198 protein-coding genes, 2 tRNA genes and 4 pseudogenes (1 of these 204 only partly in view) are annotated in these 225,058 nt (G+C 60.5%); 95 read left to right on the top strand and 109 right to left on the bottom strand.

The genetic code is table 11. The annotated features are described in order from the left end of the window. A pseudogene (locus CV013_RS12180) lies at nucleotides 1-881 on the bottom strand (hypothetical protein); the annotation flags it as partial. 33 nt (nucleotides 882-914) lie between these two features. Further along, nucleotides 915-2,132: a hypothetical protein gene (locus CV013_RS12175; protein ID WP_102155924.1), complete on the bottom strand. Its 1,218-nt coding sequence runs from the start codon at nucleotides 2,130-2,132 to the stop codon at nucleotides 915-917. 237 nt (nucleotides 2,133-2,369) lie between these two features. Between CV013_RS12175 and CV013_RS12170 the strand changes: the two genes are divergently transcribed. The 12 genes from CV013_RS12170 (at nucleotide 2,370) to CV013_RS12115 (ending at nucleotide 18,277) form a co-directional block, all read left to right on the top strand. Further along, complete coding sequence (locus CV013_RS12170) at nucleotides 2,370-4,406, top strand: AAA family ATPase (RefSeq protein WP_102155923.1); 2,037 nt, start codon at nucleotides 2,370-2,372, stop codon at nucleotides 4,404-4,406. A 155-nt stretch (nucleotides 4,407-4,561) separates the two neighbouring features. Further along, the gene (locus tag CV013_RS12165; protein ID WP_102155922.1) at nucleotides 4,562-5,086 is read left to right on the top strand and encodes a hypothetical protein; all 525 of its coding nucleotides are present in this window, start codon (nucleotides 4,562-4,564) and stop codon (nucleotides 5,084-5,086) included. A 134-nt stretch (nucleotides 5,087-5,220) separates the two neighbouring features. Then, nucleotides 5,221-6,585 carry a DUF2779 domain-containing protein gene (locus CV013_RS12160; protein WP_232806594.1) on the top strand — a complete coding sequence of 455 codons (1,365 nt, stop codon included), beginning with the start codon at nucleotides 5,221-5,223 and terminating at the stop codon, nucleotides 6,583-6,585. Between the two features lie 94 nt (nucleotides 6,586-6,679). Then, nucleotides 6,680-7,618, top strand: coding sequence for a helix-turn-helix transcriptional regulator (locus tag CV013_RS12155; RefSeq protein ID WP_102155981.1), 939 nt, complete (start codon nucleotides 6,680-6,682; stop codon nucleotides 7,616-7,618). A gap of 9 nt (nucleotides 7,619-7,627) precedes the next feature. Further along, the gene (locus tag CV013_RS12150) at nucleotides 7,628-8,662 is read left to right on the top strand and encodes a PGN_0703 family putative restriction endonuclease (RefSeq protein ID WP_102155920.1); all 1,035 of its coding nucleotides are present in this window, start codon (nucleotides 7,628-7,630) and stop codon (nucleotides 8,660-8,662) included. Between the two features lie 73 nt (nucleotides 8,663-8,735). Then, a complete protein-coding gene (locus CV013_RS12145) occupies nucleotides 8,736-10,673 on the top strand; it encodes a DUF262 domain-containing protein (RefSeq protein ID WP_102155919.1) in 1,938 nt (645 codons plus the stop codon). A 288-nt stretch (nucleotides 10,674-10,961) separates the two neighbouring features. Then, on the top strand, nucleotides 10,962-11,990 hold the full coding sequence (locus CV013_RS12140) for a hypothetical protein (protein ID WP_102155918.1): 1,029 nt from the start codon (nucleotides 10,962-10,964) through the stop codon (nucleotides 11,988-11,990). Nucleotides 11,991-12,464: 474 nt separating this feature from the next. Beyond that, nucleotides 12,465-12,818: a Rid family hydrolase gene (locus tag CV013_RS12135; RefSeq protein ID WP_102155917.1), complete on the top strand. Its 354-nt coding sequence runs from the start codon at nucleotides 12,465-12,467 to the stop codon at nucleotides 12,816-12,818. A 30-nt stretch (nucleotides 12,819-12,848) separates the two neighbouring features. After that, the gene (locus tag CV013_RS12130; RefSeq protein WP_102155916.1) at nucleotides 12,849-13,916 is read left to right on the top strand and encodes a zinc metalloprotease; all 1,068 of its coding nucleotides are present in this window, start codon (nucleotides 12,849-12,851) and stop codon (nucleotides 13,914-13,916) included. Continuing rightward, on the top strand, nucleotides 13,913-15,430 hold the full coding sequence (locus CV013_RS12125) for a flavin monoamine oxidase family protein (protein WP_102155915.1): 1,518 nt from the start codon (nucleotides 13,913-13,915) through the stop codon (nucleotides 15,428-15,430). Before CV013_RS12130 ends, CV013_RS12125 begins: the two co-directional genes overlap by 4 nt. Then, entirely contained in the window at nucleotides 15,430-17,070 is a 1,641-nt protein-coding gene (locus CV013_RS12120; protein WP_102155914.1) for a thiamine pyrophosphate-binding protein, read from the top strand. Before CV013_RS12125 ends, CV013_RS12120 begins: the two co-directional genes overlap by 1 nt. Before the next feature lie 172 nt (nucleotides 17,071-17,242). Next, nucleotides 17,243-18,277 carry a M28 family metallopeptidase gene (locus CV013_RS12115; protein WP_157935772.1) on the top strand — a complete coding sequence of 345 codons (1,035 nt, stop codon included), beginning with the start codon at nucleotides 17,243-17,245 and terminating at the stop codon, nucleotides 18,275-18,277. Nucleotides 18,278-18,807: 530 nt separating this feature from the next. Here the strand turns inward: CV013_RS12115 and CV013_RS12110 are convergent. Next, complete coding sequence (locus tag CV013_RS12110) at nucleotides 18,808-20,001, bottom strand: tyrosine-type recombinase/integrase (protein WP_102155912.1); 1,194 nt, start codon at nucleotides 19,999-20,001, stop codon at nucleotides 18,808-18,810. A gap of 67 nt (nucleotides 20,002-20,068) precedes the next feature. Between CV013_RS12110 and CV013_RS12105 the strand changes: the two genes are divergently transcribed. Then, nucleotides 20,069-20,248 carry a hypothetical protein gene (locus CV013_RS12105; protein ID WP_102155911.1) on the top strand — a complete coding sequence of 60 codons (180 nt, stop codon included), beginning with the start codon at nucleotides 20,069-20,071 and terminating at the stop codon, nucleotides 20,246-20,248. 112 nt (nucleotides 20,249-20,360) lie between these two features. Here the strand turns inward: CV013_RS12105 and CV013_RS12100 are convergent. Together CV013_RS12100 and CV013_RS16095 are read right to left on the bottom strand one after the other, a co-directional pair. After that, nucleotides 20,361-20,537, bottom strand: a pseudogene (locus CV013_RS12100) (IS3 family transposase); the annotation flags it as partial. A 19-nt stretch (nucleotides 20,538-20,556) separates the two neighbouring features. Beyond that, nucleotides 20,557-20,868: pseudogene (locus tag CV013_RS16095) on the bottom strand (IS6 family transposase); the annotation flags it as partial. A 158-nt stretch (nucleotides 20,869-21,026) separates the two neighbouring features. Here CV013_RS16095 and CV013_RS12090 point away from each other — a divergent pair. From CV013_RS12090 to CV013_RS12080, 3 genes are read left to right on the top strand one after another with little or no spacing between them, the layout of a single operon-like run. Further along, entirely contained in the window at nucleotides 21,027-21,989 is a 963-nt protein-coding gene (locus CV013_RS12090; protein WP_102155910.1) for an NADP-dependent oxidoreductase, read from the top strand. Nucleotides 21,990-22,006: 17 nt separating this feature from the next. Further along, nucleotides 22,007-22,477, top strand: a complete 471-nt coding sequence (locus CV013_RS12085; protein WP_198591867.1) for a MauE/DoxX family redox-associated membrane protein — start codon at nucleotides 22,007-22,009, stop codon at nucleotides 22,475-22,477. Nucleotides 22,478-22,482: 5 nt separating this feature from the next. Then, nucleotides 22,483-22,968, top strand: a complete 486-nt coding sequence (locus tag CV013_RS12080) for an RrF2 family transcriptional regulator (protein ID WP_198591866.1) — start codon at nucleotides 22,483-22,485, stop codon at nucleotides 22,966-22,968. A 260-nt stretch (nucleotides 22,969-23,228) separates the two neighbouring features. Here the strand turns inward: CV013_RS12080 and hmpA are convergent, their stop codons facing one another. From hmpA to CV013_RS12060, 4 genes are read right to left on the bottom strand one after another with little or no spacing between them, the layout of a single operon-like run. After that, entirely contained in the window at nucleotides 23,229-24,440 is a 1,212-nt protein-coding gene (gene hmpA / locus CV013_RS12075) for an NO-inducible flavohemoprotein (RefSeq protein ID WP_102155908.1), read from the bottom strand. Between the two features lie 48 nt (nucleotides 24,441-24,488). Beyond that, entirely contained in the window at nucleotides 24,489-24,767 is a 279-nt protein-coding gene (locus CV013_RS12070) for a DUF1971 domain-containing protein (RefSeq protein WP_102155907.1), read from the bottom strand. A 2-nt stretch (nucleotides 24,768-24,769) separates the two neighbouring features. Next, the gene (locus CV013_RS12065) at nucleotides 24,770-25,456 is read right to left on the bottom strand and encodes an alternative oxidase (RefSeq protein ID WP_102155906.1); all 687 of its coding nucleotides are present in this window, start codon (nucleotides 25,454-25,456) and stop codon (nucleotides 24,770-24,772) included. A gap of 16 nt (nucleotides 25,457-25,472) precedes the next feature. Continuing rightward, on the bottom strand, nucleotides 25,473-25,910 hold the full coding sequence (locus tag CV013_RS12060; RefSeq protein WP_102155905.1) for a group III truncated hemoglobin: 438 nt from the start codon (nucleotides 25,908-25,910) through the stop codon (nucleotides 25,473-25,475). 92 nt (nucleotides 25,911-26,002) lie between these two features. On the opposite strand from CV013_RS12060, the gene CV013_RS12055 reads away from it, so the two are divergent. The 3 genes from CV013_RS12055 (at nucleotide 26,003) to CV013_RS12050 (ending at nucleotide 27,993) form a co-directional block, all read left to right on the top strand. After that, entirely contained in the window at nucleotides 26,003-26,434 is a 432-nt protein-coding gene (locus CV013_RS12055) for an RrF2 family transcriptional regulator (RefSeq protein ID WP_102155904.1), read from the top strand. Nucleotides 26,435-26,624: 190 nt separating this feature from the next. Further along, nucleotides 26,625-26,795 (top strand): hypothetical protein, encoded by a 171-nt coding sequence (locus tag CV013_RS15725; RefSeq protein WP_190276473.1) that lies wholly within the window; start codon nucleotides 26,625-26,627, stop codon nucleotides 26,793-26,795. Nucleotides 26,796-26,919: 124 nt separating this feature from the next. Continuing rightward, nucleotides 26,920-27,993 (top strand): calcium:proton antiporter, encoded by a 1,074-nt coding sequence (locus CV013_RS12050; RefSeq protein WP_102155903.1) that lies wholly within the window; start codon nucleotides 26,920-26,922, stop codon nucleotides 27,991-27,993. Nucleotides 27,994-28,021: 28 nt separating this feature from the next. Here the strand turns inward: CV013_RS12050 and CV013_RS12045 are convergent, their stop codons facing one another. The 6 genes from CV013_RS12045 to CV013_RS12020 all read right to left on the bottom strand — a co-directional run bounded on the left by CV013_RS12045 (nucleotide 28,022) and on the right by CV013_RS12020 (nucleotide 34,974). Next, the gene (locus CV013_RS12045) at nucleotides 28,022-29,566 is read right to left on the bottom strand and encodes a hypothetical protein (RefSeq protein WP_123639904.1); all 1,545 of its coding nucleotides are present in this window, start codon (nucleotides 29,564-29,566) and stop codon (nucleotides 28,022-28,024) included. 20 nt (nucleotides 29,567-29,586) lie between these two features. Further along, the gene (locus CV013_RS12040) at nucleotides 29,587-29,964 is read right to left on the bottom strand and encodes a GtrA family protein (protein WP_102155901.1); all 378 of its coding nucleotides are present in this window, start codon (nucleotides 29,962-29,964) and stop codon (nucleotides 29,587-29,589) included. A gap of 87 nt (nucleotides 29,965-30,051) precedes the next feature. Further along, on the bottom strand, nucleotides 30,052-31,083 hold the full coding sequence (locus CV013_RS12035) for a glycosyltransferase family 2 protein (RefSeq protein WP_102155980.1): 1,032 nt from the start codon (nucleotides 31,081-31,083) through the stop codon (nucleotides 30,052-30,054). A 180-nt stretch (nucleotides 31,084-31,263) separates the two neighbouring features. Continuing rightward, nucleotides 31,264-32,298, bottom strand: a complete 1,035-nt coding sequence (gene adhP / locus CV013_RS12030; protein ID WP_102155900.1) for an alcohol dehydrogenase AdhP — start codon at nucleotides 32,296-32,298, stop codon at nucleotides 31,264-31,266. A 66-nt stretch (nucleotides 32,299-32,364) separates the two neighbouring features. After that, a complete protein-coding gene (gene adh / locus CV013_RS12025; protein ID WP_102155899.1) occupies nucleotides 32,365-33,885 on the bottom strand; it encodes an aldehyde dehydrogenase in 1,521 nt (506 codons plus the stop codon). Between the two features lie 135 nt (nucleotides 33,886-34,020). Further along, nucleotides 34,021-34,974: a GAF domain-containing protein gene (locus tag CV013_RS12020; RefSeq protein WP_102155898.1), complete on the bottom strand. Its 954-nt coding sequence runs from the start codon at nucleotides 34,972-34,974 to the stop codon at nucleotides 34,021-34,023. A gap of 299 nt (nucleotides 34,975-35,273) precedes the next feature. Between CV013_RS12020 and CV013_RS12015 the strand changes: the two genes are divergently transcribed. Then, nucleotides 35,274-37,838 carry a sensor domain-containing phosphodiesterase gene (locus CV013_RS12015; RefSeq protein WP_102155897.1) on the top strand — a complete coding sequence of 855 codons (2,565 nt, stop codon included), beginning with the start codon at nucleotides 35,274-35,276 and terminating at the stop codon, nucleotides 37,836-37,838. Nucleotides 37,839-37,899: 61 nt separating this feature from the next. Here the strand turns inward: CV013_RS12015 and CV013_RS12010 are convergent. From CV013_RS12010 to CV013_RS11995, 4 genes are all read right to left on the bottom strand, one after another. Continuing rightward, a tRNA-Lys gene (locus tag CV013_RS12010) sits at nucleotides 37,900-37,975 on the bottom strand. Further along, nucleotides 37,966-38,490 (bottom strand): 2-amino-4-hydroxy-6-hydroxymethyldihydropteridine diphosphokinase, encoded by a 525-nt coding sequence (gene folK, locus CV013_RS12005; protein WP_102155896.1) that lies wholly within the window; start codon nucleotides 38,488-38,490, stop codon nucleotides 37,966-37,968. Before folK ends, CV013_RS12010 begins: the two co-directional genes overlap by 10 nt. A gap of 6 nt (nucleotides 38,491-38,496) precedes the next feature. Then, entirely contained in the window at nucleotides 38,497-39,348 is an 852-nt protein-coding gene (gene aguB, locus CV013_RS12000) for an N-carbamoylputrescine amidase (protein WP_102155895.1), read from the bottom strand. Between the two features lie 41 nt (nucleotides 39,349-39,389). After that, entirely contained in the window at nucleotides 39,390-40,205 is an 816-nt protein-coding gene (locus CV013_RS11995; RefSeq protein ID WP_102155894.1) for a class I SAM-dependent methyltransferase, read from the bottom strand. A 98-nt stretch (nucleotides 40,206-40,303) separates the two neighbouring features. On the opposite strand from CV013_RS11995, the gene msrA reads away from it, so the two are divergent. Further along, nucleotides 40,304-40,843 (top strand): peptide-methionine (S)-S-oxide reductase MsrA, encoded by a 540-nt coding sequence (gene msrA / locus CV013_RS11990; protein WP_102155893.1) that lies wholly within the window; start codon nucleotides 40,304-40,306, stop codon nucleotides 40,841-40,843. 369 nt (nucleotides 40,844-41,212) lie between these two features. Here the strand turns inward: msrA and CV013_RS11985 are convergent, their stop codons facing one another. Then, nucleotides 41,213-42,163, bottom strand: a complete 951-nt coding sequence (locus CV013_RS11985; protein ID WP_223805195.1) for a tyrosine-type recombinase/integrase — start codon at nucleotides 42,161-42,163, stop codon at nucleotides 41,213-41,215. A 500-nt stretch (nucleotides 42,164-42,663) separates the two neighbouring features. Here CV013_RS11985 and CV013_RS11980 point away from each other — a divergent pair, with 500 nt between their 5' ends. From CV013_RS11980 to CV013_RS11930, 11 genes are all read left to right on the top strand, one after another. Beyond that, complete coding sequence (locus CV013_RS11980; RefSeq protein WP_102155892.1) at nucleotides 42,664-43,797, top strand: DUF2827 family protein; 1,134 nt, start codon at nucleotides 42,664-42,666, stop codon at nucleotides 43,795-43,797. A 125-nt stretch (nucleotides 43,798-43,922) separates the two neighbouring features. Continuing rightward, nucleotides 43,923-45,038, top strand: a complete 1,116-nt coding sequence (locus CV013_RS11975; RefSeq protein ID WP_223805196.1) for a DUF2827 domain-containing protein — start codon at nucleotides 43,923-43,925, stop codon at nucleotides 45,036-45,038. Beyond that, a complete protein-coding gene (locus CV013_RS11970; protein WP_102155890.1) occupies nucleotides 45,035-45,604 on the top strand; it encodes a hypothetical protein in 570 nt (189 codons plus the stop codon). Before CV013_RS11975 ends, CV013_RS11970 begins: the two co-directional genes overlap by 4 nt. Beyond that, nucleotides 45,586-46,758, top strand: a complete 1,173-nt coding sequence (locus CV013_RS11965; RefSeq protein ID WP_223805197.1) for a DUF2827 domain-containing protein — start codon at nucleotides 45,586-45,588, stop codon at nucleotides 46,756-46,758. The genes CV013_RS11970 and CV013_RS11965 overlap by 19 nt, the downstream gene beginning before the upstream one ends. A 273-nt stretch (nucleotides 46,759-47,031) precedes the next feature. Beyond that, nucleotides 47,032-48,606 (top strand): glycosyltransferase family 9 protein, encoded by a 1,575-nt coding sequence (locus tag CV013_RS11960; RefSeq protein ID WP_157935771.1) that lies wholly within the window; start codon nucleotides 47,032-47,034, stop codon nucleotides 48,604-48,606. Continuing rightward, nucleotides 48,603-50,168 carry a tetratricopeptide repeat protein gene (locus CV013_RS11955; RefSeq protein WP_190276477.1) on the top strand — a complete coding sequence of 522 codons (1,566 nt, stop codon included), beginning with the start codon at nucleotides 48,603-48,605 and terminating at the stop codon, nucleotides 50,166-50,168. The genes CV013_RS11960 and CV013_RS11955 overlap by 4 nt, the downstream gene beginning before the upstream one ends. A gap of 5 nt (nucleotides 50,169-50,173) precedes the next feature. Beyond that, on the top strand, nucleotides 50,174-51,343 hold the full coding sequence (locus CV013_RS11950; protein WP_102155887.1) for an AGE family epimerase/isomerase: 1,170 nt from the start codon (nucleotides 50,174-50,176) through the stop codon (nucleotides 51,341-51,343). A gap of 224 nt (nucleotides 51,344-51,567) precedes the next feature. Then, nucleotides 51,568-52,089 (top strand): hypothetical protein, encoded by a 522-nt coding sequence (locus CV013_RS11945; protein WP_102155886.1) that lies wholly within the window; start codon nucleotides 51,568-51,570, stop codon nucleotides 52,087-52,089. Continuing rightward, nucleotides 52,086-52,601 carry a hypothetical protein gene (locus CV013_RS11940; protein WP_102155885.1) on the top strand — a complete coding sequence of 172 codons (516 nt, stop codon included), beginning with the start codon at nucleotides 52,086-52,088 and terminating at the stop codon, nucleotides 52,599-52,601. The genes CV013_RS11945 and CV013_RS11940 overlap by 4 nt, the downstream gene beginning before the upstream one ends. Then, a complete protein-coding gene (locus CV013_RS11935; RefSeq protein WP_102155884.1) occupies nucleotides 52,602-53,198 on the top strand; it encodes a helix-turn-helix domain-containing protein in 597 nt (198 codons plus the stop codon). It abuts the gene before it with no gap. A gap of 26 nt (nucleotides 53,199-53,224) precedes the next feature. Further along, complete coding sequence (locus CV013_RS11930) at nucleotides 53,225-54,631, top strand: S41 family peptidase (protein ID WP_157935769.1); 1,407 nt, start codon at nucleotides 53,225-53,227, stop codon at nucleotides 54,629-54,631. Nucleotides 54,632-55,497: 866 nt separating this feature from the next. On the opposite strand, the gene accC is transcribed toward CV013_RS11930, so the two are convergent. The 6 genes from accC to CV013_RS11900 form a co-directional block, all read right to left on the bottom strand. Then, nucleotides 55,498-56,847: an acetyl-CoA carboxylase biotin carboxylase subunit gene (gene accC / locus CV013_RS11925; RefSeq protein WP_102155882.1), complete on the bottom strand. Its 1,350-nt coding sequence runs from the start codon at nucleotides 56,845-56,847 to the stop codon at nucleotides 55,498-55,500. A gap of 14 nt (nucleotides 56,848-56,861) precedes the next feature. Next, the gene (accB, locus tag CV013_RS11920) at nucleotides 56,862-57,350 is read right to left on the bottom strand and encodes an acetyl-CoA carboxylase biotin carboxyl carrier protein (RefSeq protein WP_102155881.1); all 489 of its coding nucleotides are present in this window, start codon (nucleotides 57,348-57,350) and stop codon (nucleotides 56,862-56,864) included. A gap of 79 nt (nucleotides 57,351-57,429) precedes the next feature. After that, nucleotides 57,430-57,864, bottom strand: coding sequence for a type II 3-dehydroquinate dehydratase (aroQ, locus tag CV013_RS11915; RefSeq protein WP_102155977.1), 435 nt, complete (start codon nucleotides 57,862-57,864; stop codon nucleotides 57,430-57,432). A gap of 11 nt (nucleotides 57,865-57,875) precedes the next feature. Then, a complete protein-coding gene (locus tag CV013_RS11910; RefSeq protein ID WP_102155880.1) occupies nucleotides 57,876-58,490 on the bottom strand; it encodes a hypothetical protein in 615 nt (204 codons plus the stop codon). A 12-nt stretch (nucleotides 58,491-58,502) separates the two neighbouring features. Continuing rightward, complete coding sequence (locus CV013_RS11905) at nucleotides 58,503-58,709, bottom strand: hypothetical protein (protein ID WP_102155879.1); 207 nt, start codon at nucleotides 58,707-58,709, stop codon at nucleotides 58,503-58,505. A gap of 44 nt (nucleotides 58,710-58,753) precedes the next feature. After that, a complete protein-coding gene (locus CV013_RS11900; RefSeq protein WP_102155878.1) occupies nucleotides 58,754-59,167 on the bottom strand; it encodes a holin family protein in 414 nt (137 codons plus the stop codon). 140 nt (nucleotides 59,168-59,307) lie between these two features. On the opposite strand from CV013_RS11900, the gene CV013_RS11895 reads away from it, so the two are divergent. The 3 genes from CV013_RS11895 to CV013_RS11885 all read left to right on the top strand — a co-directional run bounded on the left by CV013_RS11895 (nucleotide 59,308) and on the right by CV013_RS11885 (nucleotide 63,782). Further along, nucleotides 59,308-61,107 carry a DUF885 domain-containing protein gene (locus tag CV013_RS11895; RefSeq protein ID WP_102155877.1) on the top strand — a complete coding sequence of 600 codons (1,800 nt, stop codon included), beginning with the start codon at nucleotides 59,308-59,310 and terminating at the stop codon, nucleotides 61,105-61,107. Nucleotides 61,108-61,115: 8 nt separating this feature from the next. Continuing rightward, nucleotides 61,116-62,162 carry a LacI family DNA-binding transcriptional regulator gene (locus tag CV013_RS11890; protein WP_102155876.1) on the top strand — a complete coding sequence of 349 codons (1,047 nt, stop codon included), beginning with the start codon at nucleotides 61,116-61,118 and terminating at the stop codon, nucleotides 62,160-62,162. A gap of 546 nt (nucleotides 62,163-62,708) precedes the next feature. Next, nucleotides 62,709-63,782 (top strand): choice-of-anchor A family protein, encoded by a 1,074-nt coding sequence (locus CV013_RS11885; RefSeq protein WP_321196969.1) that lies wholly within the window; start codon nucleotides 62,709-62,711, stop codon nucleotides 63,780-63,782. A gap of 445 nt (nucleotides 63,783-64,227) precedes the next feature. Here the strand turns inward: CV013_RS11885 and CV013_RS11880 are convergent, their stop codons facing one another. Further along, nucleotides 64,228-65,838 (bottom strand): inorganic phosphate transporter, encoded by a 1,611-nt coding sequence (locus CV013_RS11880; protein ID WP_102155874.1) that lies wholly within the window; start codon nucleotides 65,836-65,838, stop codon nucleotides 64,228-64,230. Nucleotides 65,839-66,069: 231 nt separating this feature from the next. Continuing rightward, entirely contained in the window at nucleotides 66,070-66,765 is a 696-nt protein-coding gene (locus CV013_RS11875; protein WP_102155873.1) for a queuosine precursor transporter, read from the bottom strand. Nucleotides 66,766-66,902: 137 nt separating this feature from the next. On the opposite strand from CV013_RS11875, the gene CV013_RS11870 reads away from it, so the two are divergent. From CV013_RS11870 to ftsH, 7 genes are all read left to right on the top strand, one after another. Beyond that, the gene (locus CV013_RS11870) at nucleotides 66,903-68,216 is read left to right on the top strand and encodes a NupC/NupG family nucleoside CNT transporter (RefSeq protein WP_102155872.1); all 1,314 of its coding nucleotides are present in this window, start codon (nucleotides 66,903-66,905) and stop codon (nucleotides 68,214-68,216) included. 11 nt (nucleotides 68,217-68,227) lie between these two features. Then, nucleotides 68,228-69,157, top strand: coding sequence for an isopenicillin N synthase family dioxygenase (locus tag CV013_RS11865; protein ID WP_102155871.1), 930 nt, complete (start codon nucleotides 68,228-68,230; stop codon nucleotides 69,155-69,157). Nucleotides 69,158-69,516: 359 nt separating this feature from the next. Then, nucleotides 69,517-71,979, top strand: a complete 2,463-nt coding sequence (locus CV013_RS11860; protein ID WP_102155870.1) for a TonB-dependent receptor — start codon at nucleotides 69,517-69,519, stop codon at nucleotides 71,977-71,979. A 133-nt stretch (nucleotides 71,980-72,112) separates the two neighbouring features. Beyond that, nucleotides 72,113-72,832, top strand: coding sequence for a TonB family protein (locus tag CV013_RS11855; RefSeq protein WP_102155869.1), 720 nt, complete (start codon nucleotides 72,113-72,115; stop codon nucleotides 72,830-72,832). Nucleotides 72,833-72,925: 93 nt separating this feature from the next. Continuing rightward, complete coding sequence (locus CV013_RS11850; protein WP_223805198.1) at nucleotides 72,926-73,960, top strand: mannose-1-phosphate guanylyltransferase; 1,035 nt, start codon at nucleotides 72,926-72,928, stop codon at nucleotides 73,958-73,960. Between the two features lie 26 nt (nucleotides 73,961-73,986). Then, a complete protein-coding gene (locus CV013_RS11845; protein ID WP_102155868.1) occupies nucleotides 73,987-74,754 on the top strand; it encodes a class I mannose-6-phosphate isomerase in 768 nt (255 codons plus the stop codon). 170 nt (nucleotides 74,755-74,924) lie between these two features. After that, a complete protein-coding gene (ftsH, locus tag CV013_RS11840; protein ID WP_102155867.1) occupies nucleotides 74,925-76,883 on the top strand; it encodes an ATP-dependent zinc metalloprotease FtsH in 1,959 nt (652 codons plus the stop codon). A gap of 67 nt (nucleotides 76,884-76,950) precedes the next feature. On the opposite strand, the gene CV013_RS11835 is transcribed toward ftsH, so the two are convergent. Together CV013_RS11835 and rpoZ are read right to left on the bottom strand one after the other, a co-directional pair. Then, nucleotides 76,951-77,682 carry a ParA family protein gene (locus CV013_RS11835; protein ID WP_102155866.1) on the bottom strand — a complete coding sequence of 244 codons (732 nt, stop codon included), beginning with the start codon at nucleotides 77,680-77,682 and terminating at the stop codon, nucleotides 76,951-76,953. 198 nt (nucleotides 77,683-77,880) lie between these two features. Next, complete coding sequence (gene rpoZ / locus CV013_RS11830) at nucleotides 77,881-78,225, bottom strand: DNA-directed RNA polymerase subunit omega (RefSeq protein ID WP_102155865.1); 345 nt, start codon at nucleotides 78,223-78,225, stop codon at nucleotides 77,881-77,883. Nucleotides 78,226-78,336: 111 nt separating this feature from the next. On the opposite strand from rpoZ, the gene CV013_RS11825 reads away from it, so the two are divergent. Together CV013_RS11825 and CV013_RS11820 are read left to right on the top strand one after the other, a co-directional pair. After that, a complete protein-coding gene (locus CV013_RS11825; RefSeq protein ID WP_102155864.1) occupies nucleotides 78,337-79,530 on the top strand; it encodes a phospholipase D-like domain-containing protein in 1,194 nt (397 codons plus the stop codon). A 124-nt stretch (nucleotides 79,531-79,654) separates the two neighbouring features. Then, the gene (locus CV013_RS11820) at nucleotides 79,655-80,173 is read left to right on the top strand and encodes a DoxX family protein (protein ID WP_102155863.1); all 519 of its coding nucleotides are present in this window, start codon (nucleotides 79,655-79,657) and stop codon (nucleotides 80,171-80,173) included. A gap of 35 nt (nucleotides 80,174-80,208) precedes the next feature. On the opposite strand, the gene CV013_RS11815 is transcribed toward CV013_RS11820, so the two are convergent. The 5 genes from CV013_RS11815 to CV013_RS11795 form a co-directional block, all read right to left on the bottom strand. Then, nucleotides 80,209-82,338: a TonB-dependent receptor gene (locus tag CV013_RS11815; RefSeq protein WP_232806592.1), complete on the bottom strand. Its 2,130-nt coding sequence runs from the start codon at nucleotides 82,336-82,338 to the stop codon at nucleotides 80,209-80,211. A 152-nt stretch (nucleotides 82,339-82,490) separates the two neighbouring features. Further along, nucleotides 82,491-82,829, bottom strand: coding sequence for a GNAT family N-acetyltransferase (locus CV013_RS11810; RefSeq protein ID WP_102155861.1), 339 nt, complete (start codon nucleotides 82,827-82,829; stop codon nucleotides 82,491-82,493). A gap of 4 nt (nucleotides 82,830-82,833) precedes the next feature. Continuing rightward, a complete protein-coding gene (locus CV013_RS11805; RefSeq protein ID WP_102155860.1) occupies nucleotides 82,834-83,709 on the bottom strand; it encodes a pirin family protein in 876 nt (291 codons plus the stop codon). 143 nt (nucleotides 83,710-83,852) lie between these two features. Beyond that, entirely contained in the window at nucleotides 83,853-84,491 is a 639-nt protein-coding gene (locus CV013_RS11800; RefSeq protein ID WP_102155859.1) for a YceI family protein, read from the bottom strand. A 66-nt stretch (nucleotides 84,492-84,557) separates the two neighbouring features. Beyond that, entirely contained in the window at nucleotides 84,558-85,256 is a 699-nt protein-coding gene (locus CV013_RS11795; protein ID WP_102155858.1) for a pirin family protein, read from the bottom strand. Between the two features lie 103 nt (nucleotides 85,257-85,359). Between CV013_RS11795 and CV013_RS11790 the strand changes: the two genes are divergently transcribed. Next, nucleotides 85,360-86,262, top strand: coding sequence for a LysR family transcriptional regulator (locus tag CV013_RS11790; protein WP_102155857.1), 903 nt, complete (start codon nucleotides 85,360-85,362; stop codon nucleotides 86,260-86,262). Nucleotides 86,263-86,409: 147 nt separating this feature from the next. Here the strand turns inward: CV013_RS11790 and CV013_RS11785 are convergent, their stop codons facing one another. Beyond that, nucleotides 86,410-86,841, bottom strand: a complete 432-nt coding sequence (locus tag CV013_RS11785) for a DUF2147 domain-containing protein (RefSeq protein WP_102155856.1) — start codon at nucleotides 86,839-86,841, stop codon at nucleotides 86,410-86,412. Continuing rightward, nucleotides 86,838-87,698, bottom strand: coding sequence for a metal-dependent hydrolase (locus CV013_RS11780; RefSeq protein ID WP_102155855.1), 861 nt, complete (start codon nucleotides 87,696-87,698; stop codon nucleotides 86,838-86,840). Before CV013_RS11780 ends, CV013_RS11785 begins: the two co-directional genes overlap by 4 nt. 377 nt (nucleotides 87,699-88,075) lie before the next feature. Here CV013_RS11780 and CV013_RS11775 point away from each other — a divergent pair, with 377 nt between their 5' ends. From CV013_RS11775 to CV013_RS11765, 3 genes are all read left to right on the top strand, one after another. After that, nucleotides 88,076-91,081: a TonB-dependent receptor gene (locus CV013_RS11775; protein WP_102155854.1), complete on the top strand. Its 3,006-nt coding sequence runs from the start codon at nucleotides 88,076-88,078 to the stop codon at nucleotides 91,079-91,081. Nucleotides 91,082-91,359: 278 nt separating this feature from the next. Beyond that, the gene (locus CV013_RS11770) at nucleotides 91,360-91,854 is read left to right on the top strand and encodes a hypothetical protein (protein WP_102155853.1); all 495 of its coding nucleotides are present in this window, start codon (nucleotides 91,360-91,362) and stop codon (nucleotides 91,852-91,854) included. Between the two features lie 193 nt (nucleotides 91,855-92,047). Beyond that, complete coding sequence (locus CV013_RS11765) at nucleotides 92,048-94,447, top strand: TonB-dependent receptor (RefSeq protein WP_102155852.1); 2,400 nt, start codon at nucleotides 92,048-92,050, stop codon at nucleotides 94,445-94,447. A 39-nt stretch (nucleotides 94,448-94,486) separates the two neighbouring features. On the opposite strand, the gene CV013_RS11760 is transcribed toward CV013_RS11765, so the two are convergent. From CV013_RS11760 to CV013_RS11735, 6 genes are all read right to left on the bottom strand, one after another. Continuing rightward, entirely contained in the window at nucleotides 94,487-95,185 is a 699-nt protein-coding gene (locus tag CV013_RS11760; protein ID WP_102155851.1) for a TetR/AcrR family transcriptional regulator, read from the bottom strand. A gap of 219 nt (nucleotides 95,186-95,404) precedes the next feature. Then, complete coding sequence (locus CV013_RS11755) at nucleotides 95,405-96,421, bottom strand: FAD:protein FMN transferase (RefSeq protein WP_102155850.1); 1,017 nt, start codon at nucleotides 96,419-96,421, stop codon at nucleotides 95,405-95,407. Beyond that, nucleotides 96,421-97,239: a DUF4198 domain-containing protein gene (locus tag CV013_RS11750; protein WP_102155849.1), complete on the bottom strand. Its 819-nt coding sequence runs from the start codon at nucleotides 97,237-97,239 to the stop codon at nucleotides 96,421-96,423. The genes CV013_RS11755 and CV013_RS11750 overlap by 1 nt, the downstream gene beginning before the upstream one ends. A gap of 38 nt (nucleotides 97,240-97,277) precedes the next feature. Then, the gene (locus tag CV013_RS11745; protein ID WP_102155848.1) at nucleotides 97,278-97,814 is read right to left on the bottom strand and encodes a DUF2271 domain-containing protein; all 537 of its coding nucleotides are present in this window, start codon (nucleotides 97,812-97,814) and stop codon (nucleotides 97,278-97,280) included. A 17-nt stretch (nucleotides 97,815-97,831) separates the two neighbouring features. Further along, nucleotides 97,832-98,512, bottom strand: a complete 681-nt coding sequence (locus CV013_RS11740) for a PepSY-associated TM helix domain-containing protein (RefSeq protein ID WP_102155847.1) — start codon at nucleotides 98,510-98,512, stop codon at nucleotides 97,832-97,834. 135 nt (nucleotides 98,513-98,647) lie between these two features. Next, nucleotides 98,648-101,065, bottom strand: a complete 2,418-nt coding sequence (locus CV013_RS11735) for a TonB-dependent receptor domain-containing protein (protein WP_102155846.1) — start codon at nucleotides 101,063-101,065, stop codon at nucleotides 98,648-98,650. Between the two features lie 179 nt (nucleotides 101,066-101,244). On the opposite strand from CV013_RS11735, the gene CV013_RS11730 reads away from it, so the two are divergent. Together CV013_RS11730 and CV013_RS11725 are read left to right on the top strand one after the other, a co-directional pair. Next, nucleotides 101,245-101,973 (top strand): response regulator, encoded by a 729-nt coding sequence (locus CV013_RS11730; protein ID WP_102155975.1) that lies wholly within the window; start codon nucleotides 101,245-101,247, stop codon nucleotides 101,971-101,973. A 41-nt stretch (nucleotides 101,974-102,014) separates the two neighbouring features. Continuing rightward, entirely contained in the window at nucleotides 102,015-103,382 is a 1,368-nt protein-coding gene (locus CV013_RS11725; RefSeq protein ID WP_198591864.1) for an ATP-binding protein, read from the top strand. A gap of 192 nt (nucleotides 103,383-103,574) precedes the next feature. Here the strand turns inward: CV013_RS11725 and CV013_RS11720 are convergent, their stop codons facing one another. The 3 genes from CV013_RS11720 to CV013_RS11705 form a co-directional block, all read right to left on the bottom strand. After that, entirely contained in the window at nucleotides 103,575-104,897 is a 1,323-nt protein-coding gene (locus CV013_RS11720) for an Hsp70 family protein (protein ID WP_102155841.1), read from the bottom strand. A 684-nt stretch (nucleotides 104,898-105,581) separates the two neighbouring features. Beyond that, nucleotides 105,582-107,621 carry a 3-hydroxyacyl-CoA dehydrogenase NAD-binding domain-containing protein gene (locus CV013_RS11710; RefSeq protein ID WP_102155836.1) on the bottom strand — a complete coding sequence of 680 codons (2,040 nt, stop codon included), beginning with the start codon at nucleotides 107,619-107,621 and terminating at the stop codon, nucleotides 105,582-105,584. 10 nt (nucleotides 107,622-107,631) lie between these two features. Next, nucleotides 107,632-108,867, bottom strand: coding sequence for a serine hydrolase domain-containing protein (locus CV013_RS11705; protein WP_102155834.1), 1,236 nt, complete (start codon nucleotides 108,865-108,867; stop codon nucleotides 107,632-107,634). 198 nt (nucleotides 108,868-109,065) lie between these two features. On the opposite strand from CV013_RS11705, the gene CV013_RS11700 reads away from it, so the two are divergent. Both CV013_RS11700 and CV013_RS11695 read left to right on the top strand, forming a co-directional pair. Next, nucleotides 109,066-110,850 carry a class I adenylate-forming enzyme family protein gene (locus tag CV013_RS11700; RefSeq protein WP_223805202.1) on the top strand — a complete coding sequence of 595 codons (1,785 nt, stop codon included), beginning with the start codon at nucleotides 109,066-109,068 and terminating at the stop codon, nucleotides 110,848-110,850. Between the two features lie 20 nt (nucleotides 110,851-110,870). Beyond that, a complete protein-coding gene (locus tag CV013_RS11695) occupies nucleotides 110,871-112,136 on the top strand; it encodes a TetR/AcrR family transcriptional regulator (protein ID WP_102155832.1) in 1,266 nt (421 codons plus the stop codon). 131 nt (nucleotides 112,137-112,267) lie between these two features. On the opposite strand, the gene CV013_RS11690 is transcribed toward CV013_RS11695, so the two are convergent. From CV013_RS11690 to tsaD, 11 genes are all read right to left on the bottom strand, one after another. Further along, the gene (locus CV013_RS11690; RefSeq protein ID WP_102155830.1) at nucleotides 112,268-113,338 is read right to left on the bottom strand and encodes an acyl-CoA dehydrogenase family protein; all 1,071 of its coding nucleotides are present in this window, start codon (nucleotides 113,336-113,338) and stop codon (nucleotides 112,268-112,270) included. A 16-nt stretch (nucleotides 113,339-113,354) separates the two neighbouring features. Further along, a complete protein-coding gene (locus CV013_RS11685) occupies nucleotides 113,355-114,566 on the bottom strand; it encodes an acyl-CoA dehydrogenase family protein (RefSeq protein ID WP_102155828.1) in 1,212 nt (403 codons plus the stop codon). A gap of 114 nt (nucleotides 114,567-114,680) precedes the next feature. Next, complete coding sequence (locus CV013_RS11680) at nucleotides 114,681-115,688, bottom strand: fumarylacetoacetate hydrolase family protein (RefSeq protein ID WP_102155826.1); 1,008 nt, start codon at nucleotides 115,686-115,688, stop codon at nucleotides 114,681-114,683. 18 nt (nucleotides 115,689-115,706) lie between these two features. After that, nucleotides 115,707-116,345, bottom strand: coding sequence for a maleylacetoacetate isomerase (gene maiA, locus CV013_RS11675; protein ID WP_102155824.1), 639 nt, complete (start codon nucleotides 116,343-116,345; stop codon nucleotides 115,707-115,709). Nucleotides 116,346-116,405: 60 nt separating this feature from the next. Further along, entirely contained in the window at nucleotides 116,406-117,581 is a 1,176-nt protein-coding gene (locus CV013_RS11670; protein WP_102155822.1) for an acyl-CoA dehydrogenase, read from the bottom strand. 285 nt (nucleotides 117,582-117,866) lie between these two features. Beyond that, complete coding sequence (locus CV013_RS11665) at nucleotides 117,867-118,232, bottom strand: response regulator (RefSeq protein WP_102155819.1); 366 nt, start codon at nucleotides 118,230-118,232, stop codon at nucleotides 117,867-117,869. Nucleotides 118,233-118,298: 66 nt separating this feature from the next. Beyond that, the gene (locus tag CV013_RS11660) at nucleotides 118,299-118,934 is read right to left on the bottom strand and encodes a hypothetical protein (protein ID WP_102155817.1); all 636 of its coding nucleotides are present in this window, start codon (nucleotides 118,932-118,934) and stop codon (nucleotides 118,299-118,301) included. Nucleotides 118,935-119,057: 123 nt separating this feature from the next. Beyond that, nucleotides 119,058-119,804 carry an OmpA family protein gene (locus CV013_RS11655; protein WP_223805203.1) on the bottom strand — a complete coding sequence of 249 codons (747 nt, stop codon included), beginning with the start codon at nucleotides 119,802-119,804 and terminating at the stop codon, nucleotides 119,058-119,060. A 61-nt stretch (nucleotides 119,805-119,865) separates the two neighbouring features. Next, nucleotides 119,866-121,356, bottom strand: coding sequence for a lipopolysaccharide biosynthesis protein (locus CV013_RS11650; protein ID WP_102155815.1), 1,491 nt, complete (start codon nucleotides 121,354-121,356; stop codon nucleotides 119,866-119,868). Next, the gene (locus CV013_RS11645) at nucleotides 121,353-122,351 is read right to left on the bottom strand and encodes an NAD(P)H-dependent glycerol-3-phosphate dehydrogenase (RefSeq protein ID WP_102155813.1); all 999 of its coding nucleotides are present in this window, start codon (nucleotides 122,349-122,351) and stop codon (nucleotides 121,353-121,355) included. The genes CV013_RS11650 and CV013_RS11645 overlap by 4 nt, the downstream gene beginning before the upstream one ends. After that, the gene (gene tsaD / locus CV013_RS11640) at nucleotides 122,348-123,382 is read right to left on the bottom strand and encodes a tRNA (adenosine(37)-N6)-threonylcarbamoyltransferase complex transferase subunit TsaD (RefSeq protein ID WP_102155812.1); all 1,035 of its coding nucleotides are present in this window, start codon (nucleotides 123,380-123,382) and stop codon (nucleotides 122,348-122,350) included. Before tsaD ends, CV013_RS11645 begins: the two co-directional genes overlap by 4 nt. Before the next feature lie 55 nt (nucleotides 123,383-123,437). Here tsaD and hemC point away from each other — a divergent pair, with 55 nt between their 5' ends. From hemC to CV013_RS11625, 3 genes are read left to right on the top strand one after another with little or no spacing between them, the layout of a single operon-like run. Beyond that, nucleotides 123,438-124,367, top strand: a complete 930-nt coding sequence (hemC, locus tag CV013_RS11635) for a hydroxymethylbilane synthase (RefSeq protein ID WP_102155811.1) — start codon at nucleotides 123,438-123,440, stop codon at nucleotides 124,365-124,367. Beyond that, nucleotides 124,367-125,044 carry a uroporphyrinogen-III synthase gene (locus CV013_RS11630; protein ID WP_102155810.1) on the top strand — a complete coding sequence of 226 codons (678 nt, stop codon included), beginning with the start codon at nucleotides 124,367-124,369 and terminating at the stop codon, nucleotides 125,042-125,044. The genes hemC and CV013_RS11630 overlap by 1 nt, the downstream gene beginning before the upstream one ends. A gap of 52 nt (nucleotides 125,045-125,096) precedes the next feature. Further along, a complete protein-coding gene (locus CV013_RS11625; RefSeq protein WP_102155972.1) occupies nucleotides 125,097-126,047 on the top strand; it encodes a mitofilin family membrane protein in 951 nt (316 codons plus the stop codon). A 76-nt stretch (nucleotides 126,048-126,123) separates the two neighbouring features. On the opposite strand, the gene CV013_RS11620 is transcribed toward CV013_RS11625, so the two are convergent. Beyond that, complete coding sequence (locus CV013_RS11620; protein WP_102155808.1) at nucleotides 126,124-127,338, bottom strand: FAD-dependent monooxygenase; 1,215 nt, start codon at nucleotides 127,336-127,338, stop codon at nucleotides 126,124-126,126. A gap of 55 nt (nucleotides 127,339-127,393) precedes the next feature. Between CV013_RS11620 and CV013_RS11615 the strand changes: the two genes are divergently transcribed. Then, entirely contained in the window at nucleotides 127,394-129,481 is a 2,088-nt protein-coding gene (locus CV013_RS11615) for a protein-disulfide reductase DsbD family protein (protein WP_223805204.1), read from the top strand. On the opposite strand, the gene CV013_RS11610 is transcribed toward CV013_RS11615, so the two are convergent. From CV013_RS11610 to uvrB, 3 genes are all read right to left on the bottom strand, one after another. Further along, nucleotides 129,396-130,031, bottom strand: a complete 636-nt coding sequence (locus CV013_RS11610; protein ID WP_102155805.1) for a hypothetical protein — start codon at nucleotides 130,029-130,031, stop codon at nucleotides 129,396-129,398. The two genes, CV013_RS11615 and CV013_RS11610, sit on opposite strands and share 86 nt — an antisense overlap. Before the next feature lie 70 nt (nucleotides 130,032-130,101). Next, entirely contained in the window at nucleotides 130,102-131,604 is a 1,503-nt protein-coding gene (locus tag CV013_RS11605) for a S10 family peptidase (protein ID WP_102155803.1), read from the bottom strand. A gap of 161 nt (nucleotides 131,605-131,765) precedes the next feature. Continuing rightward, a complete protein-coding gene (uvrB, locus tag CV013_RS11600; RefSeq protein WP_102155801.1) occupies nucleotides 131,766-133,952 on the bottom strand; it encodes an excinuclease ABC subunit UvrB in 2,187 nt (728 codons plus the stop codon). Between the two features lie 220 nt (nucleotides 133,953-134,172). Here uvrB and CV013_RS11595 point away from each other — a divergent pair, with 220 nt between their 5' ends. The 8 genes from CV013_RS11595 (at nucleotide 134,173) to CV013_RS11560 (ending at nucleotide 141,246) form a co-directional block, all read left to right on the top strand. After that, entirely contained in the window at nucleotides 134,173-134,877 is a 705-nt protein-coding gene (locus tag CV013_RS11595) for a hypothetical protein (protein ID WP_102155799.1), read from the top strand. A gap of 105 nt (nucleotides 134,878-134,982) precedes the next feature. After that, on the top strand, nucleotides 134,983-135,540 hold the full coding sequence (locus CV013_RS11590; RefSeq protein WP_102155795.1) for a DUF3617 domain-containing protein: 558 nt from the start codon (nucleotides 134,983-134,985) through the stop codon (nucleotides 135,538-135,540). A gap of 63 nt (nucleotides 135,541-135,603) precedes the next feature. Beyond that, nucleotides 135,604-136,377: an esterase/lipase family protein gene (locus CV013_RS11585; protein WP_102155793.1), complete on the top strand. Its 774-nt coding sequence runs from the start codon at nucleotides 135,604-135,606 to the stop codon at nucleotides 136,375-136,377. Between the two features lie 78 nt (nucleotides 136,378-136,455). After that, nucleotides 136,456-137,883 carry a circularly permuted type 2 ATP-grasp protein gene (locus CV013_RS11580; protein ID WP_102155792.1) on the top strand — a complete coding sequence of 476 codons (1,428 nt, stop codon included), beginning with the start codon at nucleotides 136,456-136,458 and terminating at the stop codon, nucleotides 137,881-137,883. Nucleotides 137,884-137,900: 17 nt separating this feature from the next. Then, nucleotides 137,901-138,845: an alpha-E domain-containing protein gene (locus CV013_RS11575; protein WP_102155971.1), complete on the top strand. Its 945-nt coding sequence runs from the start codon at nucleotides 137,901-137,903 to the stop codon at nucleotides 138,843-138,845. Between the two features lie 12 nt (nucleotides 138,846-138,857). Next, nucleotides 138,858-139,673: a transglutaminase family protein gene (locus CV013_RS11570; protein ID WP_102155791.1), complete on the top strand. Its 816-nt coding sequence runs from the start codon at nucleotides 138,858-138,860 to the stop codon at nucleotides 139,671-139,673. Between the two features lie 28 nt (nucleotides 139,674-139,701). Continuing rightward, nucleotides 139,702-140,448, top strand: coding sequence for a proteasome-type protease (locus tag CV013_RS11565; protein ID WP_102155788.1), 747 nt, complete (start codon nucleotides 139,702-139,704; stop codon nucleotides 140,446-140,448). 171 nt (nucleotides 140,449-140,619) lie between these two features. Then, on the top strand, nucleotides 140,620-141,246 hold the full coding sequence (locus CV013_RS11560; protein WP_102155786.1) for a response regulator transcription factor: 627 nt from the start codon (nucleotides 140,620-140,622) through the stop codon (nucleotides 141,244-141,246). A 16-nt stretch (nucleotides 141,247-141,262) separates the two neighbouring features. On the opposite strand, the gene CV013_RS11555 is transcribed toward CV013_RS11560, so the two are convergent. The 3 genes from CV013_RS11555 to CV013_RS11545 all read right to left on the bottom strand — a co-directional run bounded on the left by CV013_RS11555 (nucleotide 141,263) and on the right by CV013_RS11545 (nucleotide 144,616). Next, on the bottom strand, nucleotides 141,263-141,931 hold the full coding sequence (locus CV013_RS11555; RefSeq protein WP_102155785.1) for an extensin-like domain-containing protein: 669 nt from the start codon (nucleotides 141,929-141,931) through the stop codon (nucleotides 141,263-141,265). 44 nt (nucleotides 141,932-141,975) lie between these two features. After that, nucleotides 141,976-143,469 (bottom strand): sodium/proline symporter PutP, encoded by a 1,494-nt coding sequence (gene putP, locus CV013_RS11550; RefSeq protein WP_102155783.1) that lies wholly within the window; start codon nucleotides 143,467-143,469, stop codon nucleotides 141,976-141,978. A 61-nt stretch (nucleotides 143,470-143,530) separates the two neighbouring features. Beyond that, nucleotides 143,531-144,616, bottom strand: a complete 1,086-nt coding sequence (locus CV013_RS11545; protein ID WP_102155970.1) for a PLP-dependent cysteine synthase family protein — start codon at nucleotides 144,614-144,616, stop codon at nucleotides 143,531-143,533. 193 nt (nucleotides 144,617-144,809) lie between these two features. Between CV013_RS11545 and CV013_RS11540 the strand changes: the two genes are divergently transcribed. Both CV013_RS11540 and CV013_RS11535 read left to right on the top strand, forming a co-directional pair. Then, on the top strand, nucleotides 144,810-147,587 hold the full coding sequence (locus CV013_RS11540; RefSeq protein WP_102155781.1) for a TonB-dependent receptor: 2,778 nt from the start codon (nucleotides 144,810-144,812) through the stop codon (nucleotides 147,585-147,587). Then, on the top strand, nucleotides 147,587-148,612 hold the full coding sequence (locus tag CV013_RS11535) for a phytase (protein WP_102155779.1): 1,026 nt from the start codon (nucleotides 147,587-147,589) through the stop codon (nucleotides 148,610-148,612). Before CV013_RS11540 ends, CV013_RS11535 begins: the two co-directional genes overlap by 1 nt. A gap of 148 nt (nucleotides 148,613-148,760) precedes the next feature. Here the strand turns inward: CV013_RS11535 and typA are convergent, their stop codons facing one another. Next, nucleotides 148,761-150,575: a translational GTPase TypA gene (gene typA, locus CV013_RS11530; RefSeq protein WP_102155778.1), complete on the bottom strand. Its 1,815-nt coding sequence runs from the start codon at nucleotides 150,573-150,575 to the stop codon at nucleotides 148,761-148,763. A gap of 289 nt (nucleotides 150,576-150,864) precedes the next feature. Here typA and CV013_RS11525 point away from each other — a divergent pair, with 289 nt between their 5' ends. Next, nucleotides 150,865-153,564, top strand: coding sequence for a TonB-dependent receptor (locus CV013_RS11525; RefSeq protein ID WP_102155776.1), 2,700 nt, complete (start codon nucleotides 150,865-150,867; stop codon nucleotides 153,562-153,564). A gap of 527 nt (nucleotides 153,565-154,091) precedes the next feature. Beyond that, nucleotides 154,092-154,937, top strand: coding sequence for a glycerophosphoryl diester phosphodiesterase membrane domain-containing protein (locus CV013_RS11520; RefSeq protein ID WP_157935768.1), 846 nt, complete (start codon nucleotides 154,092-154,094; stop codon nucleotides 154,935-154,937). Here the strand turns inward: CV013_RS11520 and CV013_RS11515 are convergent. Further along, nucleotides 154,934-157,477, bottom strand: coding sequence for an ABC transporter permease (locus CV013_RS11515; RefSeq protein ID WP_102155772.1), 2,544 nt, complete (start codon nucleotides 157,475-157,477; stop codon nucleotides 154,934-154,936). The genes CV013_RS11520 and CV013_RS11515 overlap by 4 nt on opposite strands. After that, the gene (locus tag CV013_RS11510) at nucleotides 157,443-158,135 is read right to left on the bottom strand and encodes an ABC transporter ATP-binding protein (protein ID WP_102155770.1); all 693 of its coding nucleotides are present in this window, start codon (nucleotides 158,133-158,135) and stop codon (nucleotides 157,443-157,445) included. The genes CV013_RS11515 and CV013_RS11510 overlap by 35 nt, the downstream gene beginning before the upstream one ends. A gap of 47 nt (nucleotides 158,136-158,182) precedes the next feature. Between CV013_RS11510 and CV013_RS11505 the strand changes: the two genes are divergently transcribed. The 4 genes from CV013_RS11505 to CV013_RS11490 are packed head-to-tail and all read left to right on the top strand — an operon-like array spanning nucleotide 158,183 to nucleotide 161,660. Further along, nucleotides 158,183-158,893: an arylesterase gene (locus CV013_RS11505; RefSeq protein WP_102155768.1), complete on the top strand. Its 711-nt coding sequence runs from the start codon at nucleotides 158,183-158,185 to the stop codon at nucleotides 158,891-158,893. Between the two features lie 10 nt (nucleotides 158,894-158,903). Further along, nucleotides 158,904-159,506, top strand: coding sequence for a DNA repair protein RecO (recO, locus tag CV013_RS11500; RefSeq protein ID WP_102155766.1), 603 nt, complete (start codon nucleotides 158,904-158,906; stop codon nucleotides 159,504-159,506). Beyond that, on the top strand, nucleotides 159,503-160,561 hold the full coding sequence (gene leuB / locus CV013_RS11495) for a 3-isopropylmalate dehydrogenase (protein ID WP_102155764.1): 1,059 nt from the start codon (nucleotides 159,503-159,505) through the stop codon (nucleotides 160,559-160,561). The genes recO and leuB overlap by 4 nt, the downstream gene beginning before the upstream one ends. 10 nt (nucleotides 160,562-160,571) lie before the next feature. After that, nucleotides 160,572-161,660 carry a glycosyltransferase gene (locus tag CV013_RS11490; RefSeq protein ID WP_102155762.1) on the top strand — a complete coding sequence of 363 codons (1,089 nt, stop codon included), beginning with the start codon at nucleotides 160,572-160,574 and terminating at the stop codon, nucleotides 161,658-161,660. A 16-nt stretch (nucleotides 161,661-161,676) separates the two neighbouring features. Here CV013_RS11490 and CV013_RS11485 read toward each other — a convergent pair whose 3' ends face one another. After that, nucleotides 161,677-162,948: a phospholipid carrier-dependent glycosyltransferase gene (locus tag CV013_RS11485; RefSeq protein ID WP_223805206.1), complete on the bottom strand. Its 1,272-nt coding sequence runs from the start codon at nucleotides 162,946-162,948 to the stop codon at nucleotides 161,677-161,679. A gap of 17 nt (nucleotides 162,949-162,965) precedes the next feature. Between CV013_RS11485 and CV013_RS15575 the strand changes: the two genes are divergently transcribed. The 5 genes from CV013_RS15575 (at nucleotide 162,966) to apaG (ending at nucleotide 167,251) form a co-directional block, all read left to right on the top strand. Beyond that, nucleotides 162,966-163,367 (top strand): hypothetical protein, encoded by a 402-nt coding sequence (locus CV013_RS15575; RefSeq protein ID WP_198591863.1) that lies wholly within the window; start codon nucleotides 162,966-162,968, stop codon nucleotides 163,365-163,367. Nucleotides 163,368-163,539: 172 nt separating this feature from the next. Further along, on the top strand, nucleotides 163,540-163,755 hold the full coding sequence (locus tag CV013_RS11475; RefSeq protein WP_223805207.1) for a hypothetical protein: 216 nt from the start codon (nucleotides 163,540-163,542) through the stop codon (nucleotides 163,753-163,755). Between the two features lie 206 nt (nucleotides 163,756-163,961). Then, the gene (locus CV013_RS11470) at nucleotides 163,962-165,170 is read left to right on the top strand and encodes a trans-sulfuration enzyme family protein (RefSeq protein ID WP_102155755.1); all 1,209 of its coding nucleotides are present in this window, start codon (nucleotides 163,962-163,964) and stop codon (nucleotides 165,168-165,170) included. A gap of 279 nt (nucleotides 165,171-165,449) precedes the next feature. Further along, nucleotides 165,450-166,793 carry a PAS domain S-box protein gene (locus CV013_RS11465; RefSeq protein ID WP_102155753.1) on the top strand — a complete coding sequence of 448 codons (1,344 nt, stop codon included), beginning with the start codon at nucleotides 165,450-165,452 and terminating at the stop codon, nucleotides 166,791-166,793. Nucleotides 166,794-166,852: 59 nt separating this feature from the next. Beyond that, nucleotides 166,853-167,251, top strand: a complete 399-nt coding sequence (gene apaG, locus CV013_RS11460) for a Co2+/Mg2+ efflux protein ApaG (RefSeq protein WP_102155751.1) — start codon at nucleotides 166,853-166,855, stop codon at nucleotides 167,249-167,251. A gap of 235 nt (nucleotides 167,252-167,486) precedes the next feature. Here the strand turns inward: apaG and CV013_RS11455 are convergent, their stop codons facing one another. The 3 genes from CV013_RS11455 to CV013_RS11445 all read right to left on the bottom strand — a co-directional run bounded on the left by CV013_RS11455 (nucleotide 167,487) and on the right by CV013_RS11445 (nucleotide 172,706). Then, nucleotides 167,487-168,821 carry a hypothetical protein gene (locus tag CV013_RS11455; RefSeq protein ID WP_102155749.1) on the bottom strand — a complete coding sequence of 445 codons (1,335 nt, stop codon included), beginning with the start codon at nucleotides 168,819-168,821 and terminating at the stop codon, nucleotides 167,487-167,489. A 211-nt stretch (nucleotides 168,822-169,032) separates the two neighbouring features. Continuing rightward, nucleotides 169,033-170,526: a Ppx/GppA family phosphatase gene (locus CV013_RS11450; RefSeq protein WP_102155747.1), complete on the bottom strand. Its 1,494-nt coding sequence runs from the start codon at nucleotides 170,524-170,526 to the stop codon at nucleotides 169,033-169,035. Then, the gene (locus CV013_RS11445) at nucleotides 170,523-172,706 is read right to left on the bottom strand and encodes an RNA degradosome polyphosphate kinase (protein WP_102155745.1); all 2,184 of its coding nucleotides are present in this window, start codon (nucleotides 172,704-172,706) and stop codon (nucleotides 170,523-170,525) included. Before CV013_RS11445 ends, CV013_RS11450 begins: the two co-directional genes overlap by 4 nt. Before the next feature lie 130 nt (nucleotides 172,707-172,836). Between CV013_RS11445 and CV013_RS11440 the strand changes: the two genes are divergently transcribed. Both CV013_RS11440 and CV013_RS11435 read left to right on the top strand, forming a co-directional pair. Beyond that, nucleotides 172,837-173,625 (top strand): LysR family transcriptional regulator, encoded by a 789-nt coding sequence (locus CV013_RS11440; protein ID WP_102155969.1) that lies wholly within the window; start codon nucleotides 172,837-172,839, stop codon nucleotides 173,623-173,625. A 65-nt stretch (nucleotides 173,626-173,690) separates the two neighbouring features. Continuing rightward, on the top strand, nucleotides 173,691-174,350 hold the full coding sequence (locus CV013_RS11435; RefSeq protein ID WP_102155744.1) for a hypothetical protein: 660 nt from the start codon (nucleotides 173,691-173,693) through the stop codon (nucleotides 174,348-174,350). Nucleotides 174,351-174,389: 39 nt separating this feature from the next. On the opposite strand, the gene CV013_RS11430 is transcribed toward CV013_RS11435, so the two are convergent. The 4 genes from CV013_RS11430 to CV013_RS11415 form a co-directional block, all read right to left on the bottom strand. After that, complete coding sequence (locus CV013_RS11430; RefSeq protein WP_102155742.1) at nucleotides 174,390-177,812, bottom strand: AAA family ATPase; 3,423 nt, start codon at nucleotides 177,810-177,812, stop codon at nucleotides 174,390-174,392. Nucleotides 177,813-177,848: 36 nt separating this feature from the next. Then, a complete protein-coding gene (locus CV013_RS11425; RefSeq protein ID WP_102155740.1) occupies nucleotides 177,849-178,622 on the bottom strand; it encodes a thioredoxin domain-containing protein in 774 nt (257 codons plus the stop codon). Between the two features lie 122 nt (nucleotides 178,623-178,744). After that, complete coding sequence (locus CV013_RS11420; RefSeq protein WP_102155738.1) at nucleotides 178,745-179,473, bottom strand: DsbA family protein; 729 nt, start codon at nucleotides 179,471-179,473, stop codon at nucleotides 178,745-178,747. Continuing rightward, the gene (locus CV013_RS11415) at nucleotides 179,470-180,012 is read right to left on the bottom strand and encodes a DUF721 domain-containing protein (protein WP_102155968.1); all 543 of its coding nucleotides are present in this window, start codon (nucleotides 180,010-180,012) and stop codon (nucleotides 179,470-179,472) included. Before CV013_RS11415 ends, CV013_RS11420 begins: the two co-directional genes overlap by 4 nt. 29 nt (nucleotides 180,013-180,041) lie before the next feature. On the opposite strand from CV013_RS11415, the gene CV013_RS11410 reads away from it, so the two are divergent. After that, the gene (locus CV013_RS11410; RefSeq protein WP_102155736.1) at nucleotides 180,042-181,073 is read left to right on the top strand and encodes an A/G-specific adenine glycosylase; all 1,032 of its coding nucleotides are present in this window, start codon (nucleotides 180,042-180,044) and stop codon (nucleotides 181,071-181,073) included. A gap of 44 nt (nucleotides 181,074-181,117) precedes the next feature. Here the strand turns inward: CV013_RS11410 and CV013_RS11405 are convergent, their stop codons facing one another. Then, on the bottom strand, nucleotides 181,118-181,339 hold the full coding sequence (locus CV013_RS11405) for a hypothetical protein (RefSeq protein WP_102155734.1): 222 nt from the start codon (nucleotides 181,337-181,339) through the stop codon (nucleotides 181,118-181,120). Between the two features lie 108 nt (nucleotides 181,340-181,447). Between CV013_RS11405 and CV013_RS11400 the strand changes: the two genes are divergently transcribed. From CV013_RS11400 to CV013_RS11390, 3 genes are read left to right on the top strand one after another with little or no spacing between them, the layout of a single operon-like run. Continuing rightward, nucleotides 181,448-182,764 carry a serine hydrolase domain-containing protein gene (locus tag CV013_RS11400; protein WP_102155732.1) on the top strand — a complete coding sequence of 439 codons (1,317 nt, stop codon included), beginning with the start codon at nucleotides 181,448-181,450 and terminating at the stop codon, nucleotides 182,762-182,764. Next, nucleotides 182,761-183,636 carry an NAD(+) diphosphatase gene (gene nudC, locus CV013_RS11395; protein ID WP_102155730.1) on the top strand — a complete coding sequence of 292 codons (876 nt, stop codon included), beginning with the start codon at nucleotides 182,761-182,763 and terminating at the stop codon, nucleotides 183,634-183,636. The genes CV013_RS11400 and nudC overlap by 4 nt, the downstream gene beginning before the upstream one ends. Beyond that, complete coding sequence (locus CV013_RS11390) at nucleotides 183,633-184,313, top strand: DsbA family oxidoreductase (RefSeq protein WP_102155728.1); 681 nt, start codon at nucleotides 183,633-183,635, stop codon at nucleotides 184,311-184,313. The genes nudC and CV013_RS11390 overlap by 4 nt, the downstream gene beginning before the upstream one ends. Here CV013_RS11390 and CV013_RS11385 read toward each other — a convergent pair. From CV013_RS11385 to mgtE, 3 genes are all read right to left on the bottom strand, one after another. Further along, entirely contained in the window at nucleotides 184,303-185,076 is a 774-nt protein-coding gene (locus CV013_RS11385) for a sulfite exporter TauE/SafE family protein (RefSeq protein ID WP_102155726.1), read from the bottom strand. The genes CV013_RS11390 and CV013_RS11385 overlap by 11 nt on opposite strands. Nucleotides 185,077-185,295: 219 nt before the next feature. Then, nucleotides 185,296-185,688, bottom strand: coding sequence for a DUF1489 family protein (locus tag CV013_RS11380; RefSeq protein ID WP_102155724.1), 393 nt, complete (start codon nucleotides 185,686-185,688; stop codon nucleotides 185,296-185,298). Nucleotides 185,689-185,726: 38 nt separating this feature from the next. Beyond that, the gene (gene mgtE, locus CV013_RS11375; protein ID WP_102155722.1) at nucleotides 185,727-187,181 is read right to left on the bottom strand and encodes a magnesium transporter; all 1,455 of its coding nucleotides are present in this window, start codon (nucleotides 187,179-187,181) and stop codon (nucleotides 185,727-185,729) included. A 99-nt stretch (nucleotides 187,182-187,280) separates the two neighbouring features. On the opposite strand from mgtE, the gene CV013_RS11370 reads away from it, so the two are divergent. After that, complete coding sequence (locus tag CV013_RS11370; protein WP_102155720.1) at nucleotides 187,281-187,745, top strand: peptidylprolyl isomerase; 465 nt, start codon at nucleotides 187,281-187,283, stop codon at nucleotides 187,743-187,745. 118 nt (nucleotides 187,746-187,863) lie between these two features. Here CV013_RS11370 and CV013_RS11365 read toward each other — a convergent pair whose 3' ends face one another. The 5 genes from CV013_RS11365 to CV013_RS11345 form a co-directional block, all read right to left on the bottom strand. After that, nucleotides 187,864-188,589, bottom strand: coding sequence for an EcsC family protein (locus tag CV013_RS11365; RefSeq protein ID WP_102155719.1), 726 nt, complete (start codon nucleotides 188,587-188,589; stop codon nucleotides 187,864-187,866). 70 nt (nucleotides 188,590-188,659) lie between these two features. Then, entirely contained in the window at nucleotides 188,660-189,541 is an 882-nt protein-coding gene (locus tag CV013_RS11360) for a LysR substrate-binding domain-containing protein (RefSeq protein WP_102155717.1), read from the bottom strand. An 84-nt stretch (nucleotides 189,542-189,625) separates the two neighbouring features. Beyond that, a complete protein-coding gene (locus tag CV013_RS11355; RefSeq protein WP_102155716.1) occupies nucleotides 189,626-190,546 on the bottom strand; it encodes a hemolysin family protein in 921 nt (306 codons plus the stop codon). Nucleotides 190,547-190,566: 20 nt separating this feature from the next. After that, nucleotides 190,567-191,055: an rRNA maturation RNase YbeY gene (gene ybeY, locus CV013_RS11350; protein ID WP_102155715.1), complete on the bottom strand. Its 489-nt coding sequence runs from the start codon at nucleotides 191,053-191,055 to the stop codon at nucleotides 190,567-190,569. Nucleotides 191,056-191,442: 387 nt separating this feature from the next. Then, a tRNA-Gly gene (locus tag CV013_RS11345) sits at nucleotides 191,443-191,517 on the bottom strand. A 209-nt stretch (nucleotides 191,518-191,726) separates the two neighbouring features. Here CV013_RS11345 and CV013_RS11340 point away from each other — a divergent pair. Together CV013_RS11340 and CV013_RS11335 are read left to right on the top strand one after the other, a co-directional pair. Then, nucleotides 191,727-192,650, top strand: coding sequence for a tetratricopeptide repeat protein (locus tag CV013_RS11340; protein ID WP_102155713.1), 924 nt, complete (start codon nucleotides 191,727-191,729; stop codon nucleotides 192,648-192,650). A 2-nt stretch (nucleotides 192,651-192,652) separates the two neighbouring features. Further along, complete coding sequence (locus CV013_RS11335; protein ID WP_102155711.1) at nucleotides 192,653-193,264, top strand: LON peptidase substrate-binding domain-containing protein; 612 nt, start codon at nucleotides 192,653-192,655, stop codon at nucleotides 193,262-193,264. Nucleotides 193,265-193,270: 6 nt separating this feature from the next. Here the strand turns inward: CV013_RS11335 and CV013_RS11330 are convergent, their stop codons facing one another. From CV013_RS11330 to argB, 5 genes are all read right to left on the bottom strand, one after another. Further along, a complete protein-coding gene (locus CV013_RS11330) occupies nucleotides 193,271-193,894 on the bottom strand; it encodes a MarC family protein (protein ID WP_102155709.1) in 624 nt (207 codons plus the stop codon). A 7-nt stretch (nucleotides 193,895-193,901) separates the two neighbouring features. Further along, nucleotides 193,902-194,573 (bottom strand): hypothetical protein, encoded by a 672-nt coding sequence (locus tag CV013_RS11325; RefSeq protein WP_102155707.1) that lies wholly within the window; start codon nucleotides 194,571-194,573, stop codon nucleotides 193,902-193,904. Beyond that, nucleotides 194,573-195,469 (bottom strand): bifunctional methylenetetrahydrofolate dehydrogenase/methenyltetrahydrofolate cyclohydrolase FolD, encoded by an 897-nt coding sequence (gene folD, locus CV013_RS11320; RefSeq protein ID WP_102155705.1) that lies wholly within the window; start codon nucleotides 195,467-195,469, stop codon nucleotides 194,573-194,575. Before folD ends, CV013_RS11325 begins: the two co-directional genes overlap by 1 nt. Before the next feature lie 2 nt (nucleotides 195,470-195,471). Next, nucleotides 195,472-195,753 (bottom strand): YggT family protein, encoded by a 282-nt coding sequence (locus tag CV013_RS11315; RefSeq protein WP_102155704.1) that lies wholly within the window; start codon nucleotides 195,751-195,753, stop codon nucleotides 195,472-195,474. A gap of 77 nt (nucleotides 195,754-195,830) precedes the next feature. After that, a complete protein-coding gene (argB, locus tag CV013_RS11310; protein WP_102155702.1) occupies nucleotides 195,831-196,733 on the bottom strand; it encodes an acetylglutamate kinase in 903 nt (300 codons plus the stop codon). A gap of 498 nt (nucleotides 196,734-197,231) precedes the next feature. On the opposite strand from argB, the gene CV013_RS11300 reads away from it, so the two are divergent. Then, entirely contained in the window at nucleotides 197,232-197,606 is a 375-nt protein-coding gene (locus CV013_RS11300) for a DUF4870 family protein (RefSeq protein WP_102155701.1), read from the top strand. 32 nt (nucleotides 197,607-197,638) lie between these two features. On the opposite strand, the gene CV013_RS11295 is transcribed toward CV013_RS11300, so the two are convergent. The 11 genes from CV013_RS11295 to CV013_RS11245 form a co-directional block, all read right to left on the bottom strand. Beyond that, nucleotides 197,639-197,824 carry a hypothetical protein gene (locus CV013_RS11295; protein WP_102155699.1) on the bottom strand — a complete coding sequence of 62 codons (186 nt, stop codon included), beginning with the start codon at nucleotides 197,822-197,824 and terminating at the stop codon, nucleotides 197,639-197,641. 102 nt (nucleotides 197,825-197,926) lie between these two features. Then, entirely contained in the window at nucleotides 197,927-198,400 is a 474-nt protein-coding gene (locus CV013_RS11290) for a hypothetical protein (protein WP_102155698.1), read from the bottom strand. Between the two features lie 412 nt (nucleotides 198,401-198,812). After that, a complete protein-coding gene (locus tag CV013_RS11285) occupies nucleotides 198,813-199,046 on the bottom strand; it encodes a hypothetical protein (RefSeq protein ID WP_223805208.1) in 234 nt (77 codons plus the stop codon). A 435-nt stretch (nucleotides 199,047-199,481) separates the two neighbouring features. After that, the gene (locus CV013_RS11280) at nucleotides 199,482-200,672 is read right to left on the bottom strand and encodes a DUF3644 domain-containing protein (RefSeq protein WP_223805209.1); all 1,191 of its coding nucleotides are present in this window, start codon (nucleotides 200,670-200,672) and stop codon (nucleotides 199,482-199,484) included. 604 nt (nucleotides 200,673-201,276) lie between these two features. Then, complete coding sequence (locus CV013_RS11275) at nucleotides 201,277-202,353, bottom strand: ribonucleotide-diphosphate reductase subunit beta (RefSeq protein ID WP_102155696.1); 1,077 nt, start codon at nucleotides 202,351-202,353, stop codon at nucleotides 201,277-201,279. A gap of 522 nt (nucleotides 202,354-202,875) precedes the next feature. Then, nucleotides 202,876-203,379, bottom strand: a complete 504-nt coding sequence (locus CV013_RS11265) for a hypothetical protein (RefSeq protein WP_102155693.1) — start codon at nucleotides 203,377-203,379, stop codon at nucleotides 202,876-202,878. A 68-nt stretch (nucleotides 203,380-203,447) separates the two neighbouring features. Next, nucleotides 203,448-204,017: a PepSY domain-containing protein gene (locus CV013_RS11260; protein ID WP_102155691.1), complete on the bottom strand. Its 570-nt coding sequence runs from the start codon at nucleotides 204,015-204,017 to the stop codon at nucleotides 203,448-203,450. A gap of 355 nt (nucleotides 204,018-204,372) precedes the next feature. Further along, nucleotides 204,373-206,415 (bottom strand): ribonucleoside-diphosphate reductase subunit alpha, encoded by a 2,043-nt coding sequence (locus CV013_RS11255; RefSeq protein WP_102155690.1) that lies wholly within the window; start codon nucleotides 206,413-206,415, stop codon nucleotides 204,373-204,375. Nucleotides 206,416-206,681: 266 nt separating this feature from the next. After that, nucleotides 206,682-207,002, bottom strand: coding sequence for a hypothetical protein (locus CV013_RS15570; RefSeq protein ID WP_123639907.1), 321 nt, complete (start codon nucleotides 207,000-207,002; stop codon nucleotides 206,682-206,684). 47 nt (nucleotides 207,003-207,049) lie between these two features. Further along, nucleotides 207,050-207,934, bottom strand: a complete 885-nt coding sequence (locus tag CV013_RS11250) for an alpha/beta fold hydrolase (protein ID WP_102155688.1) — start codon at nucleotides 207,932-207,934, stop codon at nucleotides 207,050-207,052. A 6-nt stretch (nucleotides 207,935-207,940) separates the two neighbouring features. Further along, the gene (locus CV013_RS11245) at nucleotides 207,941-208,639 is read right to left on the bottom strand and encodes a VIT1/CCC1 transporter family protein (RefSeq protein WP_102155686.1); all 699 of its coding nucleotides are present in this window, start codon (nucleotides 208,637-208,639) and stop codon (nucleotides 207,941-207,943) included. Between the two features lie 71 nt (nucleotides 208,640-208,710). On the opposite strand from CV013_RS11245, the gene CV013_RS11240 reads away from it, so the two are divergent. Beyond that, on the top strand, nucleotides 208,711-209,325 hold the full coding sequence (locus CV013_RS11240) for a GNAT family N-acetyltransferase (protein ID WP_102155684.1): 615 nt from the start codon (nucleotides 208,711-208,713) through the stop codon (nucleotides 209,323-209,325). Between the two features lie 401 nt (nucleotides 209,326-209,726). Next, nucleotides 209,727-210,059, top strand: coding sequence for a hypothetical protein (locus tag CV013_RS11235; protein ID WP_232806590.1), 333 nt, complete (start codon nucleotides 209,727-209,729; stop codon nucleotides 210,057-210,059). Nucleotides 210,060-210,086: 27 nt separating this feature from the next. Here CV013_RS11235 and nadB read toward each other — a convergent pair whose 3' ends face one another. Together nadB and CV013_RS11225 are read right to left on the bottom strand one after the other, a co-directional pair. Further along, the gene (nadB, locus tag CV013_RS11230) at nucleotides 210,087-211,673 is read right to left on the bottom strand and encodes an L-aspartate oxidase (protein WP_102155682.1); all 1,587 of its coding nucleotides are present in this window, start codon (nucleotides 211,671-211,673) and stop codon (nucleotides 210,087-210,089) included. 61 nt (nucleotides 211,674-211,734) lie between these two features. Then, on the bottom strand, nucleotides 211,735-212,670 hold the full coding sequence (locus CV013_RS11225; RefSeq protein ID WP_102155680.1) for an ABC transporter ATP-binding protein: 936 nt from the start codon (nucleotides 212,668-212,670) through the stop codon (nucleotides 211,735-211,737). Between the two features lie 98 nt (nucleotides 212,671-212,768). Here CV013_RS11225 and CV013_RS11220 point away from each other — a divergent pair, with 98 nt between their 5' ends. From CV013_RS11220 to CV013_RS11205, 4 genes are all read left to right on the top strand, one after another. Then, a complete protein-coding gene (locus tag CV013_RS11220) occupies nucleotides 212,769-213,029 on the top strand; it encodes a zinc-finger domain-containing protein (protein WP_102155964.1) in 261 nt (86 codons plus the stop codon). 322 nt (nucleotides 213,030-213,351) lie between these two features. After that, on the top strand, nucleotides 213,352-214,776 hold the full coding sequence (tldD, locus tag CV013_RS11215) for a metalloprotease TldD (protein ID WP_102155678.1): 1,425 nt from the start codon (nucleotides 213,352-213,354) through the stop codon (nucleotides 214,774-214,776). Between the two features lie 70 nt (nucleotides 214,777-214,846). After that, nucleotides 214,847-215,242: a hypothetical protein gene (locus CV013_RS11210; RefSeq protein WP_190276480.1), complete on the top strand. Its 396-nt coding sequence runs from the start codon at nucleotides 214,847-214,849 to the stop codon at nucleotides 215,240-215,242. A 7-nt stretch (nucleotides 215,243-215,249) separates the two neighbouring features. Next, a complete protein-coding gene (locus tag CV013_RS11205) occupies nucleotides 215,250-215,798 on the top strand; it encodes a DUF924 family protein (RefSeq protein WP_102155677.1) in 549 nt (182 codons plus the stop codon). 13 nt (nucleotides 215,799-215,811) lie between these two features. Here the strand turns inward: CV013_RS11205 and CV013_RS16055 are convergent, their stop codons facing one another. The 4 genes and pseudogenes from CV013_RS16055 to guaA all read right to left on the bottom strand — a co-directional run bounded on the left by CV013_RS16055 (nucleotide 215,812) and on the right by guaA (nucleotide 218,651). After that, on the bottom strand, nucleotides 215,812-215,943 hold the full coding sequence (locus tag CV013_RS16055; protein ID WP_408057043.1) for a CHRD domain-containing protein: 132 nt from the start codon (nucleotides 215,941-215,943) through the stop codon (nucleotides 215,812-215,814). Between the two features lie 5 nt (nucleotides 215,944-215,948). Further along, nucleotides 215,949-216,167, bottom strand: a pseudogene (locus tag CV013_RS16050) (CHRD domain-containing protein); the annotation flags it as partial. A 202-nt stretch (nucleotides 216,168-216,369) separates the two neighbouring features. Next, nucleotides 216,370-217,080 carry a DUF4336 domain-containing protein gene (locus CV013_RS11195; protein WP_102155672.1) on the bottom strand — a complete coding sequence of 237 codons (711 nt, stop codon included), beginning with the start codon at nucleotides 217,078-217,080 and terminating at the stop codon, nucleotides 216,370-216,372. Then, nucleotides 217,077-218,651, bottom strand: coding sequence for a glutamine-hydrolyzing GMP synthase (guaA, locus tag CV013_RS11190; RefSeq protein ID WP_102155670.1), 1,575 nt, complete (start codon nucleotides 218,649-218,651; stop codon nucleotides 217,077-217,079). Before guaA ends, CV013_RS11195 begins: the two co-directional genes overlap by 4 nt. Before the next feature lie 361 nt (nucleotides 218,652-219,012). Between guaA and CV013_RS11185 the strand changes: the two genes are divergently transcribed. Next, on the top strand, nucleotides 219,013-219,318 hold the full coding sequence (locus CV013_RS11185; protein WP_102155668.1) for a UrcA family protein: 306 nt from the start codon (nucleotides 219,013-219,015) through the stop codon (nucleotides 219,316-219,318). A gap of 545 nt (nucleotides 219,319-219,863) precedes the next feature. On the opposite strand, the gene CV013_RS11180 is transcribed toward CV013_RS11185, so the two are convergent. The 3 genes from CV013_RS11180 to CV013_RS11170 are packed head-to-tail and all read right to left on the bottom strand — an operon-like array spanning nucleotide 219,864 to nucleotide 224,272. Then, a complete protein-coding gene (locus tag CV013_RS11180; protein WP_223805211.1) occupies nucleotides 219,864-221,435 on the bottom strand; it encodes a class I adenylate-forming enzyme family protein in 1,572 nt (523 codons plus the stop codon). Then, entirely contained in the window at nucleotides 221,432-222,856 is a 1,425-nt protein-coding gene (locus tag CV013_RS11175; protein ID WP_102155665.1) for a M20/M25/M40 family metallo-hydrolase, read from the bottom strand. Before CV013_RS11175 ends, CV013_RS11180 begins: the two co-directional genes overlap by 4 nt. Before the next feature lie 30 nt (nucleotides 222,857-222,886). Then, nucleotides 222,887-224,272 (bottom strand): L-serine ammonia-lyase, encoded by a 1,386-nt coding sequence (locus CV013_RS11170; protein ID WP_102155664.1) that lies wholly within the window; start codon nucleotides 224,270-224,272, stop codon nucleotides 222,887-222,889. A gap of 127 nt (nucleotides 224,273-224,399) precedes the next feature. On the opposite strand from CV013_RS11170, the gene gyrB reads away from it, so the two are divergent. Further along, a protein-coding gene (gene gyrB, locus CV013_RS11165; protein WP_102155961.1) for a DNA topoisomerase (ATP-hydrolyzing) subunit B crosses the window boundary here: on the top strand, nucleotides 224,400-225,058 show its 5' portion. It continues 1,882 nt past the right edge of the window; the window shows 659 of its 2,541 coding nt (coding positions 1-659); it begins with the start codon at nucleotides 224,400-224,402; its stop codon lies off the right edge, out of view.

The raw sequence follows: 225,058 nt of genomic DNA, 5'->3' as shown, positions 1-225,058 counted from the left end.
GCCAAATGTTCTGACGACGGACATTGTTCGTACTCCGCGTAGTAACGTCGACGATCCTCGTTCCTGCGATCGACGAAGTTTCCCGACAAACCGCTCAGATGCGAAAGGTCGATCCGACCAGTGGACTTTGCAAACGCGTCCACCACATGCGGCTTAGGTTTGGGCGGTTCCTCGATCGGGTACTTCGCCATGATCTGCCCGACCGTTGGAAGGTTTGGCACGATCCGGTCAGGAATCTCGATCTTTAGCTTCTCTACATCGCCAGCAAACCCAATCAGCGGTTTGGGGCGCGCAGTCTTAAGCTTTTCAAGCTCCTGTTTCGCTTGTCGTAGTTCCCGTGTTTCAGGGTCGGTCTCGTCTGGAAGCCTTAGCTCGTCCGAGAGTGTCAGGATGTTCACGGGACGCGATCTGAGTTTGAGCTTTAGTCCGCCATCGCCTGACGCGATGTATGTCGGAAAATTTGTTTCACCCGCGATCTCCAACGCACTCGCAATATATCGGTCATCATCAACATCTGGGGAAAGGCGATTTGCCGAGAAGTCTAGGGTCGGCTCCTTGTCATGAAATATTAGCGTGCAATTTGATCGGAGCGTGATGGGATCGGCTTTGTCCATCATCTGCACAAAAAACTCTATTCCCTTGCTTGCTCGCTTTTTGATGACAGGCGATGCGCCCGTAGCCTTCTTCCGTTCGAGTTCTGTCATCAAGGCAGGAACGACCACCAAATTACAAGCCGACGATCCGGCGATGGCCGGCCAATCAATTTCGTCAATTCGACGATAGTGAAGGACTATGTTCGCATCGACGATGATGTTGCAGGCTGACATCCCGCCAATATAGGGTCTTGATGTAAATTCGGGAGGCCCTTTGGCTACAGGCACGTGTGCTGATCAGTCCCCAATGAGTGGTCGCGATCACCATCTCGCGGGTTTGAAATCCCGATCATCTTCCACTCCGAACAAATTAAGATCTGAAAAGCGCTGCTCAAGGCCGCTCGGCGTCAGCAGTGCTTGGATTTCACTGATCTGGCCATTCAGCCAATGTCTGAACTCCTGCACACGGCTTTCTTCATTGCCCTCAGGCCCGCAGCAAGCGCGTGCGAGCAACGACTCCAGCCTATCGAGGCGCAGGCAGGCATCCAGGAGTTTAGATAATTCACCGTCCCTGCGCTCTTCGATATACTTGAACCTTGCTTCTTGCTCTTGGCGCTGCCGTTGCTCTTCGCGTCTCCTTGCTTGCGCCTCATCTTCGCGCTTCCGTTCTGCTTTCGCTGCGGCAACGACTGCGATCCCAACCGCAATCTTGTCCACCAGGTCTTCGAGACGTTGGCGCTTACCGTCATTGAACGAGCGACGTGGCGAAGCGTGGCGATAATACCAAACGGGCTCAAACGAGATCGAGAGCCGACCTGTCGTGGTGTAGTCCCAATCAGCAAACGTCGGATGGGGATCGCCAAATTCGTAACGCCAACCGCGCCTTTCGTGGCGCTTTTCCCAGGCGGCCCGCTCGGCCTTCTCACTTCGGGTTAGCTCATGCTTTGCCCGTGTGTAGCCTTCCGAGATTTCGAATTTGACCGTTTGAACCCCGTCTGAAAAGCGACTGGGCTCATCATCGCGTGTGAGCTTGAAGCCCAGTACCTCGGCTGCGGCTTCCAGCTTGGGCAGGAAATCAGCGACGCGGCCAACCGATCGCTTGGCAATGCTGCACGAGATCAGGCCGGCTTCGTGAACACAGATCAGTCCCTGGTCGTTTGCTTTGCCGCGCCGCAAGGCGGCCATCGTGTTTCGAACGATGAGCCCGCCGCGCTTCGGTCGACCGTCAAGCGATTGAGGCGCAGAGCGAAACTTCTTCTCGGCAACCTCAGCCGCTTTCGTTTTCCACTCCGCCGCAGGCGCCGACCGGATGGTGATGGTGTCGGGCCTATCATGTTCAAATTCGGGTAAGGGGATTTGTTTGACGTCTTTGCCCGCTGCCTTCTTCGCCCACCAGCCCAACGGAGGATTGGGGATGTGGTGCTTACGGCAGACTTTGTGGAGCGCGACGTCGGAGACTCCAAGCTCACTGGCAAGGTGGATCATGGGTTTCGACCAGACGAGATCGTAGAACTCGCGGCGTGTGAAGCTTAGGCTCATTTAGGTCCTTCGGGGAGTTCGCTCTTGTTCACTCGTTGGCGCTTGCCAATGTTCTGAGATGCAACGTTTTATCCCGCATTTTCCGATTTTCAGGATTTGCGGGATAAAACCGGCCAGATCGTGTCAAATCTCGATCATGAGTTTCTCGATGTGCCCCCGGCCGCGCAGCAATGGCGCTCAGATAACTAAGCGCGCAACGTGTCCGTTTTTGTCGCATGCAAGTTTTATCGGCTCTTTATGAGGAATCGAAAAGCACTCCGCAGCAAGAACAATTACTCCTACGGACTGCATCAGCCCGCAGCAGCAAGCGATGGCGAAGCGATACGCTTTCGGCTGGCTTGGGCGGATGCGGTTAGCCGCATGTCCCCGCTCATGCTCAGCCGTCACGGCGAGGGCCTCCTTAGTGTTTTCTCGCGCGTGAAAATCGATGATGCCGAACTGCCCGATGTCGATGCAGCAGAGATCAAGCCAGCCGACCGGCCGCAGCTGATCAAAGAGCTTGCCGGCGCATGCCGTAATACTTCGCGACGCCTTCCAAAATCGGAGCTCGACAAGATCGTCGGCTGGCTCGGTGAGCTCTTGGGACTCGACAGTCTCGATCAAGCGATCGTGTCGCTTTTCGCCCGCGTCAACCTGTTCGAGGAATGGCAGGAACTGCTGGATGTGCTGCCGGGGAACCGCGGTTCTCACCTCACACCGGGCGCGATAGCGCCTATCGTGGGTGCTACCGCTAGCGCTGTCGAAAGCCGTCTGATGGTCTCGGCGCCAATTTGTCACGGTGGACTAATCGACCGGGATCCTGACGGCGAATTCTCGGCGGCCAATTACCTGCTTCGCATTGCCCGCTCCGGGGCACGAAGCAAGGCGCAGCTTGTTCGAACCCTGATGCCCCGCTCCTCGCGATCTTCCCTTCGTTGGGAAGATTTCGAGCACCTTGGGTTTCCCCGAGAGATCGCCGAAAAGCTTGTCGCCAGTGGCGAAGGCATCTCAATTCTTCTCTATGGTCCACCCGGCACCGGCAAGTCGGAATTCGCGCGCCTCCTGGCTTCGCGAGTGGGCGCGAAGGCCCTCTTTGCCGGTGAAAGCGATGACAGCGGCCGAGAGCCTCACCGACGAGAGCGTCTTGCTCACCTCATGACGCTGCGGGCACTTACGCGCGGTGACCAGACGCATCTTATCGTCATGGACGAGGCTGACGACGTTCTTCTTCTCGATCCCGAAGAGCGCGGGCATCGTTCCAAGCTGTGGCTCAATAACCTCGTCGAATGCGGCGAACGGCCGACAATCTGGATCATCAACGAACCGCGCCGACTTGAGGAATCGATCGTTCGGCGGATGGATCTCGCTGTTGAATTCCCGAAGCCCACCCGAGCGGTTCGCGAGAAGATAATCCGGCGGCACATTCGCAAAGAGAAGCTCAGGGTTTCTGACGCCACAGTGATGCAGCTTGCGGGTCTGCCGGCGGCACCAGCGATCCTCGCGTCTGCTGTGAGGGGCGCAAAGCGGGCCGCCGGCTCGGATGACGACGTGCTGACAATAGGAAATGAGCTCGTCTCAGCGGTGTCGGGGCGACGACCGCGTCCATTCCGACCCCAGACCGCTTATGATCCCTCCCTTTCGGTTGCCGATTTCGATCTCGCAGAGCTTTGCTCGCGGATGAAACAGGCGCGAGCCTCGGGCTGGAGTATTTTGCTTTCCGGGCCGTCCGGCACGGGAAAAAGCGCCTATGCGCGGCACCTGGCTGAAGCGCTGGGTATCGAGGTTATCGAGAAGCGCGGCTCCGATCTCCTCAGCCCCTTCGTCGGCGGCACCGAGCAACTGATGGCCCAGGCATTTCATGAAGCGGAGCGAGCTGGAGCCTTGCTCTTAATCGATGAGGCCGATGACTTTCTCAGCAACCGTGAAGGCGCCAACAGAAGTTGGGAGCGCAGCATGGTCAACGAGATGCTGCGACAGATGGAAGGCCTACGGCACCCTTTCGTGGCGACGACCAATCATGCGGCGACGCTCGATCCCGCATCGCAGCGGAGGTTTACCATGCGCGTGGCTTTTCAAACGCTCGATGCGCGGCGGACACTTACGCTCTTTGAGCGCTATTTTTCCACTAAGTATCCTGCGAGCCTGGCCCCTCCCGTCGATCAGACTCCGGGCGACTTCGCCGTCGTTGCCGCGCGGGCCGATCTGCTCGGCATCAGCGACCCGAACGTCTTGGCACAGTGGCTGCGTCAAGAGGCGGAAGCGCGTGGCGCGGTGATCCGACCGATCGGCTTCTGATCCTATTTGGTCTCGGACCAATAGGCAGCGACGCCGATCGCTTCCGTCCTAACGGCAATTTTTCAATTGCTTATCGCTGTCAGAGCTTACTATGTCCGTTTTTGTCGGGGGTCGATCTTAGAGGGTGTTTCGAGATCGATAGAGAGGTGGGGTAGATGGAAAGAGCACGAATTCGCTGGATCGAACCGCAACACACGGGCGATGACTTCGATCAGATCAAGTACGCCATGGAAATCGGTGACGATGAAGGTCCGATTATCCTGTTGCCGGTTGGCCAGCATGGCAGGGGTGTGAGCAAGGCCAGCGGCCGCTATCCCGCGCAGCTTTTCGAGAACCCCCTCTGGCTCATTGCTCACCTGGTCGAGCACGCAAGTGATCTCGATCGCGAGTTCTGGATCGGGATTTGCGAGGATCCGCAGCGTAGCACCGACGCCGTTACGTCTGGTCTCTGGTACTTCAAGGAGCTCCTGAACCGCCTCGGCGGAATGAACCGAAGCAGGCGCCTCCCTGCCAGGGGCAGACAGGAAGCGGACAGATTTGCTGCCATGACCTATGGCGCGATCTCAGAGCCGCCCCTGACGGCTATCGACATCGTTATCGAGAACAGCGGTGACGCTTTCGACGATATTGCCAAGGCATTGGGCGACCTGCCGCGCAGCATACTGATCTCTCGCGCTTGATGGCACAGGCCTTGTCCCATCTTCGTCGGCCCGGACTTTCGAAGTCCCGCATAAGCGCTTTCGAGCAATGCCCACGCCGCTTGTGGCAACAGGTCCATGCGCGCGAGCGTTCTGATGTCGACGCGTCAACGCAGATGAGTTTTGCTGCCGGGCATGCTGTGGGTGATTTGGCCTGTTCCCAGATTGCAGATGGCATCATGGTCGAGGCGGAACCCGATCTGCAGGCTGCCTTGACTCGAACAGCCGAACTCGTGGCAATCGCAGATCGACCAATTTTCGAAGCAACCTTCGAGCATGAAGGCGTGCTCGTTAGGGTCGATATTCTCGTCCCGGAGCGCTCCGCCGCCGGGGTTGCCTGGCACATTTATGAAGTGAAGAGTTCGGGCAGTGCCAAGTCGTATCACATCGGCGATCTTGCGACCCAGTACTGGGTGATCGCAAACTGCGGCGTAACCATAGCGAGCGCATCCATTCGCCACATCGATACGAGTTTCGTACTCGCGACGCCGGACGACTATAACGGCATCTTCAGCGATGCCCCGCTAATGGATCAAATCTCCGGGATCGCGGCGACGCGGGACGCCATGATCGAAGATATCCAGGAGATGCTCGCGGGCGAAGAACCTGTCTGCACGACCGGCACGCATTGCAGTTCGCCGTTCGCCTGTGAATTTTCATCGCACTGTTCAAGTCTCGAGCCTGCAGGACCAGAATGGCCCATTGGCGAGCTGCCCAATACCGGAGCGCGCCTTGCCGAGAAATGGTCCGCCGAGAGCGTTTTCGAAATTGCGGATCTCCCCGAAGATGCGGGGCTGAATCCTCTCCACACGAGAATCAAACACGCGGTCCGCACGGGAGAAGTCTATCTCGATTCTGACGGTGTCAGACAGGCCACGGCCGGCTGGGCCTTCCCCCGTATCTGGCTTGACTTTGAGACCATCGGCTTCGCGATCCCGCGTTGGGTCGGAACCAGCCCCTATGGTCAGGTCCCCTTTCAATTCTCTGCGCATGTCGAGCAGGCAGACGGCGAACTGATCCATGTCGAGGCTCTCGACCTCTCGGGGCGGGACCCCCGCGAGCCCATAGCCAGTGCGCTGGCAAAACTTCCTCGCGAAGGGGCCGTTATCGCGTGGAACGCGGGATTTGAGCGGCGCTGCTTGCGCATGCTGGCCGAGGCCGTGCCTTGCCATCGCGAGGCACTCTTCTCGCTCGCAGAGAGGACGGTCGATCTGCTCCCTGTCGCTAAGGCCCATTATTACCACCGTGACCAACGGGGCAGCTTCTCGATCAAGGCGGTACTTCCGACGCTATTGCCTGACCTGGCATATGGCGATCTCGCGATCGCTGACGGTGGGGATGCTCAACTCGCCTATGTCGAGGCGACCGATCCTGGGTGTTCAGGAGAGCGGCGTGCCGAACTGGCGGCAGGCCTGGTCGCCTACTGCGAGCGCGATACCCTCGCCATGGTCGAAATCTATCGCGAGCTCTCGGGGAGGTAGGAGCGTGGCAGAGCACCGAAAGGCACCGCTCGACCGGGTCCTCACTCTCGTGCGGGCGCTTGCAGATAGCGTCGAGGGACTAACATTGGACGAAATGGCGGAAGTCCTTGGGCAGAAGCGCCGTTCTGCCGAGCGGGCCCGCGACACGATCGCGCTCCATTTCGACCTGGACGAGATTGAAGATGGCAGGCGTAAGCGCTTTCTGATCCGAGACTCGCTCCGTCGCCACTACGTCCGCCCGAATGCTGCTGAGCTGGCAGCACTACAGGCAGAAGTGCTGGCCGCATCGAAGGCGAAATCCCCTCGAGCAGAACTGCTCGACGCGTTGCTGGTAAAGCTCCGCGCCAGCTTCGACGGGATGGAAAAGCGTCGCGTCGATCGTGACTTTGCCGAACTCGCCCGATTGCAGAGGACCCTGGTAGGGCCGGGCGCCGTCGCGGCGGTGTCATCCGAAACACTGGCGGCAGCGTCTCAGGCGATCTTTGCCGGTCAGTGCCTGGAGTTCGATTACCGGCGGGAGGGTGAGGATGAGACGGTCTGGCGCAGGGTCATCCCGTACGGCATTTTACACGGCACCGTCAGCTATCTCGTCGCGGCTTTTCCGAAGGGCGGATACGGCCTGGTGACCTATCGACTCGATCGGGTTCAGAACGCTGTGGTTTCGGACATTGCGGGCGCGGCACCGGAAGATTTCGATCTCGATGAATGGCTGGCCGGCAGTTTCGGCATGTTTCGCGAGCAACCGTATCAGGTGCGCCTACGCATCCTGGCAGAGGCCGCGCAGCGGGCACGTGAGTGGCGGTTCCATCCGAAGCAGGAATTGAAGGAGCTACCCGACGGATCCGTGCGGGTAACATTTACCTCGGGCGGTCTGCTCGAACTCGCGAACCATCTCTTTGCCTGGGCCGGGGACCTGGTCATCGAAAGCCCTGACGAGCTGAAGGCTGTGATGGCCGAGCAGCTCGACGCGGCACGAACGGCAATCTCCGGATCGCATCCAGATATGTCCGAAAATGACGTGGCAGGTGGTTAGACTATTCTTATGAACAAAGAAGACATGATTCCCGACAAGCCCTCGGCCCATTTTGCCAAGCAGCAATACCGACAACAGGAGCAGTTTTTTGCAAGCTGCGACGACGCCGTCACTGGTTATCGCGGTCAGGCAGTTCGATTGATGCCTGAAAACTGGGCAGCGAATCTGCACCCGGATTACCGACAACGGATTGTCGATAGCTTCTCCTATTCGGATGAGCATACGCAGTCCATCGGATGGCATACCCACGTCAATCATGGGGCATCATCGCAGGTTTGCTGCGTGAATTTTCTCTTTCCTTTCGTCGACCGTCCCGATGTTCTCGGCCGGTGGATAGATCACGTGCTCGGCATCGATGGCGCCCAGCCCGAAGTCATCGAGCGGCGCAATGGCGAGGATCACTACGTTGCTTTCGAGTGGTTCCCCGAAACCGATTACCTCAACGAGGCCGGGAAGGACGGGAAGCGAAATCGCGGAAGCAATTCGACCTCGGTTGACGCGGCCGTGCGCTATCGCATTGGCGGGGAGCTTCATCTGCTTCTCATCGAGTGGAAATACACCGAGAGTTATCCCTCCAAGCGCGATCCCAGGTCCATGTCGGGAGATGCCACGAGGAAATCGCGATACCACAATATCTGGCAGCGCCCACATGGACCGATCCGGGCCGATGTGGATGTGCGGCTCGAAGATTTCTTCCTCGAGCCATGGTATCAGCTACTTCGTCAACAGATGACGGCCTACCACGCAGAGACCGACCCGCTGAGCGAGTATGACCGGGTCGCCCTGCTGCATATTTCGCCGAAAGAGAATTCGGCGCTGAAGCGCGCAAGAGGCGAGCTTTCGCGGTTTGGGGACGAAGTATTCGAAGCTTTTGGCAGCATGATCGACCCAGCATTCCGTGATCGGTTCATCTCACTAGACACCAGCACGGCATTCGCCTGTCTTGAACGTTGGTCCGACGTAGAGTGGGCGCAGTGGCTCCGAGTTCGGTATCCAATCCTTACATCAGACAGGACAAACCAAATCCCGGTGGAATTAAGATAACGACAAGCTTGCTTAGGTGGCCGTAGAGGCGCCTAAGCGAAGCGAACCCAAGTCGATTTGAAAAGGTATAGCAATGGGTATCCAAGATCTTGGCGCTCGGCTTTTGACAATGCCAGAAATCTTTGCGGATAATATTTTCGTCGTCCCAGATTACCAACGAGGTTACGCTTGGGATGAAAAGCAGGTTCAGGATTTGTTGCAGGATCTGGACCATCTGATCGACGATGGGATATCCCAGAAGCACTACACTGGAACGCTGGTTTTGAGCCATGAAGGCCGACCCGATCGGTTCAACGTGGTAGACGGACAGCAGCGGCTTACGACATTGGTGATATTGGCCAAGGTGCTTTTTGATCACCTTCCAGAAAACGAACGGCCGAGGATAGAACGTTTATATCTCAAAAGGGGAAAGCTTGGTTCCGCTGAGCAAGTCCTTACCCTCAATTCCGATACACGTCGTTTCTTCGAAAATGTCATCCTAGATGATCGGCCGAAGAGCAGCGAACCGAGCCGCCTTGAGTCACATGATAGGCTTGTCGAAGCTCGAAAGGTCATCAGAAAATGGATTCAAAAGCGCCTTAAGAGCGGTACTCAGATTAAAGATGTCATGCGTACCTTAGAGAGCGACATGGGGTTCATTGTTTTTGCGCCCACGGAAGACGCCGAGACGGGCGTCATGTTTGAGGTAATAAACAACCGGGGCAAGGATCTGAGTGAACTTGAGAAGATTAAGAACTATCTCATCTATTGCAGCGTGAAATTGAATGCGGCGAAGCTGCGGGAGAGCATCGATTCAGAATGGTCTGAAATACTGAAATACCTACACACAGCCAAAAAGACAGCAGACTCGGATGAAAACTCTTTTTTGCGCTATTGCATGGCTGTCCATTTTAGCTTGAACAAATCCGATAGTCAGAACGGCTACGTCGAGCTTAAAAAGTTACTGGCTCTGGATCAAGCGATCGCAACCGAAGAATCAAGAGACGTTGCCGTTCAAAAGATCATAAGCTTCGTGACATTTTTGAAAAACGCTTCGCACTGGTACGCCCGATTGTATGGGCAGATGCATGAGGGCTTGAGTGCCGACCTCGTCCAGGTCCTTGATCAAATACGAGGCCAGGATCGGCAGGCTTCGATAATGCCACTTTTCCTCGCCCTAGTGGTGAAAAATCATTCGTTAGGCGAGAGCCTTGTGCGCTTGTTGGGGCTTCTCGAAATCCTGAATTTTAGGGTCTATATCGCTAGAAATATGACCAGCCGAAACGATAGCGGCCAGGCTGAATTGTTTCGGTACGCTTCATCATATTATCACAATCGGCTTCTCGAAAATTTGGACGTATCGGCAGAAATCGGAGGTCTCGATTCAGAGGATAAAGCACTCGAAGTCCAATTACTCGAGTTCATTTTCTGGAATGCCCCTGAGAGCGAATTTATAAGCTCGTTCATGCTTCGCGAAGGCGAAATGGACGACTTCTACCACTGGAATGGTTTGCGGTATTTTTTGATGAACTATGAGCAACATCTGCAGCCGAACAAGACCATTAAGATTGACCGAATTTTGAAAGCTCGGAAGGATGGAAAGTCCAATGACTATCTTTCTGTTGAGCATCTTTGGGCTACTCGAAACCGCGCGGATGAGGGACAGAATATCCGCCCGATCGATCGACATGAGCGCAGGCGCCTAGGAAATTTCGTTTTGTTGGAGCTCAGGCTCAACATCCAAGGCGACTGTGACGATCTCGAAGATAAAAGCCTCCGCTATCTCGAGGGCCTAAACGGAGAGGCTGGGACGGATCTTCAGCATGTGAAAGAAGCCGTGAGCACAGCCAAGAAGTCGATCAAACTTCGCAAGAACAAAAAGCGTCTAAAAAACTATTATCTCGAGCTCTACCGCGAGATCAACGATCGCAATGAAGCTCGCTACATCGATTTTGCCGCTCGGCGCTGGTCATTATCCAATTATGTTGGATTTGATGAAATAAAGGCTGCGTATGAAGAGGGCGAAGATTAAGGTCCAACCGCTTACTATACCGTAGGAGCAGTTAATGCTGCGCCTGATGTTCGGACTTCAATGCTTATCTCTGGCGTACGCGTGACTGTTTTATCGCAATTGCTCAGGCGCTTTCGCTTCGGGGAATTGTCGGGCGCTTGCTCATAGCATTCGCTTAATGAACAATTACGCTCCGAGAATACCGCGCGGAACCAACACGGTCAAATCGAATTTTCGGCGAAATCTGATTGAGCGACGCCGACCCGGCGCTACGATACCTGCCATGACGAAATCGGCAGCGATGCGACGATGATTTCGGACGATCTTTTTCCCGCGCTGGTTGAAGGCGCGCGCGAGGCCGTATGGGATTCGTTCGTTTACGCTCATCGCGTGACCAAGCACCGTGTTCCCGAGGAAGTCGAACATGTCTGGGCGCTGGTCGAGACCGGGACGGTGCGGCTCGCCGCCGAATGGCGGCCCGTCCTTGCCCGGCGTGGCATCTCGCTGCGTGTTACCGGCGTTCTCATACACCAGACGCCGAAAGCGCACTACGATCACCCGAAAGACGGACCGGTGAAGCCCGAACTTGGCGACCTGCTGGTTGTCCATGATCACATCGGCGTTGCTCCCTCACGTCGCGCGCTGCTGCTTCAAGCTAAGCGCATGGTCAACGGCGTCCCGACCAGCGCCCCGGATGTCCATCAGGAATATCTCTATCGCCATTGGCCCGATTTTACGTTGCACGGCCGTGGCGCTGGTCGGCCCGCAGCACCCTATCTGCCAGGCCATCGCACGATCAGCCCCAATTCTGGCGGAAGCGTATACGGCTTGGTCGACGACTACGCCCAGCCGCACGGGCGCTGCGCAATCTGTCATCCCCAGCATCTTTATCTGTTCCCGTGGATGGCTGCTGACCCGGCCGGTCCGGCGCTTGCCGCTGGCGCAGAAGATCTAGGCAGCCTGCTGACCAACATGCTCTATTCGACCGCTTATCCGCGCGGACGCGCGGCTCAGCAGATCACCGGCCACCTCGCGCTCAGCACAGTCGGAGCTCATAACAACCATTTTGACGTGACTGTCGAGGAGCTGTTGCGCCTCGCCGCCGCGCGAACCACGTCTTTCAAACGCTACCCTCATATTGGCGGGACACGCGGACGATCCATCCTTTGCTTTCAGGATAAGCCCAGCGGTGGGCCTCCGCTGCCGGCGACCGGCGAGGCCTTTATTCCGAGCGGCGACGGCGAAGACCGCGAGCGACCACCCGAGACGATCGAGGACGACGATGACGGGGGTATGTCGGTCCTGCTGATCGAAACCGGTAGCGAGAGCCGGGAATAGGATGGAGGAGGGAGAGCAGCGGCGGGGAGTCTGGAGCCCGAACGGGCAGTGACTTTCTTGTCTTTCGAACCTCTCATCAACTTCGAGTCCCAAAAAACCTATCGTGATGTTCGCCTAACCAATTGGCGTGTAATAAAAATTCTGAAGCGCTTGATATCGAGACTCGCATCCCGGCCCGCATTGCCTCCCAATGTACCTTTCTCGAGGTCTGGAACTGGGCCGGTTCCACACTGTCCAATACTAGCAGCCATTTCAATCATAGCGGACGAAAGGGTTCTCTCAAAAGTTTTCTGGAGAAGTCATAACATTCTCCTCATTAATTCTCAAATTTCGACGCCGAAGTTTCATCTGGACTGCATCTCACAATGCAATGAAGAATAAAAACAACGGTCTGGCTTTGGGTGTGTCTTGCCTTTGACTCCCTAGAGACCGATAGTTACGGTCGAACAATGGGCGTTTCAGAGGGAGGCTGACATGATTGGTCGATTACAGCCAGGTTCGCTGTTTAGCGAAGCGACCTTCTTCAACAGCGTTCTTTCAGTTTCCGGCCAAGTCGCCATTGATCATCGCAGTGAGCAGATTGAGCGGCAAACAAAGGAAGTCCTCGAACGCATCGAACGATTGCTTGAGGAAGGCAACTCGGCCCGAGACCTGCTCCTCAGCGCAAGCGTGTTTCTAACATCGCGCGAATTGATTGAAGGGTTCAACACGGTCTGGGCGGAATGGCTGCCGAGTAATGCGGCTCCGGCACGCACGACAATTGTCTGCGAGCTTCTCGCGCCTGATTTTCTTGTCGAGGTATCGGTAGTCGCTGCAATCAGGAGTTAGGCAAACAGGCGCAATACAGGGGGAGATAAGATGGCGACAGAAAGAATGTGCGGAACAATGCCGCTTCATTTCGAAGCGGTCGAGGCGGAAACCGGATACGCTCAGACACGTCGTATGGAGGAAGCTCTTACCGCTTCGCTGAGACGTGCACCGCTTGAGGGAATAGTACGCATCCCGGTCGCGGTGCATGTGGTGGCTGCGCGTGAAGAATTCCAGGTCTCCGATGAGCAAATTAATCGCCAGATCGAGGTTCTGAACCAAGATTTTCGTGCGTTAAATCAAGATCGCTCGCAGATCCCGCAAGCTTTCGCTCACTTGGCGGAAGATGCTCAAATCGAGTTCGCCCTGGCCACACGCGATCCTGCGGGCCGGCCTACCGACGGCATTATCCGCAAGCAGACCACGATCGAACGCTTCCCAGCTCATTTCAATCCAAATGAGAGCCTTACGTTACAGATCGCTCGCGAATTGATGCTGGCCGGCACAGGGTCGGTGGCTTGGCCGACCGAGAGCTATCTCAACATCTGGGTATGCAATATGAGCCGTAACCCGCTCGGATTTGCTGCTTTCCCCGGCTCGGCCCCTTGGCGCGACGGCGTGGTCATTGACTACACTTGTTTCGGCGTTGGCGGCACGGCCCGCCCTGACTTCGATCTGGGAAGAACCGCAACACACGAAGTCGGCCATTGGCTCAATCTTTTGCATATCTGGGGCGACGACGGCAACATGTGTACGCGATCCGACAATGTCGACGATACCCCTAACCAAGCCGGAGCCAATTACGGGACGCCGACCTATCCGTCGATTAGCTGCAACAATGCGCCACACGGCGACCTCTTCATGAACTTCATGGATTACGTGAACGATTCCGCGATGATCATGTTTTCGCGCGGACAAGTGGAACGAATGCGAGCCACCCTTCAGGGGAATCGGTCCGGCTTGCTGCGCTCAAAAGGTCTTGCTGAACCGGAAGAGCCCGCGCAGCGCGCAACCGCGAAAATCCTTGCGGCGAACGCTTTCGGAAGGGAGGGTCAGGCTGCGGAAGAGGTTTTCGACGGCGTTGATTGGGTTTCGGTCGGCGACGGAGAAAGCGAATGATCCGGCGCGGTTTCGGCTCAAGAAGCGTAGAACGGGAAGCGACGCTGCGGGTTCGGAAAGCCGCAAGAGAAATCCCGGAAGAGGTCGAGACTGTCCGCTCGCTGGGAAAGGCACCGCCGGGACGCAAAGTCCTTGTCGTCGGTGCTGGGATGGCGGGACTGTGCGCAGCGCTCGAATTGGAGTCGCTGGGTTACGAGGTGACGGTCTTGGAGGCCGACGAATTTCACGCGGGCGGCCGCGTTCGCACGCTTCGTTTTGACGGCGGCCGTTACGGTGAAGCAGGGGCAATGCGCATTCCGCAAGATCACGAACTTACCCGTTTCTATATCGACCAGCTCGGGCTGACGATGCGTCCCTTTGTTTTTGCAAACGAGAAGGCCTGGCTATCGATCAGGGGCGGTAAATATCGGATGGGCGAAGCCGAGAAAGCTCGTCAGTTGTTCGATCTGTTGGAGGATGAGAAACTTCTTACCGATCTACAGCTGTGGCAGCGCGCGGTCGGCACACTTGCAGCGGCTTTAAGCGATGCCGAACAGGAAGATCTTTATCGTCATTCACCCGAATTTCTCGGTTCGATGCGCCTTGATGAGCTTTCCCTTCATGGACAGTTCCTGCAATCGGGGCTCAGCAGCGAGGCGATACAGTTGCTAGCAAGCAGCTGGAATCTTGAAACGACACTGCAATTCGGTTTGGCTGAACATCTGCGTGAAGAACTGGAAGGTGTTTGGGCCGAACCGTTTGACGAAGTTGCCGGCGGACTTGATCAGTTGCCTCACGGTATTGCTGCCAAATTGGGGAATCCGGTCGTGTTCGGCGCTCCTGTGGTCGCGATGGAGCAGTCCGATGGCGGGGTGACGGTATACGCCCAACAGAACGGACAGCGCAAAACCTATCAAGCAGACTGGCTGATCTGCACAGTGCCGCTCGGCGTCTTGCCGCGGATCGATTACGCTCAAGGATGGTCACCGCGAAAGGCAGATGCGATACGTCGCGTCAATTACGACGACTCCACCAAGGTTCTAGCGCTGACCAAATCGCGCTTTTGGGAAGTTGAAGACGGAATTTTCGGCGGGGGCTCGGTAAGCGACGGAGTTCTGGGGTCGACTTGGTACCCTTCGGACAATGCCGTCGAAATGTCCGAAGAGAAATCGCGTGAACCCTCGGTCCTCTTGGCCTCCTACAGCTGGGGCCAGACCGCCAGGCGAATGGTGGGCATGGATCGCGAGACTGTCGTAGATGACCTTGCGATCCTCCATGAATGTTTGAGGAGCGATCCCGATCAGATTGAAGACCTCGTTACTTGGTCGTGGAAAGACCATCCATGGAGCGCCGGCGCATATGCGTTTTACCATCCCGGCGACCAGACCGAACTTCATGGGCCTTTGATGGAAAGGGAGGGGCGGATCGTTTTGGCCGGTGAACACGCTTCGCTACACCATTCATGGATACAAGGCGCGATTTCTTCCGGCCTGCGGGCCGTCGAACAAATCGCATCGATCGAGGCGGCTAACTGATGGCGAACATTGCCGATTATCTCGTCCGGCGCCTTCAAGAGAACGGCGTCAAGGTCCTTTTCGGAATACCCGGAACATCATGCGCCAAAGTGTTTGAGAGTGCCATCTCTGCGGGACTGCGGACTATCGTCAACAGCAGCGAGCTAGACGCCGGATATGCTGCGGACGGCTATGCGCGCTTGCGGGGATTGGGCGCCGTCTCGGTGTCCTACGGCGTCGGCACTCTAAGCCTTATCAATGCCGTAGCCGGGGCATTCGTTGAGCGAAGCCCGGTGGTTGTCATTAACGGCGGCCCCGGAGCGAAGGATATCGCCTACGAGCGGCAATACGGAATTCTGTTTTCTCATTCTACGGGCCGACACTTAACGGATTTGGCAGCTTTTCGGGACGTTACGGCCTTTGCAGTGAGAATCGAGCATGCCGGCGAGGCGGCCTCCGCGATTGACCACGCCGTGACAGTGGCGATGCGTGAGAAACGGCCGGTTTACATTGAAATTCCTCAAGACCTATGGACTGCTGAATGCTCGGTGCGGAACAACGCGCTCGATCCGTCGCGCAATCCGACCGGACTGGAGGAAGAAATTGCTGCCGCCGTCCAGGATCGCCTTTCGGCTGCGCAAAAGCCCGCCGTTTTGGTTGGGGCCGAAGTCGCAAGATATGGTCTCTACAAAAGCGCAGAGCAATTTCTCGCGCATTCGGGACTGCCATGGGCTTCAACCTTGCTCGCTAAGACCGTAATTCCGGAAGATACGGCAGGTTTTGTCGGAGTTTACGACAGCGATCTCGCGCCCAAGCCCGTTAGGGAAGTAATCGAGAGTTCCGACTGCCTCATCACATTGGGGTGCGTTTTCGGAATTGATCATACGCTCCTGGTTCGCGATTCCTTCGATAAAATGATTGCAGTCGGCGACGGTCTGGCGCGTTTCGGCGCCGAGGTACCGCGCCGTGCCGAGCTTGGCCCGGTGTTGGAAAACCTGGCAAAGGGCAACTACTCCAGCGCGCCGCGACCGGCTGATATCGATCCCGTGGGAGACTACGCCGAGCGACGCAGCTGGGTTGAGCAGGAGTCGCCGACCGAACTGACCCACGAGCAGTTATACAGCACGATAGATTCCCATTTATCGGAAGACTGGCAGATTGTGCATGATACCTGCCTCGGCAGTTATCCGTCTGCCGATCTCAAAATGCCTGGACGTAATGCCTTCATGTGCTGTCCCGTTTGGCTGTCGATCGGGCATTCGATCGGCGCTGCTGTCGGCGCGGGTCTGGCTGATGCACGCCGGCCGCTCGTAATCTGCGGCGACGGCGGCTTCCAGATAACGGGGCAAGGGCTGTCCGCAATGGTCAGGGCCGGGATCGAGGCAGTGGTCATCGTTATCGACAACGGAATGTATGCCATCGAGCAGTATCTCATCGACGCAAGCTGGTATCGGGATCCTGATCGCGATCCTCTTCCGTATGTCGGCTTGAACCGGTGGGATTACACGGGTTTCGCCAAATCGATGGGTGTGTCGCACACGGAAACGGTTTCTACTCCCGAGGAGCTGGCGGCGGCGCTTACTGCCGCCGAAGATTGGAAGGGCGTCGGCCTTATATCCGCTCGCGTTTCAGCGCGCGACCTGCCCCCGGAGAACAGCTGAAATGGATTTGTATCTGTCCTGGATGGATGAAAGGGCTGCAAAGGCCGGACGAACGACTGCGGCTTCTCGGGGCGAAGCTGTAAGCCGCCTCGGCAGTCTAACGATCACCCGTAACCCACCGCCTCGCGATATGAGCATGCGGGGCACGAAGGTGACTGCGCAAGGCGATTTCATGATTGTCGCTCAGAAAGGCAGAAGTTTTCAGCGCGCGAACCCAGATGCCAGAGTCATTGTCGACCACGGCCGGTATCTCCTGATCGATTGGCCGGAAAACAAAGAATGGGTCGAGGAGCCGGGATGTTTCGCTGTGGTCCCCTACGAGGACGGTGCTCTCGACATGGGACTGCGGAAAGGAACCGCGCGGCCGAGACGATCTGAAATTGCCGATGCCGTTGGAGCGATTTCGGCTGATGAATTGCGCCTTCAAGTTGAGCGACTGGCGGCGATCCATTCGCGTCATTCTGCGGAAGCGGGTTATCTCGAGGCTCTCGATATCTGTGAGACCATTCTCGAGGGCGCCGGTTGTGAACTTGAGCGTCAGGAATTTCCGCTTGGCGACACTAGGTCCTGGAACTTGGTGGCCAGACGCCGCGGGGCAGCAGCGAACCCCAAATTGTATGTGATCGGTGCTCACCTAGATTCGGTGAATCACGAAGGCGGCGACGGTGCGCGAGCTCCGGGCGCGGATGATAATGCTACGGGATCGGTAACGGTGATGCAGGCTGCAGTTGCACTTAGCAGCTTTGCCGAGCTCAAGCATGACGTTTGCCTTGTACTGTTCGGAGGTGAAGAACAGGGCTTGCATGGCAGCAGGCACTTCGTAGAGTTGCTCGACGGCGCCGACCGGGATCGTTTGAGCGGCGTCGTCAATATCGATATGGCGGGCAGCCGCAACATGCAGGAACTCACAGTTTTGCTTGAAGGCGCGCCGCTCTCCCAGACAGTCATCGACGATCTGGCCGATATGGCAAAGACCTACACAGAACTTGAAACGCAGGTCTCGCTTAGCCCGTATGCCAGCGACCATGTGCCGTTCATCGACAAAGGAATTCCTGCAGTACTGACGATCGAGGGCGCCGACGGCGCCTACCCACACGAGCACACGGCCCGCGACATATCGAGCAACCTCGACTTTGAATTGCACCGTCAAATCACGATGATGGACGCTGCGTGGCTTATCGAGAAGGCGGCATTCGGCGAGGATTGACTTCACACAGCCAAAGTCCAGGGGGCGAATGCTACGACCCACACCAAATTTCCGTGTCCGATGCGCAAATGAACAGTGGTCGCAGCTCAATCTAGCAAAACCCCAAAGCGAAAGTTAGGAGGGCATCGACCATGACCGCTCTCGGGCAATCAGCGCTCTGACCTCGATGGCCGATATTAAGGCGCAAAGCGTACGTCGATTGAGCTTGTCTTTCGAAAACGTAGAGTCAATTTTGAGTCCTGAAAAAGGCACCGAACCAATGCATTAGGCGACTTTTGAGGGCCTTTTGAGGGCTTTTCGCAGACGCCCGAATTCCTAACTATCTGATAAGACGTAGAAAAGTAGTCCGAATGTGATGCCTCTTCTGGGCACCAGTAGCTTCTTCGTGTAGCATCGCGATTAAGCAAAAATAATTGAAAATCATTTAGAAAATTTGGTTCGAACTTCGCGCTTGGTCGCCGGGGATTGCGTGAATTCGCATGTTGCGGGGGTTCAGTTTGGGGGTCTTTTTCCATTCGGCCGCCAAACCTCTAGACCGCATTCATCTGCTTCAGAGAATCGATCTTGTCCGACCACCACTGCATCATCCTAACGCGCTCGTCCCAATATTGCGTGCGGTTGTAGACTGCACGGACGGCATTGCTGTCCTGGTGCGCCAAAGCGCGTTCGATGGCATCAGGATGAAACTCGTTACTCTCGTTCAGCAGCGAGGAGGCGGTCGTGCGGAAACCATGGGCAGTCATGATTCCCCCATATCCCATCCGCTTGAGCGCGCCGGTGACGGCGTTCTCGGAGAGCGGCTTCTTGGGGTTGAAGCTCGGAAATACATATTCGCTGTAGGCGGCGACGTCCTTCATGGAACGAATGATGCTGATTGCCTGCCGAGAAAGAGGCACTCGGTGCTCACGACGCATCTTGGTTTTACCCGCCGGGATCGTCCAGATAGCTGCGTCGAAATCGACATCAGCCCACTTCATCGTGCGGATCTCACCAGGGCGCTGGAAGAGGTGCGCCGAGAGCTTCATCGCGGCATTGGTGGACGGGAAGCCGCTATGCCCATCAATTGCTCGCAGCAGCTCTCCTAGCGCCTTTGGCTCGATCACTGCGGGGTGATGGCGAACAGACGGTGTCGTCAGCGCGCCGCGCAGCGCCGGAGCAGGATTGTTGCCTGCACGGCCAGTCGCGATAGCATAATTGAGCACGCGCCCAACAAGCGACCGGAGCCTTCGAGCAGTCTCGCGCCGACCAGAGTCCTGAATGTCGTTCAATGCCGCAAGGAGCATCGGTGCTGTGATCTCCCTGACCGGCAGGCGGCCGATTTTTGGTTCGACCAACGACAGCAGCCACTCGTTCTTTTTGCGGGTAGCATCACTGATCGTCTTGTCGCCGTCATTCGCTCGCTTTGCGTTAAATTCGCGCGCGACGGAAGCGAACGTATGTTCGGCTGCGAACTGCGCTTCGAGTTTTTGATCGCGGCGCTTCTGAAGCGGGTCAACGCCATCAGCAACCAATGCGCGCGCTTCATCTCGTTTTGCGCGAGCTGACTTGAGACTTACATCGGGGAATGGGCCGAAGCTGATCTTCTTCTTCTCTCCTTGGAAAGAGTATCGAAGGTGCCAGCGCTTCGATCCGTTCGGCGAGATTTGAGGATAGAGCCCCCTCTCATCTGGTAGCTTCCATGGTTTCCATCGCGGCAGCGCAGCCTCAATCTCTTTGAAGGTCAGTGTGGACTTGTAACGGTTTTGTGTCCGTCATCTGAGAGCACATTGCTCATTCGAGGAGATCGAAGATATGATCAAACACGGAGCAGAGTTTCAGCGTGAACCGGTGCGCATTGCACTGACCAGCGGTTTGCCGAGCAGGCGCGTTGCGGCCGATTTGGGCATTGGTCTGTCGACGTTGACCCGCGGGGTGAGCTTGCATCGGAGGGAGGATTTACCGACCAGCCCCGATACCGATCTGGCATTCTAGAACGAGCAGCTTCGCCGGGAGAGCCGTGCCCTCAACGAGGAGAGAGAGACATTCTAAAAAGGCTGTGAGTAGCCCTAGTTTTCAAGACGCCTTCCGCTTTCAAAATCTGCTGTCATTCGAACTGGGCGGGCGACAGTATCCCGTTCCTGACCTACTTACGCACCGGGTTGTAGAACATTTCGACGTAATCGGACACGTCCTGCCGGGCTTCCTCGCGGGTTTTGTAGGTCCGGCGCCGGATGCGTTCGCGCTTGAGCGAGGAGAAGAAGCTCTCGGCAAGTGCACCATCGGCAAGCTCAGGACAGGGTTGCACGCCAGAGGGAGTGTATGTCGCTGTTAATCTTCACGTAGACCTCGTCCAGGTGCCACTTTCACTGCCGACCTCCCGCATCCGGCTGACCCACTGGCGCCTAACGCCGGCTGCAAACAGCGAGCTGAACCTGTTCCTCAAGTGCCACACAGTCTCGTGGCAGATGTCGATGCCGCGCTCAGAAAGCAGGTCCTCGACGTTTCGCAGAGACAGAGGAAACCGGACATAGATCATCACCACGAGCCGGATCACCTCGGGCGAGGAAGTTGGAATAGCGGAATGGGCTGGCGGGCTTGCGCGGTCTGGGCATCGCGCCGCCCTGCCCGCTCAGTCCTAACCCGCAAGGGCATTTGCTCTGACAGGGCCACACCCGGAGTTGAGGCTCTCTCGTCAACACAATGGTTGCACATGCCTGACGGCCTTGCGTCTAATCATGGATATAATATGTAGACGATAGCGAATTGCAAGATGGAGGCTAAAATGAGAGCCATAATCCGAGACGGGGTCATGACATCGCCGACCGCGACGACAGGAGAGGTCGATAACCCAAATCCTTGTCCAGATAGGTTGCTGGTGCGTCCTCTGGCTGTAGGTATTACCGCTATGGAAACTCACTGGCTTCCTACTTGGAAAAAGGCGGATGGATCGGCGAGGAGCGCGCCGGTGATATTGGGGCACGAGTTCGCCGGCGAAGTCCTCCGCGCTGGAGAAAACGTGGCGGATTACAAACCGGGTGATCGGGTCATCGGCCATATTCGCCCATACGACGATGGCGCTTGTGCAGCGCTCGTAAGCGTTCACCCGCAGGATGTGGTCTCGCTACCAGCGCCGCTGGATCCGCGGTTGGCATCGGTTCTGCCCCTTGCCGGCCTGACCGCTTGGCAAGCGCTTTTCGATCATGGAAGACTTGAGAAAGGGCAGAAAGTCTTGATCCACGGCGGCGCGGGAGGAGTCGGTCATCTCGCTGTCCAACTCGCAAAGTGGCATGGCGCTGAAGTCATCACGACCTGCGGGCCGAACGATCTCGAATTTTGTCGTGCGATCGGTGCGGATTTGGTGATCGACTACACGCAGGATCGGTTCGAAGACCTCGCCAACGAAGTGGATCTGGTTCTCGACACCATTGGCGGAGATACCCAGGAGCGCAGCTGGAAAGTGATTCGGCGCGGCGGGACGCTAGTCACCATAGCGGGCGAAAAAGAGGATGCCCCATCCCAAGAACGAGCCGAGCGCCAAGGCATCAGGGCCCTGTTTTTTATCGTGACGATGGACCGCAATCAACTGCAGAAGCTGATCGCGCTTCAAGCTGACGGCCACCTGCATCCGGTTGTTGATCGTCTATATGCTTTCGATGAGGTGCTCAGCTTCTTCGAGGGCTCCGATTTCCGTTCCGGGAGAGGCAAAGCAATCATGCTGCCGCTCAGGCCATGAAAACGTTTCGATCCGCGATGAGGGCTTCCGATATGTTTCCAAGAGATGTGGCGCTCTGGGCCGCAAGAGCCGCCTTGGCCATCACCTTCCTGTCGGCAGTCGCCGATCGGTTTGGCGCATGGGGTTCTGTGAAACTTCCATGGGTAGACTGGGGCGACATGACTGTCTTCACTCAAGCGACGGCTGCGCTCAATCCATGGATGCCAAGCTGGCTTGTGCCCGCATTTGCATGGGGCGTTACCCTCCTGGAGATCGTCCTCGCAGCAGTGCTGCTCTTGTTGCCTAACCATAGGTGGCCTGCTGCCGCGAGCGCCTTGCTGCTGCTTTGTTTTGGCGTGGCGATGGCGGTGTTTCTGCATCCAAAGGAACCGCTGAACTACAGTGTCTTTACTGCCAGTGCCTGCGCATTCCTTCTCTATGCCTTCATCGATAGCCGCCAGGTCACCTCACTTGTCAGCCCGAAAGACAAGGCTAAATTCCGGCAATGAGAAGAATGAGCGATGGTGTCGAAGCGGGTCTCCACTGCATGCTGGTCCTGGCCGGCCTCCGCGACGGAAAAGTGCTCTCTGGCAAAAGCCTCGCGGAGTTGCACGGGGTGTCGGAAAGCTACCTGCTCAAGCATCTTCGCGCCCTGACTGCTTCAGAACTTCTGGAGGCGTTGCCCGGTCCGCGAGGCGGATTTCGTCTAGGCCGACCTGCTGCAAGTATCACGCTGCTCGATATCGTTGAAGCAATAGATGGGGCGAGACCGTTCTTTGTGTGCCGGGAAATTCGAAGACGCGGTCCGGGAAAGGCCTCCGACCCGTGTGTTTATTCTACGGATTGTTTCATCAAGACCCGCATGCTCGCTGCTGATCAGGCTTGGCGGAATGCACTATCTCATCAGACGGTGGCTGATCTCGTTTCAGATAGTGAGAAGTTCATCGACGATCATAACAAGCAAGCGGTCGCAAGGTTCGTTGATGAACAGGCGCGATAGCCGCCAAGCGGTTAGGGCCGGTCATTAAGTCTGGTTGCTCTGATCCCTGGCTGATCAGGGCTGACTCCGATACCAGCACCGCCAAGGCCCCACGGCGCCACCAGAAATGGCAGCGCCGAGGTGTCGGGGAGCAGCCTGGCCCTGATCGGGCCCGTTAGCGCCAGTGCAATTTCCAGCGCCGATGGCCGATCGGGCCGGATGCATCCCGAGCTGACGCCAGAAGGCGGGCCTTTTCAATCGCTGCAAGGGATAGGGGCCTCTCAGGCGGCCAGCAATTCGTCTGCTGGTCCGAAGAATTCATAGTGGATGCGACTGGCCGCTACTCCAGCCTGCGAGAGCGTTGCAACCGCATGACGCAGAAAGGCGCGGGGTCCGCAGATGTAGTAGTCCGCTTCGGCAACGGGGGTGTGGGCGAGCAGCCATTCGTCGGTGATAATTCCGGCGATATCGTAGTCTCGGCCCGGAACTTCGTCGGGCAGTGGCTGCTGATGAAAGTCGGTGATGCTGACAGAACTAGCCTTAGCGGCCAGAGCCCGGACATGATCGCGCATCGCGTGGGTGGTGCGATCGTGCGTACCGTGGACATAGTGGATCGGCACGGCGCCTCCCTTCGCCACGAGCGCTTCGAGCATCGCCACCAGCGGAGTCAGGCCAACCCCGCCCGACAGCAGCACCACCGGCCGCTCAGTCACCGCATCAAGGAAAAACTCGCCTGAAGGTGCCGCGACTTTGAACCTGGTGCCAACGCCCGCATTATCGTGCAGCCAGCCCGAGGCCAGGCCCTGCGGTTCGCGTTTCACCGAGATGCGATAGCTCTCTCCATTGGGCGCGGCCGAAATAGAATAGTTGCGCTTCACTGGCGCATGGCCGGGAATATCGAACGAGAAGGTCAGATACTGGCCGGGCCTGTGTGCCATCACTGGCTCACCGTCGGCGGGGCGCAGCGTAAACGAGGTGATGACGGCGCTTTCCGGCGCAACCTCGGCCACTTCGAACTCGCGCCATCCGTTCCAGCCACCTTCGGCGGTGCGTTGGTCGGTATAAAGCCGCTCTTCACGCGCGATCAGAATATTGGCGAGGAACCAGTAGGCTTCGCCCCAGGCAGCGAGGATGTCATCGGTCGCCGCGTCGCCCAGCACCGCCTTGATCGCACCGAGCAGCGCGTCGGCAACAAAAGGGTAATGCTCGGGCACGATCTGCAAACCGACATGCTTTTGCGCGATCCGCTCCACCGCAGGGGCAAGCGCCGCGAGATTCTCGACATTGCTGGCATAGCTCAGGATGGCGCCGGTCAACGCGCGCGACTGCGATCCTGAACCACCGTGGTGGGACTGGTTGAACAGGGCCGCGATATCGGGGTTCTGGAACAGGCGGTCATACATTTCACGCACAATGGCAAGGCCATGGGCTTCGAGTGCGGGCACTGTGGCCTTGACGAGCGCGATGGTCTGCTCGCTGAGCGGCTGCGACATACAGTTCTCCTGAGATGAAATCGTGGTTCGGGACGGGATCGGCGCCGATCAGAAACCCGGCGGAGGCTGGTCCCAGAAATCTACCTGCATTTTCATCGGCCCCACTGGCGTGACGAAATGCGGCTGCCCCGGCTCTATCAACCCCGGCCGAGCAGGGGCGAGGATTACCTCGCTGGTCGGATCGAGATAGGTGAGCCGGAGCTCTCCCTCGATCACCCGGATCACTCCCCACACGCCCGCCTTCGTATCGTGGCGGGCGCGCAGGGCAGCGGGCAGGCTATCCTGATCGAACACAGGGGTGGAGCGATAGGGGCCCGGTTCTGACATGGTCAGGCTGCCAGCTTGATATCGTCGGCGTGTTCGGGATACGGAGCGATATTCAAAGGGGCAGCCTCGCCTGCCAGTTCATCGGCAAAGCCATGGTTGACGTCGCGGTGATGCGCTTCGTCGGCGCGGACCACCAGCACCACGTCGCGCAAGGTGGCTGAATCGGGCAACTTCCAGTAATGGCGGGCTATCAAGGGGGCGGCAACATTGGGGCTGCGACCCTCATCGATCTCCTTGAGGTAGAGAGTGTAGCTGATCACCGCCTCCTCCTCGAAATAGCCAACTACGCGGTGCGCGGTGCGTGCGCTCACCAGATAGAGGCCGAAGAAGGCGAGATAGAACGCCCACTGCACCAGCAGGATCACCAGCCGCTCGAATAGCGATGGCTGCGCGATCTCGATGAAGGTCATCAGGTGCATCCGCTCGTTCTCGGCTTCTTCCATCAGGGTGCGGATCCAGCCGTTGTCACCCTGCATCCGGCGCAGGCACCTGAGGTGGGTGAGCGTGGCCCCAACCATGCCCGGCACGGCGGCGACTGTTTCGAGCACGATGGCGCGATGGCCGTAGCGCTTTGCGAAGAAGGTATCGGCACAGAAGCGCAAGACCTTGGTAAAGCCGAACGCGATCCGATCACGCAGATCGCGCGGGGCGTGGTGAACGGTGAGATCGACCATAGGAATGTCGGTCATGGCAGCATACTCCTTTTCAGGCATGGTCCGTCGCGGCAGCTGCGAGGCAGGCGGGCCGGGGGGAAGGTTTCGGTGCTGGCTGGCCATCCAGCCGGAAGAACATGGCGAGCTTGAGGCTCTCGGCGATACGCGCGGCCTTGGCTTGCAAGGCAGCGGCAGCGTCAGGAGCCATCAGTTCGTCAGTGGTCTCTGCCCACAGGGCAAGCCAGCGCTCGAACAGGGCAGGGGTAATGCGATCGCGATGCTTGATATGCGCAGGCACCGGGTGGCCCTTGTAACGTCCGCTGGCGAGCATGACCGAAGACCAAAAGGCGGCCAGCTTCTCTAGGTGCTCGGGCCAGTCGTGGATGGCGTCGTTGAAGATCGGGCCGAGCTCCTCGTCGGCACGGACGCGGGCGTAGAACGCGTCGATCAGACGGGCGAGGCCGGGATCGTCGATGCTGAGAGCTGGCATGGCTGCGACTCCAAATCATGTATCTTGGATGCATCTATACGTGCTCGCCAAAACATGCAATAAGAATACATGATTATTCTTGCGGAGCTGCGATGCGTCTGACGCGCTACACCGACTATGCCATGCGGGTGCTGCTATACCTCGGGCGGCAGCCGGGCGAGCTGGCCTCGATTTCCGCGATCGCGCGCGCCTATGCCATTTCGCAGAACCACCTGATGAAGGTGGTCAACGATCTGGTGAACGCGGGCTATCTGGAAAGCGTCCGCGGCCGCAATGGTGGTATCCGCCTCGCCCGCCCGCCGGAGGAAATCAACGTCGGCGCACTGGTTCGCCACACCGAGGACGATTTCGATTTGGTTGGCTGCGGTGCCTGTGTGATTGCTCCGGCGTGTGGCCTTACCAGTGTCCTCGAAGAGGGGCTCCTAGCGTTTCTCAAAGTCCTTGATGGCTATTCGCTGGCCGATGTGCTGGCGCGCAAGGGCGATTTTTCGCACTTGCTGGTGCCGATGAGTGTCAAGGATTAGCAGGTAAGCCTCGCTCGCCGACGCTCTGAGGTGATCGGCCAGTCTTGCGGCGGTGACACGCCATGAGCGACGAACACTCCCACCCGTTCAAGCAGGGTTTCAGGTCCTCCGAACAAAGGGGCCTACGCCAGAGCGGTGTGGCCTGGCAGAATTCTTCCTGCTGACTCCCGGAACGCCCTCTTCTAAGTTGATGGGAGGTGCCGCCGAATGTCGGAATTTGGGGCGCTTAGCTGCCACCATCGTCTATGACCCGGATATCCGCAACGATGGCAACGCGGCAAATGACGACTGCGAAACTGGCAATAACCGCCAAGTCATCACATCGCAGCAACTCGCTCAGAAGCTGGCCGAAGCCCACTGAAAACTCCTGCTCAACACTCCATCAGGGCGGCTTTGTGCCCTCGCACGTCTTCACCGCACAGCCATATTGTGAAATAGAGGGAGAAGATCGAAACTCTGATTGTTCCACCTTAGAAGGAGGTCCGATGCGAAAGCACCTTAGTTCCTGGGCCTCGTGGGGGCCGCTTGTCGCCTGGCTGGTTTTTGCGATGGCAGCTGTCGGCGCTGCACCAATTGCAGTTGTATCGTTCGGCGTGGCATTGGCGGTTATCTGTGCTGTCCACCATGCGGAAATTATCGCTCACAAGCTGGGCGAACCGTTTGGAACTCTCGTGCTCGCGCTGGCCGTGACGATGATTGAAGTGGGCTTGATACTCGCTCTGATGACGGCAGCCGCAGACGGTGCCGCTTCGCTGGCGAGAGATACCGTTTTCGCAGCGGTGATGATAATTCTCAATGGAATTATCGGTGTGTGTTTGCTGATTGGCGGCCTGTTTCACCGTGAGCAGTCGTTCCAGCAATCGGGCGTCAGCGCTGCTTTGGCGACGATTTGCGCGCTCACCGTACTCAGCCTCGTGCTGCCCAACTTCACTGTCAGCGAACCAGGGCCTGTCTATTCCAATGGGCAACTGGCCTTCGTCGCGATAGTATCGCTGGTTCTCTATCTGACCTTTGTGATGGTCCAGACCGTTCGTCACCGGGAGTATTTTCTGCCTCCCGCAAGCGAAACGCAGGATTGCGAAGACACGCTCGACCCGCCCAGCAATCGGACGACTGCCATATCGGCTGTGCTGTTGCTTGCAGCTCTGGGCGCGGTGGTCCTTCTGGCGAAGGAGCTGTCGAAGCCGCTTGACGATATGGTGCTGTCCATGGGCGCTCCACAAGCGGTGGTCGGTGTGATGATTGCCGTCCTGGTGCTGTTACCCGAAAGCGTCGCTGCGGTTCGGGCTGCGCTGCGTGACCGGATACAGACCAGCCTCAATCTCGCGCTCGGCTCAGCGTTGGCGACCATCGGCCTTTCCATTCCCGCAGTGGCAGCCTTGTCGCTGTTCGCAGGCCTGCCGATTGCACTCGGCCTGGGTAGCAAAGGTATTGTGCTGCTGGGGCTCACTTTGCTGGTGACGACACTGTCACTCGGCAATGGGCGGACAACTGTGTTGCAGGGGGTGGTGCATCTGGTGATCTTCGGGGTCTATCTGTTTACGACGATCGTTCCCTGACATTCCGGGCTGAGGTGGGCGGCTGTGCTTATCGCGCGGCCGTCGTCGAATTGGACAGAGAGGGCGGCGTAACCTTGTAAAGCATGCCGGCGCCCCGATGCGGCACCCGGCGCAGGTCCGCGAATTCAGGCATCTGTACAGGCAGTTCACCTACGACCCACACATAAGAGAAAGCATCACGCGGAACATGGCGCAAGACCTCTGTCAGTTGAGGGTAATATGGTTTCCTGCAATGGTCGGGCTGCGCCATCTGCGAAGGATCGCGCGCAAAATAGCCAGCAGCGGGATTGTTGATCTTCAGCGGATTCATCCCGGAAAACTCCCACTGATCGTTCACGATCGCATTGCGACGCACCAATGCCATACTGCCGACATGCCAGAGCAAAGGTGGAGCCCAACCGCCATCGCATGACTGGACTGCAAATGTAGCCAGGCGTGCTCCGACCGGTATCGAATTGAGCGTAGCCAGCGTTTGTTCCATTTCCTTTTCGCGCTCGACATAGGTGACCGTGGTGATGGCGCTGCGCGCTACAAAAAAGGCCAGCGTAATTACGGTCATCCAACGTGTTGTAGCTACTGGAAAACGCTCGGTTGAAATCGATAGCAGTACCAGCGCGTACATATATGGCACCAGCCGCATATCGGCGAAATAGGAGCCGAACACGCGGGACGGGAGAATGAGGAATGCCAAAGCACAGAAGATAGCCGCAAACGCCATGCGTCGATCAAACCGCGCCCATTTGCTTCGCAACGCCCAATAACCGAAAATGAACATAATCTGGAGTGACAGGCCATCGAGAATGATCGATCCTGTGCGAAGCGGTGAAGCGAGCCAGAATGCTTTGAGCAAAAGGGACCATTCGCCAGTCTTGCTCCCGACAGTGTCAGCCCGCCATGCCAGCATAGGGATAAGCGGGAATAGGAGAGGCCAGCATTCGCCCAGAACACGCAGGACGAGCGTTGGCAGACGATCCTTGCGCTCTATCGCATCGGCCAATGCGGCAGAACCGCACATCAGACCGAGGAAAGCCCAGCCATATGTATGGCACAGCCAGATGGCCGGGCCCGCAACAGCAAGCAACAGATGCGGCCACCATCGGCCCGCACTCTGACGCAAACGAAGCCAGGCCGCGAACGTCACCAGTGCCAGCGCCATCGCCAGTGAGAAGTTGAGGAAACCGAAATTGAACGGAAACCCATAGATCAGCGGCAGCGCGAGAATCGCGAAAGGGGTAATGCGGCCATGCACCTGTCGCGAAATGGCGAGGATTCCCGTCGCGGCCAGTAGCTGTGTGGCGATCACACTCGCCTTTACCGCCCCTTCGAGACCGAGGCGGGAGTGCAATACCTCCACCAGCAGATCGACGCCAAGGTTGCCGATGACCTTCCACTCAAATGCGTAATAGCGGGCGAGTTCCGGGCGATTGGCAAGGTCCGTCTGAATCACATAGCGGCCCAGATGGCCGTACAGATCGCTGAGCGGCGGCAGCCCGACAGCCAACAATGGCACAAGCGAAATGGCCACCAGCACGGCAAATGCGATGTAGCTCCACCGACCGCGTTTCGCGGTCAATAATTCGGACGCAGAGAAAATCATGACCGACCGGCAAACACGAAACGATGGGACAGGACGAACATCATCAGCGAATAGCTGACGGTGGCCGGTATCTGCGCCAGCGGATTGCCTGCCCCCAATGCGGATCGCGCTGCCCATAGTACGGCCAGATTCACGGTATAGGAAATGGCAAAGGCTACCAGAAAGCGGATGACTTCTCCGCCTGCCAGTCGCCCCTGGGTGCCGAACACATAGCGGCGGTTCAGCGTGAAGCTGACCATCAGGCCAAAGGCGAAGCCCGCTGCATTGGCGCTCACATCCCCCGCTCCGAGATACAGGCAGGCGAGAATCACCGAGTATCCGACGAGGGTATTGATAATACCCACCAGACTATATCGTGTAAAAAGCGCTGCCATTGCTCGTGTCACCAGTTGGGCAATTGATGGATGGCCATATGTCGGTTCACGTCGAGGCGGGAAGGGCCGGTCACCCGTCTGCTTGCTTTATCCGGCAGCTCGCAGACTTTCCGTGATTTCCTGATTCATGCGATGGACGGGGTTTGCAGAGAGAGCCGTCACAGCGGGCTGGCGATGGACCTCCGCAATCATAAACAGTGGACGGCGCTTGGTTTCCATATACATACGTCCAAGGTATTCCCCGAATACGCCGAGCACGAGCAGCTGCACACTGCCCATTATCAGGATCAGTCCCGCAAGGCTTGCCCAACCCCTGACTGCGCCACCCGTGAACCAGCCCCATCCGACCCAGGAAAGGGACAGCAGTCCGGCAATACCGAAAAGCATTCCGAGATGGGAGGCGAAGCGGAGAGGGACGATGGAGAAGCTGGTAACCGCATCGATTGCCAGAGCCAGCAGTCGTCTCATCGAATAATGAGTGTCACCTGCAAATCGCGCGTCGCGTTCGTAGTGAAGTGGAACCTGGCTGAAGCCAACCCAGCTAATCATCCCGCGGACAAAGCGGAAGCGTTCCGGCATCGCCTGCAGGTGATCGGCAACACGCCTTGTCATCAGGCGAAAATCGCCCGTGTCACGGGGAATATCGGTATCGATCAGTTTGTCCAGCAAACGATAGAACATCGCTGACGTAAACAGCTTGATCGCGGTTTCGCCGTTACGCGATTTGCGTTGGCCATATACCACATCGTTTCCGGCTCTCAGCTTTTCCAGCATCGGGCCGAGTAATTCGGGCGGATCCTGCAAATCGGCATCAAGAATGAAAACATAATCGCCCTGCGCGTGCGACAGCCCGGCAGACAGCGCAAGTTGCTGGCCATGATTTCGCGAAAGGTCGATGCCGGCAATCCGCGAATCCCGATCGGCGTGATCGCATATTTTCTGCCAGCTACTGTCGGTTGACCCGTCATTTATCAGCAGGATTTCGAACCGGCTGTCGAACTGCTCTTCACAGGCGGGAACCAGTCGCTCGATCAGGGCGTCAATGCCGGTTTCTTCGTTATATATCGGAACGACAACAGATAACGTGGAAGCTCTGATCGCCTGCTGAGTGGCCGACATGAAATATCCCCCTTGAATGGCGGACATATTCCTATGCCGATATGGTAAATGAGTGGTAAATTGCCGTCAGGGACTGCCCTTGCTCTGACCTAGAAGGTTGCCTGGCATCTTCCGTGCAGGCGGCAGTTATACCGGCAGGGCTACCGGCAAGACTGCCACCATCTCCGCACGGGGTTGTTGCTATTGCGCCATGTCGAGCACGATGCGTCCTTCGATCTGTCCCTTACGCATTTTGTCGAACACCGAATTGATATCGTCCAGCTTAGCGGTGGAAATCGTCGCCTTGACCTTGCCGTCAGCAGCGAAATCGAGCGACTCCTGAAGGTCGAGGCGCGTACCGACAATGGAGCCGCGCACGGTGATGCCGTTCAGCACCATGCCGAAGATGTTGAGCGGGAAATCGCCCGGCGGCAGGCCATTGAGTGCCACGGTGCCGCCGCGCGCGATCATGCCGACTGCCTGTTCGAATGCTTTCTCGCTCACCGCCGTCACCAGTGCGCCGCGTGCGCCGCCGCCAGTCAGCCGCTTCACCGCGGCTGCGGGGTCAGCTTCGGTGCGGGCGTTGACCGTCTCCACCGCGCCGAGCTTGCGCGCGAGTTCAAGCTTGGCGTCGTCCACGTCCACCGCGACCACGTTCATCCCCATGGCAACTGCATATTGCACCGCCATGTGCCCCAGACCGCCAATACCGGAGATAACCACTGCATCGCCCGGCTTGGTATCGGTCATCTTCAGGCCCTTGTAGACCGTGACGCCCGCGCATAGCACCGGTGCGATTTCGTTGAAGCCGATATTGTCGGGCAGGTGGCCGACATAGTTGGGGTCGGCCAATACATAATCGGCAAACCCGCCATTGACCGAATAGCCGGTGTTGAGCTGGCTTTCGCACAATGTCTCCCATCCGCCGAGGCAGTGGGTGCAGTGGCCGCAAGCGGTGTAGAGCCACGGCACGCCAACCCGGTCGCCTTCCTTCACATGGGTGACGCCCTTGCCGACGGCGGAGACGAAGCCCACGCCTTCATGACCCGGAATGAACGGCGGCTCCGGCTTGACCGGCCAGTCGCCTTCGGCGGCATGCAGATCGGTATGGCATACGCCCGACGCCTGAATCGCCACCTGGATCATGCCCGGCTGCACTTCGGGCACCGGCACTACCTCGATCCGCAGCGGCTCGCCAAATGCGCGGACGACCGCGGCTTTCATGGTCTTGCTCATGGAATGTCTCCTGAATGGGGTTGGGAGAGGCGGTGCGGCGGAAATGCGCCGCACCAGTCCGTCGCCTCAGAAAAAGCCGAGCTTCTTGGGGCTGTAGCTGACCAGCATGTTCTTGGTCTGCTGATAGTGATCGAGCATCATGCGGTGGTTTTCACGCCCGATGCCCGACTGCTTGTAACCGCCGAACGCCGCATGGGCGGGATAGGCATGGTAGCAATTGGTCCACACACGCCCGGCCTTGATGGCACGGCCAAAGCGATAGCAGGTGTTGGCATCGCGGCTCCACACGCCCGCGCCCAGGCCATAAAGCGTGTCGTTGGCGATCTGCAGCGCTTCGTCCTGATCCCTGAAAGTAGTCACCGAGAGGACGGGGCCGAAAATCTCCTCCTGAAAGATACGCATCCGGTTGTTGCCCCGGAATACGGTCGGCTTGACGTAATAGCCTCCGGCAATCTCGCCTTCGAACCGCGCGGCCTCGCCGCCGGTCAGCAGTTCGGCGCCTTCCTGCTTGCCGATGTCGATATAGGAGAGGATCTTTTGCTGCTGTTCGGAGGAGGCCTGCGCGCCGATCATGGTTTCGAGGTCGAGCGGATTGCCAGCCTTGATCGCCTCGACGCGCTTGATCGCGCGCTCCATGAAGCGGTCGTAGATGCTCTCGTGCACCAGCGCGCGGCTGGGGCAGGTGCAAACCTCGCCCTGATTGAGGGCGAACATCACGAAGCCCTCGATCGCCTTATCGAGATAGTCGTCATCCTCGCGGCACACGTCTTCGAAGAAGATGTTCGGACTTTTGCCGCCCAGCTCCAGCGTGACCGGGATCAGGTTTTCGGTGGCATATTGCATGATGAGGCGGCCAGTGCTCGTCTCACCGGTGAAGGCGATCTTGGCGATCCGGCTGCTACTGGCGAGCGGCTTGCCCGCTTCCACACCAAAGCCATTGACCACGTTGACGACGCCAGCGGGCAACAGATCGCCGATCAGCTCCATCAGCACCATAATCGAGGCCGGGGTCTGTTCGGCAGGCTTCAGCACCACACAATTGCCCGCCGCCAGCGCCGGTGCAAGTTTCCACACCGCCATCAGGATCGGGAAGTTCCACGGGATGATCTGGCCGACCACGCCCAGCGGTTCGTGGAAATGGTAGGCGACCGTATCGTGGTCGATCTCCGAAATGCCGCCTTCCTGCGCGCGAATACAGCCCGCGAAATAGCGGAAGTGGTCGATCGCCAGCGGAATGTCGGCAGCCATCGTCTCGCGCAGCGGTTTGCCGTTGTCCCATGTCTCGGCAATGGCGATCTTTTCGAGGCTCTCCTCCATCCGGTCCGCAATCCGGTTGAGGATCAGTGCGCGCTCGGCTGCGCTGGTGCGGCCCCATGCGTCCTTTGCCGCATGCGCTGCGTCGAGCGCGGCTTCGATATCCGCCGCCTGACTGCGCGCAATCTTGCCGACCGACTTGCCGGTGATCGACGAGATATTGTCGAAATAGCGCCCGTCCTTGGGCGCGACCCATTTGCCGCCGATGAAGTTGTCATACTTCTCTGCAAAGGGCGCGGTCATGGCAGCCGCCGGGTTGGTTTGCATATCCATCAGTTCATCCTCTCACGATCGCCGGACGCTCCCGGTCGCGAGCACGATGGTCTCGCGAAAACGGGTCGCTGAAAAGAGGCTGGGGCAATAAGATGGGCTACACTGTCTCGATATCGAGACAGGTCGAGGGTGGTGTCACGCTCGCTTCAGGCCAACCTTCTCCATCCGGCGGTAGAGCGTGGCCCGACCGATACCGAGCGCTTTGGCCGCTTGCGTTGCATTGCCATCGGCCTGAGCCAGAGCGCGTCGCAATACAGCTCGCTCGGAATCGTGAAACGATGGTGTGCCTTCACTTTCGTTGCCGAGGATTTCAGCAGCGCTGCGGCACCCGGCCAGGCAGGCATCGGTGAGTTTGAAGCGATAGCGCGCGGCATGAGTGGCACCGATGACCAGATCATCCCTATCGACAGCGAGCAAAGCCGCGTCGCCGCCGGGGAGGTTCGCGTCGATGATGCGGTGCCCCTTGAAATGCTCCCGAAAGATGCCGCTTTCGATCCTGCGCGCAGCATCCTGAACGATTTTCTGTACCAGCGCGCCCATCGCTGCAGTGTGATCGTCGCGGCAATTGGAGATGTCGAGCGCTCCAATCAGCCGACCCGCCGCGTCTCTGACGGGAGCATCCATGCAACTGATGCCGATGTTGCGACTGGCGAAGTGCTCGTCGCGGTGAATCGTAACCGGGCGTCCTTCTACGAGGCAGGTTCCGATCCCATTGGTGCCTTCGCGGCTTTCGCTCCAGACGCCGCCCGCGGTCAGCCCGATCTTGTCGAACATCTCGCGATCGCCGGCTCTGCTGCGTGCTTCGAGAATGACGCCGTCATTGTCTGAAAGCATCACTGCACAACCGGTGGCCGCCACGGTCTGGAACAACTGGTCGAGCAGCGGACGGGCAACCTCCAGCATCAGTTCATGCCGCTGCCGCCGCTGAGTAAGGTCGCAGCCCGATACGAGTTCAGGCGTTCGGTCTGCGCTAACATCAAGGCCATGTTTCAAGCCGGACCGACACCAACTGGCCGCGACAAACGACTGCCCGGCACTCGTGGTTGAATGCAACACCTCTGCTACAGAGTGTTCGTGCTGGCCTTTCATGATTCTCCTTTTAGCCTATTTCGATCGGGCTGACGACCATCGACATAGTAAGGCCAATACGACTTGGTCAGAAATCGGCCTGAGGTCGCAAATCAACTGCCCGATCGCGCGCCAATCAGGACATCGAACGAAACGAAGATGCCCTCACTCGTCACTGGGGTTTGGGCGCGATGCAGCGCCTGCTCGCAGTGCCGGCCGGCAGCATCCCAATGATATTGCTGGGAATATAACGCCTCTCTAGCGGTTGTTGGAAGGTGGCGGTTTACGACTTTGTAAGCCAATTTTGCTATGTAATATCGATGGACCTTTCGAACGCCCCATCTATCCCATTCAGCGAAGCTGGCAGGCTTTCGGCACTTCTCGATCTGGAAATTCTGGACACTCCAGCCGAACGCGATTTTGATGAGCTTACCCGCCTTGCCGCAACAGCGCTCGGTGTTGCCAGCTCCGCGATCAGCCTGATCGACAAGGATAGGCAGTGGTTCAAGGCACGGCATGGAATTCCATTCACGGAAACTCCCCGTGATGTCGCTTTTTGTAATTCCGCAGTTGCTTCGCGAGATCTACTCGTTGTGCCCGACGCCACGCTGGACGAACGTTTCAGTTCGAATCCCCTCGTATCGCAAGAGGGAGGGATACGATTTTATGCCGGGGCACCGCTTATCGCCACCTCAGGCCACTGCCTTGGCGCGCTGTGTGTGTTCGACCCGGTCGCCCGCGAAGGCCTCACTGAAGCACAGCGAGCAATGCTTATGGACCTGGCCAGACTTGCCACCGACCTGATCGAGTGCAGGCGCTTGCGTAACATGGGCGAAATAGCGGCCCGTGTGGTTGACGCCACTTCCGATGCGGTGGTCGCGGCCGATCGCAAGGGAACAGTTGTTTATTGGAATCCTGCTGCCGAACGGATTTTTGGCCGTTCTCGCGAAGAGGCCCTTGGTCGTCATGTCGATATGATCATCCCCGCCCGACTGGCGAAAGATTATCGCGAGATGTTTGAGAGGGCGACCGCGGGTGGCGGCCGCGGAGATTTGGGTGGCTTTGTCGAGATGGCTGGCCTGCGGGCGGACAGTAGCGAGTTCCCCATCGAGATATCGCTTGCCAGATGGGGCTCGGGGTCACCCGTTGGCGGCTTTGCAGCGATCATTCGCGACATCACCGCGCGCAAGGCAGTCGAGCGGGAGCGCGAACACACTCAGTCCTTTCTGGATACGGTGGTTACTAACCTGCCCGCTATGCTGTTCGTTAAGGATACACAGACTCGCCAGTATCTGATGGTGAACCAGGCTGGCGAGGATGCAATAGGTCGACCTGCGAGCGAAATCATCGGTCATACGGACCGAGAGCTTTTCCCTCGAAATGGTGCGGATTACGAGCGTCGCGACAGTGAGACGATCGCATCGGGTTCTGCAAAGGTTTTCGAAAGCGAATTCATTCGTGATGATGGTCAGTCAGTCCATTTTCGCACTATACGCAAAGTGATTGATGGCCCCGATCGGCCGGGCCAATACCTGCTTGGCATTTCAGAAGATGTGACCGCCACCCGGCTTGCAGAGGCTGAGGTGCTGCGTCTGGCTCACTACGATTCCCTGACCGGATTGCTCAACCGCACAAGCTTTACCGATGGGTTATATGGGCTTGTCCGAAAAGGCGAACCCTTTGCGATGCTCAGCATCGATCTCGATCGGTTCAAGGCGATCAATGACCAGTTTGGTCATCCTGTTGGCGACGTAGTTCTGTCTCAGGTGGCCGACCGGCTCAGCGAGGCAGTTCCTCAGGAAGGGTGGGTGGCGCGCATTGGCGGAGATGAGTTCATTGTATTCCTTACGGGCGCGCAATTGCGCGAGCGTGCAGATGAACTTGCGTCTTCAATCCTAAACAGCCTTGCCGATCCATTTCCGACAGACCGTGTAGTGGCGCATGTTGGCGCTTCTATTGGTATTGTCCTGATGCCTCAGGATGGTTCTACGACCGAGCAGCTGCGCGAAAACGTGGATCTTGCGCTTTATCGCGCAAAGCGAATGGGCAAAGGCAAGGCTTGTTTTTTCAACCCGGAGATGGACGCTGACGCGCAAGATCGCCGCAAACTCGAAACCGAACTGCGCGAAGCTGTTGAGCGGGACGAACTCGATCTGGCCTATCAGCCGATATTTTCCGCTAGAACCGGACAGATCACCAGCGCCGAGGCGCTGGCGCGCTGGACCCATCCCGATCGTGGACCGATCCGCCCGGATATCTTTATTTCCGTTGCGGAAGAATGCGGTCTGATTGATCGTTTGGGGGAACAGCTGTTGCGCCGCGCGTGCTGCGCCGCGCAAAGCTGGCCAGACCACGTGCGGGTTGCAGTCAACCTTTCCCCGCTTCAATTTCATTCGGGCAGACTTATCGAAACGGTCCGGCGCGCGATAGACTCTTCGGGTATTCGCGCCAACCGTCTGCAGCTCGAAGTAACCGAAGGCCTCGTCATTCAGGACGTTGACCGAACTTTCCAGCAACTGGAAGAGCTCCGCGCGCTCGGTATTCAGGTGCTGATCGATGACTTCGGTGTGGGATACTCCTCGCTTAGCTATTTTCAGCGTTTCCCATTCGACAAGGTCAAGATCGACAAATCATTCGTCGACGAGATCGCGACGTCACGCACGGCAAAGGCAATTGTTCAGGCCGTGGTCGGGCTCGGCAGCGCGCTTGGAATGGGTGTGGTGGCCGAAGGCATCGAGACAGAGGAACAAATGCGCCTTTTGATCGAAGGCGGCTGTACACATCTGCAGGGCTACTTGCTCAGCAAGCCCGTGAGCGCCCATGTATTTCAGCAAATGCTGGCGAGGCCTCACAATTTTGGGATCAAAGCGACAAGGGCAGCATAAGCAATCCTGTCACTGACGCTCACCACCGCCCCTAAGTGGCGCTAAAGTACAGCTGCAAAGGTGGTGAGCCCTGCTGGGTTCGAACCAGCGACCTACTGATTAAAAGTCAGTTGCTCTACCGACTGAGCTAAGGGCCCGACCACGCGGGGGGCACTAGCAGCGTCACCGGATGGGTCAAGCGGTGAAGTAACTGGCGCAGTGTAAAGCCTGATATTGGGTCGCGCCAGGCGGGGGCAATCGCGGCAGCCGGGGCGAGGGCGAAGGTGCGCTGGCGGAACAGCGGATGCGGGATAGTCAGGTGCGGGCCGAACCAGATTCCGCCACTCCATAACAGGATATCCAGATCCAGCACGCGGGCGGACCATGGCTGGCCGGTGCGCTTGCGCCCGAAGGCCGTCTCTATCGCCTGAAGTACGGCGAGGAGCGCCTCTGGCCCCAGATCGGTCGCAATCAGTGCGGCGGTGTTGGCGTACCGCCTCCGCGAAGGGCCGAGCGGGGCGCTTTCGATTGTCGGGGCAATGGCCTGTAGTTTCAGCCCATTGTCCTGCATCGCTGCGATCGCTGCGGAGAGAACTTTACGCGGAGGGCCATGCCTGATGTGCCGCACGTTGGAACCGAGTGCGACGATATAGCGGTGCCCGATCTGGCTCATCGCGAATCAGATGTCTTGTGCGATTCGGCCATAAAGCTGCGGCCGCCGGTCGCGGAAGAATCCCATACCTGCGCGATGCTTCGCCGCTTGCGCCAGATCGATCCGGGCAACGATCACGCCGCTGTCCTGCGCGCCGAATTCGGCCAGATAGTCGCCCCATTCGTCTGTGATGAAGCTGTGGCCGTAAAATGCCTGCCCGTCTTCGCTGCCGATCCGGTTGGCCGCGATCACCGGCATGCAATTGCTGACCGCATGGCCGAGCATGGCCCGCCGCCACATCCGGCTGGTGTCGAGGTCTGCATCGTAGGGTTCGGAACCGATGGCCGTCGGATAAAACAGCAGTTCGGCCCCCATCAATGCCATCACGCGGGCAGATTCGGGATACCACTGGTCCCAACAGATGCCCACGCCGATACGGGTGCCGCACACGTCCCACACTTTGAATCCGTCGTTGCCGGGGCGGAAATAGTACTTTTCCTCGTATCCCGGCCCGTCGGGGATGTGGCTCTTGCGATAAGTGCCGAGTATCTCGCCATCGGTGCCGATCATCGCCAGCGTGTTGTAGTAATGGTGCCCGTCGCGTTCGAAGAAACTGGTGGGGATCGCTACGCCCAGCTTTTGCGCCAGCGCCTGCATCGCGATCACCGATGGGTGTTCGCGGGTCGGTCGGGCGAGAGCGAACAGTTCCTCTTCTTCCACTTTGCAGAAATAGGGGCCCGAAAACAGTTCCGGCGGCAGTACGATCTGCGCGCCTTGTGCCGCGGCCTGTTCCACCAAAGCGGACACGGCAGCGATATTGGCCTGCTCGTCGTGCGACGACAGGTCGAGTTGCAGGGCGGCGACGGTTATCTGGCTCATGCGCGCGGATTACTGGGGCGGCCGGGCGAAGTCCACGGCGATTACCGCTTGCGGAACAACAGAGTCATACGGTCGCTCTCGCCCACGGCCTTGCGCGCTTCGTTTTTGGACGAAAGCCCCGGCGGCAGTTCCCATACCCCGCCGGGCCAGTCTGCCGTGTCTTTCGGGTTGGCGTTGATCTCGCTTGTACCGACAAGGGTAAACCCGTGCGCTTCGACCAGGCCGATGACATCGTTTTGCCGCAAGTAGCCTTTGCCGCCGTTGGTATAATCGCCACTGGCCCACGGTTTGGCGCGGTGCTGGACAATGCCGAGCATCCCGTTGTCGGCCAGCAGATCGCGGATGCGGCCGAGTTCTATTCGCAATGCGCCCGAACGGAGCAGGTTATGCATCTCGCGGAAGATCAGCACTCGATCGACTGTACCCTGCAGAGTGTCGGGCAGTTCGCTAGAGACATAAGTCGAGACTGGTGCGCCGGAGAGGTTCCACTTCGGGCTGGCTTCGGCAAACTTCGCGGGCAGTGCCGCGAAATAGCGGGCGTTCCCTTCCACTTGTGCCGCAGACGGATCGGGCATCAGGCCGATATACCGGCCGTTTTTGCCGAGATACGGGACAAGCACGCGGGTGTACCAGCCACCGGCGGGCATATAATCGACCACGGTCATTCCCGGTTCGACGCCGAAGAACGCCAGCGTCTGCGCCGGGTGGCGAAAGGCGTCGCGGGCATGATCGTCGGCGCGATTGGCCTGTGACAGTGCAGCTTCCATCGCCGGTGATATCCGTGGATCGGCCATAGCGGGCGCAGGCATAGCGGCAAGGACAGTCGCGGCGAGTGCGGCGGCTAATATGCGGCGCATGATGTTCTCCCCTTCGTTGGAACGGCGAACCTACGCGATGGTGTGGCGATGACAAGCGGACAGGTGCACCCTATCTCCTTGAACGAAGGAGATTTGGAATGAGCGAGCAGGCAATCGTCGCCGGTGGATGCTTCTGGTGTACCGAAGCGGTGTTTCGCGACGTGATCGGGGTGAGCGCGGTCGAAAGCGGCTATATCGGCGGTACAGTGGCCGATCCGACTTACAAGCAGGTCTGCGGCGGTGATACCGGCCATGCCGAAGCGATCCGGGTGACATACGATCCGGCGGTTATCACTTTGCCGGAAATCTACGACGTATTCCTCGGCACTCACGATCCGACCCAGCTCAACCGTCAGGGCAACGATGTGGGTACGCAGTATCGCAGTGCGATCTTCGTGGTCGACGACACCCAGCGCGAGGAAGCTGTGGCGGCAATATCGCGCTGGAACAGCGATCATGCGGATCGGCAGGCCGTGACGACAATCGAAGAAGCCACGACATGGTATCCGGCGGAGGATTACCATCAGGAGTATTGGGATGGTGAAGGACAGCGCAACCCCTATTGCCTGGCTGTCATTCCGCCCAAACTGATGAAGCTGCGTAAGAGCTTTGCCGCCAAGGTTCGGTCCGACGCCTGACGCATTCGGCAATCCGTTCAGTCTCGCGTGTTCGAGGCTGAACGGTGGGCCGCTTGTTACACAGTCCTGAAGCTCTTTTCCCGTCGGCTCGCATGCCGATCCGGGCTCGCTTGTTTGCGTGCAGAAGGGAGAGGCGAGATCGCGGCGCATCGCGATCGGATAGGGTGAATATCCGCTGTAGGACAGTTGTGCCGCGGCAGGCATGCGGCCTGAGCGGCCTTAAATCCTGTAAATGGACGTTGTTACCATTGAGGCGCCTGCGCCTGCGCGCTCAACTGCAGGCAGTCGATGATCAGCCCCGCCCGATCCACGGCGACGCTACCCGCGCTTTGACTGATTCAGGCTACACAGGTTGTTACAAAAAACTTACTATGCGTATTGAGTGCTAAAAATCAATGATTTCAACGATATAATGGCGATACACTTTAACCAATTGTGTAACCTTTGGCAATTGAAAATCTTTGACACGGTCGATGTGCCCTGAGTTGCTGCACTCACCTCTTTCGCCAGCTGGCGAATTTCTTCCTTATTGTTTTCAGATGTTTGCTGAAGGTCTTTGCGTAGTTCGCGACACGTGCGTTCCTGCATCACCGGACACGGGGGTACAGGTTGCAAAACACCCGTAGGGCAACTGCAACCGACCCATTCTGTGCCTTTCGGGTATCTATTTTCATTTGAAATCAATGGCCTAATGTCGGTATCTGGGCGCATCGTCTCACTTGGCTGAATGGTGGTTTGCGAGCCTGGCCACATGCGGGCGGCGATCTCCCGCTCCTCCGGGCCTACGGCATGAGTATATATCGCGGTGGTTTTGAGATCCGCATGGCCGAGCCAGCGCTGGACGAGAGGCAGCGGCACCTTCTGCTGTATGGCACGAATTGCGAACCCATGCCGCAGACCTTTGGGGGATGCCTGCTCTCCGACTACTCCAGCGGCAAGCATTGCGCTGCGAACGTAACGATAAGCCGTCATACGCGCCCACGGCCACAACCTTTCGTTAGGTGCGCGAGCATCTGAAACTAATATTTTTAATATTTCGAGATAGTTATCCGGAAGGGGAATGGACCTGAAATGCGTCTTCTTCCGCTTCTTCAAACTTTGAACGACAACCACTTTCTGATCGAAGTCGATCTGTTCGGCGGTAAGGGCGAGCGCTTCGGATATGCGACACCCTGAATGATACAGCATCAGGCAAAAGGCCTGGATCTGAAGGGGTCGCTTCTCTGCCGCCCCAAGAAATGCGTCCAATTCGGATGATGTCAGATACTTTCTCTGACCTCCATCGGAAAACATTCCGAAATCATAATGCATATCATTCATGAGATTAATAATCCCCTCATTATCGAATAAGTTATGGTTATATTTCGCTAAAATATCTCTAAAAGTTACACAATTGGTTATTCCGTCACAACAGCTCAAATCAGCAAGAGTGTGCAGGGAAAAACCATTTTGGCTGCAATTGTTTGCCTCCAGAAATCTGATGCAGACAAATCTGTATTGAATTTCAGCGCCTTACATGTGTGGGTGGCTGGAAATGGTAAACGCGCGTCTGGCTTGGCTCTGGCGCGATTGCGCGGTGCTTTGCTGCGCGGTGGCTTCTTTCCGCACTCTCTTGTCCCAATGGTTCGCTCACGCGCCGTCTCACGCGTTAGCGTGCGTTTGGTTGGCGGTGATATTTCGAATTCTTGCGCCCAGTCGCTCCCGGCTGGTCGCAAGGGGGGGTTGCGTTCTGGTCAGTCAACGATCCCAAACTGGCTAGGGTGTGACCTCCCAACTCTTTGCGGGCGGCATCGGATTGCGGGTGCAATCGGAGGTGGCTGATGCGGGTAGGGATCTCGGTCCTCACCGCGGAGGGGAGTGATATCTGGAGCAATGGCATCGGGCAGAATGCATTTCATCTTGCCAGCCTGCTTTGTTCGATTCCTTTTGTGGAGCAGGTGGTGCTGCTCGATTGCGGCGGGCAGGGGCAGCTGCCTGCGCATACCGGCCCCGTTGGTCAGCAATTTCCCCTGATTCCGATTGAGGAAGCCGATGGCGCGATCGATGTCGCGATTGAGCTCTCGGCCGGGCTCGATGCAGAATGGACCCGGCGTTTTCGTGCGCGCGGCGGCAAAGTCGTGGCCCATATGTGTGGGCAGCCATATGCCATTCTGGTCGAGCCGACCATTTTCAATCGCCCGACCTATTTTGGCCTTGCTGAACGCTGCGACGAAGTCTGGCTCTTGCCCAAGGACCGGCCGTTTTCTGCAATGATGCGCGGCCTGCATCGCTGCCCGGTGGAAGAGGTGCCGTACCTCTGGTCGCCTGTTTTCCTCGATCAGACAGTTGAAATGATTGAGCGGGAAGGGCTCAGCTTTGGGTATCGGGCCGGGGCTCTGGCCAAAGGCTCGGTGTCGGCTGCTATTTTCGAGCCCAATATTTCAACCATCAAAATGGGGATTGTTCCCTTTCTGATCTGTGAGGAGGTGCAGCTGGCCGATCCCTCGGCGCTTGCCCGCCTGCGCTTCATGAACACGGCGCAATTCGCGGAACACCACACATTCGTGATGATGGTCGGCGGATCGTCGCTCTACAAGGCGGAGAAGGTCACGCTGGAGGGGCGCGACTATTTTGCGCGGGTCATGGGGGACGGGATCGATATCGTCGTCAGCCACCAGATCGATTGTCCGCAAAACTATCTCTACCTCGATGTACTGGCGGGCGGATATCCGCTAATTCATAACTCGCCGCTGTTTGCCGACGTGGGATATTATTACCCGGCGTCGGATATCGATGCCGGGCGCGCTCAGTTCGAACTGGCCTGTCGCGAGCATGACCGTAATCTCACAAGCTATCGCGCGCGGGCAAATGAGAAAATTGCCTCGTTGAGCCCGACAAATTCCGCCAACCGCGATGTCTACGCACGCCGATTGCTGGAGGTCGCCAGTCGCCCCGCGCGGAGGTGTGCGGCATGAGCAAGGTTGCCACACGTCCGAAGCGAAACGCGCCCTCAAAATCCAAGTTGAGTGCTTCCTCATCCCCGGCGGGAAAGGGGACAAAGAAAGGTGGCGGTGGTTCGGGCAGACCCCGGCGGCTCAAAGTGGGAGTTACCCTTTTCCTCCGGGAGGGGCAGCAGAGCCTGTGGGAAAATGGCATTTTCCAGAACTGCTATTTCCTTCTGATGCTGCTTGAGCGCTCGCCGCTGGTCGAGAAGTGCTTCATTATCAACGGTGGTCCGGGGGATCCGAAGGCGGCGGGTGATTTCCTCTCGCTCTCTCCTGCGCCAGTCATCTCGTTCGACGAAGCGATGGATACGCTCGATCTCGCAATCGAGCTGAGCGCGCAATTCGATATCGAATGGGTGCGTCAGTTTGGCGAGCGGGGTGGGCACACGATTACGATGCACGTCGCCAACGATTTCGTGCTCGATATGGAACGGATGGCGTTCGATCGCCCGCCTGCGATGCTGATGTCGCGTGCGCCATACGACCGCATCTGGACGTTGCCAGCTTTCGAGGAAACGTGCGCGCCATACTACCGCGCCGGTTTTCATGCGCCGGTGCGGGCAATGCAGCATTTGTGGAGCCCGCTGCTGCTCGAACGCACGCTCGCCGGCGCGGGGGCAGAGCGGTCGTTCGCTTACGTTCCAGGTCGCAGCAGCTGGCGCCTCGCAGTGATGGAGCCGAACATCTGTATGGTCAAAACCTGCCACCTGCCGATCCTGCTCAGCGATCTGGCGTATCGGCGCGATCCGAACGCGGTCGAGGCGCTGTGGGTCTATAATGCAATGGAGCTGCGGGAGCACAGCGCGTTCACCGCCTATGCCCGGTCGATGGATGTGGTGCAGCACGGCATTGCCAGTTTCGAACCGCGCATCCCGGTGTTCGACGTGCTGGGGCGGCAAGCTGACGCGCTGGTGTCCCACCACTGGCATAACGCGCAGAACTATCTGTATTACGAAGCGCTGTATGGCGGTTTCCCGCTGATCCACAATTCGCATCTGCTGGATGGATGCGGATATGCCTATCGCACATTCGATCCCGAAGATGGCGCGCTTGCCTTGTTGCAGGCGCTGGCATCGCATGATCGCAATCTCGAAGGTTACCGCGCCGATGCGCGGCGATTGCTGGCGCGGCTCGATCCGTGCAGCGACGCTAACGTGGCGTCCTACACCCGCGCAATGGCCGAAGCCTGCGGGATGGAGGTGTCGGCATGAGCGGCGCGCGCATCCTTCGTGCGGCAGGTGTTCTGTCGCTGGTCGCTGGTGGAGTTCTGGCTGGCTATCTGGCGCGTCCCGTGCTGGCGGCGGCGCCCGCCAATGCTGCGGCCGGTTCGCCGCCGCTGGTCGCCCTGGCGGCGCAACAGGTTGGTGTGCGTCGGTGTTTGCCTGCGATCAACGCGGTGGCGCAGCGTGGCGTGGCCGGGGCGACGATGCAGGACATCGTCATCAACTGGGATCACGATTCACCCGACGGATCGCCATTCTTCTCGCTCACCGGGCTGGGCGCGGGAGAGCGGCGCGCGGCGCTGTCGATCACCACAATCCCGACAGCCAAGGGTGGTTGTTCCGTTCTCGTTGAGCGGGTGTCGTCCTCTGCGGCCACTTGCAAGACTGTGGCAGAGAGGCAGCTGGGCAATGCTGTCGGTGCGCCGCTGCTTGATGGGATTCTGGTCTATCGGAGCAAGGAGCGGCCTGAGGAAACCTTCACGCTGGTGCAGAATACCGAAAACTGCACGATCATCCGCCGTCAGGCGGCATTCGAATGGCCCCCGCGAAAATGACGCGGCGGCACGCCTTGGAGATCGGCATTACGATCGGGCTGCGTCAGCCTGACGAGAGCCTGTGGACCAACGGGATCAAGCAGAACGCTTTGTTCCTGGCCAAGTTGCTCAGTGCGTCGCCGCTTGGACACCGTGTCGTGTTGCTCAATACGACCGATGTCGCGATCACCGATGCGCTGCCCTGGTCGCTGTCCGACTTCCCGACGATGCCGTTCGACCGGGGAAGTGCGGGGCTCGACGTTGTGATCGAACTGGGCGGGCAGGTCAGCCCGGCGCAGACCGATCGCCTTCGCAAACAGGGCACCCGTCTGGTCAGCTATTGCTGCGGTCCCGAATATGTCCAGAACATCGAAGCGATGATCTTCCGGCGGCCGCTATGGAGCGATCTCTACGTCAATCCGCACTATGACGAATTGTGGATCATCCCGCAGATTTTCGATCTCAACCGGGGTTTTCTGCAGACATTGCGTCGCTGCCCTGCGCGGCGCGTGCCGTTCGTGTGGGATCCGATGGCGCTTGAATCGGTAGTGGGCGATTATCCTGACGCGGGAACTTATCGTCCGCATGACGGGCCGCGACGTCTGTCGGTGATCGAACCGAATATCGATGTACTGAAATTCTGCCTTTATCCGGTGCTGATTGCCGAACAGGCCTATCGCGCGGTCCCGGATGATGTCGGCTACCTTCATGTTGCCAACGCCGATACGCTGGCCCGCGAAGGGCGCGAATTCACTCGTCTGATGCTGCAGCTGGATATCGTCCGGGCGCAGAAGGCCAGCTTTATTGGTCGCGTCCAGACCCCTGCCTTTCTGGCAGAGGCGACCGACATCGTGATTTCCCACCAGTGGGGTTTGGCGCTCAATTACTTTTACCTTGAGGTGTGCTGGCAGGGATATCCGCTGGTTCACAATGCCGAAATCGTTGCCGATCTCGGTTACTACTATCCGGGACACGATCTTGAACTGGGCGCTGCCCTGCTCCGGCGTGCGATGGCAGAACATGATCGCGACTGGCAGAGTTACACCGCGCGTCAGCGTCAGCGTATTCAGCGGTTTCTGGCGACCGACCCCGATCTGGCCGCCAGTTATGACGATCTTCTGTTCGATCTGATGGAGCGCACGGCGGCGCGAACCCCGCAGGAGACTGCGGCATGACCACCTGTCATTCCAGCTCCACTTTACCGACCACAGCGCTCTGTCGGGCGAGCGGTAAGGACTGTCGCCGCAATCCGGCGATACGCCGAACAAAACATCGAAATCTTCCCCGATCCGTATGGCGAGGCGGCTCTCTCCCTCCCGTTCGGATTGTCCCCGGGGAAGGGGTGCCGAATTTCCGCTGTGCGGCGATCGGCGCCCACCCGTTTTTGGGTGCGTCTGTTCAGCGCCACGATTGTCACAATGCCAACAGCAAGACGCAAGGGGGGCAACATGGCTGAGCCGGGCATCCACCAAATGCCGACCTGTGAAGACGCGCTCGCTGCGTTGAATAATGGCGACCGCGCCCGATGTGGCGAACTGGCGGTAGCGATACTCGCGCACGATCTCGATAATGGCCTGGCGCACACGCTGCGGGACGCATCGCTCACTGATGAGTGGGTGGCGCTGGCAGCGGCGCATTGTGCGGCAGCATGTCGCAACTCCCCGCTCAACCCGCAGGCATGGGTACACCGCGCCATGTTCTACGAGCGGGTTGATAGGCATGATAAGGCACTGGACTGTTCTCGTCGAGCACTGGCGCTTGATCCTTTGCATATCGATGCTCTGGCGGTCGGTACGCAGAACTTCCGGGTCAACGAACTTTTCGATGAAGCCATCGCTCTTGCTGAACGGTTGCGACAGATCGCGCCCGATCATCCATCCGGTTACATCAACGCGGCGATCGCGCTGCAATATCTGGAGCGATACGAGGAGGCCGACGCTATGTTTGCCCTCGCGACTGAAATGGTGGAAGATCGGGGGCACCTCGACTGGGAGCACTTCCACTCGCTGCTCGCCCGGCAGCATTTTGCCGAAGCTTGGCCGAAATACGAAACCCGGTTCAAACCATCGGTCAATAGCGGTGTAACCGACTTCCCGTTCGACTGTCCGCGCTGGTCAGGCGCAGGTTCGGACCATGTCCTTGTTTATGGGGAGCAAGGGCTGGGCGACCAGATTATGTTCGCTTCTGCCATTGCTGATCTGCAGGCGAATTGTGCCCAGGTAACTCTGGCGGTCCATGAAATATTGGCTGGCTTGTTTCGCGCCAGTTTTCCCGGTGTGTCGGTCGTGACCATGCCTGCTGATAGCGGGGTCAGAGAATGCGCCGATGTGCTCGCCCGCGCCGGTGCGGTTCGGAAGGTGGATTCGGTGCTTGCAATCGGTTCGCTGATGAGCCGGTTTCGCAACCGTCGCGATGCGTTTCCGGGAACCCCCTATCTTCGTCCGTCGGAAGCTGCGCGCGATTTCTGGAGGCGGCGGCCTGACTGGGCGGAAGGTAATAAGCAGGTGCGGGGACAGCGCGCATTGCGTGTGGGGATTTGTTGGGCCTCCAACCCATCAATGGGTCGATTTGCTGGCTCCATGCGGGCGCGCCACAAAACGATGGCGCTGGCAGAAATGCTGCGTCTTGTAGACATTGATGGTGTCGTGCCGGTTGCGATCACGAATGTGCCGCTGACAGCATTCGAAGGCGGCGATGCTGTCGCGGGTCGGGTAATCGATATTTCCGCCGACCTGCTCAGTCTCGATCGCACTGCGGCGGTGCTCGAACAACTCGACTTGCTGGTTACGGTTGACACGGGTGTGGCCCATCTGGCGGGCGCGATGGGTGTGCCGGTCTGGATACTGCTCAACCGCAGGGGAGACTACCGCTGGGGCGAATGGGGCGCGCAGTCGAGTTACTGGTACGATAGCGCGCGCCTCTACTGGCAGGATACGCTGGGTGACTGGACTGGCCTGATCGATCGGGTTCGTCAGGATCTTGTCCGCAAGGTAGAAGATCAACGCGTGGGAGAATGCGCGTGAACCTGCTCCCACTCCGCCAGCAGGCGCTCGACGCGCATTTGCGCGGCGATACTGCGAAATCGCGCGAACTTGTCCTGTCGGCAGGGCCGCAGGCGATGTCGGATCCGCTTATGCTGCAACTGCTGGCGATCGGGCTGGGATCGCCACCAGACGAGCGTGTGCTATATGAATTCGCGGCGACCGATACCGAGATTCCCGACGCGGATGCATGGTTCAATCGCGGCGTAGTCGAAGATGCGGCAGGGCGGATCGATCGGGCATCCCTGCATTACGCGCAAGCCTTGCGGATCGATCCGCGTCATCATGGCTCGCTCAACAATCTGTCCGATCTGCTGCGCCGGCAAAGGCGGTATGACGAGGCGTGGCAGCGCATCAGTCAGTTGTTGGATGCGGGCGGCAATCCGGCCGGGCTCGAACTACGTATTGCCAAGATTGCCGACGATTGCGGGAAGCTGGCCGAGGCGCGGCACTGGTTCGCCGCTGCGGAGGAGCGATCCGGTCATGCCCCGGCTATCGTGTGGGAACACGCGATGCAGCAATTGCGCGATGAGGAATTCCCGGCGGGCTGGGATAATTTCGAGCATCGCCGCACAATATTCCCGCACGATGCGATGGCGATCGTTTCCTATTCCATGCCCGAGTGGAGCGGCGATCCGTTGAACGGGCGCTCGCTGCTGGTGCATAAGGAGCAGGGGCTGGGCGATCAGATCATGTTCGCTTCGTGTCTTGGCGATCTTCCCTGCGATCCGGCCAATCTCCACCTTGCGGTATCGCCGCCGCTGGCGCGCCTGTTCGCGGCGAGTTTCCCCGAAGCGCACGTGTGGTCGAGCGTGTCGACAACCGGGCGAGAGGGGGAAGAGTTTCAGCCCTGGCTCGAACTGGCGCGGCCAATCGATTGCCAGATACCGATCGGCAGCCTTCCCCGCCATTTGCGGCGGGAGGGATTTGCCCGGCCGCAACCATATCTCTCCGCGCCCGAGGCGGATATCGCAATCTGGCGCAACCGCCTTCTGCAACTTGCGCCCGAAAGCGCCGCGCAGTTCCGCTGTGGGCTGGTCACCGTGGCGCGGCGGGATGGCGTGGTATTGCCGGGAGAGGCGGACGGAAATTCCAAAACGGTGCCGTCCGCGCTGGTGCATCGCTTCGATCTGCCCGGCATCGCGTGGTTTGGGCTGCACGACAAGTCCGGCGTGGCGGAACTGAGCGCGATGCCGATCCCGAATATTGTCGACACCAGCGACTGGCTGTTCGATCTGGCCGATACCGCGGCGCTGATTGCCTGCCTCGATGTGGTGGTCGCGGTCGATACTGCTGTCGCGCATCTCGCGGCGGCGATGGGCAAGCCGGTGTTGCTGATGCTGCGCCGGAGCGCCGACTGGCGCTGGGGCCGCAAACGGCGCGACAGTTACTGGTATCCCGATGTCCGGGTGTTCCGCCAGACGCATGAAGGCGATTGGGCACCGGTGATCGAAGCGGTGGCGGAACGGCTGGCGCTGTTGCGCGACCGCGCGAGCGGCAAGCCAGCCCGTAATCCGGCATCCGGCAAAGGGCGGCGGCGGTGAGAGGGATGCAAACCGCGTCTGCCCGGCTGGAACCGATGGAACTCGCGAATGCCAGCGCGGTGGAACGCTATGTCGCGTGGGTCGCGGATAGCGCGCTTCCGTATTGGGCGCAAAGGCGACCCAATCTGATTCTGCCCTTTGCAGAGCAGCTCGATCGGGCCGGTCATTCCGCATGGCCGGGATATTTGCGCCTGCGCGTCGTGGCGCGGCAGGTTTCGGTTTACGCACAGGTTGCCGAAGCGGGGCTGACGTGGGCATTGCCCGTGGCCGAAAATGGCTGGCAGGCGATGAAGCGTTATTTCTGGTCGACGGTTTCGGGCTGGCATGCGCGCGTGGGCAGTAACGGGCAGGCGGTCGATACCGAATTCGCGCTCTACGATCAGGCGTTTGCGCTCTATGCCTGTGCCCATTGGGCGCGGGTGTCGGGGGCGCAAATGCCGGTCGATATGGCGTGCCGCACGCTCGACCTGATCGATCGCCGCCTGCGCCTGAACGAACAGCCTGGCTGGCGCACCGCGTCGGACAATCATGAACACGATCAGAATTCGCACATGCATTTTCTGGAAGCGCTGCTCGCGCTTCTTGAAGTGGCGCCGGAATGGCGGATCAGGGGCCGGATAGAGGAAATCCTCGACCTACTTGCGACACGCATGGTCGATCCGAACAGTGGGGCGGTGCTCGAATGGTTCGGCATGCGCTGGCGTTCGCCACACGATGGCGGAGTAGTGGAGCCGGGGCATCAGTACGAATGGGCATGGTTGCTCGCGCAGGCAGCAAGGGCGGGGTTTGCCTGCGATGCACCGGCCCGTTCGATGCTGGCATTTGCCGATAAACATGGCTGGTCCTCGAAAAACGGCCTGATTTACAACTCCTGTCGGACCGACGGAACCGTTTTGAGCCCCCATCACCGCCTTTGGCCGCATTGTGAAGCGTTGCGCGCGGCGACCGTTCTCGACGATTCAAAGGCAGGTGCAGAGCGCGCCGAACGGATTGCCGCACACATCATGAGCAGTTTCGCCGGACGCCCTTTCGCGGAAGGGTGGGTCAGCGATCTGGACGAGAACGGCGTTCCGATGGTCGATACAGTGCCTGCGTCGTCGCTCTACCATTTGTTCGAAGCAGCACTGGCGCTTGTCGGCTGCGGCTGGGCCACATTCCCGCAGGCGGCGCGATGACGAACGCTTTCATCGCAACAGGCCGACACAGATCGACAGGCCGACGCACGGGCCTGGCTCTGCCGACAAACCGGTTTCGCTGCTTCAACTGGTCCATTCGCTCACGCGCCGATTTTGCAAGTGCTTCGGGCGGGAAGGTTTCGCGCCGGGCCAGTCGCCCGCGCGATATCGTCCCTACGAACCAGGCAAGCATGCCCCTCCACATTTCAGACAGGAAAAGCTGCATGACCAATACTCTTTACGCACGCCTTCGTCGGGGGGGCGCGCTGGCGGCTCTCATCGCATCGGTTGCTGTTTCGCCGGTGGGCGCGCAGGCGCAGCAGGCCGCGCCATCCGCGCAAGCCAGCAATACGCAGCCCGCCGCGATCCCGATGCCGAGCAGAGCGCAGCAGTTGATCCTGCTGCAATCGACGCTCGCGGCGCTCGATCAGGCCAACCGGACGGGCGATTACGGCGTATTGGTGAAGCTGTCCGCGCGGCAGTTCCAGCTCACCAACACGCCCGAAGAACTGGCTGGCGGCTTCAGTGGATTCCGCCAAAGCGGCATCGATCTGTCACCGATCCTGCTTTACGCCCCGCGCTGGACGCAGGAACCGTGGATCGAAAACGGCGTCCTGCGGATGGTCGGGGTGTTCGATACCAACCCGCAGCAGGTGACTTTCGACCTCGCTTTCATCCTCGAAGAAGGGCGCTGGAAGATGGTCGGCATATCGGCCGGCCTGAACGCACCCAGAGCGGCACCATGACGGGCGGTGCCGAGCGGCCACCCGGCGCAGGCGGCGTCGATCCTGTTGAGGACGATCTGGATTACGAAGGCCTGGGCACGTTGCTGCGGGCCGCTGGCGTTCAGCCGTCGCGCGCGGAAGCGATCGTGTCCGGTCGTCTTGGCGTCGAGGCAGGCAACGCGTGCGGGGATCGCCGCTTTCGCGAAGATCTGGCGCTGCAATGCGAAGTGTTTCTGAAGCGCATGGCGAGAGTGCACGAAGATGCGCTTGTCGCACAGGAAGCCAGCGCGATAGCGCACCGCCTTCAGCCGGAAAACATGCGTGCAGTTCTCAATCGCGGAGGAGAGGGCAACTCCGCGGTCCCGTGGTTACTTGCCCTCTCGATCGCGCTTCAACTGGCCATTCTGGCGCTCGCCCTGTGGCCATTCGTCCAGCCTTACGCCGCCGATCCGGCAGCCACGGCCAATCACAATGCGGAACGGACATCGACCGACGGTCGATCAGCCCATTCCGTGCAGCAAGGGAGTGCGTAGATGCAAAGCAAAACCGTCCAGACCGAAACCCAGTCGACCGCCGCGCTGCAGCGTTTGCTGTCCGGCATCGACGAGATGCTGGGCGTCGCCAGCGAAATGGCGACCGCTTCAGGCAAAAGCTGGCTGGCAGAACAGATCGAAGACACGCAATTCATGTTCTCGCGCTCGATCGCGCGGGAAAGCGAAGTAATCGACACGCTGCCTGCAAGTGGCACACTCGCAATTCCCTCGCAGGATCCGGGGCAGCAGACTGTAAACATCACGCCGCAAATGGTCGTTGGCGACAATATGGATGCCGTCGTGCGGACATATCTGGTCGCATCGATTCAGCGGAAATTGCGAACAGCCGGGCCGGCCTGTGCCAAACTGCTGGTTCTGCTGATGTCGGAAGCGGATTCCTATGTCGCCAGTTCGGTGGTGCGCGCGCATTTGCGGACCAATTCGCACGATGATCGTGTGATAAAGGTCTATATCTGCCGCTTGCGGTCGGAACTGCGGCTGGTGGGTATTCGCGATGCGATTGTGACCGGGCGCAAGTCTTACATGTTCCGCAAGCGTTACCTCGCCCCGATGCTGACGCTGCTCAACGAAGCCTGATCCGGGGCCGGGCAATGATCTCGCTGGTGCGGAATATACTGGCTTGTGTGCTGTGCATGTGTGCCGTGTGGGCGCACCCGGCTCTGTCGCAAACGGCCGCCCCTCAGCGGGCCGCGCCGGACAAGGCGCAGGAAGTCGCCTTGTTTGCGAAGGCATTGCAGACCGTGGCCGACAATTACGTTGAAGCGGTCGATGCGGGAAAGCTGACCGATGCCGCGCTGAAAGCGATGCTGAATTCGCTCGATGGCCATTCCGCCTATATGAATGCGGAGGAATATCGCGAATTCGACGAGAATCTGGCGGGCGAATTCGCCGGTATCGGTGTCGTGCTGGAAATCGCCGACGGCTGGCCGCGCGTGATATCGCCCACCGACGGCGGCCCTTCGGCCCGCGCCGGGGTGGCTTCCGGCTGGAAGATCGACACGATCGACGGCAAATCCGCCAAAGGCAAAACGCTGCAGGGCACCGTTCGCCTGTTGCGCGGACAGATCGGAACGGAAGTTGCCGTAGGGTTCAGGGACGATCAGGGGAAGTCGCACGAACTCACCCTCGTCCGCGATACGATCCGCCTGAAAAGCGTGTATTCGCGGCGATTGGGCGATGTCGGCTATCTGCGGATCACAAATTTCGGCGCACGTACCGCGGATGAATTCGGAAATGCGCTGGCGGAACTGTATCAAGAAGGGCCGCTGACGGGCGCGATCCTCGATTTACGCAACAATTCTGGCGGATTTGTCAGAGCGGCCATCGCCTTGGCGGGATATTTCCTCGAACCGGGCACAGTCATCGTGCGTCAGGGGCGGTCGTTGCAGGATGCGGCCGAGACCAAAGTGGTTCAGGCCAATTCGCTGCTCACCGGGGTGCCTGTGGTGGTGCTGATCAATGGCGGCAGTGCCAGCTCGGCGGAGATTCTGACCGGGGCACTGCGCGACAATCGCCGCGCCTCGATCCTCGGCCTGACCAGTTTCGGCAAAGGGATCGTGCAGGGTGTGTTCCCGCTTGCCGATGGGGCGCAGGGCGCGGTCACCGTTACTACAGTGCGCTATTTCACGCCGGACGGGCAATCGATCCAGAAAATCGGCATCGCGCCCGATCTTGCCGTGGCGCGCACTTCGGCAGAGGCGCGCGCGGCGCTGACTCCCAATCGCACTTTGTCGGAGGCGTCGCTGGCCAATGCGATGGATAACGATCAGGGCCTCGTGCGCGAAGTGCCGACCGAAGTGGAAGGGCCCGAGCCACCCGCCGAGGGCGATCCACCGACACCGCCACTGTTCGCGGAGCCAGTGCCCGATGACGCGGCGATTACGGCCGACTTCCAGATCAGGCGCGCGCTCGATGTGCTGGCCACCGGATCGGTCGCTGCGGCGCGCGAGAGTAGACCGGTGAAGGTCTATCATGCTGAAAAGCAGGTGGAAGACTCTGCCTCGGAGTGATTGCCGAGTGCCTGCGTGATCTCTCATCACTCGCCATTGCGAGGGGGGGGCAGGCGACGTGGCGATCATTGACCCGTCATCGCCCCGACCGGCCACAACCATTGAGATGGCCGGGGCCGCCAGGTCATGGACTGCTTCGCTACGCTCGCAATGACGAGGGGGGAGGGTGGCTCCTTGCGGGGCGGGCGCGGCTCTCTGTCGCGGGGTTCTCTGAAGTGGCGGCTTTTGAGGGAAACGCACAACCCATATGTTCGTCGCCCTGGTCCGCGAGCCGGGTCTCGCTTTTCTTCATACGCAACCTCGCAAAGCGAAGCTGGACCCCGGATCAAGTCCGGGGGTGACGTGGCTGCGGTGGGCCGGTGTGTGCTCGGTGGTGGTTGGTTGGGGGCATTGCTGCGTGGCAGCGAGTAGCGGGCGTCTGGTTTAGGTGCAGGTACGGACAGAGGGTGGCGGGTGTGCAAGCAGGCAAGGTGCAGGTGTCAGCTATTTTGGCGGGCCAGCCGACCCACACTCTCAGCCACCCCTCGTCATTGCGAGCAGCCGAAGGCGAGGTGGCAGTCCATGGCCGGCTCGTCGCCCCAGGGCACCACCGCCGCGATGGGCGCTGCGCCCTCGCATCATGGATTGCTTCGCTACGCTCGCAATGACGAATGGTCGGGTATGCCCTCTGTTGGGGGGGCGGCTCTCTGTCGCGGACGACTTTCTGTGGGGGCGGCTTTTGAGGGAAACGCACAACCCACTCACCCGTCTCCCCGGCCCGCGCGCCGGGGTCTCGCTTTTCTTCCTATGCCCCGCCGCAAGGGGAAACCGGACCCCCGATCAAGTCCGGGGTGCCAGACCAGCTGCGGGCGGGCGGAAAGACTAAGTCAGTCCTCCCGCTCTTTCAGCCATTCTTCGAGCCATTTGATCGAGTAATCGCCGCTCAGCACGTCGGGCTGTTCGAGCAGTTCGCGATGCAGCGGGATCGAAGTTTTCACTCCTTCGACCACCATTTCATCCAGCGCGCGTTTCAGCCGCATGATGCACCCTTCGCGGGTGCGGCCATAGACGATCAGCTTGGCGATCATCGAATCGTAGTACGGCGGAATGCGATATCCGGCATAGAGCCCGGAATCGACCCGCACATGCATACCGCCCGCCGCGTGATAGGTGTGCACCAGGCCAGGGCTGGGCGCGAAAGTGAACGGGTCTTCCGCGTTGATGCGGCATTCGATGGCGTGGCCGGTGAAGTGCAATTCGTCCTGCGTCACCGACAGCGGCTTGCCATCGGCAATGCGGATCTGTTCGCGCACCAGATCGACGCCGGTGATCGCTTCGGTCACCGGGTGTTCGACTTGCAGGCGGGTGTTCATTTCGATGAAATAGAACTCCCCGTTTTCCCACAGGAATTCGATGGTGCCTGCCCCGCGATAGCCCATATCGGCCATCGCCTTCGCGCAGATCGTGCCCATCCGGTCGCGTTCTTCGGAGGTGATGACGGGGGAGGGCGCCTCTTCCAGTACTTTCTGGTGGCGGCGTTGCAACGAACAGTCGCGTTCGCCCAGATGGATCGCGTTGCCGTTGCCATCGCCGAACACCTGGAATTCGATGTGGCGCGGATTGCCGAGATACTTCTCGATATAGACTGTGGCATCCCCGAACGCGGCCTTCGCCTCGCTACCTGCCTGTTTCATCAGGGTTTCTAGCGTGTCGGGGCTTTCGCACACCTTCATCCCGCGGCCACCGCCGCCGCTGGCGGCCTTGATGATTACGGGATAGCCGATTTCGTCGGCGATCTTCTTCGCTTCCGCGACATCGGAGACAGCGCCATCGCTGCCCGGCACCAGCGGCAGGCCCAGTGCCCCGGCGGTGCGCTTCGCCTCCACCTTGTCGCCCATCGTACGGATATGTTCGGGCTTCGGCCCGATCCACTTGATATCGTGCGCTTCGACGATTTCCGCGAACTTGGCGTTTTCCGACAGGAAGCCATAGCCGGGATGGATCGCATCGGCCTGCGCGATTTCGGCTGCGGAGATGATCGCGGCAACGTTGAGGTAGCTGTCGGTCGCAGAGGGCGGACCGATGCAGACCGCGTGATCGGCCAGCCGCACATGCATCGCATCGGCATCGGCGGTCGAATGCACGGCGACCGTTTCGATCCCCATTTCTTTCGCCGCGCGATGGATACGGAGCGCGATTTCACCGCGGTTGGCGATCAGGATACGGGAAATAGCCATGTTCGCCCGACGCCTCAGCCGATCACGACCAGCGGCTGGTCGAATTCGACCGGCTGGGCATTGTCGACGAGGATGGCCTTGATCGTGCCCGCCTTGTCGGCAGTGATCGGGTTCATCACTTTCATTGCTTCCACGATCAGCAGGGTATCGCCCTGCTTCACACTGTCGCCCACTTTCACGAACGGCGCAGCGCCCGGTTCGGATGAAAGATAGACTGTGCCCACCATCGGGGATTTCAGCGCGCCCGCGATTTCCGCCGCTGCTTCTTCCGCAGGGGCGGCTGCCGGTGCGGCGGGCGCCGCAGCAGGTGCCGCCACCGGGGCGGCGACAGGTGCGGCCATCGCCGCCACACCGCCGCGCGCCACGCGCACCTTGCGGTCGCCATCTTCCACTTCGATTTCAGTCAGCCCGGTTTCGGCGAGCAGTTCGGCCAGCTCGCGGACCAGCGTGGTATCGACATTCATGCCCGCCTTGCGTGCAGGGGAGCCTTTGGTTTCGGCCATTGTGTGCCTCTTGATTTGTCCAGCGCCCGCCTATGGGCATCCATGAGCAGGCTGGCAAGGGGGTGGAGGGCGATTGCGGCTAGAGTTTGGCGGCCTTTTCCAGTGCGACGACATAGCTTTGCGCGCCAAGCCCCTTCACTTCGTCGACTGCGGCCATGCCGACATAGGAGACATGGCGGAATTCCTCGCGCGTCATCGGATCGGACAGATGCACTTCGATCACCGGGGTGCGGATCGAGCGGATGGCATCGAGCAGCGCGATAGAGGTGTGGGTGTAGGCACCGGCGTTGAGCAGCACCGCCTTCGCCCCTTCCGCCTGCGCTTCGTGTAGCCAGTCGACCAGATGCCCTTCGTGGTTCGACTGGCGCACATCGACCTCCAGCCCCAGATCGTGCGCGCGGTCTTCGAGCATCCCGGCAATATCGTCGAGCGTGTCGGAACCGTATATCTCCGGCTCCCGCAGGCCGAGCAGGTTGAGATTGGGCCCGTTGAGGACATAGATCGTATCGGTCATGGCTGTGCCGTTCATGTTTCCGCGGCGAACTGGATTACGCCGTCTTCCAGTGGATAGAAAAGCCCCTTGATGCAATCGTTGGAGCGTACTGCAATCTGCGTATGCGTTTTCTGGCGAATTTCGGAACCGGGGAAAGCCCGGTCACCTTCGGTGAATACGCCACGGATTGTATCGAACGGCTCCATCCCGGCTTTTGCGACGAGTTGGTGGAGGTGGCGGAAGGCCGCGCAATCCAGAAAATGCAGCAACAAGTCGGCATTGGGGTCGCCATTGACGGACTTGTTCGTGGGCAGCGGCAATCCGGCGCGATCCTGCAACTGCGCGAAGGAATCATAGGCGTGGGACACAAGGTCCACGTCTTCGCGATTTGTCAGATCGAGACAATTCCGCAGATCGATGATCGCGCCCACCACGGCAGGTTGGCTGTATTCCCCACGTTCCACCTTCCAGCGCGCCCATTCCATTGCGCGGGTCGGATCGGATTCCCAGAAATACGCACCCGGCCCCAGCCAGTCGTATGCCCGATCGCTTTGCAGGATAGGGGTGCCGCGATTGACCGCTTCGCGCGCAACCTCCGCATCACAGCCATGATAGCCCAGCACGAATGAAGTGGTGAGACGCCCCATGGCGAATTGCGGTCAGGCGGGATGCTTCACGTCGCCTGGTGCTGCCGTCGCTTTGGAGCGCCATCCTTTGCCGCCGAATTCGGCCTTCAGGTTGCCGCCCCTGGTGTAGATGCCTTCTGCAATCAGGATGTCGCGCGCAGCCTTGCGGGATTTCAATCCCTTGCTGGTCGTCGCGCTGATTTGCGCGGCAATCTTCCGGTTGCGTTCGGCGGTGGTCATGGCTGCAAGCTAGTCTCGCCGCCGATGGGATGCAACACTCCATTCTACCGCTCCACCCCCTTCGCTTTCCCCCATTGGCGGGCGGCAGTGTAGCCGAGGTAGCCGGTGCCGAAGAGGGTGTAGAGCTCGCCCGGCAGGCCGCGCAGGTATGCAGACATGGCGGTGGATATGCCGCTCGCCGCGCCGGGGGCGAACAGCGACAGGACGCTGACCGGCAGGGCGAACAGGATCATGGCATACATCACATAGAGGAAACTGGGCCGCGCGCGGCTGGTCCACGGGTCGGTGGAATTCGCCTCTGCCACGATGGCCGACAGGCGCGCTTCGATCGCTTTGAATTCCTGCGTGCCTTCGAGTTCGAGCAGGGCCAGTTTCGCTTTCGCCCGCGCTTCCTTGTCGGGGATGACCTTGTCGATGATCCCCGCGATGGGGCCGACGAGCGCTTCGAGGATGGACATGACGCATTCTCCGGTTCGGTTGAGAGATGGTTATTATCCAAATAGGTTCGTGTAGGAAATACTGCGAACCGGAATAGAGGTTTGACACGGGAGCGACCCCGGCGCAGATACCGGACGGATAGGGGAGACGTTCAGCAGCCATGAAATTTGCCAGTTCCGTTGCCGCCATCGCTTTGCTGGCGACCGTGCCGCTCCATGCCGCCGACCGCCCTGCCGCCGAACCGGATTCTGTCGCGCAGGCCGCGCCGATGGCGAGTGCGGCGGACCGGGCCTTGCGCGCGCTCTATACCGAGTACTGGAACTGGCAGGTGGCCGATGGCGGCTGGATCGAACATGCCGATGGATCGGTCGAACCCGGCCCGACTATCCCCTCCGTCACTCCAAAGGCCCACCGCGCCCGTGCGGCGAAGGCGGCGGAGTTCCTGCGCCGACTGGAAGAGATCGATGCCGCATCGCTATCCCCGACAGAGCGCGACAATGCCGATGTCCTGCGCGCTGTCCTGCAAGAAGCGATTGGCGATGCGCGCTTTTCCGAATGGGAAATGCCGTTCGATTCGGACAGCAATTTCTGGTCGTACTGGGATGCGCGCAGCGGGTTTCAGACGGTGGCCGAATACGAAAACTATATCGCGCGGATCAAACAACTGCCGCGCTATTTCGCGGAGCAGGAGGCGAATGCCCGCGCCGGATTGAAGCGCGGGTTCTCTGTCCCCAAAGTCACGCTGACGGGGCGCGATGCCAGCCTGGCGGCCTATGTGGTGGACGACCCGGAGAAGAGCCCGTTCTGGAATGCGTTCCGGCAGATGCCATCGCGGTTTTCCGATGCCGACCGCAAGCGGCTGATGGATGCGGGCCGCGCCGCCATCGCGCAGCAGGTGACGCCTGCCTATGCCGGTTTGCTGGACTTTATCCGCAACGAATATGTGCCCCGCACCCGCACTACGCTGGAGGCGGAGACGATGCCCGATGGCAAGGCCTACTACCAGCAGCAGATACGGCAATACACCACGCTCGACCTGACAGCCGAGCACATCCACCGGATCGGCCTGATCGAAGTCGCGCGCATCGAACGGCAGATGCAGGCTGTGATGGACGAGATGGACTTCAAGGGCACGATTGCCCAGTTCACCGAACATCTGCGGACCGATCCGAAATATATTGCCAAAACGCCAGACGAACTGATGGGCGTATCGGCCTATGCGGTGAAGCGGGTGGATGGGAAGATCGCGGATTACTTCGGTTTTCTGCCGCGCCGCCGGTTCACTATCCGCCCGGTGCCCGATGCCATCGCGCCGTTCTACACCGCAGGGCGTGGCGGGCTCGACGCGTGTCTGATGAACACATATGATCTGCCGTCGCGCCCGCTGTACAATATCCCGGTGCTGACGCTGCACGAATGCGAGCCGGGGCATAGCTTTCAGGCGGCGTTCCAGACCGAAGTGGGCGGCGATATCCCGCAGTTTCGCCGCAACGTCTATTTTTCCGGCATGGGCGAAGGGTGGGGGCTTTATACCGAGTATCTCGGCAACGAGATGGGCATCTATCGCACCCCCGAAGAACGCTTCGGTCAGCTGAGTTATTCGATGTGGCGGGCGGCGCGGCTGGTGATCGATACCGGCATCCATCACTATGGGTGGAGCAGGGACAAGGCGATTGCCTATCTGGCGGATCGCACCGCGCTGTCGCGCCACGAAGTCGAAACCGAAGTCGACCGCTATATCTCATGGCCCGGTCAGGCGCTGGCGTATAAGCTGGGCGAGATGACGATCCTGCGCCTGCGCGCCAAAGCGGAAGATGCGCTGGGCGACCGGTTCGATATTCGCAAATTCCACGATGTCGTCCTATCTCTTGGCTCGGTGCCGTTGCCGACACTGGAACGGCGGATCGACGATTTCATCGCTGACGGCGGACAGGGTCTGCCGGGCGTGGATTACAACTGAGAGGGTATATGGGCCGGGGCCGGGTCACTTCGATCGATGTTGCGGAGGCGGCGGGCGTCAGCCAGTCGACCGTCAGCCGCGCGCTGGCCGGATCGCCCGCGATCACGCCGGAAACGCGGATGCGGGTGGAACAGGCCGCGCGCGATCTGGGCTATCACGTCGATGCTCGCGCCGCGCGGCTTCGCAGCGGGCGCACCGGCACGCTGGCGATCGTAGTGGTCGGGCGCAGCGGATACGATCCCACGCGGGTCAGCGCATTTCACTATGCCCTGCTGGGCAGCACCTGCGCCGCAGCGGCGGAGCGCGGCTATCAGTCGCTCGTCTCGTTCCAGTCGGAGGCGGAGCATTATTCGTGGAACTTCGTCGCCAGCGGTCAGGCAGACGGGCTGGTGGTGATGGGCACCAGCGTCAACCGCGCCGCATGGGCCGATCTGCGCCAGACCGAGCTGCAGGGGCCGAGCGTGTTCTGGGGCGATCCGTTCGACGACGGGCGCTGGGTCCGCGCCGACAACCGGGGCGGGGCGCAACTGGCGGTGAACCGCCTGATCGCGGCGGGGCACAAACGCATCGCTTTTGTCGGCACGGTCGATGCGATCCACCCGCAATTCGCGGAACGGTACGAAGGGTATCGCATCGCGCTGGAAAATGCCGGGCTGGAGCCGGGCAAACCAGTCCCCGCAGAGGGCGATGACAGAGTGGCCGCCGGTCGCGCCGCAGCGGCAACGGTAATGGCGCAGACCGACCGGCCCGACGCGATCTTCGCCGCGAACGACGCCATCGCGCTGGGTGTGCTGGAACAGATTTCGCGCATGGGCTTTGCCGTGCCCGACGATATCGGCGTGGTCGGGTTCGACGGGCTGGCGGCCGGCGAACACGCGCATCCCCCGCTGACCACGATAGAGCCGGATTTTGCCGAAGCGGGCCGGGTACTGGTCGCCCATGTCTGCGCCGAAACCGACGACGAAGCCCGCGAAGCCGCCCGCCGCGTACCCGTGCGCCTGGTCGAGCGCCGCAGTGTGCGCCCACCCGAAGCTGCAACGCCACCCCGGACCTGATCCGGGTGCCAGCTTAGCTTTGCGAGGTTGGGGGCGGAGACAAGCGGGGCCCCGGCTCGGAGGCCGGGGCGACGGGGTGGGCAGGCTGTTCCTTTCCTTTCCTTTCCTTTCCTTTCCTTCAGGTCACCACGTTCCTCCTCCTTTCGTCATTGCGAGCGTAGCGAAGCAATCCATGGCGTGAGGGCGCAGTCTATCGCGGCGGTTGTGGCTGTGACGAGGGCGGTCCTTGGATTGCCACGTCGCCTGCGGTTCCTCGCGATGACGAGGGTGGGGATACGCGCAATAGTATGGACCAACCATCGGCAGCGCGTCCTCTACCCCTGAACCCAGCCCACTCCGTGCCTTCGTGCCTTCGTGTGACAAGCTTCCACCCGATGCCTCCGTCCATCGCAGCGGTCGTGGCCGGGGCGAGGGCGACCCGGTGTCGCTCCCGGTTCGCCGCAATGATGTTCCGATATGGCACGGCGGCTAAATTGGCATTTTGATTTCTTTATTCGTGCCTACCTGCGCGCCCGACAACGTTTCCCCTTCGAAGGTTTTGGCCCCGTGATATCTCTCCGTTCTTCCGTTTCCTGCCTTGCCGCGCTGGGTCTGGCGCTTTCTGCCAGCCCGATTCTGGCATCTTCGGACATGGTGGCGGGCACCGATGTGCTGCGGACGTGGAACCTTGTGGTGCTGGGCGATCTGACCTCTTCGTCGGAAGTGGAAGGGCGCACGTTCGTTGGCGGCAATCTCGATGGCAATGCCTCGAATTACCAGATCAGCCCTACGGTCGATTCCGGCACCGGTACGCCGGGCCTGACAGTGGTGGGCGATGTCAACGGCGGGTATAAGAACCTCAACAACGGTTCGGGTGCGGTCGTTGGCGGCAATGTGAACAGCGGGCTGAACCTCAACGGCAATCCGCAGACGGTTCTCGTCGGTGGTTCGATCAGCAACACCAACGTCAACAACAACACCGTCACTTCGGGCCTTGCTGCGTCGGACCCCGGCTTCGTGCAGAACCTCACTCAGCAGAAGAGCCTGATCGAAACCTCGATGGGCAACCTCAGCTATTCGCTGAGCACGATGGACAGCAACAGCACGCTGAGCATCAATGGCAATCGCGGCACATTCAACGCTCAGCCGGGTGCCGATGGCGTGGCGGTGTTCAACATCACCTCCGCCGATCTCGACAAGATTGGCGAAATTCAGTTCAATCTGAATGGCGCAGACACCGCGATCGTCAACGTCTCAGGCCCGTCGATCAGGCTCGACGATAATTTCCTGGGCGGCACCAACAATCTGGGCGAAAACGTTATCTGGAACTTCCCCGATGCGGAAAATCTGTCGCTGACCACGGCATGGGGCGGTTCGGTGCTGGCACCGAAGGCCGATGCTCAGACCTACAACTATATTCAGGGTTCGGCGGTTTTCGGCAATCTGAAGCAAGACGGCGAAATGCATGTGGGCACGTACAACGGTGGCTACAACCCGCCGTCCAACCCGAACCCGCCGACCGGATCGAGCAGCAGCTCCTCTGGCGGAACCGCCGTTCCCGAACCGGGCATGATGGGGCTGTTCGGGCTGGCGGTGCTGTCGCTGGTGTTCTGGCGCCGCCGCAAGGTGGCACAGGCCTGACATTCCGGGTAGCTCCGGGCGCGATCCCGCCGGGGCTGAACCCACCTAGCTAAAGCCACAACGTCGCCCCGGACCCGATCCGGGGTCCAGCTTCGCTTTGCGGCGTTGCGTAGGAAGAAAAGCGGGGCCCCGGCTCGGGGGCCGGGGCGACGGGATGGGTAGTTGCGTGTTTCCCTCAGGGTGCAGTCCCGTAGGAACGCCCCTCCCATCGCAATGGCTGTGGCCGGGGCAAAGGGCGATCCCTGGATTGCCACGTCGCCTGCGGCTCCTAGCAATGACGAGGGTGGAGACACGCGCGATAGTATGGACCAACCATCGGCAGTGCGAGACTACCCCCGAACCAAACCCACTCCGTGCCTTCGTGCCTTCGTGTGACAAGCTTCCGCCCAACACCCCCTCCCTGCGCGGCGGGGGGGCGCTGCGCCAACGCCGCTACCGGCTAACCTCAAAACACGTTCGACAGCACCAGAAACGCAGCGGAGGACAGCAGCGCCGCTGCGGGCAGAGTGATGATCCATGCCATCGCGATCGGCTTCATCAGGCCCCAGTTGGCCTGTTTGTTGACCAGCCCGATGCCCAGCACCGATCCGATCAGGATATGCGTGCTCGATACCGGCAGGCCGAATGCCGATGCCATCATCACCACTGCCGCTGCCGACAGTTCGGCGGAAAAGCCCGAGGCGGGGTGCATCGTGGTGAGGTTGTGCCCAACGGTGCGGATCACTTCCTTGCCGATGAACCATAGCCCGGCGATCAGCGCGACGCCGAATGTGATCATCGCTGCCGCCGGGACCGCGGCCTGCGAGCCGACGTCGCCGGTCCGCAACACGTCGATAATCGCAGCGAACGGGCCGATGGCGTTGGCGATATCGTTCGCACCGTGGCTGAAGGCGAAGCCCGATGCAGTGAACACCTGCATCCAGCTGAACATCAGGAAAGTCGACCGGTCGAGCGAATTGCCCTTCAGTGTCTTGGCGAAAATGAATGTCGCCATCCATACCGCCGCCGCGACCATGCCGATGATCAGGTAATTGTTCAGCGTGGTCAGCCCAAGGTGCATATGTTTCAGCCCCTTGAACAGCAGCATCGCTGTTATGATCGCTGCTCCGACTGCCGCGATGACCGGCACCCAGTTCTGCAACGCGCGATAGGCGGCCAGCGAATTCCGCTGGCTGCGGATATCGTGCAGCTTGCGATAGTAATCCGATTCCAGCTCTTCTTTCGAAAATTCCTCTTCGCCCAGCATGATCTGCGCGTCGCGGACCATCGTGTTGGTGTAGGAGATTTTCTGCAGTTCGCTCAGCCGTTCGAAGGCGGTCTTGTGCTCTTCGTTCAGCTTGCGGCGTTCCTGTTTGAAGCCGACGAGCTGCTCCTTCATCTTGTCGTTGTATTGCAGGATGTGCTTCTTGATCTGGAAGAACAGGGCATACGACACCAGCCCGCCCAGCACCGGCGACAGCACCCACGATATCGCGATGGTCCCGATCTGGTCCCAGTGCACCAGTCCGAATGCTCCGCTGCCGCCGGTGGCAACATAGCCCAGCGTGATCGAGCTGCCGACGATCCCGCCGATGATCGAATGGGTGGTCGATACCGGCCAGCCGCGCTTGCTGGCGAACATCAGCCATAATGCCGCCGCCAGCAGAGCCGACATCATGATATAGACGAACTGCATCGGTTCGAACTGCACCGCCGACAGATCGACGATGCCGCTGCGAATCGTGTCGGTCACTTCGCCGCCGGCGATCACTGCGCCGCTCACTTCGAACACCGCCGCGACCAGCAGCGCCTGCCTGATCGTCAGCGTCCCCGCGCCAACGCTGGTGCCGAACGAATTGGCGACATCGTTGCCGCCGATGTTGAAGGCCATGAAAATGCCGAACAGCGACGCCAGCACGAAAATCGTCACATGGCTGTGATTGGTGTAGCCGAGGCCCCACACCAGAAACCACGCCGATACCCCGGCCAGCAAAACGGCAAAGGCCATGCCTGTGCGCGACAGTCCCAAACCATCGCCAGACGATGCCAGGCCGGTCGCGGTTGTCGAAGCCTGCATAAATTAATTGCCCCATTTACCCTGTTAATGCTCTGTCGAGCCGGTAAGCGCGGGGTATGACTGTGCTGTGACACAAGATCGGCGTGTTATATGGCGGGTTTTCCCCTCAATCCGGGGAATAGTCACCGGATTGGAGGATTATTGCTGTTTTAACAACACCTTGTTCGCCTCATATCGAGGTGAAGGGGGTGGTGAAGAGGCAAGCGAAACGGGTGTCGTTTCGATCCGCCGTCAGCGGGCGGCGGTCGCATCTTTGGCATCGAGCCAGCGGGCCAGCGCGACTCCGCCGGTGATAAGGAACGGCACCAGGACGAAAGAAAGCGTCACTTTCGCAAGGACCTGGCCGATAAGCAGGTCGCGAATCGCGAACTCGCCATAAAACGCCAGCGTGATGAAAATCACCGAATCGAGCGCCTGACTCAGCGCACTCGCCACCGCGCCGCGCACCATCAGCGACAAAGTGCCCCCGCTGCCGTCACCACGCAGGCGCGAAAAAATCCATACATTCAACAGCAAAGAAACGATGTACGCCGCCGGCCCCGCCATCCACACGCGCCAGAGCTGAGAATTGACCCGCTCGAACGCCGCCAGATCGTCGGCCCGGAATTGCAGCATCTCCACCGAAGGGGGCAATTTGAGCACCAGCTGCATCAGCATCGATGCAATCAGCAGTGGAATAAAACCCCACCAAACCAGCTTGTTAGCCAGCGACCGGCCATAGAGCTGGGCCACCGTGCTCGATATCACGACCAGAATCAGGAACGAGAAAATCCCTGCTTCCACCGCCAGATTGGTGGGCCACAACTGCACCTGCTTGAACGCCAGCATCCCCGCCAGCACAGTCATCCCACCATAAAGCAGAAGATAGACGAATAGCGCGCGGGGAATCGGCGGACTTTGCGGCTCGGCGTGGGAAGTCTCTGTCATGGCGGCAGGATTTGGCACTGTGCGTCCCAAAAGGGAAGCCGTGCAGATGTCCCCTTGCGCGTTTGACTGTGGAGACCGAAAAGGCCAGAGCGCTAAGTGTAATATTCCGGTTACAACCGCAACCGCATGGGAGGCTCATGCCGCCAGTCCTTGCCAGTCTGCTCGGGATCGTTGCGATCCTGGCAATCGCCTTCCTTCTTTCCAACGGCAAACGCCGCATCCAACTCCGTATTGTCGGGGCTGCATTTGCGCTCCAGGCCTTTCTCGCATTCCTGGTGCTGAGAACGCCGTGGGGCGTAGCGGGGATCAAGGCAATGGCCGGCGGGGTGGCCGCGCTGCTCAGCTATGCCAATGAAGGCACTGCGTTTCTTTTCGGAGCGGACAATCCGCTGAAAAACACATTTGCGCTGGGCGCATTGCCGGTGATCATCTTCTTCGCGTCGCTGGTATCGATTCTCTACCACCTCGGCATCATGCAGCGTGTGGTGCGCTGGGTCGGCGGGGCGATCGGTTGGGTGACCGGGGTCAGCCGGGTCGAGGCGCTGGGCGCAGCGGCCAATATCTTCGTCGGTCAGTCGGAAAGCCCGCTGGTGGTACGCCCCTATCTCGCCGGGCTCGCGCCAAGCCGACTGTTCACGCTGATGACTGTTGGCATGGCTGGTGTCGCGGGCACGATTCTGGCGGCGTATGCCGGGCTGCTCGGCGAAAAATACCTGCCTTTTCTGCTGGCCGCCGCGTTCATGTCAGCACCGGGCGGGATCCTGATGGCCAAGATCATCATGCCCGACGAACGCGAACCGTCTGCCGCGGCAGAAGGGGAAATCGATCTTCCCCGTTCGCGCATTAGCGCCGAAGGCCCTGCGGCATTGGTGGAAGGCGGCAAGCCCGACGAAGTGAGGGTGGCGGAGACCTTCGAGGAAGGACAGCGTCCGGCCAACCTGATCGAAGCCGCCGCACAAGGCGCGCAGACGGGCGTGAAGCTGGCCGTGGCAGTCGGCGCGATGTTGCTCGCCTTCGTCGCTCTGGTCGCGCTGGCCAACGGCTTCCTGGGCTGGGTCGGCCATCTGTTCGGACAGGAAGGCTGGAGCTTCCAGGCCGCTATTGGAACGATCTTCGCGCCGGTCATGTTCCTGATCGGCATTCCCTGGGATCAGGCGCCGGCGGCAGGTGGATTATTCGGCACGAAAGTCGTGCTCAATGAATTCGTTGCCTTTATCGACCTCGGCCAGATGGGGGCGGACGTGCTGAACGAACGCAGCCGTGCGATCATCACGTTTGCGCTGTGCGGTTTCGCCAACTTCTCTTCGATTGCGATCCAGATGGCGGTGACTGGCGGGCTGGCCCCCGATCAACGCCCGGTGATCGCGAAGCTGGGCCTGCGTGCGCTTGCCGCAGGTTCGCTCGCCAACCTGATGAGCGCGGCGCTGGCCGGGCTGTTCCTTCCTTACTGAGAACCAAGACAATGCCTGATATCGCCACAGTTTCGATTGCCCGCCCGCTGAACGAAGTGTCCGAAGAAATCGGCAGGAGCTTCGAGGAATATGGTTTTGCGGTCATTCGCGACCACGGCATCCCGGCGGACCTGATCGCGAGGGCGGAAGAGCTGTCGAAGGCGTTCTTTGCTTTGCCCGACGATGTGAAGCGCGCCTATTTCATCGCGGGCGGCGGCGGCGCGCGGGGCTATACTCCGTTCGGCACCGAGCGGGCCAAGGATGCCGAAGTCCATGATCTGAAAGAGTTCTGGCATATCGGCCGCAGCTTGCCCGAAGGGCATCCGCTGGCCGAATATATGCCGCCCAATATCTGGCCGACCGAAATTGCCCATTTCCGCGAAACGTTCGAAGCGCTGTATGCCGCGTTCGAAAAGGCGGGCGCGCGGGTGCTGGAGGCGATTGCGCTTCACCTCGGTCTGCCGCGCGAATGGTTCGCCGCCACTGTGGAAGATGGCAATTCGGTGATGCGCCTGCTCCACTATCCGCCGCTGACCGGCGCTGATGCGGAGGGTGCCATTCGTGCCGCGGCGCATGGCGATATCAACACGATCACGCTGTTGCTCGGCGCCGAAGAGGCCGGTCTGGAGCTGCTGACCAAGGAAGGGGAATGGAAGGCCGTTGCCGTTCCCGAAGGGGCGCTGGTCATCAATATCGGCGACATGCTCGACCGTCTGACCAATGGCAAATTGCGTTCGACCACCCACCGCGTCGTCAATCCGCACGGCGAAGCGGCCTATCGCAGCCGGTTCTCGATGCCGTTCTTCCTCCATTTTCGCCCCGATTTCACAATCGAGACGCTGGAAAGCTGCATCGATCCCACTGCGCCGGAAGATCATCCCGCCCCGATTTCGAGCCATGACTTCCTGCTTCAGCGCCTGCGGGAAATTAATCTCGCCTGAGAAGTATGGTGGGCAGAACCGCTCGATATCGCGATATTTTTTATCGCGTTGAACCCCGACCGTTGCAGAAATGCCGCAGTAGGTCGTAAACCTATCGGGCGGCCAAGTGGCGGGGACAACTATAATTCCCTGCGCCCTATATGGGTGGAATAATATTCCCGTACTGGCGCCGCATGCGGCGAATGATTGCGTGGACGGTTAATTTCCGCCGCAGTGTGTCTTTGTGTCACTCGACCGTCACAAAAAGCTCGTTAAGGGGTTCCCGACCAACGGCGACTCAATCGCCAAACGGCCAGAAGAACACAAGCATACCAAGTCTTGGGATTACTCAAATCAATCTGGTTCAGGGGAACTTTTCCATGAAGACCTTCCTTCTCCGCAGCACCGCACTGGTCGCTCTCGCGATCCCTGCGGTTGCTCATGCCCAGTCGACGGGCTCGGTCGACTTCGACGATTCGGCTATTGTTGTGACCGGCGCGCGCACCACCAGCGTTGGCGGTGTCGATATCCCTGATTCGCCTAAAGCGAAGGTGCAGCTCGATTCCGAGATGATCCTGACGCAGTCTGCCGGCCAGACGATCAATCAGACACTGAACCTCGTTCCGGGCGTCAGCTACACCAACAATGATCCGTTTGGTTCGCTGGGTGGCAGCTTCACGATCCGTGGCTTCTCTTCGGATCGCATCTCGCAGACGTTTGACGGCATCCCGCTGAACGACAGCGGTAACTATGCACTGTACACCAATCAGATGGTCGACCCCGAAATCATCGGATCGGTCACCGTCAGCCTTGGCTCGACCGATGTCGACAGCCCGACCGCTTCGGCAGCGGGCGGCACGATCAACATTCTGTCGAAAGTACCGGATGATGAATTCGGTGTGCTGACCAGCACGACTTACGGCAACATTATCGCGCGCGGCGATTCCCGCGACCGCATGATGTATCGCTTTTTCGCGAAGGTTGAGACCGGCGAACTGACATCCGGCGGCCTGAAGGCTTATTTCAGCGGCTCGCGTACGGAAAACGCATCGGCGTTCTCGAACTACGGCGGCGTTGATAAGCAGCAGTACAACGCCAAGATCTATCAGCCGATCGGCAGCAATGGCGACTTCATCTCGGTTGCTGGCCACTACAACGAAAACCGCAACAACTTCAACGGTTCGCCCTTCCGTTACACCGGCGAGCCTGGCCCGATCCAGAACCCGGAAGATCGTTTTTACGATCTGAGCGATGGTACGCCGTGTACGGTTGTGGCTGGTACGTATAACGTGAAGGATACGTACAACAGTTGCGGTACTCCGTTCGAACGTCGTTACAACCCGTCGAATACTGGCAATATCCGCGTTGCTTCGCGCTTCACGCTGACCGACAAGCTGACACTGACGATCGACCCGAACTATCAGTATGTTAAGGCGAACGGCGGCGGCACCTCGATCGGGTTCGAAGGGTTCTCCCCCGACGGTTACACCGGTGTGATGTATGTCACCGATCCGAACAATCCGAAGCGTAAAGATCGCCCGACGACGTATTATTACTTCGGCGGGACCGATCTGAACGGTGACGGGGATACGCTCGATTATGTGAACATCCTTTCACCCAGTCAGACGCAGACCCATCGCTTCGCGGTGATTTCCAACCTGATCTACGACATTATGCCGGGCCATCGCGTACGCCTCGCTTACACGTATGATCGCGCGAAGCACCGCCAGACCGGCAACGCCGGGCTGCTCAAGCCGAACGGTGAACCGATCGATGTTTTCCCGATCAACGAACCGCTTCTGGATGGTCAGGGTGTTGCTCCGCAGAAGCGTAATCGCCTGTCGTATGCGACGTTGAACCAGATCTCCGCGGAATACCGCGGTGAGTTCGGCCCGCTGGTTGCACAATTGGGTGTGCGCGCTCCGTTCTTCGAACGTCAGCTGAACCAGTACTGCGTCACCACCAACTCGGGCGGCAACGTGGATTGCGTCAACGGCGATGCACAGATTGCAGCATATCTGGCGGCCAATCCGAACTACGTTGGCCCGGTGTCGGATACTTATAAATACGATAAGATTCTGCCGAACGTAGGCCTGACTTACAACTTCAGCCCTGCTGCAAGCCTTTTCGCCAGCTATGCCAAGAACCTCTCGGTTCCGGGCACAGACGCGCTCTATGGCTCGCTCTATGCAGGTGTAGCGCCGGAACCGGAAACCTCCGATTCGTTCGACCTCGGTCTGCGTTATCAGTCGGGCAAGATCCAGGCTCAGATCGCCGGTTGGTACAACAGCTACCAGAACCGTCTCGCTTCGGCTTACAATCCGGATTGCGATTGCACGATCACCCGCAACCTGGGCAAGGTGGAGAAGTACGGCATTGACGGCAGCGTTGCCTACAAGCCTTCCGAACCGTTCCTGCTCTACGTCTTCGGTTCGTATCTGAAGTCGGAAATCAAGGAAGACGTTCAGACTGGCCCGGCTGCATTTGCGCCTACTGCAGGTATGCGTGAAGCCGGTGCACCGAAGTTCACGCTTGGTGCCCGCGCAGAAGGTGAATTCGGCCCGCTGAAGCTCGGCATGCAGGTGAAGCGCACCGGTTCGCGTTTCCTGAACGACATCAACACGATCGAGCTGCCGGGTTACACCGTCGTCGATGCAGATATCCGCTTCTCGCTGGGTCACTTCAACCCGGACTTCGACAAGGCTTATCTGCAGTTCAACGTGATGAACCTGTTTGACGAAGTGTACATCGGCTCGGCTCCGACTGGTCTGATCACTTCGGGCGAATACGTGAACATCGGCGCACCGCGTGCGTTCACGGCTTCGCTGGTGTTCGGCTTCTAAGCTGATCGCTTCGAACCTTTCGGTTCGATGCACCAAACATCGCGGCGGCGCTCCGGAAACGGGGCGCCGCCGTTGGTTTATGCGGGGCATAGGAACGCGCTAGCTTTGTCGGGCGTTCGGACCTGGGAGGACTATGGAGCAGCAAGGTAACTTTTCCAGCGTATCGCGCCGCCCGCGCCCCGCTATGCTGGTGGCGATCGTGCTGTTACATGTGCTGGCGATTTATCTGCTGGCTCGCGCGTTTGCACCGGACTTTACCGCTTCGGTCGAACGCAGTGTGCTGACGACCTTCACAGTGATTGTTGAAACGAAGGACACGCCTCCCCCTGCCGCGCCGGAGCCCGATGCCGGTGCACAGGGTGCGGAAGGCAAGCAGGCCGTGCCCAAGCCGACCACGGCACCAACCCCGAAAGTGGCGATCCGTCCGACGGTCCCGGTGCCCAAAGCCACCTCGACGGGATCGGCCGATAGTTCCGGCGCGAAGAATTCCGGCACCGGAACGGGCGCTGGCGGACAGGGGGAAGGGACCGGCAGCGGCAATGGCGGAACAGGCCAGGGCGGCGGTATCGCGACCAAGCCGGTGAAGATCGCCGGTGACATCAACAACGCGCGCGATTTCCCTATCCCACCCGGCGGCAGGCAGGCGCGCCTTGGCACCGAGGTGATCGTGCGGGTTGTCGTGGGCACAGACGGTCGGGCGAGCAATTGTTCGGTCTATAAACCCAGTCCCGACCCGGAAGCCGATGCAATCGTCTGCCGTCTGGTCGTGGATCGATTGCGCTTTAAGCCTGCGACTGACAGCGCAGGCAATCCCGTGGCCGCGCCATATTACTGGCGGCAAAGATGGTTCTGACTGGTTGCCAATATTGTCATAGTCAAGGCAGTGGTAACTATCGTTGTTCTATGCAAGGCGACTGAACCGTACTGATCGTCTGGAGTAACCTTTGTGGCCGAGGGCCTGATCCAACCCGTTATCCTGTGTGGTGGCAGCGGCACCCGCCTGTGGCCGCGTAGCCGCAAGGATCATCCCAAGCCATTTCTCCCGCTGGTTGGTGAGCGCACTTTGTTCGAGGCAACGCTGGATCGTTGCGCCGATCCGCAGCATTTCGCTTCGCCCATCGTTGTGGCGGGGGAGGCGCATGTTCATCATATTCTGGCGCAATCGGGAGACGATACGACACTGATCGTCGAACCGGCAGCGAAGAATACCGCTCCTGCCATCGCTCTGGCAGCGGCGCATTTGCCGCCCGACACGGTGATGCTGGTGTGCCCCAGCGACCACCATATTGCCGACGATGCCGCTTTCATTGCTGCGGCGCAGTCTGCCGTTCGTCTGGCACGACAAGACTGGATGGTCGCATTCGGCATCACACCCGATTCACCGGAAACCGGCTATGGCTATATCCTGCGCGGCGAAGCGATAGACGGCGGCCACCGTATCGCACGGTTTGTTGAGAAGCCCGATCGGGCACGGGCAGAGGAATTCCTTGCTGACGGCGGATATAGCTGGAACGGCGGGATTTTTGCATTTCGTGCGGGCGCTTTCTTGTCCGAACTGGCGACCTATCGCCCGGAAATGGCCGAGGCGGTGCAGCGTTCTGTGGTCGATGCATCGCGCGAAGGCCCGATTCTGCGACCCGCTGCGAGCCCCTTTGCGGACATTGTCGCAGAATCGGTCGATTACGCGGTGATGGAGAACACCGAAAATGCCGCTGTGGTGCCTGCCGATATGGGCTGGTCCGACATCGGAAGCTGGAAGGCCTTGCGCGATGTGCGCCCTCACGATGCCAATGGGAACGCAGTTATCGGGGCAGGCGAGCTGATCGATTGCTGCAACGTAATGGTCGAAACCGATGCCCCCCGTGTGTCGGTAATCGGTTTGCAGGACGTGATCGTCGTCGTCGATGGCGATGAAGTTATGGTGACGACTGCCGCCGGATCGCAGAAAGTCGGCACTTTGAAGGGTGCCGTGAACCAGTGACGGCAAGCGGTATCCTGCCTATTCGCATGATCGACAAGGTGTGGGGTGTGGATCGACTGCCTCCGCCCTTCGCAACGCCCGATGGGCGGCGCATTGGCGAAATATGGTTCGATCCGCCGCCGGAACTGGCCAGACTGCTGGTCAAATACCTCTTCACCAGCGAAAAACTGTCGGTTCAGGTTCATCCGTCGGCCGCCGACGGGCCGCAAGGCAAGGAAGAATGCTGGCTGGTCCTTTCGGCAGAGCCAGGGGCGCAACTCGCCATCGGCTTTGTGCAGCCCATCACACCGGACGAAATGCGGGCGGCTGCTCTCGATGGGTCGATTGAGGGACTGCTGAACTGGCAGGATGTATCGGCTGGCGATTTCATCTATCTGCCCGCCGGAACCGTCCATGCGATTGGCGCGGGGCTGACGCTGATCGAAGTGCAGCAGAATGCAGACATCACTTATCGCTTGTTCGACTATGGCCGTCCGCGCGACCTGCATCTGGATCAGGCCATTGCCGTCGCGAATGGCAACCCGCACGATCCCGCGCTCAGGCAGCGGGTGTCGCAGACGCAATCGGCATCGCTGGTCGATGGTCCGCACTTCCGCCTCGACTGGATCGTCGGCAAGCCTGAGGCCGATATTGCCGCACGCTATAACGATGCGCCGGTTATCGTCATCCCGTTGACCGGCATGATCGAGATTGACGGAGAACAGGTCGCTCCCGGTTCCTGTGCATCGGCAGCCGGATTGTCAAAAGTTCGCTTCGCGTCAGAAGGGAAGGCGCTGGTCGCGCAACCGCTTTAGGCTCAGGCCCCTTACCGATGCCATTTGGACGCCTCAACGGTGCCAGTAATGGAGACCTGAGCTTAACCGATCGGATTGCCCGATAGACTGAATGGTCGGCGGATAAGCGCCGTTATCTTGCCATTCACTCGTGTGCGCCTACATTCAGGAGCGAAAGGACATCTTTTGCCATGAATGACGACAAGGACCCCCGCGATCCCGAATCGGGCGGCCCCAATCCGCTGATGAAAAACCTGTTCGTTTGGGGCGGAGTTTTTCTGGCGCTGATGCTGGCGGTGTCGCTGTTCGGTCAGGCTGGCCAGCCTGCGGGCAAGGCGATGCTTTATTCCGATTTTCGAGAGGCCGTTACCGAAGGATCGGTGAAGCAGGTCGCTGTGTCGCCGGACAAGATCACCGGCACACTGAAAAATGGCGAATCGTTTGTCACAACGCCAATCGCCAACGATACCGAACTGCCCAAGCTGCTCGACAGCGCGGGTGTCGAATATTCAGGCAAGCAGCCGGAACAACCCAATGTCCTGCTCTATCTGCTGATCCAGTCTCTGCCGTTCATCCTGATCCTGGGCATCGCGTTTTTCGCGCTGCGGCAGGTGCAGAAGGGCGGCGGCGGCGGCGCGATGGGCTTCGGCAAGTCGAAGGCCAAAATGCTGACGGAAAAGCAGGGCAAAGTGACGTTTGACGACGTCGCCGGTATCGACGAAGCGCGCGAGGAACTGGAAGAAATTGTTGAATTTCTGAAAGACCCGAGTCGCTTCTCCAAACTGGGCGGTCAGATCCCGAAAGGCGCGCTGCTGGTCGGATCGCCGGGTACAGGTAAAACATTGCTGGCCCGCGCGATTGCAGGCGAAGCGGGTGTGCCGTTCTTCACCATCTCCGGCTCCGATTTCGTCGAAATGTTCGTCGGCGTCGGCGCGAGCCGTGTGCGCGACATGTTCGAACAGGCGAAAAAGAACGCGCCGTGCATCGTCTTTATCGACGAAATCGACGCGGTCGGGCGCCATCGTGGGCATGGCCTGGGTAATTCGAACGACGAACGCGAACAGACGCTCAACCAGTTGCTGGTGGAGATGGACGGGTTCGAAGCGAACGAAGGCATCATCATCATCGCGGCCACCAACCGTCCCGATGTGCTCGACCCCGCACTGTTGCGCCCCGGTCGTTTCGACCGTCAGGTCGTGGTGCCGGTGCCCGATATCGAAGGGCGCGAGAAAATTCTCGCTGTGCATATGAAGAAAGTGCCGCTGGCGCCTGACGTCAACAGCCGCACGATCGCGCGCGGCACGCCGGGTTTTTCCGGTGCGGACCTTGCTAACCTCGTCAACGAAGCGGCTCTGCTCGCTGCGCGCCGTAACAAGCGACTGGTGGCGATGCAGGAATTCGAAGACGCCAAGGACAAGGTCATGATGGGCAGCGAACGCCGCTCTATGGTCATGACTGACGACGAGAAGAAAATGACCGCCTATCACGAGGCCGGTCATGCTCTCGTCAGCCTCAATGAACCGGCGAGCGACCCGATTCACAAGGCTACGATCATCCCGCGCGGGCGTGCGCTGGGTATGGTGATGCGTCTGCCCGAACGGGATAACTACTCGTATCATCGCGACAAGATGCACGCCGACCTTGCTGTCAGCATGGGTGGGCGCGTGGCAGAAGAGATCATCTTCGGCCACGACAAGGTATCGTCCGGCGCGTCTTCCGACATTCAGTACGCTACCAGTCTGGCGCGCAACATGGTCACCAAATGGGGCATGAGCGACAAGCTCGGCCCGCTCCAGTACGAGGAACAGCAGGAAGGCTACCTCGGCATGGGGGGCAGTGCGCGGACGATGGGTTCGGATGAAACTAACAAGCTGATCGACGCCGAAATCAAGAGCCTGGTGGAAGGCGCGCACAAGCGGGCAACCGAAATCCTGAAGGATCAGGAAGACAAGCTGCACCTGCTGGCGCAGGCGATGCTCGAATTCGAAACGCTCACGGGTGACGAGATCAAGGAACTGCTCGATAGCGGTTCGATCGACCGGCCCGATGCCCCGGCGACGCCTACTCCTCGCCCGGTCCATGGCTCCGCCATTCCGAAGGCAGGCAAGCGCTTTGGTGGTGAAGGCGGGGCGGCTCCGCAAGGGGCCTGAGCCAGCGCTCCCATATCGGAAAGGGGCGTCGGAGCGATCCGGCGCCCCTTTGCTTTTGCCCGCGGTCTTACTTGCTCGCCAGCTTGCGCTCTATCGCGGTCCACAATGCGGCATAGGACCGAGTGACCGGCGCAGTGGGGGCAAAGGCGCCCACAGGCTGGCGACGGACGGCGCATTGTTCTGCTGCGCTGGCATAGGGGATCGCTGGCCAGCCCGGATGTGTGGCACGAACATCTTTGTGCAGCGTCCGGCGCAGGTCGAGCATCGATAGGACCGGCAATATAGGAGGGTGAGGCCGGGCATGGGCGGCCACCTCTTTCGCCACCAGCTCGAACGCGCGAGATGATAGCGGCGATGGCGGCAACGGTACTATCACCAGATCCGCTGCGCGCATCACCTGTGCGCTGGTTTCGCCCAGAATCGGCGGGCAATCGATCACAATGCGGTCGTAGCGTTTGCTGAGTTGCGCGGCGAGCTTAGCAATCCGCTTGCGCTTGCCGATAGACAGCAGCTGGACTTCCAGCGCACGGATCGATTCGTCTGCCGGCAACAGATCGAGGTTGGCGATATCGGTGTGGCGGATCAGCTTGGCCGGGTCTTTGTCGGCGGCGATCACGGTGTCGGCGCGCCTTTTTGCCTTAGGGTCGATGCCTAGCAGATATCCCGCGCCGCTGGCGGCATCGAGATCCCACAGCAGTGTCTTGCGGCACGAAATCGCGGCGGAGCACCACGCGAGGTTTGTGGCCAGGGTGGTCTTCCCGACACCGCCTTTGACGCTGTACACTGCGATAACTGCCATGATCCCTCCAGTTCTGCCGCAGCCGATGTGACAATTCGATTACGCAGCCAAGCCTGTCCCGCAACAGGTCAAGTTCGTGTCATGGGATATGCGTACAGGACATGTGTTTCGACAAAGGGCGAACCATAGCAAAAGGGCCGCCCCTTGCGGAGCGGCCCTTTGTAGCTCGAAAGCATTGCCGGAAAACGGGCTTTGCGATCAGCCGTCGTAATCGGAGGCGACCGACGTTGTGCGGGTGGGAGCGGCAGCGGTGATCCGCAGCGCTTCCGCCGACTGGCTGAGCGAGCCGACTTCATCCGCTTCGTCTTCATCGTCCGGCAGAATTTTCTGCAGGCTGAGCACGACCGATTCGTGCAGTTCCTTCGGCTTGATGTTTTCTTCTGCAATTTCACGCAGAGCGACGACCGGGTTCTTGTCACGGTCGCGGTCGAGAGTCAGTTCGGCACCACCGGAAATCTCGCGTGCGCGCTGGGCGGCAAGCAGGACGAGATCGAAACGGTTGGGAACTTTGTCGACGCAATCTTCGACGGTAACGCGCGCCATAGGGGCACTCCGGGTCAAACGGGTTTAACGGAAGGAAGGCGGCACTTAGATACAGCCCCGGCGAAAGTCAAGGAATTGCGCCGCCAGCAAGGGCGTCTACACTGCCCCTCGATGGAGGGGGCCGACACACCTGCCGCATTCGCCGCACCGCGCGCGCCATATCGCGCAGACGAATCGTTTGCCGTCACGGCGCAGGGTCAGAATCTGGAGTTCCATCCCGGCGGGCCGGAGCGTCTGGCTGCCTTGCTGGCGCTGATCGATGGCGCGCAGGAGAGCCTGCGCCTGTGCTTTTACATCTTTGCCACCGACACGGCGGGCCGGACGGTGCGCGATGCGCTGGTCGCTGCGGCCCGGCGCAAGGTCGACGTGCAGGTGATCGTCGATGGATTCGGCGCACGGGCGAGCCACGATTTCTTCGCTCAACTGGTGGAGGCAGGGGGGCAGTTCTTCGAATTTTCTCCCCGCTGGGGCCAGCGCTATCTGATCCGCAATCATCAGAAAATTGTGCTCGCGGATGGCGCGCGGGCGATGATTGGCGGGTTTAACATCGAGGACGATTATTTTGCCCCCTCCGATGGCACCGGGTGGAGCGATCTGGGGGTCGTGCTGTCAGGTTCGGCGGTCGAACAGCTCGCCCTGTGGTACGATGAGCTGGAACGGTGGGTATCCAATCCCAAGGCCAACTGGCTGACGATCCGCCGGATGGTGCGTGAATGGCAGCCCGGCACCGGCCCGGTGCGCCTGCTGATCGGCGGGCCTACGCGGGTATTGTCGAGCTGGGCCCGATGTCTGGCGCGCGATCTGATTGCAGGTGAACGCCTTGATCTGATTATGGCGTATTTCTCTCCGCCGTTCTGGATGATGCGGCGCATTGGGAAGCTTGCCCGCTTGCGTGGCGCGCGGCTGGTGATGGCGGGCAAAAGCGACAATGGCGCGACTATCCGTGCGAGCCGGGCGCTGTATAAATATCTGCTGAAGCGCGACACGGAAATCTGGGAATTTACCGCCTGTAAGCTGCATGAAAAGCTGATCGTCATCGACGATGTGACGTACATCGGCAGTGCCAATTGCGATATGCGAAGCCTCTATCTCAATCTGGAACTGATGCTGCGGATCGAGGATGCCGAGCTGGCCACGCGGATGCGCGAACACATCGGCCATCAGTTGCAGGGATCGCAGGCGATTACCCCGGCGATCCATAAACGCCGGGCCAATCCGATTGCCCGGATACGCTGGTGGTTCGCGTGGTTCGTGGTTTCTGTAGTGGACTACACCGTAACCCGCCGGCTCGATCTGGGAGAATAGCGCACGGCGGAGGAAACGGCGGGGGGCGGGGCGCGATGCGATCGGGTGTCCGCCAACCCGCCCGGCACCTTTTGCCATTTCAATGCGTTGATCGGATTGAGAAACGGGGAAAGGAACCAAATCCATGTCTGCCATCGCGTCTTTTCTGGGCCGCCTGATGCTCGCTTTGTTGTTCGTTCTTGCCGGGCTGGGCAAGATTATCGATCCCAGCGGCGCGCAGCAGATGCTGCAGAACGTCGGCCTGCAACCGTGGCTGGCCACGCCGACGGGGATATTCGAAGTGGTTGTCGGCCTGTGCCTCGCACTGGGAGCGATGACCCGGCTCAGCGCGATCCTGTTGTTTGGCTTTACGCTGCTGGCGACCCTGTTCTTCCATCGCAACCTCGTCGATCCGATGCAGCAGACGATGGCATTGAAGAACATTGCCATCGCAGGTGGATTGCTGGTGGTGTTCGCATACGGGCAGATGCACTGGAGCTACGACCGGATGCGTCTTCGCCGCCGTGGCGAGCGCGATGCGGCGGATGCCAACGCCCGCGCGCACGAGGCGGAATTGCGCGCGGCCCATGCGGAAGGGCGTGCAGAAGGGCGCGCAGAAGCAGTTGGGGTGCCCGATCGCGATGGCGACGGACACCCCGGATAAGGGCATAACCCCAATCGAGTGGCAGACGTGCCGCCTCAGAAACTGAGGCGGACGCTTGCTTCGATATTGCGGCCGGGCAGCGGGGTGTAATCCCGCGTCAGGCTGGTGGCGAGGCGGCCGGTTTCGTTGAAGATATTGTCGGCCTTCAACAGCACGGTAACGTTGTTGTTACCACTGATCGGGCGCCAGGTCACCGATGCGTTGACGAACGTGTAGGCATCGGTCGGCGTTTCGTTGAGCGCCACTTTGGACTGCTCGAACGCATGGGCCACTTCGCCGCGCAAGCTGACTGTCCCGACATCGGCCTGAAGCGCACCGAACAGCGACAGCGGCGGAATCATCGGCACGTTGGAGCCATCGTCCAGCTTCGCGCGGACATACGATGCGCGCAGTTCCGATTTCAGGCCGAACGTTTCGCTGTCGTACAACGGCAGGTCCAGTTCACCCTCGGCACCGTAATAATCGGCATCGCCCTGACGGTATTCATACACCGGGCCATCGTCGATCACTTCGCCGGTGTTCTGCTGATAGATGTAATCGCTGAACCGGTTGTAGAACCCGGTCAGGCTGACTTTGGCCGCACCGATCCGCCCGCGGGCGAACAGTTCTCCGCCCACTGCGGTTTCGGACACGAGGTTGGGGTCGCCGCGCTCGTAAGTCTGGCTCGATTCGTGATAGCCGTCGATGAACAGCTCTTCCGGGCTGGGGGCACGGGCGACGCGGTTGGCGTTCGCGCCCAGTTCCAGACCTTCGGTCACCATATAGCTGAGGCCAAGTGCGCCGGAGAAATTGTCGAAGCTCTTGTGGGCACCCAGATCGGGCGCGGACACCCCGGCATGCTCATACCGCCCGGCAAGCTGCAATTGCAGATCGCCCAGCGGAATCTGCTGCAACCCGAACACAGCGAACTGGTTGAGCATGTTGCGCGGCAGCAGTTGCTCGTCACCTTCGATGTCCATGTGGCGGGTGGTGTATTGCATCCCGATCGAACCCGACCAGCCAGAGCGTTCGGCCTGAACCAGTTCGGTGCGGGCTTCGATCCCTTCGACGTTGAAGGTCGTGCCCGGATCGATGCCTTCGAATTCGGTGTGGGTATAGTGGCTGAACCCGACCCGGCTGTTCAGGTGGCTGAACAGTCCGTCGCCCAGCGCGACGTCTGCACGCAAATCGCCGCGCCATTGGCGCAGGCCGATATGGCCTGCTTCCGGGTCTTCGCTGCCAGGCCGTGTCGGTACGCCATAATACGTGTCGTAATATCCGACCGACGCGCCGATGTTGCTGTCGCCCTGGAAGAAGGCAACGCCACCGGTCACGCTGTAGGTTTCCGTGGCGCTGTTAGGCAGCACGCCGGACTGATTGGCCTGCGACCGCAACGAGCTGGCGAATTCCGGGTTAGTCGCTTCGACGGAGTCCGCCTGTGTCAGCAGTTCTGCACGCCAGGGGGCGGCCACTGCATAGCCGGGGATCTCGACATCGCTGGTCTTGTGATACGATCCATCGACGTGGACAGCAAAGCCATCGCCGAGCGGAGCGTCGATCGACGCCGCCGCTTGCCGCGAATCCGCTACGGTGTTGCCGCTTAGCAATGCGTCGATATGGATCGGTTCGTCCGGCAGGCGGTTGGGAATGCGTTTGTCGATCACATTGACCGCGCCGCCAATCGCCTGGCTGCCATAGAGCAGCACGGCCGGACCGCGCAGGATATCGATGCGTTCGGCATTGAATGGATCGATGGCGACTGCGTGATCGTTCGACACGTTCGATGCATCGATAGAGCCGATCCCGTCGATCAGCAGCTTCACGCGTTCGCCCGAAAAGCCGCGTAATACCGGGCGAGATGCGCCGGGGGCAAACCCGCTCATCGAAACGCCGGGCTGATTGACCAGCACGTCGCCCAACTGGCCCGACAGGCTGCGCTGGAGCTCCACACCGCTCAACACCGAAGTGCCTGCCAGCATATCGAGCTGCGACAGGCCGCTGGCGGTCACAACGATTTCATCATTGTGATAATCGTCGTCAGGGGCAGCATTCGCTTTTGCTGCACTGGGGCCTTTGTTGGGAGGCGCATTGGCCTCGCCCGCAAAAGCAGGCGTGGCCAATGCGAGGGCGCTGGAAGCAAGCAGGAGGGCGAGAGCGGGTCGTGCCGCGGGATGATATATAGTCACATGCGCGCCAATAGCGCGCTGAAATCTGAAGGCAAGCATTTATTGCAGGTGCGAACGACGAACAGCCGATTGTGCCCGACGAACCGCTATTGGCTATCGAAACCAGTTATCGAACATGGCGCCGGGCCGATGAAAAGCGCAAATCTGGCGCGCTACTCGCTGCGCGCTGCACGAATGAGGGGCATTTCGCCGGGGGCGACCGTCATCACATCCTGCCAGTCGGGGTGCTTTGCATATTGTGCCCGGACATAGGGGCAAAGCGGAATGATCCTGAACCCACGTGCACGCGCATCGGCAATCAGATAATCGACCAGCGCCCGTGCAGCGCCGGTTCCCCGCAGCGCGTCGGGCGCCCCGGTGTGATCGGCGCTGATCAGATCCGGCCCGCGATGGGTGAAGATCAGTTCCGCTTCGTCGGGGATATTGTCAACGTGCGCGATATAGCGGCCATGCCGCCCGTCGTCCTCTGTCGCGATGCGGATATCGGGCATGTCCTTATCGCTTCGGTTCCGGCAGAGGCGTGAATTCGAGATCGTCTCCGTCGGGCAGCTTCATGCGTTGCTGGCGCCAGTCTTCTTTCGCCTGTTCGATCCGGTCGCGCGATGATGAAACGAAGTTCCAGAACAGGAACCGCTCGCCAATCGGTTCGCCGCCCAGCACCATTACCGTCGCCGCTTCCTCGGCCCGGATGGCCACGTCGCCGCCCGGCTGGAGCACGGCCATTTGCCCGGCATGGAGCTTCTGCCCGCCGATCTCCGCAGAACCGGTGGCGATGTAGACCGCGCGCTCGGTGTATTCGGCAGGAAGGATGCGCTGCGATCCGGCGGCCATATCCCAATGCATGTAAAATTGCGGTGAGTGAGTTTTGACCGCAGACTTCATCCCTTCGGCGGCGCCGGCGATCAGACGTCCGCGAATGCCGTTTTCTTCCCACGTCGGCAGATCGCCGCCTTCGTGGTGAAAGAATGCGGGATCGGTTTCCTCGGCCGCTTCGGGCAACGCGACCCACGCTTGAATGCCATGCATATGCGCGCCGTTTGCGCGGGCATATTCGAAGCGTTCGGAATGGGTGATCCCTTTGCCCGCGATCATCCAGTTGACTTCGCCGGGACGGATTTCCTGATGGAAGCCAAGGCTGTCGCGATGGGTCATCGCTCCATCGTAGAGATAGGTGACGGTGGAGAGGCCGATATGCGGATGCGGCCGCACGTCGAGTTCACGCGGGATACCGGGGGCGAGATCGACCGGGCCCATATGATCGAAGAAGATGTACGGGCCCACGGTCCGCCGGGCATGGAACGGCAACACCCGCCCCACTTCGAATCCGCCACCCAGATCGTGCTTCCGCTTGTCGATAATACGTTCGATCATGATCGATCTCCCTTGTCCGGCAGGTTTCGGGATATTCACGACCCCGAAACCCGCTGTTGTACTGCCCGGTGCTATTGAGCTGCGATTGCTTTGACGACCTTTGGCTGTGGGATCAGTGCGGTCTGACTAGCAATCAGCGTTGCTCACTTTTGGGTAGTATTCTGCGGCTGAAGTTTAAATTCCGCCTCGAAATGCAGCGTGACATCGTCACCCAGCATCGGCAGGCCATACGACACGCCAAACTCCGAGCGCTTGATGCGGGCGTGTCCGTCGAAACCAACCGAGTACTGGCCATCGACCGGGTTGATACCGGCCTGATTGAAATCGGCCAGAATGGTGATCGGCTTCGTCACGCCGCGCAGCGTGAGATTGCCGTCGATCTCAGCTGAATCGGCATCCACCATGCGAATGCGATTCGCGGCGAAGCTGGCAGTGGGAAATTCGGCGGTGTCGAGGAAGTCGGCTGTCTTCAGATGATGGTCGAGCGCTTCATTGAAGGTTCCGACGCTGTCGGTTTCGACAGCAGCCTTGAGAGTGCTGGCCGATGGTGTTTTCGGATCGAGCTTCAGGGTCGCGGAAACATCGGTGAACTGGCCGACATAAGTGGAAAATCCCATGTGGCTGACCGACCATGTGATTTTGCCATGCGAAGGGTCGAGTACATACGTCCCCGCGCGCACGGCAGCGGGCTCGTGAACGATCGTATCTGCAGTCTGGCCGATTGCGCCAACTGAAACCCCGGTGAGCGCCAGAGCGGCCATAAACACAAATTTCTTTTTCATTGAATGCTCCATTGTTTGGGTGACGGCGCAACATGATCTGCGCCGTCACCCAGAGGGGATTGTTATTCAGCTCGCGTCGACGAGGACGATTTCACTGTCTTCGATGGCTGTCACCATGATGGTATCCAGATCGCTGATCGCAGCGCCATCGCGGGCATTGATCCGTACTCCGTCGATTTCGATCGTGCCGGTCGCCGGGACCAGATAGCCCTTGCGATCCTTGCCAAGGCGATATTCGACCGTTTCACCGGCTTTCAGCGTGGCGGCAACCACGCGGGCATCGGTCCTGATCTTCAGGGCATCGGCATCTTCTGCGAAGCCCGAAGCCAGCGTCACGAAACGACCGGCCCGATCCGCTTTGGGAAACGGACGCATCCCCCACGACGGCTGGCCGCCGCGCTCTTTCGGGATGATCCAGATCTGGAACAGTTCGGTCGGTTCGTCTTCAAGATTGTACTCCGAATGCATGATCCCGGTGCCGGCGGACATCACCTGAACGTCTCCGGCGCCTGTGCGGCCGGCGTTGCCCTGGCTGTCCTTGTGCGAGATTGCCCCTTTGCGGACATATGTGATGATTTCCATGTCCGAATGGGGGTGGGTGGGAAAACCCGTTCCCGGCTGGATGATGTCGTCGTTCCACACGCGCAGGTCGCCCCAGTGGACGCGTGACGGGTCGTAATAATTCGCGAAGGAGAAGTGATGCCTGGCGTTGAGCCAACCGTGGTTGGCACCACCCAGGCTATCGAAAGGGCGTAGTTCGATCATTGGCTTGCTCCCATGACTGGTGCGTCTTTGTTGTTGCCAATCTAGGAGGCGTTATGATGTAAATAAACAGCACCCTTGGAAACATATTGGTGAAGATTTTTGCATGTCGAAACTGCCCGATCTCGATGCCTGGGCGATATTCGCCCGAGCCGCCGACCTTGGTTCGTTCGCGCGCGCGGCAGACGATCTGGGATTGTCCAAGCCGACTGTATCGAAGGCCGTTACGCGGCTCGAGCAGCGGCTGGGGGTGGCACTGTTCCATCGCACATCGCGACAGATCACGCTGACCGAAAGCGGCGAAGCGGTGCTGGACCGCGCGCGTCGCATTCTCGCGGAGGGCGAAGCGGCAGAGGAGGAACTGTCGGCACAGGCCGATATGCCGAGCGGGACAGTGCGGATGACAGCGCCGATGTCGTTCGGTATCAAGCGTCTCGGCCCGATCCTGTCGCGGTTTCTGGAAATCTATCCAGACGTGGCCCTCGATCTCGAACTGAGCGATGCGCGAGTGGATGTCATCGCGGGCGGTTTCGATCTGGCGCTTCGCATCGGCACGCTGGAAGATTCGTCTCTGAGGGCACGGCGCCTGTGCACCGTGCGCCGTCCCATCGTAAGCGCGCCCGAGTATATGGGGCGGGTCGGTTGGCCGTCTCACCCGCGCCAGCTCGAAAAGATGGATGCCGTTTGCTATTCCAATCTGTCCAGCCCGGATATCTGGCATCTGAAGCACCCGACCGACGGCGAGTACAATATCCGTATGGCCGGGCGGTTTCGTTCCAACAATGCGGATATCGCGGTCCCCTGGCTTGTTTCCGGGCAAGGGGTGGCGGTGCAGCCCGAATTCGTGGTGCAGCAAGAACTCTATGAAGGCTCGCTCGTCGAAATTCTGCCGGGATGGAGCCTTGAACCGATCAGTCTCTATGTTGTGACACCACCGACCACACTACGCCCGGCGCGGGTCAGAGTGCTGATCGATTTTCTGGTCGATAATCTGGCGGAGAATTGCTGACACCGGCGGGGTCGGCCATCGATCCAGGCGCTGTTCTGCGCTCAACGCGATGGCGCAATCCTGCCTAGGCTCAGGACCCATTACTGGCACCGTTGAGGCGTCCAAATAGCGAACATATCGGGCCAAACTGCCCGCCGATGTGTGCACTTACCGTGCGCGGGTCCACACTTTGGTGCGGCAGAAGATCGCCACGCACCCCTTCACCTGCAGCTTCCCGTCGGACTGGAGCTTCAGTTTGCCAGAACTGGCACCGTCACCGGTTTCGGGGTCGTACACCGGCCCGCCGGTCCAGTTGGTCGGCCCTCCGGTGAAATCGCGCAGGACAACCAGCCCTTTCAGCCGCCGGGTGCGGAGATTGGGGTCCGAATTGCGTACATCGCGCAGATCGGGATTGGTGCGGAGCCGTGCGGCATCGACGACTTTCCCGCAATACGCCTTACCACAGCGATATATCTCGACTTTGCCGCCTTCGCTGCCAGTGTTCCACAGCCCGGTGATATCTCCGCTCTGGGCCGCCGCCGGGGCAAGCGGTAGCAGCCCCAGCGTGCACGCCAGCGTTATCGTTTTTATGCCCTTCATGCTGCGACTGCTCCTTTGGCATCGCTGAGCGCGAGATCCTTCAGCGCGGCTTCCAGTAAGTGGCGATCGTCGACCTGCCAGGGGTGAAAGCCGGGGCGCATATAGGCGAATACTTCGCCCAGCAGCTTCCGCATGGGGCCGGGGCGGCCATACAGGTAGGAAAGCAGCTTGAGCCAGGTCTTCAGATCGTTTTTGCCATCCTGCCGCAGCAGATCGGCGGTATTGCGATAAATCACATAATGGAACCGCATGCTGGTGACCGCCATAACGGAGCTACGCTTCAGCCACCGCCGGAAACGAGTCATTTTCCGGGTCGCGACGAGATAGGTGTCGAAGGCGACGGCCTTATGTTCGACTTCCTCGATCGCATGCCATTTCCACAGGCGCGCGGGTTCTTCGCTTGCACCTTCCAGATGCGCCGGGTCGGACAGCAAATCATGCGCCAGTGTAGCGGTGAAGTGTTCCAGCGCACAGGTCGCGGCCAGTTGCTGCAGCGGTGAACGACGCTTGGCCCAGTTGATGGTGCGGGCGGCACGTTCTTCCAGCGGGGCGATATCGAACCCTGCATCGCTGGCCTGCCGGTTGAACACGACATGTTCGCGGGTGTGCATCGATTCCTGATAGATGAAATCCTGAATCTGTTCCCGCAGTTCTTCCGGTGCTTCATCGCGGTAATGCCGCACCGCGGTCATGAAGAACTTTTCTCCCACCGGGAAAGTGGATGAAAGCGCGTTGAAGAAAGCCGTCCGGCCCGCGTCGCCCCCGTGCCACCAGCGTTCGAGACTTCTGTTTCTACCAAACCGCACATCGCGCTTTTCGATCACGAGGTCGGCCGGGCTGCTTATGCTGCTCGCCATCATAAAACTCCTCTTCGAATCAAATTGACATCAATGTAGATATCAAAGTTGAAATGTATGGCAAGTGAATAGTTTCAGCTGGACCTGCTGCGGCGCCTCAGCGGAGGGAATTATCCTGATATCGCGTAGCGTACGAATAAATATATATAAAAAACAATATGATAACTAACTGATTGACATAGTTGTTAGTAATGATAACTTTCGACTCGCTGGATCGGGAGGGCTCAGTAACAGAAAGCCCTTCCTGAACTTGGGAAGGGCGATTCGTTCCCGCAAAGGGGCTCTCGCGATCCAGTTTGAGGAGGTTCGCTGCTGGCTAGAATTCGGCTCATAAAGAGCTGAGCGGCACGTCAGCGGCGGCAATACGGGGAGAGGATATGAAGGGAAGTTTTCTTGCTCGTGCAGCTTGCACGACGAGTATCGCTGCAATTGCTGTGCTGGGGGCTGCGCCGGGTTACGCACAGGAAGGTGAGGAATTGGCTGCCCCCGCGGCGGGCGTTGAGGCAGCAAAGCCCGCGCAGGATGGCAACACGATCATCGTGACCGCGCAGAAGCGTGAGGAATCGATCCTCGACGTGCCGATTGCCATCACCGCGATTTCGGCGGACGCGCTCGATAGTCAGAAGATCGAGGGCGGATCGGAACTGCTCCGCGCGGTGCCTAACGTCAACTTCTCCAAATCGAACTTCAGCATGTACAACTTCTCGATCCGCGGGATCGGGACCAAGGCGATTTCCGCATCCTCCGATCCGGCGGTCGCGGTCAGTTTCAACAACACACCGCTGATCCGCAACCGGCTGTTCGAATCCGAATTCTTCGACATGGCGCGGGTCGAGGTGCTGCGTGGGCCGCAAGGCACGCTGTATGGTCGCAACGCCACCGGCGGGGTGGTGAACCTGATCCCGGCGATGCCGACATCGCAATTCGAAGGGGAGATCAAGGGCGAAGTCGGCAGCTATGACACGCGCCGCATGAGCGGAATGGTCAACGTGCCGCTGGGCGATACGCTGGCGGTGCGCGCGTCGGGCGCATGGACCAAGCGCACCGGCTTCGATTACAACACCTACACGCAAAAGCATGTCAACGGCCGCGATCTGTGGTCGACCAGAGCGATTGCCGAATGGACCCCCAGCGACCGGTTCAACGCCAACTTCATCTGGCAGCACTTCGAAGAAGACGACAACCGTTCGCGCACGGGCAAGAGCCTGTGCACCCGCGATCCGGGCAAGACGATGATCGGCGATACGCCAGTGGTGGATGCGCCAAGCGATAATATTCCGCTGTCAGCGAAATTCAGTCAGGGCTGTCTGCCCGGCTCGCTGTACGACGACGCGGCATACGGTGCACCTAACGCAGAGGCGCTGGGCTTTATCGCAGCTGGCCGCATTGCATTAAACATGGGTAATCTACCCAATTCGTTTACGGGTCAGAAAGCGTTTCTGCCGGGCGATCCATTCGGAGATGTCGTTCAGTCGAAGGATCTCCGTGAAATAGCGACGAGCTATGATCCGGTATTCCGGGCGAAGAACGATATTTTCCAGTTCAACATGAATTTCGATATCGATGATGGTCTTCGATTTGTTTCGCAAACGGCCTACGCGAAAGATCGCTATTATTCATCGCAGGACTACAACCGTTTTGTATCCGCGCCGATCTTTCAGGACAGCAATGGGCTTGTCGGAGCAACTGGCAATCCGATAAGTCAGGAATTCGCCTCACCGGGGGGCGTTTTTGTCGATCCGCAACTGGGCCCATCGGATCGCTTGCTATCTGTCGATCTGAGCAGGTCACGTAATCGGCAGTGGTCTCAGGAATTCAGGATTCAGTCTGATTTTTCAGGTCCATTTAACTTTAGTATTGGTGCAAATTATCTCAACTTTAAATCTACAGATGAGTATTTTGTATTTAATAATGCCTTTTCTTTTTTGGCATATAATCTGTATGGTCGGCGGGGGGCTGAACTTGAATACGACAATTGTTTGCCGACAACTACCGACGTCGATTGCGTCTATGTCGACCCCAATCCGATCGATAGCCTGAACGAACTTGGTCACAACTACTTCCTCAGCCGCAATCTGATCGAAACGGAATCCTGGGCGATTTTCGGGGAGGCGTATTGGAACGTTGCCAGCAATGTGAAAATCACCGCAGGCCTTCGTTTCACCAAAGACACGAAAACATCGACCCCTGTGCCCAGCCAGTTGCTGCTCGGCGCCGGAACCAACGGCACCAGCGGTGGTTCGATCGCGGGCGGTTATCCCGAAGGCACCCCGGTTGTACAGAAATGGTCGGAGCCGACAGGACGCCTTGTGATCGACTGGCAGCCAGACCTTGGCTTTACCGACGATACGCTGATTTATGGATCGGTTTCACGGGGTTACAAGGGTGGGGGGACCAATCCGCCGCGTCCAGATATCGATCCACGGATCGTTCAATATCAACCGCTGCCCGGAACGTTTAAGCCGGAATATATCACGGCGTTCGAAATCGGCACCAAAAACAGCTTCGACGGTGGGCGCTTCACGCTGAATGCGACGGCTTTCTACTACGATTATCAGGATTATCAGGTTTCGCAGATTGTCGATCGCATCTCGCTGAACGAGAATTTCAATGCGACAAGCTGGGGCCTCGAATTCGAAGCGGCCTGGCGTCCTTCGCGTGCATTCCGGGTCGATGCCAATCTCGGCTATCTGAAAACCCGCCTGAAAGAAGGCGCGCAATCGATCGACGTGATGAACCGTACGCAGGGGAACGAGGACTGGGTTCTGATCCGGCCCTGGCTGCAGGTGCCATCGAACTGTGTCGCGCCGCGCGAACTGGTCGAACGTGTTCTGTCCCACCCGTTTACGACAATGGCGGGTATTGGTTTCCCGGCACTTGGTGCTCTCTGTGGCGGATCACAGGAATTGGGCACCTTCACGCCGGGGACTGCGGGTATTCCTCTCTATCAGTTCTATGGCTTCGAATATAATCCGCTGACCGATGCTCCCAATGGCGGGCGGGGGTTCTATGCCGATCTGGAAGGCAACGAACTGCCCAATGCGCCACGCCTGACCTTCAATATCGGTGCACAGTACACCGCATTCATCAATGGCGGGGATTGGGAGCTGACTTTCCGGGGCGATTACTATCGCCAGTCGGAAAGCTTTGCCCGCGTGTACAATACCGAATACGATCGGCTGAAGGGGTGGGGCAATGCCAACCTTGCGATCACACTGACAAGGCCCGCATCCGATCTGGCCTTCCAGTTCTACGTCAAGAACGTGTTCAACGATGCGCCGATCACCGATTTCTTCACCAATAGTGACGATTCCGGTCTCAGCACCAATGTCTTTACCCTCGACCCACGTATCTATGGGTTCAATGTAACGAAACGGTTCTGACAGGACGCCGGGCCGCGCGGTTGCTGCATGGGGGCGGCAGCCGCGCAGTTCGTGCGGTACAGTATTGAGATTGAGCATGACTGTGATCACGCAATGATCGATATTGAGTGATCGTATGTTGTTATTTTACTTCGCTGAATTAGCCAATATATTTGTAACATGAATAAATGTGGGTTAAGCGATTTTTACTATAAATACATATTGACATCATTGTTCATTTTGGTACTCTGAAACCGCATCGATACGAATCGATGCATCCACAACGATGGAGAGGATGAATGATGAAAAAGTTTGGATATCTTATCGGCGCTGTTGCCCTTTGTGGCGCGCAGCCGGCGATGGCGGACACTTACACGCCTGCCAGCACTTCGACTTTCTCTGGCCCGGTATCTGTCCAGAAGGATGGGGCACTTTATAATTGCACTTTGACTGTCAACGTCGATGCAACGGCCGGTTCCAGCGCTACGGCTACCGCCTCCTTGAGCACTCCTTCTGATTGGGTCTGCCCATTGATTGCAATCAATGGAACGGGTTCCGTAGTTTACGATGGCACATATCTGACGATTTCAGGGCTGAACATTAAGCCTGTGATCAGTATTGGTGAATGCACCGGGCCCATCAAAGCCGTTTGGGGCGGTAACTCGGCATCGCCGCGCACGATCACTCTCAGCATCCCGCTTTCGAACTCATCGGCCACTGCCGGGGCAGCCTGCAAGATGGCGGGCACGCTGACGCAGACTGGCGGCGCGCCGCTTAGCGTCACCAACCCGTGATGTGAACTCTCCTGAGCAATCCCGCTTGCTCAGCCTTAAAGGCGCGCGCTTGCCGCGCGCCTTTTTTGGCTTGTTGGCGGCGCGGTGCATATAGTGCGAGCGGGCACGCCGTGATTATTGAGGTCGAGCGATAACGGACCACAGCCGATCGGAGTTCATCACGCTGCGGCAAGCGATGCGGAGCCGTTTGCCGATGGCAGGCACTCGCCCGCTGCACGCCGCTTCGCTGGTGTTTGCCTGTGTCGTGGCCGTCTGGCCGAATGGCTCCGTTCTGGCGAAAGAGCCTGCACCCGCCTCCACCTCCGGAGCGCGCGAAAATTCCGATCCCCATACCAGCGACCCGGCAGAGCAAATCGTGGTGAAAGGCAGGCGCTGGGGGCAAGCTGAAATCGCCGCGGAATCGGTGATAGACGAAAACGCCATCGATTCATTTTCCGCCACTACGATTGGCGAATTGCTCGATAGGATGGCTGCGCTGATCGACAGCAGGGGGCAATCGCCCGAATTGCTGGTCAACGGCAAGCGCATCACCAATCCCGCGGAACTTAAGGACTATCCCAAAGAGGCGCTGGCTCGCATTGCCATCCTGCCCAAAACAGCGGCGGCGGTGTATGGGTTCGAGCCGGAAAAACGGGTCGTCAATCTCGAACTGAAGCGCAAGTTCGCCAGCTGGCAGTTACAGGCCGGCGCCGAAATGCCGACAGCAGGCGGTCGGCGTAACGCGACACTGAGGATGGGGCGCTTCATCATCGATGGCGACACCCGCTGGAACATCGGAGCGAATATCGCGGACGAAACCGAATTGCTTCGCAGCGAAAGGCAGATGCCGGTTCAGCCCGCCGCGCAGACGCTTCTCGATGCGCTTGGGGTGGCAGGTGCCGGGATCGATCCCAACCGATATGAATCGCTGTTCCCAGACAGCAATGCTCAAGGGTTCAACGCCAGCGTCACGCATCCGGTCGGCGCGTTTTCGGGCTCGGTCAATTTCTCTGCCGGACGCAAAGAGAGTGCCCAGAAGACCGGGATGCCGGTGGCTGTCGTGCAGGATTTGGCCGGGGGGGATTATGGCGTTCTCGCTGCCGACAAAGCCCTCCGTAACTGGCAGCGATCCGAAAGTATCAGCACCGGGCTCTCGCTGTCGGGCCCGGTCGAAGGCTGGCAAACCAGTCTCGGCTTTCGCTACAGTGTGAATTGGGCGAAGTCTGCGCGAGATGTCGGCTACGACGCGCGTTCGGTGCAGCAACGCATCGACGATGGGGCGGAATGGCCGCTCGGCGCAGACCAGTGGGGCAATCTGCCTTTGTTGACCGATCGCTTGGCGTCGACAAGCGAGGTCTATAATCTGTCGCTGACCGCGAGCCGCCCGGTGGCCGAACTGCCCGCAGGCCCAATGCGGACGAGCGTTTCGCTGAATGCGAACAGGTTTCGGACGAGCTCGTCGTACTTCGACGCGGATGCGAACCGATGGTCGGGGGCGCGTTCGTCCCGGTATCAGTTCGATGGCTTGATATCGCTCTCTCTGCCGGTTTCCAGTAGAGGTGCAGGCGTGCTGGACGAGATCGGCGATCTGACGGCAACGATGTCGGGCGCGTTCCGCAAAGTGACGGGGGCGAAAACGAATTACCGGCTGAGCGGCGCGCTGGACTGGTCACCGGCCAGCTTTGTGAGCCTGAGAACCAGCTATTCGCGGGAAAACGTAGAACCGGGGTACGATCAGTTATTCGGGCCGCGGATGGAAATCGTGAACCGCGTGTTCGATTTCCGCCGCGATGAATATGTTCAGGTGCTGTACCGTTTTGGCGGCAATCCCGATCTGGCCGGGGGGACCGCGCAGAACCTGTCGGCCGATCTGTCGCTGATGCCGTTCGGGCCGGGATCGGTTACGTTCAACGTCGGCTATCGCCGCTCTATCACCAATGGCGGGATTGCATCGCTGCCCGATCTGACGCCTGTGGTCGAGGCGGCTTTCCCGGACAGGATCATTCGCGATCCTTCGGGAAAGCTGGTGTTGGTCGATGCAAGGGCGATCCGTATCGCATCGGAGCGGAGCCAGCGGCTGACGTCGGGGCTGTCATTCCGGTGGACCGAGAAGCCCCCCGCGCTTCCCACCGAAGCGGAGGAGGTATCCCCTGCCTTCGCGCCCTGGACAGTCACCGCGTCGCTCACCCATCAATGGAGCCTCCAGAGCCAAACGCAGATTCGCCCGGAACTGGCGATAATCGACCGGCTGGACGGAGGAGGGCAGGCGCGCCATCGCGCCGACTTCCAGCTGGACGTGGGCCGCAAGGGGCTCGGCGCCAGCGTGAGCGCAAGCTGGAACGGCCCGGCCTATGTGCGTGGGGCAGGGGGGGCGATCTATCGCTTCTGGCCGTCGACAATGTTCAATCTCGGTGGCTTCATCGAGCCGGGATCGATTTTCGGCACAGACGGGCAGAAGAAATGGATCGACGCGCTCAAACTGGCGGTCGACATCCAGAACCTGTTCGACAGTCGGAAGGTTATTGAATCGCCGGGCAGACCTGACGGATTTTCGCGGGACGAACTCGATCCGTTGGGGCGAACAATTCGGTTTACGATCAATACAAGCTTCTGAACCGGCGCGATTTGCGTGCCACACGGCACAGCAGGCCGTTCAGCGGGGCATCGCAATCAGGAACGGCAGCATGTGGGTGGTGAGCTTCCGCATCTCATCGTCTTGCAGATCCAGCATTTCGCGCAGGTGCGGCCCGATCACGGCATCGCCGAAAGCGGCAATTGCGATGGTGAGCACTACGCCCTTCACGCGTTCTTCCGCTTCCGGCTCGGGGATCTTTTCGGCAAATGCCTTGACCAGTGATTGCACGGCGTTGCGGATCGGTTCCAGATGTTCGAAATCCCGCGCCAGCACGATCCACGCAGCAAGCTGTCCCGCACCGCCGGTGTCAAACGCTTCGAACACCTGCTCGATAACGCTGCGCTGGGCATTGGGATCGTCCCTGATCTGAACCACGGCGCTTTCGAGCGCATCGGCCAGATCGTCGACCATAGCCCCCATTAGCGAGGCCTGCAGGCCTGCTGCCGAGCCGAAATGGTGGAGCACATTGCCGTGCGACATGCCGACCCGTTTGCCGACATTCGAGACGGTAACGGCACCGGGCCCACCTTCCAGCAAGAGAGAGCGCGCGGCGGCAATGCTTTCTTCGCGGGCTTCTTCGGCGCTGCGCTTTCTCCGGCGTGTTTTCTTCGGCGTTGCGCTTGAGCGGGCATACCGGCCGCGGGTTACGACGGGGGAGGCGGTATCGTTGTCGCTCCCGCTGCTATCCGCCTTATCGATCCTGTCGCTTTTCTTCATTCCACCCTCATACGCTCACTCTTCCGACTGGTAAATCCGCCGGGATTTCCGCCTGTTGATTGTGGGAAGGGAGCGGAAGATGTTACCGGATAAGCAGATAAACCTTCGAAATATCAAGAGTAAACGCCAAAAACGAACCGATCCGGCAATGGGGATGCTCGCTTATGGGGGGGGCTGCCCACTGGTGCCAGCGTGCGGAGTCGAGCTGTCAGGCAGATATCAGTGCAGCCACGCCTTCCATGCCCGACTGGCTATGGTGGCCTTGTCCGTCACCATCCGCGCCGGGATGCCGTGGGTGTCTGCAAAGTGCATGGCCCGCTCCGGGCCCAGTATCAGCAGGAGCGTGGCAAGCCCATCGGCCTGCATACAGCCGGTGTGGAGCACCGACACCGCCAGTACATCGTCTGCAACAGGAAGTCCGGTTTGCGGGTCGAGCGAGTGCGACCACGATCGCGCATTGGCCTCTCGCCTGCGGCGATAATTGCCCGATGTGGCGATGGCCCAGCCACACAGCCCGATCCGCGCTGTCGGGGCGTCGCTGTCTGGCGGGATGTCGAGATCGACCCACCAGGGCTGCCCATCGGCTTGCACCCCGATCCCGCGAAGCTCTCCGCCGATTTCCAGCAGGGCATGGCGCACACCGATCTGTTCCAGCGCGTCTATCCCGAAATCGACCGCGAACCCCTTGGCGATGGCGGACAGGTCGAGTTGCAGGCCGCCGGGCTGAACCAGTGTGCAATCGTTGTGCGACAGCGCGACATCGCGCCAGTTCAGCTTGCGGGTGGCCTTCGCCGTTTCGCGACCGGGCATCGCCGCCGGGGCGGGTGCAGCACCGAAACCCCACAGATCGCTTGCTGCGCCCAGTGTCGGGTCGAACGCCCCATCGCTGACTTGCGCCAGAACCAGCGCGCAATCGAGCACATGTGCGAAGGGGCGCGAGAGAGGGAGCGTTGTGCCGGGGGCAGCCCGGTTGAACCGGCTGATTTCGGATTCCGGTTCCCACTGGCTCATCTGCGCGATGACCATAGCGAACCGCTGCTCCAGCGCCTGCACGATCTGCGTATCGTCGATTTCGGGCGGGACCACGGCGGACAAGTTCCAGCCTGTACCCATCGTTTCACCGGAAAGCGTCAGCGTGCGCCCGTTTTGCAGAGGACGCACACGATCCGGGTCAAGGTTGGGGGGAAGCAGCAATTCCTCCACTTCCCCTCCATCGGTATCCGCAGGCAGGTGCATCAGAGCGGCAGGAACTCCAGCACCCCTGTGTAGGAGGCGCGGTGCGGGATGCCGTCCGCGCCGCTTTCTTTGGTGGAGCCGGTTTCGATATAGTACATGCCCGGTGTCGCAGCGGTCAGTTCGACTTTGCCATCGGCGTCGGTCGTCAGCGTCTGAATGCCTGCGTCATCGCGGTAACGTGTGCCGCCTTTGACGAATTCGACTTCCAGCCCGGCTGCGGGCGCGCCGTCGAGCAGGAAACGCACTGTCGCGGGTTCGGTCGCGACGAGATCGTTGGGATGGGTCACCGGAACCATCTCCAGCCCGCGACCGGTCGGGGCCAGCGCGGTATCGCTGGGGGCGCCCAGCGTTACGAATGTTTCGGTGCGCGAACTGGCTGCGCTGATCCGCACATCGGTCGCCCCTGCGGGCACAGAGGCGCGCGCTTCGCTGACAGTCGCGGCGCGCAGGCGATGCCGCTCTCCGCCAAGCTGGTAGAAGCCCATCGCGCCATCGCTGGCGAGCGCGATGCGATATGTGCCCTGCGCTTTCAACGGCACGTCGAACACACTGCGATAGCGGGCCGAGCCGACGATCTCGGGCTGGACTGCCGCGCCATCGGGCCCGGTGATCTGCAAGCTGTCGAGCGGCATGGCGCGATGGTCGAATGCGAACAGTTCGTTGGACGCAGCGGCATCGACGCTGACGGTTTCGGTTTCGCCCGACAGGACAGTGGCGGACGGCAACAACCAGCGGCGATGCGCTTCCGCCGGGGTGGCGACAAGCGCGCCAAGGCCAAGTGCCACGCTGGCGACGATCAGGCTGGATCGATGGAACATGATGATACCTCTCGAAATGGGGTCGGGTCGAAATGGGGTCAGGGTTTGATGGTCAGCCGGACTGTGCCCAGTTCTTTCGTGCCCTTGGCGGACGCGGTTTGGCTGCCCTTGGGTGGCCACTGGAAAGGGACGCTCAGAACTTCGCGGCCGCCGACTTCGCGTGCGGCTTCCACTCGCAGTTTGTAAGAACCGGGGCGCAAGTTGCCGAGCGGGCGGGAGCCTTGCTTGAAATTCACAGTGTGACGACCCGGCGGCTGGGTCGGGCCGCTGACGCCGTTGACCGGCATTTTCAGCGTCCGGCCCGTGCGGCGCCACCAGGTCCGCAGATCGGGCAGCCACTTGGTCGGATCGTCGCCGCGCAGGTCCATGTCATACCAGATATCGAGATTGGTAACGGCTTTGCCCGCCGCGTCTTCGATCCAGATCGCCACATAGGGATTGTGGTATTCAGCGACACGCAAGCGCGGAATTTCGACGCTGACACTCATGGTCTGTGCGCTTGCCGGGGTGGCAATCGCGCCAGTGGCCAGGCCGGTGACGATACCGGTGCCGAGAATGGAGAAAGGTTTACGCATAGTTCGGCTCCAGACGTTCAGTGCATCAGAAAAATCATGAGGAAGAGCGGGATGACGACTCCCGCCCCTACGATCGGCCAGGTCGCGCGGCGCTTTTTTGCGTGAAGCTGCAACAGCAACAGGCCGGTCAGGCTGAAAATGACGCATGCGACGGCGAAGATATCGATGAACCACGACCATGCGGTGCCGGTGTCGCGCCCTTTATGCAGATCGTTGAAATAGGCGATCCAGCCCCGGTCGGTATCTTCGAACAGCACAGCGCCGGAACTGCGGTCGATCGCCACCCAGCCATCGCCGCCGGCGCGGGGCAGAGGGATGTAGAGTTCGTCCGCGCTCCATTCGTGCGCCCGCCCGGCCGCGTCGATCCCGTATTCCTTGTCGATCCAGCGCGACACCGCCTGCGGCACCGGGGTTTCGCGCCCGGCGCCATCGGGCACAGCGGCCAGTGTTGCGCGCACATCGTCCGGCAGCGCGCTCTCCTGACTGACAACCGCAGGCTCGCTTTCGATGGAAGCGGCGTGATTGAGGGTGATGCCGGTGACCGCGAACAGGATCATACCCACCAGACAGATCGCGCTGCTCATCCAGTGCCAGGTATGGAACTGCCGCACCCAGAAAGCGGAAAATCCGCCCTTCTTGCGTTTGCCTTTCGCTGGCGGCGCGGCCTTATGGCTCTGTCTGATCGTTTGCTGGTTCATTTTCGGTGTGTCGCGAGGTGCCATTCAATCCTGAATAGATGACTGGATAGAGATTGATAATCAATAGCGTCAACTGACCGATGCGCCTGTGCTCGCGAAATCCCGCTCGCATCGGGGCGCATCGGCCTGTTCGCCTTAGAAACGTGCGTTCACGCTGATCCAGTAACTGCGGGCTTTGTCCTTGTTATTGTAATCGTCCTGATAGCTGGGTTCCCACCCGCCATTGCCGTCGCTGACGAAATCGGTCTGGTAACTGGTGAAATCCTGATCGAGCAGGTTGTTCACACGGCCGCTGAGCGTGACATACTCGTTAACCCGATACTGCGCGCCCAGATGCAGGACTTTGTAGCTTTTATAATAAAGCTGTTTGCCGGTGAGCGTATCCACTCCGCGATACCGCCGCGACCGCAGTTCACCCATCAGCTGCGCGGACAGGCTGTCGCTGATCTCCCAAGCCAGCGTGGCGTTCGCCATGTGCCTGGCCGAATTGGTGAGCGGCAGGCCTTCGTTCGCTCCGCTCAGTTGTTCGCTGTCGGTCAGGGTATAGTTGGCGCGCAGCAGCAGGCCGTCGAACATTTCGTACTGCCCGGCAACTTCGACGCCCCGCAGCCGAGCCTTGTCGATATTGATCGGCTGATTGAGGCTACCGATCCCCAGAATTTCCCAATAGGCGCCAAGGTTGGCACACGGGCGCACCCCGCCGGTTTCGGCGCAGGTTTGCGTAACCGGTGTCTTTACGATCTTGTCATTGAATTCGTTCTGGAACACCGTGACGTTGAAATTGTGGCGATTGGACGGTGCGGTCCAGTACACCGCCGCTTCCAGATTGGTGCTGGTTTCCGGTTCCAGATCGGGGTTGCCGGTCCAGGGGCTGGTGCCCTGTCCGCCAAAGCCGGTGATACCGTCGTAGAGGTCGGTGGTCTTGGGTGTTTTGTATCCGGTGCTGACCCCGCCTTTCACTGTCCAGCTCGGCGAAATCGCATAGACGGCATAGAGCCGCGGGCTGACATGGGCGCCGAACGTGTCGTGATTGTCGTAGCGGATACCGCCGGTGATCGTCAGGCTTTCGACCGGCGACCAGTTGTCCTCTGCGAACAGCGACCACATCTTTTGCTTCTGGTAGGCCCGCAGACCTTCGGCGCTGCTTTCGAGGCCGAACACCCCGTCTTCCAGTTCGCCATCGATATACTGGCCGCCGACCACGAAGCGGTGATTGCCCGCGAAACCATCGACCGGGATGTCGAGCCGTGCATCCAGTGTGTACTGGCTGCTTTCCAGCGCCCGGTGGGGGCGGGGAAGGAACGCTTCCAACTGGGCGTGTTGCGCGTCGGTGAGATTGGACAGCGATGCGCCGTTGCATCCGGCAGAGGCGCCGCCGGCAACACAGGCGGCATCCCACAACCCCTGCAAGACAACGCGTTCGGCAACCGAGAAGGGCAGCGTGCGCCCTTCGTTGCTGGTCTTCACATAGGCGAGCGAGACGAAGCTGTTGACCTTGCCCCATTCGCCCTGATGGGTCAGCGCCCAGTTCACGCGATCGAACTTCTGTTCTTCGGCATAGCCGGTGCGCGGGGCGACCACGCCGCCGCGTGCCAGCCAGATCCGTTCGATGCTATCCACTGTGCCCAGCGGGTAGCTGGTCGCGCCGGTGACGGGATCGGTGGTGGGGGTGTTGTCGTATTTCTGTTTGGAGATATCGTAGTCGAGCGTCACGGTTTGCGTATCGCTCGGCGTCCATTTCAGCGTGGCGCCTACGCTTTTGTTGGTATTGTCGACCGTCTTGCCCCCGGCGCCAAAGCCCAGGCTGCGAACATGCACACCGCCGTCGGGATCGATTGCGGTGTCATATTCCGGGTTGGACGCGATACGTTCGTAAATCGACGCGCGCACGCTGAGCCCCAGTGTGCCCGGAATGATCGGCCCGCTGGCGGCGATGTCGAATGTCATATCGTCGCCGAAGTTTTCGTCTTCCTGCAACGAACGGCCGAACGTCGCGGAACCTGTCCAGCGGTCCATCACCTTCTTGGTGATGATGTTGATGACTCCGCCCAGCGCATCGGCGCCATACAGAGTGGATGCCGGGCCGCGGATCACTTCGATCCGTTCGATCATGTCGAGCGGCGGGACGTGATTGAACTGGTTGCCCCCGAAATTGTTCGGATAGATATCGCCGTGGTTGTTCTGGCGTTTCCCGTCGATCAGCACGAGGGTGTAATCCGAACCCATGCCGCGAATACTGATCGTGCGCTGGCCGGTCTTGTCGGAGGTTTCGCCAACATCGACCCCTTCCAGATCGCGCACCGCGTCGATCAGAGTGATGTAGGGGCGGCGCTTGATCTCTTCGGCGGTGACCACGCTGATGCTGGCCGGGGCGTCGGTGATTTTCTGTTCGAAGCTCGATGCAGTCACCACGATAGTGTTGCTATCGCTATAAGGTCCGGCGTCGTCAGCGTCTTCGGCGGCGGCAGGCGCGGCAGAAAGCGCGAAGCCAAGCGCGAGAGCGCCTGCGCCCGATGACAGAGTGCCGTGGAAAGTTGACAGAAAATTCTTCATTTGCCCCTCTTGCTATTGCGAATGGCTTGCATTTACGAGAAGGCGTTGGCGATTGCACGATGCGCGGTCAATCGATTCGGAGGTGCGAGAAACATTTTGTTACAGTTGGCGCAGGGGATCGGCATGCCGAACGGGCAGAACGGCATCTCTTCGCGGCCTGGCCACGCGGGGGCGCAGGCATGACGCGGCCCGCGCATATCGTGGTGGTGGAAGACGATGCGCCGCTGCGCGCGTTGCTGACCCGCTTGCTGGGCGAACACGGTTATGACGCGACAGGGGTGTGCGATGGCGCTGCGCTGTCGCAGATAATCATGCACCCGGATGACCGGCCTGTCGATCTGATCCTGCTGGACATCATGTTGCCGGGGGAAGACGGGCTGACTTTGTGCCAGCGCATCCGCGAAACCAGTCAGGTGCCAATCATCATGGTCAGCGCGCGCGGGCAGGAATCCGATCGTGTGACGGGGCTGGATTGCGGGGCGGACGACTATGTGCCCAAGCCGTTCAGCCGGCTGGAATTGCTGGCGCGCATTCGCGCCGCGCTGCGCCGTGGCCGGGAAAACCGCATCCCTGCCGAAATCGCTACGCCCGAGTGTTACCGCTTCGAAGGGTGGCAGTTCTTCCCGCGGCGGCGCGAACTGATCGCACCCAGCGGCGCACAGGTGAGCCTGACCGCGGCGGAACACGAATTGCTGCTGGCGTTGTTGCGCCATGCCCAGCGGGCGATCAGCCGCGAACGGTTGATGGAGCTGGTCCACAACCGGCTATCGCATTCCGGGGATCGCAGCATCGATGTGCTGGTCAGCCGTTTGCGCGGCAAGCTTGGCGGGGATCGTCGCTCCCAGCCATTGATCCGCACGGTGCGCGGCGTGGGATACGTGTTTTGCGCGGAACTGGATGCATCCTGACTGAGCGCGGCTCCTCCACTCTCCGCCCGCGGAGCGGAATGATGGCCGGAATGATGGCCGGAATGATGGGACGCATCGCTCTCGTCCTGACGGCGGCGATCCTGCTGGAACTGTTGGGCATCGTGGCGCTCCATCAGTGGCAGGATCGCGAACTGGTGGATGCTGCCCGCACGCAGTCGATCGCCCGCGAGATTGCCGATGCGGTGCAGATCGCAGAGACAGCACCGCTCCCGCGCAGATCCGCGGCGATAGACGATCTGGCTGCAAAGGGACCGGCCGGACAGGCGCTGGCTCTGAACTGGGTGCCCAACACCATCATCACCGATCACAGCGCGGCAAATGCGCGGCTGGCGGCGATGCGTGCGCGTCTGATGCAGGCGGACGACCGGCTGCGCGACCGGGAAATGCGGCTGAGCCTGATGCCGGGGCGCGATGGCCGACAGCACGATCTGGTCGGGCTGATCGCTTTGGACGACGGCAGTTTCCTGTCGTTCCGGGTCAACCGCTACCTCCGTGGCCCGCCTCCGCTGTGGCTGGTGTCCTTGTTGCACATATTGCTGCTGGTGGCTGTGTTCGGGTTGGCGATGGTGCTGGTGCGGGCGCTGCTCCGCCCGTTGCGCGATCTGGCGATGGCGGCGGATGAGACGGGGCGCGATCACACCCACGCCATCGTTCCCGATGGCCCCCGCGAAGTGCGGCAACTGGCCCATGCGTTCAGTGCGATGCAGGCGCGGCTGATCGCGGCGATGGACGATAATACGCAAGCGCTGATCGCGGTATCGCACGACTTGCGGACCCCTATCCAGCGCGCGAAGCTGCGCGCCGCTATGCTGGACGATGCCGCAGCCGGGGCCGCGATCGAACAGGAACTGGCCGCTATGGACCGCTTCATCGATGGCGCGCTGGCCTATGTCCGCAGTGGCGCGGACGAGGAACCGCGCCTGATCGATGTCGCCGCCATGCTCGCCGCAATCGCAGACGACACCGCGGATCAGGGGGCAGACATCCGCTTTCGCGGGCCGCCCAGCCTGATCCTGCATACCCGCCCGATATTGCTGGCCCGGATGCTGCAAAACCTGATCGACAATGCCCGCCGCTATGCCTCCCGGATCGAACTCCGCCTGAGTGGAGAAGCCAATCGATACGCGGAGATATGCGTGGACGACGATGGCCCCGGCATCCCCGCCGAACAACGCGCCGATGCTCTGCAGCCGTTTCGCAAACTGGCGCTTGCCGGTGGGGAAGGGCCTGGGGACGATGGAGCGCTGGCTCAAGGCGCGGGACTGGGCCTCGCCTTCATCCAGCGCGCTCTCTCTGGCTCAGCCGACTGCATGACGCTGGAGGACAGCCCGCTGGGCGGCCTGCGCGCGCGGCTTACGTTGCACGATGGCGGACTGGGTGCGGAGTAGGTCCTGAGCCTGATGTGCGGACAAGATGCAGCGCAGCGATTTGGCGAGCAATCGCCATACTCTCTCCCACCCGCAATATAGCGTACCGTCGCCCCGGACCCGATCCGGGGCCCCGCTTTTCTTCGGGCGCGGCGTCAGCAGAAGCTGGACCCCGGCTCACCCCCTCCGTCACCGCAACCGCGGCAATACTCCTCATACCGTCGCCGGTTCCGGCGCGATCCACTGGTCCATGTCTGCATCCAGTCCGATCTGCGCGAGGCCGTAGGCGATCGAGGTCAGTTCTTCGCCGCTGGCCAGTCTGTCGTTGCCGAAACGCCGGGCGAACAGAGCGCGCACTGCGGGGATCAGCGAGGAACCGCCGGTCAGGAACACCAGATCGATGTCGTCCGCCTCCATCCGCGCGTTGACCAGCGCGCGGTCGAGCGTTTCGCTGATCCGGGCGAGGTCGGGGGCGATCCAGTGTTCGAAATCGGCGCGGCTGACGGTCTGTTCGATCGACAGGTCTTCGCTTTCGAAGCGGAACTGCCCTTCGTCCGCACCAGACAGGCTGCGTTTCAGATCGCCGACCGCTTCATACAGGCCGTGGCCGAGTTCGTGTTCGACCACAGCGATCATCCGGGCAATCGCGGCGGGATCGGTGGCGGCGCGATGCAGCCGCGCCAGTTCGTCCAGCGTCTTGCGGTTGTGCATCAGCGCCAGTTTCGACCAGTCGCGGAAACCGTCGTAATAACTGGGCGGAATCTCCAGCACTTTGCCGAAATTCGCATACGTCCCGCCTTTACCCAGCATCGGCAGCACCAGATGGTCGAGGATGCGGTAATCGAACCGGTCGCCTGCGATGCCGATCCCGGCAGAGCCAAGTGGGGTGCAGCGGGTCTCCGCACCGGGCGGTTCGATCCGCACGATGGAAAAGTCGCTGGTGCCCCCGCCGAAATCGGCCACCAGCAGCGTGGCGGCCTGCGTCTGCCGCATGGCAAAGCCATAAGCTGCCCCCAGCGGTTCGTACACGTATTGCACTGGCCGCCCCAGCATGGCGAACATCGCATCGTATCGCGCCCGTGCCAGTGCCGCATCGGGGTTTGACCCGGCATAGTGCACCGGGCGGCCGACGACGATCCGTTCGGGCAGATCGGCGGTCTTCAACTGGCCATGCTGCAACAGGTGCGAGAGGAATGTCTGGCCCAGTTCTTCGAACTTCATCCGGCGGGCAAACAGGCTGGCGCTGTCGAAAGAGGCACTGGCGGCGACCGATTTGAACGATTGCAGAAATCGCGATCCCGCTGGAAAGTCGAGGAATTCGGCAATCGCCCACGGACCCGCTTCGTGCCCCAGACCGCTGCGCGCCTGCGGTTCTTCCCAGAAACACAGCGCGGAACGGAACACGTTGATCGCTTCGCCGCCCGGCGCAGCGAAATCGTGCAGTTGCACGCCTTCGCCAGTGGCCTGTGCGACGACCGAATTGCTGGTCCCGAAATCGATGCCCAGCGATCGGGCGGATGGCGATGGCGCGGCCATAAGGGAGCTTTCCTGCAACGCGGTGAAGGGGGAGGGGCGCGCGCTATGGCAGCATGGCGGCGGGGTTTCAACGCGGTTTACGCGCGGTTGGTGCGCCGCCATGCGGGCGGCGCGCGTGAAAGGCCTGACACTATGCGCCCTGTGGCAAGGCCGCGTGACTGGCCAGATGCCCGGCATAGAGCGCCGCGCCCATGCACGGCGAATGGCGCTTCGAAATCCGGCGGACTGCCTGTTTTGGTGCTGCGGTGATTTCGGGCCTTTTCGGAGGTGAGTTTTCGACCGTTTGCCTGCCGATTTCCGGTTTTGGCGGCTTACTTGTCAAAAGCGTGGGGCTTTCAGGGTGGGGCGGCACGCTATGTGGTGAAATTGCGCCATTGTGGCAGGTGAATCGAAAATTCTGTGCGTGCGATCACCCGCGCGCGGCGCCGGAACGGGCGTTGCGGGGTGCCGCTGGTGTGCCCGTAATATCATGATTTAAAGATGAAAAATTGCACCGCGGCAATGGTGCCGATTGCGCTGGATAGGCCGGTACGGCGTGGACGCCGCGATTCACTTACGGCGCATATAAGGAGGTGAAGGGGGTGTATAATACAGGTGATCGGCGCGCCGCTCGGCAACTGCAAGGCCGGGCCCCATACCCGGAGCCCGGCCTCATCTCTATGCCTCAGCGGCGCGGTTCAGCGATCAGCCGTTGAACCTCTCGCCCCGCTCGGCCTTGCCGCGCAGGTAATCGCACACTGGCAGGCCATATTTTTCCAATCCTGACACGATGTTAGCCAGACCTACGGTGTCGGCCCAGAACATCGGTCCACCGGTATAGAGCGGCCAGCCATAGCCGTTGATCCACACCACATCGATGTCGCTTGCGCGCTGGGCCATGCCTTCGTCGAGGATCATCGCGCCTTCGTTAACCATCGGATAAAGCAGGCGTTCTTTGATCTCGTCCTTCGAAATCTCGCGCTGTGGGGTGCCCGACTTCGCCGCGAATTCCGCGATCAGTGCCCTGACTTCGTCCGAAGGGGTGCGATTGCGGGATTCATCGTAATCATAGAAGCCCTTACCGTTCTTCTGCCCGAACCGGCCCGCCGCGCACAACGCCTCGCGCAAAGTCGTCACCTTGCTCGGATCGCGGTGCCAGCCGATGTCGATCCCGGCCAGATCGGCCATCTGAAACGGCCCCATCGGGAACCCGAAGTCGAGCAGAACTTCGTCGACTTCCCAATAGTTTGCGCCTTCCATAATCAGCGCATTGGCCTGTTCCTGACGCGGGCTGAGCATACGATTGCCGATGAAACCGTGGCATACGCCAGCGACCACAGCGACCTTGCCGATCTTCTTCGACAGCTTCATCGCAGTGGCCAGGACATCGTGCCGGGTCTCCGCTCCACGGACAATTTCCAGCAATTTCATGACATTGGCGGGCGAGAAAAAGTGCAGGCCCAGCACATAACCGGGCCGACTGGTCGCCGCGGCAATCTCGTTCACGTTCAGGTAGCTGGTGTTGGACGCAAGAATTGCGCCTTGTTTTACAACGGTATCGAGCTTGCCGAACACCTCCTTCTTCACATCCATGTTTTCATAGACGGCCTCGATCACCAGATCGCAATCGGCCAGGTCATTGTATTCCAAGGTGGTCGACAGGTTACCCATCGCCGCCTCGACCTGCTCCGCGCTCATCCGCCCGCGTTTTGCGGTGTTTTCGTAATTCTTGCGGATGACGCCCACGCCACGGTCCAGCGCCTCCTGCTGCATTTCCAGAATTGTCACAGGAATTCCGGCGGATAGGAAGTTCATCGCGATCCCGCCGCCCATCGTCCCGGCACCGATCACGCCCACTTTGGCGATGGGTATCAGCGGGGTATCGCCGGGCACATCGTCGATCTTGTTCGCAGCACGCTCAGCAAAGAAATAGTGACGCATCGCTGCCGACTGGGTGCCGGTCATCAGCTTGGTGAATAGCTCCCGCTCCTTCTTAACCCCTTCGGAATAGGGCAGTTCTCCCGCCAGTCTGACGGCTTCGATGGCTGCATTCGGCGCGTCGAAGCCGCGCATCTTGCGCCCGTTTTTGGCGCGGAATTCGTCGAAGATCGCCGGGTTTTTCACGCCGTCCTGATTGGCGGTGCCCTCCGATGTGCGCGGGATCGGTTGCCCGACTTTGCCCCGAGCGAACGCGATGGCATCGGCGGCAAGACTATCTTCGCCAACGATTTCATCGACTAAGCCGATAGACTTCGCCTTGCTGGCGGAAATCGGATTGCCAATCGCGACCATCGGCAGCGCTGCCTCTGCCCCGACCAGACGCGGCAGGCGCTGTGTGCCCGCTGCACCGGGGATCAGGCCCAGCTTCACTTCGGGCAGGCCGACTTTCGCACTCGGCACAGCAACGCGATAATGGCACGCGAGCGCGACTTCGCAGCCGCCGCCCAGCGCCGTGCCCTGGATCGCCGCGACGACCGGCTTGTCGCTCGCTTCAATGGCGTCCAGCACTTCGGGAAGGTTCGGCCCGACGGGTGGCTTGCCGAACTCCGTGATATCGGCTCCGGCAAAGAAAGTGCGGCCATCACAACGAATTACGATGGCTTTCACGCTGTCGTCGGCCAGCCCCTGAGCAATGGCGTCCTGCAACCCGGCGCGCACCGCCTGACCCAGTGCGTTGACCGGAGGATTGTTCGAAACGACGACGAGGACATCGCCATCGTGCACAGTGGAAATCGGATTGGTCATTGTTCTCTCCTCAGGCGCGGCCGTCGGCCAGTGCGGAATAAATCAGGGTCTTGAGCTGGCGGCGAATGGGATAGACGCTGGATGGATAAACCTGCGTCATGAACACCATAGTGATCGCTTCCACCGGATCGATGAAGAACGCAGTCGAATAGGCGCCACCCCAGTAATATTCGCCTTTACTGGTTGGCATCAATGTCTTGGCAGCGTCGATCACGCACGCGAAACCGAGGCCGAAGCCGACGCCTGCGTTCTGGCTTTCCGAAAACATGCTCTGCGACAGTTGTGTCAGGTCCGCCCCGCCGGGCAAGTGATTGGCCGTCATCAATGCCAGCGTCTTGGGGCTGACGATGCGCGCTCCGTCGAGTTCTCCGCCGTTGACCAGCATCGCGCAGAACCGGTGATAATCGGCGATCGTGCTGACCAGCCCGCCGCCTCCGCTGTCGAACCGGCCCGGCTTGGCAAGGCTGCTGCCGATACCAGCGTCGAACAACTGCGGCGCAGCATTCGGAACATATTGAAATGCATCGACAAGCCGTTCGCTCTGGCCATCGGCAACGCCGAATGCGCTGTCCACCATTCCCAGCGGTTTGAAGATGTGTTCAGCGAAGTAATCGCCCAGTCGCTGGCCAGAAATACGCTCCACCGCGATGCCCAGCACATCTGTCGAAACCGAATAGTTCCACCGCTCGCCCGGTGCGAATTCCAGCGGCAGTTTGGCCAGGCGCGCGACGAATTCATCACTATCGAGATGGCGGCGCGCGAAATCGAAATTGTGCTCGCGATAAACGGCATCGATGTTGGTGCGGTTCTGCAGTCCGTATGTGAAGCCGGACATATGGGTCAGCAGATCGACGAACCGGATCGGCGGTGCATTGCGGCCCGGCATGAAGGGGATCGATCCACCACCGCCGGCATAGACCTGAAGGTTGGCAAATTCAGGAAATACTTTGGTAATCGGGTCTTCCAGCGCAACCTTGCATTGTTCGACCAGTTGCATGAACGCAATCGAAGTGATCGGCTTGGTCATCGATGCGATGCGAAACAGCGCGTCGTCCCGCAAATCGCCGCGCCCTTCGCCCATCGTGCCGAGCTTGCCGTAATACACCGGCTGCCCATCGCGCGCGACGAGCAACTGCGTCATCGGCAGCCTCCCGCTGTCGATATAGGCTTCGCGCAGGAACGGTTCGATCCGTGCAAGGCGATCGGGGGCAAAGCCAAGGCTGGCTGGGTCGGTCAGGTCGAACAATGGGGTTTTCCTCTCTCCGAAAGTCGTGTTGGCGACGCTTGAACGGGGTTTTAGGTATGCATACCGTCTATTCTGAAATGCTTACAAGCCTGAAGCATAGTTTAGGCATACCACTCTTTCCGAATGCGCGATTCATCGCTTGCACGGATTATGCAGCGCGATGTAGTGTCTGGCAAACAAGAGCATGAGGATGCCAGAATGACAATGCCTGTATCGGGCCTGGAAACGGCGCCTGCAACCGGTCTCGCGTCGGCGGTTGACTGGTCACCGCCTGCCGGATGGCCTGCATGCTCTTACGATCAGTGCTGCGATATTTTGACTGCGCCGGGCCAGCGACTTGAAACCGAAACAATCGCGATCCGCGGGGTGCCGACCCGTGTGTGGAAGAACGCACCGGATAATTTGCGCGCATTGCTGGCCCTTGCCCGCACGTATGGCGCGCGCGAATTCGTGATCTATGAGAATGAGCGTGTCACATATGATGCCTTTCATCGGGCGGTCGTGCGGCTGGCGCAGGAAATGCGCGATCGTGAAGTGGGGAAGGGCGACCGTGTCGGGCTCGCCATGCGAAATCTGCCCGAATGGCCTGTGGCATTCTTTGCTGCGGAGGCTTTGGGCGCGATTTGCGTTCCGCTCAATGCATGGTGGACCGGCGCGGAATTGGCGTTTGGTCTTGCGGATTCAGGGGCGCGCCTGCTGATATGCGATGAAGAGCGGTGGCAGAGAGTCTTGCCGCATCGGGATGAAATGCCAGCCCTCGAACATGTGCTGGTATCGCGTTCATCGGCCGAAACGATGCTGGATCGCCCGGCGGAGCCGCTGGAGGCGGTTATTGGTACGTCGGATGAGTGGGCATCGCTGCCTGACGCGGATCTGCCGGATGCCGATATCGCCCCCGACGATGAAGCCACTATCTTCTATACCAGCGGGACCACAGGCAAGCCGAAGGGGGCACTGGGTACGCATCGCAATTTGCTGACCAACATATTCTCCAGCGCCTATTCGGCGGCCTGTGCCGCGCTGCGGCGCGGGGAAGTGCCGCCGGAGCCGACGCATAAGGTCGGGCTGCTGGTCATCCCCCTGTTCCATGTGACGGCGTGTTCGGCCAGCCTGATGGGCAATCTTGCTGCTGGTAATACTCTGGTGTTCATGCACAAGTGGGAGCCGGTGGAAGCGTTCGCGATCATCGAACGCGAGCGGGTCAACGTCACTGGCGGTGTGCCGACGATTGCATGGCAATTGATCGAACATCCCGAACGCGTGAACTACGATTTATCGAGCATCGAAGCGGTCGCCTATGGCGGCGCTCCTTCCGCCCCGGAACTGGTGCGGCGCATCTACACTGAATTTGGGGCGCTGCCCGGCAATGGCTGGGGCATGACCGAGACGATGGCCACTGTCACCAGCCACGGAGGGGAAGATTATCTCAATCGGCCGAGCAGTTGCGGCCCGCCAGTCGCCGTGGCCGAACTCAGGATCATGGACCCGGAAGGCAAGCGCGAATTGCCATGCGGGGAAGTGGGAGAGCTGTGGGCCAAGGGGCCTATGGTGGTGAAAGGGTACTGGAACAGGCCCGCTGCCACGGCAGAAACGTTCGTGGAAGGGTGGGTTCGCACCGGCGATCTGGCCCGTCTCGATGAGGAGGGGTTCTGCTATATCGTTGACAGAGCGAAAGACATGATCCTGCGCGGGGGAGAGAATATCTACTCTTCCGAAGTGGAAAACGTGCTTTACGATCATCCTGCTGTTACCGATGCGGCGCTGGTCGGTATCCCGCATCGCACTCTGGGCGAGGAGCCGGCGGCTGTGGTCCATCTTGCGCCGGGCGAGCAGGCGAGCGAAAGCGAGTTGCAGCAATGGGTAGCTGACCGGCTCGCGCGCTTTAAAGTGCCGGTTCGGATCATTTTCAGCGAGGCGATCTTGCCGCGCAATGCGAATGGCAAGATACTCAAGAGTGAATTGAAGAAGATGTTTGCCGCCTGATCGGGCGGTAGGAGAAATATATGAGTGCCGCTGATGGCAATAGTGCGGAAAGGGTTTCCGGCGAGACGGCCCGCTTCGGGAAGCGGCGCGATGAAGTAATCCATGCGGCCTCCACACTGATTAACGCAGTAGGGGTAAAGGGGATGACCTTTGCCGAACTGGCGCAGGCGGTCGGGCTGAATGCCACCAGCATCACTTACTACTTCGACCGCAAGGACAAGCTGGTCTGCGCGGTGTATGAGGAAACGCTGGACTGGCTCGAACAGGCGGCCAGCACTGCCGCTGCCGAACCGAACCCGGCAGCGCGGGTGCGATCATTCATCCACGCGCATTTCGCTCTGCGCCAGCGGGTCCGCGAAGGGGAGAAGGGGCTGGTCACTGCCCTCTCGGAAATCCGCACTCTGGAAGAAGAGGCGCAGGCGCCATTGCTGGCCCACTACGCCCGGATAATCGAGATCGTGCGCGGGTTCTTTGGCAAGGATCGCACCGGTATGCGTCGTTCGCTCGATACAGCGCGGGCGCACGTGCTGATGGAAGCGATGTTCTGGTTGCCTGTGTGGTCGGAACAGTATTCGACCCGCGATTTCGACCGGGTCGAAGCGCGCCTGTCCGATATATTCGCTCACGGTCTGTCGGTGCGGCCCGGCGACTGGCACCCTGTTCCGCTCGATAATCGCGGTTGGCGAACCGGTGACAATGCCGATAGCGATACGCTGGACGCATTTATGCGCGCAGCGACGGAGATGATCAACCAGCGCGGTTATCGCGGGGCATCGGTCAATCGGATTGCAGCCGAACTGAATGTGACCAAGGGCAGTTTCTATCACCACCACGAAGCGAAAGACGATCTTGTCGCCGATTGCTTCACGCGCAGTTACGACCGGCTGTCGGCTATACAACTCGCTGCGGCAAGGGCGCCTGCCAATGGCTGGGGCCGGATAGCCAGTGCATTGGCCGAAGCGATCGATCTGCAGTTTCGCGATCCCATGCCACTGCTGCGGACAGCGGCGCTGCAGGCGTTGCCGAAGGATGCGCGCGATGACGTGGTCCTGCGGGCGAACCGTCTGGCGATGCGGTTCGCCGGAATGCTGGCCGACGGGATTGCCGATGGATCGGTGCGCCCGGTCGATCAGATTCTGGCCAGTCATGTGCTGATGCCAGCGCTGAACGCTGCCTATGAAGCGCGCAAATGGGCGGGCCGCCAGACCGACCCTGCCGTCGCAGTCAAGCTGTATGCCTGGGTGTTATGTGCCGGCTTTAGCTGCGATCCGCCTGAGGTCGGTTAGCCTTATCTGATCAGCAACAACGTGAAAGGGCCCGGCGTCGTTGTTCGCCGGGCCCTTCGCTGTGGCACCGAAGTGCCGGGGAATTCCTGACGGGCTTTCCGGCAACAGGTGCCGCTCCACCCTTCGGATAATCAGAACCCGCTGAGAGTGGCGAAGCGATCGCGCATCTGGCTGCTCGATCCCCAGCTCGCCTCGAGCACACGAGCGCGTTTGAGATAGAAGCCGATGTCGTATTCGTCGGTCATTCCGATACCGCCGTGCAACTGGATGCCTTCGCGGCTGACTGTGTGCAGTACATCGTTGGCCGTCGCCTTGGCGATTGCCGCTGCCCGGCCAATACCGTGGCCGCTGTCGAGCGCTTCCAGCCCGGCCTCTACCGCAGAGCGCATCTGAGCGAGATCGGCAAACAGGTCGGCCATGCGATGCTGCAACGCCTGGAACGTGGCCAGCACCTGATTGAACTGCACACGCTGCTTCAGATAGTCGAGCGTCACGTCGAACACCTGTTGCGCCATGCCGAGCATTTCGCAGGCGGTCAGGATACGCGCCCGATCGAGTATCTGATCGAGCAGGTCGTCTCCTCCGCTGGCCAGTTTGTCCGCCGCTGCACCGTCGAACGTGACATTGGCGTGGCTGCGCTGATCGGTCAGTGCGCGCCCGGATAGCGAGACGCCGTCGCCTTTTTCGACGAGGTACAGTCCGTCGGTCGCAGCGACCACGAACAGGTCGGTCCCATGCGCTTCGTGGACGAACGCCTTGGTCCCGGTCAGCTTTCCGCCCGATACGCTCGCTGCGATCTTGTCAGGCGCGTGGTGCGGGCCTTCGTCGATGGCCAGCGTGGCGACCTTTTCGCCCGCTGCGAGTGCGGGCAGCCATTTGGCTTTCTGCTCATCGCTGCCACCCAGCACGATGGCGCTTGCAGCCAGCGTGGTCATCGTCAGCGGGCTGGCGGCCAGCGTCTTGCCCAGCTCTTCGACTACGAGACCGGCGGACATCCACCCGAAATCGCTGCCGCCATAGGTTTCCGGGATGACAATCCCGGCCCAGCCCATCGCTGCCATCGCAGACCATGTGTCCGCGAGGTAGCGTTCATCGGGCTTGCTATCGCGCATCTTGCGGAAAGCCGATACGGGACTTTCGTTGGTTGCCCAGTCGCGCGCCATGTCGCGCAGCATTTCCTGTTCTTCGTTGAGAACGGCCATAATATCGTCCTCCCCCTTACTGGTGATCGAGCATACCAAGCACACGCTTGGCGATGATGTTGTTCTGGATCTCGGTCGAACCGCCATAGATGGTGAAGGCTTTGCCGAAGAGCCATCCGCGCACGCCCTCCAGCTCTTTCTCCGTAAAACCTTCGCCTTCCCAGCCCAGCCCTTGCAGACCCATGATCTCGATAGTCAGCTCAGCGCGTTCCTGACCCAGCTTAGTGCCGAGTTTCTTGAGCACAGAGCTGATTTCGGAAACACCGCCCGATGCCTTGCTTTCTTCCGCTGCACGGCGTGCCGTGAGCAGGAAAGTGTTCCAGCGGATTTCGTAATCGGCGATCTTGTCGCGCAGGACAGGGTCCGCGATGCGGCCATCGGCGTCGGTTTCGCCATAGGCGCGGGCGATGTCGCTTACGCTGGGCCCCATCATCCGGGCCATGCTGCCGCCGCCCGAGATATTGGTCCGTTCGTGCTGCAGCAGACGCTTGCCAATGGTCCAGCCCTGACCTTCTTCGCCCACCAGGTTTTCCTTGGGCACCTTCACATCGGTGAAGAACGTTTCGCAGAACGGGCTGACGCCGCTGATCATCTGGATTGGGCGGACTTCGACGCCGGGTGCGTCCATGTCGATCAGCAGGAAGCTGATGCCTTTATGCTTGTCGCTGCGATCGGTGCGGACAAGGCAGAAGCATTTGTCGGCCCACTGGCCGCCGCTGGTCCATGTCTTCTGGCCATTGACGAGGTAATGATCGCCCTTGTCCTCAGCAAAGGCCTGCAGGTTGGCCAGGTCCGATCCGGCATTGGGTTCCGAATATCCCTGACACCAGCGCACTTCGCCGCGGCAGATAGGGGGGATATGCTCGTGCTTCTGCGCTTCGCTGCCGTATTCCAGCAGAGTGGGGCCGAACATCATCACGCCCATTCCGCCGATAGGGTTCCATGCCCCGGCTTTCATCATCTCTTCATTGAGGATTTTGGCCTGCGCGCGGCTTAGCCCGCCGCCGCCGTATTCCTTCGGCCAGGTGGGTGTGCCCCAGCCACGCTCGCCCATCGCTTCGCGCCATTTCTTCTGCGCGGGGGTTTCGGTGCTCGGGCCTTCGACAGCGGACAGGGCGTTGTTGTTGCCCTTCAGCTCAGGGGCGAAGTTTTCGGCCAGAAAAGCGCGGACTTCTTCGCGAAATGCATCATCGGTGCCCGCGGCAGGGGCATCGGCAAGGGTTGCCATGATCTCTCTCCTCCAACCCGGCGGAATCGTTGGTATCCCGCCGGGGCAACTGGGTTGCATGCCGCAACCATACCGCATCTTCTGCGCGGGGCAAGCGGCAAGGAGGCGATCGGATCAGGCGGAGATAACCTCTTGTTCGATCTTGCCGAAAATCGAATGACCATCGGCATCGCGCATTTCGATTGAAACGGTATCGCCCGGTGCCATGAAGCGGGTGCTCGCCTCGCCATCACGGATCGTTTCGATCATGCGGATTTCCGCAATGCACGAATAGCCCGCACCCCCTTCGCTGACCGGCGTGCCGGGGCCGCCGTCTGCGCCCTTGTTGCTGACTGTGCCCGATCCAATGATCGACCCGGCGCAGAGGCTGCGCGTCTTAGCGGCGTGGGCGACGAGCTGCGCGAGGTTGAAGGTCGCTTCCTGCGCCGCGTTGGCGCGGCCGAACGGCGCGCCATTGTAATCGACCAGCAGCGGCATATCGATCACGCTGTCTTTCCACGCATCGCCCAGCTCATCGGGCGTAACCGCCACCGGGCTGAACGCGCTGGCGGGTTTCGACTGGAAGAAGCCGAATCCCTTGGCCAGCTCGCCCGGAATCAGGCCACGCAGGGAGACATCGTTGACCAGCATGATGAGCTTGATGTGATCGGCGGCCTCTTCGACGGACACCCCCATCGGCACGTCATCGACTACTACCGCGATTTCGCCTTCCATGTCGCATCCCCAGGCGGTGTCTTTCAGCGGAATGGGGTCGCGCGGGGCGAGAAAGCCGTCGCTGCCGCCCTGATACATCAGCGGATCGTGATAGAAGCTATCCGGCACGGTGGCATTGCGCGCCTGCCGCACCAGTTCGACATGGTTGATGTAAGCGCTGCCATCGGCCCATTGATAGGCGCGCGGCAGCGGGCTGGCGGCATCGTGTTCGTGGAACCGTTCGCATGGCACCGTCTGATGTTCGACATCGCGATAGAGCGCCTCCAGCTGGGGGGCGATCTGCGCCCAGTTGTCGAGCGCATATTGCATCGTCGGTGCGATATGATCGGCAGGGCTGTAACGGGTCACGTCTTTCGAAACGACGACCAGCTTCCCGTCGCGGCCAGATTTCAGCGATGCGAGTTTCATATGGGGGTCTCCGTTTCTTTATTGGCTGGGTGTATCGGGTTGGTTGTCGGGATGCGCGCGAGCGAAGGCGGGCAGGGCAAGGCACGCCGCTTCGATCTGCTCGATGCGCGGCATAGTGTTGAGATCGAAGCCGAACCGGCGCGCGTTATAGACTTGCGGCAGCAGGACGACTTCGAACATGCCCGGCGCATCGAGCAGGAAATCGCCCGCTCCCAGCTGTTGCAACCGCGTTTCCACCGGGATCAGCGTCTTGGCTAGCCAGTGACGATACCAGGTTTCGATCCCGTGCTGATCCTGACCGTATTCGTCCTTCAGGTACTGGAGAACCGGCGAATTCAGCGGGGCATGAAGCTCTGTGGCGATGGCATAGGCCAGTTCGCGCACAGTGAAGCGGTCTTCTACGTCCGCAGGCAGCAAGGCGCGATCGGGATAGGCTTCGTCGAGCCATTCGATCACTGCCATCGATTGCGCGCGGTCGCGCCCGTCCGCTTCCAGCATTGGCACGCCGCCAAATGGGTTGCGTGCGCGATAGGCATCGCCTTTCTGCTCTGCCTTCAGCAAGTTGACGGGCACGATCTCGTAATCGAGGCCCTTGAGGTTGAGCGCGATACGCAGGCGATAGCTGGTCGAGCTGCGGAAGTAGGCGTGAAGCTTCATATCCCTCTCCCTAGCCATCGTTTCACCTGAAACCAACCCGATGATTGCGCGCTTGTTCCCTCAGAAGGCGGCAATCCCCGTGATCGCCCGGCCCAGGATCAGCGCGTGCACATCGTGCGTCCCTTCGTAGGTGTTGACCGTTTCGAGGTTCACCATGTGGCGGATCACCTGATATTCGCCGGAAATGCCGTTGCCGCCGTGCATATCGCGCGCCATCCGTGCGATATCGAGCGCCTTGCCGACATTGTTGCGCTTCACGATGGAGATCATCTCCGGCGCGAAGGCGTGTTCGTCCATCAGGCGGCCCACGCGTAGGCTCGCTTGCAGGCCGAGCGAAATCTCGGTCATCATGTTCGCCAGCTTGAGTTGGTAGATCTGCTTGGAAGCGAGCGGCACGCCGAATTGCTTGCGATCGAGGCCATATTGCCGCGCCGCGTGGAAGCAGAACTCCGCTGCGCCCATCGCGCCCCAGCTGATGCCGTAACGCGCGCGGTTGAGGCAACCGAATGGCCCCTTCAGCCCTTCGACATCGGGCAGCAGAGCATCGGCGCCCACTTTCACGTCTTCCATCACTACCATCCCGGTGGTGCTGGCACGCAAGCTGAGTTTGTGGCCGATCTTGGGGGCGGACAGGCCTGCCATCCCCTTTTCCAGAACGAAGCCGCGGATTTTGCCACCATGCGCTTCGCTCTTGGCCCAGACGACGAACACGTCTGCGAAGGGGGCGTTCGAAATCCAGGTCTTCGATCCGTTGAGGATGTAGCCGTCGCCATCCTTCTTCGCGACTGTCTTCATAGAGCCGGGGTCCGATCCGGCATCGGGTTCGGTCAGGCCGAAACAGCCGATCAACTGGCCGCTGGCGAGGCCGGGGAGATACTTGCGTTTCTGTTCTTCCGATCCGTATGCGTGGATCGGATATATCACCAGCGACGATTGCACGCTGGCCATCGAACGGTATCCCGAATCGACTCGCTCGATTTCGCGGGCAATCAGGCCATAGGCCACATAGCTGGCACCGGCGCCGCCGTATTCTTCGGGCACTGTTGCGCCCAGCAGGCCGGCTTGCCCCATCAGCGGGAACAGCTCCGGCGCGTCGCGTTCTTCCTCGAACGCTTCGATCACGCGCGGCTGGAGTTCGGATTGAGCGAAGGCATGCGCCGCGTCGCGGATCATGCGTTCGTCTTCGGTTAGCTGCCCGTCGATTGCGAACGGGTCTTCCCAGTTGAAAGCGGTCATGGCGCAGTCATTGGCACGGGAGATGAATGTGGCGCAAGCGTGGACCGCTAAATCGACTTTTGAAAGATGTGACTTTTGCTGGATTACCCGCGCGGAACAGCGGCTTGTCTGTGGCTTTTCGCTGGCCGGTGTGGACTTCGCAAAATGCCGGACGCGCCGGGAAAGTCACAGATACGTGACATAGTCGCGATACCCACCGAACAGGAGAAAACAGGCGGTCCATGTCGCCTATATTACGGCTGTAATGCGTTGTAGGACAGCGAGGGAAGGCGCGCCCGGCCGGTATCAGGCGTGCGACGGTTCCAGCACCTCACGCATGATCGAAATGATCTGATCGGGCGGGCAGGGCTTGCTACAGGCCTTCACTTCGGGAAACCGGGCGGCGACCTCTTCCGGCGATACCTGCCCTGAATGGAAGATCACCGGGATGTCTTCCGCAATCAGCGTCTCCGCCAGAGTATAGGATTCGCCATCTTCCAGTCGCACGTCGAGAATGGCGATGTCAGGCCGATGCTCGGCAATCGCCTCGCGCGCCGATCGCGCAGTATCGAATGGTCCTTCCACCATGAACCCGGCTTCCGCCACCGTGTTGCACAAGTCCATACCGATGATGAATTCATCTTCGGCGACGAGTACGCACGGCTGGTTCATGGTCGTTCCCTTCGGATCGGTTGCGGATAACGACCATTCAACGGGATTTTGGGGATGGGGTTCCCGTCAGGTCGCGCCGAAGCGGCTGCGGAACCCCTCCAGATCGCCTTTGGCAAGGTATCCGGCCTGTTCGACCCAGCCATCGCGGCGGATGCGGCCCTGAAACCGGCCAAGCTGTGCATCCACCCGGTCGATTTCGGCATCGTCCCAGGCGGCGATCTGTTCGAAGCGAGTCACGCCCATCTCCGTCAGCAAGGCCGCCAGCTTGGGACCAAGCCCCTTGATCTGTGTGAGGTCGTCAGCGCTTGCCGTGGTCGACGCAGCCTTCGGTGCCGGAGCAGGGGAAGGAGCGGGCTCCGGCTCTGGCTCGACAGCGGCCGTTTCCGCGTCGGCGGCGCGAGCGGTGGCTTCGGCTGCTTCGATCTGCGCTTCTTCCACGGCGGCGGCGACTGCGGTTCCGGCCCCTGCCAGCCCGACCGGGGCGGGCGGTGGCATCGGCGCGGGATCGCGGGTGGCCACAGGGGGGGCGTCGATCAAGGCCTGATTGCGCGCGGCGGGCGCGGCACCTTCGTCCAGCGTATCGCGACGGTCGGTTTCCACTCGCGTGCGGCGGGTCGCGGCAAATAGCCACCATGCCACCAGCAGCCCGATTACAAGGGCGATCGCTACCAACAGCCAGTTTTCAGCCAGCAGTTCGCTCATTCGTCGTCACTCCTCTCGTGCACGGTGCGCCCCCAGATTGCCCAGCCAAGGGCTAGTCCGGCGGTATAGGCTGTCAGACCCAGCACCAGAAGCTCACTCCATAGCGGCATAGTGCGTCCCTTTCTATCGTGGTCCGGGCGTATCGACCGGGGTCGGCACGATGGGTTGCGTGGCGATAACCGAAAATTCGATCCGGCGGTTGGCCGGGTCGCGCGGGTCCAGTCCATTCACCGGCTGAGCCGATCCCATACCGCTGGATCGCAGCCCGTCTGCCGGGATGCCGCGGGCGACCAGTGCGGCCTCCACCGCCTGAGCGCGTGCCTGCGACAGTTCGATATTGCCCGGTTCTGGCCCGGAACTGTCGGTATGACCTGTGATCGCGATGATCGCGCCCAGACACGGGCGCAATGCACGGGCGACTTCGCCGATAAGCTGCCTGCTGGCAGGATCGAGATTGGCGCTCGATTCCTCGAACCGGATCGTGCGCGAACGCAACAGGGCATCGACATCGTCCTGACAGTGCATTGGCTGGCGGGGGGTATCGGTGCCGCGTTGCGCCATGATCGTCCCGTCGATCCACCGCACACCGCCCACGCCGGGGATCGCCGCTACGGCGCGGGCCACGCGGGCGCGGACTTTTTCGTTCATGCCTTTGCCGCCGGACAGCACCGGATGGCGGGTGGGTGAACCGCTGGCGGTGTGGAAATTGGCTGTCACCCCTTTGCCACCGGCTGCGGCAATGGCTGCCTTTGCACTGTTTTCCAGCCGGTTGGCCATTTCTGCGCCAGTGCGATCGTATTGCACGAAGACCAGCGCGATCACGGCGATCAGGCCAGCGAGCACAGCGATAGCAGGGCGGACAAATGTCATCGCCGCCCGAATGGCAATTCCGGCCCCGGCTCGCAAGGGGGCAGCGGGTTCTGGCGAAAACTTATGCCGGGGGCGTGGTATCGAGGTTGCGGCGGAACAGCACCCGATCTTCCGGTCCGAACCCGAAGCGCCAGATGACCCAGCCATACACGAACAGGATCGCCGGAACGCCGAATGTCAGTTCGGCCCATTCCGGCATCTGAGTAAAGCCATAGCCAACGAATGTTGCCGGTATCGCAGCATAGATCAACGCCCAGCGCCAGTTGTTGATCGGTTCCTGCAAAATGCCCGCCAGCACCTGGCTTTTGACAATCGATGCGATCCCCAGTGCCACCATCAGCGATGCGGCAGCGGCGGCCGCCTTGTAATTATCGCTCAGCCCCAGTCGCTGAACCAGCATCATGGCGCCTACTGTCAGCAGACCCTGCAGCACGATAGTGGCGACGGAAATCGTCAGATTGCGGACCCGTGCGATGTAGATCAGCGCCGCTTCCGAAACGACAGCGGTCGCCGCGACCACTTCCGCGCTTAGCAGGAAAGCAAGTGCAGCGGTGCCGCCCACAAAAGTCGGGCCGACCAGCCCCATCACGCCTTCGCCCGGAATGCCCAGTGCGAGCGCGATGCCTGCTTGCGCCGCTGTGATCCAGAAGCCAACCTGACATACCTGCCGGGCAATCGCGGCATAGTTGCGTTCTTTCAGGTTGCGGGTGATGACCGGGCCGAGGATCGGCTCGAAACTGGTCTTGAGTTTCTGAGGCAGCGACGCGACCTGTTGCGCGACGTAGTAAATTCCCACCGCTTGCGGTGCTGCGAACAGGCCCAGAATAAACAGATCCAGTCGCCGGGTGCCCCATTCGATAGCGTCCGCCGATGCCAGTGGCAGCGCCCGCGTCGTCAATTGCACTGTGCCGCGCAGATCGGGCCGCCAGCCTTTCGGCAGGCCATAGGATCTGAGGAACGGGATCACCGCCGTCAGCAATCCGGCGTAGATCGACACGAGATAGGCGACCGACAGCCCGGAATCGGGCAGCGGAAACCACAGCACCCCGGCGAGAATCGAAATGGTCCACGGTTCGACCACCGCCCGCGCACGTACAGTGGTGGCGATATCGAACCGATAAGCCTGTGCGGCAAGGATGATTTCGGTCAGCGCATAGGCCGGGATCGACAGCACGATCAGCCGGTCGACCCATGTGTAATCCCCGCTGGGGAACAATGGCTGCGGGACGAACCACAGGAACACAGCGGCAATCAGCGACAGGACCAGCGCCGCCAGCATCCCGTCGAACACGAGATGGCACCGGTTGGCGTCTTCGCGTTCCGACAGGCGTTGTGCCAGCCCCCGCTTTTCCCCCAGCGAACACAGCATCGCGCACAGTTCAGCGACAACCAGCGCAGAGGCGAACACGCCCAGCTCTTCCGCACCATAGAGTCGCCCGGCGATAAACAGGAATGGCAGGCGCGCAGCGAGGCGCAGCAGGAAGCCGAAGAAATTGGTTCGCCCCCCCCGGGCCAGCGCGGCCATATCCGCTTGCGATTTGGCCTCGGTCATACAGGCGCTTCGGTGGTGAGCGGGCGAGCGAGCAGTTCGGATACGATTTCGCGCGCAGGGGCGCCTTGCAACAGGCGATAGACCGCCGCAACGATCGGCATGGCGATGCCGTGGCGCATGGCCAGTTCGGCCAGCACAGGCGCGGTATGCGCGCCTTCGGCCACAGTGCGCCGGTCAGCCATCAGCGATGCGGGGGGCTGCCCTTCGCCCAATGCCTTGCCCAGACTGAAATTGCGGCTGGAGGTGGAGGAACAGGTCAGCACCAGATCGCCCAGCCCGCACAGGCCCGCCAGCGTATCGCGCTCAGCCCCCAATGCTTCGCCAAAGCGCATCATTTCGGCATATCCGCGGGCGATCAGTGCGGCGCGGGCGTTCTCGCCCAGCTCCAGCCCGTCGACTACGCCGCATGCGATAGCGAGCACGTTTTTCACCGCGCCGCCGATTTCGGCCCCTGTTACATCGTCGGAATAATACGGGCGGAACGCAGGACGGGCGATTTGCGGGGATAGCCGATCCCACTGTTCCTCGCCCCCGGCACAGGCCAGCGTGACGGCTGTCGGCAGCCCGGCAGCGACTTCGTGGGCGAAAGTGGGGCCGGACAGGATAGCGATCTCGCTGCCCGGTTTGGCATCGCGGGCCACATCGTTCATCAGCCGCCCGCTGCCCGCTTCGATCCCCTTGCTGCACAGTACCAGATCGCGCGGCGATGCGGGCAGGGCCGCCAGCACTGTGCCCAGATGTTGCGCCGGGGTAACCGCCAGAACCGTATCGAGCGTGGCGAACTGCGCCAGATCGCCGGTCGCGCGGATCGTTTCCGACAGTTGCGCGGATGGCAGATACACGCTGTTGCGGTGTTGCCGGTTGATTTCCGCGACCAGCTCTTCTTCCCGCGCCCATAGCAGGACAGTGCGCCCGTCGCTCGCCAGCATTTGGGCCAGCGCTGTGCCCCATGCGCCCGCGCCGAGCACACCGATTGCGGCCGCTTTGCCGGTCATCCTTTTACCCCTGCGCCGCGTACCGGCTCCGCTGTCGGGTCGAGCGGCCAGCGCGGCCGAGCGGCGATGTCGAGCGGATCGTTCTGGCCGGTGGGCAGGCGTTCGCACCCGGCCCAGGCGATCATCGCCGCGTTATCGGTGCACAGTGCCGGGGGCGGCGCGGAAAAGCGCAGATCTCGCGCGTGTGCCAGTGTTTCCAGCGCGCCGCGCACTGCTTTGTTTGCAGCAACCCCGCCTGCCACCACCAGCGCGCTGACCGGCCCCATCGCATCGAGCGCGATTGTCAGCCGGTCGGTCACGCAATCGATGGCTGCCTGCTGGAAACTGGCCGCCAGATCGGCATCGCCGTGTAGCTGTGTTTCATAGGCACGCAGCACTGCGCTCTTCAGTCCGGCGAAAGAGAAATGCGGTTCCCCGCTGCCGACCAGCGGACGGGGCAGGCGCACGGCATCGGGATCGCCCTGCAACGCCAGCCGCTCCACCGCCGGGCCACCGGGGTATCCGAGGGCAAGGATCTTGGCCGTCTTGTCGAATGCTTCGCCCAGGGCATCGTCGATTGTGGTGGCGAAGCGGCGATATTCGCCAACGCCATCCACTCGCAGGATCTGGCAATGTCCGCCCGATACCAGCAGCAGGGCATACGGGAATGTCAGCGCCGGATCGGCCAGTCGGGGGCTGAGTGCGTGCCCTTCCAGATGGTTGATCGCCATCAGTGGCACATCGGTTGCCATCGCCAGCGCTTTGGCACTGACCAGCCCGACCATCACTCCGCCGATCAGCCCCGGACCGGCAGTCGCAGCAATCGCGTCGAGTTCGTGCAGGGCAACGCCAGCCTCTTTCAAAACGACGTCGATCATCGGGGCCAGCCGTTCGGCATGAGCGCGGGCGGCGATTTCGGGCACGACCCCGCCATAGGGCGCGTGTGCCTCGTCCTGGCTGGCGATCCGCTGGGCCAGCACCTGCCGTTCGGTGGTGACCAGCGCCGCTGCGGTTTCGTCGCAACTCGATTCTATGCCGAGAACCAATCCCATGCCGCTTTCCCTTACCGCTTTGCTTGGGTAGGGCAAGCGCAGTCAGTCGAATGACATGAAGGCAAATATTTTGAAACTCCGCCTCGGCACCCGTAAATCCCCGCTCGCAATGGCGCAGGCCCACGAAGCGCGCGCCCGTCTGTGCAAGGCCCACGGGTGGGACGAATCGTCCATCGAACTGGTCCCTGTTGTCGCCAGCGGAGACAAAGTGCAGGATCGCCCACTGGCCGAAATCGGCGGCAAGGCGCTGTGGACCAAGGAACTCGACGGCTGGCTGGCGGAAGGCCGGATCGATGCGTCGGTTCATTCGATGAAAGATGTCGAAACGATCCGGCCCGACTTTCTCGCTATCGCTGCGATCCTGCCGCGAGCCGATGTGCGCGATGTGCTGTTGGGGGCAGACAGCATTGCGGCGATCCCGCATGGGGCGCGGATCGGCACCAGCGCTCCGCGCCGGGCAGCGCAAATGCTTCACAACCGGCCCGACTGTTCCATCGTGTCGTTTCGCGGCAACGTTGCAACCCGCATGGCGCGGCTGGAAGCGGGCGAAGCCGATGTGATGCTGCTTGCCGCTGCCGGGCTCGAACGGCTGGGGCAGAGCAGCGCGGGCGCTCCGATACCGCTCGATCAATGGCTACCCGCCCCGGCGCAGGGGGCCATCGGCATCGAATGCCGGGCAGACGATACGCAGACCCGCGAATGGCTCGCTGCCATCGATCATGCGCCCAGCCACGATGCCGTGATGGCCGAACGTGCCTTGCTGGAGGCACTGGGCGGCAATTGCCATAGCCCGATTGCCGTGCTGACCCGCTTGGAAGATGGCCAACTGGCGATGCAGGCGGCGATCTTCAGTGCCGACGGGGCAGAGCGGGTCGCAGGCGAAGCGCGCTTCGCTCGCGGCGATGTCTATGGCCCGCAAGGGCTTGCCGCCGATTTGCTGTTGCGCGCCGGACCGGCGGTAAAGGCGTTGTTCGGGATCGGTTGATGCCGCGCCCGGCCATTGTCCTGCGCCCCGAACCGGGTCTTTCCGAAACGTTGAAGGGATTGCGCGATCGCGGGATCGAAGGCGTGGCCGCGCCACTGTTCGCGATTGAGCCGGTGTCATGGGATGCGCCCGATCCGGCGGACTTCGATGCTATTCTGGTCGGCAGCGCCAATGTATTTCGCCACGGTGGGCGTGCGTTGAACCAAATTGCGGGGTTGCCGGTTCACGCGGTTGGTGCCCGGACCGCGCAGGCGGCGCGCGATGCGGGCTTTGCAGTGGCCGAAACCGGGGCGGGCGGCTTGCAGGCATTGCTCGACCGCGCAAGGGCGCCGGTCCGCTTCCTATGGCTCGCGGGGGAAAAGCATGTGGCGCTGTCTTCACCCGCAGGTGTGCAGGTGGTCGAACGCATCGTTTATCGCGCCGCGCCGTTGCCCCTTGCCGAAGATGTTGCCGCTCAGATGGCGGGCGGCGCGGTTGTGTTGCTGCATTCGGGAGAAGCGGCGCGCTATTTTGCGGAGGAGTGCGAACGGTTTGGGGTTGACCGCAGCGAAGTGTCGCTGGCTGCGCTGGCGCCGCGTATCGCCTCGGCAGCGGGCGAAGGCTGGCAGTCCGTCGCATGGGCGATGAAGCCTGCCGAACTTGCGCTTTTGGCCTTGGCCGTCCAAATGTGCCAATGATCGCCAACAAAGACCTGCCGCAAAGACGGCACAGGTCGCAGAACGGATAATGATGAACACCTTTTCTGACGGTAACCGCGCAGGCGGTTCGTTAAAGCCGGTGCTGATCGCTGTGCTTGCCTCTTTTTTGCTGGGTGCCGCAATTGTCGGATATCTGGCGTGGAAGGGATATATCGGGCCGCGTGGGATGACTACCGCGCCTCAGGCCGAGGCTGTTTCCACGGCAAAACCAACCGCCACGGCTTCCCCGCAAAAGCTGGCGGGTATTTCTGTGGGTGACAAAGCATCCGATGCGCCCACTGCAACAACGGAAGACAACACCGCTGCTGCTAAGGCGGTTGAGAAAGTCGCGGAGCAGCAAGGCGGGCTGGATCAACGCATCGCCGCCGCTGAACAGCGCATCGCCAAGCTCGATCTTCAGGCGCAGGCCGCTGCCGGTAATGCTGCGCGGGCGGAAGGATTGCTGATTGCATTTGCCACCCGGCGTGCGCTCGAACGGGGCGCGCCGCTCGGCTATCTCGACGAACAGCTTCGCCTGCGGTTTGGCGATGCGAAACCGAATTCGGTGCACACGATCATCGAGTTTTCGAAAAACCCCGTTACGCTGGACGTGCTGATCGCGCAGTTGCAAGGATTGGCGCCCCAGTTGAAAGACGACAGCAGCCAACCGTTTCTTACCCGGATGCAGCGGGAACTGTCGAACCTGGTGGTCATCCGCCGCGAAACGACGCCCTCTCCGCAACCGCAGAAGCGGCTGGAGCGCGCGCGCTTCTTCCTCGAAAGCGGCCGCGTGGACAAGGCGATCCGCGAGGTGGAACAGCTGCCGGGTGCCGCCGCGGCAAAGGACTGGATCGCGCTGGCGAAGCGGTATGAACGCGCGCAGCAGGCACTCGACCTGATCGAAACATCAGCGGTGCGCGAGCGGCGTCTGTTGCGGGATGGCGATGGCAAGCCGGTGCAGCAGCTCGGCCCGGCGGATGAGAAAACGCCTGCGGTCAAATAAGGTGAAGTGGGTGGCTAGGCGGCCTTGGGAACATGCCCGGTAAGCCATCTGCCGAACCGCTCGGGTCGGCAAGTGGTCAGACTTGCAACAGTTCCGGCAATGCGCCCGACATGCCGCGCGCTTCGTCCATGAACCATTTTTTGAGCAGCGGTGTGCGCTGAACTCCGCTCATCCCCAGGCGGCGGATGGCCGATGCCGTCTTGCCGCCAAAGCCGAACAAATGCGTCAGCCCATCGGTAGCGGACATAACCATCACCGAATCGAGCGCGCGCCATTTTTCATAGCGGGCGAGAATTTGCGCGTCGCCCAGATCGAGGCCAAGCCGCTGTCCGTCGGTCAGCACCTGAATCAGTGCGCCAACATCGCGCAGACCCAGATTGAGCCCTTGTCCGGCAATCGGGTGCATCCCGTGCGCCGAATCGCCCACCAGCGCCAGCCGTTGCCCCACCATCCTGACAGTGTGCTGGAAACTGAGCGGATAGGACGAGCGCCCCGAATTGAGCGTTACTTCGCCCAGCAGATCGCCCATCCGCTTGTATATTTCGGTTACGAAGGCGCGGTCGGATAGCTTGAGGATGCCAGCGGCATCTTTCTCGTCCACCGTCCAGACCAGTGCGCTGCGGTGTTGCCCTTGCGGCCCGTCGAGCATGGGGAGCAGGGCGAAAGGCCCCGCGGGGTAAAAGATCTCCCACGCGACATTGCCGTGCGGCTTGCTGTGATCCAGCCCGACAATCAGCGCGCGGTGGCTGTAGTTCCACTGCGCCATCGCCAGCCCTTCCTCGTCGCGCGTGGGTGAGCGGCGGCCTTCGGCACCGATCATCAGCGCGGCATGGAGCGTGCGGCCATCGGCCAGCGTCGCGGAAACGCCAAATTCGTCGCGGTGCCGCTCCACTACCTCGACCGGGGCATGCCACGCGATCAGATCGGTTTCCCGCGCCGCTTCGAACAGAGCGAGCCGCAAGTCACGATTGGCGAACATCCGGCCAAGCGATCCTTCGTGCGGCTCAGGCGTGAAATCGAGCAGGCCCGGTTTCATCTGATCGCTGACCATGATCGATTCGATCGGGCAACCGAACGGCTCCAGCCGGTCGGCCAGACCGATATTGGTGAACAGGTTCCAGCTGGCGGTGGAGATTGCGCTGGCGCGACCGTCGAAATTATCCGCAGTCAGCGAAGCGGGATCGGCGCGGTCGATCACATGGCTGCTCAATCCCTTGCGCGCGGCAGCCAGCGCCAGAGTCATTCCCACCAGGCCGCCGCCCAGGATCAGCAGGTCGCGCTTGTCGTTCATCGCCTACAGCCCTAGAGCCAGCGGCACGATGCACGCAAGGATATTGCCTCGCCTGATGGCGTTTTTCGCGGTGGTTTGCGCCGGTTTGCTGGCGCTGCAGCCGATAACTGCGCGGGCGCAGGGCGCAGATCGCGTGAATCATATCTCCGCCGATCTGGGTGCAGCCCCGATATCAGCGGGGCAGCCGGTGCGTATGGTGCTCCATTTCGTGCCCGATGCCGGGTGGCACGGATACTGGAGCAATCCGGGCGATGCCGGGTACGGGATGCAGCTGAAATGGACGCTGCCCCCCGGATGGACAGCGGGGCAGGCGGAATACCCCGTACCGCAGCAACTGGTTATCGGCGGGCTGATGAACCATGTGTACGAAGGGCCTTATGCGGTCCTCGTCGATCTGATCCCACCGCCCGGCGCGCCAGCGGTGAGTGCCCCGGTGAAGCTGGAGGCGCAATGGCTCGCCTGTACCGACACGATCTGTGTGCCGGAGCAGCAGTCTTTCACCCTCACTGTGCCGGAACAGAGCGCGGCATCGCGCGACTATGCCAAATGGCGGGCGGCAATTCCCGCGCCGCTCGACCGGGCGGGTACGTTTGCCGTTGCGGGTAAGACACTGCGTGTGGCGCTGCCATTGCCTGCGGCGCTCGATCTGCCCGATCCGCATGTGTTCATCGATCAACGCGATCTGGTCGCCTACGCCGGCCCTCAGACGTTCCGCCGACAGGGCGATATGTTGGTGGCCGAAATCCCGCTGGCGGACACGGTGGTCGCACCCGATACGGTCAGCGGGATTCTGTCGCTGGGCGATGGCAACGGTGTGCGTTTCACTACCGCCAAAGGCGCGGTGCCTACTGGTGGCGAGCTGGTGGGCAAAGGCGGTGGGGCGGCGGACACCGGGCCGCTGTGGCTGCTGCTGCTGGCGGCGCTGGCGGGGGGATTGATCCTCAATGTCATGCCGTGCGTATTCCCGATTCTCAGCCTGAAGGCGCTGAGTCTTGTCCGTGCCGGGGAAAGCGACGCGCAGGCGCGCGCCGATGGCCTGGCCTATACCGCAGGTGTGCTGCTGGCGACGCTGGCGCTGGGCGCGCTGCTGCTGGCCTTGCGAGCCGCGGGCGAGAGTGTGGGCTGGGCATTCCAGTTGCAGGAACCGGGCGTCGTCGTCGCGTTGTTGGTGCTGGCCTGTGCGATCACAGCCAATTTCGCAGGGTTTTTCGAATTGCCTTCGCTCTCTTTCTCGCGCGGGGGAGAGCAGGCGGGGGCCTTCGCCACCGGGTTGCTCGCTGCCTTCGTGGCGACACCGTGCACCGGACCATTTATGGCGGCGGCGATGGGGGCGGCGCTGCTGCTGCCAGCGGCAGAGGCTATGCTGCTGTTTGCCGCGCTGGGGTTGGGGCTGGCGCTGCCGTTCCTGTTGCTCGGCTTTATCCCGCCGCTGCGCCGCCTGTTGCCGAGGCCGGGCAAATGGATGGAGACTTTCCGCCGCGTGATGGCGGTGCCGATGGGCCTGACTGCGCTGGCGCTGGCATGGCTGTGCTGGCGGCTGGGTGGCGCATGGTTCGCTGTTGGGTCAATAGCGCTGGCTGTGGTGGTTATCGCGCTGCTGATCGCCGCGCTGCGCCAGCGGCAATCAGGGCAGCGGTATGCATATTTGCTGCTGCTGGCTGTGATCGTGCCGGTAACGGCGGGCGCGCAGTTGTTGCCTCGCTTGTATGACGACGCACCGGCTCATAGCGAGCAAGGCATTATCCCGGCGCAACCGTTCACACAGGCGGCGCTGCAAACCGCCCGTGCACAAGGCAAGCCGGTGTTCGTGTGGTTCACCGCCGACTGGTGCCTGACCTGCAAAGTCAACGAACGCGTGGCGATAGAGCGGGAAAGCACCCGCGACGCTTTTGTGAAAGCGGGTGTCGTGCCGTTGGTGGGCGACTGGACCCGCCGCGATCCGGCAATCACGCAGTTCCTGACAGCGCACGGTGCTGCCGGGGTGCCGCTCTATCTGTGGTATGCACCGGGCAAGGATGCCGAAGTGCTGCCGCAAGTGCTGACACCCGATATGCTGGCTACGTTGGCGGAGTCGGCTCAGCCTTCGGCACAATTGTCTGCGTCGGCTTCTCCGTCTCCAGCTCCAGCTCCAGCACAGGAATAACCGCCGGGTCCGGCTGGGCCAGACGGCGGCACGTCTCGATCAGTTCGGCGGGCTGCGGGCTGGGGTTGATCGCCAGCGTACCCGCGCCGGGGATCGTCAGTTCGAGCTTGCGCGCTCCTGTGAACGCATCCAGCGCGGGCAGGTCCGCGGGATAGCTTCCTTGCCACAGCCAGCCACGCCCGTTGTCTTTCGCGTCGATCGGCAGGCGCTCGACATGGCCATTGCCGATCAGCGCCATGATCGCTTTCGCATTGCGGTCCGCCGCTGCAAAGCGGGTGATTTCCAGCGTCCGTGCGCTGTCTTCTCCCGTGCAGGCCAGCGCGAGCAGAGGGGCATTGCCCGGAATCCCGTAAACAATGCGGTTGGGGGTGCGGCTCACGGCCCAGATCGCCCCGGCGACATCGGGCGACGAAGTCAGCACATGTGTGGGCCCTTGCCCTGAATCCAGATCGAGCCGTTCGACATAACGATCCGTGGCAGGCGGGCGGCAACCGCCCAGCACAGCAGGCAGAGCGATAATGGCGAAGAGGGCGATAAGTCTGCGATCCATTGCCGCGCGCTATGGCACTGTATTGTAAGCTGGTAAATTGCGGGGACGCGCACGTCCCCAGCGTCTTTGACTACCGTGCGCGGATGAATTGGCGGATGTCGGCGGACAGTTTCGCCCGGTCTTCATCGCGCACATACATCATGTGCCCCGCGTCGTAGTAATGGAATTGGATGCGGTCCTGCGGGAATCCGGGGCGGGTGAGCGAATATTCCGCGCCGAAGAACGGGGTGGCGAAATCATACCACCCTTGCCCCACGAACACGCGCAGATCCGAATTTTCGCGCAATGCCTTGCCGATATAGGGCGCGACATTGAAATAGGTGCTCGTGCGCCCTTCCTTCTGGAAATCCCACGGCTGGACACTGCCGATCGTCACATATTGGCGATCTGTCTTGTAGCCGAGCGTGTCGCGCATGAAGTGGTTCACGGCTGCGGTATATCCGCCATCGATCCCGTAAAAGCTGGGGTCGTTGTCCGGGTATTCGCCCGCGTTATCCAGATCCTTGCCGGTATAGCGGCTATCCAGTCGCCCCACTGTCAGCCCCCGGTCGCGCAGCAGTTCTTTGTAGAACCGTCCCGGGCTGACGCGAAGGTCGGCCTGATCGAGATATGTCTCGCTCAGGCCAGTGAACCGCGCCAGTTGCGCGCGCACGGCGGCGCGTTCCTGTGTGCTGGCATTCTGCCCTTTCAGCAGAAACGCGGCGTATGGGCCGATGGCGAACTGGCGCGCTTCCTCCGCGAATTGCGCGGGCGATGCGGCGGTGGCTTTTCCATGAAACAGCGCAGTTGTCGCCATCGTCGGCAGATTGGTGATGTAACCCAGTTCGTTACCATCGTCGGTATCGCCCGCCGCGAAATCGAGGATCGTCGAAATCAGGATAATGCCGTCCACCGCGACATCGTTGTATCCGCCCTCCAGCTCGTTGATGACAGTGGCCGACCGGGTGGTGCCGTAGCTTTCGCCGCCAATGAACTTGGGGCTGTTCCAGCGGCCGTTTTCCGACAGCCACTGGCGGATCGTTTTGGCGACCGATCTGGCGTCCTGCGTGATGCCCCAGTAATCCTTGGTATCGGCATCGCCGATTACATGGCTGAATCCCGTGCCGACCGGATCGATGAATACGAGATCGGTGACATCGAGCAGCGAATCCGGGTTGTCGAGAATGGGGTAAGGCGGCCCGCCATCGTCCTTCGCATCGGAGGGGATCGCGACCCGCTTCGGCCCGAAGGCGCCCATCTGCAGCCATACCGAGCCTGAACCCGGTCCGCCGTTCCAAAGGAAAGTGACAGGCCGATTGGGGTCGCGCGGCTCGGCAACATAGGATGTGGTGACGATTGTCGCCTTGGGCGTGCCCTTGTCGTCTTTCAGCACTTCTTCTTTCACCGTCGCGGTGTAGCTGACCGATTTACCGCCAAACGTGCCGCGCATCTGCTTGCTGACGCTGTTGGCGGTGTACTCATTCGCCGCGGAGGCTGCGGGCTTGGCCTCGTCGCCATCCCTGGCCGTTGCGAGAGGTGCAGCGAAGACAAGAGCGATAGGCGCTGCAAAGCAGGCGGCGACGAAGCGTTTCATGGCGATGATCCCTGTTTTCCCTGTCCGAACGAGCCGGTTGCGGCGGAAACTACCGGAATGTCAGAGCAGGGCAAGGGTGTTGGATGCGGGAACGGGGGCGATCGGGTGCGGGCGGGGTGCTGCCCTGTGTTTAGGTAACTACCCCTCTGCCCGCCCGAACATCACTTCCCCCATTTCCGCTGGGTCTTGCCGTAACGCATCTTGCGGGTGCCCGGTTTGCCTTCGCTCGAACGGCCGACAACGGGCGCTTTGCGCTCGTTGTCCGACAGGCCGAGCTCGTCGTTCTCCAGCCGCCGGATTTCGTCGCGCAGACGGCCGGCCTCCTCGAATTCGAGGTCGGCGGCGGCGGCCCGCATACGTTTTTCCAGATCTTCGATATAGGCGCGCAGGTTGTGGCCGACGAGATTGTTGCGCTCATCGTCGCCAGTGTCGACGGTGACGCCATCCTTGCTGGCTGTATGTGCTACGATATCAGCGATCTGGCGCTTGATCGTTTGCGGCGTAATGCCGTGCTCTGTATTGTATTCGCGCTGTTTCTCCCGCCGCCGATCGGTCTCGGCCATCGCGCGTTCCATGCTTCCGGTAATCCGGTCGGCGTATAGGATCACGCGTCCATCGACATTGCGCGCAGCACGGCCAATGGTCTGAATCAGGCTGGTTTCGCTCCGCAGGAACCCTTCCTTGTCGGCATCTAGAATGCAAACCAGCCCGCACTCAGGGATATCCAGCCCTTCGCGCAGCAGGTTAATGCCGACCAGCACATCGTAGACCCCCAGACGCAAGTCGCGGATCAGTTCGATACGTTCCAGCGTTTCGACATCGCTGTGCATGTAGCGGACTCTCAGACCGGCCTCGTGCATGAATTCGGTCAGGTCTTCGGCCATCCGCTTGGTCAGCGTGGTTACCAGTGTGCGGTAGCCTGCCTCCGCCGTTTTGCGGCATTCCTCTATGCAATCCTGCACCTGATCTTCCACCGGGCGGATATCGACCGGTGGATCGATCAGGCCGGTAGGGCGGATCACCTGTTCCGCGAACACCCCGCCGGTCTGCTCCATCTCCCACCCGCCGGGCGTAGCAGAAACCGCGACCGTCTGCGGACGCATCGCGTCCCATTCATTGAACCGCAGCGGGCGGTTGTCGATGCAGCTTGGCAAGCGGAAACCGTATTCGGCCAGCGTCAGTTTGCGCCGGTGGTCCCCGCGGGCCATCGCGCCGATCTGCGGCACGGTCTGGTGACTCTCATCCACGAACAGCAGAGCATTGTCCGGCAGATATTCGAACAACGTGGGGGGCGGTTCGCCCGGCAGGCGGCCAGTGAGGAACCGGCTGTAGTTCTCGATTCCGGCGCAAGAGCCGGTGGCGGCGATCATTTCGAGGTCGAAATTGGTCCGCTGTTCCAGCCGTTGGGCTTCCAGCAGTCGGCCTTCGGCAGTCAGTTCTTTCAGCCGTTCCTGTAATTCGAATTTGATCGCTTCGCTGGCCTGCTTCATAGTCGGGCCGGGCGTGACATAGTGGCTGTTGGCATAGACCCGCACACTGGGCAGGCTGGCGCCTTTGGTGCCGGTCAGCGGATCGAATTCAGCGATATCCTCGATCTCGTCCCCGAAGAAGCTGACGCGCCAGGCCATGTCTTCATAGTGGCTGGGGAAAATCTCCAGATTATCGCCCCGCACACGAAACGTGCCGCGCTGAAACGCCGCATCGTTCCGCTTGTATTGCAGCGCCACCAGCTTGCGGATCAATTCGCGCTGATCGACGGTTTCGCCCTGCTTGATATCGAAGATCATTGCCGAATAGGTTTCGACCGAACCGATGCCATAGAGGCACGAAACCGATGCCACGATCACCACGTCGTCGCGTTCCAGCAGTGCGCGGGTGGCGCTGTGGCGCATCCGGTCGATGGCTTCGTTTACGCTGCTTTCTTTCTCGATATAGGTATCCGACCGGGGGACATAGGCCTCCGGCTGATAATAGTCGTAGTAGGATACGAAATATTCGACCGCGTTGTTGGGGAAGAAGCTCTTGAATTCGCCATAAAGCTGCGCGGCGAGGATTTTGTTCGGCGCAAGGATCAGCGCGGGGCGCTGCAATTCCTCGATTACTTTGGCCATCGTGAAGGTCTTGCCCGACCCGGTCACGCCAAGCAGAACCTGTGTCTGCTCCCCATCTTTGGCGGAGCCGACCAGTTCGGCAATCGCAGTCGGCTGATCGCCTGCCGGTTCATAATCGCTGACCAGTTCGAAAGGCTTGCCCGGCATCGATTTTTCGGGCCGCGCGGGCTTATGCGGTTTGAAGCTTTCGGAAGTGTCGGGCTCTTCCAGTCCCCTGCGGATCACGAGTTCGGCCATGGTGCCGGATATGGGCGCTATGGTCGCAGGGGGCAAGCGCGGGTACAGCCGATCTGCCGGACTATCGCAGGGCAAGGTCCGGTTCAGGCAGGGTGTGTTTAGTAGAGGCTTATTCGTTGCGGTTCGATGGCGTGCGGCCCTCCCGGCGTGCCGATCGGTGGATCGACAGTCCGCAGCATTTTTCACATTGGAGCGGAGGGCACAACGGGGAGACCGAACCATGAAACGACCCATCCTGATCGCCTTCGCCGGGCTGGCGGCATTTGCGCTGTCCGGCTGCGCCACGGGATATGGTGGCGGCATCGGTTATGGGTATGGGAGCGGCTATGGTTCCGACTATGGCTATAGCTACCCATCGCGGTATTACAGCGGATATTACGACGGGTACTATGGCCCGATTTACGATGGGTACTGGGGCACTGACGGATATTTCTATTTCCGGTCTCATGCGCGCCATTCGCATTACCGCCGCGCCGACCGCACACATTTCAGTCGCCACCGTCGCAATGGGCACAAATGGCGCGAATGGCGCGGCCAGTTGCGCGCGCGCGATGGATACCGGATGCCGAATTACGCCCGCCCGCATCGGAGCACCGATGGCAAGAGTCATTATCGTCGGCCAAGCCCGCGTTTCGATCCCACGCACCGGCCGCGCAATCAGGGCGACTATAACCGTGGATCGCATCGCCGCGATGGCGACGCCAACCGTGGAAGACATCGGCGCGGTGACGAAGCGCGGCGTGGCCCGCCCCGGCAAACCAATGATGCACGGCGAGGCGCTTCTCGGCGTGACGATGCAAGGCGCGGTCCGCCGCGCCAGCGTAGCGAGGCCAGTCGCCCGCAACGCCAGCGGATCGACCGTAGCGATAACCGACCATCCCATCGCCGCAATGCTCGTCCTCGGCGCGAGCCGAATAAGGATTGATCGCCCAAGGCGCTGAAGGGCGGAGGATAAACTCGGCAGGATTGGGTTGCACCCGACGAACGTATCGCTAGCCTGCGGGGCATTCCCTCGCAGGAGAATCGTTCGATGCGTGCAATCTATCTTGCCATTCCGCTGTCCGCCGCTTTTGCCCTTGCGGCATGCGGCGGAAATTCCGATGAGTCGTCCGCGCCCAAAACCACCGACGAAGTGATCGCCGAGGCGGGCAAACTGGTGAAGCCGCAGCCCGGTAAATACACCACGCAGGCGAAAATGATCGACTTTTCCGTCCCCGGCTTGCCCAAGGAGCAGGCTGATCGGATGAAGGCGATGATGGGCGATGTTGCTGGCAAGAACAGCAGTTATTGTCTGACGAAAGAAGAAGCCGAAAAAGGGTTCGAGGAATCGGTCCGCAAGCTGGGCGAAGGCGAAGGCGGGCAGAAGTGTACTTTCGACAAATTCGAAGCGGACGGCGGTAAGCTGGACGCTGTGCTGTCGTGCACCGGAAAGGGCGGCGCGAAAGGCACGATGAAAATGAAGGGCACCGTCACGCCCACCAGCAATACCATGCATATGGACATGACGCAGGAAGCGGCGGCAATTCCCGGCGGATCGATGCATATGGAAATGGAAATGACGTCGACCCGAACCGGCGATTGTTCATGACAGTTTCATGAAACGAAGCGCCATTTGTTGCGTTATTGTGGCAACGCAATTTAGGAATGGCGCATGGTTCAGCTCGCAGCCCGGTTTGGAAACGTACGGTTCGCCGACAGGCGGCAGGAAATCGTGCGCCGTATCGGCATCGCCGCTGAACCGCGGCCAGAGGATGTCGCAGCCCCGTCTCTGAGGCGGATGCTGGGCGAGCTCGATGTGCTGGCAGAGCCGGTACGGCGCCGCTTTCGCACAACCGATATCGCGCCTGCAACAACGCCGCGCACGGTCATGCTGTTGCCCGGATTCGCGACCCATCCGTTTCGTATGCGCTATCTCGCGCAGCAGATCGAGCGGGCGGGGCACACGGTCAAGCGGTGGGGGCTGGGATACAACCTCGGCCCGAGCGAGGAAAATCTGCAACAGCTTGAAGGTCGGCTAGAGGATCTGGCGGCGCGCAGTGGCGGGCCGGTCTATCTCGTCGGGTGGAGTCTGGGCGGTCTGTTCGCGCGCGAACTGGCCAAGCGACGCCCGCATGAAGTGGCGAAAGTGGTGACGATGGGGTCGCCATTTTCCTACAATCCGCGGGCTAATAATGCCTGGCGAGCCTATCATCTCGTCACCGGACATCGGGTGGAAGAACCGCCGATCGAAGCCGATCTGGCGGCGAAACCGCCGGTCGAAACCGTGGCTTTGTGGAGCCCGCGCGATGGCATCGTGCACCCCCGCGCGGCACGCGGATTGCCGGGCGAACGCGACAGGGCGGTCGCGCTGCGATGCACCCATCTGGGTTTTGCCTATGCCCCAGAAGTAGTTAGCGCGATCTTGCGGGAACTCGACGCGGGTTGAGTGGGTTGTTTATTGTGCAAATGCACAAAATGGTTATCGTCAGTGTAAATTAACCCCGATTCTCCCGAAAGGAGATGAATGACCGGCACTGCCGAGACTTTCGATGAGATGTTCGATCCGACCGGAGAAGTGCGGTCGGGCTACGCCGATTACTGCGTCTGGTATGACGAGCAGGAAGTCGACCTGCTCCGTCGCAAGCATAAAGAGGCAGAGGCTTCGTTCCGGCGCACCGGTATTACTTTCAACGTTTATGGCGAACACGATGCCGAAGAGCGGTTGATCCCGTTCGATATGGTGCCGCGGATTATCACGGCCAGAGAATGGCGGCGGCTGACGCGCGGGATCGAGCAACGGGTGAGCGCTCTTAACGCCTTCATCCACGACCTCTATCACAGGCAGGAAATCATCCGGTCTGGCCGGGTGCCGCAGCGGCTGTTCGCGGGCAATGAAGCGTGGCTGGCCAATATGGTCGGTTTTACGCCGCCGGGTGGGGTTTACACACATATCGTTGGGATCGACCTGGTGCGTACCGGGCCTGACGATTTCTTCGTTCTGGAAGATAACGCGCGCACGCCCAGCGGTGTGTCATACATGCTCGAAAATCGCGAAACGATGATGGCGATGTTCCCGGAACTGTTCACCCGCGTTCCGGTGGCCACGGTTTCTGACTATCCCCGTCGTCTGGCCCGTAGTCTGGCGGCCTGCGCGCCGAAGATGACCACGGGCAAGCCGACACTCGCTGTGCTTACCCCCGGCATTTATAATAGCGCCTATTACGAACACGCCTTTCTGGCAGATCAGATGGGGGCAGAGCTGGTCGAGGGCTGCGACCTGCGGGTCGTGAATGGCCGTGTCGCAATGCGGACGACGATGGGTTACGAACCGATCGACGTTCTCTATCGCCGGGTGGACGACGAATTCCTCGATCCGTTGACTTTCAATCCCGATAGTGTGCTCGGTGTGCCGGGGATTATGGACGTCTATCGTTCGGGCGGGATCACTATCGCCAACGCGCCAGGGACAGGGATTGCCGACGACAAGGCGATCTATTCCTTCATGCCGGAAATCGTCGAATTCTATACCGGCGAAAAGCCTTTGCTGCCCAATGTCGAAACCCATCGCTGCGCCGACCCGGAAAGCCTGAAATACGTGCTCGATAATCTGGAAGAGCTGGTGGTGAAGGAAGTCCACGGTTCGGGCGGCTATGGAATGCTGATCGGGCCGACTGCCAGCAAGAAGGAAATCCGCCACTTTCGCCACAAGCTGGAGGCGAAGCCGGAAAACTACATCGCGCAGCCCACGCTGGCGCTTTCGACTTGCCCGATTTTCACCAACAAAGGGCTGTCTCCGCGCCATCTGGACTTGCGCCCATTCGTGCTGGTTTCGCCCGACAATGTGGAAATCGTGCCTGGCGGGCTGACCCGGGTGGCGCTCAAGAAGGGATCGCTGGTGGTCAATTCGTCGCAAGGCGGAGGCACCAAGGATACCTGGGTGCTGAAGGACTGATCGTGATGGACCGGCATATGCTTGGGCGCACGGCCAACGGGCTGTTCTGGATGTTTCGCTACCTCGAACGGGTCGAAAATACCGCGCGCCTGATCGATGCGGCGCAGCGCATGGCGCTGACCCGCGATATCGTATCGGCGGCGGAGGAATGGCGCTCGGTCATCGAAACGCTGGGGCAGCGTGTCGCTTACGAAAGCAAACACGGCACTTATACCGGGGTGCAGGCCTGGAATTTTCTGCTGCGGGACAGGGATAATCCGGCCAACCTTCATGCACTGATGCGGTCGGTGCGAACCAATGCGCGTGCAGTGCGGACGGCGATCAGCAGCGAGCTGTGGACTGCCATCAATGAAAGCTGGATGGAAATCGACGATGCGCTGTCCCGCCCTATAGCGCAGAGCAATCTGGGCGATGTTATCAAGCTGATAAAGCGTGCCGGAACACTGGCGCACGGTGCCGTCGCCAATTCGATGTTGCGCGACGCCGGGTTCAACTTCGCCCGTGCGGGCACATTCGTGGAACGTGCCGATTCTACCGCCCGTGTGCTGGATATGAAATACTATCTGCTGCTGCCATCGGTCAGCTACGTCGGATCGAGCCTCGATGCAGGGCAGTGGGATCAGTTGCTGCGCTCGGTGTCGGGCGACCGGGCATTCCGCTGGCTCAATGCGGGCAAGGCGGATGCGCGCGGGATCGTGGAGTTCCTCATCCTCGACGAACGCTTTCCCCGCAGTCTTGCGTACAGTTATTCTCTGCTGCGGCAGAATCTCACGACCCTCTCGCGCCTGCACGGCACCGAAGGACGGGCGAGCGAGTTGATCCGCGATTCAGCGACCGCGCTGGCGGATCTGACGATCGATGCGGTGTTCGATGAAGGGCTGCACCAGTTTCTCACCGGCTTCCAGCGCCGCAATGCCGAAATCGGCAATGCGATTGCGGAAGACTATCGCTTTCTCGCTTAGGACGAATTCGCCATGCGCCTCGCGATCCGCCATTCGACAACCTATCATTTCGATGAACCGGTGGTGCATGCGCTCCAGCGGTTGCGGCTGACCCCGAAGGAGACGCAGGGGCAGGAAATACTCGACTGGCAGATGGAATACGATCACGCCGCGCTCGAACTGGAATACGAAGATCAGCACCACAATCATGTGACGCTGGTATCGGTTGAGCCGGGCACCACCGAAGTCACGATTACCTGCCGGGGCACTGTCGATACGCATGATAATGCTGGCGTAATCGGGCGCCATGCGGGGCATTTGCCGCTGTGGAGTTTCCTGACGCAAACCAGACTGACTCGCCCCGGCCCCCGGCTGCGGGCACTGTTTCGTGGTGTCGAGGAAGATCCGAACGACCGGCTGACCTACCTACATGCTTTGTCGAGGGCGATACACGATCTCGTCAGGTACGAGACGGGCAAAACGGGTGTGCAGACAACCGCCGAAGAGGCGGTCGAGGCGGGGCATGGTGTGTGTCAGGATCACGCCCATATTTTCATCAGCGCGGCACGTGCGGCGGGTATTCCCGCGCGATATGTCAGCGGATACCTGATGATGAATGATCGGATCGATCAGGAAGCGACCCACGCCTGGGCGGAAGCGCACATCGAAGGGCTGGGCTGGGTCGGGTTCGATATATCCAACGGTATCAGCCCCGATCCGCGTTATGTCCGGGTCGCGACCGGGTGCGATTATATCGATGCCGCGCCGATCACCGGGATCAGTTTCGGCTCCACGGCTGAGTATTTGCACGTTGACGTTGCCGTGGAACAGCAGCAGGTGGAGCAGTAAGGGATCGCCCGCTCCGCTGGAGATGTGAATGACGTATTGCGTGGGAATGGTGCTCGATAAAGGTCTGGTGTTGATGAGTGACACCCGCACCAATTCGGGTGTCGACAATATCTCGGTGTTCCGCAAAATGGCGCACTGGCAAGTGCCGGGCGAACGCATAATCGCTGTGATGACCGCCGGAAATCTGGCCACCACGCAATCGGTTATCAGTCAACTGGAGGAACGGACCAAGGCGCCGAACGAACGGCGCAATTCGGTGTACGATGCGCCGACGATGTTTCAGGTCGCTACCGAAGTCGGGCAACTGTTACGCGAAACGATTCAGGAGCGGCAGGATGTCAACGGCCAGCAGGGGCAGGGGCGCTTTACCGCGACGATGATCGTCGCGGGCCAGATCAAGGGGATGGAGCCGCGCCTGTTCCTGATCTACCCCGAAGGCAACTTCATCGAAGCGAGCTGGGACACTCCGTTTTTCCAGATCGGTGAAACCAAATACGGGCGTCCGATCCTGATCCGAGCCTACGATCGCACGATGAGTTTCGAAGACGCTGTGAAGCTGCTGATGGTTAGTTTCGATTCGACTCTGAAAGCCAATCTCTCGGTCGGCCTGCCACTCGACATGATGGTGATCGAACGCGATCAGTTCGAACCTTCGCAATCGCGCCGCATCACTCATGAAGATGAGTATTTCCAGACAATCTCCGCCGGATGGGGCGATGCCTTACGTAATGCGTTCGATGCTTTGCCAAAGTACCGCTTTCCCGAAGACGATTAGATAAGGAACCGTTCGGGATAAACGTGTCGGTTTCTGAATTAATAACCAAGGGGTTTCATATCCACCTTGGATGATGTCTTGCGCTAATACGCGCATTGGTTCTCTCTATTAACCTCCATTTTGGAGGTACTTTCGTTACTGACTAACCATTTTCGGCGGCATACCGCAAATATGAATGAACGACATCTGATCCATTTTATCGACCGGGCAGGCAATCGCGATAGTCAGCTGGTTCGGGTGGCTGTGGCAGCGGGTTGCTGGCCGCTGGTATACCGTTCTGTCGAAGAATTGTGCTCTGCCCGCCCGTCTGATGGAATAGTCATTGCATCGGATGACCCGCCGCGATGTGGGGTGATTCATGTGTTCGAAATGATGACGGCGGCCCGGATATGGTTGCCACTGATTGCTGTCAGTGAAAAGCCGATTCCTGCCCGTGTGGTCAGCGCGATCAAGGCCGGGGTTTTTGATTATTTAAAGCTGCCATTACAGGAAGAATGGCTGCGTGGTGCCATTCGCCGCATTCGAACCGAGGCAGAGGCGCATGTCCGCTCGTTGCGACGAATGATCGAGGCGCGGTCCCGCATCGGGAAACTGTCGCTACGCGAAAGGCAGGTGCTCGACCGGCTGGCTTGTGGCGGCAGTAACAAGGTGATCGCGCGTGATTTGAACATCAGCCCGCGAACGGTAGAAATCTATCGCGCAAACATGATGGCCAAACTGCATGCAGCCCACAGTGCCGAGGCGGTGCGAATGCGGGTAGAGGCACAGTTGGATGATCGCCCGCCCGAACTAGCCTGATGCCATTGATGTGATTTCAGCGGCAAAACCCGCCGCCGCCCAGCTCCACATGGAAATGGTTGGCGTGGGCGGCGTTATAATCCGGGCCAAGGACTGTGCCGAAACGCTTGCAAGCACTTTTGAAGGCCACTCGCAGAAATGCCCGCTCGCGGGGGGTGCCGTTCCATCCATCGAGCAATGTGATCCGCTGTCCATCGGCCAAAACGAATGCCGCGATGTCGATGGCCTGTGCCTGAGCGTGCGCGGATCGTTTCCTGCTCCCGGCGATGTTGCGGCAGGAATAGCTGCCATACGTTTCGATCCGGGCCAGCGGGCTGCCGAATTCCTGCCGCGCGGCACGATCCACGCCGTAACGGGCCCAGCGGGCGAACGCTTCCGCGAGCGGGCAGGATACTTTGCGAAGATTGGACACGCTGAAGCGCGATTCGTCACCCTGCAGCGAGGTGAGATTGATCGTTCCGAGCGTCGAGCACCCGCCGCCATAATATGCGTCAGGCACTGGATCGAATTGCGACCCTTGTGCGCCAAGCCGAGCAAGGCACTGGCGGGTGTCTGCGTTTGGAGACACCACAGTGCCGGAACGAACCGGCGGCGGCTTCTGGCTCTGACTGCGCCCGTCGGGCACCAACCGGCCGCAGCCGGTAAGGCCGATTACAATGACTGCAACGAGAGCCGGCAAGCGCATGGTATGATCGCTGGCAGGTTCATCTTGAACCGGGACTGAAGCGGTTACTGTATGGCTGCATTCGTGTGCGGACTTTCATTTGCGGGCTTGCGGGTCGCGTTACTCACCAGCCAGATAGCCAGCCACGACAACACAAAGCCCGGAATGATTTCATAGACGCCGTCGCCGCCCATAAACTGCGCGTCCCAACCCAGAGCAATCCAGAGAACCACCACCAGGGCACCGGTTGTCAGTCCCGCGACCGCCCCTTTCCCCGTCATGCCCTTCCAGGTGAGTGACAGGATGATAAGGGGGCCAAAGGCTGCACCGAATCCTGCCCAGGCGTGGGCGACGAGCCCCAGAACTTCGCTGTCGGGATTGCCGGCTATCATGATCGCTGCAACTGCGACCAGCGCCACGCACACTCGGCCGACATTGACCGATTCATGCTCGCTGGCGTTCTTTCGCAGGAACAGGCGATAAAAATCCTCTACCAGCGAGCTGGACGATACCAGCAACTGCGAACTGATCGTGCTCATGATCGCAGCAAGCAGTGCAGCGTAGAGGAACCCTGTTACCAGCGGATGGAACAGCAGGTTGGCCAGAACCACGAAAATCGTTTCGGGGTCGTCCAGAACCAATCCGTTGCGCGCAATATAGGCGCGCCCTGCGATGCCGACGCCCAGAGCACCGATCAGGCAGACGAACATCCAGCTCATGCCATACGTGCGCGCTGTGGCAACCTCGCGAACCGAACGCACCGCCATGAACCGCACGATGATATGGGGCTGGCCGAAGTAACCCAGCCCCCACGTTACCGCGGAAAGCCAGCCAATCATCGTCAAGCCGTGCGTCAGGCTGAGGAACCCTTCCTGCGGGATGGCGGCAATACTCGCGCCATTGGCACCTCCCGGCCCGAATATGACGACCAGCGGCATAACGACCAGCGCCAGCAGCATGATGATCCCCTGAACGAAGTCTGTCAGGCTGACAGCGAGGAAACCACCGATCATGGTATAGACCAGCACGACACCGGCAGTGATCCACAGGCCTGCGGTGTAGTCGCTGACTCCGCCAATATGGATCGCGCCGCCGAATGCGGTTTCGAACAGTTTGCCACCGCCCACCAGCCCGGCGGCGGTATATACGGTGAAGAACAATACAACGATGATCGCGCTCGTTACGCGCAGCGCAATCGCTTTGTCGGGAAACCGATTGGCGAGGAATTCGGGAATAGTCAGCGCGTTGCCCAGTTCCTCCGTCTGTTGTCTGAGGCGGGGGGCGACAACAATCCAGTTAATGAACGCGCCGACGAACAGCCCGATACCGATCCACGCCGAAACAAGGCCCGATGCATACAGCGCACCTGGCAGGCCGAGCAGAAGCCAGCCCGACATATCGCTGGCCCCGGCAGAGAGTGCTGCGACCGCAGGGTGAAGGTTGCGCCCGGCGAGCAGATATCCTTCCGAACTGTCGGTCGACTTGCGCCAAGCATACAATCCGATGCCCAGCATCAGAAGGAAATAAAGGGTGAGCGAGATGATTATTCCTGTCTGCATGGCGCAGGCAGGTAACAAACGAAACCGCCGCTGGCCACCCAGGGCCGAAATGAATAAAGCCTTACCAGCCTAACGTGGCGGTTAATTCCTGCGTCGGACCGTTCAAATCCAGCTTTCGATCTCGCACCCAATTGTCGTCGAAATAAGTATCGGCATAGCGTTCGCCGTCGTCGCATAAGATTGTGACAATACTACCGGTTTCACCTGCCTGTACCATCTGGCTTGCAAGGGTTGCGACTGCCCACAGATTGGTGCCGGTCGATCCACCGACCTTGCGGCCCAATTGTGCTGACAGCAATCGTGCGGCAGCCACACTTTGTGCATCTTCAACCGGCATCATGGCATCGACCACTGCTGGCAGGAAGCTTGGCTCCACCCGCGGACGACCGATTCCCTCTATGCAGGAACAGCACGAATCGAGCGTAGTCACCGACCGGTCTGCCCAATGCCGATGGAACACCGAACCGGCAGGGTCTGCCACCATCAGCCGGGTCGCATGGCGGCGATAACGGATAAAGCGCCCTATCGTAGCAGACGTGCCGCCAGTCCCGGCGCCGCATACGATCCACGACGGGATCGGATGGGGTTCGAGGGCCATTTGTTCGAAGATCGTTTCGCCGATATTATTGTTGCCGCGCCAGTCGGTGGCCCGTTCGGCATATGTGAACTGATCGAGATAGACCCCGTCGCTTTCATCGGCGAGCTGTTGTGCCACAGCATAAACAGTACCGGGATCGTCCACGAAGTGCGCTTTCCCTCCGTAAAATTCGATGGCGGCGATTTTGGCATGGGCGGTGCTGCGCGGGACCACCGCAATAAACGGCAGGCCCAGCATGCGCGCAAAATACGCTTCCGACACTGCTGTCGAACCACTCGATGCTTCGACGATAGGTGTGGCTGGCCCGATCCGCCCGTCGCACAAGGCATATAAGAACAGCGATCTGGCAAGCCGGTGTTTGAGGCTGCCTGTCGGGTGGCTTGCTTCATCTTTCAGATAGAGATGGATACCGGGCAGAGCGGGCAACGACACCGGAACCAGATGCGTGTCGGCAGAGCGATTATAGTCCGCTTCGATAATGCGGATCGCTTCGTTGGTCCACGCGCGGTTTGCTATGTTGGTGGTTCTCTGGTCTGCGACATCGGTCATGCGAAGTGCAGTGATCCTTCGCTTGGGTACGGTCAAGCGAGCAAATTTGGGTTTCAGGGATTTCATCGCCATTTCAGTTGTCTGCAGTTTCGTTTTCACAGACGTTTCATATTGTCATTTTTCCGTCCTCAAACTGTCGTGAACCGGTAATCGGTCATCCATAGGGGCCTCCCCCGAACAGGGAGGTTCTTGTATGTTCGTGAAATTTCGTCAGCCCTTGGGGCTGAGCGTCAGCGCGCTTGCGCTGTGTGTTGCCACTCCTGCGCTCGCTGGTGAGCTGCAAGGGTTTGTTGTCGACTCGAGCGAAACCGTTGCACTGCAAGCGGCGCAGGTCAGCATCGTCGAACTGAACCGCACCACTACGGCGCAATCCGACGGCAGCTATATCTTCGGCGATGTGCCTGCCGGCACTTATACCGTTACCGCCAGCTATGTTGGCGCTGCGCCGGTTTCGCAAACCGTGACTGTTCCCGCTGAAGGTCGCGTGGAAGCCAATTTCACGATTGGCGGGGAAAGCGACAAGATCATTGTGATTGGCCAATATGCCAATCAGGCCAGCGCCCTGTCGCGCCAGCGTGCCGCTGACGGTGTTGTCAGTGTTTTGACCCGTGACGCCATTGGCCAATTCCCTGATCAGAACGCTGCAGAATCGCTGCGCCGTCTGCCGGGGATCAACATCCTCGACGATCAGGGCGAAGGGCGCTTTGTTTCGGTGCGTGGGCTTGATCCCAATCTCAACGCAACCTCGCTCAACGGGGTGCGTCTGCCTTCGCCGGAAAGCGATGTGCGGCAGGTCGCGCTCGATGTAATTTCAAGCGACATTATCGAATCGATCACGGTCAAGAAATCGCTGACTCCGGATATGGATGCCGATACCATCGGCGCATCGATCGAAATCAACACCACCAGCGCTTTCGACCGCAAGAAGAACTACTACGCCGTTCGGGCCGAAGGCAGCTACAACGATTATTCGGGCGAACTGACGCCTAAAGGCAGCGTCGATTTCTCGACCCGTCTGGGCGACAATTTCGGTGTTGCGGGCGGTATCAGCTATTACAAGCGCGAATTCGAAACCGATAATGTCGAATCCGATCCGTGGGAAACCGCGCCCGATGGCACTGCTTATTCGCCGGTGCTTGAACTGCGCGATTACGATGTGGAGCGCACCCGCATTAGCGGCAGCCTGTCGTTCGACTGGCGCGCTTCGGACACCACCACCGCTTATGTGCGCGGTAGCTGGTCGCAGTTCGACGATCACGAATACCGCCGCCGCACGACCTTCGATTTTGGCGAATTCGAAGACGATGGCCCGTCCGCGGTCAGTGGCGATACCGTCACCTTCGATGGTGCAGACAACGACATTACCGTCGAACGCGACATGAAAGATCGCTTCGAGCGCCAGCGTATCCAGTCGGTTGTGGTTGGTAGCGATACCGACACCGGCGAATGGAAGCTCAATTGGTCGGCCAGCTATGCCCGTTCGACCGAACGTGAAGACTGGTCGCTCGATCCAGTGCGCTTCGCTGCTGACTTCGACGATGGCGTGGCGATTGCTGTCGATAATTCCGGGCGTTACTATCCGATTTACTCGGTCACCAGCGGCGCGGAAGACGTCAACGATCCCACCAGATACACGCTCAACCGGGTGGAACTGACCACCTTGTCGGACAGCGTGGACGAAGAATGGGCATTCAAGGGCGATGTGGCGCGCACCTTTGCCGGAGCTGCCGGTGACTTCACCGTGCAGGCCGGTGGTAAGGCGCGCCTGCGCGACAAGAGCTACAACTTTGAAATGCTGCGCTACAAAAAGTCGAAGGACTACACGCTGGCCGATGCATTGGGCGACCAGACCTATCGCCTGATCGATATGGGGCCGGTTGCATCGAAAGAAGGCACCGCAGACTGGTTTCGCGCTAACGAAGGCGATCTGAAGATCGACGCTTACAAATCGGCGCTGGATTCGGCGGTGGACGATTACAGTGTCAAAGAAGACATCTATGCCGGATACGCCTTGGGCCGGTGGGATAGCGATACGCTGCGACTGATCGGTGGTGTCCGTATGGAGCACACCAAGAATACGTTGAACGGGCAGACCGTAATCGACGATGAAGATAACTACGATCTGCCACCGGTAACGCCTGTGACGTTCAAGCGCAGCTATACCGACTGGCTGCCGAGCCTGACGATGCGCTTCAACACCGACCCCAACCTGATCGCCCGCGCGGCGGTGTACAAGAGCCTGGTGCGGCCCAAGCTGTCGGCGCTCGCCCCCCGCTTCAATGTCAACGAAGACAACGAAGCCGAAGTCGGTAATCCCGATCTCCTGCCATATCGCGCATGGAACGGCGATTTCGGCCTCGACTATTATTTCGGGGAGAATGCAGGGCTGTCGTTCTCCGCATTCTACAAATCGATCAGCAATTATATCGTTGAGACGCGGTACGACGATTACGCGGTCAATGGTGTGACCTACAAAGAGGTTTCCACCTACCGTAACGGCGGCAATGCTGAAGTGGCCGGATTTGAAGCCAGCTACAGCCAAGCCTACACCATGCTGCCCGCGCCGCTGGATGGGCTGCTGACTCAGCTCAACTACACTTACACTTATTCGCGCGGGAAACTCGACGATGGGCGGGCGATTCAGTTGCCGTCCAACTCGCGCCATACGTTCAACGCGGTGCTTGGGTTCGACAAGGGGCCGATCGATCTGCGCGTTGCCGGCACCTATCGCAGCAAGTATCTCGACGAAGTGGGAAGCGAGGCATCGAAAGATCGCTGGGTGGACAACCATTTCCAGGTCGATATTTCACTGAAGTACAAGGTGACCGACAATATCCGCCTGTTTGCTGATTGGGTGAACGTGAACAACGCCAAGTACTTCGCTTACCAGAACCTCGAAAGTCGTCAGCGCCTGCTGCAGTACGAGGAATATGGCCCGACAGTGAAGTTCGGTGCACGGGTGACGTTCTGATGCACTCACTGTTTCGTTACACAGCGCTTGCGTCGGTCGCTATGGCCGCCGCTTGCGCCACAGTGCCAGTCACTGGCGATCCGGCGGTGACGGTTGTCGCTGCAGGTGAAACCGCCCCTGTTGAAACAGCAGCCGGAACCGATGCTGCGGATGATCCCGCGATCTGGCGCAATCCGGAAAATCCGGCTGATAGCCTGATTGTCGGCACTGACAAGAAAGCCGGTTTGCACCTTTACGACATGAACGGGAAGGGCGTCGATTTCGATCCGGGCGGCAAGCTCAACAACGTCGATCTCGTTTCGTCCGATCTTCATGGTGTGATCGTTGCCGCCAGCGATCGCAACGATCCGCTCAATGCGCGGATGCGGGTCTATCGGCTCAACACCGCTGCGCGTAAGCTGGAGTTGCTGGGCGAAGCCGATGCAGGGAAGGGAGAAGCCTATGGCTTCTGCATGGCCATGCGCGGCGATGATATTCTTGCCTATTCGGCTTTGAAGGACGGGACCGTTCGCGAATTTCGGCTGGATGTGTCGCAAGGGACAGCCGTGAGCATTCCCTTGCGGACGATGAAGCTGGCGACACAGATCGAAGGGTGCGTGGTCGATCCGCGCGATGGCACGCTCTATGTCGGGGAAGAGGACGTCGGCATCTGGCGCTTTGCAGCCGGATCGACCGAAGGCACGATGTTCGCGCCGGTCGATAACAAGATGCTGGTGGCCGATGTTGAAGGCCTCGCGATCATGCCCGAAGGCGAAAGCGGCGGTTATCTTGTTGCATCGAGCCAGGGGGACAGCGCCTATGCTGTGTACCAGTTGGACGATGGTAAGCCCGTTGGGCGGTTCCGCATCGCTGCAGGCAAGTTTGGCGCGGTCGAGGAAACCGATGGCATCGATCTGGTCAGCGGCAGCTTCGGGCCGGGTTATCCGCAGGGTCTGTTCGTGGCGCAGGATGGCCAGAACGCGCCTGCTGCACAGAATTTCAAGCTGGTATCGTGGGCCGATATTCTGGAGGCTTTGGGGCGGTAATATTTAAACTACTTCGTCGGTTTTTCGATGAAGTGGCAGTTGAAGCAGAAACGGGGAGGGACGTTATGCCCCTCCCCGTTTTTGTGTCTGTTCTCAGGGCGTGGCGCTCTACGCCTTCACACCCTTTAAAGGTTAGGCTCAGGACAAATCAGTCGCCCTTGCGCTTGGCCTTTTTGCGCTCGTGCGGATCGAGAATGGCCTTACGCAGCCGGATCGACTTGGGCGTCACTTCAACCATTTCGTCGTCATCGATGTAGGCGATCGACTGTTCGAGAGTCATCACAGTCGGCGGAGTAAGGCGGATCGCATCGTCCTTACCAGTCGAACGGAAGTTGGTCAGCTGCTTTGATTTCAGCGGATTGACTTCCAGATCTTCGGGCTTGGCGTTTTCCCCGATAATCATCCCTTCATAAACCTTGGCCTGCGGGCCGAGGAACAGGATGCCGCGTTCTTCCAGTGCATTGAGTGCGTAGCCCACTGCATCGCCGGTGGCGTTGGAGATGAGTACGCCGTTGGGCCTTCCTTCGATCGGGCCTTTATGCGGGCCGTACTTCTCGAACAGGCGGTTCATGATTCCGGTGCCGCGCGTGTCGGACAGGAATTCGCCATGATAGCCGATCAGGCCGCGGCTGGGGGCCGAGAACGTGATGCGGGTCTTGCCACCGCCGCTAGGGCGCATTTCGGTCAGCTCAGCCTTACGACGCTGCATCTTCTCGACAACGGTGCCGGAGTGTTCGTCGTCCACGTCGATCACGACTTGCTCGTATGGCTCCATACGCTGGCCGTTTTCTTCCCGAAACAGCACACGCGGACGGCTGATGCCCAGCTCAAAGCCTTCGCGGCGCATCGTTTCGATCAGCACGCCGAGCTGAAGTTCGCCGCGCCCGGCCACTTCGTAACTATCCTTGTCGTGGCTTTCCGTCACACGAATCGCGACGTTGGTTTCCGCTTCGCGCATCAGGCGGTCGCGGATCATACGGCTCGTCACCTTGTCGCCTTCGCGCCCGGCCAGCGGGCTGTCGTTGACGGCAAAACGCATCGACAGTGTCGGCGGATCGATCGGCTGTGCGGCAATCGGATCGCTCACTTCCGGATCGGCGATGGTATTGGAAACGGTGGCCTTTTCCAGGCCGGCCAGTGCGATAATGTCGCCTGCCTTGGCATCTTCCACTGGCACGCGTTCCAGCCCGCGGAAGCTCATCAGCTTGGTAGCACGCCCGACTTCGATCACATTGCCATCGGCGTCGAGTGCACGGATCGGATCGTTGATCTTCAGTTTGCCCGACTGAACCCGCCCGGTCAGCACACGCCCCATGAAGCTGTCGCGGTCGAGCAGAGTGGCAAGGAAGCTGAAAGGCGCGTCTTCGTCCAGATTGGGTGACGGGACATGATCGACGATCCGCTGGAACAGCGGCGTCAGATCGCCGCTGCGCGCTTCCTGATCTTCGCTGGCATAGCCTTCACGGCCCGATGCGTAGAGCACGGGGAAGTCGAGCTGTTCATCGTTGGCATCGAGATTGACGAACAGGTCGAATACTTCGTCCAGCACTTCCTGCGGGCGGCCATCGGGGCGGTCGATCTTGTTGACCACCACGATAGGGCGCAAGCCCAGGCCCAGTGCCTTGCCGGTCACAAACTTGGTTTGCGGCATTGCACCTTCGGCACTGTCCACCAGCAGGATAACGCCATCGACCATGCTGAGGATGCGTTCGACTTCGGCGCCGAAATCGGCGTGTCCCGGGGTGTCGATAATGTTGATGCGTGTGCCGTTCCATTCGATGGAGGTCGGCTTGGCAAGGATGGTAATCCCACGTTCTTTTTCCAGATCGCCCGAGTCCATCGCGCGTTCGTCGACGCGCTGATTGTCGCGGAAGGTGCCGGATTGGCGGAATAGCTGGTCGACAAGCGTGGTCTTGCCGTGATCGACGTGAGCAATAATGGCCACGTTGCGGAGCGAGGTCATGAGTGAATTCCGAATTGTCAGATAACGCGGCAAGGCTTGCGGCACGTTTGTGCCGCGCCCCCTAGCGGACGATGGAGCCAGCGGCAAGTGATTGCTGCGTTGCAACATTGTTGCTTGGCTGTGTCGCACCGGCAACATAGCTATTCGAATTCGATAACGGTTGAAACCACCTCTTGTGTAACTGAAGGCAAATGATAAATTTGAGTGGTTAAACAAGTGTGGGAACCTGTGTCGCTGATTGGCGCGCATGTATCCCTGCCAAAACTGGAACAGAGGATACCTGCATTTCATGAACAGTTTCCGTTTGCGCCTTTCGGATCGTACCCGTTTTGCTCTGCTCGCCGGCGTTGCCGTTGCGGCTTTCCCGACTGTTGCTGTCGCGCAAGATGCTGCTGAAGACGTCGATGCCCCCACACAGGAAAGGGAGCAGGCGGACAGTTCGAACGCTGCGATGGGTAATACCATTATCGTAACCGCGACCAAGCGCGCGCAGACTCTGCAGGATGTGCCGGTGGCCGTGTCGGTAACAACCGCCGAAACGATTGAGCGCGCGCAGATCCGCGATGTTTCGGATCTCTCCAGCGTGGTTCCTTCGCTAAAAGTGACGCAGAGCCAAAATGCCTTTGCCACGACCTATTCGGTGCGTGGTTTCGGCACCAGTGGCAATAATATCGGCCTGGAGCCGTCGGTGGCGGTGTTTGTCGACGGCGTTTATCGCAGTCGTTCGATGTCGCAGATCAGTGACCTGCCCGATATCGAACGCGTCGAAGTGCTACGCGGCCCGCAGTCCACACTGTTCGGCAAGAACGCCAGCGCAGGTGTGATCTCGATCATTACCAAGAGCCCGTCCTTCACACCGCACGGCAGCGTCGAAGCAAGCTACGGCAATTTCAACGACATCGTTGCAAAGGGTTACCTGACCGGGCCGATAAGCGACACGATAGCTGCGTCGATTTCCGGCGGTTATCACAGTCGCGATGGGTATGTGACTAACCTTTATAACGGCGACGATATCGGCAATCGCAACCGTTGGTTCGCACGTGGTCAGGTGCTGTTCGAACCGTCCAGCGATTTCAAATTCCGGGTAATTGGCGACTACGACGAAATCGACGAAAAATGTTGCGCGGTGTTTAATTTGCGCCCTTCGGCAGCGACTGCAGCAGTCAATGCAGTGGGCGGGCAGGTCAACGATTATCGCGGCGTGCCCGGTGCAGATGAAGTGTACACCGATGTCGTGCCCAGCAACAAAGTACGCAACTGGGGCATTTCAGGCCAAGCCGATTACACGATGGGCGCTCTGACGCTGACCAGCATTACCGCTTATCGTGAGACTAAACTCGAAGCCGATCAGGATGTCGATTTCACGAGCGCTCCGCTGGCGTCTGGCGCCAATGTCGGTCAGGCAAACCTCAACACGTTCACGCAGGAATTGCGTATCGCGAGCGACTTTGACGGTCCGCTCAACTTCCTTCTTGGCGGCTACTACTTCAATGAAGTGGCTGAGACACACGACCAGATCGTGTATGGCGATGCGTTCCGTGACTATGCCAACCTGCTGATCCAGTCATCCAGCGGCGGAGCTTATTCGATTCCGACGCTTGAAGCGACCTTCAGTGCGCTGACTGGCAATGATTATACCGGCCAGTTCTTTGCTTCCGGGCAAGGTCTGTTCAACAATATGCGGCAGAAGGATGAAGCGTGGTCGGTCTTCGGCAACGTCGACTTCGAAATGACCGATGGCCTCACGCTGACGCTGGGTGCGAACTATACCCGTGACAGCAAGAAAGTGACTTCGAACACAACCAGCACCGACGTTTTCTCTGGCCTCGACCTGACCAGCATCGGCCAGACGGCGATCTATCAGCAGGCTCTGGCGACGCAGATCGGTACTCTGTTGGGGCTGGGTCAGCCGGCAAATGCTACGCAGATTGCGGCGTTTGCAGGGGGCAATCCTGCCGGATACCAGCAGGTTCAGGCCGGGGTTCAGGCTTACGCGGCTGCTAATGCCAGCAATCCCGCGGTCAATCCGCTGCTCAGCCTTACCTCACTGCAGTTCCTGCCGCCATTCCAGAACTTTCCCAATGCAGTGGAAGACGGCCGGTTCAGCGATGGCGACTGGAGCTGGACTGCGCGTCTGGCGTATGAATTCAGTCCGACACTGAATGCCTATGCATCGTGGTCGACTGGCTACAAGGCAGCCAGCTATAACCTGTCGCGCGATAGTCGCCCGTCACCGTCCGCGTATGCCGCGCTGGTTCAGCAAGGGTTGGCGGTCACCAATTTGCGTGCTGGTTCGCGCTACGCTCAGCCGGAAGATTCGGAAGTCTATGAAGTTGGGCTGAAGGGTAACTGGGGGCTGGCCGCGGCCAACCTGACTGTCTTCAAACAGTCGATCAGCAACTTCCAGACCAACACCTTCACCGGCACCGGCTATGTCTTTGCCAATGCAGGCAAACAGTCGACCTGGGGTGTCGAATTCGATGGGTATGTCCGTCCGACCGATCAGCTCACACTGACGCTGGCGATGACTTATCTCGATCCGAAATACGACGATTTCACGAACTCGCCCTTCGGCGATCTTTCCGGCGAGACGGTTACCGGTATTCCAAAGCTCTCGGCTGTCTGGGGTGCGACGTGGGATCAGCCGGTGGGTGACGATCATCTGATCCTGCATGCCGATTTCGCCTATTCGGCACCGTATCAGATTGAGCCGGGTCTGCTGGCGTTCGCAGTCCGCAATCCCGATGGAACGTTGGATTATGAGCCCGCACGTGCAGCGGCGCGCCCATATCGCAACGAGACAAATAATCTTAACGCATCGATCACATATGCAATGGCCAATGGTTTCGAACTGTCGGTGTGGGGGCGTAATTTGCTCAATGACCGCAACATCACCGGCGTGTTTGACTCGGTGGCTCAGGCAGGTTCGATTTCAGGCTATACCGATCAGCCGCGCACTTATGGTGTTTCGGCCCGGTTTAAATTCTGATCTTACTGTAAATTCGCAATTGGAAGGGGCCTCGCTTGCGGGGCCCCTTCTCGTTTGGCGATAGTAGGCTCTTCGTTATCTGACGCTCCTGCGTGGAAACTGAATGAAAGGTGTGGGTCGTTGATCCGCCCATTTGGAGGCGCTGCTTAAGTGCTTTGCGTCGTCCTGGATCCAGATGATGGTGTCGCATTTGCCCCGATCTCGTTGACGAGGCACAGTGGTTGAGGTGAAACGTTCCCTTTCAAGAGTTGAGTCGTGCATTGGGAAGGCGGCTGGTTCTCGCCATTCGCAATTAGCGAGCGGGCTGAGAGAGCCGAGTTGCGGCTGCGATCCTCTTGGCAATCCTGTCAGACCTATATCACGAAAAGCCGGATATTTTCGATGCTACAGGATACGCAAATCCATGAAGATAAATATTAATTTGTTTCAAAAAGGTAATTCGATCATATAGTTAAATATATGTAAAATACCCCATCATTAATGTAATGTAAATTATTTAATTAATTTTAGATATGGGGTTTGGTTTAATGAAATTAGATATATCAGCTATATTGATGGAAACTGTCCGAATCATTGGTCGGAAGTTTTTTCTGCTCTTCGGTGTATGGGCCGCTTTTATGGCGTTGAGGATTGCAGTTATCGCCATTGGTGGAGCGATAACAGGAGGTTTGGGTGTCGCCAGCACCTATTTAACCCCTTCGTCGATTCTGGGAGGAGGGGCGGGGCTGGCCATCCTCCTGACGTATATTGCCTATCTACTTGTTGTACTTGCCGGGATGGCGGGGCTGTCAGGGGTAGCGTCGCCTGTGCGCCATTATAGCTTTGGAGAGGCCTTCGGCGCCGGCCTTCGGGGTGCGCCAGCATTGCTGGCGATCGCGATAATGATCGGCGTTGTGCTGATAATAGGTGCGATAGTCGCGGGAGAGGGGGTGTTATGGCTCCCAGCCGATAAACAGATCCACGCCATACTTATCGGTTGCGCTGCCTTGCTTATCCTTGGCACCTATTTGGCTTGTCGACTGGCTCTGGTGTTTCCGATTGTCGCTGTCGAACGTGTACGCAATCCGCTGGTGGTTCTTAAACGGTCTTGGGAACTGACCCGGCATCATGTGGTGACGATCTTTCTTGCAACGCTCGCATTCGCGGTACTGGTCGTCGTCCTTTATGGCTTGGCCGTCCTGCCAATAATTGGGTCTTATGCTGCAATTATATATGGCGGGCTTTCCACGGTTCCTGGAGGGGGTGCGATGATAGTCAGCTTTCTTGCTGCCGTACTCGTGTCTATCGTGATTTCATTTGCATACGCGGTCTTCCTGTCTGTCATACATGCTGGCCTTGTAGGCGCAGCCGAAACAACGGCGGAGGCGCTTTAAAGAGTTCGCAATGCCCTTGCTGGTTTCGCTCTCAGAAGCGGGAGTGCGCTGGCAAGGGCGAATGCGACCACAAGGGCCAATCCTGCACCGAGGACACCGAAAACCGCTGTCCAATCTGGCACCCATTCGAATTCGAAGAGTTTGGTCACGACCAGCCAGCCGACAATCAGCCCCAAGCCAAGCGCGACGAACGCAAGGATCGCAGCAAGTACAGCATATTCGGCCAGAATCATCGCCAGAACTTGCAGTCTGCTGGCCCCCAAAACGCGCATGATAACTGTGTCGTATGTACGTTGCGCGCGAGCAGCCGCGATTGCGCCCAGCAATACGGCCAGCCCTGCCAGCACCGCAACCGACGCGGCCGCAAGCGTGGCTACGCCGACTTGACTGAGTAAGGTGCGGGCCTGTGCCAGCACGGGCCCTGTTTCGATCACGCTGCTGGAAGGGAATGTGCGTACGAGTTCCGCCAGCAGAGCGCGCTTGTCTGCTTCGCCCGGCAAGCGAATTGTCGCGGCCAGATTATGGGGCACGTCCCGCAAAGTGTTCGGGCTGAATACGAGGACATAGTTGAAGCCCATCGATTGCCAGTCGATCCGCCGGAGAGATGCAACCCGCGCCTGTCGCTCCACACCCAGCACACCGATCGTGAGATAGTCGCCAACTTTCAGGCCGATGGCCTTCGCAAGATCTTCGTCCACTGAAACCTCGGGCGGGCCCTGATACATTCGGCCCCACCACGTCCCGTCGGTGACGGTATTGCCAGGCGGCACTTCGTCGGCATATGTCAGACCGCGTTCGCCCCTCAGGGCCCATGCCCCTTCCGGCAGATTGTCACCGAGACTGGCCACGCGGGTTTGCGCGTCTTTTGGACCATAGGCGAGGATCGCTCCACGCATCGCGGGAACGGTGCGGATTTCGCTGTTCGGAGCGACCCGTTTCACCAGTTTCGTAAACGCCTCGGCTTTGGCTTGTGGCAGGTCGAGCACGAAATAGTCGGGGGCCTGCGTGGGTACTCGGCTGGCGATTGTCCCATCGATGCTTGTTTGAACAGAAGCGAGTAGCACAAATGCTGCGAGACCGAAGCCAAGTGCGGTGACCAACGTACCGGTCGCTGCACCAGGGCGATGAAGGTTGGCCAGTGCAGCCCGACCAATCGGGCTACGCGGCCGGGGAACGCGAGTTGCTGCCTTGCGGATAGCCCACCCCAACATCGCGAGCAGTGCCAGTGCCGCCGCCGCACCACCGATGAAACCAGCGGTCAGCCACGGTTGTCGAGCGGTCAGCATTGCAAGAGCTGCAATCGCCAGCAATCCGCCGCTCACTGGCAACCAGATTGCCTTGTCACGCGTCAGAGGGGCTACTCGCGCGCGCATCAGCGCCATCGCTGGGAAATGTCGTGCCCGCATCAGAGGTGGAGCGGCGAAGACCAGCGCGACCAGTAGCCCATAGGCGAGCGCCAGTAGCAAGGGGGCGGGGGCAAATGCGATACCGGTGCCGACCGGCAGCAAACCCTGCAAGGCGTGTGCCAGCAAAGGGGTGACCGCCACTCCCGCAATGATCCCAGCTGCGCTGCCGACAAGTGCAGCGATCCCGATCTCCAGTGCGTAGACACGGGCGATATCCCCGCTGGTCGCGCCCAAAATCTTCAGCGTGGCAATCGATTGGCGGCGTGCGTCGAGGTAGCTCGATACCCCGCCGCCAATGCCGATCCCGGCAATTACCAGTGCAGCCAGCCCCACCAGAGTGAGAAATTCACCCATCCGTCCGACAAACCTATCGGTGCCGGGTGCTCCGTTATCGCGGGTCTTGATGTCAAATCCGGCGTCGGGGAATTGTGTTTTCAACGCATCGCTGGTCTGTTGCGGCGAACTGGCGGCAGGCAACGCGATGTTGGTTTTGGTGCGATACATGGCACCGGGCGCAGTCAGGCCTGCGCGTGCGGGCAGATCGGCATTCACGATCACTGTCGGGCCAAGCTGGAATCCTTCGCCCAATTTGTCAGGCTCTTCTCCCAGAATGCCGCCGACTGTCAGTGTTTGCGTGCCGACGGAGAAACGGTCGCCTGGCTTCAGGCTCAGCCGATCGGCAGCGCCCTGGGCGACCCATGCCTTTCCAGCAGAAGGTGCGCCAATTGCGCGCCCGTTCGCCAGTGTTGCCGTACCATAGAGCGGCCAGTGAACATCGACCGCCTTCAGCTCGATCGGCGCGGCTGAACTGTCGGTTCTCGCCATCGCCTGCATCCGAATTCCGGTGGAGACTGTGCCAAGGCGTTCCAGTGTTGCCATCTCAGTAGATGAAGGAGCGCGTTGCCACAGCGCGATCTGTATATCGCCGCCCAGAAATTCACGCCCACGCTCGGCCAGTTGGCTTTCAATCGTATGCGTAAGCGTACCGATTGCCGCCAATGCGCCTGTGCCGAGGAACAGGCACACCAGCAGCAGGCGCAGCCCGCGAAACCGGCCTGAAAGATCGCGCCTTGCGATACGCCATGCCGCTGCCCAACGATTATCGCTCACCGGTATCGCTCGCGATCCGCCCATCGGCGAGAGTGACAACGCGTTGGCACCGTTCGGCCAGATCGACATCGTGGGTGATAATCAGCAGCGTAGCGCCGGTTTCCGCACGGCGCGCAAAAAGCAGCTCGGTTATGGCTTCCCCGGTTGCGGCATCGAGATTGCCTGTCGGTTCGTCCGCGAAAATCAACGCGGGGCGCGGGGCAATTGCGCGAGCAATGGCGACACGCTGCTGTTCCCCGCCGGACAATTGCGTGGGGTAATGCGAAATCCGATGGCCAAGGCCGACCGCCTGCAACTCCGCCTCTGCCCGGTCGCGCGCATCCGGAATGCCTGCCAGTTCCATCGGGGTGGCGACATTTTCCAGCGCAGTCATTGTCGGCAGTAGATGAAATGCCTGTAAAACGATACCGATGCGGCCCCGGCGGGCGCGGGCAAGAGCGTCTTCGCCCATCGCCGCGAAATTCGCACCAGCCACTTCCAACGTACCACCGCTGGCGCGTTCCAGACCGGTGAGCACGGCCATCAGGCTCGACTTACCCGATCCCGATGGGCCAAGCAGCGCGACGATTTCGCCAACGGCGACATCGAAGTCGATCCCTTTCAGGATATCGACCGCTGCGGAACCGCTACCGAGTGTGAGGGTGAGGTTTCGCGCATGAATTGCAGGGGCAGGGCTTGTCACATCGCTGCGATGGCATAGGTCGGGGGCAGCAGCAAGGAGGCTGGTCGATGGTTACTGGTAAGTGGTCGATATGGGCGGCGGTGGCGCTGGCATTGTCCGGGTGTGGGCAGGAAGCTTCCGCGCCGGAGGCGGGGTCGCGAGAAACGACCTCGTCCGCTCCTGCTGCGGAGGTCTCTGGCCCGGCACGCCATATTCTTGCATTCGGGGATTCACTGTTTGCGGGGTATGGGCTCGACAGTCCCGATCAAAGCTATCCCGGCCAGCTGCAGGCCGCTCTGCGATCAGAGGGGGTCGATGCGCGGATCGCCAATGCGGGTGTGTCGGGCGATACGACGGCTGCCGGTTTGCAACGCCTCGACTTCACGCTCGACAGTCAGTCGCAGACGCCCGATCTGGTGATCCTTGAGCTGGGCGGCAACGATCTGCTGCGTGGTTTGCCGCCCGAACAGACCAAGGCCAACCTTGCCGCGATGCTTGAAAAATTGAAGGCGCGCGGAATTCCCGTGCTGCTGATGGGAATGCGCGCGCCACCGAACGGCGGGCCGGAATTCCAGCGTCAGTTCGACGCGATCTATCCGGCATTAGCGAAAGAGTATGGTGCGAAGCTGGTGCCGTTTTTCATGGAAAGTGTTTACGATAAACCGGAATTGATCCAGTCCGATCACGTTCATCCGACGAAAGATGGTGTGGCGGCGATGGTCGCTGCAACGAAAGTGGACGTGGCGGCGGCGTTGCCAATGCCTGCGAACAGCGAATAGACCGGCGCCTGTGCACCTTCGCGCGCCTGCCATTCTTGTATCGGCCCGGTCGCACGGGGAAACGGCGGTTATTGTTCGCTTGCTGACTGAGGATTTCGGCCTTGTCGCAGGCTACGTGGCTGGTGGTCGAGGGCGGCAATTGCGGCCAGTGCTGATCCCCGGCAATATTGTGGACGTGGAGCTTCGCGGCAGAGGCGATAGCCAGTTACCTTTCGCCAGACTCGAACTGAAAGAGAGCCGTGGCCCATGGATCGGTGAGCCGCTGGCGGCGGCTGCGATCGGCTGGGTTTGTGCGCTGACAGCAACGGTAGTTCCTGAGCGTAACCCCTATCCATCGTTGTTCAGCGCCCTGTCCGCCACGCTCGATGCGATTTGCCATGCCCCTTCGGCGCGTGGCTGGTTGCGGGCGCTTGTGGCCTATGAGGCGCTGGTTCTGCGGGAACTGGGATATGGCGGCAATCAGCCGGGCGGGGAAGCCGAGCTTGAGGCGCTGCTGGAAATCTTTGCCCGTCATGCCGCCCCTTTGGAGCGCTACCTCCTTGCCGACCGTCGAGGCGATGTTATGGCCGCCCGCGCCATGCTTGGCGAACGGCTGGAACGGATCAGGTTATGAAAATTGCAGTGCTTCCCGGTGACGGGATTGGACAGGAAGTCACGCAGGAAGCAGTGCGGGTGCTGGAAGCGCTCGATTTGCCTGGATTTTCGCTGGAATGGGCCGATGTCGGCGCGACAGCCTATCGCGCCCATGGTCACCCGTTACCACCCGCTACGCTGGAACTGGCACGTGGAGCGGACGCGATCCTGTTCGGTGCGGTCGGTGATTTCGATTGCGATCATCTGGAGCGCCATTTGCGACCGGAACAAGCGATCCTGGGGTTGCGTTCCGAGCTTACCTTGTTCGCCAATCTTCGTCCGGCCACTCTGTTCGACGGGCTCGAAGGGATGAGCGCGTTGCGGCCGGAGATTGCCCGCCAGATCGATCTTGTAATCGTGCGCGAACTGAACGGCGATGTCTATTTCGGTGACAAAGCCATCGAAACCTTGCCCGATGGCGAGCGCCGTGGGTGGGACATGATGAGCTATACCGAAAGCGAAGTGCGTCGCATCGCGCACGTAGCATTCCGTGCGGCGCAGGGGCGCAAAGGGCGGTTATGTTCGGTCGACAAGGCCAATGTGCTGGAAACCAGCCAGTTGTGGCGCGATGTGGTGATCGAAGTGGCTAAGGAATATCCCGATGTCACTCTCGATCACATGTACGTCGATAACGCAGCGATGCAGTTGGTGAAGAATCCTGGCCAGTTCGATGTGGTCGTGACTGGCAATCTGTTTGGCGATATCTTGTCGGATCAGGCGAGCATGTGTGTCGGGTCGATCGGTCTGCTGGCCAGCGCGGCGCTGGGCGAGCGACAGACTAAGTATGGCACGTTTGGCCTGTACGAACCGATCCACGGCAGCGCGCCGGATATTGCCGGACAGGACAAGGCCAACCCGATGGCAACGATTCTGTCGGCTGCCATGCTGCTGCGCCATTCGCTTGGACTGGCCGAACAGGCAGACCGTATCGAAGCAGCGGTGAGCGGTGCGCTGGCAGACGGAGTGCTTGGGCTTGACCTTGGTGGCGAAGCGGGAACGCGAGAAATTGGTGACGCGGTGATTTCGCGGCTATAAAGGCCCGTGAATGCTTGAACTGGCTATCGTTCTCCCGACGCTCAACGAGCGTAGCAATCTGGCTCCGCTGATCGAGCGCATCGACGCGGCACTGCGCGATGTCTCGTGGGAAGTAATCGTTGTCGACGACGACAGCACCGATGGCACGGCCGATGTCGCGCGCGCTCTGGCGCTGGCAGATAACCGTGTGCGTGTAATCCAGCGTTTCAAACGGCGCGGGCTGGCCTCTGCTGCGATAGAGGGGATGTGTGCGACAGCGGCGCCATTCGTTGCCCTGATGGACGCGGATCATCAGCACGATCCTGCGCTGCTGGTACAGATGCTGGCGGCTGTGAAGGCGGGCGATTGCGATATTGCCGTCGGCTCCCGCTTTGTCGAAGGGGGCAGCGCGGCGGGGCTGTCCAGCCAGACGCGGGAAAAGGGTTCGCGATTGGCCAATCGGCTCGCTCGCAGAGTGACAGGTGTGGAAATGACCGATCCGATGAGCGGTTTTTTCCTGACGCGCAGCGAACACCTGCGGGCGGCGGCACCGCGACTTTCGGGTATTGGCTTCAAAATCCTGCTCGACCTGTTGGCTACTGCCAATCCCAGCTTGCGTGTGAAAGAATTCCCGCTCCAGTTCGCGGAGCGGTTGAGTGGCGAAAGCAAGCTCGATTCTGCGGTGGCGTTCGAATTTCTCGTCGGCCTTTACGATCGCAGTTTCGGGCGCTTCGTTCCGTCACGCTTCGCCTTGTTCGGAACGGTTGGAGCTGCGGGGATCGTCGTGCACCTTGCGGTGCTGACGCTGCTCTATCGGTTTGCCGGGGAAGGGTTCGCTCTGGCGACCGTTTTCGCGACCTTTGCGGCGATGACGTTCAATTTCTGGGTCAATAACTGGCTGACCTATCGCGATCAGCGGCTTACCGGGCTTTCCGCAATAGTGCGCGGATGGGCCGGTTTCTGTGCCACCTGTGCCATCGGGGCGCTTGCCAATGTCGCAGTGGCGACATTGCTGCAGGCGCGCGGGTTCCATTGGGTTCTGGCTGCGCTGGCAGGCATCCTGATCGGATCGGTTTGGAACTACGCCTTGTCGAGCCGGTTTGTGTGGGGTCGTTTCTGACGGCGATTGCCGGGCGTTATTTCCAGCTATCGAGCCACATCCAGTGAAGGAACGCCGGACGGCCACCTTCGAGGGGCGCTGCGCTGATAATGGGATAAAACCACGCGAATATTCCACACGCTGCGGTCAGGAATGCCAGCGGTAACCAGCGTGGCCCCCTGCGCCATAGCGCGTCGAGTGCCAGTGCCAGCGCTGCAAACAGGATCAGCGACGGGGCGAGGTAGTGGTAGAAGAACTGGATCGGCTTAGGAGCGATGATCCAGAATCCGATCGCGAAAATATACAGCACCGCCACGGCGAGCGCATCTTTTTGCCCGCGAATTCCGGCCCATAAACACCACGTCCACGCCACTATCCCGGCAATCATTGTCAGCGGATTGCCGATCATAACGACCCCGCGCTGTGCTCCGTCGATATCGCGGTAGAGATACCATAGCCCGCGTTGATCGAGTACCCATTGCCACCAGCGGGTGGAATATTGATGCGGTTTGATGACGCTTTCCTGCAAGGCCAGCATCTTGCTCTGATAATCCAGAAACCCGCCTAGTTGGAGCGGATTGACGCTGAAGAAATAGGCGGGAAAGAATGTCGCCCAATATGCCAGAAGAGGTACGACGCCGAGCCAGAGGGCCGCTTCCAGCAATGTGACGCCGGGGACGGGCGCGCCGCGTTTGCTCCACACGAAACGCCATCCTGCTGCACGCGCCCGAACAATCAGGAATGCGAGGCCGGGTACGATGGCCAGTGGCACGGCATTCCATTTGGTTCCCATCGCCACGCCCATGGCGATTCCGCTGGCTGCCAGATAACGGCGGCCATGTTCAGGCTGCCGGACAGCTTTGGCCAGCATCCAGAACGACACTGCTAGCGCAGCGAGCATATATGCATCGAGCATGGCGATTTGCGACTGAATCAGCAGCATGAAACCGCTCGCCAGCAATATGCCATAGGCCAATGTGGCGAAGCGGCGCTGCGACGCAAACCACAGGGCGCGAATGCTTGCCCAGAATGTTAATGTTCCCGCCAGCGCCGACCCGATCCGCCATCCCCAGGGATTGTCGCCCAGCGCCCACATCCCCAACGCGATCATCTCTTTGCCGAACATCGGGTGTTCACGATTGACCCACTTATGCATTGCCAGCATCTCGCGCGCGGCAGGCAGATAATGGATTTCGTCGAAGTAGGGTGCAGTGGGGATTGCCAGGCGGTGCATGGTGAAGGCGAAAAACACCGCAGTCAGCGCAATGCACCAGACGAACGGATCGCGGGATTGCGTCGGCTGTTGCATGGCGCGGGCCATTACGAGTGCACAGAAAAGAGTGCAAGCAATTGCACATGTTGGCGTCGCTGAACCTGTGGTTTGTTGCCGCTGATCTGTTGTGCGGTTGCGAAGATGCAGGAATTGCCATAAAGCCAGATCCGAAAATATGCGCGGTCTGCCGGGAACGATCGGCAAGTATAGCCGTACCGTGTGCAAGGATGATGGATATGAATTTCCGCAAATTGGTTTTGGCTGCCGGGTCGCTTGTGCTGGTCGCAACACCTGTCGTGGCACAGGCTGCCCAAATCGAACGGGCAAGCAAACCTGCCGAGAAATCGAACAGTTTGTTCAAGGATCGGTCATTATTGCTGGTTATTGCTACTATCGCGATCGTGGCTGGGGCTATTGTGCTTGCCACGAACGACGACGAACCTGCGAGTCCGTAGGGGGATAGTGTTGGATTGATGCGACAGGTTGTATGAAATGTACGACCGGTCGATTGTAGAAGGTTGCGCCCTCTACTGGGCGTAACTACTGAAAGAATCGAATTGTTTTTGCGATTCGGTCGTTTGTCGCGGACATTGTTTGCGATGAATGGAATTAGTAAGGGGAAGTTTAATGAAGATCAGCAAGATCGCTCTTGCAACTGCAGCGGCAGCACTCGCTGTTGCACCTGCAGCAGCTCAGGCTGCTAATGCTGACCGTGCTTCGGCACCGGCAACCAAGTCGAGCAAGATGGGCGCGCCGATCGGTGCAATCATCGCTGCTCTGGCCGTTGTGATCGGTGTTGTGGTCATCGCCACCACTGGCGACGACGAGCCGACCAGCCCGTAGTAATCTGCCGACTTTGTCGGCTTTACTCGGTAGAGATTAAGAGGCGGGGCCCTTCACGGGGTTCCGCCTTTTTTGGCATATGGCGAATCATATTCGCTGCGGTTGCGAGCAAGTGGCGCTTCAGTCGCTACAATAAGAGATCGGGCATCGTACCCGCGTGTTTTTCGTTGCACCGTGATCGTGTCTGCGCGATGCGCGCAGCCGTTATGAAAAAGACCACCGGCCTCAATCGCTCGATCACTTCCAACTGGCGCCCCGCTACACGTGCAATACGCGGTGGCACTTGGCGTTCGGAAAATGGGGAAACGAGTGAGGCATTGTTCCTCACTTCGGGGTACTCCTACGATGATGCGGAGACGGTAGCTGCACGCTTTGCCGGTGAAGCGGAAGGGATGACCTATTCGCGCCTGCAAAATCCCACTGTGGCAATGTTGGAAGAACGTATAGCCCTGATGGAAGGCGCCGAGGCCTGTCGTACTCAGGCCAGTGGCATGGCGGCGATGACCGCCGCGTTGTTGTGCCAGTTGTCTGCCGGTGACCATATCGTTGCGGCCCGTGCGGCGTTCGGATCGTGTCGCTGGCTTGTCGACAGCTTGCTGCCTCGTTTTGGCATTGAAACGACTGTCATCGATTCCGCTATCGATGGAGAGTGGGACAAGGCGATCCGGCCGAACACCAAGGTCTTCTTCTTCGAAACTCCGGCTAACCCAACGCTCGACGTGGTCGATTTGCAGTATATCTGCGACCTCGCCAAATCGCACGAAATCACTACAGTGGTGGATAACGCATTTGCGACAAGCGTTTTGCAACGCCCGATGGATTTCGGGGCGGATGTGGTTGCATACAGCGCGACCAAGCTGATGGATGGGCAGGGGCGTGTCCTTGCCGGGGCAGTATGCGGCAGCCGTGAATGGATCGACGAAGTCCTGCTGCCGTTTCAGCGGAATACCGGCCCCAATTTGTCTCCGTTCAATGCATGGGTAGTGTTGAAGGGGCTCGAAACACTCGAATTGCGCGCCATGCGGCAGAGCGGGAATGCGCTGGAACTGGGGCGGTTCCTCGAACCGCGTGTCGCACGAATGTTGCACCCCGGCTTGCCGAGCCACCCGCGCCACGAACTTGCCTTGCGCCAGATGCGTGCAACCGGGCCAATTTTCGCTTTCGAAGTGCCCGGCGGCCGCCAGCAGGCATTTGCTCTGCTTGACGCGCTCGAACTGATCGATATTTCGAACAACATTGGCGATGCCCGCAGCCTGATGTGCCATCCAGCCAGTACCACGCACGCCAGTATGGGCGAAGAAGCGCGGGCGGAAATGGGGGTGACCGAAGGGTTGCTGCGTTTCAACGTAGGGCTGGAAGATATCGAAGATCTGAAAGAGGATCTCGATAGGGCGCTGGCTGCCGCAGGGTTGTAAGCCGGATCGAGCGGTAGTCGCATCGACCCGCGCGCCCTCGCTATCATCCTCCACGTTGTTCAGCGCACTGCGTCCGTCCCGTAACCGCGATCGAGCTGAGTTCCTGGGCACAAGAGCGAGCGGTTTCGCGAGCCGACTATCTCTTCCTGTCTCCGTATTAGTAGCAGCCATATAATGCGGGTTGTGAGTGGAAGGTGGCTCGTAACCTGTTCTGTATTCTGAAAAATGTGCTAGACTTTGTTCGATACGGGGCTTTCACAAAAAGGCATGCGACGGTCGATGGATCCACGCGATCACTATGCTGCGCTCATCGCGTCTTCGGATGATGGGATAGTCGCGAAGGATTTGAGCGGGATTGTCATCAGCTGGAATCCGGCCGCCGCCCACTTGTTTGGATGGACCGAAAGCGAAATGGTGGGGCGTTCGATCCGACGCCTGCTGCCCGCAGATCGGCGCGACGAGGAGGATGCGATACTCGTCCGTATCGGGGCGGGGGAGCGTGTGCCTGCTTTTCTGACCCGACGACTGCACCGGGATGGCCATGAGCTGGATGTGGAAGTCTCCGTCTCGCCAGTGCGCGATCCCGCCGGGCTGATCGTTGGGGCGAGCACGATCATGCGTGATGCCACCGAACGGGTATTGGCAGAACGGCGGCTGCGCCAGAGTGAGGCGCGGTTCCGTATGCTCGGCGAAAACATGTCGCAGCTGGCGTGGATTGCGGAATCCGATGGCGCGATCGGATGGTACAACCAGCGATGGTACGAATATACCGGCACAACGCCTGACGAGATGCGCGAGCTTGGCTGGCTGCACTTCCACCGTCCAGACCATCAGGACCGGGTATATTCTCGTTTCTTCAGTTGCGTAGCGCGCGGGGTCGAGTGGGAGGACATTTTTCCATTGCGGCGGGCCGATGGCGAATGGCGCTGGTTCCTTGGGCGCGCGAAGCCAATTCGGGATGACGCGGGCAAAGTCACCAACTGGTTCGGCACGAATACCGATATTACCGAACAGCGCGAACAGGCCGAACAGATCCAGTTGCTGTTGCAGGAAGTGAACCATCGTTCGAAGAACATGCTGGCCAAAGTGCAGGCATTGGCGCGCAGTTCGATCCGTGCCGATCCCGCGCTCGTGCGTCGGTTCGAGGAACGGGTCGGCAGTCTGGCAGTCAACCAGGATATTCTTGTCAGGCGCGACTGGCGCGAAGTGCCGGTGCGCGAACTGGCGGAGCTGCAACTGGCATTTGTCAGCGCGCGTGAAGATGTAATCGTGCTGGATGGGCCGGACTGTGCGCTGAACCCGCGCGCGGCGGAAGTGATCGGAATGGCTCTGCATGAACTGGCAACCAATTCCATCAAATACGGCGCATTGTCGGTAGAAGGCGGTGTGGTTTCCATCACATGGCAAGCGGGCGATGATGCATTTGCGATCGAATGGACCGAATCCGGCGGGCCGCCGGTGGAACCGCCGTTGCACAATGGATTTGGCACGCAGTTGATCCGCGAGATTCCCAGGCGGTCTTTTGCAGCCGAAGTCTCGCTCGAATACCCGGTGGATGGCCTTTGCTGGCGCTTTGCCAGCGACGTGCGGGTGCTGGCATCCAATGCTGCCTCAGCCGGATGAGGACGAATAGTGCGGCGCGATTGCACAGTGGGCGGCGGGACGCTACGTTCTGATTTGCGATGAAAGAGTTGTTTCAACACGCTGCCAATACCGATGGCATTACCGTGCGCGTGGCGGTGAATTTCCTGCCTGAGCAGTCCCGCCCGCAAGATGGCAAGTGGTTCTGGGTGTATCATATCCGCATCGAGAACCACCGCGATGAACGGGTGCAGCTGATTACGCGGCACTGGCGCATCACCGATGGCAACGGGATAGTGAATATCGTGGATGGGGAGGGGGTTGTGGGCGAACAGCCGACGCTCGCACCGGGGCAGAGCCACGATTATGTATCGGGTTGCCCACTGGCGACACCGCATGGTTCGATGGAAGGGTTTTACACTTTTCGTCGCAGCGGCGGGGATTTGCTGGAGGTCCGTATCCCCTTTTTCCCGCTCGCCGCGCCCGCCACAGCGGGCTGATCCACCCCTGTTTTCTCCGGGCTGCGAATGGCAACGGTTCGTCGCTGCCAGAGAACACATGGACCGGATGTTACACAGTCCTGAAGAGAAAAAATCCTCTTCCCCCAAACGTGCCCGAAAAGCATGATTGAGGGAGAGGGTTGTCTGGCAGCGCATGGCCGACAGGTTGTCCAAACCGGGCCATGTAGGACAGTGCGAATATGCGGGGGTGCCCTGTGCCGGGTGCGAGCGCGCGTTACTGCTCTTCGGCTAGTTTGAGCGACCGCCGGGCCAGTATTTCGAGCGGAGCTATTTCGATTGCTGCATCATCGTATCCGCCATCGGTGAGCGTTTCGATCCGTGACAGGACAGCGTCGGGAACGCCGAGTTCTTTCGCTGTGGTCATAAACACGGGCTGGCTCCACGGCTCACCGGCGCGCACTTTCGCAAAGAACGCGCGGTTGAGATCGGCCAGTCCATCGTGACCGTGTTCGCGCAGCGATTGATCGAGCGCGAGCCAGAACACCAACCCGCATTGGTAATGCAGATCGAATTTTCCTTCGGTCGTCGCCCGATCCAGCGGCATGTGGGCCAGACCTGTGGCGCAATTCGTGGCTGCATGATCGACGCGCTGCGGCACATATTCGCGCTCTGCCGCGCCGCGACTTGCCAATGCCAGAGCGGCCATCGCCTCAGCCCCGCCTTCGTGAATCCACGCCACGGCATCGTCTCCGGGGCTTTTGCCGATCCCGTTCTGCTGGAACAGGTGCGCGGCTTCGTGGGCGAAGAACCAGTCGAGCTCCAGTGGCGATCCCTCGGTCGCGCGCTGGCGGGCATGGGCCCCGTCGAAATGCATGAATATCTGGTTGGGCAGAGTGCCCCCCTGAGTCGATTCGCCACCGTTTGGCTCCGGGCGATCGTCCATCGATACGTAGAGTTCGGGGACGAAAGACAGTGGCCCATAAATCGCGCTGAAATATCGGATCGACTGGGGCAGCGAACGGTCCAGATGCTGGCGCAGAGCTGTCGGCAGGCCCGGATCGATAATCGCCACAAACCCATCGGCGGCGACCGGTTTCAGATTGCCGACGAAGATATTAGTCCCGGCCCCTTCGCTGACAAACTGTGCCCTGTCCCGTGTGCGGTGGCCACTGACACCGATGGTCTTGCCTGTGGCTGAAATGGTAATGGGCAGCGCCTCTTCCCCATCGCACGGAACAGCGGTGCAGGCCTGAAAATGGCCGGAATAGATCAGCGTACTGCGGTCGCTGAATGGAGAGAACGGGGCGTAATTCTTCGGCAAAGCGCGGTAATCGATGGGGATATCGAACGTCAGGCGGTCGAACGATTGTCCATCGGTCCGTTCGATCCGCTCGCCGTCGCCCTCCCTGATCCACCGAAATTCGCTCCCTTCGGGGCGCCACAAATCTTCGCGGTATCCGCCCAGATTCTGTGCGAAATGCAGGGCCCGAACCGGCTTGGTGAGAGAATATGTCGCTTCGACGGTTTCATCAGAGGCGATGTCCAGCGCCAGAGCAATCGGCGGTGTGGTGCTGGATGAGGGCAGGGGCGTCGATGCACATCCCTGCAACCCGATAATGCATGTGACTACTGAACACGCGTAAACTATTGAACGCACAACGTTCTCCGATCCCGAAATTAGACCTGTCGGCTTGCTGTGCGCCAGTAGTCCACGCTGACTGCTGCTTTGCCGATACGGGCAGGCCACTTTCCAGCGTCCCGCCACGGGAAAAGTATGTAGAGATCGATGGCCGTTCGGCAACCGCAATCAAGCGATTGGTTTAGCGGGAGAGGTTTTCACCGATAGCGACCTTTGCGTCGCACCCGAACCAGTTGCCGAGTGCGGCGATATCTTTGCGTACCGATTCCCCAACAATATCGGCGCGATCAGGGGTTACGGTTAGCACGATACCGCTGTCGCTCTGTTCCAGCGAACTGGTCAGCGCAGCGGTGCCGCTGCCTGCGTCCATCCGCCGGGCGAGCCGGATGGCGAGGCCCCATCCCATCGCTTCGTGCAATTGGGCCTCGTCTGCCAGCGTGGCCAGATCGGCGGGGATTTCTTTCTGCCCGCAACTGCCCAGCAATGCCGCAGTCAGTATCGCGCGCCCGGCGGGGTCGATCCCGACCCAGCGCTTGTCCAGCGCCCATTCGCGTGCCTGATTGACCCGCCGGTTCGGCTCGATTCGCGCCAGCGAGAGGGACAGCATCGCCGCTGCGACCCGCAGGCGTTCGCTGCCATGCCCGCTGCCGTGGGCCAGCGGCGCGGTCCACGCGGCGACGCGCGTCGCCTCTGTCACGGCACCGTTGCGCGGACCGGCAAACGCGATAACGCTGTCGATCAGCGGGTCTTTCGCTTGCTCGATTTCGGACAGCGTATTGTAGAGCAGCCCTTCGCGCAGGCCCCAGCCGGAAAACACCAGTCCATCGGGGGCGAGTTCGCCCAGCATCACTTTCAACATAGCGGCGGCATCGGGCAATGCCGCAGCGCGCATACTGGAAATGCCGTTGATCGCAGACAGTGTGGCAGGTTCCGTGCGGGCCACCTTTTTCGCCAACCGCATGGCGTTTTCGCTCGACAGGACGAAGCCGTGCGGATCGGTCAGCGGTATCTGTGCCTCGCGCATGGCATAGGCGGCAAATGCCCGCCATGTGCCGCCCACGCAATAGAGCGGCCCTTCGTGCGCGGATGCCCAGCCGACCTTGGCCAGCGCGGAATGGATCGTGCGTTTGAATTTGGCAGAACCTTTTGCGCGCAGATCGGGCAGTCGCAGAGTGCCGAACGGCAAGCTTACGCCGTGATGGCTCTTGCCGCCTTCGATCGACACCAGTTCCAGGCTGCCCCCGCCCAGATCGGCCACGACGCCATAGGCACCGGGAAATGCGCCGATCACGCCACTGGCCGATGTGCGCGCTTCCTCTTCACCCGACAGCAGGCGCGGGTTGAGGCCGAGAGCGGCGACATCTTTCAGAAACGCTTTGCCATTGCTGGCATCGCGCACGGCGGCAGTGGCGACTGTCTGAAGATCGGTGATGCCGTGGTCTTCTATCAGGATGCGGAACCGCCTGAGTGCGCCCATTGCCTGCTCGATGGCAGGGGCAGGCATCTTGCCCGTCTCGTCCATTTCGCGGCCCAGCCGTGCGCTGACCTTCTCGTTGTGCAGAACCGTGGGAGCGCGTGGCGGCCCGCCGTAAATCACCAATCGCACGGTGTTGGAACCGATATCGATCACCGCCCGCTGGCTGGCACGCTCCCGCGCTTCGCTCTTCCGGCTCACGCGCGGCCCCGGCGCAGGCTCAGTTTGGGCACTGCGCCGATCCCGGCACCGCCACGCCCGGAGAGCGAGGGATTACGCATGAAATAATCGTGCACGTTGAAACCTTCCGCATCGCCACGTTCGACCCGCGTGTAGTCGCCCGAGGCATCGAGCGTCCAGCTTCGTTCGTTATCGAGCAGGTTGGCCACCAGCACCTGATCGAGCACCTGATTATGCACGGTGCGGTTGCGGAGCGGAACCAGCGCTTCGACCCGGCGGGTCAGATTGCGGCTCATCGCATCGGCGGACGATATCCACACGTTCGCCCGTGCGCTGGGCAGGGCATAACCATTGGCGAAGGCCCAGATGCGGCTGTGTTCGAGAAACCGGCCGATGATCGATTTGACATGGATATTCTCCGACAGGCCGGGCACACCGGGCCGCAGACAGCAGATGCCGCGGATGACCAGCTCGATCTCCACCCCGGCCTGGCTCGCTTCGTACAGCCGGTCGATCATGCCCTTTTCGGTAATCGAATTGAGCTTGGCCCAGATGCCCGCCGGGCGTCCGGCACGGGCGTTCTCGATTTCGCGGTCGATCGCTTCGTAGAGCGTTTCGCGCAAGTCGATGGGGGAAATCGCCAGCGCCTCTGTCTTGCGCGGTTCGACATAGCCGGTCACGAAATTGAACAGCTTGCCCGCATCGCGCGCCAGCTTCGGGTCGGCGGTGAAGTAAGACAGATCGGTATAGATATTGGCTGTCACCGGATGATAATTGCCGGTGCCGAAGTGGCAATAGGTGCGGATGCCATCCTCTTCGCGGCGCATCACCATCGACACTTTCGCGTGGGTTTTCCACTCGGTGAATCCGTAGATCACCTGCACCCCGGCGCGTTCGAGCTCTCCTGCCCATTTGAGGTTTTGCTCTTCGTCGAAGCGGGCTTTCAGTTCGACAACGGCGGTCACCGATTTGCCGTTCTCTGCCGCTTGCGTCAGCGCCTGTATTACCGGGCTTTGATTGCCTGCGCGATAGAGCGTCTGCTTGATCGAGAGCACGGCCGGATCGCTCGCTGCCTGCCGCAGAAAATCGACCACCACTTCGAAACTTTCGTAGGGGTGATGAATAATCATGTCTTTTTCGCGGATCGCAGCGAAGCAGTCGCCGTCGTGTTCCATTACCCGTTCGGGATAGCGGGGGCTGAATGCGGCGAATTTCAGATCGGGACGATCTTCGTCCACCACCTGACTGAGTCCGCGCAGACCGAGCATGCCATCGGTTTTGATGACCATCGCCCCTTCCACGCCAAGCTGTTCGCGCAGCAGCTTTTCCGCTTCGGGATCGCATTGTTGATCGAGTTCGAGCAGCACAACGCGCCCGCGCCGCCGACGCTGAATCGCCGTGCGGAAGTATCGGACGAGATCCTCCGCCTCTTCCTCCACTTCGATGTCGCTGTCACGGATCACGCGGAACACGCCGTCGCCGACGATCTCGAAGCCGGGGAACAATGCCGGAGCGAAACGGGTGACAAGGCTTTCGACCGGCACCCATGTCGCACGGTCCTCTCCCGGCAGGCGCACAAAGCGCGGAATGCCTGCGGGGATCAGCACCATTTCGACCAGCCCCTCGCCATCCGATTTGCGGACGAGGTTGAAGATCACTCCCATGCCGAGATTGGCCACGAACGGGAATGGGTGCGCCGGGTCGATCGCTTGCGGGGTCAGTACCGGTAGTACCTGATCCTCGAACCATTCGCGCAACCATTTGATATGACCCGGCGCCAGATGGGTTTCGTCGGCGATATGGACACCCTGATGCGCCAGTCGCCCGCGCAGATCGGCCAGCGCAGCCTGCTGGCCTTTCTCGATTTCGATATATTCGCGACGAATCGCAGTAAGTTGCTGCGAGGGGGTCTTTCCATCGATCGAGGTTTTGCCGATCCCGCGGCGCACTTGCGCTTCCAGCCCGGCGACGCGGATCATCATGAATTCGTCGAGGTTGGACCCCGAAATCGACAGGAACCGCAGCCGTTCGAGCAACGGATAACTGGAATTGCGCGCTTCCGCCAACACACGGCGGTTGAAGGCCAGCCAGCTTAGCTCGCGGTTGAAATAGCGCATAGCTGGATCGCCGCTATCTGCGGATGTTTCCACTGCCTCGCCAGTAAGGGCGGGGGTGAGAGAGCTGTCTGTCGGAACGTCCATCTTGAATCCGGAAATTGGGAAGTATCCGTGCCTTGTCTGGCTTATGTTGCAATCAAGTGACTCGTAACACAACTGAGAACAGCCAGATAATTGCCCGATGCCGCGCGATTGGCTATCGGCTTGTGTCACGATGAAGCGAACACACCTGCCCCTGAACGCCCTGCGCGTGTTTGACGCGGCTGCGCGCCACCTTTCATTCACCCGTGCGGCGGATGAACTTGCGGTTACTCCGGCTGCTGTCGGACAGCAGATTCGCGCGCTGGAGGAACACCTTGGCACTGTGCTGTTTCGCCGCACCAGCAAAGGGCTGGAACTGACCGACGAAGGCGGTGCGGGCCTGGATGCCCTGCGCGAAGGCTTCCTCAAGTTCGAGGAATCGGTCCAGTCGATGCAGGCCGGACAGGCCAGCGACCGCTTCACGATCGCCGCTCCGCGCGAATTCTATGCTCAGTGGCTTGCCCCAAGGCTAGCCGCATATCGGGAGCACAGCGAAGGTGTGCGGTTTCAGTTGATCGCGGATGAAAGCGCGGACTTCACGGAAACCAATCTCGATTTTGCGATTCGTCTGGTCGACGGACCGGGCGATCTGGAAGGGGTGGAGCTTGCTCCTGCCCGCCGCGTGATCGTGGCTGCGCCCGGCGCCCCCGACGAATGGATCGACTGGCCGGGCGCGCCATTGCCCGAAGGGGCCGATGCCAAAGTCGTGGCGGGCAATGCCGGGCAGGCGCTGTCGAGCGCAGTTGCCGGTCTTGGTAAGGCGATGCTGCCATACCTGCTGGTGGAAGAGGCGATCGAAGCGAACCGGCTCGAAGTGCTCGAAGGGCCGGACGAAGGACGCCGGGCATATTGGCTGGTGGCGCCTACGCCCCAGTGGCGGCAGAAAAAGGTCAGGGCTCTGGTCGCGTTCCTGACTGCCTGATCTGAGTTTAAGTCAATGTAATTTCAGCAAATTGGGATCGATATTTGTCGCCTGAGGAGGGCGCAATGGATTTCATGAAGCTGCTGCAGTCGCTTGAACAAGCGCTGTTCGAAGTCATTTCCTGGCTGGTTTTTTATCCCATCACGTTGTGGCAGGCTATTCGCCATCCGTTTGCGATGATGGAGTATGCGGATGGGGAACTGGTCAAGCCGGCAGACGATCGATTCACCAGTCGCCTTAGTCCGCCGATCTTTCTGGCGATTACGTTAGGGCTTCTACACCTGATCGAAGTGCAAACTGAAGGTGTGGAAATGCATGGATTTCTTGCCGACAACACCAATCTGATGGCGTTTCGGATGTTTGTGCTGAGCGTCCTGCCCCTCGGCATTGCAGTGCGCTTCATGCAGTTCCAAAATCTGAGGTTCGATCGCAAAGTGCTTAGGCCGTTGTTCTACGGACAAATATATATCTCTGCGCCGATTGCGATGGCAGTAGGCATTGCCACAGCAATACTTCCCCGGTTTGTCGAGCGTAGCTATCTCGGCAATCTCTTTGGAATCGCTATCGTGCTCATCGGCGGTTTGTGGTACATAGCGCTGGAAATCGTGTGGTTTCAACGGCACGGGCCAATGTCTTATACACGCGCCCTAGCATACACTGCATGGGCGACCTTCGTTTCGCTTATACTGATCATTGGGTTGAGTGCTGCGGTGAGCAAACTTTAAGCGAGCGTGGCGTGAGTCAGGATGGTAGGCGGCAGGGCATTATTCCGCCGCCATTTGCTCCGCTTCGCCAAGATCGACGCTGACGAGGCGGCTGACGCCTTTCTCGACCATAGTCACCCCGAACAGACGGTGCATCCGGCTCATCGTCACGGCATTGTGGGTTACGATCAGGTAGCGAGTCTGTGTTTCCGTCACCATTGAATCGAGCAGATCGCAGAACCGGTCGATATTGGCATCGTCCAGCGGTGCATCGACTTCGTCCAGCACGCAGATCGGTGCGGGGTTGGTCAGAAACAGTGCGAATATCAGCGCGGTGGCAGTCAGCGCCTGTTCTCCGCCCGACAGCAGCGTCAGCGATTGCAGGCGTTTGCCGGGAGGCTGGGCGAAGATTTCCAGCCCAGCCTCCAGCGGATCGTCGCTGTCGATCAGTGCCAGATGCGCTTCGCCCCCTTCGAACAGGCGCGTGAACAGCCGCTTGAAGTGTTCGTTTACTTCGTTGAAGGCCACCCGCAGTCGTTCGCGCCCTTCGCGATTGAGGCTGCCAATCGATCCGCGCAGTCGGGCAACGGCTTCGGTCAGTTCGGCCTGCTCTTCTGCGCTGTTACCGTGTTCGGCCTCGATCCGTTCCAGTTCGTCTGCAGCGACGAGATTGACCGGACCAATGCGCTCGCGACTGCTGGTCAGCCGGTCCAGTTCCTCGGATTCGAGCCCGGCGTTCTTCACCTCGCTGTCGTCAAATCCGAAGCGATCGCCCAGCAACGGTGGCGGACACTGGAAGCGCTCGCCTGACATGCGCGTCATTTCTTCCCGCCGCTGCTCTTCGCTTTCCGCACGGGCGGCAAGGCCAGCGCGCCCTTCGCGGGCGGACGCGAGCGCTTCGGTGCTATCGGCCAGAGCGCGGTCGGCAGCTTGCGCGGTTTCATGTGCTGTCGCGACGGCGGCTTCCGCTTCATGCAGCGCTTCGGTCAGACGGGTACGCACGGCATCGCCTTGTTCGATCTCGCGCATCAGCCCTTCGGGCTTGGCGGCAATGACTGCGCGTTCCTGTTCGATCTCTTCGAACCGGTGGGCCATTTCACTGAGCCGACGTGCCGCTTCGCCCGAACGTGCCTGCCAGCTGGCGATATCCTTGCGCTGAGCGGCGGTGCGTTCCCGCGCAACAGCCAACGATTGATCGTGCGCGGCCAGTTCGGCACTTGCCGCCTGCATCGTATCGCGCGCCGCTTCGTTTTTGGCCTGAGCGGCATCGCGCGCAGCGCGGCCCGCCTCTGGCGAAGGCAGTGCGGCGTGGCGTTGCTGTGCCGCTGTCAGATCGGCTTGCGCTGCCTGGCGTTGTTCGGCCAGTTCTTCGGCGGCGGCATCCAGTTCCTCGATCCGCGCTGCGTGACGATCGCGCGCGGCTTCGGCCTGATCGAGTGCGCGCAGGGCCTGCCGCTCGGCATCGGCGGCCTGCTGCATGGCGCGTTCTTCGGCCACCAGTTCACGCTGAAGTGTCGCCAGTTCATCCTGCGCGGCGGCCTGAGCAGCTTCCGCTTCGGAGACGGCAGCTTGCCGTGGGGGCAATTGCTGTTCGAGTTCGGCCAGTCTGTTTTCCGCCTCCAGCCGGGCTGCTTCCGCTGCCCCTTCGCCGCGAGCGACGAACCCGTCCCACCGGCGCAATGCCCCGTTGCGGGTGACGAGCCACTCGCCCGGTTTCAGCGCGCGTCCATCGTCGCTGTCGACGACGTGGACCAGCGCCAGCCGCGCGGCGAGTTGCGGCGGGCAATCGGTGACATGGGCCGTGAGACTGTCTGCCACGGGTGTCGGCACATCCGCTCCGGTCCAGTAACGCCCCTCCGCATCGCCAGCCGGTGCGCCGAGCGGTGCCTTGGCATCACGGCCAAGTGCCGCCGCGAGCGCGCGTTCATATCCGGGGGCGGCGCGCACTTTATCGAGCGCGGCGGGCAATCCCTGACGGTTGGCAGCCTGTTTCGCACGGGCCTGACGGTCGCGTTCCAGCGCGGTGTGCTCGCGTTCCAGCCCGGCGAGTTCGGCCTTTGCAGCGGATAGCGCGCTGGCAGCTTCGTCGCGGGTGGTTTGCAGAGCCTCTTTGCTGGCTCGCTTTTCTTCCAGCGATTGCTGCAATTGAGCCAGTGCGGCACCGGCATCGGTTGCGGCACGGCGAGCCTCTTCGACAGCCTGCACCGGATCGCCTGCTTCGCTCAGCGCGGCGCGGGCCGCTTCCTGCCGTTGCACCTCGGCGGCAATCCGGTCGAGACGGTTCTGCGCCTGTGCCACTTCGGCTTCGGCCACACGCCATTCTGCCTCGACACCGGCGTGATCGGCGGTCGCCTTGGCCAGCGCGAGTTCGGCAGCGCGCGCGGCGCGGTCGGTGTTTTCCAGGCGCGCGGCAAGGGCGGGGCGCTTCTCCTCATCGGCGGCAAGGCTGGCTTCGCTGGCTGCCAGCTCTTTCTCCAGCCGGGCGAGCGCCTCTGCGGCATCCTTGGTCAGCCGATCGGCATCGCCTCGATCCTCTTCCAGCCGCGTTTTCTGCCGGTCCAGATCGGCCAGCCGCTGCTCCGCCGCTTCGAGCTGGTTCGTCAGAGCTGCCATCCGGTGGCCGTGGGCGCTGGCATCGTCACGGCGGTCGGCCAGTTCATCGCGTGCTTTGGCGAGAACTTGCGCTGCATCCGCTTGCGCCTTTTGCGCTTCGGTCACAGCCACTTGCGCGATACTCACCCGCTCATCCGCACCCCGCGCTTCCTTGCGAGCGGCCTCTGCGGCGGCGGCGGCATCTCGCCACCGGGCGAACAGCACCCGCGCTTCTGCCACGCGGATCTGATCCGACAGCACTTTGTATCGTTCGGCCTGCTTGGCCTGTCGTCGCAGTGAGGCGATCTGACTGTCGAGCCCGGCCATCAGGTCTTCCAGTCGGGCCAGATTGGCTTCGGTCTGGCGCAGCTTGCTTTCGGCATCGCGGCGCCGAACGTGAAGCCCGGCGATCCCGGCAGCTTCTTCCAGCATCATCCGCCGTTCTGTCGGCTTGGCCGCGATAACCTGTGCGATCTTGCCCTGACTCACCAATGCCGGGCTGTGTGCGCCGGTGGCCGCATCGGCAAATGTGAGCGAAACATCCTTGGCGCGCACATCGCGCCCGTTGATCCGATAGGCGCTGCCTGCGCCACGTTCGATCCGGCGGACGACTTCCAGTTCATCGCCGCTATCGGTTGTGGCGTCGAGCACGACTTCGGCAAAGTCGCGCTGCGGGCGCTGCGCGGTTCCGGCGAAGATGACATCTTCCATCCCGCCCGATCGCAGCGACTTGGGCGAATTCTCGCCCATGACCCAGCGGATCGCTTCCAGCAGGTTGGATTTACCGCAACCGTTAGGGCCGACAACCCCGGTTAACCCCGGTTCGATACGCAGTTCAGACGGCTCTACAAAGCTCTTGAAACCACTGAGCTTGAGCCGCCTGAAGTGCATTGTCTGGCCGTTCCCCCCTTGGCCCCCGCGCGCTGCTTAGCGCGCACCGGCGCGTTGCAGCGCCGCCTCAAGCTGGGGCCAGGGTTCTTCACCGCCACTCAATTCCACTTTGCCGCCGTTGATGAACAGCGTCGGAGTCGAATCGATGCCTTCGTTGCCGTATTTCGTCGCGAGATCGGCTACCTTCTGTGCCTTGTTCGCATCGGCGAGGCAGGCGTTGGCCTGATCCACCGGCAAGCCGCGCTTAGCGAAGAAATCGACATATCCGAGCGCATTGGCAAGTGCGACGAAGCGCTTGTTCGGCGGCAGGTTGCCACTGGCCTGTGCGCGTTCGAGCGCGGCCTTGTCGTTGAGCACTTCGTTCATCGAATCAAAGTTCTTGTAAACCTGTGCGACCAGCGGGAAGAATGTTTCCTTGCCGCCGCACTCAGCCAGAACAGTCAGCGGGACATCCTGTGGGTGGATCGCAAAGCTGCGGAATTCCCAGCTTACCCGGCCACTGGCAATGTAATCGTTCATCAGCGGCTCGTCCGCTTCAGCGCCAAGGAGGGCGCAGTGCGGGCATGAAAGCGAGCCGTATTCCAGCAGTTTGATCGGCGCATCGGGATTGCCGGCGAGGTAGCCGCCGTCTGCAGTCTGCACGACGGTTTCCGACCATGATTTGCCTGCAGGGGGAGCGATATTGGCAATAGCCTGATCGCTGCTGGGACTGGCGGTGGCATCGTCTTTCTTACCGCAGGCAGCGAGACCGAGCGCGAGGGCGGCAGTGGCGATCATCAGGGTCGAACGGGTAAGTGAATTCGGCGTCATGTGATTCCTCAGCGAATCTGCAGGATAGAACAGGTTATACGATAGAGCCTGCGTAGCGAAATTGGAGTCCCGGCGTTTCCACAGGCCATCAGCGAGGGAAACGCCGGATCATAAGCGGGGTATCAGAACCGCGCGTCGAGTTGCGGTTGCAGCATTTCCCAGGTGAAAGTGCCTGCGAGCAAGTTCCCATCGAGCACGAAGCTGGGTGTGCCGGGAATATTGTATTGCTCGATGGCGGATTTGGTCCCCTGGACCAGCTTGTCCGCCATTGCCTTGTTGGCGAGGCACCGATCCGCTTCGACCCGCGAATATCCGCGCGTAGCCATCATATCGTAAAAGCCCAGCGCGCTTGCGATAGAGCGCATACGGGCAGGCAAATCGCCGGTGCTCCAACGCTTCTTCTGGCCGTCGCTCGCCCGTTCGGCTTTCTCCAGCCATTTGGGCTGTTGCAGCATGAACATCATGTGGTTCTGTTTGAATTTCGATGCTGGTCCGCAATTGGCCAGCAGAGCAGCGGTCAGGTCCACTGAGTCACGGATGAAATTGTGCACTGTCACCTGCACTTTGCCTGAACCGACATATGCCAGTTGCAACGCTCCATCGCCGTCCTTCGCGAAATGGGAGCAGTGCGGACAGGTGTAGCTGACAAACTCGTCGAGCTTGATCTTGGCATTGGGGTTGCCGATCGCGTGGGCGCCATTGTCGGTGATGCTAACCGTCGTTCCCCAGTTTGAGGTTTTGGGTATGACAGGTTGCGATGTTGTTTTGGCGAATGCCGTGCTCCCGGCGGACAGCGCGACAGACGCTGCAAGCACGATGGCCGTGCGGCGGGCGGCATGGGAAATTCTCATTTATCCTCCTGTGCGGCAATCGACCGCGCAAGCGATTCGAGTACCGTGCGTAATTCCGGGTCGCCGATATCGCGCAGGCTGTCCCCCAGTTCCATCGGGATCGGTTTGAGCGAGGGCGGGGCCTTCGGACGTTCCTCAGCACGTGGTGGATTAACGGTGCCTTGCCGTAGCTTTATCCGGGCCACTGCCTTGTATCCGAAGAACCGGTTTACCCGTTCCATGATTTCCGGGATCACATGCTGGATCAGCGGAGCGTGGGCCGGAGTGACGGCCAGTTGCAGAATGCCGTCGGTCTTCTCGCCGGGGGGAAATCGGATCGCTTCGGGCACACAGACCCGCGCATGGGTTTCCCCGACGATTTCCGGCCATCGCGTCACAACGCTCGATTGTACGAAGCCGAAACGGCGGAATGCCTGCCGCCCCACTTGCGGAGTGAGGTCGGAGATCGCCTTCGCCGGGCCGCCGCGCGGGCGTTCATACCGGCGCGCAGCGGACTTGCCGCCCTTAGGTGCGGATTTCGGGGGAGTATCGCGTTCCATCGGTGCGCCGCTCATGCCATAGCGCGGCCATGACTGCCAGCGCGCAATCCATCGCCAGCGACTTGCTGAGCTGGTACGACAGCCACGCCCGCGTATTGCCCTGGCGCAGCCCGCCCGGCGCACCGGCGCCCGATCCCTATCGCGTGTGGCTGTCCGAAGTGATGCTGCAACAGACCACCACGGCAGCGGTTGCTCCCTATTTCGCGGAGTTCACCCGGCGCTGGCCCGATGTCGATGCATTGGCCGCGGCGCCGGAGGAAGAGGTGATGGCGGCATGGGCGGGCCTGGGGTACTATTCCCGTGCGCGCAATCTGATCGCCGCTGCCCGTGCGGTGAGCGCGCACGGTGCCTTTCCCGACAGCGAGGCCGGTTTGCGCGAGCTGCCGGGCGTGGGCGCTTATATTGCGGCGGCCGTGGCAGCGATTGCCTTTAACCGGCGAGCGGTGGTGGTCGATGCCAATGTCGAACGCGTGGTCAGCCGCCTGTTCGCGCTGTCCGATCCGCTCCCCGGTGTTCGCAAGGCGATCCGGGTGCACACCGATGCGATTACGCCCGATGTCCGCTCAGGCGATTTCGCGCAGGCGATGATGGATCTGGGCGCGACGATTTGCACTCCGCGCGATCCGCGTTGCCTGTTGTGCCCGCTTGCGGACGATTGCGCCGCCCGATTGCAAGGCGATCCGGCGCAGTACCCGGTTAAGCCTGCCAAGAAGGCTAAACCGCAACGCCAGGGCGCCGCTTGGTGGATCGTGCGCGACGAGGCCGTGTGGCTGGTGCGGCGTGAGGAGAAGGGGATGCTGGGCGGGATGCGCGCGCTTCCCTCCGATGGCTGGAGCGCGCGTGCCGATGGCGACGGGATGCCGCCGGTTGCAGGGGAATGGCGCAGGGCGGGCGTGGTGCGCCATTCGTTCACCCATTTCGATCTGGATCTGGCGGTGATGGTGCTCGCTGAGGGATCATCGATGCCCACCGGCGGGGGCGAATGGTGGCCGATTGCCGATCTGCAGCAGGCAGGTCTGCCCACGCTGTTCGCCAAAGCGGCGCAACGGGCGCTGGCATAAGTTGCCCGACGGGCGGGGCTGTGCGCCCACACCCTTTACGCAGATCAGATAATCCCGCCGCCGATCGACAGGCGGATCGCGGCGATCAGCAGCACCACAAGGCAGAAATTGCGGCCGTGGTTCTTGCTCGACAGCGCCCCGATCCCTGCGCCAAGCACAGCGAACGGCAGGACCAGCCAGTTGCCCCAACCAAGCAATGGCACCGCCGACGGGATCGCCAGCACAAGAGCGACAAGTCCGATCAGGATCGAAAGTACATTCAGCATGTGTGTTATATGGGTATAACAGCCATTCGCCGCAAGTCCCGTTGACCGATGCAAGCCTATGCCGCAAACCGGGTTTCGTAAGCGAACCTGATCTGGAGAGTAGGCGCGATGGCATTCCGGGAATTCGAATCGGCGCAGCTTTCGCGCCGCAATATCTTGCGGGCAGGCGCATGGCTGGGTGCGGGGGCGGCGATAGGTAGCTTGCCGCTGGGCCGGATTGCTCTGGCAGCCGATGCGAATACTGTGTGGACCCATGTCGCGAAGCTGGAAAGCGACTACGTCGTACCGCGCAAGGTCGCTAACATGGTCGCTGCGCTAGGGTGGGGGCAAAAGGCACCCGAATTCCTGTCGCAAGGCACACTGGCCATCGGACAGACTGCACCTGCCGGGCCGGACAGCCTCTATCGCATATATTCGATGACCAAGCCGATCACCGGCATGGCGGTGATGCAGTTGATCGAAGCGGGCAAACTCGGCCTCGATCAGCCGCTGTATGAAATTCTGCCTGCATTCAAAGATATGAAGGTTCAGAAGACCTATGACGGGTCTGTCACCGATGTAGAACCTGCCAAACAGCCGATCACTATCCGCCACTTGCTGACTCATACGGCGGGCTTTGGCTACGCGATCATGCAGAAAGGGCCGATCCGGCAGGCTTATATCGATGCGGGGTTGGCAGCGGGGCAGGTTTCCAAACTGCCTATCCCCGGTCTCGATGGCGGGACGCAGGCGCCGAGTCTCAAGGCCTTTGCCGACAGGCTGGCTGCGCTGCCGCTTGTTTTGCAACCGGGCACCAAGTGGTCTTATTCGGTCGCAATCGATCTGCTGGGGCGCGTGATCGAAGTCGCCAGCGGCCAGCCGTTCGATCAGTATTTGCAACAGCACATCTTCGATCCATGCGGGATGACCAGCACATTCTTCCGCGTGCCGGCGAAGGACGTGTCGCGGCTCACTACCAATTATTTCGTGGTCAACGGCACACCGCTGCCTGCCGATCCGGGCCGCCAGTCGATCTTTGCCGAGGCGCCGCCGTTCCCGATGGGGGGATCGGGATTGATCAGTTCGGCACGCGATTACGACCGTTTCCTGCGTATGCTGCTCGGTTACGGCCTGATCGATGGAAAGCGGGTGATGAGCGAACCGGCAGTCCGGCTCGGCACATCGAACCTCTTGCCCGCCGGGGTGGTTACCAAGGGCACTTTTGCCGACGGGTCGGGCTTTGGCGCGGCAGGCCGGGTCGGGCTGGGCGCGCAAGCGGGCACTTATGGCTGGGGCGGAGCGGCAGGAACGATCGCGTTCGTCAACTTCGCCCACAATCTGCGCGCAACAATGATGACGCAGTATATGCCGTCGGAGGTATATCCGATCCACAGCGCATTCCCCGCAGCAGTGGCCAAGGATCTCGCTGCGATGGCTGCTAAGTGAGCGGCGCGCCTATCGCCTTCGCCGGATCGCCGCTCGACCGTGCCGACCATGTGCGGGCCGATCCCGAACGGCTCGCCGGGCTGATGAACTGGCGTGCTCGACTGCTGCGGATGGAAGGGCTGGCCCCTTTATTGGGCGACGATGGCGGGTTGGTGTGGGGCACGCTGGCCGATGCCCCGCCCGATGCCGAACTGGTGTTCCTCGGCCTCAAAGACGGCAAAGGCTGCTTCGCTGCGGTTCCGGCGGAAGGCGACAATGCCCCGGCCTATGCCATTCGCGATGTCTGGAATATGCTTGGCGCTCTCTCGCCCGGCGATCTGGCGACATATGGCGGCGCGCGCAGTCTGGTGGACTGGCACGCGCGGCACAGGTTCTGCGCCAAATGCGGCCAGCCGACCGCGCTGGCGAAAGGCGGGTGGCAGCGCAATTGCGGCGCCTGCGGGGCGCAGCACTTTCCGCGCACCGATCCGGTTACGATCATGCTGGTGGAACATGCGGACAAGCTGTTGCTGGGCCGTGGGCTGGGTTGGTCCGAAGGTCGCTATTCCGCGCTGGCCGGATTCGTCGAGCCGGGGGAAAGCATAGAGGAAGCGGTTGCCCGCGAAGTGCTGGAGGAAACCGGGGTGGTGGCCGGTTCTGTGCAATATATCGCCAGCCAGCCGTGGCCATTCCCCAGCCAGTTGATGCTTGGATGTCATGCGATGGCGAGCGGGGAGGAACTGACTATCGATACGACCGAACTGGCCGATGCCCACTGGTTCACCCGTGCCGAGGTCGAACATGCGATGGCGGGTGGCGCCGATCCTGCATTCCTGCCTCCGCCGCAGACTGCAATTGCCCATTTTCTGCTTAACTGGTGGATCGCAAGATGAGTGAAACCGTCACTATCGATATCTGGTCCGATGTCATGTGCCCGTGGTGCGTGATCGGATACCGCAATCTGCAAGCGGGGCTGGCTCAACTGGAGGGAGAGGTTGCGGCGGAAATCCGCTGGCTGCCGTTCGAACTCAATCCCGATATGCCGCCCGACGGCGAAGAAAGCCGCGCGCATATTGCTCGCAAATATGGCCGCACAGGTGAACAGGCGGCGCAAGCGTCGGATATGATGGCGGAGCGGGCGCGCGCCGCTGGCTTCCCGTTCGATTACACCGGCGAAGGCGAGGCGCCCCCGGCGACGATGTGGAACACCTTTGCCGCGCATCGGCTGTTGCGCTGGGCATTGGTGTCGCACGGGGCCGCGGCGCAGACCCGGCTCAAGCTGGCGCTGTTCACTGCCCATTTCCAGCAGCGTCGCCGTATCGGGGAGCGAGCGGTCTTGCTCGATATTGCGGAAGAGGCTGGTTTCAATCGCGATTCAGCCGCTGCCGCGCTCGACGACGAGGCACTGGCGCAAACCGTGCGCGCGGAAGAGCGGCGGGCTTTCGATATGAATGTCACCGGTGTTCCGGCAATGGTGATCGATGGGCAGTTCCTTGTTCCCGGCGCGCAGGAACCGGAAACATATGCCAATGTTTTGCGAAAGATCGTCGCGAAGCGCGTCAGCTCATAAGCAGTCGCACGCCGGACACCGCCAGAATTGCGGCCAGCATCAGTTGCAGGAACCGTTCCGGCGCGTGGCTGGATAGCAGGCTGCCTGCGATTACGCCGGGGATCGATCCGACCAGCAGAGTCAGCAACAAAGCGAAATCGACGCTGCCCAGCAGCCAGTGACCGGCCCCGGCGATCAGCGCCAGTGGCACGGCATGGGCAATATCGCTGCCGACGATCCGCGCCACGGGAATGCGGCGGTACAGCAGCAGCAGGATCGTCGCTCCGATCGCACCTGCACCGACCGAAGTAATCGTCACCAGCAAGCCGAGCACCGCGCCGAGCATCACCGTGGGCGCGAAACTGTCGGCCGAGTGCGCGAACTGGTGCGTTGCGCCATACGTCATCAGGCGCCGCTGAAACAGCAACCCGACCGATGTGATCAGCAGCAATGCGCCGAGCGCGATCAGGACCATATGGCTCGTATTCTTGCCCAATTGCCCGAACACATTGAGCGCGATCAGTGTAAAGAGTACCGCCGGAATGCTGCCGATGGCGAGGCGGCGGACGATCTTCCAGTCGATCGTTTGCCGTCCGTGGTGGACGCCAACCCCCACGGTCTTGGTCACTGCCGCGAACAGCAGATCGGTGCCCACGGCGGTTTGCGGCGCCACGCCAAACATCAGCACCAGCAGCGGTGTCATCAACGATCCGCCGCCGACCCCGGTCATCCCGATCAGCAGACCGACGAGCAGCCCGGCCATCGCGTATGGCAGATCGATCATGGCAAACAGGTCTGTGATCGGGCGTAGCCTTTCGAATGCGAGAGCGAGCCATTCGAATATCTGCGCCGGATTGCGGCCGGGTGCAATTGTCGTTCGCTTTGGGATGAGCGATGAAAACTACTTCCTCGCACCTCCATTGTCCGCAAAACGGCAATGGAAAGGGCGGTTGTGCGGGGTTTCTGAGTGGCGGAGGGGAATTATTCCCTCCAGATCAATCCTCTAGATCAGTCCCAGTTTACTGAGCTTGCCCGCCAGCCTTCCGGGCATGACATCGCCGGGTTCCTCCCCATCCGCCAGGTCGCGCGGGGCGTCCTCCTCCGCCAGATAGCGCCAGCCCTGATGGGCGCGTTTGGGGCGCGGCTCCACCCGGATCAGCTTGGGGGCGAGGCGGATGGTCCAATGGCTGTCAGGCCGTTGTTCGAAACCGAGAATTTCGCAGCGGGCGACAATGGTGTGGTCCATGATCCAATAGAGCGATCCGCCGATCATCTCTTCGTGGCGCTTGGGCAGATAGCGGGTTCGCATATGTGCCTCTGGCCCCGCTTCCACCCAATTCCGCAGTGAATCGAGGCTCTTGGAGCGATAGGCGATCTTGGTCATCGATAGCGGCATGGGCACCTGACATAGTGCCTGCCCGCCCGCTTGCAACGTCAGGCCAGTCCCGTCAGCACCGCCAGCCCAAGGAACGAGAAGAAGCCCATCACGTCTGTCGCCGTGGTCACAAATACAGCGGACGACACAGCCGGATCGATCCGCAGTCGTTCGAGCGTAACGGGCACCGCGATCCCGGCCATTCCGGCGGTCAGGTTGTTGATAATCATGGCCGTTCCAATCACGGCACCTAGCAGCGGATTATCGAATACCAGCGCAGTGCCTCCGCCGATCAGGATCGCCAGCGCCACACCATTGGCACTGGCAATGGTGAGTTCGCGGCCAATGGCGCGCCAGGTGTTGGCACTGGTCAACTGGTTGGTGGCAAGCGCGCGCACTGTCACCGCCAATGTTTGAGTGCCGGCATTGCCGCCCATTCCCGATACGATCGGCATCAGCACCGCCAGCAATGCGAATTTCGCGATAGCGTCTTGAAAATAACTGACAACCGATGCCGCCAGCATCGCCGTGCCGAGATTGATGACCAGCCAGCTCAACCGTGCGCGGACTGTCAGCAGGATCGGTTCGTTAATGTCGCCATCGCCTGCACCGGACAGCAGCAGCGCGTCTTCGCCCGCTTCTTCGGAGATGATGTGGACCACGTCGTCCACTGTCATCTGTCCGACCAGTCGCCCGGCTTCGTCCACCACGGCGGCGGAAATCAGCCCGTATTTCTGGAACATAAGCGCGACTTCTTCCTGGTCCGCAGTCACCGGGATCAGAGTCTGGTCGCGCTTCATTACATCGGTCAGCCCGATGTGGCGCGGGGTTCGCAGGATCCAGCTCAGCTGGCAGGTGCCGACCGGGCGGTGCGCGGGATCGACCACGAATATTTCGAAGAAATCGGTCGGCAAAGCATCGGGGTCGCTGGCTTCGTCGCGCAGGAAATCGATCAGGTCGCCAACGGTAATGTGTTCTGGCACCGCGACAAATTCGCGCTGCATCAAACGACCGGCGGTTTCTTCGGGGTATGACAGCGCGCTTTCGATAGCGGCGCGGTCTTCCGGCTCCATCTCTGCCAGAACGGCGGCCTGATCGCGCGGATCGAGATCTTCGATCAGCTGAACCGCGTCATCGGTTTCGAGCTGTTCGGCAATTTCCGCAACTGCATAGGCGGGCAGTGCGTCGATCATATCCTCGCGGACATAATCGTTCAGTTCGGAGATCACTTCGCTCGACAGCAGGTCCGACACGGCCTCTGCCAGAGCCGAGCGATCTTCGCGCCCGACCAGCTCGAACAAGTCGGCCACGTCGGCCGGGTGGAGCGGTTCGACGAGGTCGTAAACCTCTGACTTGTCGCCATCTTCCAGTGCATCGACGACGCGGCGGACGAATTCGGGCTTCAGCCGGTTTTCTTCGTCGTGGCGTTCGTCGTCGACGCGGTCGTCCGGCTTGCCGCCTTCCTCCGGCGAATCCCGCCGCAGCTCTTCGTCGATCAGATCGTCGCTCGCCATCCCGACTGCTCTAGGCGGGCGCTCGCGAAACGCAAGCAGCGGGTGACATTGTCGTCTGGCAACCTATATCGGCGGCGAACCATTGAACAGGAGACCCCGATGGCCGCCGAAAAGCTGACTTTCACGCTCGATACCGGAAACGGAGAGAGCGGCGATGTCGTTATCAAGCTGCGCCCCGATCTGGCGCCTAACCACGTTGAACGTATTGCAGAACTTGCCGGTGAAGGATTTTATGACGGGGTGGTTTTCCACCGCGTGATCCCCGGATTCATGGCGCAGGGCGGTGATCCGACCGGCACAGGGATGAGCGGCAGCGACAAGCCCGATCTGGCGCAGGAATTCAACGCCGAACCGCACGTTCGCGGCACGTGTTCGATGGCGCGCACGCAAGATCCGAACAGCGCAAACAGCCAGTTTTTCATATGTTTCGACGATGCCCGCTTCCTCGACCGGCAGTACACCGTGTGGGGCCAGGTCGAAAGCGGGATGGAACACATCGACGCGCTGCCCAAGGGCGAACCGCCGCGTGAACCGGGCAAGATCGTCAAAGCGGTTGTCTCGTAATTCACCACTATATATGTCTCGTAAGAGGCAGAAAAGTAACGAAAAAGAAAAGGGCGGCCTGCCAAGGTCGCCCTTTTTTACAGATAACCACTAGATATCGTCGGACACAGCCTCGCAATCACACGGCAGCGCCCCTCAGCCGCCTTTCCTGAAAGGCAAAGCGGGCGGTTTTGGCCACATCGGCCTGAAATGACCGGTTGACCATCAGCCCAACCGCCGATCCGGCCACCGGCACCAGCATCCCCATCCGCTTGCGGAACGAAGCGAAGGCGATCGCGCGCGAAAGCCGTTCGACCGTGGCATCGACCATTGCGCTGCTGGCATCGGCGGAAACCGGCAGCAGCGATCCGTCGGGTGCAATCGCCGCTTCCAGCGCAGCGATGCGTTCGGCGCGCAGTTTGGGATCGTCGATAGCGGCGAGTTCGAGAATTCTCAGGCGGAACAGCTTTTCTTCCGGCCCCTTCCCATCGTAGCCATAGGCGCGGCCGGTATCGCGGATATTGCGGAGCGCGATGGCGATCGAGGTGGGCACATCGACCCCGGCGAAAATCGCCCCGCCGAACCCCGCCGCCGCGCCGGTGGCGCCGTTGACGTTCTTCGCCAGCCGCTCGACCCGGCGGGCTGCTTCGCGGCTGGCCTCCAGATCGGCGGGATCGTGGCGGAAGCGGGTGAGGGCAGGGGCGGTTGTTGCCGCATCGATCCCCTTGATCACGGCATCGACCAGTGCATCGGGCACCATTGCCGACAGCGCCTTGCCAAATGGGTTGGTCAGCCGCTCGATTCCGCGGCCGAGGAAGGAAGGGCGCGCCTTGCGAAAGGCCTGCTGTTCTTTTGCGATATCCATCAAGGGGATAACTGTTGGAAAGGGCGCCTGTTCCGCAACTGGCCAGCAAGCCGGTTGGCGAACTGCCGCGTTACAGCCCGGCTTTCACCAGCCAGTCGTGGAACAGCCGCACCTGCCGCTGTTCCAGATCGCGCGGGCGGCATACGAACCAGTAGGAATAGGGGCTTTCGACATCGATATCGAACAGCCGCGCCAGCCGCCGGTCGCCCGATCGCTTGAAGTGATCGTCGTGCATGATGGCGATGCCCAGCCCCTGCGCCGCCGCTTCCAGCAGCAACTGGCCCGAATCGTAATGATCGATGGCGGCCGGTTCGAAATCTTTCAGCCCGATGGCTTCGCGCCATGCGGTGAAACTGTCGGGCAGTTCGTTGTGAATCAGGAAAGTCTGCCGCGCCAGTGTCGCCTTGTCGGGCACATTGCCGACTTCGGCGGCGATTTCTTCCGATGCGATGGCATAGACGCGGTTGTGATCGAGCCGCACCGCATGCAACGCCGGGTCCGGGTCTCTCAGCAGAACGATGGCGGCATCCAGCGTATCGCCCACGCGGTCGAGCAAATGCGGGCCGGTATCGATATCGATATGCAGCCGGGGATGGCGTTTACGCAGTTCGGACAGGCGCGGGAACAGCCGCTGCCCGCCGAACAGCGGCAGCACGCCCAGCTTCAGCCGCATGACGCCCAGATTATCCGACTGATTTTCGACCGCCGCCGCCAGCGCTTCGATATGCGGCGCGACCGCTTCGAAGAACGAACGGCCATCGTCGGTCAGCTGCATCGCCTGATGCGCGCGGGTGAACAGTTTCTTGCCGACGAATTCTTCCAGCGTGCCGATGCGGCGCGACAGAGCCGAGGGGCTGAGGCTGAGTTCCGCCGCCGCAGCGCGCGCCGATCCGAGGCGGACGACACGCAGAAAAGCCTCCAGGGCGCGCAAAGGGGGAAGACGGCGGGACATAGCGGGATGATGATGCGAAAGCGGGCGGTTGTCGAGATGCTTGTTCGCAGTTGCACAAGTTAACCTGTGGACCGCCGGTTTCCGTTAACTTTCCGGGTCTTCTCCACCGGCGGGCGGATGCAGCCGCAGCCGTTTGACGTGGGTTTCATCGCCATCGGTCACTTCGATCTGCCACCCGCTGGGATGGGCGACGACAGTGCCCACCGGCGGCACCTGTTCGGCCAGCACGAATGTCAGCCCGCCCAGAGTGTCGACCGATTCTTCCACTTCGGCCAGACGCGGATCGATGGTTTCTGCGATGTCTTCCAGCTCGGCACGGGCATCGCAATCCCACTGCCCGTCGGGCAGGGCGATCATCATCTCTTCGGGCTCGTCGTCGTGCTCGTCCTCGATTTCGCCGACGATTTCTTCGACCAGATCTTCGATCGTGATAATCCCGTCGGTGCCCGAATATTCATCGAGCACGACCGCCAGATGGGTGCGTTGCTGGCGCATGTCGGCCAGCACATCCAGCGCGTTGCGGGTTTGCGGCACGAACAGTGGCTGGCGCAGCAACACCGTCCAGTCCGCCGGGGGAGTGCGCTTTTCCGCCAGATAGGGGAACACGTCCTTGATATGGATCATGCCGATCACGGTATCGAGCGAATCGCGATAGACCGGCAGGCGCGAATGGCCGTTTTCGGAAAACGCATCGACCACTTCGTCCCACGAACTGGCGGCATCGATGGCGATGATTTCGCCGCGCGGCACCGCCACATCGTCGGCATCGTGTTCCGAAAAATGCAGCAGGTTACGCAGCATCTGCCGTTCCACCAGCGACAGGTCGCCCGTGGCCGACGGCGCATCGGCTTCACCGACATGCGCGGCATCGTGTTCGTCGATCGCTTCTTCGAGCTGTTCGCGCAGCGAACGTTCGCCTTCGTCGTGATCGAATAGTTTGCGGATCGCGGGCCACAGCCCGCGGCTACTTTCCGCGTCTCCCGGTTGGGAATCGGTATCGGACATGGTCCTTCGTCGTGGCCCTCTTACTGGTCAGCTTCGTCATATGGGTTGCCAAGGCCGATAAAGGCAAGCGCCTTTGTCTCCAGCGCCTCCATTGCTTCGGCCTGGGCATCGCTGTCGACATGGTCGTGGCCCGCCAGATGGAGCAGGCCGTGCACCACCAGATGCGCGGCATGATCGGCCAGCGACACGCCCTTTTCCTCCGCTTCGCGCGCGCATGTTTCGTGCGCCAGCGCGATATCGCCCAGCAGTTCAGGCGGCCCGTCGGGGTCGAGATGAACAAGATCCTCGCGCTCCAGCATCGGGAAGCTGAGCACGTTGGTCGGCCTGTCCCGCTCACGCCATTCGCGGTTCAGCGTGTGGACCTCGGCATCGCTGGTGAACAGCACGCTGACCTGCAGCCGCGGATTGGCCAGCGCCGGTTCGACCTGAGCAGCCGCCTGCGCCACGCGCACCACCAGCGCCTCCCAATCGGCGTCGGGCCAGTCTTCCACTTCGACAATCGCGTCCATAGCGGGGCCTTTAGGCGGGTTTTCACCGCAGGTCATGGGGAGAATGGGGGGTGGAAGAATTGCCAGCTATTGCGCCGCCGGGCTTTCCCCTTGCCGTTCCTCGCAATGACGAGGGGAGGGGATACACGCGATCATATTAGCCAACCATCGTCACTGCCGCCTCTACTCCCGCACCAAACCCCCTCCGTGCCTTCGTGCCTTCGTGTGACACACTATCACCCGACGCTTCTCCCATCGCATCGGTTGCGAGGGGGCGATATGCGGTCGATGGATTGCCACGTCGCCTGAACGCTCCTCGCAATGACGAAAGGGGCAGCGCTTCCGGCATAGGCCAATCGCCCCGATGAATAACGGGAGACAATTATGCCGACGATGTCTGTAAGAAAATGGAGCGGGCGAGGCGATTCGAACGCCCGACCCCAACCTTGGCAAGGTTGTGCTCTACCCCTGAGCTACGCCCGCTCACTTGGCGTGATCGGAAACTGACGTCTCCGATCGGGGAGGCGGGCGATTAGCAGCGGGTTCGCGGGCCTGCAAGGGGAAATTTTCGCCAATTTGCATACCCCCTGTCTTCCCGCCGAATTCCCCTTCACATTGCAGCGCAAACGCCCACATTGGGTATTCGTATATATTCAAGTGACAAACGGATTAGGGGACTGAACGTGGCCAGCATGGGGCTCAACCTCGACGAACAGAAGGCAGTCGATCGCTTCCGCACTCAGGTGGTCGAACCATCGATGAGCAAGCTGGTGGTGCTCGATTTCTGGGCCGAATGGTGCGGCCCGTGCAAGGCGCTGACCCCGGTTCTGGAAAAAGTGTGCGGCGAATATGCCGACAAGGGCGTGCTGCTGGCCAAAGTCAATGTGGACGAGGAACAGTTCATTGCCGCGCAGTTTCAGGTCCGCTCGATCCCCACGGTCTATGCCATGTTCCAGGGGCAGCCGGTTGCCGATCTGACCAATGCGCGCAGCGAATCGCAGCTCAAACAAATGCTCGATCAGCTTCTGTCGCAATTGCCGGTGGAAGCCGGGGCAGGGCAGGATGGTGCCGCCGATGGGCAGCAAGCGCCCGATGTATCGCAGTTCGTGACGATGGCGGAACAGGTGCTGGCCGAAGGCGATGCGGAGCGTGCGGCGGGCATTTTCATGCAAGTGGTGGAGATGGTGCCCGACAATGCCGCTGCCAGCGGCGGGCTGATCCGCGCACTGGTGGCCGCGGGCAAAGTGGAAGAGGCGCGCCAGTTCGCCGCTTCGCTGCCCGGCGAGGTAGCTGACGATCCTGCGGTGAAGACAGCGATGTCGGCGCTCGATCTGGCGGGGACGCAAGTGGATGACAGCGAACTGGCCGCGCTGCGCGATGCGGCATCGGCCAATCCCGCCGACATGGATGCCGGGCTGGCCTATGCCGAGGCGGCCTATGCTGCGGGCGACAGGGATGCCGCGGCCGATACGCTGCTGGCGATGATCGCGACCGACCGTGAATGGAACGAAGGTGCGGCGAAGGCCAAGCTGCTCCAGATATTCGAAGCGATCGGGCTGGAAGACCCGTGGGTGGTTTCGACCCGCCGCCGCTTGTCCAAGATACTGTTCGGGTAACGATGGCGACCCGCCTGTCGATCTTTCCGCTGCCGGGGGCGATTCTGTTCCCCGGCCTGCATCTGCCGCTGCACGTGTTCGAGCCGCGCTATCGCGCGATGGTCAGCGATGCGCTGGCGCGCGACCGGCGGATTGCGATGATCCAGCCGCATACCGCCGAACCCGATGCGCCGCTGTATGCGGTCGGCTGTATCGGCAAGATCGACGAAGTCGAAGCGATGGACGACGGGCGCTTCAATATCGTGCTTCAGGGCGAATCGCGGTTCCGCGTGATGCGCGAGCTGGATGTCGACACGCCGTTCCGCCAGGTCGAGGCCGAACTGATCGAGGACGATGAATTTGCTGCGCTCTCCAGTGTCGAGCGCGCCGGGTTCGAACAGGAAGCGCGTCGCTTCGCCGATCTGCAGGGGTATTCGGTGGACTGGGATTCGGTCTCAAGCCTCGACGATCGTTCGCTGATCGACGGGGTCAGTCAAATCGCCCCGTTCGACAGCGCCGCGAAACAGGCGCTGCTGGAATCGCCCACGCTGGGTGCGCGATGCGAACTGCTGATTCAGCTCATGCAGTTCTTTGCCCGGAGCGACCCCGACGAAGAGCGGGTGACGTTGCAGTAGCGCGCGTCAGATGCCGAAGGCGGCGCGCAATCCGTCGATCACGTATTGCGCCGCCAATGCCGCCAGCAATACGCCGAGCAGGCGGGTAATCACCGCTTCCACATTCGATCCGAATGCGCGCATCATCGGCCCCGCAGCGAGCAGCGCGACAAGCGTAATCGCCATGATCGCTGCCAGTGCGGCCAGCACAACCGCCGTACCTTGCAGGCCCGGTGCCTTGCTGGTCAACAGCATGACGCTGGCAATGGCACCCGGACCCGCCAGCATCGGCATGGCCATCGGGAACACCGACACGTCCTCTATCTCCGGCGTGGCGTTGACCATTTCCACCCGATCTTCGCGCCGCTGCGTGCGTTTTTCGAACACCATGTCGAGCGCGATCACGAACAGCATGATCCCGCCCGCGATACGGAACGCATCGAGTTCGATATGCAGTGCGCCCAGCAACGCCTTGCCGAACAGCGCGAAGACCAGCAGGATAGCCATGGCGATCACGCAGGCACGGATCGCCATGTTGCGGGTTTGCGCGGCGGTGGCGCCTTTGGTCAGCCCGGCATAGATCGGCGCGCAGCCCGGCGGGTCGATCACGACGAACAGCGTGACGAAAGCAGAGAGGAAGAGTTCGAGCATTACGGCGTCAGTTGCCCGTTCTGTTTGAACGATCCCCGGCGGGGACCGATTGATTGATCGCCAGCTTAGGGCCTGCCTTGCCAGAGGTCCACACCCGCAGGCTTCGCATACCGTTTTCGAAGCTGTAGCTCCACGCAAGCGAGCCATCGTCCGACTGGCCCACGGCGCCGCTTGCCGGGGCGGCGGGTGCAGCCTTGCATTCGGCAACATCGGCGCGGATCATTTCCGGCGCTTCGGCGCGGGGCGCGGCGTAGCCCATATCGAACAGATAGCGATAGCGGTCGGGGCGGTCGCGTTTCCAGACGGTGTACCCTTCGCCGCTGGTTCCGTCAGCGGGGTCGGTGAAGGCGAATTTGCTGACCGCGAGCGATCCGTCGCAACTGGACCACACGGCCAGCGGTTCCCATGTCACTGGTTGTGCCGGATCGGCTTTCCCGACCAGCCAGCTGCGCGCGTTCACTGGCCCGGATTCGAGCAGCAGGATCGCGCTTTTGTCCGCATATTTACGGAACGCCTTCCACTGCCCATCTTCTCGCGCCGCGCGTGCGAAGGCGAGTTCGGTCGCGACGACAGCACTCGGGTTCGCCACCGGTTTCAGCTTGCGCGGACCGTTCGGCCCACCGGCGCATCCGGCAATCGCCAGCGTCAGCGCAGCAGCGATGGCAACCCGCGCGCGCATCAAATCGCGCCTTCGGGCAAGTCCAGCCCTTCGTGGCGGTAAGCGGCGACCAGCGCGTTGCGGAGCAGCACGGCAATCGTCATCGGGCCGACTCCGCCGGGCACGGGCGTGATGGCCCCGGCAACCGCCGACGCTTCGCCAAAGGCGACATCGCCCACCAGCTTGCCCTTGTCGCTGCCCGGTTCGGGCGGCAAGCGGTTGATGCCCACGTCGATCACCGTCGCGCCGTCTTTCAGCCATTCGGCCCTGACCATTTCGGCCCGGCCCACTGCCGCCACTACGATATCGGCGCGCCTGACTACAGCGGGCAGATCTTTGGTGCGACTGTGCGCGATAGTGACTGTGGCATTCGCATCGAGCAGCAGTTGCGCCATTGGCTTGCCGACGATGTTCGACCGGCCGATTACCACTGCTTCCAGCCCGGACAGATCGCCCAGCCGATCGGTCAGCAGCATCATGCAACCCAGCGGCGTGCACGGCACGAAGCCGCGGTCGCCCACCGCCAGCCGCCCGGCGTTGATGACGTGGAAGCCATCGACATCCTTGTCCGGGTCGATAGCGGCGATCACTGCCTGTTCGTCCATCTGAGCGGGCAGGGGCAACTGCACCAGAATGCCATCGACCGCCGGGTCGGCATTCAGTTTTGCCACCAGAGCCAGCAACTGTTCCTGAGAGGCATCGGCGGGCAGGCGGTGTTCGAAGCTTTCCATATGGGCGGCCACGGTCGCCTTGCCCTTCGAACGGACATAGACCTGGCTGGCCGGATCTTCGCCCACCAGCACCACGGCGAGGCCCGCCTTGCGCCCGGCCTTTGCCGCGAACTCGGCAGCCAGCGCGCCCACGCGTTCGCGCAAGCCTGCGGCGAATGCCTTGCCGTCGATGATCTGTGCGCTCACGATCAGTACCCCGCTGCCGAGCGGATCAGGATGTCCGCTGCATAGAGCAGCATCAGCAACACCATCGGCGAGAAATCGATCGAGCCGGTATCGGGCAGGATGCGGCGAATCGGGGCCAGTACCGGTTCGAACAGGCGCGAAATGGCATCGTACACTTGCACGAAGAACTGGTTATCGCGGCCGATCACGTTGAATGCGAACAGCAATCCGATAATGAACCAGATGATGATCAGCATGTTCACCGTGGAGATGAGCATGGAAAGGATCTGGAGAAGGGCGTCCATCGTTACCTCTTAAATGCCGTCCGCTCAGGTGTAGCGGAGCGCCGCAGGGTGTATCAACTGTGTAATACGCGAACTAATCACTCGCCCGCGCGGATCAAGGTGCCTGCGCCGCGCGCAGTGAAGAACTCCAGCAGCATCGCGTGGGGCACGCGCCCGTCGAGCACGACGGCGGCTTCGCACCCTGCCTCCACCGCATGGGTGCAGGTTTCCAGCTTGGGGATCATCCCGCCGCTGATCGTGCCGTCGCTTTTCAGCGTGGCGATGTCGGCCGGGGTCAGATCGGTCAGCAGGTTGCCGCCTTTGTCCAGCACGCCCGCGACATCGGTCAGCAGGAACAGCCGCGCCGCGCTCAGTGCCGCGGCGATAGCCCCGGCCATCGTATCGGCGTTGATATTGTAGGTATGCCCATCTTCGCCCGCGCCGATGGGGGCGACGACCGGGATCATCCCTGCGCCAATCGCTGTGTCGAGCAATGTCGTGTCGACGCAGGACGGTTCGCCCACGAACCCCAGATCGACCGCCTGTTCGATATTGCTTTCCGGGTCTTTCGTAGTGCGGTTCACTTTGGTGGCGGTGACCATGCCGCCATCCTTGCCCGAAATGCCCAGCGCCTTGCCCCCGGCCTGTGCGATCCAGCCGACCAGTTCCTTGTTGATCGCGCCGGACAGGACCATCTCGGCCACTTCCGCCGTTGCCTTGTCGGTTACCCGCAGGCCATCGACGAAAGTGCTTTCGACACCCAGCTTCTTGAGCATGGCACCGATCTGCGGGCCGCCGCCGTGGACCACCACCGGGTTGATGCCCACTGCCTTCAGCAGCACCACGTCTTCCGCGAAATCGCGCGCGGCTTCGGGATCGCCCATCGCGTGGCCACCGTATTTCACCACGAAAGTGCGCCCGGCATAGCGCTGGAGATAGGGCAGTGCCTCGATCAGCACTTCCGCCTTGGCGAGCATGGTCTTGTCGGTGGAAGCGCTCATCTTGCTGGTCTGCTCCTTATCGGTTGCCCGCCCTTAGGCTCAGGACCCAATACTGGCAACGTTGAGGCGTCCAAATGGCGAACATATCGGGCCAGACTGCCTGCCGGGAAGGCTATCTGCCTTTCCAAGGGCAGTCTGGCCTGAGATGGAAGCCATTTGGACGTCCCCCTATGAGGTCAGGTTGGGGGATTTGACCAAAATGGCCCATCGCTGCGTCGAAAGGTCTTGAAATATTGACATATTCCTGCGTCCTTTCTCCTTGCGCTGGGCCATTTTGCTTCAAACCTCGACGATGCCAGTATTGGGCCCTGAGCCTAACGATTGCCCTGCCGCGTGGGAACCCGCTGCATCATGCTGCCGCTAATCGGTGCCTGTAATCCGATCCGGTGGCGGCCGGTGGCGGATTGTAGCTGCAAACCCCGTTGCCCCTTGTATGCGATGCCGTATGATCGGGGGCAGGGCGCATGACAGGCGGCAACGCGACCAAGGGGAATTTGCATGAACGATACAGGTACCAACGGCACCCCCGCACCGGCGGGCGGCGGGTTCGATCTCAACCATTCGACCATCATCAGTCTGTGTTATCTCGCTTCTTTCGTCACCGGGATCAGCGGGTTGGTCGGTGTCGTACTGGCCTATGTCTGGCGCAAGGATGCGGCCGCCCCGTGGGAGGCATCGCATTATGCCTATCAGATTCGCACCTTCTGGATCGGCTTTATCGGTTCGATTATCGGCGGCGTGCTGATGCTCGTGCTGATCGGGTTCGTGGTTCTGCTGGCAGTGGCGGTGCTGGTGGTCGTGCGGTCGGTGCTGGCAATGCTGGCCGCTCAGAAGCACGAGCCGATGCCCAACCCGGATAGCTGGACGATCTGAGGGGTTTTGCCGGGTGCCCCGGACGGCGCAGCTTAGTGCTGCGCCGGTTTGTCCACTGCCCAGGGGTTGTAGTGCTCGTGCGCCGCCTGCACCGCGGGGTGCTGTTGCGCGGTATCGTCGCGCGAGGGGACCGAGCAATAGGCGGTCAACAGAACTCCGCCCGCCCATAGCAGAGCGCGCCAGCGGCTGCGGAACACGTTCTGATAACGGTTGAACATGCCCACCGGTATAGCTGCGTCGGGTTAACGAACCGCTGCTGTGCGCGGGGGAAAGGCCACATTCGCGCGTGACGCTCAATGCAGTTTTGAAAGCTGTGACTTTCACCGTTCGCGCTCTGTCGCCAACACCGCCCGATCAAGCTGCGCCAGCAGTTGGAGCAGCGCATTATGATCGGGTTTCCAACGGGTTGCCATATAGCGGCCAGCGCTCATTACTACCTGCGCCAGCCCCGCCTCCGCCCGATAGCGAGCGGACAGACCTGTGGACTTTGCGCTGGCCAGATTCACCGGCGCGTGTGACTTTCCCAGCGCGGCGTCCCATGCGGCGATAAACCCCGCTGCCCCTCCGCGCCGCCGCAGGCGATAGGCACTCTCTCGCCCCATCCGCACCGATTGCGCCGCGGCCAGCACCGATCGGGTCTGCGCCAGCATACCGATAAATGCGGCCTGCCGCGCAGGCGTCCACCCATCGGCGCGGTTGCCGACGGGGACGGGGTGAAACGCCGGAATGCGGCGCGGCGGACGCGGCCCGGTCGGCCGGGAGGCAGAGGGCGAGGGGTGGGGATAGTGTTTCATCCGAAAGGATGAAGCAGTTTTCCCGAATGTAGGAAAATGGAGGCAGGGTGCCGGGGCAAGATGGCAGAGCCGTTCGCTCCCCCGCGTGCATTTGCCGTGCGTCCGGTGAGGCTGGCGAGTGAGGCTGGCGAGTGAGGGGGTGGCCGGTGAGGTCTGCCCGGCGCGCACATCCCGGTGTGCGCCCTGTTATGGGCCTGCGTTATGGTGGCTGAGCCGGAACAGCCGCCGGTTTGCAAATGGCGGATTTCCGCGCTTCCGGGCTCGCATACCGTCGGTACGCTGCGCGCCGGATCCACGAAAATCCGCTATGTTAGCGCGCCATCGTTTGCATATCGATGGCGCGCCGATTCGATGGCACCCAATTCAGAAAGGCGCGCATTCGCCGCCGGGCACGGGCCCGCCGTGCGGCGGCTTACTCAGCCGGTGCCGCGCTGGCGGTGTCTGCCGGGGCCGGGGTCATCGCGGTTTCGGGAACGGTAACCGGCACGGCATCGCTCGATTCGTCAGTGACCTGCAACTGGCCCCCGCTCTGATCGACAGCGTCGGCTTCGTAAGTCGGCTTTTCGGACTTGCCACAAGCCCCCAGCGCCAGCGCGCCAGCCAGAACGATTGCACCGGCAACTTTGGTGGAATTGAAACGGATCATTAAGCGACTCCTTCACCTGGAGGTTTGCAAGAGTGCGCGGTGTTTCATGTTCAGCCGTGCGGGGCAAGGGGGGCGTTTGAGGTGGGTGGGTAGCTCCCGTTTGGTTTCTGAGGGTGTGGTAGGCAAACTTTCGCTTTGGTTTGATTGCATGGCAGAGTTTGGGTCGGGGGCGGACTGTCAGGTTCAGGAGACTAGGTGTAAGAAAGCCGACATTCGAGCAAAACAATTGACGGGTCCGCAAGCCTGCACCCTTCGGTATGGCGGAAGTAAAGACTGCAGATCGCATTTTTGGTTGGAAAGGGGCCGTGTCCGAGGTGTCGCGAATTCCCCTAAAGCAGCACAAGGCGTTCGATGATCTCTTTGCTTCCCTTCGCTTCGTGCGCAAACACCACCGGAAAGAACTATGCTGGTGTGCGCACTCTTTGTGAACAAAGCCTATAGTTTGAAAGATTTTAGTTTTTCGAACTGCTGCGCGTTGCCGCAAACGTTCACCAGCTTCTGCACCCACTGGTCAGAGAATGTGTAGTCGCCGTGGGCAGCATGGAAGATGCAATAATCGCGATTTGTGTTCTCCGGTTGTGCGGCACCCTTGCGTGGCCGCACCTCGAACATGCGCCACGCTTGCGTGTGGTTGTGCTGCGTGAACGCTACTTGCGTTGCCTTGGCCACTTTCTTCACGACGTCGCCGGGCTTATGTGGATAGAGGTGGTCAGCCAGCTTGTGCTGGACCAGTACATTGCGGATATCCTTGCCTTCGGCTGAGTCCGGCTGGACGAACTGGAAATGTGCGCGTGACTTCGTCACGGCATCTAGAGTGTAGACAACGCGGAACTGAAATTCCAAATCGGCGATATCCGTTTCGGACATACCCTCGCGCAGCCGGGCATCGATGGCATCTATATCGCCCGGAATCTCATATTTGTTAAGGGTGGTCGCTTGGTCGAAATTCAACTTCGTGAACTGAAGAGCGAAGGCGAGTTCGCTCGACAAGGTGAGTTGCGCGCCGAACAACTCGCACATAGACTTGTCGAAGTTGAGGCAGCACGCCTGAAACAGGCCTAGCCACTTCGAGTCGGCGCGGCCTAATAACTTATGCTCGACGTCGTCGCGCAGCACCTTTACCGCACGCAAATTATCCTTAATGCCTTTCGACAGAGGGCAATCGTGGCGCTCGACGATTTGGCTCAGAAGGAGAGAGCGACCATCCTTGACGATCTTCACTCCTTTCCGCTCGTAATGCTCGTGCATCAAATAGGTCCAGGCGACGTTTGCGAGCATCGTGAAGACTTCAGTCTTGAATCGCATTGACGGGCTGTTAAATACTTGGACCGCCAAGACCATCGCCTCGCGTGCCCGGACGAGCCGCTCGTCGTCGAACAGGTTTAGGCCTGTTTTGTGATCGTAGGAATTTTTCCTGATCTGAAAGAACTCAACCTCTTCGTCGCAGGCTACTACGATCGCGGCGTCATTCTTTGTCTCAGTAATGCGCGCGCTGTTAATTGTCGCCTTTCGGCCGATGTTGACGAGTGCTTGGATATCTTGGTTGCGCCACCCCTTGGCGAGCAACGCCTTCACAATAGACTTCTCAGTCGCGGTCAGCGCGCCCTCACGATTCCTGCCGGCCATCTAAATGCTTCTCCCCCTACGCGCTTAAATGATTCCATTTTCTGAGCGGCTGGGCAATAGAGGTTAAATTGCCAACTCAAATAGTTGCACTGAGTATTCGAGACGGAGTAAGGCGAGTTGCCTGAACTCAAGCGTGTGGCCGCCGAGGTTGAACGTATTTTGTGACGGCGGAGACACCGTCTGGTCATTAGTTCAACCATGGGACGAAGCCGCAATTGAGATTTCAGACGAACTTGGCATTAATGCTCTGTAGACGGGCGTCAGTTCGCTGGATCAAGTTTCGGTACGCGGAACGGCCACAAAAGGGCGAGCAACTGTCGCGCTGAATCTCATGAATTCATGTCGGTTTGAGACAATTCTCAATCCCGAAGCCGATATTTTGGCTCGTCCAACAATTCGACCACGACGCCCGGCCTCTTTTGATGTCCGTTTTTGACCGCTCGATTTATAAGTTGGAATGACCGAACATCAGGGCACAAACCCGTCAGTGACAGGTCAGATGCTCACCTCCGCAATGGAATCGCAGGCGCAATGTCTGGCGTCCACCCGTCAGGCAGGCGGCGCGGGCAGCTGTCGCTCTCGCAACTGCCCACGCCCCCAATAATCACTCCGCCGCGACGCTCCCGTCGCTGCTGCTGCTGGCGTCTTCGCCGAACAGGCCGGGGCCGTCATCCTCGGCGTCGTTGGCTTCTTCGCCCTTTTTCGCTTTCTGGCGTTTGTCGAAGCTGGACCACACGTCGTTCCAGTTGCCCTTGGTTGCGGCCTTGGAATATTCGGTGGCGCGGGTTTCGAAGAAGTTGGCGTGTTCCACTCCGTTCAGCAGCGGGGCCAGCCAGGGCAGCGGGTGTTCTTCGATCATGAACTGCCGCTTCAGGCCGAGCTGTTCCAGCCGCCAGTCCGCGATGTAGCGGATGTATTTCTTGATTTCGTTCGCGGTCATCCCGCTGACCGGGCCCTGTTCGAACGCCAGATCGATGAAGTTGTCTTCCAGCCGCACGGTTTTCATGCAGCAATCGAGGATGTCTTCCTTCACTGCCTTGGTCAGGCAATCGCGTTCCTTGGTGAAAGCGTGGAACAGGCGGGTGATGCCTTCGCAGTGCAGGCTTTCATCGCGGACCGACCAGCTGACGATCTGGCCCATGCCCTTCATCTTGTTGAAGCGCGGGAAGTTCATCAGCATGGCGAAGCTGGCGAACAGCTGCACCCCTTCGGTAAAGCCGCCGAACATCGCCAGCGTGCGGGCGATATCTTCATCGGAATCGACGCCGAATTCCTGAAGGTAATCGTGCTTGGCCTTCATCTCCTCGTATTCGAGGAACATGCCGTACTCGCTTTCGGGCATACCGATCGTGTCGAGCAGGTGGCTGTAGGCGGCGATGTGCACCGTTTCCATGTTGGAAAACGCGGTGAGCATCATCTTCACTTCGGTGGGTTTGAACACCCGGCCGTATTTTTCGTGGTAGCAATCCTGCACCTCCACGTCGGCCTGTGTGAAGAAACGGAATATCTGGGTGAGCAGGTTGCGTTCGTGGCCGGACAGCTTCTGCGCCCAGTCGCGGCAATCTTCGCCCAGCGGCACTTCTTCGGGCAGCCAGTGCACCTGTTGCTGGCGCTTCCAGTAATCGTAAGCCCACGGATATTCGAAGGGTTTGTAGGTTTTGCGGGCTTCGAGAAGGGACATCTGGTGGCTCCGTGATTTGCGAGGCCCCATATCTAGCGTGAGGCGATGCGAAAGTGAATCGTTAATCGGCGCATTTTTTGCACCTTTCCCCGGCGGCGAGTCCGGCTGGCGACAGTTTCCCGCGATAGCCTGCGCGCGACTCGTGCGCGGGGTGCAGGATATGGCCAGCGCGGTCCGGGGCGAAGGGCCGCGGGGCACGCTGCGGGGGATAACTCGGCGGTTCGGGCGGCGGGGTATGCAGGGGCGCCCGGAATGCCATTTGTCAACCGCCCGTCACAGCTCGGTTCACCGCTGAATCCGGGCGGGATACGGCCGCTGCATTCGCGATAAAATTGTGGCTGAACAAAGGCATGGAACCGCCCGCCGGTTGGGGAATTGGGTGAATAACGACCCGGGGGTTTGCAAGGCTCACCGGGCGCATGAGGGAAATACGGGAGTGCCTGTTTTCCCCCCTTTCGCGGGCACTACCCCGCACCCCTCGGCGCCCCTCCCGTCAAACGGAGGGGCGCCAATCGTTGGGGGCTACAGCGCCAGCATAAGCGACAGCAAAATGGCGACCATGGCGACCGCACCTATCGCGCCCAGGATGGCCTCTTTCGGGATGGTCGCATCCGGCGATGTGCGGAGCAATTGCGGGCGGTGTTCGGGCGGATCGTTGATCCAGCGCCATCCATAATACGCCGCGATGATGCCAATGGCGGCAAGGGTCGTTTTCCAATGACCGTCGCTGATGGCGTAACCGATAGCCACAGGTGCAGCTATCTGGCTGAGGTGGATGGCGATCCCACGAACGATGCTGCCGCCATCGATCGGTTCGGGATCGTCTCCGATTCGTTGCTCGTATTCACGCAATTCATCGACGAGGATATAGTCGAAATGCGCCAGTCGCCGGTCGAGCCGCCAGCGAAGGAATATCTGTCGCGCGCGTTTGCCAATGGCATAGGCAACGACAGCTCCGGCACCGATGGCGGCGGGCCAGAGGTTTCCCCCGAAGAGGCTGTCCAGCAGATCAATCACATCGCCCATCGCGCGGACGATCCTATCCCGCGCGATGGGCCGGTCAAGCGGTGCTGGTCAGGCGATTGAAAACACGATCACTTCCAGAACCAGCGATCCCGCGCCTTGCGGCGGGCGCGTTCGCGCCACATGCGGATGTAGAGCCACAGGCCGGAGAACGCGAAGAACATCAGCGCAAATCCCGAAAGCAAGCTGATGACTTCGCCAACCGGGCCGAAGCTTTCGCCCGAATGCAGGTGGTGGAACAGGCCGACCATGCCCGCCAGCCCCGACCGATCGCCCTGTGGCGGGCGGCAGCGCCAGCCTTCGGGGCATTCCCAACCCGGCGGCGGCGTAGCGGCGGCAACCGCGGCGGAGGATGGGCTGGCCAGTTCGCCCTGCCACGCGCCAAGCTGGCTCAACACACCGGTGGCCGCGATCCACAGCAGGAACACGGCAAAGAAAACGGACAGCCAGCGATGCCACTTACGCATTATGTGGGAACTCCTTGTGTTGGAATGTTTGTGAGCACCGCTCAGCGCCGGGGGCCCGCTGTTTTCAAGTCGCAGGTGGTATCGAAATGTATCGGTTGGGGGGTAAGCGGTACTCAGGCAAGGGTGTGATGGGCTGGGGCATGGCCTCGCCCACCGGCCATCGCACCTCGTCATTGTGAGGAGCCGCAGGCGACGTGGCAATCCATGGGGCGGGGTTTGCCTTTATCGCGACCGCTGCGATGGGGGACGTCTGGTGGAAGCTTGTCACACGAAGGCACGAAGACACGAAGACACGGAGTGGGTTTGGTTCGGGGGGAGGGGCCGTACTGCCGATGGTTGGCCGATGCGATGGGCGCTACCCACCCTCACGCCTTGGGCTACCCCACTGTGTTCCCCCTGACGAGCAGGTTTCCGGGCATCGCAGGCACGAAAAAGGCCCCGTCCATCTGGTGTGAACGGGGCCTTCGGTGGCAGGCGGATCGGCGGGTGGGGCCGGATCGACGCCTGCCTTCGGGCTGATTGACTCGCCTTACTGGCAGGCGAGGCATTCGTCGTAATCGGTGGTCGGCAATTCGTACTTCGCCGCATCGGGGGTGTTGTCGGCTTCCACGCCGCCCGCGAAACCGGCGCGCTGCACGCTCTTGCTGCGGAGGTAGTAGAGCGACTTGATGCCTTTCTCCCATGCCTGGAAGTGGAGCATCGCCAGATCCCATTTGTCCACGTCGGCGGGGATGAACAGGTTGAGGCTCTGCGCCTGATCGATGAACGGGGTGCGGTCGGCCGCGAATTCGAGCAACCAGCGCTGATCGATTTCGAAGCTGGTCTTGTACACCGCCTTTTCTTCCGGGGTCAGGAAGTCGAGGTGCTGCACCGATCCGCCCATTTCGAGGATCGAGTTCCACACGTTGGTGGAATTCTTGCTCTTCTTTTCAAGCAGTTTTTCAAGATAGGGGTTCTTGACGATGAAGCTGCCCGACAGAGTCTTGTGGGTGTAGATATTGGCCGGAATCGGCTCGATGCAGGCGCTGGTGCCGCCGCAGATGATCGAGATCGACGCAGTCGGCGCGATTGCCATCTTGCAGCTGAATCGCTCCATCGCGCCGGCGTCTTCCGCATCGGGGCAGGCGCCGCGTTCTTCGGCCAGAACCATGCTCGCTTCCTCCGCCTTGGCGGAGACGTGTTTGAACATTTTCAGGTTCCACACTTTCGCCATCGGGCTTTCGAAACCGATGTTCTTCGCCTGAAGGAACGAGTGGAAACCCATCACCCCCATGCCGACGCTGCGTTCGCGCGCGGCGGAATACTTCGCACGGGCCATTTCGTCAGGCGCGCGGTCGATATAATCCTGCAGCACGTTGTCGAGGAAGCGCATCACGTCTTCCACGAAACGCTTGTCTTCGTTCCACTCGTCCCACTTTTCGAGGTTGAGCGAGCTGAGGCAGCAGACCGCTGTGCGGTCGTTGCCCAGATGGTCGCGCCCTGTCGGCAGGGTGATTTCGCTGCACAGGTTGGACGTGGACACCTTGAGGCCCAGTTCGCGGTGATGCTTGGGCATCATCCGGTTCACCGTGTCGGAGAACACGATATAGGGTTCGCCTGTCGCCAGCCGGGTTTCCACCAGTTTCTGGAACAGGCTGCGCGCATCGACCGTGCTACGCACTTCGCCGGTCTTGGGGCTGGTGAGGTTCCATTCCTCGCCATTGCGGACTGCTTCCATGAAAGCATCGGACAGCAGCACACCGTGGTGCAGGTTCAGCGCCTTGCGGTTGAAATCGCCCGAAGGTTTGCGGATTTCGAGGAACTCTTCGATTTCCGGGTGCGACACGTCGATGTAACACGCGGCCGATCCGCGGCGCAGCGACCCTTGCGAAATTGCCAGCGTCAGGCTGTCCATCACGCGCACGAACGGGATGATCCCGCTGGTCTTGCCATTCAGGCCGACCGGCTCGCCAATTCCGCGCACCTGGCCCCAGTATGTGCCGATGCCGCCACCACGGCTGGCAAGCCACACGTTTTCATTCCACGTGTTGACGATCCCTTCGAGGCTGTCTTCCACCGAGTTGAGATAGCACGAAATCGGCAGGCCCCGGCTGGTGCCGCCGTTCGACAGCACCGGCGTGGCGGGCATGAACCACAGGCGGGAGATATAATCGTACAGCCGCTGTGCGTGATCCTGATCGTCGGCATAGGCATCGGCCACGCGGGCGAACAGATCCTGATACGATTCACCGGGCAGGAGATAGCGATCTTCCAGCGTTTCCTTGCCGAATTCGGTCAGCAGTGCATCGCGCGACGCATCGGTTACGATGGTGAAGCGGCGATCGTGAATCGTCTTGCTGTCGTGTTTGGGGGCAGCAGCGGCAGAGGCCGCCGCCGCAACGGCACCTGCCATCGCGCTGGCAATCGCTGCATCCGTTTTTTCCGCCACCAGTTCGTCGGTGCCCTGATCTGCCTGTTCCATGCTTACTGCCGCCTTGTCCTTGCGTGCGCGGGCGATTGCGACACCACTATCGGTCGTGTCGTCAGCTCCGTGAAAGCCCATCGCCGCTTCATCTCCGCTTCTGAATTCCATCGGTCCCCCCGTCCTGTCATACAGACCGGGCGCCCCGCCCGGTGTTCCGCATTCGTTCGAATCGGCGGGCAAGCGCCCAGCCTAGCATCAAGTGGTTCGCAGCGGGGTGAAAACTTATCCCCAGACTGGCCTGCCAATGCGCCCTCACGGGCATCATGCGGGGCCGGATCACAGCGCCGAATCGCCCATCGTACCGATTACGGTGCGTAAACAGGGCAACTAGGTATTGTGGGTCTCCCGACCGCCGAACTACTGGCAATAGTGAATCAGGCAGGATTCATGTGCAAGAGGGTGAAAATACCATTTACAGAAAATTCGCGGTCAGATGCCGGGTGGTCTATGCAGGCAATACAGTGCGACGCGGCGGATTTCCTAGGGTCGCGCGGGATGCAAGAGTCAAAATCAAATTGAGAAAAAATTTTGGTGGGGACAGGTTTCTGTGGAGCCTTTGAATCAATCGAATCGCGACCGGAAATAATGCTTCGTTCGCAGGCCATTTCGGGCAACGGTAAACCCGGCGCGCGCACCGCTTCCCGGATCGAATCGTAACAGCGGCTGGCGCGACTCCCGATCGCACCAGCCGTCAATAATAGGCCCTGAGCTTATAAAGGAATGCAATCGAAACCGGGTCGGATCAGGTCTTGCCGGCGTGTTCCGCGATCAGATCGGCGATCGGTTCGACCAGCGCCAGAGGCAGATCGTGGCCCATGCCGGGGAAAGTGGAAATCCGCGCGCCGGGAATACTCTCTGCGGTGTCCAACCCTCCGGCCAGCGGGACCAGCGGGTCCGCTTCGCCGTGAATCACCAGAGTCGGGGCGGAAATGGCGGCCAGCCGTTTACGTCGGTCGCCGTCAGCCAGAATCGCAGCGAGCTGGCGCGCCAGGCCATCGGGATAATAGCTGCGGCGGACCCCTTCGCGCACACGCGACAACAGGCGGTCTTCGCTGGGTGGGTAGGCGGGGCTGCCGATTGTGCGCGCCACGCGAATGCCGTGGGCCACCAGCACTTCCTCGTCCGCAGACGGAGGGCGAGTGGTCAGCACTTTGATCGCCTCTTTCTGCGCGGCAGGCAGTTTGCGATTGCCCGTGGTCGACATGATCGATGTCAGGCTGGCAGTGCGTTTGGGGTGTTCGGCCGCGATCAGCTGCGCGATCATGCCGCCCATGCTCGCGCCCACGATATGTGCGTTGTCGATATTCAGCGCTTCGAGCAACCCGACGCCATCCGCCGCCATGTCCGACAGCGTGTAGGGCACCCGCGGTTTCAGGCCCAGCCGGTTCATCAGCACCAGCTTGAAGATGCCCGGCGCTTCCTCTCCGTCCATCTTCTGGCTCAACCCGATATCGCGGTTATCGTAACGGATCACGCGAAACCCGCGTTCCACCAATGCATCGACCAGTTCGATCGGCCACAACGTCAACTGCGCGCCGAGGCCCATCACCAGCAGGATCGCGGGATCGCCGGGATCGCCGTAGTCTTCGTATTCGATCGTGATGTCATTGGCAGTGATCTGAGCCATTCTTTGTTATCCCACCGTTGTTCCGAAAAGTTTGCCGACCCCGGCGGTGACGGCCATTGCCAGTGCACCCCAGAAAACCACGCGGGCAATCGCGCGCCCGGCCGGTGCGCCGCCTGCATTCGCACCCAGCCAGCCGAGCACGCCCAGCGCCAGCAGCGATGCGATCACTACGCCCCACACCACCGATCCCATCGGCACCGACAGTACCACCAGCAGCGGCAGAGCCGCCCCGGAGGAGAAGGTGAGGGCGGACGCGAACGCTGCCTGCAAGGGGCGCGCGTTGGTCAGTTCGGTAATCGCCAGTTCTTCGCGGGCATGGGTGGCCAGCGCATCGTGTGCTGTGAGCTGTTCGGCCACTGTCCGCGCCAGTTCCGGGTCCAGCCCGCGTTCGGTATAGATGCCGGTCAGTTCGTCCAGTTCGGCAGCAGGCATGGTTTCCAGTTCGGTGCGCTCGCGCGCGAGATCGGCGTTCTCGGTATCCGATTGCGAGCTGACGGACACGTATTCGCCCGCCGCCATCGACAGCGCGCCGGCGGTCAGCCCGGCAAACCCGGCCAGCAACACTTCCTGCTTGCCACCTGCCGCTGCGGCGACGCCAACGATCAGGCTGGCAGTGGAAACGATCCCGTCATTTGCCCCCAGCACGGCGGCGCGCAGCCAGCCAATGCGAGAAATATTGTGCTCTTCGCGATGTACTCTGGCCATGAACCCTCCGTCATTCGCTTGACGATATTGCGGTTTATTTACAATATTGTCAGCAAAACGAGGATGCTGCAATGACAGAGCGAAGAGAGAGGCCGCCGATCCTGCGTGCACACCGCAGTTCTGCCCCTGCAATCACCCAAACGCTGGCGCGGGCATTTATCGACGATCCGGCGTTTTCATGGATCGTTCCCGACCGGGCACAGCGTCTCCGCGCATTGCAGCGGTTTTTCGCAATTGCCGTGGCAGACGATTTTTCCAACGGGTTCGCGCTGGCATCGCCGGATAACGGCGCGGCAACCATGTGGCGCGAGCCGGGGCGGGCGGGGGAAAGCCTGCTGCACACCATTGTGTTCGCACCGGCCTATCTGCGCGCCTTCGGTGCATGCCTGCCGCGCGCGATGCGCGTGGGTAATGCGATCTCTGCCCATTTTCCGGCGGGCAAGCGTTACCTGTACCTGCATATCGCCGGGGTCGATCCGGCGCAGCAGGGCAGGGGGCTGGGCGGAGCCGCCATTCGCGCCGGGCAGGATGCCGCGCGCGAGCGCGGGCTGGATATCTACCTCGAAACCGCAACGACCGATAATGTCACGATTTACCGCCGGCTGGGGTTCGATGTGGTGTGCGAATACGATGTGCCCGGCGGCGGCCCGCACTTCTGGGGCATGACGTGGCGGCACAACGCCTGACGGGGTTTGCGGGTGGTGCGCCGCCTCGCACGAGTTCCGATGGAGCGCCATCGATTACCCCACCCCGGTTTACCTGTTTGTTAGGATGTTCACCCCTACCGCTCTTGTCGATGCTTCAACAATGCATGGCATAAAGTACAGGTATTATTGAATTGAGCGGTGACATCGGATTTTGGCAGAAATCGGAAGAATCCATCGCGTCGGATGACCATGGATTGCGATACGAGCGGAAATTTCCCCTCTGGATTCGCCTGTTTCTTCTGCCGTGGTCCCTGTTTTGTATCCCGTTCATCCACTTTTATGTGGGCAACGCGCGTCTGGTCGATTGGGCAGACCCCCCGATATTTGGCGGGATCGTGGCGACTTTCGGGTTCTTGATCCTGCCGCTTGGCTTTTCAGGAATGATTTTGTGGTTCGCGCTGTTCGGCGATGCCGTCGATCTGACGTTGGATGCCAAATCCGGCAAGGTCACTTTGCAGCGGCGATCTCTGTTTCGAAACAGGTCGACACGGTACTCTCTCGCCGGTCTTCAGATATACAAAGTTGAACTGGAAGCCGACCATCCGGTTTATGACGCGGCAATTGTCACATTAAAGATGCCCGATGGCACCAAGGTCAGGATCGGCGCTTTCTTCCGCGATGAAGAGGCAGTGGCTTTGGTCGACAGAATCGGCAAATTCATCGCCGTGGCAACTGCGAAGGCCGATACCCGTTCGCCAGTCTCACCAGGATAAGCCTTTCGCCCGCCAGAGCGCACCCACTCAGGGCACCAGCACCGTATCGACCGGCTGCTCCAGCGTATCGGGGTAATCGAGCGTATAGTGCAGCCCGCGGCTTTCGTGCCGTTTCAGCGCGCTTTTCACGATCAGGTCGGCGCACTGGTGCAGATTGCGTAGCTCGATCAGGTCGGTCGTGACGCGGAAGCTGCCGTAATAATCCTCAATCTCCTGCGCCAGCGTAGCGATGCGGTGCGCGGCACGTTCGAGACGCTTGGTCGTGCGGACGATGCCGACATAGTTCCACATGAACCGGCGGATTTCGGTCCAGTTCTGTTTGATGACCACTTCTTCGTCGGAATCGGTCACCCGGCTGGCATCCCATGCGCGGATGGCGGGGGGATCGTCCATCTCGTGCCATACAGAGAGGATATCCTTCGCCGCTGCTTCACCGAATACGAAACATTCGAGCAGGCTGTTGGAGGCGAGGCGGTTTGCACCGTGCAGGCCGCTTTCGGTTACCTCGCCAGCGGCCCACAGGCCGGGCAGGTCAGTACGCGCATCCAGCCCGATCAGCACCCCGCCGCACGTATAATGCTGCGCCGGGACCACGGGGATCGGCTCCTTCGTCATGTCGATGCCCAGACCGATCAGCTTCTCGTAGATAGTCGGGAAATGGTGCTTCACGAATTCGGGCGGCTGGTGGCTGATGTCGAGATGGACGTAGTCGAGGCCGTACCGCTTTATCTGATCGTCATTCGCGCGGGCGACGATATCGCGCGGGGCCAGTTCCATGCGTTCGGGATCGTACTTGCTCATGTACCGTTCGCCGGTCACGGGGTTCAGCAAGTGCCCACCTTCGCCGCGAACCGCCTCTGTAATCAGGAAATTCTTGACCTCGAGATTATAGAGGCAGGTCGGGTGGAACTGCATCATTTCCATATTGGAAACCCGCGCGCCTGCGCGCCAGGCCATTGCGATTCCATCCCCTGTCGCGCCGCGCGGGGCAGTCGAGAACAAGTAGCAGCGACCGGCGCCGCCGCTGGCCATCACAGTGGCGCGCGCCACATGCGCTTCCACCTGGCCGGTTTCCTGATTCAGCGCATAGACCCCCCAAACCCGGCCCGATCCCGAATACTTTTCCGCATTGCGCCCGGTAATCAGATCGACGCACGCCCGGCCCGGCAGCATAGTGATATTGGGATTGGCGTTGGCCGCTTTCAGCAATGCTTCCTGCACGGCCCACCCGGTCGCGTCGTCGACATGGACGATGCGGCGGTGGCTGTGCCCGCCTTCGCGTGTCAGGTGCAGATCGCTGCCCTCGGTATTGAACGGTACGCCCAGTTCGATCAGCCGGTCGATGGCTGCCGGTGCGCGTTCGATGACGAATTCCACGGTGTCGCGATCATTCAGTCCCGCGCCTGCGACCATCGTATCGCGGATATGGTTTTCGAAGGTATCGCCAGCGTCGAGCACGGCGGCGATGCCGCCCTGTGCCCATGCTGTGCTGCCGCCGGTCAGCGAGCCTTTTGCCAGTACCAGCACGCGCTTTTTTTCCGCCAGCGCAAGAGCCGCTGTCAGTCCGGCGGCACCCGAACCGATCACGATCACATCGTAAGGTGAAGTAGTCATCGCGCGGTCATGGCTGATGGCCAGCGCTGCGGCAAGGTGTCATCCGCCTGTCGCGGACGGATTAACCCGCACCGGTCAGTTGAACGAACACGTCTTCCAGATCGGCTTCGCGCGTGGTCACATCCTCTATGGCATAACCATGCTGCTGGATCAGCGCGAGCACGTGCCCGGCAGTGGTAACATCGCGGTTATAGGTGATATCGAGGCGGCGCGGCTCGATCACTTCCGATTTGAGGAACGCCGGTTCTTCCACCGGCCCCGCCAGATCCTTGTCCACTGTGACCGAAACGATCTTCTCCCGCGCCATGCCCACCAATTCGCGAGTCGGCTTGTTGGCGATCAGTTCGCCGTGATTGATGATCGCGATCCGGTCGCAGAGCTGTTCCGCCTCTTCGAGGTAATGCGTGGTTAGCACCACGGTTACCCCTTCCTTGTTCAGCCCGGTCACCAGTTCCCACAACTGGCGGCGCAGTTCGACATCGACCCCGGCGGTCGGTTCGTCCAGCACCAGAACGGGCGGTGAATGGACCATCGCCTTGGCTACCAGCAGGCGCCGCTTCATCCCGCCCGACAACGCGCGGGCATAGGCATTGCGCTTATCCGCCAGATGGACCGCGGCGAGCAATTCCTCGCTCCGCCGCAAAGCCTTGGCGATGCCATAAAATCCGGCCTGATTTTCCAGCACTTCGTAAGGCGTGAAAAACGGATCGAACACGATTTCCTGCGGCACGATGCCAATCGAGCGTTTGGCATTGCGCGGATTGGCGTCGATGTCGAAGCCCCAGATTTCCGCGCTGCCACTGGTCTTCATTACCAGCCCGGCAAGGATATTGATAAGCGTCGATTTGCCCGCGCCATTGGGGCCGAGCAGGCCGAAAATCTGCCCTTGCGGCACATCGAAGCTGACGCCTTTCAGCGCCAGCTTACCCTCTTCCCCCCGTGTACCCGCATAGCGTTTGACGACGTTATCGATGCGGATGGCGGGCGGTGTGGTCATGCCGCTTGCCCTAAGGCGCAATGGCCCCTCGCGTAAAGGGGATATGCATGACATCGAAGATTGCATGGCGGGGCGGGGTGGATTATCGGATTCGACCCATGAGCATTCCGCCGCCAGAAGTCACCCTGACCGATGAACACCGCGTTGCCTGCGATGGCGCTGGAGCGATCCGGCCCGGCCCCGGTTATACGCCTGCCGCGCTGGGCCATCCGCGCGTGTGGCTGGAAATCGACGAGCATGGCTATGTCGATTGCGGATATTGCGACCGCCGTTTCGTGCTGCGCGGCGGCCCCGCCGATGGTGTCGATCAGGCGACATTGCCCGACATTTCCGAAGGCGCCGATCCCGGCCATCGGTGACAGCGCGCTTGTCGCTGCCCGGTTGAGGGTGGAGATGGTGTGAATGGTCTTGCTGCCGCTTCGCGAGAGGTGGCGGCGGGTAATGGATTGCTTCGCTTCGCTCGCAATGACGAGGGGAGGCTTTCAATGTCAGCGCCCGTACACCTGTCCTCTCTTCTCCATTCGTCATTGCGAGCCTGCAGGGCGCGACAATCCATAGCCCGCTCCAATCACAATTACGGTATCGGTGCGAGGCAGTGCGTCGCCCCATAAGTCTGCTCCACGCCCTCCAGCCGCAACTTGCCACGTGACGGAGCCGCCAGCACTCCCTATCTATCGAGGGATGACTGAAACGCTCGATCCCCACGCACTGCTTTATGGCGACAAGCTCTCCCCGCAGGAGGCGCAGGCGCTCGCCGCTGAAACGCTCGCCCGGTGCGACGATGGGGAGCTGTATCTCCAGTTCACTGCCGCCGAATCTTTCGTGTTCGACGATGGGCGGTTGAAAACCGCCGACTATTCGCGCGATTCGGGCTTCGGCCTGCGCGGGGTGTCCGGGGAAATGACCGGGTTCGCCCATGCCAGCGAAATCAGCGCGGCGGCGATCCGGCGGGCGGGCGAAACGCTACGCCTGCTCGATCCCGCCACCGGATCGCGCCCGGCACCGCCGGTACGCAGCAATCGCCACCTCTATACCGATGCCAGCCCGCTGGACATGATTCCGTTCGCGGAAAAGGTCCGCTTGCTGGAATCGATCGATGCCGCTGCCCGCGCGAAAGATCCGCGTATCCGGCAAGTCACCGCCAGCCTTGTCGGTAGCTGGAGCGCAGTGGAAATCGTCCGCCCCGACGGTTTCGTCGCGCGCGATCTGCGCCCGCTGGTGCGGCTGAACGTCAGCGTCGTGGCAGAACACAACGGGCGGCGTGAAAGCGGCAGCTTCGGGCTGGGCGGACGCTATCTCTACGGCCCCTTGTTCGAAGAATCGCAGTGGACCCGCGCGATTGACGAAGCGGTGTCGCAGGCACTGATCAATCTCGAAGCGGTCGCCGCCCCGGCGGGGGAAATGACGGTGCTGCTCGGCCCCGGCTGGCCTGGCGTGTTGCTGCACGAGGCAGTCGGGCACGGGCTGGAAGGCGATTTCAACCGCAAGGGAACCAGTGCGTTTTCCGGTCGCATTGGCGAACGGGTTGCCGCACCGGGGGTGACAGTGGTGGACGATGGCGCGATTGCCGACCGGCGCGGATCGCTCAGCATCGATGACGAAGGCACGCCGACGCAGGAAACCGTGCTGATCGAAGACGGTATCCTGAAAGGGTATATGCAGGATCGGCTCAACGCCCGCCTGATGGGTGTCGAACCGACCGGCAATGGCCGACGTGAAAGTTACCAGCATGCCCCGATGCCGCGGATGACCAACACCTTTATGCGCGCAGGCAACGACGATCCGGCGGAGCTGCTGGGCCGCATGAAGAAAGGCATTTTCGCTAAGGCGTTCGGAGGCGGGCAGGTCGATATCGTCAGCGGCAAGTTCACCTTCACCTGTACCGAGGCCTATCTGGTGGAAGACGGCAAGCTCGGCGCTCCGATCAAGGGCGCGACCCTGATCGGCGATGGCCCCAGCGTGCTGACCCGTGTGAGCGGGATCGGCAACGATCTCGCGCTCGACGAAGGAGTGGGCACTTGCGGCAAGGGCGGGCAGTCGGTGCCCGCCGGGGTCGGTCAGCCGACTTTACTGGTCGAAGGGCTGACCGTGGGCGGAACCGCATAGGGTCACGGCGGGTTCATATAAAGTATGTTATAGAGCACCCAAGAAGGGGCTTAAACCGAGGAGTATTGCAATGAACAGAATCGTACTGACCATTGCCGCCCTTGCCGGTATCGCGACAGTGACCGGCCCGGCGGTCGCCAAGGAACGTTTGACTGGCGAACAGCAGCTTGAAAAGATGCTGGAAGGACGTGTTGCCGGAAAACCGCAGGCCTGCATCAGCCGGTTTCAGCAGGATAATATGAAAATGATCGATGGCACCGCGCTGGTATATGGCCGGGGCAAAACGATCTGGGTCAATGTCCCGACCAATCCCGATAGTCTGGACGACAGCGATATTCTGGTCACGCGCCAGTTCGGCAGTCAGCTGTGCCGGATGGATATGGTCCACACCGTCGACCGGATGAACGGGTTTTACACCGGCAACGTATTCCTCAGCGAATTCGTCCCTTACACCCGCACGAACTGAGCGCAGGATGGCGGCCCCCACGCGGCGCTGGGCCGCCGACCTGCTCCATTTCTGGTTCCACGAGCTCGGTCCTGCCGACTGGTGGGGTGGCTCGCCCGCACTCGATGCCCGGATAGAGCGTCGTTTCGGGCATATTCTCGCGATGTTACGGACGCGCCCGGCGCGTGAATTCCTGTCCGATCCGCTGATCGCGCGGGCAGCGGTGCTGCTGTTCGATCAGGTGCCGCGTAATATTCATCGCGGCACTCCTCTGGCATTTGCGAGCGATCCTCTGGCCCGTCGGATCGCAAAGGCGGCGATTGCGCGTGGCTGGGGCAGGGGGCTTTCGCGCAATGAACGCGCTTTCCTCGGTATGCCGCTGATGCACAGCGAAGCGATTGCCGATCAATTGCACAGTCTTGTGTGGTTTCGCGATATTCCGGGTAACTTCGCCTTTGCCCGCGCGCATTATCGCATGATCGCCCGCTTCGGTCGCTATCCCCACCGCAACCCGATCCTCGGTCGCAAGAGCAGCGCAGCGGAAAAGCGGGCCGTTGCGGCAGGGAATGCGTGGTAACGCCTGCGGGCAATCAAGGCATCAACTGACCGCGGATCGCCCCGTTGGGATATGCCGTGGTGTGGATATTGACATAGAACTGCTGCGGATTGCCCTGAATGCGGTTCTGCGTCCATTCGGCGCCTTCCGAACAGCCCCTTTCCATGTGCCTTCGTTCGATTTGGTCAGGGTGAACACCGGCGGCCCGTTAGTGCCTGCCACACCATAATGAATGTGGGCCGCGGTGACGGTGTCGATATTATGGATGTCGTGCAAGTCCCAGCACACCTGATCGAAGTTGTCGGAAATGGTGATGGATGCCTTGCCGGTTCCATCCGCATCGCCGCCGCCCACTTCCTGCGCGCCGGTCAGGTTGGCGTGGTATGTCATGTTGGTGGCGGACGCGACGGCTTCTTCCACAGTGGCGCATCCGGCCAGCGCCAAAGCGCCGACAGCGGCGGTTGCAATCAGGGGTAGCCTGGTCATCTCTCTCTCCTTCGCTCCGCGTCCGTTGTGTGCAAAGTCCCTGTTTGCCAACGCGGAGAGAGAGGGGGTGTTCCGGCAAGTGTCTGATATAAAAATAAATATTCCTCTAGGTGAGGAGCCAGCCAAACGCCTGATGCAGATAGGCCGCACCATTGCTGCGCGCGATCTCGCCATGCGCCATGATGACCCGTTCGGGCTGGCTGGCCAGCATCCGTTCGATTTTGGCCCGTGCGCTGGCGCGGTCGCGAAATGTCAGCCGCACCTCCAGCGGGGCATAGCCCCAACCTTCCACGATCTTCCACAGACGCGCGATCGGGCGCTGCCACCATTTCCAGTGCTGGCGGAGGAATGCTTCGCTGAAATTCTCGCTCATGTCAGTCAGAATGACTGTGCGCGATGGTAAGTGAACGAATTCGACTTCGTCCAGAAACGATGAATTGGTGAGGTGATACTGATCGATCTGCCCGGCCCAGTCCGCTGGCGCGCCATCGCTCAGTACACCATCGAAAGACAGGTCGCTGCGCTTGTCGATCAGCGTTTGCGGTCCCCACAATCTGGCGTCGGGCCAGCGGGCGATCCATTGCGGCAGGAACAGGTGGTGGATTTTGTTCGGTGCGACAAGGTGGCGCACCGGGCCAAGTGAATTCACTTGCGCCGCCAGATCGTCGTCTACCGCAATCGGGGACCACACCCACAGATCGCCATTCGCCAGCCGCACGATCACCATGCGAGTGGGGTAAGCGCAGGTATAGAAATCGACTATCGGCCCTTCGACGACCCATAGATCGGGGGCGAGTTGTTCCAATGTGCCGGTCATTCCCACTCGATCGTGCCAGGCGGCTTGCTGGTGTAATCATAGACCACGCGATTGATGCCCTGCACTTCGTTGACGATGCGGGTGGCGCATTGCGTCAGGAAGCTGGCATCGAAAGGATAGACATCGGCGGTCATCCCGTCGGTGCTGGTGACTGCGCGCAAGGCGCAGACACTGTCATAAGTGCGCCCGTCACCCATGACGCCCACGGTTTTGACCGGTAGCAACACAGCGAACGCCTGCCAGATGGCATCGTAAAGCCCGGCGTTACGGATTTCTTCGAGGTAGATCGCGTCGGCCTTACGCAGAATATCGCAACGTTCCTTGCTCACTTCGCCGGGGATGCGGATAGCGAGGCCGGGGCCGGGGAAGGGGTGGCGGCCGACGAACAGATCGTTCAACCCCAGCTCGCGACCCAGTTCGCGGACTTCGTCCTTGAACAGTTCGCGCAGTGGCTCGACCAGCTTCATATTCATGCGTTCGGGAAGACCGCCGACATTGTGGTGGCTCTTGATCGTGACCGACGGGCCGCCAGTGAAGCTGACGCTTTCGATCACATCGGGATAGAGCGTGCCTTGGGCAAGAAAGTCCGCGCCGCCCAGTTTCTTCGCCTCTTCCTCGAACACGGCGATGAATTCGGCGCCGATGAATTTGCGCTTCTTTTCCGGGTCGGTCACTCCGGCAAGGCCGCGCATGAAGCGTTCTTCCGCATCGACCACGACGAGGGGAATATTGTAATGATCGCGGAACAGCGTTTCGACCTGTTCGCGTTCGTTCAAACGCAACAGCCCGTGATCGACGAATACGCAGGTGAGCTGATCGCCGATCGCTTCGTGAATCAGGATTGCAGCGACCGAGCTGTCGACCCCGCCGGAAAGGCCGCAGATCACCCGTCCATCGCCGACCTGCTGGCGGATTTCGGCCACCTTGGTTTCGCGGTAATGCGCCATCGTCCAGTCGCCGGGAATGCCGCATACGCGGTGGACGAAATTGGCGATCAGCTTTGCCCCATCGGGCGTGTGGACCACTTCGGGGTGGAACTGTGTGCCGTAAAACTTGCGGCTCTCGTCGGCGATCACAGCGAACGGAGCGCCATCGCTGATCGCGACGATTTCGAACCCGTCGGCAAAGCGGGTGACTTTGTCCCCGTGGCTCATCCACACCTGATGGCGTTCGCCTTCCTGCCACAGTCCGTCGAACAAGGCGCACGATTTGGTCACTGTCAGATAGGCACGTCCGAATTCGCCGCCATCGCCGGTTTCATGGCCGGGGCGGACTTCGCCACCGAGCTGATGGGTCATTACCTGTTGGCCGTAACAGATGCCGAGGATCGGCAACCCCGCTTCGAACAGCATCTGCGGTGCGCGCGGACTGCCTTCGTCCGGCACACCGGCGGGCGAACCGGACAGAATGATGCCCTTAGGCTTCATCCGGTGGAATGCCTCTTCCGCCTGAGTGAAGGGCGCGATTTCGGAATAGACGCCCGCTTCGCGCACGCGGCGTGCGATCAGCTGGGTCACCTGGCTGCCGAAATCGACGATAAGGATGGAATCGGGGAGAAGGGCCTGGTCCATGGCGGGGAGCGTTAGGCCGGGCGCAGGCAAACTGTCCAGCGGCGTGACGCAGATAATGCACTGTCGCGCGATCCGGGCTGTTGCGTGTCGTGCGTCGGGAAATGGAGGAATGTTGCGCCGCACACAACATCGATGCGTCAATTATGTCGTGATGGTGGATGTGGTGTTATAAAAAACATTATATATCAGATGCTTGTATGGCGGTGGCGATCAGGTGATCCAATTTCGCTTTTGGTTCGTCGCTGGCAACGGCAGTTTCGTTTTTTGCGGTTGCGAAGTTTATGATGCACTGCACAATGATGCTGTCTCAGGGGGAGACCGCGCCTGGCAGGTTTGAACCATATCAAAGGGAATCAGACCTATGCGTATCGCCATTCTTGCATTTGCTACTGCCATCGAGCTGGCCGCGACATCCGCCAGTGCGGAAGAAGTCACTGTCAGCGTTTCCTATGCCGATCTCGATCTCACCAAGCCCAGCGATGTGACCACTCTCGAAGGGCGTCTGGCCAGTCGCATTCGCGATGTCTGTGCGCCGTCGCGTGGCTGGCAATATCGCCGATCCACTGCGAAATCGGAATGTGTATCGCAAGCGATGGAAAGCGCGCTGGTCAAGATTGCCGAAGCGCGTGAAGCTGCCACCTCCACTCAGGTAGCCATCGCCAGGTAAACTGCACGCACCGGTTCCTGTCAGTTCGCCAGGCTGCCATGCAGATGGGGCGAGGGCAGGGACCGGCGCGATAAGCGCGGCAATGACGTGTGACAATGCCATAGCATTTTTGCCATCGCTGCGATTGCGCTTCGAACGAGACGTGCAGTTTCACGCAATCGCGGATCGGCCTGATATCATATAATGCACTAAATTAATTACATAATTTAAAGAAACCCTTTCCTTCTATCGGAAGGGGGAGGTGTTTTTTGTTGCGTTCAGTGCAACTCAAAGCGCCTTTTTCGCATTTGTCTCTTGGTGGGCTGACCCCTATCTCCGCCATTGAACCGGGTTGGGAATGGCCTCTCCCCCCATTGTGGCCCCTGGCCCGGTTGCAGATGGTCGGTAACCACGCCCCTCCCCCCCTGCGGTTACCGAATCCTGCATCGCCTCGCCTCCGATTGGAAGCGAGCGAAACGAAGCGGAGCGGTGGCGCCCCTCCCCCCTTAAAATGCCGCCGCTCCGCTTTCACTCTTCAACAAAACGGAACAGTCTGGATTGAGTGGTCAGGCTACCTCAAGCTTTTCGGCGCGTTCGCGCAGTTCGGTCTTGAGTAATTTGCCAATATGGCTGCGCGGCATTTCGTCGATTGGCAGCAGGCGCGACAGGCGCTGTGTCTTGCCCAGCGCGGCGTTCACGTCTGCCATGATCGCATCGACATCGCTTTGCATGACACCCGATGCCAGCCGCACGAAACCGACCGGCGTTTCGCCCCATGCCCGGCTGGGCACGCCCACCACTGCCGCTTCGGCCACGCGGGGGTCGGCCTCCAGTGCGGCTTCCAGATCGCTGGGGTAGATATTGAACCCGCCGGAGATGATCATGTCCTTTGCGCGGCCGACCAGTTCGACGAATCCATCGCTGTCGATCCGCCCGATATCGCCCATCCGCTGCCATGTTTCGCCCGTTTCAGGGTGAGTCCAGTACCCTTCCTGCGTCTTGCCGGGCTGGTTCCTGTATCCCATCATCATGGTGCCGCTGCGCCCCACCAGATTGCCTGCGATGCCTGCGGGCACCGGCTGGTCGCTATCGTCAAGCACGAGCAGTTCGCTGCCGGGGGCGGGGCGGCCCACGGTATGCAGCTTATCGAGAAATTCGTGGCATGGGAGCAGGCACACGACCCCGCCTTCGGTCATCGAATAGATTTCGATTAGCGCACCGGGCATTCGCGCCAGAACTTCGCGCTTCAGCTCCGCAGAAAACGGTGCCGAGGTGCAGTATTTCAGCTTCATCGCCGACAGGTCGAATTCGTCGAAGCGCGGTTCGTCCATCAATCGCTGGTACTGCACCGGGACCAGCATAGTCATGTCGGCGCGATCTGCCTGCGCCCCTTCCAGCCAGCGGATGGTGTTGAACTTACCCATTACCCGCACAGTGCCACCTGCGAACAGCGGTGGCAGGAATGCGACCATCGTAGTGTTGGAATAAAGCGGCGTCGATGCCAGCGACACCGGGCCAAATCCCTGTGAAAGCACGCTCTTCCCGGTGCCGGCAAATTGTCGCCAGCGCATCTGGTGCGAATGGACGATACCCTTGGGAATGCCGGTCGTGCCGCTCGAATAGATGATGTTGAATGGCTCGCCTTCCAACGGGTCGAACGGCGTGGCAATGGTCCCGACCGGTGCCATCCACGTATCCAGCTCTTCATCCAGCACGATACGATCGAGTTGGGAGAGGAAATCCGGCCCCAGTTCATTCAACCTGCTACGATCGATAAACAGATGTCGCGCGCCGCTGTCGGCGGCCATCCCGGCAAGCTGTTCGGCACTGGCGCTGGTGGTGAGCGGGGCGGCCACGCCCCCGGCCCGGACAGCGGCCAGAAACACCAGAGCATAGGCGATACTGGAATACCCCAGGATCGCCACCGATTGCCCGCGTTCGAGTCCGGTTTCCTGCAACCGGGCGGCGATCCGCTCTATCCGCTCGACCATTTCGGCCCAGCTCAGCTCTCCCTGTTCATCGCGCAGTGCGGGCTTATCCGGGTGGACTCTCGCCCACTCGGACAGCACTTGCGGGAACGAGCCAAATGGTTCGCTCAGCCGGGCGGCGATAGTGTCCGCCGAAAGGGTAGCGGTCACTTGTTCGCCAGCTCTTTGACCAGATCGAACAGGTAATCGCGGGCGGTGTAGACCGCCTTCACTTCGACGCGTTCGTTCAGGCCGTGGGTGCCATTGCCATCGGGATCGACCCACAGGCTGGGCACACCATATGTCGGAATGCCGGCGCCACTGGTGTAAACCCCGTCGGTCGCGCCGGTGGACATGCTGGGCACGACTGGAACGCCGGGATAATATTTCGCGGCCAGCTTCTCCATCGGGCCGATCAGCTTGGGATCGAGCGGCGGTGCCTTGGCCAGCGGTTTGTCATCGCGGCGATAAGCAATCTCTACAGCGGGATTGCCGATCACTTTGGCCAGCGTATCCTTGATTTCCGCCGGGGTGTGGCCGGGGAAAATCCGGCAGTTGATGTTCGCGTCGACATGTTGCGGCAGGGCATTCACGGCATGGCCGCCATCGATCGTCGTCGCCACGCAGGTGGTGCGCAGCATCGAATGCATCGCCTTGTCCTGATCGACGATAGACAGCGCGGCCTTGTCGTTCACGTTTTTGGAGATCGCGACCATTGCCTTGCCCAGTTCGTCCGAACGCATTGCGCCCGCCTTGGCGAAGAAAGCGCGGGTGGTGTCGTTCAATTCGGCAGGGAATTCGTGTGCGCGTACTTTCTCGATGGCGTCCGCCATTTCATAGATCGCGTTTTGCGGCACGGGCTGAGAGCTGTGCCCACCGGGATTGGTCGTAGTCAGAGTGTAATCCTGATAGACTTTCTCACCTACCTGAATGGTCTGGACCACCAGATGACCCTTGCCATCGGTGCGCCCGCCGCCGCCTTCGTTCAGTGCGAATTCCGCATCGATCAGCGGCAGCTTGTTAGAGGCCAGATACTGTGCGCCGTTAAACGCCGTATCGGTTTCTTCGCCGCAGGTCAGCGCCATCTTCACGGTGCGAGCAGGCTTGTACTTGTCCTTGGCAAAACGGATGAGGGTGTCTGCCCACACGGACGACATGAACTTGTCGTCCACAATGCCGCGGGCATAGTAATAGCCGTTTTCTTCGACCACCTTGAACGGATCGCGCACCCAGTCGGAACGCTTTGCATTCACGACATCGATATGGCCGAGCAGCAGCATCGGCTTCAGCGTTTTGGAAGTGCCGGGATAGACGACCACGATCCCGCCGTCCTTCGGGTGTTCGGGCACGGAAAACTGCGTGATCCAGTCTTTCGGAATGCCTGCAGCTTCCAGTCGCGTGGCAAGCTGAGCAGAGGCGACGGTGCAGTTGCCGTTATCGGGAGAGGTGTCGGTTTCGACCAGTTCCTTGTAGAGATCGAAGAACTGGCTTTGATCGGGGCGCAGCTTGCCCATCTGGCCGGTCGGAACTTGTGCAGCGGCAGGAATGGCGAGGCTGAGTGCGGCCACACCGGCCAGGAAACGTGCGATCATGTCTGCTTTCTCCCGTTGTCTGAACGGGTTTCAGCACTCGATCACATTGACTGCAAGCCCGCCCTGACTTGTTTCTTTGTATTTGGTCGACATGTCGAGTCCCGTCTGGCGCATGGTCTCGATTACCTGATCGAGACTGACCCGCGTTTCCGCTTCGGTGCGGTGGAGCGCCAGACGCGCGGCGTTGACCGCTTTGACCGCGCCGATGGCATTGCGTTCGATACACGGTACCTGCACCAGCCCGCCGACAGGATCGCAGGTGAGGCCGAGATTGTGTTCCATGCCGATTTCCGCCGCGCAGGCGACTTGCGCCGGGGTGGCGCCCCACAACGCCGCCAGCCCGCCCGCTGCCATCGAGCAGGCTACGCCCACTTCGCCCTGACACCCCATCTCAGCCCCGGAAATGCTGGCGCGCTGTTTATACAGCAGGCCAATTGCCCCGGCGGTGAGCAGGAATGTACGGCGGCTTTCGCGGCAAGCACTCTCGTCCGCTGTCTTGCAGTAAAACCGCATCACAGCAGGGATGATGCCCGCGGCGCCATTGGTGGGGGCAGTTACGACCCGGCCCCCGGCGGCGTTCTCTTCGTTCACGGCCATTGCATAGCAGTTGAGCCAGTCGAATAATTGTTCGCGCTCGTTCGATTGGGGGCTGGCGCTCAGCTTGTCCCACATGTCCGGTGCGCGGCGCGATACTTTCAGGCCGCCGGGCAGAATGCCGCGCTGGTGCAGGCCGCGTTCGATGCATTGGTCCATCGCCTGCGCGATCCGATCCAACCCGGCCAGTGTCTTGTCGCGCGGCCGATAGGCATCTTCATTGGTCAGAACGATATCGGCAATCGCCAGACCGCTGCCGGCACATTGGTTCAGCAATTCGGCAGCCGATCCGAAATCGTGCGGCACGGCAGTGCCGGTGGTGACGCGGTCTGCCTTGGGCGGGCGCTTCAATTGCGCTTCGGATGCGACGAATCCGCCGCCGGTCGAATAATACGTGCGTTCGAGCAGGGGCTCGCCTGCCGCATCGAACGCAGCGAGTTTCATCCTGTTGGGGTGCAGGCTGGGAATTATATGCCCCGCCAGATCGATATCGCGCGTCGTATCGAAAGCGATGGTATGTTTGTCACCAAGCGCGATCCGGCCTTCGTCGGCAATGCGCGCCAGTGTCGCCGCCGCTTCGTCAGGGCAGGTTTTGTCGGGGCGAAATCCGGCGAGGCCCAGAATCGTGGCGTCGACAGTGCCGTGGCCCACCCCTGTCAGTGCCAGGGATCCCTGCAATTCGACTGCGATTCTAGCGACTTGCTCCAGCTTGCTCGTTCTGCCCAGAGCGCGAATAAACATCCCGGCAATCCGCATCGGGCCGACCGTATGCGAGGAAGACGGGCCAATCCCGATACGGAAGACATCGAGTACGGAGAGCATGGCTGGCAGATGGCCGCGCGCAGGAAAGCGGTCAAGTGGGTGCAGGCAAAACTGTATGTGCGGAGACCTGTGGGAAATGGCGGCGGGAAACTTTGGATTTTCCCCGCCGCCAGCCTATATGATGGCCATGAACGAGAACCCCGCAGAATCCCCCGAAAGCACCCCGAAGAAGAACGGCTATGGCGCAGACAGCATCAAGGTGCTGAAAGGGCTCGATGCCGTCCGCAAGCGGCCCGGTATGTATATCGGTGATACCGACGATGGTTCGGGCCTGCACCATATGGTGTTCGAAGTGAGCGACAACGCCATCGATGAGGCGTTGGCGGGTCATTGCGATCTGGTGCTGATCGAACTCAACCCCGATGGTTCGGTGTCGGTAGAGGATAACGGGCGCGGTATCCCGGTCGACATGCACAAGGGAGAAGGCGTGTCGGCGGCGGAAGTCATCATGACTCAGCTCCACGCTGGCGGTAAGTTCGAAAACACCAGCGACGACAACGCCTACAAGGTATCGGGCGGCCTGCACGGTGTGGGTGTGTCGGTCGTGAACGCCTTGTCCGAATGGCTGGAACTGGTGGTCTGGCGCGATGGCAAGGAACACTGGATGCGGTTCGAGCATGGCGACGCCGTCAAATCGCTCGAAGTGCGCGGCGATGCGCCTCCGGTGGCTTCCAACGGCGACGAGGATGGCCTGAAGAAAGGCACGCGCGTTACTTTCCAGGCTAGCCACGACACGTTCAAGAACGTGACCGAATTCGATTTCGACAAGCTCGAACACCGTTACCG

It is taken from the genome of Tsuneonella flava (genome assembly GCF_002870965.1).
Lineage (GTDB): Bacteria > Pseudomonadota > Alphaproteobacteria > Sphingomonadales > Sphingomonadaceae > Tsuneonella > Tsuneonella flava.
Note: the sequence above shows the minus strand (reverse complement) of the source record. Positions and strands in the feature narration are given on the sequence as shown.

Coding starts and splice junctions, on each gene's coding strand:
- CV013_RS12175 (WP_102155924.1), bottom strand. CDS start 2,132: ATGAGCCTAAGCTTCACACGCCGCGAGTTCTACGATCTCGTCTGGTCG.
- CV013_RS12170 (WP_102155923.1), top strand. CDS start 2,370: ATGAGGAATCGAAAAGCACTCCGCAGCAAGAACAATTACTCCTACGGA.
- CV013_RS12165 (WP_102155922.1), top strand. CDS start 4,562: ATGGAAAGAGCACGAATTCGCTGGATCGAACCGCAACACACGGGCGAT.
- CV013_RS12160 (WP_232806594.1), top strand. CDS start 5,221: ATGAGTTTTGCTGCCGGGCATGCTGTGGGTGATTTGGCCTGTTCCCAG.
- CV013_RS12155 (WP_102155981.1), top strand. CDS start 6,680: ATGGCGGAAGTCCTTGGGCAGAAGCGCCGTTCTGCCGAGCGGGCCCGC.
- CV013_RS12150 (WP_102155920.1), top strand. CDS start 7,628: ATGAACAAAGAAGACATGATTCCCGACAAGCCCTCGGCCCATTTTGCC.
- CV013_RS12145 (WP_102155919.1), top strand. CDS start 8,736: ATGGGTATCCAAGATCTTGGCGCTCGGCTTTTGACAATGCCAGAAATC.
- CV013_RS12140 (WP_102155918.1), top strand. CDS start 10,962: ATGATTTCGGACGATCTTTTTCCCGCGCTGGTTGAAGGCGCGCGCGAG.
- CV013_RS12135 (WP_102155917.1), top strand. CDS start 12,465: ATGATTGGTCGATTACAGCCAGGTTCGCTGTTTAGCGAAGCGACCTTC.
- CV013_RS12130 (WP_102155916.1), top strand. CDS start 12,849: ATGGCGACAGAAAGAATGTGCGGAACAATGCCGCTTCATTTCGAAGCG.
- CV013_RS12125 (WP_102155915.1), top strand. CDS start 13,913: ATGATCCGGCGCGGTTTCGGCTCAAGAAGCGTAGAACGGGAAGCGACG.
- CV013_RS12120 (WP_102155914.1), top strand. CDS start 15,430: ATGGCGAACATTGCCGATTATCTCGTCCGGCGCCTTCAAGAGAACGGC.
- CV013_RS12115 (WP_157935772.1), top strand. CDS start 17,243: ATGATTGTCGCTCAGAAAGGCAGAAGTTTTCAGCGCGCGAACCCAGAT.
- CV013_RS12105 (WP_102155911.1), top strand. CDS start 20,069: ATGATCAAACACGGAGCAGAGTTTCAGCGTGAACCGGTGCGCATTGCA.
- CV013_RS12090 (WP_102155910.1), top strand. CDS start 21,027: ATGGAGGCTAAAATGAGAGCCATAATCCGAGACGGGGTCATGACATCG.
- CV013_RS12085 (WP_198591867.1), top strand. CDS start 22,007: ATGAGGGCTTCCGATATGTTTCCAAGAGATGTGGCGCTCTGGGCCGCA.
- CV013_RS12080 (WP_198591866.1), top strand. CDS start 22,483: ATGAGCGATGGTGTCGAAGCGGGTCTCCACTGCATGCTGGTCCTGGCC.
- hmpA (WP_102155908.1), bottom strand. CDS start 24,440: ATGTCGCAGCCGCTCAGCGAGCAGACCATCGCGCTCGTCAAGGCCACA.
- CV013_RS12070 (WP_102155907.1), bottom strand. CDS start 24,767: ATGTCAGAACCGGGCCCCTATCGCTCCACCCCTGTGTTCGATCAGGAT.
- CV013_RS12065 (WP_102155906.1), bottom strand. CDS start 25,456: ATGACCGACATTCCTATGGTCGATCTCACCGTTCACCACGCCCCGCGC.
- CV013_RS12060 (WP_102155905.1), bottom strand. CDS start 25,910: ATGCCAGCTCTCAGCATCGACGATCCCGGCCTCGCCCGTCTGATCGAC.
- CV013_RS12055 (WP_102155904.1), top strand. CDS start 26,003: ATGCGTCTGACGCGCTACACCGACTATGCCATGCGGGTGCTGCTATAC.
- CV013_RS15725 (WP_190276473.1), top strand. CDS start 26,625: ATGGGAGGTGCCGCCGAATGTCGGAATTTGGGGCGCTTAGCTGCCACC.
- CV013_RS12050 (WP_102155903.1), top strand. CDS start 26,920: ATGCGAAAGCACCTTAGTTCCTGGGCCTCGTGGGGGCCGCTTGTCGCC.
- CV013_RS12040 (WP_102155901.1), bottom strand. CDS start 29,964: ATGGCAGCGCTTTTTACACGATATAGTCTGGTGGGTATTATCAATACC.
- CV013_RS12035 (WP_102155980.1), bottom strand. CDS start 31,083: ATGTCGGCCACTCAGCAGGCGATCAGAGCTTCCACGTTATCTGTTGTC.
- adhP (WP_102155900.1), bottom strand. CDS start 32,298: ATGAGCAAGACCATGAAAGCCGCGGTCGTCCGCGCATTTGGCGAGCCG.
- adh (WP_102155899.1), bottom strand. CDS start 33,885: ATGGATATGCAAACCAACCCGGCGGCTGCCATGACCGCGCCCTTTGCA.
- CV013_RS12020 (WP_102155898.1), bottom strand. CDS start 34,974: ATGAAAGGCCAGCACGAACACTCTGTAGCAGAGGTGTTGCATTCAACC.
- CV013_RS12015 (WP_102155897.1), top strand. CDS start 35,274: ATGGACCTTTCGAACGCCCCATCTATCCCATTCAGCGAAGCTGGCAGG.
- folK (WP_102155896.1), bottom strand. CDS start 38,490: ATGAGCCAGATCGGGCACCGCTATATCGTCGCACTCGGTTCCAACGTG.
- aguB (WP_102155895.1), bottom strand. CDS start 39,348: ATGAGCCAGATAACCGTCGCCGCCCTGCAACTCGACCTGTCGTCGCAC.
- CV013_RS11995 (WP_102155894.1), bottom strand. CDS start 40,205: ATGCGCCGCATATTAGCCGCCGCACTCGCCGCGACTGTCCTTGCCGCT.
- msrA (WP_102155893.1), top strand. CDS start 40,304: ATGAGCGAGCAGGCAATCGTCGCCGGTGGATGCTTCTGGTGTACCGAA.
- CV013_RS11985 (WP_223805195.1), bottom strand. CDS start 42,163: ATGAATGATATGCATTATGATTTCGGAATGTTTTCCGATGGAGGTCAG.
- CV013_RS11980 (WP_102155892.1), top strand. CDS start 42,664: ATGCGGGTAGGGATCTCGGTCCTCACCGCGGAGGGGAGTGATATCTGG.
- CV013_RS11970 (WP_102155890.1), top strand. CDS start 45,035: ATGAGCGGCGCGCGCATCCTTCGTGCGGCAGGTGTTCTGTCGCTGGTC.
- CV013_RS11965 (WP_223805197.1), top strand. CDS start 45,586: ATGGCCCCCGCGAAAATGACGCGGCGGCACGCCTTGGAGATCGGCATT.
- CV013_RS11960 (WP_157935771.1), top strand. CDS start 47,032: ATGGCTGAGCCGGGCATCCACCAAATGCCGACCTGTGAAGACGCGCTC.
- CV013_RS11950 (WP_102155887.1), top strand. CDS start 50,174: ATGCAAACCGCGTCTGCCCGGCTGGAACCGATGGAACTCGCGAATGCC.
- CV013_RS11945 (WP_102155886.1), top strand. CDS start 51,568: ATGACCAATACTCTTTACGCACGCCTTCGTCGGGGGGGCGCGCTGGCG.
- CV013_RS11940 (WP_102155885.1), top strand. CDS start 52,086: ATGACGGGCGGTGCCGAGCGGCCACCCGGCGCAGGCGGCGTCGATCCT.
- CV013_RS11935 (WP_102155884.1), top strand. CDS start 52,602: ATGCAAAGCAAAACCGTCCAGACCGAAACCCAGTCGACCGCCGCGCTG.
- accC (WP_102155882.1), bottom strand. CDS start 56,847: ATGGCTATTTCCCGTATCCTGATCGCCAACCGCGGTGAAATCGCGCTC.
- accB (WP_102155881.1), bottom strand. CDS start 57,350: ATGGCCGAAACCAAAGGCTCCCCTGCACGCAAGGCGGGCATGAATGTC.
- aroQ (WP_102155977.1), bottom strand. CDS start 57,864: ATGACCGATACGATCTATGTCCTCAACGGGCCCAATCTCAACCTGCTC.
- CV013_RS11910 (WP_102155880.1), bottom strand. CDS start 58,490: ATGGGGCGTCTCACCACTTCATTCGTGCTGGGCTATCATGGCTGTGAT.
- CV013_RS11905 (WP_102155879.1), bottom strand. CDS start 58,709: ATGACCACCGCCGAACGCAACCGGAAGATTGCCGCGCAAATCAGCGCG.
- CV013_RS11900 (WP_102155878.1), bottom strand. CDS start 59,167: ATGTCCATCCTCGAAGCGCTCGTCGGCCCCATCGCGGGGATCATCGAC.
- CV013_RS11895 (WP_102155877.1), top strand. CDS start 59,308: ATGAAATTTGCCAGTTCCGTTGCCGCCATCGCTTTGCTGGCGACCGTG.
- CV013_RS11890 (WP_102155876.1), top strand. CDS start 61,116: ATGGGCCGGGGCCGGGTCACTTCGATCGATGTTGCGGAGGCGGCGGGC.
- CV013_RS11880 (WP_102155874.1), bottom strand. CDS start 65,838: ATGCAGGCTTCGACAACCGCGACCGGCCTGGCATCGTCTGGCGATGGT.
- CV013_RS11875 (WP_102155873.1), bottom strand. CDS start 66,765: ATGACAGAGACTTCCCACGCCGAGCCGCAAAGTCCGCCGATTCCCCGC.
- CV013_RS11870 (WP_102155872.1), top strand. CDS start 66,903: ATGCCGCCAGTCCTTGCCAGTCTGCTCGGGATCGTTGCGATCCTGGCA.
- CV013_RS11865 (WP_102155871.1), top strand. CDS start 68,228: ATGCCTGATATCGCCACAGTTTCGATTGCCCGCCCGCTGAACGAAGTG.
- CV013_RS11860 (WP_102155870.1), top strand. CDS start 69,517: ATGAAGACCTTCCTTCTCCGCAGCACCGCACTGGTCGCTCTCGCGATC.
- CV013_RS11855 (WP_102155869.1), top strand. CDS start 72,113: ATGGAGCAGCAAGGTAACTTTTCCAGCGTATCGCGCCGCCCGCGCCCC.
- CV013_RS11845 (WP_102155868.1), top strand. CDS start 73,987: ATGATCGACAAGGTGTGGGGTGTGGATCGACTGCCTCCGCCCTTCGCA.
- ftsH (WP_102155867.1), top strand. CDS start 74,925: ATGAATGACGACAAGGACCCCCGCGATCCCGAATCGGGCGGCCCCAAT.
- CV013_RS11835 (WP_102155866.1), bottom strand. CDS start 77,682: ATGGCAGTTATCGCAGTGTACAGCGTCAAAGGCGGTGTCGGGAAGACC.
- rpoZ (WP_102155865.1), bottom strand. CDS start 78,225: ATGGCGCGCGTTACCGTCGAAGATTGCGTCGACAAAGTTCCCAACCGT.
- CV013_RS11825 (WP_102155864.1), top strand. CDS start 78,337: ATGGAGGGGGCCGACACACCTGCCGCATTCGCCGCACCGCGCGCGCCA.
- CV013_RS11820 (WP_102155863.1), top strand. CDS start 79,655: ATGTCTGCCATCGCGTCTTTTCTGGGCCGCCTGATGCTCGCTTTGTTG.
- CV013_RS11810 (WP_102155861.1), bottom strand. CDS start 82,829: ATGCCCGATATCCGCATCGCGACAGAGGACGACGGGCGGCATGGCCGC.
- CV013_RS11805 (WP_102155860.1), bottom strand. CDS start 83,709: ATGATCGAACGTATTATCGACAAGCGGAAGCACGATCTGGGTGGCGGA.
- CV013_RS11800 (WP_102155859.1), bottom strand. CDS start 84,491: ATGAAAAAGAAATTTGTGTTTATGGCCGCTCTGGCGCTCACCGGGGTT.
- CV013_RS11795 (WP_102155858.1), bottom strand. CDS start 85,256: ATGATCGAACTACGCCCTTTCGATAGCCTGGGTGGTGCCAACCACGGT.
- CV013_RS11790 (WP_102155857.1), top strand. CDS start 85,360: ATGTCGAAACTGCCCGATCTCGATGCCTGGGCGATATTCGCCCGAGCC.
- CV013_RS11785 (WP_102155856.1), bottom strand. CDS start 86,841: ATGAAGGGCATAAAAACGATAACGCTGGCGTGCACGCTGGGGCTGCTA.
- CV013_RS11780 (WP_102155855.1), bottom strand. CDS start 87,698: ATGGCGAGCAGCATAAGCAGCCCGGCCGACCTCGTGATCGAAAAGCGC.
- CV013_RS11775 (WP_102155854.1), top strand. CDS start 88,076: ATGAAGGGAAGTTTTCTTGCTCGTGCAGCTTGCACGACGAGTATCGCT.
- CV013_RS11770 (WP_102155853.1), top strand. CDS start 91,360: ATGATGAAAAAGTTTGGATATCTTATCGGCGCTGTTGCCCTTTGTGGC.
- CV013_RS11765 (WP_102155852.1), top strand. CDS start 92,048: ATGGCAGGCACTCGCCCGCTGCACGCCGCTTCGCTGGTGTTTGCCTGT.
- CV013_RS11760 (WP_102155851.1), bottom strand. CDS start 95,185: ATGAAGAAAAGCGACAGGATCGATAAGGCGGATAGCAGCGGGAGCGAC.
- CV013_RS11755 (WP_102155850.1), bottom strand. CDS start 96,421: ATGCACCTGCCTGCGGATACCGATGGAGGGGAAGTGGAGGAATTGCTG.
- CV013_RS11750 (WP_102155849.1), bottom strand. CDS start 97,239: ATGTTCCATCGATCCAGCCTGATCGTCGCCAGCGTGGCACTTGGCCTT.
- CV013_RS11745 (WP_102155848.1), bottom strand. CDS start 97,814: ATGCGTAAACCTTTCTCCATTCTCGGCACCGGTATCGTCACCGGCCTG.
- CV013_RS11740 (WP_102155847.1), bottom strand. CDS start 98,512: ATGAACCAGCAAACGATCAGACAGAGCCATAAGGCCGCGCCGCCAGCG.
- CV013_RS11735 (WP_102155846.1), bottom strand. CDS start 101,065: ATGAAGAATTTTCTGTCAACTTTCCACGGCACTCTGTCATCGGGCGCA.
- CV013_RS11730 (WP_102155975.1), top strand. CDS start 101,245: ATGACGCGGCCCGCGCATATCGTGGTGGTGGAAGACGATGCGCCGCTG.
- CV013_RS11725 (WP_198591864.1), top strand. CDS start 102,015: ATGGCCGGAATGATGGCCGGAATGATGGGACGCATCGCTCTCGTCCTG.
- CV013_RS11720 (WP_102155841.1), bottom strand. CDS start 104,897: ATGGCCGCGCCATCGCCATCCGCCCGATCGCTGGGCATCGATTTCGGG.
- CV013_RS11710 (WP_102155836.1), bottom strand. CDS start 107,621: ATGACCAATCCGATTTCCACTGTGCACGATGGCGATGTCCTCGTCGTC.
- CV013_RS11700 (WP_223805202.1), top strand. CDS start 109,066: ATGACAATGCCTGTATCGGGCCTGGAAACGGCGCCTGCAACCGGTCTC.
- CV013_RS11695 (WP_102155832.1), top strand. CDS start 110,871: ATGAGTGCCGCTGATGGCAATAGTGCGGAAAGGGTTTCCGGCGAGACG.
- CV013_RS11690 (WP_102155830.1), bottom strand. CDS start 113,338: ATGGCCGTTCTCAACGAAGAACAGGAAATGCTGCGCGACATGGCGCGC.
- CV013_RS11685 (WP_102155828.1), bottom strand. CDS start 114,566: ATGGCAACCCTTGCCGATGCCCCTGCCGCGGGCACCGATGATGCATTT.
- CV013_RS11680 (WP_102155826.1), bottom strand. CDS start 115,688: ATGAAACTCGCATCGCTGAAATCTGGCCGCGACGGGAAGCTGGTCGTC.
- maiA (WP_102155824.1), bottom strand. CDS start 116,345: ATGAAGCTTCACGCCTACTTCCGCAGCTCGACCAGCTATCGCCTGCGT.
- CV013_RS11670 (WP_102155822.1), bottom strand. CDS start 117,581: ATGACCGCTTTCAACTGGGAAGACCCGTTCGCAATCGACGGGCAGCTA.
- CV013_RS11665 (WP_102155819.1), bottom strand. CDS start 118,232: ATGAACCAGCCGTGCGTACTCGTCGCCGAAGATGAATTCATCATCGGT.
- CV013_RS11660 (WP_102155817.1), bottom strand. CDS start 118,934: ATGAGCGAACTGCTGGCTGAAAACTGGCTGTTGGTAGCGATCGCCCTT.
- CV013_RS11655 (WP_223805203.1), bottom strand. CDS start 119,804: ATGACATTTGTCCGCCCTGCTATCGCTGTGCTCGCTGGCCTGATCGCC.
- CV013_RS11650 (WP_102155815.1), bottom strand. CDS start 121,356: ATGACCGAGGCCAAATCGCAAGCGGATATGGCCGCGCTGGCCCGGGGG.
- CV013_RS11645 (WP_102155813.1), bottom strand. CDS start 122,351: ATGACCGGCAAAGCGGCCGCAATCGGTGTGCTCGGCGCGGGCGCATGG.
- tsaD (WP_102155812.1), bottom strand. CDS start 123,382: ATGGGATTGGTTCTCGGCATAGAATCGAGTTGCGACGAAACCGCAGCG.
- hemC (WP_102155811.1), top strand. CDS start 123,438: ATGAAGGCAAATATTTTGAAACTCCGCCTCGGCACCCGTAAATCCCCG.
- CV013_RS11630 (WP_102155810.1), top strand. CDS start 124,367: ATGCCGCGCCCGGCCATTGTCCTGCGCCCCGAACCGGGTCTTTCCGAA.
- CV013_RS11625 (WP_102155972.1), top strand. CDS start 125,097: ATGAACACCTTTTCTGACGGTAACCGCGCAGGCGGTTCGTTAAAGCCG.
- CV013_RS11620 (WP_102155808.1), bottom strand. CDS start 127,338: ATGAACGACAAGCGCGACCTGCTGATCCTGGGCGGCGGCCTGGTGGGA.
- CV013_RS11615 (WP_223805204.1), top strand. CDS start 127,394: ATGGCGTTTTTCGCGGTGGTTTGCGCCGGTTTGCTGGCGCTGCAGCCG.
- CV013_RS11610 (WP_102155805.1), bottom strand. CDS start 130,031: ATGGATCGCAGACTTATCGCCCTCTTCGCCATTATCGCTCTGCCTGCT.
- CV013_RS11605 (WP_102155803.1), bottom strand. CDS start 131,604: ATGAAACGCTTCGTCGCCGCCTGCTTTGCAGCGCCTATCGCTCTTGTC.
- uvrB (WP_102155801.1), bottom strand. CDS start 133,952: ATGGCCGAACTCGTGATCCGCAGGGGACTGGAAGAGCCCGACACTTCC.
- CV013_RS11595 (WP_102155799.1), top strand. CDS start 134,173: ATGAAACGACCCATCCTGATCGCCTTCGCCGGGCTGGCGGCATTTGCG.
- CV013_RS11590 (WP_102155795.1), top strand. CDS start 134,983: ATGCGTGCAATCTATCTTGCCATTCCGCTGTCCGCCGCTTTTGCCCTT.
- CV013_RS11585 (WP_102155793.1), top strand. CDS start 135,604: ATGGTTCAGCTCGCAGCCCGGTTTGGAAACGTACGGTTCGCCGACAGG.
- CV013_RS11580 (WP_102155792.1), top strand. CDS start 136,456: ATGACCGGCACTGCCGAGACTTTCGATGAGATGTTCGATCCGACCGGA.
- CV013_RS11575 (WP_102155971.1), top strand. CDS start 137,901: ATGCTTGGGCGCACGGCCAACGGGCTGTTCTGGATGTTTCGCTACCTC.
- CV013_RS11570 (WP_102155791.1), top strand. CDS start 138,858: ATGCGCCTCGCGATCCGCCATTCGACAACCTATCATTTCGATGAACCG.
- CV013_RS11565 (WP_102155788.1), top strand. CDS start 139,702: ATGACGTATTGCGTGGGAATGGTGCTCGATAAAGGTCTGGTGTTGATG.
- CV013_RS11560 (WP_102155786.1), top strand. CDS start 140,620: ATGAATGAACGACATCTGATCCATTTTATCGACCGGGCAGGCAATCGC.
- CV013_RS11555 (WP_102155785.1), bottom strand. CDS start 141,931: ATGCGCTTGCCGGCTCTCGTTGCAGTCATTGTAATCGGCCTTACCGGC.
- putP (WP_102155783.1), bottom strand. CDS start 143,469: ATGCAGACAGGAATAATCATCTCGCTCACCCTTTATTTCCTTCTGATG.
- CV013_RS11545 (WP_102155970.1), bottom strand. CDS start 144,616: ATGACCGATGTCGCAGACCAGAGAACCACCAACATAGCAAACCGCGCG.
- CV013_RS11540 (WP_102155781.1), top strand. CDS start 144,810: ATGTTCGTGAAATTTCGTCAGCCCTTGGGGCTGAGCGTCAGCGCGCTT.
- CV013_RS11535 (WP_102155779.1), top strand. CDS start 147,587: ATGCACTCACTGTTTCGTTACACAGCGCTTGCGTCGGTCGCTATGGCC.
- typA (WP_102155778.1), bottom strand. CDS start 150,575: ATGACCTCGCTCCGCAACGTGGCCATTATTGCTCACGTCGATCACGGC.
- CV013_RS11525 (WP_102155776.1), top strand. CDS start 150,865: ATGAACAGTTTCCGTTTGCGCCTTTCGGATCGTACCCGTTTTGCTCTG.
- CV013_RS11520 (WP_157935768.1), top strand. CDS start 154,092: ATGAAATTAGATATATCAGCTATATTGATGGAAACTGTCCGAATCATT.
- CV013_RS11515 (WP_102155772.1), bottom strand. CDS start 157,477: ATGGGCGGATCGCGAGCGATACCGGTGAGCGATAATCGTTGGGCAGCG.
- CV013_RS11505 (WP_102155768.1), top strand. CDS start 158,183: ATGGTTACTGGTAAGTGGTCGATATGGGCGGCGGTGGCGCTGGCATTG.
- leuB (WP_102155764.1), top strand. CDS start 159,503: ATGAAAATTGCAGTGCTTCCCGGTGACGGGATTGGACAGGAAGTCACG.
- CV013_RS11490 (WP_102155762.1), top strand. CDS start 160,572: ATGCTTGAACTGGCTATCGTTCTCCCGACGCTCAACGAGCGTAGCAAT.
- CV013_RS11485 (WP_223805206.1), bottom strand. CDS start 162,948: ATGCAACAGCCGACGCAATCCCGCGATCCGTTCGTCTGGTGCATTGCG.
- CV013_RS11475 (WP_223805207.1), top strand. CDS start 163,540: ATGAAGATCAGCAAGATCGCTCTTGCAACTGCAGCGGCAGCACTCGCT.
- CV013_RS11470 (WP_102155755.1), top strand. CDS start 163,962: ATGAAAAAGACCACCGGCCTCAATCGCTCGATCACTTCCAACTGGCGC.
- CV013_RS11465 (WP_102155753.1), top strand. CDS start 165,450: ATGGATCCACGCGATCACTATGCTGCGCTCATCGCGTCTTCGGATGAT.
- apaG (WP_102155751.1), top strand. CDS start 166,853: ATGAAAGAGTTGTTTCAACACGCTGCCAATACCGATGGCATTACCGTG.
- CV013_RS11445 (WP_102155745.1), bottom strand. CDS start 172,706: ATGGACGTTCCGACAGACAGCTCTCTCACCCCCGCCCTTACTGGCGAG.
- CV013_RS11440 (WP_102155969.1), top strand. CDS start 172,837: ATGAAGCGAACACACCTGCCCCTGAACGCCCTGCGCGTGTTTGACGCG.
- CV013_RS11435 (WP_102155744.1), top strand. CDS start 173,691: ATGGATTTCATGAAGCTGCTGCAGTCGCTTGAACAAGCGCTGTTCGAA.
- CV013_RS11430 (WP_102155742.1), bottom strand. CDS start 177,812: ATGCACTTCAGGCGGCTCAAGCTCAGTGGTTTCAAGAGCTTTGTAGAG.
- CV013_RS11425 (WP_102155740.1), bottom strand. CDS start 178,622: ATGACGCCGAATTCACTTACCCGTTCGACCCTGATGATCGCCACTGCC.
- CV013_RS11420 (WP_102155738.1), bottom strand. CDS start 179,473: ATGAGAATTTCCCATGCCGCCCGCCGCACGGCCATCGTGCTTGCAGCG.
- CV013_RS11415 (WP_102155968.1), bottom strand. CDS start 180,012: ATGGAACGCGATACTCCCCCGAAATCCGCACCTAAGGGCGGCAAGTCC.
- CV013_RS11410 (WP_102155736.1), top strand. CDS start 180,042: ATGACTGCCAGCGCGCAATCCATCGCCAGCGACTTGCTGAGCTGGTAC.
- CV013_RS11405 (WP_102155734.1), bottom strand. CDS start 181,339: ATGCTGAATGTACTTTCGATCCTGATCGGACTTGTCGCTCTTGTGCTG.
- CV013_RS11400 (WP_102155732.1), top strand. CDS start 181,448: ATGGCATTCCGGGAATTCGAATCGGCGCAGCTTTCGCGCCGCAATATC.
- CV013_RS11390 (WP_102155728.1), top strand. CDS start 183,633: ATGAGTGAAACCGTCACTATCGATATCTGGTCCGATGTCATGTGCCCG.
- CV013_RS11385 (WP_102155726.1), bottom strand. CDS start 185,076: ATGATCGATCTGCCATACGCGATGGCCGGGCTGCTCGTCGGTCTGCTG.
- CV013_RS11380 (WP_102155724.1), bottom strand. CDS start 185,688: ATGCCGCTATCGATGACCAAGATCGCCTATCGCTCCAAGAGCCTCGAT.
- mgtE (WP_102155722.1), bottom strand. CDS start 187,181: ATGGCGAGCGACGATCTGATCGACGAAGAGCTGCGGCGGGATTCGCCG.
- CV013_RS11370 (WP_102155720.1), top strand. CDS start 187,281: ATGGCCGCCGAAAAGCTGACTTTCACGCTCGATACCGGAAACGGAGAG.
- CV013_RS11365 (WP_102155719.1), bottom strand. CDS start 188,589: ATGGATATCGCAAAAGAACAGCAGGCCTTTCGCAAGGCGCGCCCTTCC.
- CV013_RS11360 (WP_102155717.1), bottom strand. CDS start 189,541: ATGTCCCGCCGTCTTCCCCCTTTGCGCGCCCTGGAGGCTTTTCTGCGT.
- CV013_RS11355 (WP_102155716.1), bottom strand. CDS start 190,546: ATGTCCGATACCGATTCCCAACCGGGAGACGCGGAAAGTAGCCGCGGG.
- ybeY (WP_102155715.1), bottom strand. CDS start 191,055: ATGGACGCGATTGTCGAAGTGGAAGACTGGCCCGACGCCGATTGGGAG.
- CV013_RS11340 (WP_102155713.1), top strand. CDS start 191,727: ATGGGGCTCAACCTCGACGAACAGAAGGCAGTCGATCGCTTCCGCACT.
- CV013_RS11335 (WP_102155711.1), top strand. CDS start 192,653: ATGGCGACCCGCCTGTCGATCTTTCCGCTGCCGGGGGCGATTCTGTTC.
- CV013_RS11330 (WP_102155709.1), bottom strand. CDS start 193,894: ATGCTCGAACTCTTCCTCTCTGCTTTCGTCACGCTGTTCGTCGTGATC.
- CV013_RS11325 (WP_102155707.1), bottom strand. CDS start 194,573: ATGCGCGCGCGGGTTGCCATCGCTGCTGCGCTGACGCTGGCGATTGCC.
- CV013_RS11315 (WP_102155704.1), bottom strand. CDS start 195,753: ATGGACGCCCTTCTCCAGATCCTTTCCATGCTCATCTCCACGGTGAAC.
- argB (WP_102155702.1), bottom strand. CDS start 196,733: ATGAGCGCTTCCACCGACAAGACCATGCTCGCCAAGGCGGAAGTGCTG.
- CV013_RS11300 (WP_102155701.1), top strand. CDS start 197,232: ATGAACGATACAGGTACCAACGGCACCCCCGCACCGGCGGGCGGCGGG.
- CV013_RS11295 (WP_102155699.1), bottom strand. CDS start 197,824: ATGTTCAACCGTTATCAGAACGTGTTCCGCAGCCGCTGGCGCGCTCTG.
- CV013_RS11290 (WP_102155698.1), bottom strand. CDS start 198,400: ATGAAACACTATCCCCACCCCTCGCCCTCTGCCTCCCGGCCGACCGGG.
- CV013_RS11285 (WP_223805208.1), bottom strand. CDS start 199,046: ATGATCCGTTTCAATTCCACCAAAGTTGCCGGTGCAATCGTTCTGGCT.
- CV013_RS11280 (WP_223805209.1), bottom strand. CDS start 200,672: ATGGCCGGCAGGAATCGTGAGGGCGCGCTGACCGCGACTGAGAAGTCT.
- CV013_RS11275 (WP_102155696.1), bottom strand. CDS start 202,353: ATGTCCCTTCTCGAAGCCCGCAAAACCTACAAACCCTTCGAATATCCG.
- CV013_RS11265 (WP_102155693.1), bottom strand. CDS start 203,379: ATGGGCGATGTGATTGATCTGCTGGACAGCCTCTTCGGGGGAAACCTC.
- CV013_RS11260 (WP_102155691.1), bottom strand. CDS start 204,017: ATGACGAGGTGCGATGGCCGGTGGGCGAGGCCATGCCCCAGCCCATCA.
- CV013_RS11255 (WP_102155690.1), bottom strand. CDS start 206,415: ATGGAATTCAGAAGCGGAGATGAAGCGGCGATGGGCTTTCACGGAGCT.
- CV013_RS11250 (WP_102155688.1), bottom strand. CDS start 207,934: ATGGCTCAGATCACTGCCAATGACATCACGATCGAATACGAAGACTAC.
- CV013_RS11245 (WP_102155686.1), bottom strand. CDS start 208,639: ATGGCCAGAGTACATCGCGAAGAGCACAATATTTCTCGCATTGGCTGG.
- CV013_RS11240 (WP_102155684.1), top strand. CDS start 208,711: ATGACAGAGCGAAGAGAGAGGCCGCCGATCCTGCGTGCACACCGCAGT.
- CV013_RS11235 (WP_232806590.1), top strand. CDS start 209,727: ATGATTTTGTGGTTCGCGCTGTTCGGCGATGCCGTCGATCTGACGTTG.
- nadB (WP_102155682.1), bottom strand. CDS start 211,673: ATGACTACTTCACCTTACGATGTGATCGTGATCGGTTCGGGTGCCGCC.
- CV013_RS11225 (WP_102155680.1), bottom strand. CDS start 212,670: ATGACCACACCGCCCGCCATCCGCATCGATAACGTCGTCAAACGCTAT.
- CV013_RS11220 (WP_102155964.1), top strand. CDS start 212,769: ATGAGCATTCCGCCGCCAGAAGTCACCCTGACCGATGAACACCGCGTT.
- tldD (WP_102155678.1), top strand. CDS start 213,352: ATGACTGAAACGCTCGATCCCCACGCACTGCTTTATGGCGACAAGCTC.
- CV013_RS11210 (WP_190276480.1), top strand. CDS start 214,847: ATGAACAGAATCGTACTGACCATTGCCGCCCTTGCCGGTATCGCGACA.
- CV013_RS11205 (WP_102155677.1), top strand. CDS start 215,250: ATGGCGGCCCCCACGCGGCGCTGGGCCGCCGACCTGCTCCATTTCTGG.
- CV013_RS16055 (WP_408057043.1), bottom strand. CDS start 215,943: ATGGAAAGGGGCTGTTCGGAAGGCGCCGAATGGACGCAGAACCGCATT.
- CV013_RS11195 (WP_102155672.1), bottom strand. CDS start 217,080: ATGACCGGCACATTGGAACAACTCGCCCCCGATCTATGGGTCGTCGAA.
- guaA (WP_102155670.1), bottom strand. CDS start 218,651: ATGGACCAGGCCCTTCTCCCCGATTCCATCCTTATCGTCGATTTCGGC.
- CV013_RS11185 (WP_102155668.1), top strand. CDS start 219,013: ATGCGTATCGCCATTCTTGCATTTGCTACTGCCATCGAGCTGGCCGCG.
- CV013_RS11175 (WP_102155665.1), bottom strand. CDS start 222,856: ATGATCGCACGTTTCCTGGCCGGTGTGGCCGCACTCAGCCTCGCCATT.
- CV013_RS11170 (WP_102155664.1), bottom strand. CDS start 224,272: ATGCTCTCCGTACTCGATGTCTTCCGTATCGGGATTGGCCCGTCTTCC.